The sequence below is a fragment of the Streptomyces sp. NPDC001532 genome (assembly GCF_040298625.1).
Taxonomy (GTDB): Bacteria; Actinomycetota; Actinomycetes; order Streptomycetales; family Streptomycetaceae; genus Streptomyces.
On record NZ_JBEPAL010000001.1, the window covers coordinates 285,529 to 505,931 of the forward strand.

Annotated in this window: 203 protein-coding genes, 6 tRNA genes, 4 pseudogenes and 1 riboswitch (1 of these 214 running past the window's edge); of the genes and pseudogenes, 97 read left to right on the plus strand and 116 right to left on the minus strand. The window is 72.1% G+C overall.

Annotation, left to right across the window (positions count from 1 at the left end; all coding sequences use genetic code 11):
• The 5 genes from ettA to ABT232_RS01275 all read right to left on the minus strand — a co-directional run.
• Positions 1–1,479: the 5' portion of an energy-dependent translational throttle protein EttA gene (gene ettA, locus ABT232_RS01255; protein ID WP_351834128.1), read on the minus strand. Its footprint begins 186 nt before the window's first position; 1,479 of the gene's 1,665 nt are visible here — the first part of the coding sequence; the start codon lies at positions 1,477–1,479; its stop codon lies beyond the left edge, outside the window.
• 163 nt (positions 1,480–1,642) lie between these two features.
• Complete coding sequence (locus ABT232_RS01260) at positions 1,643–3,058, minus strand: Cys-Gln thioester bond-forming surface protein (protein ID WP_351834131.1); 1,416 nt, start codon at positions 3,056–3,058, stop codon at positions 1,643–1,645.
• Between the two features lie 261 nt (positions 3,059–3,319).
• On the minus strand, positions 3,320–3,799 hold the full coding sequence (locus ABT232_RS01265; RefSeq protein ID WP_351834132.1) for a single-stranded DNA-binding protein: 480 nt from the start codon (positions 3,797–3,799) through the stop codon (positions 3,320–3,322).
• Positions 3,800–3,997: 198 nt separating this feature from the next.
• Positions 3,998–6,316 carry a YfjP family GTPase gene (locus ABT232_RS01270; protein ID WP_450871661.1) on the minus strand — a complete coding sequence of 773 codons (2,319 nt, stop codon included), beginning with the start codon at positions 6,314–6,316 and terminating at the stop codon, positions 3,998–4,000.
• Positions 6,317–6,418: 102 nt separating this feature from the next.
• Positions 6,419–8,023 carry a dynamin family protein gene (locus ABT232_RS01275; RefSeq protein ID WP_351834134.1) on the minus strand — a complete coding sequence of 535 codons (1,605 nt, stop codon included), beginning with the start codon at positions 8,021–8,023 and terminating at the stop codon, positions 6,419–6,421.
• Between the two features lie 321 nt (positions 8,024–8,344).
• Between ABT232_RS01275 and ABT232_RS01280 the strand changes: the two genes are divergently transcribed.
• Positions 8,345–8,417 (plus strand) — tRNA-Arg (locus tag ABT232_RS01280).
• Between the two features lie 208 nt (positions 8,418–8,625).
• Here the strand turns inward: ABT232_RS01280 and ABT232_RS01285 are convergent.
• Complete coding sequence (locus tag ABT232_RS01285) at positions 8,626–8,775, minus strand: hypothetical protein (RefSeq protein ID WP_351834137.1); 150 nt, start codon at positions 8,773–8,775, stop codon at positions 8,626–8,628.
• Positions 8,776–8,983: 208 nt separating this feature from the next.
• Entirely contained in the window at positions 8,984–9,859 is an 876-nt protein-coding gene (locus ABT232_RS01290; protein ID WP_351834139.1) for a hypothetical protein, read from the minus strand.
• A 61-nt stretch (positions 9,860–9,920) separates the two neighbouring features.
• Between ABT232_RS01290 and ABT232_RS01295 the strand changes: the two genes are divergently transcribed.
• From ABT232_RS01295 to ABT232_RS01310, 4 genes are all read left to right on the plus strand, one after another.
• Entirely contained in the window at positions 9,921–10,367 is a 447-nt protein-coding gene (locus tag ABT232_RS01295) for a DUF3592 domain-containing protein (protein ID WP_351834140.1), read from the plus strand.
• Positions 10,368–10,678: 311 nt separating this feature from the next.
• Positions 10,679–10,885: a hypothetical protein gene (locus ABT232_RS01300; RefSeq protein WP_351834143.1), complete on the plus strand. Its 207-nt coding sequence runs from the start codon at positions 10,679–10,681 to the stop codon at positions 10,883–10,885.
• Between the two features lie 46 nt (positions 10,886–10,931).
• A complete protein-coding gene (locus ABT232_RS01305; protein ID WP_351834145.1) occupies positions 10,932–11,120 on the plus strand; it encodes a hypothetical protein in 189 nt (62 codons plus the stop codon).
• Between the two features lie 294 nt (positions 11,121–11,414).
• A complete protein-coding gene (locus tag ABT232_RS01310) occupies positions 11,415–11,729 on the plus strand; it encodes a chaplin (RefSeq protein WP_351834146.1) in 315 nt (104 codons plus the stop codon).
• A gap of 69 nt (positions 11,730–11,798) precedes the next feature.
• Here the strand turns inward: ABT232_RS01310 and ABT232_RS01315 are convergent, their stop codons facing one another.
• The 9 genes from ABT232_RS01315 to chpG all read right to left on the minus strand — a co-directional run bounded on the left by ABT232_RS01315 (position 11,799) and on the right by chpG (position 17,155).
• A complete protein-coding gene (locus ABT232_RS01315; RefSeq protein ID WP_351834149.1) occupies positions 11,799–12,665 on the minus strand; it encodes a tyrosinase family protein in 867 nt (288 codons plus the stop codon).
• The gene (locus ABT232_RS01320; protein ID WP_351834152.1) at positions 12,649–13,161 is read right to left on the minus strand and encodes a tyrosinase family oxidase copper chaperone; all 513 of its coding nucleotides are present in this window, start codon (positions 13,159–13,161) and stop codon (positions 12,649–12,651) included. The genes ABT232_RS01315 and ABT232_RS01320 overlap by 17 nt, the downstream gene beginning before the upstream one ends.
• A 165-nt stretch (positions 13,162–13,326) precedes the next feature.
• Positions 13,327–13,842 carry a hypothetical protein gene (locus ABT232_RS01325; protein ID WP_351834154.1) on the minus strand — a complete coding sequence of 172 codons (516 nt, stop codon included), beginning with the start codon at positions 13,840–13,842 and terminating at the stop codon, positions 13,327–13,329.
• 42 nt (positions 13,843–13,884) lie between these two features.
• Positions 13,885–14,124, minus strand: coding sequence for a hypothetical protein (locus ABT232_RS01330; RefSeq protein ID WP_351834157.1), 240 nt, complete (start codon positions 14,122–14,124; stop codon positions 13,885–13,887).
• Positions 14,103–14,720: a vitamin K epoxide reductase family protein gene (locus ABT232_RS01335; protein WP_351834159.1), complete on the minus strand. Its 618-nt coding sequence runs from the start codon at positions 14,718–14,720 to the stop codon at positions 14,103–14,105. The genes ABT232_RS01330 and ABT232_RS01335 overlap by 22 nt, the downstream gene beginning before the upstream one ends.
• Positions 14,720–15,172: a DUF5949 family protein gene (locus tag ABT232_RS01340; protein ID WP_450871660.1), complete on the minus strand. Its 453-nt coding sequence runs from the start codon at positions 15,170–15,172 to the stop codon at positions 14,720–14,722. Before ABT232_RS01340 ends, ABT232_RS01335 begins: the two co-directional genes overlap by 1 nt.
• A 259-nt stretch (positions 15,173–15,431) precedes the next feature.
• Complete coding sequence (locus tag ABT232_RS01345; RefSeq protein WP_351834164.1) at positions 15,432–15,722, minus strand: hypothetical protein; 291 nt, start codon at positions 15,720–15,722, stop codon at positions 15,432–15,434.
• Between the two features lie 155 nt (positions 15,723–15,877).
• Positions 15,878–16,681, minus strand: a complete 804-nt coding sequence (locus tag ABT232_RS01350) for a hypothetical protein (RefSeq protein WP_351834167.1) — start codon at positions 16,679–16,681, stop codon at positions 15,878–15,880.
• A gap of 234 nt (positions 16,682–16,915) precedes the next feature.
• A complete protein-coding gene (gene chpG, locus ABT232_RS01355; RefSeq protein WP_351834170.1) occupies positions 16,916–17,155 on the minus strand; it encodes a chaplin ChpG in 240 nt (79 codons plus the stop codon).
• Positions 17,156–17,584: 429 nt separating this feature from the next.
• Here chpG and ABT232_RS01360 point away from each other — a divergent pair, with 429 nt between their 5' ends.
• From ABT232_RS01360 to ABT232_RS01395, 8 genes are all read left to right on the plus strand, one after another.
• Positions 17,585–18,754: a glycosyltransferase gene (locus tag ABT232_RS01360; protein WP_351834172.1), complete on the plus strand. Its 1,170-nt coding sequence runs from the start codon at positions 17,585–17,587 to the stop codon at positions 18,752–18,754.
• Between the two features lie 131 nt (positions 18,755–18,885).
• On the plus strand, positions 18,886–20,238 hold the full coding sequence (locus ABT232_RS01365) for an exopolysaccharide biosynthesis polyprenyl glycosylphosphotransferase (protein ID WP_351834174.1): 1,353 nt from the start codon (positions 18,886–18,888) through the stop codon (positions 20,236–20,238).
• A 5-nt stretch (positions 20,239–20,243) separates the two neighbouring features.
• Complete coding sequence (locus ABT232_RS01370) at positions 20,244–21,557, plus strand: O-antigen ligase family protein (RefSeq protein ID WP_351834177.1); 1,314 nt, start codon at positions 20,244–20,246, stop codon at positions 21,555–21,557.
• Complete coding sequence (locus ABT232_RS01375) at positions 21,554–23,416, plus strand: lipid II flippase MurJ (protein ID WP_450871656.1); 1,863 nt, start codon at positions 21,554–21,556, stop codon at positions 23,414–23,416. Before ABT232_RS01370 ends, ABT232_RS01375 begins: the two co-directional genes overlap by 4 nt.
• 109 nt (positions 23,417–23,525) lie before the next feature.
• Positions 23,526–24,218, plus strand: a complete 693-nt coding sequence (locus tag ABT232_RS01380) for a polysaccharide deacetylase family protein (protein ID WP_351834787.1) — start codon at positions 23,526–23,528, stop codon at positions 24,216–24,218.
• Complete coding sequence (locus tag ABT232_RS01385; RefSeq protein WP_351834179.1) at positions 24,215–25,393, plus strand: glycosyltransferase; 1,179 nt, start codon at positions 24,215–24,217, stop codon at positions 25,391–25,393. The genes ABT232_RS01380 and ABT232_RS01385 overlap by 4 nt, the downstream gene beginning before the upstream one ends.
• Positions 25,390–26,103 (plus strand): YveK family protein, encoded by a 714-nt coding sequence (locus ABT232_RS01390; RefSeq protein WP_351834181.1) that lies wholly within the window; start codon positions 25,390–25,392, stop codon positions 26,101–26,103. Before ABT232_RS01385 ends, ABT232_RS01390 begins: the two co-directional genes overlap by 4 nt.
• Entirely contained in the window at positions 26,100–27,245 is a 1,146-nt protein-coding gene (locus tag ABT232_RS01395) for a GNAT family N-acetyltransferase (protein ID WP_351834184.1), read from the plus strand. The genes ABT232_RS01390 and ABT232_RS01395 overlap by 4 nt, the downstream gene beginning before the upstream one ends.
• 58 nt (positions 27,246–27,303) lie before the next feature.
• On the opposite strand, the gene ABT232_RS01400 is transcribed toward ABT232_RS01395, so the two are convergent.
• From ABT232_RS01400 to ABT232_RS01415, 4 genes are all read right to left on the minus strand, one after another.
• Positions 27,304–28,512 carry a glycosyl hydrolase gene (locus tag ABT232_RS01400; RefSeq protein WP_351834187.1) on the minus strand — a complete coding sequence of 403 codons (1,209 nt, stop codon included), beginning with the start codon at positions 28,510–28,512 and terminating at the stop codon, positions 27,304–27,306.
• 221 nt (positions 28,513–28,733) lie between these two features.
• Positions 28,734–29,693 carry a chaplin gene (locus ABT232_RS01405; protein WP_351834189.1) on the minus strand — a complete coding sequence of 320 codons (960 nt, stop codon included), beginning with the start codon at positions 29,691–29,693 and terminating at the stop codon, positions 28,734–28,736.
• A 162-nt stretch (positions 29,694–29,855) separates the two neighbouring features.
• On the minus strand, positions 29,856–30,107 hold the full coding sequence (locus ABT232_RS01410) for a chaplin (protein ID WP_351834192.1): 252 nt from the start codon (positions 30,105–30,107) through the stop codon (positions 29,856–29,858).
• A 179-nt stretch (positions 30,108–30,286) separates the two neighbouring features.
• Positions 30,287–30,697: a rodlin gene (locus ABT232_RS01415; RefSeq protein ID WP_351834195.1), complete on the minus strand. Its 411-nt coding sequence runs from the start codon at positions 30,695–30,697 to the stop codon at positions 30,287–30,289.
• A gap of 263 nt (positions 30,698–30,960) precedes the next feature.
• Here ABT232_RS01415 and ABT232_RS01420 point away from each other — a divergent pair, with 263 nt between their 5' ends.
• Positions 30,961–31,380 (plus strand): rodlin, encoded by a 420-nt coding sequence (locus ABT232_RS01420; RefSeq protein WP_351834197.1) that lies wholly within the window; start codon positions 30,961–30,963, stop codon positions 31,378–31,380.
• Between the two features lie 316 nt (positions 31,381–31,696).
• Positions 31,697–32,119 carry a rodlin gene (locus ABT232_RS01425; protein WP_351834199.1) on the plus strand — a complete coding sequence of 141 codons (423 nt, stop codon included), beginning with the start codon at positions 31,697–31,699 and terminating at the stop codon, positions 32,117–32,119.
• 66 nt (positions 32,120–32,185) lie between these two features.
• Here the strand turns inward: ABT232_RS01425 and ABT232_RS01430 are convergent, their stop codons facing one another.
• From ABT232_RS01430 to ABT232_RS01440, 3 genes are all read right to left on the minus strand, one after another.
• Positions 32,186–33,700, minus strand: coding sequence for a vWA domain-containing protein (locus ABT232_RS01430; RefSeq protein WP_351834202.1), 1,515 nt, complete (start codon positions 33,698–33,700; stop codon positions 32,186–32,188).
• A 143-nt stretch (positions 33,701–33,843) separates the two neighbouring features.
• Positions 33,844–34,704, minus strand: coding sequence for an ABC transporter permease (locus tag ABT232_RS01435; protein WP_351834205.1), 861 nt, complete (start codon positions 34,702–34,704; stop codon positions 33,844–33,846).
• Complete coding sequence (locus tag ABT232_RS01440) at positions 34,701–37,355, minus strand: CocE/NonD family hydrolase (RefSeq protein WP_351834208.1); 2,655 nt, start codon at positions 37,353–37,355, stop codon at positions 34,701–34,703. Before ABT232_RS01440 ends, ABT232_RS01435 begins: the two co-directional genes overlap by 4 nt.
• A 190-nt stretch (positions 37,356–37,545) precedes the next feature.
• Between ABT232_RS01440 and ABT232_RS01445 the strand changes: the two genes are divergently transcribed.
• A complete protein-coding gene (locus tag ABT232_RS01445; RefSeq protein WP_351834210.1) occupies positions 37,546–38,391 on the plus strand; it encodes an SCO4651 family lipoprotein in 846 nt (281 codons plus the stop codon).
• A gap of 69 nt (positions 38,392–38,460) precedes the next feature.
• Here the strand turns inward: ABT232_RS01445 and mmsA are convergent, their stop codons facing one another.
• The 5 genes from mmsA to iolC are packed head-to-tail and all read right to left on the minus strand — an operon-like array spanning position 38,461 to position 44,509.
• Entirely contained in the window at positions 38,461–39,963 is a 1,503-nt protein-coding gene (gene mmsA, locus ABT232_RS01450; protein ID WP_351834212.1) for a CoA-acylating methylmalonate-semialdehyde dehydrogenase, read from the minus strand.
• A 14-nt stretch (positions 39,964–39,977) separates the two neighbouring features.
• Entirely contained in the window at positions 39,978–41,855 is a 1,878-nt protein-coding gene (gene iolD, locus ABT232_RS01455; protein ID WP_351834214.1) for a 3D-(3,5/4)-trihydroxycyclohexane-1,2-dione acylhydrolase (decyclizing), read from the minus strand.
• Complete coding sequence (gene iolB, locus ABT232_RS01460) at positions 41,852–42,673, minus strand: 5-deoxy-glucuronate isomerase (protein WP_351834217.1); 822 nt, start codon at positions 42,671–42,673, stop codon at positions 41,852–41,854. The genes iolD and iolB overlap by 4 nt, the downstream gene beginning before the upstream one ends.
• A 7-nt stretch (positions 42,674–42,680) precedes the next feature.
• A complete protein-coding gene (locus ABT232_RS01465) occupies positions 42,681–43,562 on the minus strand; it encodes a Cgl0159 family (beta/alpha)8-fold protein (RefSeq protein WP_351834219.1) in 882 nt (293 codons plus the stop codon).
• Positions 43,559–44,509, minus strand: coding sequence for a 5-dehydro-2-deoxygluconokinase (iolC, locus tag ABT232_RS01470; RefSeq protein WP_351834222.1), 951 nt, complete (start codon positions 44,507–44,509; stop codon positions 43,559–43,561). Before iolC ends, ABT232_RS01465 begins: the two co-directional genes overlap by 4 nt.
• 403 nt (positions 44,510–44,912) lie before the next feature.
• Between iolC and ABT232_RS01475 the strand changes: the two genes are divergently transcribed.
• Together ABT232_RS01475 and ABT232_RS01480 are read left to right on the plus strand one after the other, a co-directional pair.
• A complete protein-coding gene (locus ABT232_RS01475; RefSeq protein WP_351834224.1) occupies positions 44,913–45,113 on the plus strand; it encodes a helix-turn-helix transcriptional regulator in 201 nt (66 codons plus the stop codon).
• 75 nt (positions 45,114–45,188) lie between these two features.
• On the plus strand, positions 45,189–45,776 hold the full coding sequence (locus ABT232_RS01480; RefSeq protein WP_351834227.1) for a GNAT family N-acetyltransferase: 588 nt from the start codon (positions 45,189–45,191) through the stop codon (positions 45,774–45,776).
• On the opposite strand, the gene ABT232_RS01485 is transcribed toward ABT232_RS01480, so the two are convergent.
• Positions 45,757–46,800 (minus strand): zinc-binding dehydrogenase, encoded by a 1,044-nt coding sequence (locus ABT232_RS01485; RefSeq protein WP_351834229.1) that lies wholly within the window; start codon positions 46,798–46,800, stop codon positions 45,757–45,759. The two genes, ABT232_RS01480 and ABT232_RS01485, sit on opposite strands and share 20 nt — an antisense overlap.
• Positions 46,801–47,038: 238 nt before the next feature.
• Between ABT232_RS01485 and ABT232_RS01490 the strand changes: the two genes are divergently transcribed.
• Positions 47,039–47,278 (plus strand): heavy-metal-associated domain-containing protein, encoded by a 240-nt coding sequence (locus ABT232_RS01490; protein WP_351834231.1) that lies wholly within the window; start codon positions 47,039–47,041, stop codon positions 47,276–47,278.
• Positions 47,279–47,367: 89 nt separating this feature from the next.
• Positions 47,368–49,641: a heavy metal translocating P-type ATPase gene (locus ABT232_RS01495; protein WP_351834234.1), complete on the plus strand. Its 2,274-nt coding sequence runs from the start codon at positions 47,368–47,370 to the stop codon at positions 49,639–49,641.
• Positions 49,642–50,220: 579 nt separating this feature from the next.
• Here ABT232_RS01495 and ABT232_RS01500 read toward each other — a convergent pair.
• Together ABT232_RS01500 and recD2 are read right to left on the minus strand one after the other, a co-directional pair.
• A complete protein-coding gene (locus ABT232_RS01500) occupies positions 50,221–51,510 on the minus strand; it encodes a citrate synthase (protein ID WP_351834235.1) in 1,290 nt (429 codons plus the stop codon).
• Between the two features lie 243 nt (positions 51,511–51,753).
• Positions 51,754–54,024, minus strand: a complete 2,271-nt coding sequence (gene recD2, locus ABT232_RS01505) for an SF1B family DNA helicase RecD2 (protein WP_351834238.1) — start codon at positions 54,022–54,024, stop codon at positions 51,754–51,756.
• Positions 54,025–54,090: 66 nt separating this feature from the next.
• Here recD2 and ABT232_RS01510 point away from each other — a divergent pair, with 66 nt between their 5' ends.
• Positions 54,091–54,681: a Uma2 family endonuclease gene (locus ABT232_RS01510; RefSeq protein WP_351834241.1), complete on the plus strand. Its 591-nt coding sequence runs from the start codon at positions 54,091–54,093 to the stop codon at positions 54,679–54,681.
• Here the strand turns inward: ABT232_RS01510 and ABT232_RS01515 are convergent.
• A complete protein-coding gene (locus ABT232_RS01515) occupies positions 54,659–54,853 on the minus strand; it encodes a DUF397 domain-containing protein (protein ID WP_351834244.1) in 195 nt (64 codons plus the stop codon). The two genes, ABT232_RS01510 and ABT232_RS01515, sit on opposite strands and share 23 nt — an antisense overlap.
• 8 nt (positions 54,854–54,861) lie before the next feature.
• A pseudogene (locus tag ABT232_RS01520) lies at positions 54,862–55,551 on the minus strand (DUF5753 domain-containing protein); the annotation flags it as partial.
• On the opposite strand from ABT232_RS01520, the gene ABT232_RS01525 reads away from it, so the two are divergent.
• Entirely contained in the window at positions 55,522–56,259 is a 738-nt protein-coding gene (locus ABT232_RS01525; protein WP_351834246.1) for a hypothetical protein, read from the plus strand. The pseudogene ABT232_RS01520 and the gene ABT232_RS01525 overlap by 30 nt on opposite strands.
• The gene (locus tag ABT232_RS01530; protein WP_351834249.1) at positions 56,256–56,507 is read left to right on the plus strand and encodes a hypothetical protein; all 252 of its coding nucleotides are present in this window, start codon (positions 56,256–56,258) and stop codon (positions 56,505–56,507) included. Before ABT232_RS01525 ends, ABT232_RS01530 begins: the two co-directional genes overlap by 4 nt.
• A gap of 17 nt (positions 56,508–56,524) precedes the next feature.
• On the opposite strand, the gene ABT232_RS01535 is transcribed toward ABT232_RS01530, so the two are convergent.
• From ABT232_RS01535 to ABT232_RS01550, 4 genes are all read right to left on the minus strand, one after another.
• A complete protein-coding gene (locus ABT232_RS01535; protein ID WP_351834251.1) occupies positions 56,525–56,896 on the minus strand; it encodes a cupin domain-containing protein in 372 nt (123 codons plus the stop codon).
• Positions 56,897–58,519: 1,623 nt separating this feature from the next.
• A complete protein-coding gene (locus ABT232_RS01540) occupies positions 58,520–59,317 on the minus strand; it encodes a sugar phosphate isomerase/epimerase family protein (protein WP_450871659.1) in 798 nt (265 codons plus the stop codon).
• A gap of 35 nt (positions 59,318–59,352) precedes the next feature.
• Positions 59,353–60,507 (minus strand): dihydrodipicolinate synthase family protein, encoded by a 1,155-nt coding sequence (locus tag ABT232_RS01545; protein WP_351834256.1) that lies wholly within the window; start codon positions 60,505–60,507, stop codon positions 59,353–59,355.
• Positions 60,504–61,655 carry a Gfo/Idh/MocA family protein gene (locus tag ABT232_RS01550; RefSeq protein ID WP_351834259.1) on the minus strand — a complete coding sequence of 384 codons (1,152 nt, stop codon included), beginning with the start codon at positions 61,653–61,655 and terminating at the stop codon, positions 60,504–60,506. Before ABT232_RS01550 ends, ABT232_RS01545 begins: the two co-directional genes overlap by 4 nt.
• 353 nt (positions 61,656–62,008) lie before the next feature.
• Between ABT232_RS01550 and ABT232_RS01555 the strand changes: the two genes are divergently transcribed.
• The gene (locus ABT232_RS01555) at positions 62,009–63,055 is read left to right on the plus strand and encodes a LacI family DNA-binding transcriptional regulator (protein WP_351834262.1); all 1,047 of its coding nucleotides are present in this window, start codon (positions 62,009–62,011) and stop codon (positions 63,053–63,055) included.
• A 589-nt stretch (positions 63,056–63,644) separates the two neighbouring features.
• On the opposite strand, the gene ABT232_RS01560 is transcribed toward ABT232_RS01555, so the two are convergent.
• Positions 63,645–64,022 (minus strand): VOC family protein, encoded by a 378-nt coding sequence (locus tag ABT232_RS01560; RefSeq protein WP_351834265.1) that lies wholly within the window; start codon positions 64,020–64,022, stop codon positions 63,645–63,647.
• Positions 64,023–64,352: 330 nt separating this feature from the next.
• Here ABT232_RS01560 and ABT232_RS01565 point away from each other — a divergent pair, with 330 nt between their 5' ends.
• On the plus strand, positions 64,353–64,949 hold the full coding sequence (locus ABT232_RS01565) for a dihydrofolate reductase family protein (protein WP_351834268.1): 597 nt from the start codon (positions 64,353–64,355) through the stop codon (positions 64,947–64,949).
• 69 nt (positions 64,950–65,018) lie between these two features.
• The gene (locus tag ABT232_RS01570; protein ID WP_351834271.1) at positions 65,019–65,822 is read left to right on the plus strand and encodes a sugar phosphate isomerase/epimerase family protein; all 804 of its coding nucleotides are present in this window, start codon (positions 65,019–65,021) and stop codon (positions 65,820–65,822) included.
• Between the two features lie 24 nt (positions 65,823–65,846).
• Here the strand turns inward: ABT232_RS01570 and ABT232_RS01575 are convergent, their stop codons facing one another.
• Positions 65,847–66,422, minus strand: a complete 576-nt coding sequence (locus ABT232_RS01575) for an RBBP9/YdeN family alpha/beta hydrolase (protein ID WP_351834273.1) — start codon at positions 66,420–66,422, stop codon at positions 65,847–65,849.
• Between the two features lie 50 nt (positions 66,423–66,472).
• Here ABT232_RS01575 and ABT232_RS01580 point away from each other — a divergent pair, with 50 nt between their 5' ends.
• Positions 66,473–67,411, plus strand: coding sequence for a LysR family transcriptional regulator (locus ABT232_RS01580; protein WP_351834276.1), 939 nt, complete (start codon positions 66,473–66,475; stop codon positions 67,409–67,411).
• On the opposite strand, the gene aroA is transcribed toward ABT232_RS01580, so the two are convergent.
• Both aroA and ABT232_RS01590 read right to left on the minus strand, forming a co-directional pair.
• Positions 67,401–68,636: a 3-phosphoshikimate 1-carboxyvinyltransferase gene (aroA, locus tag ABT232_RS01585; protein ID WP_351834279.1), complete on the minus strand. Its 1,236-nt coding sequence runs from the start codon at positions 68,634–68,636 to the stop codon at positions 67,401–67,403. The genes ABT232_RS01580 and aroA overlap by 11 nt on opposite strands.
• Positions 68,637–68,640: 4 nt before the next feature.
• A complete protein-coding gene (locus ABT232_RS01590) occupies positions 68,641–69,567 on the minus strand; it encodes an EamA family transporter (RefSeq protein ID WP_351834789.1) in 927 nt (308 codons plus the stop codon).
• Positions 69,568–69,675: 108 nt separating this feature from the next.
• Here ABT232_RS01590 and ABT232_RS01595 point away from each other — a divergent pair, with 108 nt between their 5' ends.
• The 3 genes from ABT232_RS01595 to ABT232_RS01605 all read left to right on the plus strand — a co-directional run bounded on the left by ABT232_RS01595 (position 69,676) and on the right by ABT232_RS01605 (position 73,511).
• Complete coding sequence (locus ABT232_RS01595) at positions 69,676–70,593, plus strand: LysR family transcriptional regulator (protein WP_351834282.1); 918 nt, start codon at positions 69,676–69,678, stop codon at positions 70,591–70,593.
• 310 nt (positions 70,594–70,903) lie between these two features.
• Positions 70,904–72,730 carry a glycoside hydrolase family 3 protein gene (locus tag ABT232_RS01600; RefSeq protein ID WP_351834283.1) on the plus strand — a complete coding sequence of 609 codons (1,827 nt, stop codon included), beginning with the start codon at positions 70,904–70,906 and terminating at the stop codon, positions 72,728–72,730.
• Positions 72,731–72,872: 142 nt separating this feature from the next.
• The gene (locus ABT232_RS01605) at positions 72,873–73,511 is read left to right on the plus strand and encodes a hypothetical protein (RefSeq protein WP_351834285.1); all 639 of its coding nucleotides are present in this window, start codon (positions 72,873–72,875) and stop codon (positions 73,509–73,511) included.
• A 26-nt stretch (positions 73,512–73,537) separates the two neighbouring features.
• On the opposite strand, the gene ABT232_RS01610 is transcribed toward ABT232_RS01605, so the two are convergent.
• From ABT232_RS01610 to ABT232_RS01630, 5 genes are all read right to left on the minus strand, one after another.
• Positions 73,538–74,965, minus strand: coding sequence for a S28 family serine protease (locus ABT232_RS01610; RefSeq protein WP_351834287.1), 1,428 nt, complete (start codon positions 74,963–74,965; stop codon positions 73,538–73,540).
• 98 nt (positions 74,966–75,063) lie between these two features.
• Entirely contained in the window at positions 75,064–75,453 is a 390-nt protein-coding gene (locus tag ABT232_RS01615; protein ID WP_351834289.1) for a hypothetical protein, read from the minus strand.
• A gap of 89 nt (positions 75,454–75,542) precedes the next feature.
• Positions 75,543–79,259: an ABC transporter ATP-binding protein gene (locus ABT232_RS01620; protein WP_351834292.1), complete on the minus strand. Its 3,717-nt coding sequence runs from the start codon at positions 79,257–79,259 to the stop codon at positions 75,543–75,545.
• A 135-nt stretch (positions 79,260–79,394) separates the two neighbouring features.
• Complete coding sequence (locus ABT232_RS01625) at positions 79,395–80,441, minus strand: esterase-like activity of phytase family protein (protein WP_351834293.1); 1,047 nt, start codon at positions 80,439–80,441, stop codon at positions 79,395–79,397.
• 53 nt (positions 80,442–80,494) lie between these two features.
• Positions 80,495–81,355 carry a serine hydrolase gene (locus tag ABT232_RS01630; RefSeq protein ID WP_351834296.1) on the minus strand — a complete coding sequence of 287 codons (861 nt, stop codon included), beginning with the start codon at positions 81,353–81,355 and terminating at the stop codon, positions 80,495–80,497.
• A gap of 126 nt (positions 81,356–81,481) precedes the next feature.
• Here ABT232_RS01630 and ABT232_RS01635 point away from each other — a divergent pair, with 126 nt between their 5' ends.
• The 3 genes from ABT232_RS01635 to ABT232_RS01645 all read left to right on the plus strand — a co-directional run bounded on the left by ABT232_RS01635 (position 81,482) and on the right by ABT232_RS01645 (position 85,099).
• On the plus strand, positions 81,482–81,859 hold the full coding sequence (locus tag ABT232_RS01635; protein ID WP_351834297.1) for a hypothetical protein: 378 nt from the start codon (positions 81,482–81,484) through the stop codon (positions 81,857–81,859).
• A gap of 96 nt (positions 81,860–81,955) precedes the next feature.
• Positions 81,956–84,100, plus strand: a complete 2,145-nt coding sequence (locus ABT232_RS01640; protein ID WP_351834299.1) for an ArnT family glycosyltransferase — start codon at positions 81,956–81,958, stop codon at positions 84,098–84,100.
• A gap of 195 nt (positions 84,101–84,295) precedes the next feature.
• A complete protein-coding gene (locus ABT232_RS01645) occupies positions 84,296–85,099 on the plus strand; it encodes an endonuclease I family protein (protein WP_351834301.1) in 804 nt (267 codons plus the stop codon).
• 55 nt (positions 85,100–85,154) lie between these two features.
• Here the strand turns inward: ABT232_RS01645 and ABT232_RS01650 are convergent, their stop codons facing one another.
• Positions 85,155–85,913, minus strand: a complete 759-nt coding sequence (locus tag ABT232_RS01650; protein WP_351834303.1) for a GntR family transcriptional regulator — start codon at positions 85,911–85,913, stop codon at positions 85,155–85,157.
• A gap of 156 nt (positions 85,914–86,069) precedes the next feature.
• On the opposite strand from ABT232_RS01650, the pseudogene ABT232_RS01655 reads away from it, so the two are divergent.
• A pseudogene (locus ABT232_RS01655) lies at positions 86,070–86,429 on the plus strand (ATP-binding protein); the annotation flags it as partial.
• A gap of 89 nt (positions 86,430–86,518) precedes the next feature.
• On the opposite strand, the gene ABT232_RS01660 reads toward ABT232_RS01655, so the two are convergent.
• Positions 86,519–88,204, minus strand: a complete 1,686-nt coding sequence (locus ABT232_RS01660) for a thiamine pyrophosphate-binding protein (protein ID WP_351834304.1) — start codon at positions 88,202–88,204, stop codon at positions 86,519–86,521.
• Positions 88,201–89,181: an agmatinase gene (speB, locus tag ABT232_RS01665; RefSeq protein ID WP_351834307.1), complete on the minus strand. Its 981-nt coding sequence runs from the start codon at positions 89,179–89,181 to the stop codon at positions 88,201–88,203. The genes ABT232_RS01660 and speB overlap by 4 nt, the downstream gene beginning before the upstream one ends.
• Positions 89,182–89,308: 127 nt before the next feature.
• On the opposite strand from speB, the gene ABT232_RS01670 reads away from it, so the two are divergent.
• Both ABT232_RS01670 and ABT232_RS01675 read left to right on the plus strand, forming a co-directional pair.
• Positions 89,309–90,778 carry a PucR family transcriptional regulator ligand-binding domain-containing protein gene (locus ABT232_RS01670; protein WP_351834309.1) on the plus strand — a complete coding sequence of 490 codons (1,470 nt, stop codon included), beginning with the start codon at positions 89,309–89,311 and terminating at the stop codon, positions 90,776–90,778.
• A 78-nt stretch (positions 90,779–90,856) separates the two neighbouring features.
• Complete coding sequence (locus ABT232_RS01675) at positions 90,857–91,645, plus strand: phosphatase (protein WP_351834310.1); 789 nt, start codon at positions 90,857–90,859, stop codon at positions 91,643–91,645.
• A gap of 54 nt (positions 91,646–91,699) precedes the next feature.
• Here ABT232_RS01675 and tesB read toward each other — a convergent pair whose 3' ends face one another.
• The 3 genes from tesB to ABT232_RS01690 form a co-directional block, all read right to left on the minus strand.
• Positions 91,700–92,566, minus strand: a complete 867-nt coding sequence (gene tesB, locus ABT232_RS01680) for an acyl-CoA thioesterase II (RefSeq protein WP_351834313.1) — start codon at positions 92,564–92,566, stop codon at positions 91,700–91,702.
• 8 nt (positions 92,567–92,574) lie between these two features.
• The gene (locus ABT232_RS01685) at positions 92,575–93,732 is read right to left on the minus strand and encodes an acyl-CoA dehydrogenase family protein (protein ID WP_351834315.1); all 1,158 of its coding nucleotides are present in this window, start codon (positions 93,730–93,732) and stop codon (positions 92,575–92,577) included.
• 97 nt (positions 93,733–93,829) lie between these two features.
• The gene (locus ABT232_RS01690; protein ID WP_351834317.1) at positions 93,830–94,492 is read right to left on the minus strand and encodes an SACE_7040 family transcriptional regulator; all 663 of its coding nucleotides are present in this window, start codon (positions 94,490–94,492) and stop codon (positions 93,830–93,832) included.
• Positions 94,493–94,578: 86 nt separating this feature from the next.
• On the opposite strand from ABT232_RS01690, the gene ABT232_RS01695 reads away from it, so the two are divergent.
• From ABT232_RS01695 to ABT232_RS01745, 11 genes are all read left to right on the plus strand, one after another.
• The gene (locus tag ABT232_RS01695) at positions 94,579–96,195 is read left to right on the plus strand and encodes a carboxyl transferase domain-containing protein (protein WP_351834320.1); all 1,617 of its coding nucleotides are present in this window, start codon (positions 94,579–94,581) and stop codon (positions 96,193–96,195) included.
• Between the two features lie 13 nt (positions 96,196–96,208).
• On the plus strand, positions 96,209–98,131 hold the full coding sequence (locus ABT232_RS01700) for an acetyl/propionyl/methylcrotonyl-CoA carboxylase subunit alpha (protein WP_351834323.1): 1,923 nt from the start codon (positions 96,209–96,211) through the stop codon (positions 98,129–98,131).
• Positions 98,128–99,069 carry a hydroxymethylglutaryl-CoA lyase gene (locus ABT232_RS01705; RefSeq protein WP_351834326.1) on the plus strand — a complete coding sequence of 314 codons (942 nt, stop codon included), beginning with the start codon at positions 98,128–98,130 and terminating at the stop codon, positions 99,067–99,069. The genes ABT232_RS01700 and ABT232_RS01705 overlap by 4 nt, the downstream gene beginning before the upstream one ends.
• A 6-nt stretch (positions 99,070–99,075) precedes the next feature.
• A complete protein-coding gene (locus ABT232_RS01710; RefSeq protein ID WP_351834329.1) occupies positions 99,076–100,236 on the plus strand; it encodes an acyl-CoA dehydrogenase family protein in 1,161 nt (386 codons plus the stop codon).
• Positions 100,237–100,392: 156 nt separating this feature from the next.
• Entirely contained in the window at positions 100,393–101,634 is a 1,242-nt protein-coding gene (locus ABT232_RS01715; RefSeq protein WP_351834331.1) for a serine hydrolase domain-containing protein, read from the plus strand.
• 194 nt (positions 101,635–101,828) lie between these two features.
• Positions 101,829–102,881 (plus strand): ABC transporter substrate-binding protein, encoded by a 1,053-nt coding sequence (locus ABT232_RS01720; protein WP_351834333.1) that lies wholly within the window; start codon positions 101,829–101,831, stop codon positions 102,879–102,881.
• A 123-nt stretch (positions 102,882–103,004) separates the two neighbouring features.
• On the plus strand, positions 103,005–103,862 hold the full coding sequence (locus ABT232_RS01725) for a siderophore-interacting protein (RefSeq protein WP_351834336.1): 858 nt from the start codon (positions 103,005–103,007) through the stop codon (positions 103,860–103,862).
• A 141-nt stretch (positions 103,863–104,003) separates the two neighbouring features.
• Positions 104,004–105,446, plus strand: a complete 1,443-nt coding sequence (gene desA / locus ABT232_RS01730; RefSeq protein WP_351834339.1) for a lysine decarboxylase DesA — start codon at positions 104,004–104,006, stop codon at positions 105,444–105,446.
• A complete protein-coding gene (locus ABT232_RS01735) occupies positions 105,430–106,713 on the plus strand; it encodes a lysine N(6)-hydroxylase/L-ornithine N(5)-oxygenase family protein (RefSeq protein ID WP_351834342.1) in 1,284 nt (427 codons plus the stop codon). Before desA ends, ABT232_RS01735 begins: the two co-directional genes overlap by 17 nt.
• On the plus strand, positions 106,710–107,261 hold the full coding sequence (locus ABT232_RS01740; protein ID WP_351834345.1) for a GNAT family N-acetyltransferase: 552 nt from the start codon (positions 106,710–106,712) through the stop codon (positions 107,259–107,261). The genes ABT232_RS01735 and ABT232_RS01740 overlap by 4 nt, the downstream gene beginning before the upstream one ends.
• Positions 107,258–109,027 carry an IucA/IucC family protein gene (locus tag ABT232_RS01745; RefSeq protein WP_351834348.1) on the plus strand — a complete coding sequence of 590 codons (1,770 nt, stop codon included), beginning with the start codon at positions 107,258–107,260 and terminating at the stop codon, positions 109,025–109,027. The genes ABT232_RS01740 and ABT232_RS01745 overlap by 4 nt, the downstream gene beginning before the upstream one ends.
• A gap of 70 nt (positions 109,028–109,097) precedes the next feature.
• Here the strand turns inward: ABT232_RS01745 and ABT232_RS01750 are convergent, their stop codons facing one another.
• The gene (locus ABT232_RS01750; protein ID WP_450871658.1) at positions 109,098–110,705 is read right to left on the minus strand and encodes a beta-N-acetylhexosaminidase; all 1,608 of its coding nucleotides are present in this window, start codon (positions 110,703–110,705) and stop codon (positions 109,098–109,100) included.
• Between the two features lie 128 nt (positions 110,706–110,833).
• Between ABT232_RS01750 and ABT232_RS01755 the strand changes: the two genes are divergently transcribed.
• Both ABT232_RS01755 and glmS read left to right on the plus strand, forming a co-directional pair.
• Positions 110,834–111,091 (plus strand): hypothetical protein, encoded by a 258-nt coding sequence (locus ABT232_RS01755; RefSeq protein ID WP_351834353.1) that lies wholly within the window; start codon positions 110,834–110,836, stop codon positions 111,089–111,091.
• 12 nt (positions 111,092–111,103) lie between these two features.
• Positions 111,104–112,921 carry a glutamine--fructose-6-phosphate transaminase (isomerizing) gene (gene glmS / locus ABT232_RS01760; RefSeq protein WP_351834356.1) on the plus strand — a complete coding sequence of 606 codons (1,818 nt, stop codon included), beginning with the start codon at positions 111,104–111,106 and terminating at the stop codon, positions 112,919–112,921.
• Between the two features lie 153 nt (positions 112,922–113,074).
• On the opposite strand, the gene ABT232_RS01765 is transcribed toward glmS, so the two are convergent.
• A complete protein-coding gene (locus ABT232_RS01765; protein ID WP_351834359.1) occupies positions 113,075–113,632 on the minus strand; it encodes a GPR1/FUN34/YaaH family transporter in 558 nt (185 codons plus the stop codon).
• 149 nt (positions 113,633–113,781) lie between these two features.
• Positions 113,782–114,309, minus strand: a complete 528-nt coding sequence (locus ABT232_RS01770; protein WP_351834360.1) for a universal stress protein — start codon at positions 114,307–114,309, stop codon at positions 113,782–113,784.
• 303 nt (positions 114,310–114,612) lie between these two features.
• On the opposite strand from ABT232_RS01770, the gene ABT232_RS01775 reads away from it, so the two are divergent.
• The 4 genes from ABT232_RS01775 to ABT232_RS01790 all read left to right on the plus strand — a co-directional run bounded on the left by ABT232_RS01775 (position 114,613) and on the right by ABT232_RS01790 (position 117,490).
• On the plus strand, positions 114,613–114,900 hold the full coding sequence (locus ABT232_RS01775) for a hypothetical protein (protein WP_351834363.1): 288 nt from the start codon (positions 114,613–114,615) through the stop codon (positions 114,898–114,900).
• 388 nt (positions 114,901–115,288) lie between these two features.
• The gene (locus tag ABT232_RS01780) at positions 115,289–116,551 is read left to right on the plus strand and encodes a helix-turn-helix domain-containing protein (protein WP_351834364.1); all 1,263 of its coding nucleotides are present in this window, start codon (positions 115,289–115,291) and stop codon (positions 116,549–116,551) included.
• Positions 116,552–116,698: 147 nt separating this feature from the next.
• Positions 116,699–117,307, plus strand: a complete 609-nt coding sequence (gene orn, locus ABT232_RS01785) for an oligoribonuclease (protein ID WP_351834366.1) — start codon at positions 116,699–116,701, stop codon at positions 117,305–117,307.
• Between the two features lie 110 nt (positions 117,308–117,417).
• Positions 117,418–117,490: transfer RNA gene (locus tag ABT232_RS01790), tRNA-His, on the plus strand.
• A 67-nt stretch (positions 117,491–117,557) separates the two neighbouring features.
• On the opposite strand, the gene ABT232_RS01795 is transcribed toward ABT232_RS01790, so the two are convergent.
• Both ABT232_RS01795 and ABT232_RS01800 read right to left on the minus strand, forming a co-directional pair.
• Complete coding sequence (locus ABT232_RS01795; RefSeq protein ID WP_351834369.1) at positions 117,558–118,901, minus strand: NsdA family TPR-like regulatory protein; 1,344 nt, start codon at positions 118,899–118,901, stop codon at positions 117,558–117,560.
• A gap of 25 nt (positions 118,902–118,926) precedes the next feature.
• Positions 118,927–119,373: a hypothetical protein gene (locus tag ABT232_RS01800; RefSeq protein ID WP_351834371.1), complete on the minus strand. Its 447-nt coding sequence runs from the start codon at positions 119,371–119,373 to the stop codon at positions 118,927–118,929.
• Positions 119,374–119,449: 76 nt separating this feature from the next.
• Between ABT232_RS01800 and ABT232_RS01805 the strand changes: the two genes are divergently transcribed.
• Positions 119,450–120,112, plus strand: a complete 663-nt coding sequence (locus tag ABT232_RS01805) for a DUF6415 family natural product biosynthesis protein (protein ID WP_351834374.1) — start codon at positions 119,450–119,452, stop codon at positions 120,110–120,112.
• Between the two features lie 70 nt (positions 120,113–120,182).
• Here ABT232_RS01805 and ABT232_RS01810 read toward each other — a convergent pair whose 3' ends face one another.
• Positions 120,183–121,238: a LacI family DNA-binding transcriptional regulator gene (locus ABT232_RS01810; RefSeq protein WP_351834376.1), complete on the minus strand. Its 1,056-nt coding sequence runs from the start codon at positions 121,236–121,238 to the stop codon at positions 120,183–120,185.
• 353 nt (positions 121,239–121,591) lie between these two features.
• Here ABT232_RS01810 and ABT232_RS01815 point away from each other — a divergent pair, with 353 nt between their 5' ends.
• The 4 genes from ABT232_RS01815 to ABT232_RS01830 all read left to right on the plus strand — a co-directional run bounded on the left by ABT232_RS01815 (position 121,592) and on the right by ABT232_RS01830 (position 126,419).
• On the plus strand, positions 121,592–122,911 hold the full coding sequence (locus ABT232_RS01815) for an ABC transporter substrate-binding protein (protein WP_351834377.1): 1,320 nt from the start codon (positions 121,592–121,594) through the stop codon (positions 122,909–122,911).
• A gap of 5 nt (positions 122,912–122,916) precedes the next feature.
• Complete coding sequence (locus ABT232_RS01820; protein WP_351834380.1) at positions 122,917–123,936, plus strand: carbohydrate ABC transporter permease; 1,020 nt, start codon at positions 122,917–122,919, stop codon at positions 123,934–123,936.
• Between the two features lie 11 nt (positions 123,937–123,947).
• Positions 123,948–124,850: a carbohydrate ABC transporter permease gene (locus ABT232_RS01825; RefSeq protein ID WP_351834382.1), complete on the plus strand. Its 903-nt coding sequence runs from the start codon at positions 123,948–123,950 to the stop codon at positions 124,848–124,850.
• A 117-nt stretch (positions 124,851–124,967) separates the two neighbouring features.
• Positions 124,968–126,419 (plus strand): GH1 family beta-glucosidase, encoded by a 1,452-nt coding sequence (locus ABT232_RS01830; protein WP_351834384.1) that lies wholly within the window; start codon positions 124,968–124,970, stop codon positions 126,417–126,419.
• A gap of 129 nt (positions 126,420–126,548) precedes the next feature.
• Here the strand turns inward: ABT232_RS01830 and ABT232_RS01835 are convergent, their stop codons facing one another.
• From ABT232_RS01835 to ABT232_RS01845, 3 genes are all read right to left on the minus strand, one after another.
• On the minus strand, positions 126,549–128,012 hold the full coding sequence (locus tag ABT232_RS01835; protein ID WP_351834387.1) for a glycoside hydrolase family 18 protein: 1,464 nt from the start codon (positions 128,010–128,012) through the stop codon (positions 126,549–126,551).
• 110 nt (positions 128,013–128,122) lie between these two features.
• Positions 128,123–129,526, minus strand: coding sequence for a HAMP domain-containing sensor histidine kinase (locus ABT232_RS01840; RefSeq protein ID WP_351834390.1), 1,404 nt, complete (start codon positions 129,524–129,526; stop codon positions 128,123–128,125).
• Positions 129,523–130,365, minus strand: coding sequence for a response regulator transcription factor (locus tag ABT232_RS01845; RefSeq protein ID WP_450871652.1), 843 nt, complete (start codon positions 130,363–130,365; stop codon positions 129,523–129,525). The genes ABT232_RS01840 and ABT232_RS01845 overlap by 4 nt, the downstream gene beginning before the upstream one ends.
• Positions 130,366–130,506: 141 nt before the next feature.
• Between ABT232_RS01845 and ABT232_RS01850 the strand changes: the two genes are divergently transcribed.
• On the plus strand, positions 130,507–131,052 hold the full coding sequence (locus ABT232_RS01850) for a hypothetical protein (protein ID WP_351834393.1): 546 nt from the start codon (positions 130,507–130,509) through the stop codon (positions 131,050–131,052).
• A 10-nt stretch (positions 131,053–131,062) separates the two neighbouring features.
• On the opposite strand, the gene ABT232_RS01855 is transcribed toward ABT232_RS01850, so the two are convergent.
• A complete protein-coding gene (locus tag ABT232_RS01855; RefSeq protein WP_351834395.1) occupies positions 131,063–131,926 on the minus strand; it encodes a spermidine synthase in 864 nt (287 codons plus the stop codon).
• A 67-nt stretch (positions 131,927–131,993) separates the two neighbouring features.
• On the minus strand, positions 131,994–132,593 hold the full coding sequence (locus ABT232_RS38410) for a hypothetical protein (protein WP_450871651.1): 600 nt from the start codon (positions 132,591–132,593) through the stop codon (positions 131,994–131,996).
• Between the two features lie 296 nt (positions 132,594–132,889).
• On the opposite strand from ABT232_RS38410, the gene ABT232_RS01865 reads away from it, so the two are divergent.
• Positions 132,890–134,332 (plus strand): NsdA family TPR-like regulatory protein, encoded by a 1,443-nt coding sequence (locus ABT232_RS01865; protein WP_351834398.1) that lies wholly within the window; start codon positions 132,890–132,892, stop codon positions 134,330–134,332.
• 23 nt (positions 134,333–134,355) lie between these two features.
• On the opposite strand, the gene ABT232_RS01870 is transcribed toward ABT232_RS01865, so the two are convergent.
• Entirely contained in the window at positions 134,356–134,952 is a 597-nt protein-coding gene (locus ABT232_RS01870) for a histidine phosphatase family protein (protein ID WP_351834401.1), read from the minus strand.
• A gap of 191 nt (positions 134,953–135,143) precedes the next feature.
• On the opposite strand from ABT232_RS01870, the gene ABT232_RS01875 reads away from it, so the two are divergent.
• From ABT232_RS01875 to ABT232_RS01895, 5 genes are all read left to right on the plus strand, one after another.
• On the plus strand, positions 135,144–136,097 hold the full coding sequence (locus ABT232_RS01875) for a phosphatase PAP2 family protein (RefSeq protein WP_351834792.1): 954 nt from the start codon (positions 135,144–135,146) through the stop codon (positions 136,095–136,097).
• Positions 136,048–137,205 carry a hypothetical protein gene (locus tag ABT232_RS01880; protein ID WP_351834403.1) on the plus strand — a complete coding sequence of 386 codons (1,158 nt, stop codon included), beginning with the start codon at positions 136,048–136,050 and terminating at the stop codon, positions 137,203–137,205. Before ABT232_RS01875 ends, ABT232_RS01880 begins: the two co-directional genes overlap by 50 nt.
• A 64-nt stretch (positions 137,206–137,269) precedes the next feature.
• Positions 137,270–138,865: an amino acid adenylation domain-containing protein gene (locus tag ABT232_RS01885; RefSeq protein ID WP_351834406.1), complete on the plus strand. Its 1,596-nt coding sequence runs from the start codon at positions 137,270–137,272 to the stop codon at positions 138,863–138,865.
• On the plus strand, positions 138,862–140,238 hold the full coding sequence (locus tag ABT232_RS01890) for an AAA domain-containing protein (RefSeq protein WP_351834409.1): 1,377 nt from the start codon (positions 138,862–138,864) through the stop codon (positions 140,236–140,238). Before ABT232_RS01885 ends, ABT232_RS01890 begins: the two co-directional genes overlap by 4 nt.
• 96 nt (positions 140,239–140,334) lie before the next feature.
• Positions 140,335–141,531 (plus strand): LLM class flavin-dependent oxidoreductase, encoded by a 1,197-nt coding sequence (locus tag ABT232_RS01895; RefSeq protein ID WP_450871649.1) that lies wholly within the window; start codon positions 140,335–140,337, stop codon positions 141,529–141,531.
• On the opposite strand, the gene ABT232_RS01900 is transcribed toward ABT232_RS01895, so the two are convergent.
• Positions 141,510–143,582: a putative bifunctional diguanylate cyclase/phosphodiesterase gene (locus ABT232_RS01900; protein ID WP_450871648.1), complete on the minus strand. Its 2,073-nt coding sequence runs from the start codon at positions 143,580–143,582 to the stop codon at positions 141,510–141,512. The two genes, ABT232_RS01895 and ABT232_RS01900, sit on opposite strands and share 22 nt — an antisense overlap.
• Before the next feature lie 340 nt (positions 143,583–143,922).
• Between ABT232_RS01900 and ABT232_RS01905 the strand changes: the two genes are divergently transcribed.
• Positions 143,923–145,194 (plus strand): M6 family metalloprotease domain-containing protein, encoded by a 1,272-nt coding sequence (locus ABT232_RS01905; RefSeq protein WP_351834415.1) that lies wholly within the window; start codon positions 143,923–143,925, stop codon positions 145,192–145,194.
• Positions 145,195–145,269: 75 nt separating this feature from the next.
• On the opposite strand, the gene ABT232_RS01910 is transcribed toward ABT232_RS01905, so the two are convergent.
• From ABT232_RS01910 to ABT232_RS01930, 5 genes are all read right to left on the minus strand, one after another.
• Positions 145,270–145,343: transfer RNA gene (locus ABT232_RS01910), tRNA-Lys, on the minus strand.
• A complete protein-coding gene (locus tag ABT232_RS01915; protein WP_351834418.1) occupies positions 145,334–145,903 on the minus strand; it encodes a bifunctional DNA primase/polymerase in 570 nt (189 codons plus the stop codon). The genes ABT232_RS01910 and ABT232_RS01915 overlap by 10 nt, the downstream gene beginning before the upstream one ends.
• A gap of 113 nt (positions 145,904–146,016) precedes the next feature.
• Positions 146,017–146,379 carry a DUF8844 domain-containing protein gene (locus tag ABT232_RS01920; protein ID WP_351834421.1) on the minus strand — a complete coding sequence of 121 codons (363 nt, stop codon included), beginning with the start codon at positions 146,377–146,379 and terminating at the stop codon, positions 146,017–146,019.
• Positions 146,380–146,525: 146 nt separating this feature from the next.
• A complete protein-coding gene (locus tag ABT232_RS01925; RefSeq protein WP_351834423.1) occupies positions 146,526–147,257 on the minus strand; it encodes a maleate cis-trans isomerase family protein in 732 nt (243 codons plus the stop codon).
• Positions 147,254–148,042, minus strand: coding sequence for a maleate cis-trans isomerase family protein (locus ABT232_RS01930; protein ID WP_351834797.1), 789 nt, complete (start codon positions 148,040–148,042; stop codon positions 147,254–147,256). The genes ABT232_RS01925 and ABT232_RS01930 overlap by 4 nt, the downstream gene beginning before the upstream one ends.
• Positions 148,043–148,238: 196 nt before the next feature.
• Between ABT232_RS01930 and ABT232_RS01935 the strand changes: the two genes are divergently transcribed.
• On the plus strand, positions 148,239–149,186 hold the full coding sequence (locus tag ABT232_RS01935) for a D-2-hydroxyacid dehydrogenase (protein WP_351834426.1): 948 nt from the start codon (positions 148,239–148,241) through the stop codon (positions 149,184–149,186).
• 15 nt (positions 149,187–149,201) lie between these two features.
• Positions 149,202–150,584 carry an amidase gene (locus tag ABT232_RS01940; RefSeq protein ID WP_351834429.1) on the plus strand — a complete coding sequence of 461 codons (1,383 nt, stop codon included), beginning with the start codon at positions 149,202–149,204 and terminating at the stop codon, positions 150,582–150,584.
• Here the strand turns inward: ABT232_RS01940 and ABT232_RS01945 are convergent.
• Positions 150,571–151,065 (minus strand): DUF3830 family protein, encoded by a 495-nt coding sequence (locus ABT232_RS01945; RefSeq protein WP_351834432.1) that lies wholly within the window; start codon positions 151,063–151,065, stop codon positions 150,571–150,573. The two genes, ABT232_RS01940 and ABT232_RS01945, sit on opposite strands and share 14 nt — an antisense overlap.
• 204 nt (positions 151,066–151,269) lie before the next feature.
• Between ABT232_RS01945 and ABT232_RS01950 the strand changes: the two genes are divergently transcribed.
• Both ABT232_RS01950 and ABT232_RS01955 read left to right on the plus strand, forming a co-directional pair.
• Positions 151,270–152,028, plus strand: a complete 759-nt coding sequence (locus tag ABT232_RS01950; protein ID WP_351834434.1) for an IclR family transcriptional regulator — start codon at positions 151,270–151,272, stop codon at positions 152,026–152,028.
• Positions 152,029–152,125: 97 nt separating this feature from the next.
• Positions 152,126–152,199, plus strand: a tRNA-Lys gene (locus tag ABT232_RS01955).
• A gap of 53 nt (positions 152,200–152,252) precedes the next feature.
• On the opposite strand, the gene ABT232_RS01960 is transcribed toward ABT232_RS01955, so the two are convergent.
• From ABT232_RS01960 to ABT232_RS01970, 3 genes are all read right to left on the minus strand, one after another.
• Positions 152,253–152,858, minus strand: a complete 606-nt coding sequence (locus tag ABT232_RS01960; RefSeq protein WP_351834437.1) for a lytic polysaccharide monooxygenase auxiliary activity family 9 protein — start codon at positions 152,856–152,858, stop codon at positions 152,253–152,255.
• A 101-nt stretch (positions 152,859–152,959) separates the two neighbouring features.
• The gene (locus ABT232_RS01965; protein WP_351834439.1) at positions 152,960–154,090 is read right to left on the minus strand and encodes an SPFH domain-containing protein; all 1,131 of its coding nucleotides are present in this window, start codon (positions 154,088–154,090) and stop codon (positions 152,960–152,962) included.
• A gap of 62 nt (positions 154,091–154,152) precedes the next feature.
• Complete coding sequence (locus ABT232_RS01970; RefSeq protein WP_351834441.1) at positions 154,153–155,451, minus strand: peptidoglycan-binding protein; 1,299 nt, start codon at positions 155,449–155,451, stop codon at positions 154,153–154,155.
• Between the two features lie 185 nt (positions 155,452–155,636).
• Here ABT232_RS01970 and ABT232_RS01975 point away from each other — a divergent pair.
• From ABT232_RS01975 to glxA, 3 genes are all read left to right on the plus strand, one after another.
• Positions 155,637–155,710, plus strand: a tRNA-Lys gene (locus ABT232_RS01975).
• A 474-nt stretch (positions 155,711–156,184) separates the two neighbouring features.
• A complete protein-coding gene (locus tag ABT232_RS01980; protein WP_351834444.1) occupies positions 156,185–158,221 on the plus strand; it encodes a glycosyltransferase family 2 protein in 2,037 nt (678 codons plus the stop codon).
• Positions 158,218–160,155, plus strand: coding sequence for a radical copper oxidase GlxA (gene glxA / locus ABT232_RS01985; RefSeq protein WP_351834447.1), 1,938 nt, complete (start codon positions 158,218–158,220; stop codon positions 160,153–160,155). Before ABT232_RS01980 ends, glxA begins: the two co-directional genes overlap by 4 nt.
• A 62-nt stretch (positions 160,156–160,217) precedes the next feature.
• On the opposite strand, the gene ABT232_RS01990 is transcribed toward glxA, so the two are convergent.
• The 6 genes from ABT232_RS01990 to ABT232_RS02015 all read right to left on the minus strand — a co-directional run bounded on the left by ABT232_RS01990 (position 160,218) and on the right by ABT232_RS02015 (position 165,864).
• On the minus strand, positions 160,218–161,246 hold the full coding sequence (locus tag ABT232_RS01990; RefSeq protein WP_351834449.1) for a glycoside hydrolase family 6 protein: 1,029 nt from the start codon (positions 161,244–161,246) through the stop codon (positions 160,218–160,220).
• A 61-nt stretch (positions 161,247–161,307) separates the two neighbouring features.
• On the minus strand, positions 161,308–161,973 hold the full coding sequence (locus ABT232_RS01995) for a class F sortase (protein ID WP_351834452.1): 666 nt from the start codon (positions 161,971–161,973) through the stop codon (positions 161,308–161,310).
• A 5-nt stretch (positions 161,974–161,978) separates the two neighbouring features.
• Positions 161,979–162,524 carry a hypothetical protein gene (locus ABT232_RS02000; protein ID WP_351834454.1) on the minus strand — a complete coding sequence of 182 codons (546 nt, stop codon included), beginning with the start codon at positions 162,522–162,524 and terminating at the stop codon, positions 161,979–161,981.
• Between the two features lie 103 nt (positions 162,525–162,627).
• Entirely contained in the window at positions 162,628–163,407 is a 780-nt protein-coding gene (locus ABT232_RS02005; RefSeq protein ID WP_351834457.1) for an HAD-IIA family hydrolase, read from the minus strand.
• A gap of 138 nt (positions 163,408–163,545) precedes the next feature.
• A complete protein-coding gene (locus ABT232_RS02010) occupies positions 163,546–164,418 on the minus strand; it encodes a hypothetical protein (protein WP_351834459.1) in 873 nt (290 codons plus the stop codon).
• A gap of 330 nt (positions 164,419–164,748) precedes the next feature.
• Positions 164,749–165,864, minus strand: coding sequence for an ROK family transcriptional regulator (locus ABT232_RS02015; protein WP_351834461.1), 1,116 nt, complete (start codon positions 165,862–165,864; stop codon positions 164,749–164,751).
• A 55-nt stretch (positions 165,865–165,919) separates the two neighbouring features.
• Here ABT232_RS02015 and ABT232_RS02020 point away from each other — a divergent pair, with 55 nt between their 5' ends.
• The 3 genes from ABT232_RS02020 to ABT232_RS02030 all read left to right on the plus strand — a co-directional run bounded on the left by ABT232_RS02020 (position 165,920) and on the right by ABT232_RS02030 (position 168,516).
• A complete protein-coding gene (locus ABT232_RS02020) occupies positions 165,920–166,999 on the plus strand; it encodes a Gfo/Idh/MocA family protein (protein ID WP_351834463.1) in 1,080 nt (359 codons plus the stop codon).
• A 47-nt stretch (positions 167,000–167,046) separates the two neighbouring features.
• A complete protein-coding gene (locus ABT232_RS02025) occupies positions 167,047–167,532 on the plus strand; it encodes a heme-degrading domain-containing protein (RefSeq protein ID WP_351834800.1) in 486 nt (161 codons plus the stop codon).
• A gap of 117 nt (positions 167,533–167,649) precedes the next feature.
• Positions 167,650–168,516 carry an LLM class F420-dependent oxidoreductase gene (locus ABT232_RS02030; protein WP_351834466.1) on the plus strand — a complete coding sequence of 289 codons (867 nt, stop codon included), beginning with the start codon at positions 167,650–167,652 and terminating at the stop codon, positions 168,514–168,516.
• Between the two features lie 354 nt (positions 168,517–168,870).
• Here the strand turns inward: ABT232_RS02030 and ABT232_RS02035 are convergent, their stop codons facing one another.
• The 3 genes from ABT232_RS02035 to ABT232_RS02045 form a co-directional block, all read right to left on the minus strand.
• Positions 168,871–169,728, minus strand: a complete 858-nt coding sequence (locus ABT232_RS02035) for a fumarylacetoacetate hydrolase family protein (protein ID WP_351834468.1) — start codon at positions 169,726–169,728, stop codon at positions 168,871–168,873.
• Positions 169,729–169,878: 150 nt separating this feature from the next.
• The gene (locus ABT232_RS02040; RefSeq protein ID WP_351834471.1) at positions 169,879–170,595 is read right to left on the minus strand and encodes a YidC/Oxa1 family membrane protein insertase; all 717 of its coding nucleotides are present in this window, start codon (positions 170,593–170,595) and stop codon (positions 169,879–169,881) included.
• Between the two features lie 129 nt (positions 170,596–170,724).
• Positions 170,725–171,036 (minus strand): DUF6412 domain-containing protein, encoded by a 312-nt coding sequence (locus tag ABT232_RS02045; RefSeq protein ID WP_351834473.1) that lies wholly within the window; start codon positions 171,034–171,036, stop codon positions 170,725–170,727.
• A 257-nt stretch (positions 171,037–171,293) separates the two neighbouring features.
• Here ABT232_RS02045 and ABT232_RS02050 point away from each other — a divergent pair, with 257 nt between their 5' ends.
• Genes ABT232_RS02050 through ABT232_RS02060 form a run of 3 tightly spaced genes read left to right on the plus strand, consistent with a single transcriptional unit; the run spans position 171,294 to position 175,267 of the window.
• A complete protein-coding gene (locus tag ABT232_RS02050; RefSeq protein ID WP_351834476.1) occupies positions 171,294–172,766 on the plus strand; it encodes a glycoside hydrolase in 1,473 nt (490 codons plus the stop codon).
• Between the two features lie 50 nt (positions 172,767–172,816).
• Positions 172,817–173,830 (plus strand): SEC-C domain-containing protein, encoded by a 1,014-nt coding sequence (locus ABT232_RS02055; protein WP_351834478.1) that lies wholly within the window; start codon positions 172,817–172,819, stop codon positions 173,828–173,830.
• A gap of 48 nt (positions 173,831–173,878) precedes the next feature.
• A complete protein-coding gene (locus ABT232_RS02060; protein WP_502975313.1) occupies positions 173,879–175,267 on the plus strand; it encodes a YDG/SRA domain-containing protein in 1,389 nt (462 codons plus the stop codon).
• A gap of 21 nt (positions 175,268–175,288) precedes the next feature.
• Here ABT232_RS02060 and tgmC read toward each other — a convergent pair whose 3' ends face one another.
• The 4 genes and pseudogenes from tgmC to ABT232_RS02080 all read right to left on the minus strand — a co-directional run bounded on the left by tgmC (position 175,289) and on the right by ABT232_RS02080 (position 178,171).
• Entirely contained in the window at positions 175,289–176,464 is a 1,176-nt protein-coding gene (gene tgmC, locus ABT232_RS02065; RefSeq protein ID WP_351834481.1) for an ATP-grasp peptide maturase system methyltransferase, read from the minus strand.
• Positions 176,451–177,417, minus strand: a pseudogene (gene tgmB / locus ABT232_RS02070) (ATP-grasp ribosomal peptide maturase). The gene tgmC and the pseudogene tgmB overlap by 14 nt, the downstream one beginning before the upstream one ends.
• 5 nt (positions 177,418–177,422) lie before the next feature.
• Positions 177,423–177,689, minus strand: a complete 267-nt coding sequence (tgmA, locus tag ABT232_RS02075; protein ID WP_351834484.1) for a putative ATP-grasp-modified RiPP — start codon at positions 177,687–177,689, stop codon at positions 177,423–177,425.
• A gap of 149 nt (positions 177,690–177,838) precedes the next feature.
• A complete protein-coding gene (locus ABT232_RS02080; protein ID WP_351834487.1) occupies positions 177,839–178,171 on the minus strand; it encodes a hypothetical protein in 333 nt (110 codons plus the stop codon).
• 166 nt (positions 178,172–178,337) lie between these two features.
• Here ABT232_RS02080 and ABT232_RS02085 point away from each other — a divergent pair, with 166 nt between their 5' ends.
• The 3 genes from ABT232_RS02085 (at position 178,338) to ABT232_RS02095 (ending at position 180,755) form a co-directional block, all read left to right on the plus strand.
• Positions 178,338–179,603 (plus strand): NsdA family TPR-like regulatory protein, encoded by a 1,266-nt coding sequence (locus ABT232_RS02085; RefSeq protein ID WP_351834490.1) that lies wholly within the window; start codon positions 178,338–178,340, stop codon positions 179,601–179,603.
• On the plus strand, positions 179,600–180,145 hold the full coding sequence (locus ABT232_RS02090) for a GNAT family N-acetyltransferase (protein ID WP_351834493.1): 546 nt from the start codon (positions 179,600–179,602) through the stop codon (positions 180,143–180,145). Before ABT232_RS02085 ends, ABT232_RS02090 begins: the two co-directional genes overlap by 4 nt.
• A 139-nt stretch (positions 180,146–180,284) precedes the next feature.
• A complete protein-coding gene (locus ABT232_RS02095; protein ID WP_351834496.1) occupies positions 180,285–180,755 on the plus strand; it encodes a hypothetical protein in 471 nt (156 codons plus the stop codon).
• 6 nt (positions 180,756–180,761) lie between these two features.
• Here ABT232_RS02095 and ABT232_RS02100 read toward each other — a convergent pair whose 3' ends face one another.
• Positions 180,762–181,241 (minus strand): DUF2267 domain-containing protein, encoded by a 480-nt coding sequence (locus ABT232_RS02100; protein WP_450872112.1) that lies wholly within the window; start codon positions 181,239–181,241, stop codon positions 180,762–180,764.
• 112 nt (positions 181,242–181,353) lie between these two features.
• Positions 181,354–181,782 carry an Hsp20/alpha crystallin family protein gene (locus ABT232_RS02105; protein WP_351834499.1) on the minus strand — a complete coding sequence of 143 codons (429 nt, stop codon included), beginning with the start codon at positions 181,780–181,782 and terminating at the stop codon, positions 181,354–181,356.
• Between the two features lie 139 nt (positions 181,783–181,921).
• Between ABT232_RS02105 and ABT232_RS02110 the strand changes: the two genes are divergently transcribed.
• Positions 181,922–182,230, plus strand: coding sequence for a hypothetical protein (locus tag ABT232_RS02110; RefSeq protein WP_351834501.1), 309 nt, complete (start codon positions 181,922–181,924; stop codon positions 182,228–182,230).
• Between the two features lie 23 nt (positions 182,231–182,253).
• Here the strand turns inward: ABT232_RS02110 and ABT232_RS02115 are convergent, their stop codons facing one another.
• Entirely contained in the window at positions 182,254–183,201 is a 948-nt protein-coding gene (locus ABT232_RS02115) for a GlxA family transcriptional regulator (protein WP_351834504.1), read from the minus strand.
• Between the two features lie 211 nt (positions 183,202–183,412).
• Here ABT232_RS02115 and ABT232_RS02120 point away from each other — a divergent pair, with 211 nt between their 5' ends.
• On the plus strand, positions 183,413–183,886 hold the full coding sequence (locus tag ABT232_RS02120) for a DUF2269 family protein (protein ID WP_351834507.1): 474 nt from the start codon (positions 183,413–183,415) through the stop codon (positions 183,884–183,886).
• Positions 183,887–184,027: 141 nt separating this feature from the next.
• Here the strand turns inward: ABT232_RS02120 and ABT232_RS02125 are convergent, their stop codons facing one another.
• Together ABT232_RS02125 and ABT232_RS02130 are read right to left on the minus strand one after the other, a co-directional pair.
• Positions 184,028–185,509, minus strand: coding sequence for an MFS transporter (locus ABT232_RS02125; protein WP_351834510.1), 1,482 nt, complete (start codon positions 185,507–185,509; stop codon positions 184,028–184,030).
• Between the two features lie 159 nt (positions 185,510–185,668).
• Positions 185,669–187,126, minus strand: coding sequence for a DUF445 domain-containing protein (locus tag ABT232_RS02130; protein ID WP_450872111.1), 1,458 nt, complete (start codon positions 187,124–187,126; stop codon positions 185,669–185,671).
• A 224-nt stretch (positions 187,127–187,350) separates the two neighbouring features.
• On the opposite strand from ABT232_RS02130, the gene ABT232_RS02135 reads away from it, so the two are divergent.
• Positions 187,351–188,685 carry an SGNH/GDSL hydrolase family protein gene (locus tag ABT232_RS02135; protein WP_351834513.1) on the plus strand — a complete coding sequence of 445 codons (1,335 nt, stop codon included), beginning with the start codon at positions 187,351–187,353 and terminating at the stop codon, positions 188,683–188,685.
• 692 nt (positions 188,686–189,377) lie between these two features.
• On the opposite strand, the gene ABT232_RS02140 is transcribed toward ABT232_RS02135, so the two are convergent.
• The 4 genes from ABT232_RS02140 to ABT232_RS02155 form a co-directional block, all read right to left on the minus strand.
• On the minus strand, positions 189,378–190,070 hold the full coding sequence (locus ABT232_RS02140; RefSeq protein WP_351834516.1) for a DUF1707 SHOCT-like domain-containing protein: 693 nt from the start codon (positions 190,068–190,070) through the stop codon (positions 189,378–189,380).
• A 33-nt stretch (positions 190,071–190,103) separates the two neighbouring features.
• Positions 190,104–191,102 carry an ABC transporter ATP-binding protein gene (locus ABT232_RS02145; protein ID WP_351834519.1) on the minus strand — a complete coding sequence of 333 codons (999 nt, stop codon included), beginning with the start codon at positions 191,100–191,102 and terminating at the stop codon, positions 190,104–190,106.
• 10 nt (positions 191,103–191,112) lie between these two features.
• Complete coding sequence (locus ABT232_RS02150) at positions 191,113–191,952, minus strand: ABC transporter permease (protein WP_351834522.1); 840 nt, start codon at positions 191,950–191,952, stop codon at positions 191,113–191,115.
• Positions 191,953–192,046: 94 nt separating this feature from the next.
• Positions 192,047–192,847 (minus strand): ABC transporter permease, encoded by an 801-nt coding sequence (locus ABT232_RS02155; RefSeq protein WP_351834525.1) that lies wholly within the window; start codon positions 192,845–192,847, stop codon positions 192,047–192,049.
• A 206-nt stretch (positions 192,848–193,053) separates the two neighbouring features.
• On the opposite strand from ABT232_RS02155, the gene ABT232_RS02160 reads away from it, so the two are divergent.
• Entirely contained in the window at positions 193,054–195,426 is a 2,373-nt protein-coding gene (locus ABT232_RS02160) for a transglycosylase domain-containing protein (RefSeq protein ID WP_351834527.1), read from the plus strand.
• A gap of 19 nt (positions 195,427–195,445) precedes the next feature.
• On the opposite strand, the gene ABT232_RS02165 is transcribed toward ABT232_RS02160, so the two are convergent.
• The 3 genes from ABT232_RS02165 to ABT232_RS02175 form a co-directional block, all read right to left on the minus strand.
• Positions 195,446–195,766 (minus strand): DMT family transporter, encoded by a 321-nt coding sequence (locus ABT232_RS02165; protein ID WP_086168080.1) that lies wholly within the window; start codon positions 195,764–195,766, stop codon positions 195,446–195,448.
• Between the two features lie 34 nt (positions 195,767–195,800).
• Positions 195,801–195,868: riboswitch (guanidine-III (ykkC-III) riboswitch) on the minus strand.
• Positions 195,869–195,937: 69 nt separating this feature from the next.
• On the minus strand, positions 195,938–196,240 hold the full coding sequence (locus ABT232_RS02170; protein WP_450872113.1) for a GroES family chaperonin: 303 nt from the start codon (positions 196,238–196,240) through the stop codon (positions 195,938–195,940).
• A gap of 78 nt (positions 196,241–196,318) precedes the next feature.
• Entirely contained in the window at positions 196,319–196,648 is a 330-nt protein-coding gene (locus ABT232_RS02175; protein WP_351834534.1) for a DUF3618 domain-containing protein, read from the minus strand.
• 95 nt (positions 196,649–196,743) lie between these two features.
• Between ABT232_RS02175 and bcp the strand changes: the two genes are divergently transcribed.
• The 3 genes from bcp to ABT232_RS02190 all read left to right on the plus strand — a co-directional run bounded on the left by bcp (position 196,744) and on the right by ABT232_RS02190 (position 197,768).
• Positions 196,744–197,211 carry a thioredoxin-dependent thiol peroxidase gene (gene bcp / locus ABT232_RS02180; RefSeq protein WP_351834537.1) on the plus strand — a complete coding sequence of 156 codons (468 nt, stop codon included), beginning with the start codon at positions 196,744–196,746 and terminating at the stop codon, positions 197,209–197,211.
• Positions 197,212–197,303: 92 nt separating this feature from the next.
• A complete protein-coding gene (locus ABT232_RS38415) occupies positions 197,304–197,582 on the plus strand; it encodes a hypothetical protein (protein WP_502975314.1) in 279 nt (92 codons plus the stop codon).
• A 101-nt stretch (positions 197,583–197,683) separates the two neighbouring features.
• Positions 197,684–197,768, plus strand: a tRNA-Leu gene (locus ABT232_RS02190).
• Positions 197,769–197,832: 64 nt separating this feature from the next.
• Here ABT232_RS02190 and rdgB read toward each other — a convergent pair.
• From rdgB to ABT232_RS02210, 4 genes are all read right to left on the minus strand, one after another.
• Positions 197,833–198,438, minus strand: coding sequence for an RdgB/HAM1 family non-canonical purine NTP pyrophosphatase (gene rdgB / locus ABT232_RS02195; RefSeq protein WP_351834540.1), 606 nt, complete (start codon positions 198,436–198,438; stop codon positions 197,833–197,835).
• 34 nt (positions 198,439–198,472) lie between these two features.
• Positions 198,473–198,874 (minus strand): hypothetical protein, encoded by a 402-nt coding sequence (locus ABT232_RS02200; protein ID WP_351834543.1) that lies wholly within the window; start codon positions 198,872–198,874, stop codon positions 198,473–198,475.
• A gap of 143 nt (positions 198,875–199,017) precedes the next feature.
• Positions 199,018–199,755 carry a ribonuclease PH gene (gene rph, locus ABT232_RS02205; RefSeq protein WP_351834546.1) on the minus strand — a complete coding sequence of 246 codons (738 nt, stop codon included), beginning with the start codon at positions 199,753–199,755 and terminating at the stop codon, positions 199,018–199,020.
• A gap of 72 nt (positions 199,756–199,827) precedes the next feature.
• Positions 199,828–200,061: a PTS sugar transporter subunit IIB gene (locus tag ABT232_RS02210; RefSeq protein WP_351834549.1), complete on the minus strand. Its 234-nt coding sequence runs from the start codon at positions 200,059–200,061 to the stop codon at positions 199,828–199,830.
• Positions 200,062–200,239: 178 nt separating this feature from the next.
• Between ABT232_RS02210 and ABT232_RS02215 the strand changes: the two genes are divergently transcribed.
• Positions 200,240–201,523, plus strand: a complete 1,284-nt coding sequence (locus tag ABT232_RS02215; RefSeq protein WP_351834552.1) for a PTS transporter subunit EIIC — start codon at positions 200,240–200,242, stop codon at positions 201,521–201,523.
• A gap of 226 nt (positions 201,524–201,749) precedes the next feature.
• Entirely contained in the window at positions 201,750–203,000 is a 1,251-nt protein-coding gene (locus ABT232_RS02220; RefSeq protein WP_351834555.1) for a PTS transporter subunit EIIC, read from the plus strand.
• 115 nt (positions 203,001–203,115) lie between these two features.
• Here the strand turns inward: ABT232_RS02220 and ABT232_RS02225 are convergent, their stop codons facing one another.
• Positions 203,116–203,868: an MBL fold metallo-hydrolase gene (locus ABT232_RS02225; protein ID WP_351834558.1), complete on the minus strand. Its 753-nt coding sequence runs from the start codon at positions 203,866–203,868 to the stop codon at positions 203,116–203,118.
• A 215-nt stretch (positions 203,869–204,083) separates the two neighbouring features.
• Here ABT232_RS02225 and ABT232_RS02230 point away from each other — a divergent pair, with 215 nt between their 5' ends.
• Entirely contained in the window at positions 204,084–204,524 is a 441-nt protein-coding gene (locus ABT232_RS02230; RefSeq protein WP_351834561.1) for a type II toxin-antitoxin system PemK/MazF family toxin, read from the plus strand.
• Positions 204,525–204,546: 22 nt separating this feature from the next.
• Here ABT232_RS02230 and ABT232_RS02235 read toward each other — a convergent pair whose 3' ends face one another.
• The 7 genes from ABT232_RS02235 to clpS form a co-directional block, all read right to left on the minus strand.
• Positions 204,547–205,497, minus strand: coding sequence for a PLP-dependent cysteine synthase family protein (locus tag ABT232_RS02235; RefSeq protein ID WP_351834564.1), 951 nt, complete (start codon positions 205,495–205,497; stop codon positions 204,547–204,549).
• 6 nt (positions 205,498–205,503) lie between these two features.
• On the minus strand, positions 205,504–205,782 hold the full coding sequence (locus ABT232_RS02240) for a MoaD/ThiS family protein (RefSeq protein WP_351834567.1): 279 nt from the start codon (positions 205,780–205,782) through the stop codon (positions 205,504–205,506).
• A gap of 118 nt (positions 205,783–205,900) precedes the next feature.
• On the minus strand, positions 205,901–205,996 hold the full coding sequence (locus tag ABT232_RS02245; RefSeq protein WP_019065921.1) for a putative leader peptide: 96 nt from the start codon (positions 205,994–205,996) through the stop codon (positions 205,901–205,903).
• 87 nt (positions 205,997–206,083) lie between these two features.
• Positions 206,084–206,506, minus strand: coding sequence for a M67 family metallopeptidase (locus tag ABT232_RS02250; RefSeq protein WP_351834570.1), 423 nt, complete (start codon positions 206,504–206,506; stop codon positions 206,084–206,086).
• A 133-nt stretch (positions 206,507–206,639) separates the two neighbouring features.
• Positions 206,640–208,064, minus strand: coding sequence for an amino acid permease (locus ABT232_RS02255; RefSeq protein WP_351834573.1), 1,425 nt, complete (start codon positions 208,062–208,064; stop codon positions 206,640–206,642).
• 362 nt (positions 208,065–208,426) lie between these two features.
• Positions 208,427–209,029: a DUF2017 domain-containing protein gene (locus tag ABT232_RS02260; RefSeq protein WP_351834576.1), complete on the minus strand. Its 603-nt coding sequence runs from the start codon at positions 209,027–209,029 to the stop codon at positions 208,427–208,429.
• Between the two features lie 26 nt (positions 209,030–209,055).
• Positions 209,056–209,421, minus strand: coding sequence for an ATP-dependent Clp protease adapter ClpS (gene clpS / locus ABT232_RS02265; RefSeq protein WP_351834579.1), 366 nt, complete (start codon positions 209,419–209,421; stop codon positions 209,056–209,058).
• Between the two features lie 8 nt (positions 209,422–209,429).
• Between clpS and ABT232_RS02270 the strand changes: the two genes are divergently transcribed.
• Complete coding sequence (locus ABT232_RS02270; RefSeq protein WP_450871772.1) at positions 209,430–210,854, plus strand: nicotinate phosphoribosyltransferase; 1,425 nt, start codon at positions 209,430–209,432, stop codon at positions 210,852–210,854.
• Between the two features lie 132 nt (positions 210,855–210,986).
• Positions 210,987–211,574 carry a nicotinamidase gene (locus ABT232_RS02275; RefSeq protein WP_351834582.1) on the plus strand — a complete coding sequence of 196 codons (588 nt, stop codon included), beginning with the start codon at positions 210,987–210,989 and terminating at the stop codon, positions 211,572–211,574.
• 20 nt (positions 211,575–211,594) lie between these two features.
• On the opposite strand, the gene ABT232_RS02280 is transcribed toward ABT232_RS02275, so the two are convergent.
• The gene (locus ABT232_RS02280) at positions 211,595–211,936 is read right to left on the minus strand and encodes a hypothetical protein (protein WP_351834585.1); all 342 of its coding nucleotides are present in this window, start codon (positions 211,934–211,936) and stop codon (positions 211,595–211,597) included.
• 121 nt (positions 211,937–212,057) lie between these two features.
• A complete protein-coding gene (locus tag ABT232_RS02285; protein ID WP_351834588.1) occupies positions 212,058–214,403 on the minus strand; it encodes an immune inhibitor A domain-containing protein in 2,346 nt (781 codons plus the stop codon).
• A 402-nt stretch (positions 214,404–214,805) separates the two neighbouring features.
• On the opposite strand from ABT232_RS02285, the gene ABT232_RS02290 reads away from it, so the two are divergent.
• Complete coding sequence (locus tag ABT232_RS02290; protein ID WP_351834591.1) at positions 214,806–215,060, plus strand: hypothetical protein; 255 nt, start codon at positions 214,806–214,808, stop codon at positions 215,058–215,060.
• 33 nt (positions 215,061–215,093) lie between these two features.
• Here ABT232_RS02290 and ABT232_RS02295 read toward each other — a convergent pair whose 3' ends face one another.
• Both ABT232_RS02295 and ABT232_RS02300 read right to left on the minus strand, forming a co-directional pair.
• Positions 215,094–215,828, minus strand: coding sequence for an RDD family protein (locus ABT232_RS02295; protein ID WP_351834594.1), 735 nt, complete (start codon positions 215,826–215,828; stop codon positions 215,094–215,096).
• A 78-nt stretch (positions 215,829–215,906) separates the two neighbouring features.
• Positions 215,907–217,526: an RDD family protein gene (locus ABT232_RS02300; RefSeq protein ID WP_351834597.1), complete on the minus strand. Its 1,620-nt coding sequence runs from the start codon at positions 217,524–217,526 to the stop codon at positions 215,907–215,909.
• A 263-nt stretch (positions 217,527–217,789) separates the two neighbouring features.
• Between ABT232_RS02300 and ABT232_RS02305 the strand changes: the two genes are divergently transcribed.
• Positions 217,790–218,200 (plus strand): SsgA family sporulation/cell division regulator, encoded by a 411-nt coding sequence (locus tag ABT232_RS02305; protein WP_351834600.1) that lies wholly within the window; start codon positions 217,790–217,792, stop codon positions 218,198–218,200.
• An 11-nt stretch (positions 218,201–218,211) separates the two neighbouring features.
• On the opposite strand, the gene ABT232_RS02310 is transcribed toward ABT232_RS02305, so the two are convergent.
• Positions 218,212–219,627, minus strand: coding sequence for an FAD-binding oxidoreductase (locus ABT232_RS02310; protein ID WP_351834603.1), 1,416 nt, complete (start codon positions 219,625–219,627; stop codon positions 218,212–218,214).
• Between the two features lie 92 nt (positions 219,628–219,719).
• Between ABT232_RS02310 and ABT232_RS02315 the strand changes: the two are divergent.
• Positions 219,720–220,403 (plus strand): annotated as a pseudogene (locus ABT232_RS02315) (hypothetical protein); the annotation flags it as partial.

The following is a 220,403-nucleotide window of genomic DNA, read 5'->3' on the forward strand; positions in this document are numbered from 1 at the left end:
CACGGCGCAGCCCGGGAAGTCGAGCAGGGCGTTCTCCAGCGAGGAGAGCGTCTCGACGTCGAGGTCGTTGGTCGGCTCGTCGAGGAGCAGCAGGTTGCCGCCCTGCTTGAGGGTGAGCGCCAGGTTCAGGCGGTTGCGCTCACCGCCGGAGAGCACACCGGCTGGCTTCTGCTGGTCCGGGCCCTTGAAGCCGAAGGCGGAGACGTAGGCGCGGGACGGCATCTCGACCTGGCCGACGTTGATGTAGTCGAGCTCGTCGGAGACCACGGCCCACAGGGTCTTCTTCGGGTCGATGTTCTCGCGGCTCTGGTCGACGTACGAGATCTTGACGGTGTCGCCGACCTTGATCGAGCCGGAGTCCGGCGTCTCGAAGCCCTGGATCATCTTGAACAGGGTGGTCTTGCCGGCGCCGTTCGGGCCGATGACGCCGACGATGCCGTTGCGCGGGAGCGTGAAGGACAGGTCGTCGATCAGGACCTTCTCACCGAAGGCCTTGCTGAGGTTGTTGACCTCCACGACGATGTTGCCCAGTCGCGGGCCCGGCGGGATCTGGATCTCCTCGAAGTCCAGCTTCCGCATCTTCTCGGCCTCGGCGGCCATCTCCTCGTAGCGGGCCAGACGCGCCTTGGACTTGGCCTGCCGCCCCTTGGCGTTGGAGCGGACCCACTCCAGCTCCTCCTTGAGGCGCTTGGCGCGCTTGGCGTCCTTCTGCCCCTCGACCTTCAGACGGGTCTGCTTGGTCTCCAGGTACGTGGAGTAGTTGCCCTCGTACGGGTAGGCGCGGCCGCGGTCGAGCTCGAGGATCCACTCGGCGACGTTGTCCAGGAAGTACCGGTCGTGGGTGATGGCCACGACGGTGCCCGCGTACTTGGCGAGGTGCTGCTCCAGCCAGTTCACCGACTCGGCGTCGAGGTGGTTGGTGGGCTCGTCGAGGAGCAGCAGGTCGGGCGCCTCCAGCAGCAGCTTGCAGAGCGCGACGCGGCGCTTCTCACCACCGGAGAGGTTGGTGACGGGCCAGTCGCCGGGCGGGCAGCCCAGGGCGTCCATGGCCTGCTCCAGCTGGGCGTCGAGGTCCCAGGCGTTGGCGTGGTCCAGATCCTCCTGGAGCTTGCCCATCTCGTCGAGCAGCGCGTCCGAGTAGTCGGTGGCCATCAGCTCGGCGATCTCGTTGAACCGGTCGAGCTTGCCCTTGATCCCGGCGACACCGTCCTGGACGTTCTCCAGTACGGTCTTCTCCTCGTCGAGCTTCGGCTCCTGCATCAGGATGCCGACGCTGTAGCCGGGCGAGAGGAAGGCGTCACCGTTGGACGGCTGCTCCAGCCCGGCCATGATCTTCAGAACGGTGGACTTACCGGCACCGTTCGGGCCGACCACACCGATCTTCGCACCGGGCAGGAAGTTCAGCGTGACGTCGTCAAGGATCACCTTGTCGCCGTGCGCCTTGCGCGTCTTGCGCATGGTGTAGATGTACTCAGCCAAGAGGAACCGTCCGGCAGCTTGAATCTGGCAGTGGGCAGATACACCCCATACTGCCGTACCGCCACCCCTGGGCGGAAACGCGTCCAGGGTGGCGGCTCGGCGCACGACAGCGGGTGAGCGGAGCGTCACTCACTGTTGAGGTGTCAAAGAGCGGGACCTGTACTCAGTCCTGGGCCTTTTTCTTGCGGACCAGGAGCAGGGCCGCGCCGCCGAGGACGACCAGGCCGATGGCCACGCCGCCGATCACCGGGGTGGCGCCGGAGCTGCCGGTCTCGGCGAGGTTGACGTCCGTCTCGGGGACGCCGACCGTGGCGGGGCTGGGCTCGCTGAGGGTCTGGGTGGTCGTGCCGGTGTCGTCGGCCTCGCCGGCCTGGGTGCGGCAGTCGAGGACGCCGGTGAAGCGCTCGGCCCTGCCGCTCGGCCCGGTGATCGTGAAGTCGTAGGCCTGGTCCTCCTGGAGCGGGACCGTGACCGTGCGGGTCTCGCCGGCGGCGATGGTGTGTTCGGCGCCCATCAGCTCGAAGGTGAACGGGGCGTCGCCCTCGTTGACGGCGGTGATGTCCACGCCGCCCTCGGCGCAGTTCTCCGCCGCGGACAGCGCCGGTATGGCGCCCGTCTCCGCCCAGGTAGCGCTCGCCGTCGCCGAGACGGTGGACTCGCTGGAGCCGGCCAGGATCTGGGTCTGGCTGCGGCTGTCGGAGGCGAAGGCCCGGCCGACCGGCACGGTGGTGGACGCCTGCACGGTCAGCTCGGCGGAGCCGTCCGGCGTGTCGGCGGGCACCTCGAAGAACAGTCTGCTGCCGTCCTGCGCGGTGGTGGCGGCCTTGCCGTCCTCGTCGACGATCCGCACCCCGCTGGTGGCCGTGTCGGCCGGCGGCGTCACCGTGACGCTGTCGGCGTTGGTGCGCACCGTCACCGGGCCGAGCAGCCCGCCGGGGTGGCCGGAGAGCGCGGGCGGGTCCAGGGTGAGCGACGCCTTCGGCTCCGCCTCGTCACGGGCGCTGTCCTGGAGGTAGTCCGCCAGCTTCTCGGCCTGCGGGTCGACGGCCTCGACGTCCACCCCGTCGGAGTACCGCCAGATGGCCACCTGGGTGCCGGCCGCCGCGTCCTGCTCGCTGAGGCCGCCGCGGACGCCCGCCTTGCGGGCCAGCTCCGCGAGATCGTTGACCTGCGGATAGGAGTTCCGCAGGATCCAGCGGATCCGGCCGGCGTCCTCGTTGGCACCCAGCGAGGTGCCGCTCCACGGGGTCTCGTGGTACTTGGCGTCCTTCTGCGTGGGGTTGTGGATGTCGACGCAGTACGTCTGGAGGGTGCCACCGCCCTCGACGGACATCTCGAACAGGCCCGCCGACAGCTGCTGGTCCCCGGTGTCGGTGTGCACCACGGCCGCGCCGTACGTCTTCAGGCCGCCGATGGTGGCGGTCGCTCCGCCCTGGGGCCGGGCCGCTCCGCCCTCGGCCGCGGCCGGCCCGGCGGTGGCCGTCACGGCGGCCACGGCGAGCCCGGACACCAGTGTCGCGGCGGCGAACCTGGCCGCCCCTCGCCCGCACGCGGATCGTGCGGAGAACGCAGAAAGCACGTAATTCCCCTTCGAGCAGGACCCGTTGACGTGGGGGGCACGGTCCCACCAGCAGAGTCGTCAAACCCCTAGAGCCATGTCCGGCATCCTAAGGACGCGTACGCACCGCCTTTCCCGATGGTCCCTTCGGACCGGCGATCCGACTCGTAATCGTTATCGCCGAGGCGGGCTTGAGCTGGGCTTATCGATAAATCCACCCGACCGTTCGGAGCGCATTCGCCGATAAGCCGCACTTCGGTCAGCCCATCGCGGGCGCTGACGTCACGTCACCAGCGCCGGTGCCGCGAGTGCTTGTCGCTCACCGGAGTCCACTGGCTCCGAACCCTCCTCCGGGGTCTCCCAGTTGGGTTCGGGGCGCTGTGGCGTGACCGCCGCTCCTTCGGCCCGGACCGAGCGCCGGAAGGCCGAGGTGCCGCGGGAGAGATCATGCCCGATCGCCACGGCGTCGATGTCCGCCGAGGTCCGGTTCTGCCCCTCGCGCGCCTCCGTGCGCACCTTCAGCCGGCCCTGCACCACGACCGGGTCGCCGACGTTCACCGAGGCCGTCACGTTCGCGGCGAGCTGGCGGTTGGCCCACACCGTGAAGAAGTTGGTGTGCCCGTCCGTCCAGGCGTTCTTCTCCCGGTCCAGATAGCGGGCGGTCACCGCGAGCCGGAACCGCGCCGACGGTCCCGACGGCAGCTCCCGGTAGACCGGCTGGGTCGCCACATTGCCCACCGCGCAGACGATCGTCTCGTTCATCTCGGCCCCTCCCTCGCACGGGCTTCTCCCGTACGGCTGCGTCTGGTTCCGGCGACCGCGTCCGTCGCGATCGCCGTACGCCCAGACTGCCTCCGTTCCGCCGAGTCCGCCGCGGCCTGTGGACCCCCGGCCCACCTGTGCAGAACCCCGCCACCCGAACGGGTGACGGGGTTCTGCACACGGTCAGCACACAGCCCTTCAGCTGCCTCCCGCCCCCACTCCGATGACCCGCCCGTACTGCTCGCGCACCTCGCGGTACCGCAGCAGCTCCGCCGCCACCGGATCCAGCACCCGCGCCCGCCCGCACCCCGCGGCCGCCTCGCGCAGTCTGCGTTCCGCCTCCGTCCCGTACCGCTTGGCCGGCCCCCGCGCCGCCATCCGGCAGCCCCACTCCACCAGCGGGCCGCCGACGATCCCGGCCACCATCAACAGCACCGGCACGCCCAGGTTCGGTGACATGACCCCGATGATCTGCCCCAACAGCCACAGCCCGCCGAGCACCTGGAGGATCGTCATGGACGCCTGCGCCAGCACGGCCACCGGCCACCAGCCCGGCCGCGGCGGCCGCCCCGGCGGCAGTCCGGCCCGCGCCGTCAGCTCGTCCAGCGCCTCGGGCAGCCCCTGCGCCCCGCGCACGGCCGCCTCCCGCACCGCCTGCGCCCACGGCGCGGGCAGCCCGGTCACCGCGCGGTCCGCGACCGTCCGTACCGCCTGCTCGACCCGCTGCCGCGCGGTGGCCTCCTCGTCCGGCTGGGTGCGCACCAGCGTCCGGCCGGTGGGCGGCTCGCTCCGGTCCTGGTACCAGCGCCAAAGCCGTAGCCAGGGCGTTCCGCACGCCCGGTTGGCGTTGCGCAGCCAGGCCCGCTCGGCCGCCTCGCCGGCCGCCGTGGCGCCCACCGCGTCGGCGAGCCGCGCGGAGAACTCGTCCCGCGCCTCCTCGCTGAGCCCGGTGCGCCGGCCGGTGGCGTAGACGGGCCGCAGCCGCCAGGCGGCGGCGTCCAGATCGGCCGAGATCCGCCGGGCGGCGGCGCCCCGCTCGGCGACGAACTGGCCGAGCGCCTCGCGCAGTTCCCCGACGCCGTCCCCGGTGAGCGCGGACAGCGCCAGCACGGTCGCGCCGGTCTCGCCGTACTCCCCGAGGGCGATCCCGTCCTCGTCGAGCAGCCGCCGCAGATCGTCGAGGACCTGCTCGGCCGCCTCGCCGGGCAGCCGGTCGACCTGGTTCAGGACGACGAACATGACCTCGGCGTGCCCGGCCATGGGCCGCAGATAGCGCTCGTGCAGCACGGCGTCGGCGTACTTCTCCGGGTCGACGACCCAGATCACCGCGTCCACCAGGGCCAGCACCCGGTCCGCCTGCTCGCGGTGCTGCACGGCCGCCGAGTCCAGGTCGGGCAGGTCGACCAGGACCAGCCCGCGCAGCTGGGCCTCGGCCTCGGCGCTGTGCATCGGCCGCCGCCGCAACCGGCCGGGGATGCCGAGCCGGTCGATGAGTCCGGCGGCGCCGTCGCTCCAGCTGCACGCGATGGGCGCGGCCGTGGTGGGACGCCGTACGCCGGTCTCCGAGATGGTCACCCCGGCGAGCGCGTTGAACAGCTGCGACTTGCCGCTGCCGGTGGCGCCCGCGATGGCGACGACGGTGTGCTGCCCGGAGAGCCTGCGGCGCGCCGCCGCCTCGTCGAGCACCCGGCCCGCCTCGGCGAGCGTGCGGCTGTCCAGCCGGGTCCGGGACAGCCCGACCAGCTCGCGCAGGGCGTCCAGCCGGGACCGCAACGGCCCGTCGTACGCCAGCGGCGCCGCGGTCTGCGGGCCGCCGCCGCGGGTCTCCGCGGCGGCGGCCGGCTCGACGACGGCCCCTTCGCCGACCCGCCGGGCGATCAGCCCGTCGTCCCAGGCGGGCCCGGACTCGGCGCCGGTACGAGGTGAGGAGTCGTCGTCGGCCTCCACGCGCGCGTGGACGTCACTCACGCGCCGCGCGGGCTTGTCGTCACGGCGGTCGTCTCTGCGGTCGTCCTGGCGGTGGTCACGGCGGTCGTCCTGGCGGTCCTGCGTGGGCTTCTTGTCCCCGGAATCGGTCTCTTGGTGGGCGCGGTCGGCGTGCGCCGAACCGTCCGGCGCCGGATCCGGCGCCGCGGACTCCTCGGAGGCCTCCGACTCCGCCGACGTGCCCGCGCGTGAGGCAGGCGCGCCATCGATGGTCTCCGCGAGGTCGGCGAGGTTCTCGGCCCCGCCCTCCGCCGACGCCTCGGCACCGTCCGCCTCTCGGACCTCATCGGCCCTCTGAGCCTCTGCCTCCACATCCACCTCCGAGCCCCCCGACGGCTCACCGTCAGCGCTGTGACCGGCGTCATCGCCGCGGTCGACGTGCTCAGCACGATCAGCACGGCCGACACGATCCACACGACCGGCGTGATCGACCTGACCGGCACGGCCGACATGACCCATGTGATCGCCACGGTCGACGAGATCACTGGAATCACTGGGATCGCCGTGATCGCCGCGATCGACGGGATTCATGTGCTGCATGTGCTGCATGTGATTCATGTGATCGACAGGACTGGCATGACCGCTGTGCTCGGCGTACTCCGTGTGGTCCTGGTCAGTGACGGCGGTCACCGGTCACCTCTCCTTCTGCAGTACGGACAGCGCGGCGATGAGTTCGGCCTGTGGCTCGGCGTGGACGTCGAGGGCGTCGAGCGGGGCGAGGCGGCGTTCGCGTTCGGTGTGCATCACGCGGTCCAGGTGCTCGGCGAGCAGCCGGCCGCCGCGGTCGCGCAGCCGCAGCGCCCCGTGCGCGCCGATCCGCTCGGCCAGCCCCTCACCCGCCGACCGGGCCCGGCGGCCGCCCAGCAGCACGGTGGCGACCAGCGCGGCGACCACCTCGGGATCGGGCGCGACGCTCCGTTCCAGATGGCGTACTTCCTCCTCGGCGCACTCCTCCAGCTCGCGCCGCCAGCGCCGGACGGCCAGTCCGATCCGGTGCTCGGCGCTCTCCGGGCCGGGGTCGCGGTCGAGCTCCGGGGCGGCCGCCGCGGGTTCACGCCGCCAGGTGTCGTCGACGCGCTCGTCGGCGGCGGTGACGGAGCACAGCAGGAGGTCGCTCAGGCTGTCCACGAGCGCGTCCAGCAGTTCTCCTGCGGTGCAGTCGAGCGGGAAGGCCCGCCAGCGCTTGAGGGCGTCACCGGCGAGCACCGCTCCGGCCTGGAGCCGGCCCCGTACGCGCGCGTGCTCGCTGTCGTAGGCGGCGTCCACGGCGTTGGTGAGGCGCAGGGCGGCCGCGTACTGCGCGGCGGCGGCACTGGCCAGCTCGGGCATCCGGGCCTTGAGGGAGTCGAGGACGCCGTGCGCGGTACGGGTCAGGACGTTCCGGCGGGCGGCCGGGTCCTGGGCCTGGTGGACGAGCCAGGTGCGCAGCGGCGCGACGGCACTGGCGGGCAGCAGGCCGCCGCCCCAGGCCGACTCGGGCAGCTCGGGCACCGTGAACCGGGGCACGTCGCCGAGCCCGGCCTTGGTGAGCAGGGCGCCGTACTGCCGTGAGACCTCGGAGACGACCTGGTGCGGCACGCGGTCGAGCACGGTGACCAGCGTGGCCTGGTACTCCTTGGCGGTGCGCAGCAGGTGCCAGGGCACCGCGTCGGCGTACCGGGCCGCCGTGGTGACCATCACCCAGATGTCGGCGGCGCAGATCAGTTCGGCGGCGAGGAAGCGGTTGTCGGCGACCAGGGAGTCGACGTCCGGGGCGTCGAGGAGGGCGAGGCCGCGCGGGAGGGTGTCGGTGGTCTCGACGCGCAGCACGCGCGCCGGATCCTCGCCGGGGAGCACCAGTTCCTCACCGGGCCCCTGTTGGGTCGTCCACACCCGGGTAAGACCGGGCAGCACGCGCATGCCGCTGAACCAGTGATGGTCCTCCGGGTTGCAGACGAGCACCGGCGTCCGTGTCGTCGGCCGCAGCACGCTCGCCTCGCTGACCCGCCGTCCGACCAGCGAGTTGACGAGAGTCGACTTCCCGGCCCCGGTGGAGCCCCCCACGACGGCCAGCAGCGGCGCTTCGGGCTCTCTCAACCGGGGCACCAAGTAGTCGTCGAGCTGAGCGAGGAGTTCGTCGCGGTTGGCACGCGCGCGTGGGGCCCCCGCCAGGGGCAGCGGGAAGCGTGCGGCGGCGACACGGTCGCGCAGCGCGGAGAGTGCGTCGAGCAGCTGAGGCCGTACGTCCAAGGTCACCACATGCGAAGAATGCCCAATTTTATGGGATTTCTGAAGCATATGAGCATGTCTGCGCGCCGACAGAACACAAGGGACGGAAGGGGCGACTGGGACACGGCGACAGGCGAGGCATAACGAGTGCACAACACCCGGTGCGCGAGGCGTCAAAAGCGATGCACGATTCGTACCTGCCTGCGATTATCAGGACCGCTTCACCGAACCTCCACATCGAGCCACGGAGGCGAAGCAACAGGGTCAAGGATCCGGGAGCCCTATCCTTGTCCCCGGCGACGTCACGGATCAGCCCACACCCGGGCACCACGACAGAGGCCACCACACCCGGCCCCCGTAGCTCAGTGGATAGAGCAGGCGCCTTCTAAGCGCTTGGCCGCAGGTTCGAGTCCTGCCGGGGGCGCAAGTCTCCGCCCTCCCTCCGGGAGGGCTTTTTTGCTGGTCAGAGCGGGTGAGGATCGACACACGTCAGGCCCGGAAGCACCCTCGGTGATCAAGGTCGCCATCCAGGGCAGATGACGGAACCGGCGAGGATGCCGCCGGACTCCCCTTGGAACAGCAGTTCACCCGGCTGGAGCCGTTCGTCCTCGACGGCTGCCGCAGGATGCGGGTCAGGTCCGGATGCCTGGAACGGTACGGGTCTCACCCTCCCCCGCCTCGGTCCACTGCTTCCCGATCTCCGGCGTGGCCGTATGGATCAGCAGATCGCACCACTGATCGACGGCATCGGGCTCGGGCAGGGTCACGTCCTCCACGCGCACGGCCACGGCTTCCTCGGGCCGGGGCAGCCGAGGTTCGCCGCCGCCTGCCCAGGTTGGGAGGGACCCCCAGCGCGGAGCCTAAAAAGCTCAACTGATCGCAGCTTCCCAAGCTGAGAGCGCGAGTTCGATTCCCGGCAGCCGCTCTTGAACGAAGCCCCAGTTCGGAGACCCGGGTTTTCGTGGCTGTCGCCCATTGCCGAGCGGACCGCTAGGCGAAGGCTGGAAGGGCCAGTCCCAGGGTGCCCCAGCCGAGGAGAGCCGTGAGGGCCGCCGAAGCGGCTGCCCAGAACAGCCGCTTCCAGAAATACGCGTCCAGGCCCCTGGACACGACCACGCGGGCGGGGTGCTTGAGGTGGTAGGCGATGTTGTATGGCGCCTCGTGCCCGTCCTGGGGCGCTGGACGGGTCTTTCCGTCGGTGGCGGTGTAGCCGTAGTGGACCCGGCCGCGGATGAGGGTGGGCACCGTCTCGACCGTGACGCCGTGGCGGGGCAGGTACCAGATGTTCCACGGGGCCGACGACGCCTCGATCGTCACCTGGGCCATCAGCAGTGTGCCTGCGCCGAGCAGGAGCACCGCGAGTGCGCGGGCCGCGTGGTCCCCGGCGATCACCACGCCCGCGGCGAGGGCGACGAGTCCGAGGCCGAGTGTGGCCATCACCCCGATGACGATGACAGCGGCCGGCGTTCTCGGCTCCGCGTCCTCCTCGTCGTCCGCCTCCCGTGCTCCGCGTCCCGCCCGGCCGTCGTCCGCGTCCGGCCTGGGCGTGACCGTCACGAGCGTCGAGCCGTCCACCGGAGTCTCGTCGGCGGGACGTTGGGGCAGCGCGTCGTTCACCGCTTCCCCGAAGACGGTCGCCGAGGCGCGGGACACCTCCTCGATCCGGTACCGGGTCGGCACGGTCCCGGCGGGTGCCGTCAGCTCGACGGCGACCGCCCGCCCGTCCGCGTGCACGCGCGCGACGGCGGCGAGAGGGATGCGGACCTCTTCGCGAGGACCGCGCAGCACCAACCCGTACGGCTCGGCACGGAGTTCGGCTCCCTGGGCGCCCAGGAGGACGGGTACGGACGGGAAGGTGAACGACATGCGGGAGATCGTAAGGGGCGGGGATTCCCGGTGAGTACCCCACTGACATACGGTCAGCGCTGTGGACGCAGTCATCCTGGTACTCATCCTGTTCATCTTCGCGGGCCCGGTGCTGTTCGCCGTCGGCCTGATGATGTACCTCGGCCCGAAGGCCGCCCTCCGCGACATGAGGGAGCTGGAGGCGACCGGCGTGGAAGTGCCGGCGACCCTGGTCTCGCTGGCGCCTCAGAAGACCTTCCTGCGCGTCGTCTACGAGTACACGGCCGCGGACGGTTCCCGGACCACCCACACCACATACGCCGGCCGCAACCCGCTGCACGTCGTGGGCGAGACGTACCCGCTGGTGCGGACGGCGCGCACGTCCAAGAACGTCTGGATGGGGACGATGGCCGCGGTGCGCAAGGAGCGCGCGGGGCTTGAGCATCACATCCGCTTCACGGTGTGGGTGATGCTCGCGGGTGTCACGACCTGCGCCGTGGCCGTGACGGGCACGGTCCTCTTCCCCTGACTCACGTCGTTGGAGGGGTGTTCCTTGCGGCGAGAGAAGCCGGGTACCGGGACAACCGGATCCCGTGCCCCCTTCCGGGCGCTACATGCCCGAGGGGGAGGGGAGCCGAATCGAGTACCCGGCTCCCCTCCCCCTGTGATCCCCAGTACGGCCGTCGTGGAGCCGATACGGAGAGCCGTTGCTTCCTCCGGTGTCGGAGGGCGAGCGCACACCAATGCGCCGGCACGACTGTGGCACGCGGCGAGCTCCCAGCACTCGGTGAGCACGCCACCCTGCGGCACCACTTTCGGAGGGCTGACGAGGGGGGCGGCTTGTGGTACTTCGAGGCCGTACCCGACCTCGGCGAGTTGATCGCCGTCAAGCAAGCCGAGCTGACTTCGGCCGGCCAACTCCATCGGTGCGGCTGGGAGCACCTGGAGGACGAGCATGGCTTCCTGGTAGACCAAGCGATCGATCCGGCAGAAGATCTGCTGGAGGCCGTCCCGGCCGACGAGTCCCATCGGGTGTGGACTCGGTGAGCGCTCCAGGTCAACCAGGGATCGTCGTGGCGGAACGGGGGGAACATTGAGCAGGAGACGCTACGTCCCGCGGGGCGTACCAGGTGGATACCGGATCTGGGACAACCGCGGACGTCGGTGGTGGGGGGACCTCTACGAGTTGTGTCCTGACGATCTCGTGGCCGAGCTGAACGGTCAGGCGGACCACGCACGGATCACTGCGCTGATGAAGCGTTACAGGGCGCAGAAGCGCTGACGTGTGCGCGGGTCACCAGCGCACCAGGTCGGGCGTGGAGGAGCGCGTATCGCGCGTCCTCACCTTCGGCGTCGGACGTACCGGACCGCCACCAGCGCCCCGATGAGGATCGGGACACGAAGGCCCACACTGTCGTCGCGCCGTGGTACGGGCGGTAGGCCGTCAGGGCAGGCATGTGTTCAAGAAGGGTGATCCGTCCTGAATCGGCGTGACTCGTCATGATCCGCCGCGTTGAACGGGGAGTGCGGCGGCGTCACCTGTCGTCGCGCTCCTCGACTTCTTAAGGAGAACGTGATGTCTCGCATCGCGAAGGCAGCCGGTGTGGCCCTCGGCACGGGCACCATGGTCCTCGGTGGGGCCGGCCTCGCCATGGCGGACGCGGGCGCCGGTGCCGCGGCCGTCCACTCGCCGGGCGTGCTGTCGGGCAACCTGGTCCAGGTGCCGGTGCACGTGCCGGTCAACCTGTGCGGCAACACCGTCGACGTGATCGGTCTGCTGAACCCGGCCTTCGGCAACACCTGCGTCAACCAGAGCAGCCACCACAACGGCGGCGACGACGGCCACAACGGTGACGACAAGCCCGGCGAGGACTACGGCTACGGCAGCTGACACCCCACCCGAGAGAGCCCCGGCAGCCCCGAGCGCCGGGGCTCTCTCATGTCCGCGACCGTGCGGGGCTCACGCGTACCGGTAGATCGCGCCGTGGTCCTCCAGCGCGTCCGGTGTCACGTCCCACGGCGGCAGCTTCTCGTGCCGTGCGACGACCCGGCCCCGCTGGAGGTCGCCCGGCGCGGGCTGCCTCGCCGGCAGGTACCGGTGTTCCCGGTGGCGGCGCTGCCAGCGGGACCAGAGGAGGTCGATGAAGGCGTGGTGCAGCCAGAAGACCGGGTCGTTGACGGACGCGCCGCCGACCATCACCCCGCCGACCCACCGGTGCACCCGGTTGTGGTTGCGCCAGGCGGTGCTGCCCCGCCCGGGGCCCCAGCCCTCCAGCTTGTTGCGGAAGCCCTGGGTGGCCGTCGAGTCCCAGGGCGAGACGTCGTAGACGGGGTCCTTCAGCGCCCACTCCAGTTCGCTCTTCGTGGGCAGTTCGATGGGGTCGCGGGCCCGGCCGAGGTCCCGGGTCAGGAACTTGGCGTCGGTGACGCCCTCCTTGAGCGTCCACCTGCCCTCCGCGAAGGCGAACGGCCCGGTCGTCACCTGCCGGTCGGAGGCCCGCCCGTTGCCGCCCAGCAGGTCCGCGGTCCATGGCGTGGCGGACTTCGAGCGGTCGCGCGTCCAGTCCCAGTAAGGCACCGAGACCGACGGATCGACGCGGCGCAGTGCCTTCTCCAACTCCAGCAGGAACTGCCGGTGCCAGGGCAGGAAGGAGGGCGCCATGTGCGCGGTACGCAGGCCGCGTTCGCCGTCGGCGACGTAGTACTCGATGTGCATCCGCACGAACTCGTCGTACTCGCCGCGGCGTTTCAGCTCCAGCAGCGCCTTGACGAACCGCCGCCGCTCGGCGCCGGTCAGAGTGCTGACGTCCTTACGGGTGTACGCCATGGTGACCCCCCTCGTGCGCTCCATGGGCCCCGTGCGGGCCGTGCGCCGGCCGTGCCTCCGCCAGCCGCTGTCCCGGGCCCAGTTCGTCGACGGCCGCGCGGGCGGCTTCGAGGGGGGTCGGGTACGAGCGGTAGTGGTCGACCATGCTCAGCCAGGTGCCGTCGGCCCGCCGCATCAGGTGGAGCGGGCGGCCGTCCACGGTGACCTGCCACTCGGCGTCGGCGCCGAGCGCGCGGCCGGCCGTGAGGAGCATGCCCTCGATGCGCCGGCCCTGGTAGATCTCGTCGAACGCGAGGTCCCCGGGCGCCTGCTCCGGGCGGGCCGGCCCGGACGCCACCACCAGCGGCGCGACGGCCAGGGCGCCGGCCGAGGCGACCAGCCCGCGCACCAGGTCCCGCCGGGTGCCGCCCGCCGCCCGCCGCCCCGGCGGTCCGGCCGCCTCTCTCGCCGGTCCGCTCTCCGTGCCCACCGCGACTCCGCCGACGCTGACGACCATCGTGTGCTCCTCGTACGGTTCGGTTGTCTGTACGGGACTAACCGCCCGCGTGTGCCCACGGTCACCGTCGGCCGCCCCGTACACCCCGGACAGGCGAAGGGCCCGGACGCCCTCCGCGGCGTCCGGGCCCCTGGCCCTCGTGCGAGGTCTCGGTGCCGTCGGGCCTTACCGCCCCGGTCCCATGACCAGCTCCGCGCCGGGCACGGTCTGGAGCACCGGCGTGAGCACCCCCGCCTGCGGCAGCTTCAGGCCGGGCAGACCGTAGTGTTCGGGGTCCGGCGGGGTGATCGGGGTGTCCGCGGACAGACCCGGAGCCAGCGTCCTGAGGTCGGAGGAGGGGGCCTGGAGTCCTACGTGGTCGAAGTCGTCGCCGAGGAGGCGCGGCAGCGGCGCGTGCAGTCCGGCGCCCGGCAGTCCACCCGTGACCGGCAGCTGCGGGAGCGTCCGGTCCGGGACGAGCCGGCCCTCCACGTACCGCGGGCCCTCCGGCTCGCCCGGCATCAGCAGGGGCAGTTCCCCGGCGACCTCGGGCAGCTCCATGTCCAGGGACTCCTCGACCCCGTTCAGCGGTACGGGAACGGGGACCGTGCCGGCCGCGGCGGCGGGTGACGCGGCGGCTCCCACCGCGGCCGCGACGCCGGCGACTACGGCGGCAAGGGTTCCTCGGGTGGTCGACTTCATTTCAGGCACGGTCCCTTTCAGGAGTCGGCGGGCTCAACGTCCTTACCGCGTAACGATCCCGAGCCGCGTCCTGAGATCGGCACCGGCGGAATTCCCCCGTGTGCCGCAGTAGTCGTAGTAGTCGTAGTAGTCGTAGGAGTCGCCGGAGTTGCAGGTGTCGTCGGAGCGGGTGTCGTGAGAGTCGTAGCAGTCGTAGAGGGTCGAGGAGCGTCGTGGCGTCGGCTGGTCACGGCAGTCGGCCCGTCGCCGGAGCCGAGTGATCAGCTCGTCCAGAAGTCCCACCAGCGCGTCAGGATCAGCATCCCGATCACCCCCAGGTGCGCGAACGGCATCACCCAGGTGAACTCCGTCAGGAACGACCGCACCGGGCGTGGCGCCGGCAGGAACTCGTGCCGGACGGCGAACGCGGTGACGTACCAGAAGAGGACGACGGTCGCGATCCAGGCCAGGACGCACCACAGGCACAGCGCGTTGATCCGGTACAGCGACTCGAACTGCAGCCAGCTGACGAAGCCGACGCCGAACAGACAGCCCGCGTCGAAGGTCAGCCAGTACCAGCGGGGGAAGGCCGCGCCGGCCATGAGGCTCATGCCGACGCAGATCACGACGGCGTAGGCGGCCAGGCCCAGCATCGGGTTGGGGAACCCGAAGGCGGAGGCCTGGTCGCTCTCCATGACGCTGCCGCAGGACACCACCGGGTTCAGGCTGCATCCGGGGGTGAAGTCCGGGTCCTGAAGCAGCTTGAACTTGTCGAGGGTGATGACCCAGGAGGCCAGCAGCCCGGCCGCGCCGGTGAGCACCAGCAGCAGCGCGAAGCCGCGGCCCCCGCCCGCGGTGCGCGCCGCCGGGCGGTCGGGCCGGCCCGCGGCGGCGGTCATCAGGCCCGCAGGCGGCGGGCCGGGAGGACCACGTGCGCGGCGGCGTTCAGGGTCTCCTCGGCGCCCGCGAACGCGGCCAGCGCCTCGGGCTCGACGGGCTTGCCGGGCTTGGCCTCCGGCCAGGGGCGGGTGGTGAACACGAAGTAGGCGAAGCCGCGTTCGCCGACCGCCGCGAGCCACTCCGGCGGCGGGGTGCACTGGGCGTTGAGGTGCGGCATCGTGACGACCGCCTGGCCGGCCTCGACGAGCAGGCCTACCGGCAGGCTGGGCCGGGACGCGCCGTCGACGAGGTCGCCGCCCACGGGCAGGCCGTTGTCGCCGAGCATCCGCTCGACGGCGGCGGAGGTGGCCTCGGGGCCGTCGGGGCCGTCCCCGAGGGTGTAGGCGAGGAGGTAGGGCATGTCGCCGTCGGGGGCCTCGCCGCTCCAGGCCATGACGACGAGGGTGCCCATGTCGGTGGCGCGGAAGGGGCGGGTCTGGTTGGGGGTTGTGGTCACCGCGCGACCTTATCGGCGTACCGGAAGGGGGCCGGGCGTGTTCTCACCCGCGCGGGCGACGGCCGCGTTCGTCACCACACGAACGAGGGACGGCGCCCCGGACATCCCTCGAACAGCGGAAAGGGCCGATTCCCGGTGGGGTGGAATCGGCCCTGCCGAAGGCGCGGGCCCGTGGGCCTCGCGGGTGGGGCGCCAGCCCTTGCGTCAGCCCCCGTCAGCCTCCCAGCGGGAGACCGCCGAGGAGGCCGCCCTTGGCGTTCAGGGTCTTGGTGACACCGCTCACCGTGCTGAGCACGGAGTCCTCGTTCTCGGTGTCGAGGGCGTTCGACTGGTGCTTGAGCGGCATGGCGTCCATGGGTTCGATGGGGCCCTTGGTGAGCGTGTTGACGGCACCGTTCAGGCTGGTGGGCGTGAGGTCGGCGGTGTCGTAGGCGAACGCGGGCGTGGCGGCGCCGGCGATGACGACGGATCCGGCGACGACGGCGGCGGCCTTCAAGGACTTCATCGTGTTCCTTTCTTCGGCGAAGCGGGTCGCCGGAGGGGATTCGGACGCCGTGCACAACGATCCCCGGGCGGCTCGGAAACCCCACGCGCGGAAGACATATGAACAGCCGTCGTGCCGACCGGCGGATCGGCACGACGGCTGGAGGCTCCGCTCGCTCAGGAGGTGGGGAGCAGTCCGGTCGCGGGCAGCGCCGGGCTGGCTGCGGGCGCTTCGGGTGCGGCCGGGGTGGCCGCGGGCAGGCTGGGCAGCGCCGGGGTGGCGGCCGGCGAGCTCGGCACCGCGGGGGCCGCCGCGGGCAGGCTCGGCAGCGCGGGCAGGCCGGCCAGGTCCGGGGCGGGCAGGCCGCCGCCGAGCAGGGTGGCGGTCAGGAGGTTGACCAGCCCGGTCACCGCGGCCGTGACCTCGGAGACGATGTCGTCGACCTTGCCGGAGGTGGCGGCGTCGATCAGCTTGTCGATGGCCTGCTGGAGGGCGGCGAGCGCGTCGTCCGTGAGGTCGGCGGCGGGCGCCTTGGCGTCGCTCTGGGCGATGCCGGGCAGGGCCGGGAGCACGACCGGGTCGGCGGGCTTGGCCGGGGTGCTGGGCACGGCGGGGACGGCCGGTGCGGCGGGGGCCTGGGGCAGGCCCGCCGCGGGCTGGGCCGCCGGGGCCGCCTCCTGGACCTTGGCGATGGATTCCTTCGCCGCGTCGCCGAGCCGGGCGGCGTCGGCGCTGGACAGCTGGCCGTTGTCGGCCTTGAGCACGGCGTCGAGCAGGTCGGTGACCGGGGTGAGGACGATGCCGAGGCCGGCCAGCGACTGGTTCTGGGTGAGCAGTGCGGCGGCTTCGGGCACGGGCTCCTGGACGGTGGTGCGGGTGCGCTCGTGGTCGGCCGCGACGGCGGCCGGTCCGGCGATGCCGAGGACGAGGGCGGCGCAGACGGTGGTGGTGGCGATACGCCGAACGGGCAGGCGACGCATGAGTGTTCCTTTCGATTGCGTCGGGTCGTGCCTCCACCGTGCGAGCGCCTGTTGCTCTCTGCAACCGCGCAAATACTCTGAGCGACCATCAGTCCTGGTGCATCGCCGCTGGTGAGGGCCGCGCCGGGCGTCGGGCACCGGGCCGGGGCCGCCCGCTTCCATTCGGGTCAGCACATGCGAAACCGGCCGCCTTCCCCACGGGAGAGCGGCCGGCTGCCAAAGGGCGGCGCGACGTCAGTCGTTCACGCAGGTGTTGCCGAACGCCGGGTTCAGCAGACCGATGATGTCGACGGTGTTGCCGCAGACGTTGACCGGGATGTGGACCGGGACCTGGACGACGTTGCCGGACAGCACGCCCGGGGAGTGGGCGGCCGCGCCCTGGGCGCCGGAGTCGGCAGCGGCCACACCGGCGGTGCCGGCCACCGCGGCGACGGCGGCGGAGGTCAGGACCAGGCCCTTCGCGATACGCGACATGGAGAGGTGCTCCTTGGAGTTGACACAAACATCCGGGCGGATGCCCGGCGCTGTGTCAACGCACGGGACGCGCCGGGGTTCCGCCTCCAAAGGGGTGATGTCGCCGCGGGCACAGGTTCACCCTTCCGACACTCTTGTCACCTTTCGGTGGATTGGTGCGGATAGCGGCTAGAGTTGCGGACCACTCGAAACGGCCGTACCGCGACCGGCACCTGCGTCAACCGCCGTACGACGACTACGACGGATGTGAGGGGCGTTTTCGATCATCGCTCGACGCCGCGCGGCGCGGGTGGTGACCAGCCGGCCGTCCGGCTCGTTTCCCAGCCGGACGCGGCCCGGGCCGGCGTGCTCTCCGCCGCCGTCGACACCCGGAAGTGAGGCGCGTTCCCGCCCGTACCGAGCACCGTCCGTGAGCGAGGAAAACCGCGCATGCACCAGTTACCACCCGGCCCTCCGCCGCGGGTCCTGCACCTCACCCAGCCCGTCGAGGGCGGGGTGGCCCGGGTCGTCACCGATCTGACCCGGGCCCAGCTCGCCGCCGGCCTGCGGGTGACCGTCGCCTGCCCGGAGAGCGGGCTCGCCGACCGGCTGCGGGACGCGGGCGCCGACGTGACGCCGTGGCGGGCGACGCGTTCGCCCGGGCCGTCGCTCGCCGGTGAGGTGCGGCGGCTCTCCCGGCTCGTCGCGGAGGTCCGGCCCGACCTGGTGCACGCGCACAGCGCGAAGGCCGGAATGGCCGGACGGCTCGCGGTACGGGGCCGGATCCCGACCGTGTTCCAGCCGCACGCCTGGTCGTTCGAGGCGGTCGGCGGGGTCACCGCGGGGCTGGCGCGGGCCTGGGAGCGGTACGGGGCGCGGTGGGCGCACCGCACGGTGTGCGTCAGCGAGGCGGAGCGGGCGACCGGGCTGCGGGCCGGGGTCGGCGGACGGTGGGCGGTGATCCCCAACGGGATCGACCCGGAGCGCTTCCGGCCCGCCGACGCCGGAGCCGTACGGGCCGCGCTGCCGGCGGACATCGGTCCGCGGGTCCCGCTGGTGGTCTGTGTGGGACGGCTGTGCCGGCAGAAGGGGCAGGACGTTCTGCTCGCCGCCTGGGACGCGGTCCGCGCCCGGGTGCCGGGCGCCCGGCTGGTGCTGGTCGGCGACGGGCCGGACCGCGACCGGCTGATGCCCTCCGCGTCGGTGCGGCTGACCGGCGCGGTCAGCGATGTCGTCCCCTGGTACCAGGCCGCCGATCTGGTCGTGCTGCCGTCGCGCTGGGAGGGCATGGCGCTGGCCCCGCTGGAGGCGATGGCCTGCGGCCGGCCCGTGGTGGTGACGGACGTGGACGGTGCCCGCGAGAGCCTGCCGCCCGCGCTGGCGGCGCGCTGCCTGGTGCCCGCCGAGGACCCGGCAGCCCTCGCCGCGGCCGTCGCCGGGCTGCTGGCCGACCCGCCGCTGCGCGCGTCGCTCGGCGACCGGGCACGCCGGCACGTCCTGTCCGCGCACGACGCGCGACACACGGCCGAGGCGGTCGCGGACCTCTACCGCGGCCTGCTCGGCAGCGGGCCCGGCGAGGACGCCGGGTCCACCGAGTACAGGGAGTCCATCCACTCGTGATTGCGGAAAGTACTGCGGGGGGCCAGGCGGAGAGTACGGCGGGGGGCCCGCGGGGAGGTACGGCCGGAGGCACGGGCACCGTCCCGTCTCCCGGGACGCGGCCCTGGGGCCACGGTTCCCCGCTCGTCCCGGTGCTGCCGCCGCCCCGCCGGGGCACGGCGTCCCAGGTGCCCGCCCGGCCTCCGGCGGCCCCACCGCCCGCGGGTCCGCCGCGGCTGCTCGCGGATCTGCCGGCCGCCCTGCTGGGGTCCGTCGCGCTGGCCGGGCACGGCCCGGTCCCGATGGCCCTGCTGGTCTGCGCCGCCGTACTGCTGCGTCCGCGCCGGCCGCCGCGGCGGACCCAGGGAGTGCTGGACGAACTGCCCACGCTCTGCGGCCGGATCGTGGTGGCCTGGCTGGCGCTGGCGGCCTCGGTCGCGGCGTACGCGCCGCAGGAGGCGGTGGCCGCCCACACCCTCGCCGCGGGCTGCGCGGTGCACTGCGCGGCGGCCGGGGCCGGCCGGGGCGTGGTGCACCGGCGGCGGCGCCTCGCGCTGCTGCGCCGGCCGCGCGCCGCGCTCGTCGTCGGACCCGCCGCGACCGCCCAGCGGGTGGCCGCCGCGGTGCTGCGGCATCCGCGGTACGGGGTGCGGCCGGTGGGGATCGTGGCCGAGGAGCCGGACGGCGCGGCGGGGCTGCCGGTGCTGACCACCGGCGAGGAGGTCCGGCGGGCGCTGGTCCAGAACGGCGTGCAGGACGTGCTGGCCGTGCATCCGTCGGTGCGCGCGCGGCAGGGCCCGCTGCTGCGGGCGCTCGCCGAGTCGGGCTGCGAGGTGTGGGAGATCGACGCCGGCTCGCCGTCGTACGGCACTCCCGAGCGGCTCGCCGGGTTCGCCTGGCGGCGGCTGGAGCTGGGCACCGGGCGGCGCGGCGAGGCGGGCAAGCGGGCGCTGGACCTGGTGGTGTCCGGGGCGCTGCTGCTGGCGGTCGGTCCGCTGCTGCTGCTGTGCGCGATGGTGCTGCGGGTGACCGAAGGGCCCGGCGTGGTCTTCCGGCAGGAGCGCGTCGGCAAGGACGGACGGCCCTTCACCCTGCTGAAGTTCCGCACCCACCGCCCGGCCGACGCGCACGAGGCGGCGACCCGGTGGAGCGTGGCGAACGACCGGGACATGCGAGGGTTCTGCCGCTTTCTGCGCCGGACCTCGCTGGACGAGCTGCTCCAGCTGTGGAACGTCTTCCGGGGTGACATGAGCCTGGTCGGCCCGCGCCCCGAACGCCCCTACTTCGTGGACCGCTTCAGCCAGACCCATCCCGGCTACGCGGCCCGCCACCGGATGCGTACCGGCATCACCGGCCTCGCCCAGGTCAACGGGTTGCGCGGGGACACCTCCATCGAGGACCGGGCCCGCTACGACAACGCCTACATCGACGACTGGTCGCTGTGGCAGGACGTCTGCATCCTGCTGCGCACGGCGGCCGCGCTCGTCCGGCCGACGGGGAGCTGAGCCGGATGACTCTGGCCCTGCCGCCGGTCCGCCCCCGGTCGCTGTCCCCGGTGCTGCCGGTGGTGGCCGTGGTGGTCCTGCTCGGCCTGCCCGTCGCCCCCGGCGACACCGGCGGGGCCACCCCCGCCGACGCGGCTTCGGCGCTGGTGGTGGTCTGCTGCGCGGTGCGGCTGCTGCGGCAGCGGCGGCGTCCGCTGTCGCCGGCCGCCGCCGTGGTGCTCGGGCTTCCGGTGGTCGGGCTCGCGGTGGCCGCCGTGGGCGCGGTCGCGCCCGGCGCCGGGCTCGCCGGGCTCGGCCGCTACCTCCAGATCTTCGTGCTGGTCCCGGCCGCCGTCTTCCTGCTGATCCGCGACCGGGCCGACTTCCGGCTGCTGGCCTGGTCGTTCGTGGGGCTGGCGGTGTGGCAGGGCGCGGTCGGTGTCCACCAGTACGCGACCGGCACGGGCGCCTCCTACCAGGGCCGGCCCATTCGGGCGGTCGGCACGTTCGGGACGCAGGACGTCATGGGGATGGCCTCCGTGGTCTCCCTCGGGCTGGTGTGCGCGGCCGGGCTGGCGCTGGGCCGGTCGGCCTCCGTACGGCAGCGGGGCGCCGCCGTCGCCTGCGCGCTGGTGCTGCTGCCGCCGCTCGCGCTGTCCTTCAGCCGCGGCGCGTGGATCGCCACCGCGGTGACCTGCGCGGCCCAGCTGCTGCTGGCCGGGCTGCGGCGGGCGGCGCGGGTGGGGGCCGTGGTGGTGGCCGCGGGAGTGATCCTGGCCGGCGGGTTCGGGGTCGGTACGGCGATGCTCCAGGAGCGGGTCGCGAGCATCACGCAGGTCGCCGACGCTCCCGACCAGTCGGTCACCGACCGGTACACCATGTGGGCCGCCGCGGTCGGCATGTGGCGGGCCCAGCCGCTGACCGGCGTCGGGCTCAAGGGTTTCCCCGAGCACCGGGACACGCACGCCTCGCCGGCGCTGTCGGCGGGCAGCGACACCGAGGGCGCGGGCGCGGCCTTCCGCAAGCAGCCGCTGCTGTCCCCGCACAACATGTATCTGCTGGTGCTGAGCGAGCAGGGCCTGATCGGGCTGCTGGCGCTGGTGGGCAGCTGGCTGGCGCTGCTGGTCTGCGGGCTGCGCGGACTGTGGGCGGCGCGCACCGGACGGGTGCGGGGCCTGGACTGCGCGCTGGTGGCCTGCGGCCTGCTGGTGTGGCAGCTCACCGACTTCCTGTACGCCGACATCGGCGGCCCGTCCACCGTCCTGACCGCCGTCTGCTTCGGGGCCGCCGCCTGGTGGGCGCTGGCCGGCGGCCGGCCGGAGGAGGCGCCGACACGATGACGGCGACACCACCTCGGACGCCTCGGCCGGAAGCGGGACTTCCGGACAGAGGACTTGCGGACAGCGGACTCGCGGACAGAGGGCTTCCGCCGGCGGGACCTCCGGAGACGGGGCTTACGGAGACGGGGCTCACGGACACGGGGCTTACGAACACGCTGCTTCCGCCGGCGGGACCCGCGGAGGCGGGGCACGGCGTCACCGGCGCCGCCGTCCCCACAGCGGTCCCCGCCGTCCCCACACCCGTCCCCCCGGCCCGAGGCGCACCCGGTGACGGCGCCGGTACGCGACACGCGCACGACTCGGGCGGCTTCCTCGCCAGGGCCGCGTTCGTCACCGCTGCGCTCTCGGTCGCGGCGGCGGTGCTGGGGCTCGCCCGGGATCAGGCGCTGGCGCGGCTGTTCGGGGCGGGCAGCGACACCGACGCGTTCCTGGTGGCCTGGACGGTCCCGGAGTTCGCGGCCACCCTGCTGATCGAGGACGGGCTGGCCTTCGTGCTGGTCCCGGCGTTCAGTCTGGCGCTGGCCCGGCGGGCGCGGGGCGGTCCGGGCGACCCGGTCCGCGCGCTGGTCGCCTCGACCGTGCCGCGGCTGCTGTTCGCCCTGGTCGGCTGCGCGGCGCTGGTGATCGCCGCCGCGCCCCTGCTGGTGGCCGCGCTGGCGCCCGGTCTGCCGGACCCGGCCCTCGCCGTCGACTGCACCCGCCTGACCGCGACGTCCGTGCTCAGCTTCGGCCTCGCCGGGTACTGCAGCGCCGCCCTCCGCGCCCACCGCCGCTTCCTGGCCCCGGCGGCGATCAACGTCGCCTACAACACCGGGATCATCGCGGCGATGCTGGTGCTCGGCGGGCGCTGGGGGGTGCGCTCGGCGGCGGTCGGCGTGGCGGTCGGCGGATGCCTGATGGTCGTCGTGCAACTTCCGTCGCTGGTGCGTCAGTTGGGCGGGCGGGGTGGGAAGGGGCCGGTGGCGGCCGGGGAGAGCGCGCGGCCGGTGGCGCTCGCGCTGGTGGCCGCGGTGCTGCTGTTCGCGCTGTGCCGGCAGTCGCAGGTGCTGGTCGAGCGGTACCTCGCCTCGCCGCTGCCCGCCGGGGCGATCTCGCACCTCAACTACGCGCAGAAGGTGGCGCAGATCCCGATGACGCTGTCGCTGATGCTGTGCACGGTCACCTTCCCGGTGGTCGCGCGGGCGCTGGCGGACGGCGACGGCGAGCGGGCCCGGGCGCGGGTGGAGCGCGATCTGGCGCTGGCCGCGTGCATGGTGCTGCTGGGCACCGCGGCGGTGGTCGCCTGCGCCCCGCAGATCGTCGAGGTGCTGTTCCAGCGGGGCGCGTTCACCGCGCGGGACACCGCCGCGACCGCGCGGGTGATGCGGGTGTACGCGCTCGGGCTGCTCGGCCAGACGCTGGTGGGCGCGCTGGTGCGCGCGTACTTCTCGGCGGGGCGGCCCGCCTGGTACCCGGTCGGCGCGATGGTCCTGGGCGCCGTCGCCACCCTCGGGCTCGGGGCCCGCGCCGTCGGCCCCTGGGGCACCGTGGGCATCGCCGCCGCCAACGCGGTCGGCATCACCCTCACCGCCGTGCTGCTGCTGGCCGGCTGCGGCCCGTTCGGGTCGGTGCCGGTGCGGGTCCGGCAGGTGCTGGCGGCGGTGGCCCGGCCGCTGTGGGCGGCGCTGGCGGCGACCCTCGCGGGCGCGCTGGTCGCGGGCCGGGTGGCCGCGCCGGTGCCGTCGCTCGCCGTCGGACTGCTGACCGTGACCGTCGTCTTCGCCCTGCTCGGCCGGGCCCTGGGCGCGCAGGGCGTCGCCTCCGCACTCCGTTCCGTACGTTCCGTGACCCGAAGGCTCGCACATGGCCGCTTCCGTTGACTCCTCCACCTCCACCTCCCCGTCCACCTCCACCTCCACCTCCACCTCCGCCGCACCCCGCGCCGACGCCGCGCCGGCCTCCCGTACCGGGCCGGTCCCGTGGGTGGCGATGTACCACTCGGTCGGCGACCGCTCCGACGACCCCTACCGCATCACCGTCACCCCGGACCGGCTCGACCGGCAGCTGACGTGGCTGCGCCGGCGCGGGCTGCGCGGGGTGTCCGTGGCCGAGCTGCTGGCCGCCCGGGCCCGCGGCGAGGGCCGCCGGCTGGTCGGGCTGACCTTCGATGACGGGTACGCCGACTTCGTCGACCACGCCCTGCCCGTGCTGCGCCGCCACGGCTTCAACGCGACCCTGTTCGTGCTGCCCGGCCGGCTCGGCGGCCACAACGCGTGGGACCCACTGGGCCCGCGCAAGCCGCTGCTGACGGCCGAGGGCATCCAGTACGCCGCCCAGGAGGGCGTGGAGATCGGCTCGCACGGGCTGACCCACGTCGATCTGACGCGGGCGGACGAGGAGACGCTGAAGGCCGAGACCGAGGGAAGCAGAGCACTGCTCGCGGAGGTGACCGGTGCTCCGGTCGCCGGCTTCTGCTACCCGTACGGCACCGTCGACCGCCGCGCCGTCGACGCCGTCCGCGCCGCCGGATACGGCTACGCCTGCGCCATCTCCCCCGGCCCGCTCACCGGCCCGCACGCCCTGCCGCGGCTGCACCTCGGCGAGAACGACACCGCCCCGCGGCTCTACCTCAAGCATCGGCTGCACCGGCTGCGCCGCCGACCGGTGGAGGGGCTGCGATGAAGGCGCTGCACATCATCACCGGCCTCGGCGTCGGCGGCGCCGAGCAGCAACTGCGGCTGCTGCTGCGCCATCTGCCCGTCGAGTGCGACGTGGTCACGCTCACCAACCTGGGCACGGTCGCCGACGGGCTGGTCGCCGACGGCGTCCGGGTCGTCCACCTCGGCATGAGCGGCAACCGCGACCTCGCCGCCCTGCCCCGGCTGGTGAAGGTCATCCGCGCCGGCGGCTACGACCTCGTCCACACCCACCTGTACCGGGCCTGCGTCTACGGCCGGCTCGCCGCCCGGCTCGCGGGCGTACGCGCGATCGTCGCCACCGAACACTCGCTCGGCGACTCCCAGATGGAGGGCCGCCGGCTCAGCACGGCCGTCCGGGCGCTGTACCTCGGCAGCGAACGCCTCGGCCGCGCCACCGTCGCCGTCTCCCCCACCGTCGCCGAACGCCTGCGGCGCTGGGGTGTGCCCGAGCCCCGCATCGAGGTCGTCCCCAACGGCATCGACCTGGCCCGCTTCCGTTTCGACCCGCTCCAGCGGCACCGCACCCGGCAGCGGCTGGGGCTGCCGGAACACGCGTACGTCATCGGTGGCATCGGGCGGCTCACCGCCGGCAAACGCTTCGACGTCCTCGTGCACGCGCTCGCCCTGCTCCCCGAGGACCACTGGCTGCTGCTGGTCGGCGGCGGCCCCGAGGAGAACCGGCTGCGCCGCACCGCCCACGAGGCCGGGGTCGCCGACCGGGTGCTGTTCACCGGTGAACGCCCGTACCTGCCCGACGGCTCGCCCGGCCCCGATCTGCCGTCGCTGGCCTGGGCGATGGACGTGCTCGGCTCCCCGTGCCCCGAGGAGGCCTTCGGGCTGGCGATCGTGGAGGCCCTGGCGTCCGGGCTGCCGGTCCGCTACGCCTCCTGCCCCGCGATCGAGGACCTGCCCCCGGACACCGCGCCCGGCGCCCGCCGCGTGACCGGCGGCGCGGAGGCCTTCGCCGCGGCCTTCGCCGAGGTCCGCGCGGCCGGGCCGGCGTCCCGCACCGCCCCCGACGCCGCCCACCACTACAGCATCAAGCGCAGCGCCGACCGGCTCATGGAGGTGTACGCGCGGACCGTCACGCCCGCCTCGTCCCCGTCGACGCCCTCGTCCCCCTCGTCCCCGTCACCGCAGAAAGCCACCGCCTCATGACCGATAACCCCGCCGGGGCCGCCGGCTCCGGACAGCACCGCGCGCCCGCCCCGGCCCGCGGCGCCGGCCCGCTGTCCCGCGTCCGGACCCTGCCGCCCTGGTCCCTGCTCGCCGCCGGGGTACTGGCGGGCGGTGCGCTGGGCGGCGCGTACGGCCTGCTCCAGACGCCGGTCTACACGGCCACCAGCTATGTCGTCGCCGTCCCCACCGAGCGGTCCGACCCGGCCGCCGCGCTCGGCTTCGCGCAGGCCTACGGCCGGGTCGCCACCCAGCTCGCGGTCCTCGGGGACGCCCAGGAGGAGGCCGGCGTCCCGGTGGACACGCTGCGGGAGAGCGTACGGACGGCGACCTCGCCGGACGCGCCGATGATCGCGATCACCGCCACCTCCGCCCGCCCCGGCCTCGCCGTCGGCATGGCGGACGCGGTGGCCCGCGCGCTGACCCGGCACGCGAGCGGCAGCGCCGCCTCGACCCATGTCGAACTGGCACGGTTCGCCCGCGCCACCGAACCCACCGAGCCGTCCTCGCCGTCACCGGCCCTGACCGGGCTGGTCGGGGCGAGCGCGGGCGGGCTGCTCGGCGGGCTGGCACTGCTGGTCCGGCCCCGGCCCGCGCCCACCGGCACCGGCCGCCCGGCCCCGGCCCCGGCCGCGGCCCCGGCCTCGGTGCCCAGCCCGGCCCTGGCCGCCGACGCCCGCCGAGCGCTGTGAATCCGACGGACACCGCCCCCGCCCGGCCCGCCGCCCGGACCACGCCAGCCCGCACCACGGAGGTCGTCACCGACGAGGCCGCGTTCGCCGCGCTCGGCCCCGCCTGGGAGCGGCTCCACCGGCGGTGCGGCGCGGCGACGCCGTTCCAGAGCCACGCCTGGCTGCACGCCTGGTGGCGGTCGTACGGCAGGCCCGGACGGCTGCGGCTGGTGCTGGTGCGCTCCGGCGCGGACCTCGTCGCGGCCGCCCCGCTGATGCGGGTCCACCGGCCGCTGCCCGCGCTGGTCCCGCTCGGCGGCGCGATCTCCGACTACGGCGACGTCCTGGTCGACGACAGCCTCGGCGACGAGGCGGTCGCCGCGCTCGCCGACGCCCTCGCCCGGGCCGCCCGCGGCGCGCTGATCGACCTGCGCGAGGTCCGGCCGGGCGGAGCCGCCGAACGGGTGTACGCACGGTGGAGCGGGCCGCGCCACCGCCTCGACGACTCGCTCTGCCTGGAGCTGCCCGCCGCACCGCTGGCGGAACTGGTCGCCCGGCTGCCCTCCGCCAAGCACCGGCAGCGGGCGCGCGCCCAGCTGCGCAGGCTGGACACGCTCGGCATCGAGCGGCGGGTCGTCGCGCCGCCGGAGGTGGAGCGGGCCCTGGACCGGCTGCTGGAGCTGCACCGGTTGCAGTGGCAGGGGCGGAAGGTGACGCCGGAGCATCTGCGGCCCCGGTTCCGCGACCATCTGGTGCGGGCGGCCGGGCCGATGGTGCGCTCCGGGGACGCGGTGGTCACCGAGTTCCGGCTGGACGGCGAGGTCGTCGCCGTCGATCTGACGCTGCTGTCGGCACGGCTCGCGGGCGGCTATCTGTACGGCGCCCACCCGGTCCTGCGGCAGTGCAGGGCGGACGTGGCGCTGATGCTGCTGGACGCCGCCACCCGGCAGCTGCGCGGGCCCGGCACGCTGAGCCTGCTGCGCGGCAACGAGCCGTACAAGCACCACTGGCGCCCACGGCCGGTGGCGAACCAGCGGCTGCTGCTGGCCCGGCGGCGCACCGCCCCGCTGCTGACGGCGGCGCTGTGCCGGGCCGGGCTCCTCGACCGGGGCCGCGGACTGATCCGGCGGTGGCGCGAGCGCGAGGGCGGCGGCGGGGCCTGAGCGGGCCCGCCACCACCCCTGGGATGCCGGGTGCGGAGGCCGGGTCGCGGCTGCCGGGTCACCGGAACCGCGACCACCAGTCGACGCGTACGCACAGCTTCCCGCCGAGCCACTGCTCGGCCCAGTCGCCCAGCTCCAGCGGCGAGCACTCGGCCGACGGCTGCGGGACCGGGGTGGGTGCGGGCTGCGGGGCCGGCGTGGGCGAGGGCTGCGGGGCCGGCGCGGTGCCGGGCCCGCCGGTGCGGCCGGACAGGGTGCTCCGGTACACCTCGGACGCCTCGGGGTTCTCGGTGCACTGCCACACGCCGTGCGGGCAGTAGTCGGTCAGCGTGTTGTACAGCGGGCGGTGCTCGTCCATCCAGGCCAGCATGCGCCGCATGTAATCCGCGTCGTCGCCGTTGCGGAAGAGTCCCCACTCGGGATAGGAGAGGGCCTTGCCGTGCTCCTTGGCGAAGTCCACGTGCGCCTGGAGCCCGTAGGGCTCCTTCACCTGCTCGTCGAACGACATCCCGGACGGCTGGTCGTAGGAGTCCATCCCGACGACGTCGACCACGTCGTCCCCGGGATAGCACTCCGTCCACGGCACGGCGTCCCGCCCCCGGCTCGGGGCGAAGTCGAACCGGAACCGCTGCCCCGGCACCGAACGCATCGCGGTGACGATCCGCTTCCAGTACGTCTTCCAGGCCTCCGGGTCCGGCCCGCAGCGGTGGGTGTAGGTGATGCCGTTCATCTCCCAGCCGAGCACCAGCACCGTGTCCGGCACCCTCAGCTCGACCAGGCGCTCGGCGAGCGTGCGGAAGTGGTGGTCGAACTCCCCGGCGGCGCCCCGCCGCAGCAGCGCCCGCACCTCGGAGTCCGGGAGGCCCTCCTCGTTGCGCTCCAGCATGGGGACGTTGAGGACGAACACGCGGTCCTCCCGCTGGGTACGCCAGTCCGCCCACGGGTCGAGGAAGCCGGGAAGGCCCTCGATGTTGCTCCAGAGGTCGCCGGGCAGATAGGTGTGCCCGACGCGCACATCGGCGCCGCCCAGCCAGGCGCTCAGCTCGGCGATCCTGGCGACACCGCTCGGGCCGTAGCCGAGGTAGGCGCCGAAGGCGGGTCCCTCGGCCGCCTGGGACGCCGGTGCCGGAGCGGGCGGATCGGCGGCCACCGTCACCCCCAGTCCGGCGGCGAACACGGGGGCGGCGGCCAGAGCGGCCGACGCGGCGACCGCCGCCGCGACACATGCCAGCCGACGGGACCGGTCCCGTCGCCGCTGTGGGGCCATACCTGCTCCTTCTCCGCGCTCGCGCTGCCTGACCGGAGGGACACTGACACTCAGTCACATATGGTGACGGTCCGCCACCGCGGCTGCGGCTTTCGGGCGGGAGCCTCGCCCGCACGGGTGAAGGCCGCGCCGGCGCACGGGCCCGACCATGCGTCAGGGGCGCTCCCGGCGGCGGTGATGCGCCGTGCTCCGGGAGCGCCCCTGAAGGGCCGGTACGCGCGTTACCGGCGGGACGCGGCTCGGCCGCGCCGGTACAGCAGGGCCCCGCCCGCGATCAGCGCGGCACTCGCGGCCGAGGCGCCGAACATGGCCTCGCCGCCCGTGTGGGCCAGGCTGGGCGGCGAGCCGTGGTGCCGGCCCTCGGACGGGGGCTTGTCCTCACCGCTGGGCGGCGGGGTCGTGTTGCCGCCGGGGGGCGGAGGGGTCTGCTCGCCACCGGGCGGGGGCGTCTCACCGCCGGGCGGGGGCGGCTCCTCGCCACCGGGGGGCGGGGGCTCCTCGCCGTAGCCGGGAGGCGTGTCGCCGTAACCGCCGGTGTTGTCGCAGTCGTTGCCGAAGGCGGGGTTGAGCAGCCCGATCAGGTCGACCGTGTTGCCGCACGCGTTCACCGGCACGTCGATCGGCGCCTGCGCGTTGTTGCCGGACCCGACGCCGGGCGAACCCACGGCCGCCCCGGAGGCCGACGCCCCGGAGGTGTCGTACCAGTGGCCGCCGCCGTCGGACGGCTCGTACGCGTCGTGACCACCGTGCCCGGACGGCTCGTACGCGTCGTGGCCGCCGTGTCCGGAGGTCTGGTGCGGGAGGCCGCCGTCACCGGCGTCGCCGTGCGGGGAGCCGCCGCGGCCGTCGTCGTGGTGGCTGTGGTCGTCGTGCGACCCGCCGGCCCCGTCGTCCGGGCCGCCGTCACTGTGCGACCCGCCGTGCGATCCGCCGTGCTTGCCGCCTCGGGACTCGCTGTGCGTGTCGTCGTCCGCGTGCCGGTCGCCGTGGTCCTGGTGCGAGGTGTGGGCACAGGAGTTGCCGAACGCCGGGTTCAGCGCGGCGGCCGCGTCGACGGAGTTGCCGCAGGCGTTCACCGGCACGGTCACCGGGATCTGGATCTCGTTGCCCGAGACGACACCGGGCGAGCCCACGGCGCCTCCGTCCGCCGTGGAGTCGGCCAGGGCGGTGCTGCTGCACAAGGACAGAATGCTCGTCGCGGCGGCGGCCGCGAACACTCCCTTGCTCAGGGTCTGTCGCAATGTCGTTGTCTTCCTGCTCGGAGAGATGGGAACGGCCGGCCTTGAAGGAGACAGAGGTCGCCCAAGGCCGGCCGGTACACCACCGAGTGGCGCGTGACGCCGTCAGTCGTTGACGCAGGCGTTGCCGCCCGCCGGGTTCAGCGCGGCAATCACGTCGATGGTGTTGCCGCACGCGTTGATCGGGACGTGGACGGGAATCTGGACCACGTTTCCGGAGATCGCGCCCGGGGAGCCGGCGGCAAGGCCGTCGGCGCCGGAGTCGGCGAACGCCGGGGCGGCTCCGCCCAGGCAGAGAATCACGCCCGCGACGACAGCAGCGGTCTTCTTCATCAAGTTTCCCTTCTCTGCGGTCATGCCCAATGACGGCCGAAACCGAGCGAGCACGAAGGGGTGGCTCGCACCATGACCGGCAGGCTGTAAACGAGGGATAGACAATCGAAGAGACCAATGAACGCGTGCGGCTGGACAATTCACTCGAATGCCTTCGAGACACGGCCGCCCGGAGAATTCCGGACGGCCGCGGGACACACGAATCAGTCGTTGCCCTCGCCGTTTCCGGACAGCGCCGAAATGTCGTCCAGGATGTGCGAGAGCGCCTCGTCGTTCTTGGCCTGGGTGGAGTTTTCGGCGCACTGCTGGTACTGCGGCGAGGACAGCACCGGGATGTCCTGGACGCCGACGTTGACCAGCGCGAGGACGGACTGGACGTTGCCCTCGGCCGGGAGGCCGACACAGAGCTTGTTCAGCGAGCTCTGGACCAGCGTGGCCTGCGGGCTCATGTCGCCCTTGGTGACCTGGTTGGCGAAGGACGACCTGGCGCCGTCGCCGCTCGCGGAGGTGGTCCCGGTGTCGTCGCCGATGGCAAGCGCCTGGGGGGCAGCCGCCGCCGAGGCACCGACGACAGACATGGCGACCGCCGCCACGGCCATTGCCTTCTTCAGCATTTCGCTTTCCTTTCGGGACAGGCAAGAAGTTCCTGCCCGGCATCAACCGGCAGTTCCCGGATTGGTTGCGGGGCCGCCCGCCGACGTCACCCGGATGGACCGTTCGGCCCGGTTGTCGCCGGGGAAAGGCCGGGCGGCGGCCGAGGCGCCGGAGCGGGGCCGCGCGCTGTGCGCCATCAGAGTGAATGGGGACAACCATGCGCGTCGGTGACAGTTGGTCAGGTGGCTCCGGTGGACGGGGTTTCTCCAGAAGGGACTAGCAAGTGATCAAGAAGGTTCTGGCCACCGCCGCGGTCGCCGCTTCCGTCGTCGGCGCTTCCGCCGCCGCCGCTCCGCAGGCGCTGGCCATCGGCAACGACACGGGGACCACGTCCCTCAGCGGCAACGACTCCGACCAGTCGTTCGGCAACTCGGCCACCTACGGCAACATGAGCCCGCAGATGGCGCTCATCCAGGGCTCCTTCAACAAGCCCTGCATCGGTCTGCCCGCCAAGGCGAACGTCCAGTCGATCCTTGCCCTGGTCAACGTCGGCGTTCAGGACATCCCGATCCTGTCCTCGCCGCAGAACCAGCAGTGTGTCGAGAACTCCACCCAGGCCAAGGGCGACGAGGCGCTCTCGCACATCCTGGACGACATCTCGGCCCTGTCCGGCAACGGCGACGGCAACGACGCCGAGGACTGAGCCGCACTCTCGTCCTCGGGCTCCCTCCGAGCCCCTGGGGCTGCTTGCCGCGCCCCCGTCAGCGGGCCGCCGATCCCTCGGCGGCCCGTCGGCCTTTCCGCGCTGCCCGCACCGACCGGCCGGTCCCCCTCCGCCCGGTGCGCGGTGGCGCTTTCGCATGCCCCGGAGAAAGCCGTCGCGCCGCAGGCCAGGGGCGTTCGTCCCATCATCCGAATGCGCTGCGCCGATCGGGGCACTGTCCGCAACCCCAGGGGGTCCAAACCCGTTGGCGATCATGCAACTCCCCACCGGAGTCCGCTTTTCGAAGGGAACGAACATGAAGAAGCTGTGGGCAACCGCGGCTATCGCCGCCTCCGTCGCCGGTCTCTCGGCGACGGCCGCCCCCCAGGCCCTGGCCATCGGCAACGACACCGGTACCACGTCGGCCAGCGGCAACGAGGCCTCGCAGGAGTTCGGCAACTCGGGCACGTTCGGCGACCAGAGCCCGCAGCTGTCGCTGGTCCAGGGCTCGCTGAACAAGCCGTGCGTCGGCCTGCCGGCCGAGCTCAACGCCCAGTCGCTGGTGGCCCTGGTCAACGTCGGCGTCCAGGACATCCCGATCCTGTCCTCGCCGCAGTACCAGCAGTGCACCGAGAACTCCACCCAGGCCAAGGGTGACGAGGCGCTCTCGCACATCCTGGACGACATCTCGGCCCTGTCCGGCAACGGCGAGGGCAACGACGCCGAAGACGCCGACTGAGTGTCCTTCGCGCCACGGCGGGTCACCGGTTCTCCGGTGGCCCGCCGTTCGCATGTCCGCGGCGGGTCAGTGGTCCGACCGGGCCGCCTGGTCCACGGCGTCCGCGAGCTGCCGTACCGCCTTGTCGCCGGTGGTGCGGGCCAGGTCCGAGGCGTGTTCCGCGAGCCGGGTCAGGGAGCGCGGGGCGCCGGGCAGGGTGGCGGTGCCGTCGTGGCGCAGGGCGTCGGCGAAGTAGGCGGCGGTCGCGGTGACCTGGAAGCGCTCGGAGGCGTCCCAGGCCGAGTCGGCGAGGGCGGCGACCTCCAGGTCGCCGCTCTCCTCGTGCGGGCTGCGGGTCTTCGGGTCGAGCCAGCGGACGGTGGCGGTGGCGAGGTGGCCGTCGGCGCCGGGCTCGGTGCGCACCGCGTACAGGGCGGTGACGGTGTGGCCGGGGCCGACCTCGCCGCCGTCGACGCGGTCGTCGCGGAAGTCGTCGTCGGCGACCTCGCGGTTGTCGTAGCCGACCAGGCGGAACTCGGCGACCGTCTCGGGGTCGAAGGCGACCTGGGCCTTGGCGTCGCGGGCGGTGAGGTCGACGTGGCGCGGGAGTTCCTCGCAGAACACCTCGCGGGACTCCGCGGCGGTCGAGACGTAGGTGGTGTGGCCGTCGCCGCGGTCGGCGAGGCGTTCCATCAGTTCGTCGCCGTAGTCGCTGCCGACGCCCACGCCGAAGAGGGTGATGCCGTGCTCCCGGCGCTCGTCGGCGATCTTCTCCAGGATGGTGTCGGCGTCGGTGTCGCCGGTGTTGGCGAGGGCGTCCGAGACCAGGACGACGCGGTTGGTGGCGCCCTCGCGCAGGCCCTTCACCGCGGTCTCGTAGCCGGTCTGGACGCCCGCGCCGAGGTTGGTCGAGTACTGGCTCTCCAGACCGTCGATCGCCTTGTGCACCTCGCGCCGCCCGTCGCCGAGCCGGGTCATCGGCAGGATCGTCTCGGCGTCGTCGCTGAAGGTGACGATCGCGACGGAGTCGTCGTCGCGCAGCCGGTCGGTCATCACGCCGAGGGACTCCTTGGCGAGGTCCAGGCGGCCCGGTTCGGCCATCGAGCCGGAGACGTCGAGGACGAAGGTGAGGGCCGCCGGCGGGCGTTCGCGGTCGTCGTCGGCGGTCCGGGTGGCGAGGCCGACGCGGACCAGGGACCACTCCTCGTCGCCGGTGCGGGCGCCGTCCACGGTGACCGTGAAGCCGTTGCCGTCGGGGCGGTCGTAGTCCTGGCGGAAGCTGTTGACGAACTCCTCCGGGCGGACCGTCGACGGGTCGGGCCGGCGGCCGTCGGCGAGGGTGCGGCGGGCGTAGTGGTAGGAGGCGGTGTCGACGTCGAGGGCGAAGGTGGAGAGGTGGTCGGGTTCCGGGGCCACGTCGCGGGCCTTCGAGGACTCCTCGCCGCTCTCCGGGGCGGGCAGCGGGGCCCGGTCGCCGCCCTTGTCGTAGGCGCTGTCCGCCTTGCTGCCGTCGCCGTGTCCCGTCCCGCTGCATCCGCTGAGCAGCAGGCCGGCGCCCGCCGTGAGCGCGAGCACCGCGCGTCGTATCCGGTACCGCTCCATCGTCCGTGCCTCCTTCGCGTCCGTCGGTCTCTGTGACTGTGACGGTCCAGGGGCTCGGAACGTGCGTGACGGTGCGTTGCGGATGGGTCTCGAAGGGGCCACGACCGGGGCCCTCCGAGACCGGTCGGTGATCTTCCGTTGACCTAGGACACCACGTCCTTGCGGGCGAAATGGCGGAAGGCCAGGGCGAACAGCACCAGCGCGTACGTTACCGAGACGGCGGTGCCCTGGATCATGCCGGACCACTCCGGGCGGGGCTGGACGGCGTCGGCCCAGGCGAACTGCCAGTGCGCGGGCAGGAAGTGGCGCCAGTCGCCGAGCGCGGTGACCGCGTCGAGGACATTGCCGACGATGGTCAGGCCGACCGCGCCGCCGACCGCGCCGAGCGGGGCGTCGGTGCGGGTCGACAGCCAGAACGCGAGGGCGGCGGTGACCAGTTGGGAGACGAAGAGGTAGGCCACGACCACCACGAGCCGCTGGGCGGCGGTGCCCGCGTCGAGGGAGCCGCCGGTGGGGATCGCCAGCGGGCCCCAGCCGTAGGCGGCGGTACCGACGGCGAGGGCGACGACCGGCAGCAGCACCATCGCGGCCAGGCTCAGCGCGAGTCCGACGACGAGCTTGGACCACAGCAGCCGGGCGCGTGGCACCGGCGCGGCGAGCAGATAGCGCAGGGAGGACCAGTTGGCCTCCGAGGCGACGGTGTCGCCGCAGAACAGGGCCACCGGGATGACCAGCAGGAAGCCCGCCGAGACGAACAGGTTGACGGCGGCGAAGTTGGCGCCGGAGGCGGTCGCGGTGTCCATCAGCGTGATGCGGTCGCCGCGGCCGCCCGGTTCGCCGCCGACGGCGAAGGCGACGACGAGCACGAACGGCAGCGCGGCGAGGATGCCGCCCATGACCAGGGTGCGGCGCCGCTTGAGCTGGCGGACCAGCTCGACGCGCAGGGGCAGGGTGCGGGCCGCCCGGTAGCCGGAGGCCGTGTCGGCGAGCGCGACGGTGCTCATGCGGAACCTCCGATCAGGGTGAGGAAGGCGTCCTCCAGGCGGCGGTGCGGGCCGACCGACTGGACGGGCACGTCGAGGCGGACGAGTTCGGCGACGAGCCGGGCGGCGCCGGCGCCGGCCTCGAGCCGGATCAGCAGCCCGTCGTCGGTGCGGACGGCGGACGCGACGCCCTCCAGCGCGGCCACCTTCTCGACGGCCGTCGCCTCCAGCGGCACGGCGGTGCCGACGAGCAGGGTGTCGCCGGAGCCGACGATCTCGGCGACCGGGCCGGCCTGCACCAGCCGGCCGCGGTCCATGACCACGAGATGGGTGCAGGACTGCTCGACCTCGGCCAGCAGATGGCTGGAGACGATCACGGTGCGGCCTGCCGCCGCGTACCGGATCATCACCTCGCGCATCTCGCGGATCTGGGGCGGGTCGAGGCCGTTGGTGGGCTCGTCGAGGATCAGCAGGTCCGGCAGGCCCAGCATGGCCTGGGCGATGGCGAGGCGCTGGCGCATGCCCTGCGAGTAGGTGCGCACCGCGCGGGCGAGCGCCTCGCCGAGGCCGGCGATCTCCAGGGCCTCGTCGAGATGGGCGTCCTCGGCGGGGCGGCCGGTCGCCTTCCAGTACAGCTCCAGGTTCTCCCGGCCGGACAGGTGCGGCAGGAAGCCCGCGCCCTCGACGAAGGCGCCGACCCGGGAGAGCACCGGGGCGCCGGGGCGGATGGCGTGCCCGAAGACGCGGATCTCGCCGCCGTCGGGGGTGATCAGGCCCATCAGCATGCGCAGGGTGGTGGTCTTGCCGGCGCCGTTCGGGCCGAGCAGCCCGAGCACCTGGCCCTTCTCCACGCGGAACGCCAGGTCCTTGACCGCGTACCGGTCCGCCGACTTCGCGTACCGCTTGCTCAGGCCGGTGATCTCCAGCGGGACGTCCGCCAGTGCGGGGTCGGGGGCCGGTGCCGCGGTGCGGCGGCGGGCGGTGAGGAGCAGGGCGAGGGCGATCAGCGCGCCGGTGAGCGGCAGCCACCACACCCAGGACGGCAGCGGGGCGGCGGCGGTGGTGACGCCGGGCGCGGTGGGCACGGTGAGGTCGCCCTCGAGGGAGACGGTGTACGTGGCCGGGGCGGCCGGGGAGGCGTAGCCGAGGTCGGTGGCGGACAGCACCAGGCTCAGCCGGTGGCCCTTCTCCACCTCGTGGTCGATCGCCGGGAGGGTGAGGGTGACGTCCTTGCCGGAGTCGGCGTCCTCGACCCGGACGGGCGTGACCAGTTGGGAGGGCAGCACCTGCTGGGTGCCGTCGGGGCCGACGTCGTACACCTTGGCGAAGAGCACGGCGTCGTCGGCGGTGGAGGTCACATGGACGGTGGCCGTCGGGGAGCCGGTGATCCGCAGGTCGTCCTCGACCGGTGCGGACCGGAAGCGGGCGTACTGTCCGGGGAAGTCCAGGGAGATGCCGACGCCCAGGGAGGAGAGCTGGGCGAGGCCGCCGCTGCCGCCGAGGCCGGGCAGGGCGGAGACGGCGGGCGGGCTGGCGCCGGGCGGGTTGGTGAAGGTCTGCTCGCGGCCGGTGAGGGCGATGGAGGTCCCGCCGCTCGCCAGGCCCGGGTAGCTGTCGGCGCTCGCGCCGCGCAGTTGGGCCTCGCCGTCGGTGGAGTCGACGCCTCCGGTGCGGGTGACGCGGAAGGCGGGGCCGGTGTCGGCGCTCTTGTCGTCCTTGAGGTACCGGTCGAACCAGGCGGTGACGCGGGCCTGGACGCGGTCCGTCTCCAGGTCGCCGCCGTCGTGGCCGCCGGCGATCCAGTCGACGTCGACGGGGGCGCCGTTGGCGCGGATCGCCTTGGCGGCGGCGTCGGCCTGGCCGAGCGGGAAGAGGGAGTCGGTCTGGCCCTGGACGAGCAGGGTGGGCACGTCGATGCGGTCGCCGACGGCGGACGGCGAGCGCTCCTGGAGCAGTGCGCGGGCCTCGGCGTCGGGGGTGCCGGACTCGGCGACCCGCTCGTACATCCGGCAGATCCGCGTCTCGAACGCGGTGCAGCCGCCGCCGGTGTTGACGAAGATGCCCGCCCACAGCTTCTTGAAGACGCCGTTCGGGAACAGCGCGTCCGCGAGGTTCCAGTAGGTGATCGCCGGGGCGATGGCGTCCACGCGCGGGTCGTGCCCGGCGGCCAGCAGGGAGACCGCGCCGCCGTAGGAGCCGCCGGCCATGCCGACGCGCGGGTCGCCGGCCTTGTCGAGCCGGACCTGGGGCTGCTCCGCCAGCCAGTCGATCAGCTCGGACACGTCGGCGACCTCGCCGTCCGGGTCGTTCAGCCCGATCTTCCCGGTGGACTTCCCGAAGCCGCGCGCGGACCAGGTGAGCACCGCGTATCCGTCGCGGGCCAGTTCCTCGGCCTGCTGCCGGGCGTCGGCCTTGCTGCCGCCGAAGCCGTGGGCGAGCAGCACCGCGGGGCGGCGGCCGGTGGCGCCGGAGGTGAAGTACGAGGTGTCCAGGCGCACTCCGTCGCCGACGTCCATGACCCGGTCGGCGCGGTGCACCGCGGGCGGGTCGTCGGAGGCGACGGCCGTCCACGTACCGGCGCCGGCGAGGACGGCGACGGCGGCCCCGGCGGCGAGCAGCCGCCGCGGGCGCCACGGCCACGTCCCGCGCGGTCCGGGCAGTCGAAGATCCATGCGTCAACCGTACGGGGCGAACCTGTCGGCGGCAGACAGCTTGCGGGCTGAACCCGGTCCCCTACCGGGGGAGTACGGGGCGGCCTTCGCGTACCGCGCCGGTGGTACGGCCGGCGGCTGCGGACTCCGGTGTCGGAGGTGGCCGTTAGAGTCCGTCTCACAACCGGCACACAGTTTGGGGTGGGGACACATGAACGTGCGGCACACCGCTGCCTGGGTGGGGGTCACCGCGGCGACGCTGCTCGCGACCGTCGGCTGCGGCGCGGAGACGACGCGGAAGGCGGCCGAGACGGTCGACGGCGCGGATCAGATCATGGCGGCGCTGACGCGTGCGACGGACCGGACGGAGAAGCTGGGCTCGGCGGAGATCGAGACGGTCACCACCCTGGACGCCACCGGTGGCGCGCCGATCTCCATGGACGGCACGTACTCCTGGGGCGACGGGGCGGCCATGGACGTGGAGATGGACACCGCCGCGGCGCAGATGAGCGCGCTCCAGGACGATCCGACGACGCGGGTCGTGATGGTCGACGGCGCCTACTACTACGGCGTCGACCCGCAGCCGAGCGGCCCGCTGGCGGGCAAGCACTGGATGCGCATCGACGTCGCCGCCGTGGCGGGCGAGGCGGGCGCGGACAACATGGCCGCCAACGCCGACCCGACGGCGGCTCTGCGCTACCTCAGCACCTCCACGCAGGTGAAGGACCTCGGCGAGGAGACGGTGCGCGGCAAGCAGGTCACGCACTACCGGGGCAGCGTCGGCGCGGAGGCCATCAACGACTCGAAGCTCACCGCCGCGGAGAAGGAGGCCGCGCTCACCGCTCTGGAGGCGAGCGGCGGGAAGCTGGTGTGCGACATCTGGGTCGACGGCAAGGATCTGCCCGTGCGCGTCACCCAGAGCGGCGCCGGGATGACGGTGTCGATGGACTTCGTGAAGTTCGGTGCCACCGAGGAGATCACGGCACCGCCGGCCGCCGACACCGGCGACCTCACCGAGGCGGTCAGGGAGCAGCGGGACGCGGCGATCGGCCAGTGACATGGCGGTGCCCCGCCTCCCGGGAAGGGAGGCGGGGCGCTCGCCGTGCTGCTGGGTGCCGTGCCGTGCTCAGTGGTTGCGCGGGAAGCCCAGGTCCACGCCCGCCGGGGCCTCGGAGGGGTCGGGCCAGCGGGTGGTGACGACCTTGCCGCGGGTGTAGAAGTGCGTGCCGTCGTTGCCGTAGATGTGGTGGTCGCCGAAGAGGGAGTCCTTCCAGCCGCCGAAGGAGTGGTAGCCGACGGGGACCGGGATCGGGACGTTGACTCCGACCATGCCGGCCTCGACCTCCAGCTGGAAGCGGCGGGCGGCGCCGCCGTCCCGGGTGAAGATCGCGGTGCCGTTGCCGAACGGCGACTCGTTGATGAGGGCGAGGCCGTCCTCGTAGGTGTCGACGCGCAGCACGCACAGCACGGGGCCGAAGATCTCGTCCTGGTAGGCCTTCGCGGAGGTGGGCACCTTGTCGAGCAGCGAGATGCCGATCCAGTGGCCGTCCTCGAAGCCCTCGACGGTGTAGCCGGTGCCGTCCAGGACGACCTCCGCGCCCTCGGCGGCCGCGCCGGAGACGTAGGAGGCCACCTTGTCGCGGTGGACCTTGGTGATCAGCGGGCCCATCTCGGACGACGGGTCGTTGCCGGGGCCGATCTTGATCTTCTCGGCGCGCTCGCGGATCTTCTGCACCAGCTCGTCGCCGATCGAGCCGACCGCGACGACGGCGGAGATCGCCATGCAGCGCTCACCGGCCGAGCCGTAGGCGGCCGAGACCGCCGCGTCGGCGGCCGCGTCCAGGTCGGCGTCCGGCAGCACCAGCATGTGGTTCTTGGCGCCGCCCAGGGCCTGGACGCGCTTGCCGTTGGCGGCGGCGGTGGTGTGGATGTAGCGGGCGATGGGGGTCGAGCCGACGAAGGAGACGGCTTTGACGTCCGGGTGCTCCAGGAGGCGGTCGACGGCCACCTTGTCGCCGTGCACGACGTTGAAGACACCGTCCGGCAGACCGGCCTCGGCCAGCAGCTCGGCGATCTTCAGGGAGGCCGACGGGTCCTTCTCCGACGGCTTCAGCACGAAGGTGTTGCCGCACGCGATGGCGAGCGGGAACATCCACATCGGCACCATCGCCGGGAAGTTGAACGGCGTGATGCCCGCGACGACACCCAGCGGCTGGCGGATCGAGGCCACGTCGACCCGGCTGGCGACCTGCGTGGACAGCTCGCCCTTGAGCTGCACGGTGATGCCGCAGGCGAGGTCGACGATCTCCAGGCCGCGGGCGACCTCGCCGAGGGCGTCGGAGTGCACCTTGCCGTGCTCGGCGGTGATCAGCTCGGCGATCTCGTCGCGGTGCGCGTCCAGCAGCGCCCGGAACTTGAACAGGACGGTGGTGCGCTGGGCCAGCGAGGACTGGCCCCAGGTCACGAAGGCGTCCTTCGCGGCGGCGACCGCGGCGTCCACTTCTTCCACCGACGCGAACGCGACCTTGGTGGTGACCGCGCCGGTCGCCGGGTCGGTGACCGGCCCGAACGTGCCCGACGCGCCTTCGACGGTCTTGCCGCCGATCCAGTGGTTGACGATCTTCGTCATGCCGTGTTGCTCCTTCACAGATGGCGGCGTCGGGTCGAGACGTGCCGTTCGTACAGCTCACGTGCCTTGACCGCGGACGATCGAGTCGCGGTCTCGGCCACGGGTACATCCCACCAGGCCTGCGCCTCGGGTGCGCCCGACACTGTGTCTGCCGTTTCGGTCTCCACGTAGACACATGTGGGAGTGTCGGCGGCCCGTGCCTCGGCGAGCGCCGTCCGCAGTTCGCCGACGGTGCGGGCGCGCAGCACCCGCATGCCGAGGCTTGCGGCGTTGGCGGCCAGGTCGACCGGGAGCGGCGCGCCGGTGTGGGTGCCGTCGCCGGCCGGGTAGCGGTAGGCGGTGCCGAACCGTTCGGCGCCGACCGTCTCGGAGAGTCCTCCGATGGAGGCGTACCCGTGGTTCTGCACGAGGATGAGCTTGATCGCGATTCCCTCCTGCACGGCCGTCACGATCTCCGTCGGCATCATCAGATACGTCCCGTCGCCGACCAGCGCCCACACCGGGCGGTCCGGCGCGGCCAGCTTCACACCGATGGCGGCGGGGATCTCGTAGCCCATGCAGGAGTAGCCGTACTCCAGGTGGTACTGGTCGCTGGACCGGGCCCGCCAGAGTTTGTGCAGGTCGCCGGGGAGGGAACCGGCCGCGTTGATGATCACGTCGGTGTCGTCGACGAGGGCGTCCAGTGCGCCCAGCAGCTGCGGCTGGGTCGGCCGGGCGGCCGGGTCCTCGGCGGCGTAGGCGGCGTCCACGCGCCGCTCCCAGGCCTGCTTGGCCGCCCCGTACCCGGCGAGGTAGGCGTCGGTGACGCGGTGGCCGTGCAGTCGCAGGGCGTCGGTCAGTTCGGTCAGACCGCTGCGGGCGTCGGCGATCATCGGCAGGCCGGCCAGTTTGTGGCCGTCGTAGGGCGCGATGTTCAGGTTGAGGAAGCGGACGTTCGGGGCCGCGAAGAGGGTGTGCGAGGCGGTGGTGAAGTCGGTCCAGCGGGTGCCGACCCCGATCACCAGGTCGGCGGTGCGGGCCAGCTCGTCGGCGGTGGCGGTGCCGGTGTGGCCGATGCCGCCGACGTCCTGCGGGTGGTCGTGGGGCAGGGAGCCCTTGCCCGCCTGGGTGGCGGCGACCGGGATGCCGGTGGTCTCGGCGAACTCGGCGAGGGCGGCTTCGGCACGGCTGTGGCGGACGCCGCCGCCGGCCACCAGCAGCGGCCGTTCGGCGGCCCGGATCGCCCGGACCGCCTCGGCCAGTTCGGCCGGGTCGGCGCCCGGCCTGCGGACCGTCCAGGTGCGGTCGGCGAAGAACTCCTCCGGCCAGTCGTAGGCCTCGGCCTGCACGTCCTGCGGCAGGGCGAGGGTGACGGCGCCGGTCGCGACGGGGTCGGTGAGCACGCGTACGGCCTGGAGGGCGGCCGGGATCAGGGCCTCGGGCCGGCTGATCCGGTCGAACCAGCGGGAGACCGGGCGCAGGCTGTCGTTGACCGACACATCGCCCGCGTAGGGCACTTCGAGCTGCTGGAGCACCGGGTCGGCGGGGCGGGTGGCGAAGGTGTCGCCGGGCAGGAGCAGGACCGGGAGGTGGTTGACGGTGGCGAGGGCGGCCCCGGTGACCAGGTTGGTGGCTCCCGGTCCGATGGAGGTGGTGACGGCGTGCGTGGACAGGCGGCCCGACTGGCGGGCGTAGCCGACCGCCGCGTGCACCATGGCCTGTTCGTTGCGGCCCTGGTGGTAGGGCATCCGGTCGGCGTACTCGACGAGCGCCTGGCCGATCCCGGCGACGTTGCCGTGGCCGAAGATGCCCCAGGTGGCGCCGATCAGCCGCCGCCGTACGCCGTCGCGCTCGGTGTGCTGGGCGGCGAGGAAGCGGACGAGGGCCTGTGCGACGGTGAGCCTGACGGTCATCGGTACACCCCTGTGCTCTGCGCGTGGTCCGGGTGGAAGCGGATCCGCCATTCCCGGGTGGCGCCCGGACCCGCCATGACGTTCAGGTAGTACATGTCGTGGCCGGGCTGGGCGACGGACGGGCCGTGCCAGCCGTCCGGCACCAGCACGGCGTCGCCGGAGCGGACCTCGGCGAGGACGTCGGCGCCGCCCTCGCGGGAGGGGGAGACGCGCTGGTAGCCGAACCCGTTCGGGCCGTCGATCTCGAAGTAGTAGATCTCCTCCAGCACGGATTCCTCGCCGGGCCGGTGCTCGTCGTGCTTGTGCGGCGGGTACGACGACCAGTTGCCGCCCGGGGTGATCACCTCCACGGCGATCAGGCGGTCGCAGTCGAAGGCGTCGGCCGCGGCGAAGCCCCGCACCGTGCGGGCGCAGCCGCCGCTGCCGCGCTGCTCGACGGGGACCTCCGGCGCGGGGCCGTAGCGGGCGGGGAGTCGTCGCTCGCACTTCGCTCCTGCCAGGGCGAAGCGGCCTCCCGCGCCGGAGGCGATCTGTGCCCCGGCATCCCGGGGGACGTACGCGAAGTCGGTGACGGAGGTGAACACGCCGTCCCGGCCTCGGAGTTGGAATGCTTCGCCCTCTATGTGCACCGTACAGCCACCACTGAGGGGAAGCACGATCCACTCGCTGTCACCGGCGTCGAAGGCATGGGAGCCGCCGGCCGGGAGTTCGACGATCCGCAGGCTGCTGTAGGTCCAGCCGGCCAGCTTCGGATCGATGTCGAGCGCGTGACGCGCGTCGGCGGTGGTGCCCTTCGGCACATGCAGCTCGTTGCTCATCCGGCCCTCACAGCAGTCCTACGGCGGTGTCCACGGCGGCGGCCACGTCGCCGTCCGCCGGGTACAGCAGCGACCGGCCCGCCACCAGCCCGCGCACCGTGGGCAGTTGCAGGGCGCCGCGCCACTTCTCGTACGCACCTTCCTGATCGTCCCCCACCTCGCCGCCGAGCAGCACCGCCGGGAGGGTCGAGGTGGCCATGACCCGGGCCATGTCGTCGGGGTCGTCGGTGACCGGCACCTTCAGCCAGGTGTAGGCGGAGCTGCCGCCGAGGCCCGAGGCGATGGCGATGGCGCGGGTGACCGCGTCGGCCGACAGATCGTTGCGCAGCCGTCCGTCGGGGCCGCGACGGCTGATGAACGGCTCGACGAACACCGGGAGCCGGCGGGCGGCCATGGCGTCGATGGCGCGGGCGGTGGACTCCAGGGTGTTGAGGGAGCCGGGGTCGTCGTAGTCGATGCGCAGCAGCAGTTTCCCGGCGTCGAAGCCGAGCCGCTGGATGTCCTCGGGGCGGTGGCCGGTGAAGCGGTCGTCGAGTTCGAAGCGGGCGCCCTGGAGGCCGCCGCGGTTCATCGAGCCGAGCACGACCTTGCCGTCCAGGGCGCCGAGCAGCAGCAGGTCGTCGAGGACGTCGGCGGTGGCGAGGACACCGTCGACCCCGGGGCGGCTCAGCGCGAGGCAGAGGCGTTCCAGCAGGTCGGCGCGGTTGGCCATGGCCAGCTCCCGGTCGCCGACGCCGAGCGCGCCGCGGGCCGGGTGGTCGGCGGCGACGATCATCAGCCGGCCGTCGGCGTTCAGCAGGGGGCGGCGGGTGCGGCGGGCGGCGGCCTCCGCGATCGCCTCGGGATGGCGGGTGCGGGTGCGGACCAGGTCCGCGACGTCGACGGTCACCGGACGGCCCCGGCGGCGAGCGCGGCCTCGATCTCGTCCGGGGTGGGCATCGCGGAGGAGCACTCCAGGCGGGAGGCGACGATGGCGCCGGCGGCGTTGGCGTAGCGCATGGTCCGCTCCAGGTCCCAGCCGGCCAGCAAACCGTGGCAGAGGGCGCCGCCGAAGGCGTCACCGGCGCCGAGGCCGTTGAGGACGTCGACCGGCAGCGGTGGCACCTCGGCCGACCCGCCCCGGTCGTCGACGGCGAGGACGCCCTTCGGGCCCTGCTTGACGACGGCCAGGGCGACACCGGTGTCGAGGAGGGCGCGGGCGGCGGCGTGCGGCTCGCGGACGCCGGTGGCGACCTCCACCTCGTCGAGGTTCCCGACGGCGACCGTGGTGTGCTTCAGGGCCTCGGCGTAGAAGGGGCGGGCGGCGTCCGGGTCGCTCCAGAACATGGGCCGCCAGTCCAGGTCGAAGACGGTGGTGCCCGCCCGGGCCCGGTGCGCGAGGGCCGCCAGGGTCGCGGTGCGGCTGGGCTCCTCGCTCAGGCCGGTGCCGGTCACCCACAGGATCGCCGTCTCGCGCAGCGCGTCGAGGTCGAGGTCGCGGGCGTCGATCTCCAGGTCCGGGGCCTTGGGCTGCCGGTAGAAGTACAGCGGGAAGTCGTCCGGCGGGAACACCTCGCAGAAGGTGACCGGGGTCGGCAGGCCGGGCACGGCGGTCACCCAGCGGTCGTCCACGCCGAAGTCGCGCAGCGCCTGGTGGAGATAGGTGCCGAAGGGGTCGTCGCCGGTGCGGGTGATCACCGCGGTACTGCGGCCGAGGCGGGCGGCGGCGACCGCGACGTTGGACGCCGAGCCGCCGAGGAACTTGCCGAAGGACGACACCTGCGGGAGCGGGACGCCGGTCTGGAGCGGGTAGAGGTCCACGCCGATGCGCCCCATCGTGATCAGGTCGTAGGCCATCGAGGTCCCTTCACGTCGCGGCTTCGCGGGTGGCTCTTCGAGGGTTTCTAGCCGGGCGGCGGGAGCCCTGTCAATAGTTTGTCCGGACATTCGGACCAGATGCATCCGGTCGGAGCGGCCCGGAGACCGGGCCGGACATCAACGCACTCCGGGCCCGATGTCAACGCGCCCCGCCCGGAGCACCGGCGCACGCGTTTGCTTCACCTTCGTCACAAACACCACCTCCGTGTCACACATGTCTCGTGTACGCGGGTTCCACGTCACACCCCTCCCACAGCCCCTGCCCCGCCGTCACTCTGCGTCGTTGACGGGGACACAGGCTTGGTGATCGCCAGCGCAGCGCCCGGCTCCCCCGACGGCCGCCCCCGGCCGCCGCCGCGGCGCGCGCGGGGAGGTGCAACACATGACCGACCGAAGGCTCTGGTCCTACAAGGACATCGCCGCGCACATCCGGGTCCAGCCGGACACCGTGCGCTCGTACCGAAAACACGGTCTGCTGCCCGCGCCCGACCACGTGGAGGGCGGCAAGCCCTACTGGTACGCGGACACCATCCGCGCCTGGGTCGCCTCCCGGCCGGGCAACCGGGGGCGCAGACTGGACTGAACCGGACCGGCCAGGAGCGGCCCCGCCCCGGAAGGTCGCCGGCTGCCCCACGTGGCGGTGGGGCACAGTGCGGCGATGGCCTTCTCCGAGAAACCCGTGCTCACCGGCGAGCGGACCGTGCTGCGGCCGTTCACCGAGGACGACGTTCCCGTGATGGCGGGCGTCCTGGCCGACCCCGAGGTGGCGCGGCTCACCGGCAGCCCGCTGGAGGAGTGCGGACTCGACCGGCTGCGCGCCTGGTACGGCAGCCGCAACGACCAGATCGACCGGCTGGACCTCGGCATCACCGACCGGACCGGCGGCGAGCTGGTCGGCGAGGTGGTGCTGAACGAGTGGGACGCACCCCACCGCGACTGCGACCTCCGCATCCTCGTCGGCCCCGGCGGCCGGGACCGCGGCCTCGGCTCGGAGGCCGTCCGGCTGATGCTGGACCACGCCTTCGGCCGGCTCGGGCTGCATCGCGTCACCCTGCACGTCCTGGCGCACAACCCGAGGGCCCGCCGGGTCTACGAGAAGGCGGGATTCGTCGCCGAGGGCGTCGACCGGCAGGCGGTGCGGCAGTCCGGGCAGTGGATCGACGCCGTCCGGATGGCCGTCCTGGCGCCCGAGTGGGCCGCGCGGCACGAACACGCCGGGGACGCAGTCAGCTCCACGGCTCGATGACCGTCACCCCCGCGCCAGGCGCCGTGCCCAGCGCGGCGAGGGCGGCCGGGGCGGCGGCCAGCGGGACGGCCGAGGTGACCAGGAGGTCGGGGCGCAGCGCGCCGGAGCGGACCAGTTCCAGCATCGGCGGGTAGGTGTGGGCTGCCATGCCGTGGCTGCCGAGGAGTTCGAGCTCCAGGGCGATCGCGCGGGCCATGGGCACCGGGGTCGTGCCTTCCGGCGAGGGCAGCAGGCCGACCTGGACGTGGCGGCCGCGTCGGCGCAGGCCGTCGACGGAGGCGGCGCAGGTGGCGGGTGAGCCGAGGGCGTCCAGCGAGAGGTGGGCGCCGCCACCGGTGAGTTCGCGGACGGCCGCGGCCGTGTCCGCGGTGCGGGCCGCGTCCACGCACGCGGCGGCGCCGAACGTCCGGGCCAGCTCCAGCGCCTTCGGCGACACGTCGACGGCGACCACCCGTGCCCCGGCCGCCGCCGCGATCATCACCGCGGACAGCCCCACACCGCCGCAGCCGTGCACCGCCACCCACTCCCCCGCCGCCACCCGGCCCTGGTGCACCACCGCGCGGAACGCCGTGGCGAACCGGCAGCCGAGCGAGGCCGCGGTGGCGAAGGACATCTCCTCCGGGACGGCGACCAGGTTGACGTCGGCGTGGTCCAGGGCCACGTACTGGGCGAAGGAGCCCCAGTGGGTGAAGCCGGGCTGGGTCTGGCGCTCGCACACCTGCTGGTCCCCGGCCGCGCAGGCGGCGCAGCCGCCGCAGGCGCAGACGAACGGGACGGTGACCCGGTCGCCGGCGCGCCAGCGGCTCACGCGGGCGCCCACGGCTTCTACTACTCCGGCGAGTTCGTGGCCCGGCACGTGCGGGAGGACGATGTCCGGGTCGTGCCCCTGCCAGCCGTGCCAGTCGCTGCGGCACAGGCCGGTGGCCTCGACGCGCACCACGACCCCGTGCTCGGCGGGCCGCGGGTCCGCGACCTCCCGCACCTCGGCCGGCTCCCCGAACCGCTCGAACACCACCGCCCGCATCCACCCTCGCCTCTCCCTGGGATGTCTTCTCGCACGCCCCGACGCGGGAACGCTAGTCCTAGGCCCTAGGGGGCGTCTCGCCGATCATGCCGGGCTCCCGCCTGATCGACGAGACACCCCCTAGCCGCCGACACGCCGGGATACCACCTTGGAGAAATACCCCCTAGGGGTATAGTGTGGAGGTGGTGAGCCCCCGTGGGCCACCTCAGACCCATACGCCTCGACGAGGAGTAACGACATGACCGCCCAGACCGACACCCAGGGTTCCGTCACCACCGTCTACAAGGTGAGCGGTATGAGCTGCGGGCACTGTGAGGGCTCCGTCTCGGCCGAGCTCTCCCAGCTCGCCGGCGTGACGTCGGTGCGGGCCGTCGCCGCCGACGGCCAGGTCACCGTCGTCTCCGAGGCGCCGCTGGACGAGGAGGCCGTGCGCGCCGCCGTCGACGAGGCCGGCTACGAGCTGGTCGGCCGCGCCTGAGCCGTCACGCACCACACCTTCCGGCACCGGGCCGTACCGACCACCGACACTGGTGGGGTACGGTCCGGTCCGTCGTCTGGAGCCCGGACATGACCACCACGAAGACACCCGCCGACGCGACTCCGGTGACCGAGGTCGAGCTGCTGATCGGCGGCATGACCTGCGCCGCCTGCGCGGCCCGCGTCGAGAAGAAGCTCAACCGCATGGACGGCGTCACCGCCACGGTGAACTTCGCGACGGAGAAGGCCAAGGTCGCCTACCCCGCCGGGACCGAGGTCGCCGACCTGATCGCCACCGTCGTGCGGACCGGGTACACCGCCGAGGAACCCGCGCCGCCCGACCCCGACCCCGGGACCGGCGACGGCCCGGAGGCGGACCCGGAACTCGCCGCCCTGCGCCGGCGCCTCGTCGTCTCGGCGCTCCTCGCCCTGCCCGTCGTCCTGCTCGCGATGGTCCCGGCCCTCCAGTTCGACAACTGGCAGTGGCTCTCCCTGACCCTCGCCGCGCCCGTCGTCGCCTGGGGCGGCCTGCCCTTCCACAAGGCCGCCTGGACCAACGCCCGGCACGCCGCCTCCACCATGGACACGCTGGTGTCCGTCGGCACCCTGGCCGCGTTCGGCTGGTCGCTGTGGGCCCTGTTCCTCGGCGACGCGGGCATGCCCGGCATGCGGCACGGCTTCGACCTCACCGTCTCCCGGACCGACGGCACCGCCACCATCTATCTGGAGGTCGCCGCCGGAGTCACCGCCTTCCTCCTGCTCGGCCGCTACCTGGAGGCCCGCGCCAGGCGCCGCGCGGGCGCCGCGCTGCGGGCCCTGATGGAACTGGGCGCGAAGGACGTGGCCGTGCTCCGCGGCGGACGCGAGGTGCGGATCCCGGTGGACCGGCTCGCCGTGGGCGACCGGTTCGTCGTACGGCCCGGCGAGAAGGTCGCCACCGACGGCACCGTCGTGGAGGGCTTCTCCGCCGTGGACGCGTCCATGCTGACCGGCGAGTCCGTGCCGGTGGACGTCACCGTCGGGGACAGTGTCACGGGTGCCACCGTGAACGCGGGCGGCCGGCTCGTCGTCGAGGCCACCCGGATCGGCGCCGACACCCGGCTCGCCCGGATGGCCCGGCTGGTCGAGGACGCGCAGAACGGCAAGGCCGAGGTGCAGCGGCTCGCCGACCGGGTCGCCGGGGTCTTCGTACCGGTGGTGCTGCTGATCGCCGCCGCCATCTTCGGCGGCTGGCTCGGCGCCACCGGTGACACCGTCGCCGCGTTCACCGCCGCCGTCGCCGTCCTGATCATCGCCTGCCCCTGCGCCCTCGGGCTCGCCACGCCGACCGCGCTGCTGGTCGGCACCGGCCGCGGAGCCCAGCTCGGCATCCTCATCAAGGGCCCCGAGGTGCTGGAGTCCACCCGCCGCGTCGACACCGTCGTCCTCGACAAGACCGGCACCGTCACCACCGGCCGCATGACCCTGAAGGAGGTGCACGTCGCCGAGGGCGCCGACGAGAAGCAGGTGCTGCGCCTCGCGGGCGCCCTGGAGCACGCCTCCGAGCATCCCGTGGCCCGCGCGGTGGCCGCCGGAGCCGAGGAGCGGGCCGGGGCGCTGCCGGAGGCCGAGGACTTCGAGAACGTGCCGGGACGGGGCGTGCGCGGGCGCGTGGAGGGCCACCGGGTGAGCGTGGGCCGTCTGTTCGACGCGCCGCTGCCGCCGGAGCTCGCGGCGGCGCGGGAGCGGGCCGAGCGCGGCGGCCGTACGGCGGTCGTGGTCGGCTGGGACGGCGTCGCGCGCGGGGTGCTGGCGGTCGCGGACGCTGTGAAGGACACCAGCGCGCAGGCGGTGCGCGAGCTGCGCGCGCTCGGCCTCAGGCCGGTGCTGCTGACCGGCGACAACCGGACGGTAGCCGAGGCGGTGGCCGCCGAGGTCGGCATCGACGAGGTGATCGCCGAGGTGCTGCCCGAGGACAAGGTGGAGGCCGTCCGGCGGCTTCAGGCCGAGGGTCGTACGGTCGCGATGGTCGGCGACGGCGTCAACGACGCGGCGGCGCTCGCCACCGCCGATCTGGGGCTCGCGCTGGGCACGGGGACGGACGCGGCGATCGAGGCCGGCGATCTGACACTGGTCCGCGGGGATCTGCGGGCCGCGGCGGACGCGATCCGGCTCTCCCGGCGCACCCTCGCCACGATCAAGGGCAATCTCGTGTGGGCGTTCGGCTACAACGTGGCCGCGTTGCCGCTGGCCGCGGCGGGTCTGCTGAACCCGATGATCGCGGGGGCGGCGATGGCGTTCTCCTCGGTGTTCGTGGTCACGAACAGCCTTCGACTGCGCTCGTTCCGCGAGACCCCCCTTCAATCCGACGCAAGCCTCACATAAGCTCTTCACAAGGCTCGCGCATCATCCTTACGCTTGAGCCCCGATCGTCGTACCGGGCCTCTTGCGCATCTTTCAGGACATATGCAAGAGACGCAGATCACAGTGATGTGAACGTAACCATCGAAGGGGTTCGAAGGTCTAAGTTGGCGATGTCAGAAGGCGTCTTGGGGGGCGTCGGCTGGCATCTGGGGATGTCTTGGGGGACTTTCCCAGAGCTGCGTTGCCGGGGCACGTACACCGGGGAGCTTTGAGCGGCCCTCCCAGCGTGCGCTGTCCCGGCAGACCGCACCCACAACCGAACAGCAGTACCCGAGCGCGGCGAGTTTTGCTCATTGTGCTCAGACAGCGATTCAGGCGCTGGTCTCACAGACGCCCGGCCGGATCCCGTGGGGGGAATCCGCACCGGGACATGGGAAGGCGCCCTGGTCGTCGGCCCGTGGGGGGACCGGCGTCAGGGCGCCTTCCGCTTTTTCCGGCTTCTTCAGCTGTGCGGCGCTGTCCGGCCTCTTCAGCTGTGCGGCGCTGTCCGCACCGCGGGTGACGGGGCACCGATCACACGGCGCCCCGCACCGGCAGGTCTCAGCGCTCCTCGACCGGGATGAAGTCCCGCTCGACGACGCCCGTGTAGATCTGGCGCGGGCGGCCGATACGGGAGCCCGGCTCCTTGATCATCTCGTGCCACTGGGCGATCCAGCCCGGCAGCCGGCCGAGGGCGAACAGGACCGTGAACATCTCGGTCGGGAAGCCCATGGCCCGGTAGATCAGACCGGTGTAGAAGTCGACGTTCGGGTAGAGGCTGCGCGAGACGAAGTAGTCGTCGGAGAGCGCGTGCTCCTCCAGCTTCAGCGCGATGTCCAGCAGCTCGTCGGACTTGCCGAGGGCCGAGAGGACATCGTGCGCGGCGGCCTTGATGATCTTGGCGCGCGGGTCGAAGTTCTTGTAGACCCGGTGGCCGAAGCCCATCAGGCGGACGCCGTCCTCCTTGTTCTTCACCTTGCGGATGAAGGAGTCGACGTCGCCGCCCGCGTCGCGGATGCCCTCCAGCATCTCCAGCACCGACTGGTTGGCGCCGCCGTGCAGCGGGCCCCAGAGCGCGTTGATGCCGGCGGAGATCGAGGCGAACATGTTCGCCTGCGAGGAGCCGACCAGGCGGACCGTGGAGGTCGAACAGTTCTGCTCGTGGTCCGCGTGCAGGATCAGCAGCTTGTCGAGCGCGGAGACCACGATCGGGTCCAGCTCGTACTCCTGCGCGGGGACCGAGAAGGTCATGCGCAGGAAGTTCTCGACGTACCCGAGGTCGTTGCGCGGGTAGACGAACGGGTGGCCGACCGACTTCTTGTACGCGTAGGCCGCGATCGTCGGGAGCTTGGCGAGCAGACGGATGGTGGAGAGGTTGCGCTGCTGCTCGTCGAACGGGTTGTGGCTGTCCTGGTAGAACGTGGACAGCGCGGAGACCACCGAGGACAGCATCGCCATCGGGTGGGCGTCCCGCGGGAAGCCGCGGTAGAAGTTCTTGACGTCCTCGTGCAGCAGGGTGTGCCGCGTGATCTCGTCCTTGAAGGTGCTGAGCTCGTCGACGGTCGGCAGCTCGCCGTTGATCAGCAGGTAGGCCACCTCAAGGAAGGTGGAGCGCTCGGCCAGCTGCTCGATCGGGTAGCCGCGGTAGCGGAGGATGCCCGCCTCGCCGTCGAGGTAGGTGATGGCGGATTTATAGGCGGCCGTGTTGCCGTAGCCGCTGTCCAGGGTCACGAGACCGGTCTGGGCGCGGAGCTTGCCGATGTCGAAGCCCTTGTCCCCGACGGTGCTGTCGATCACCGGGTAGGTGTACTCGCCGTCGCCGTACCGCAGTACTACAGAGTTGTCGCTCACGTCATCCCTCACCGACGTTGTGCCTCTTCTTCGAGGTGCCCTGACTGTCTCTACCATCCCCCATTTGGCGCAGGAGAGTGCACTCGGGGTCGACCATTGGGCTTATCGGCGGCACTCAGTGCCGCCAACTTGCTCATCCTGCCCCCTTGATTCACCAACCGGAAGAGCTGTGTGACCTTTGCGACTCGTTTGATCGATCATTTTTTTGCCTCGCTCACGAACAGCGTCCCCGGATGCCCCATCTCACACCGCGAGCGACCCTCCCGAGAGCCGGAAATCGAGCGCCGTGCACCGCCGTCCGGCCGACACCGTGCGCACCGCCTGGCCGATCGCCTTGCGGGACCCGACGAGGACGACGAGCTTCTTGGCCCGGGTGACCGCCGTGTAGAGCAGATTGCGCTGAAGCATCATCCAGGCACCGGTGGTGACCGGGATCACCACCGCCGGGTACTCGCTGCCCTGCGAGCGGTGGATCGTCACCGCGTAGGCGTGGGCCAGCTCGTCCAGTTCGTCGAACTCGTACGGCACCTCCTCGTCCTCGTCGGTCAGCACCGTCAGCCGCTGGTCGACCGGGTCGAGCGAGGTGACCACGCCCACGGTGCCGTTGAAGACACCGTTCTTCCCTTTTTCGTAATTGTTGCGGATCTGGGTGACCTTGTCGCCGACCCGGAAGACCCGGCCGCCGAACCGCTTCTCCGGCACCTCCGGGCGCCCCGGTGTGATGGCCTGCTGGAGCAGGCCGTTGAGGGTGCCGGCACCGGCCGGCCCTCGGTGCATCGGGGCCAGCACCTGCACGTCCCGGCGTGGGTCGAGGCCGAACTTGGCCGGAATGCGGCGGGCCGCCACATCCACGGTGAGCCGGCCGGCCTCCTCCGTCTCGTCCTCGACGAAGAGGAAGAAGTCCTTCAGGCCGTCGGTGAGCGGGTGCTGACCCGCGTTGATGCGGTGCGCGTTGGTGACGACCCCGGACTGCTGGGCCTGGCGGAAGACGCGGGTCAGGCGCACGGCGGGGACGGGGCCGCCGTCGGCGAGGAGGTCTCTGAGCACCTCGCCCGCGCCGACGCTCGGCAGCTGGTCGACATCGCCGACGAAGAGCAGGTGGGCGCCGGGAGGCACGGCCTTGACGAGCTTGTTGGCGAGGAGCAGGTCCAGCATGGACGCCTCGTCGACGACGACCAGATCCGCGTCCAGCGGCCGGTCCCGGTCGTAGGCGGCGTCCCCGCCCGGCTTCAGCTCCAGCAGCCGGTGCACGGTGGACGCCTCGGCGCCGGTCAGCTCCGCGAGCCGCTTGGCGGCCCGGCCGGTCGGCGCGGCGAGCAGCACCTTGGCCCGCTTGGCACGGGCCAGCTCGACGATGGACCGCACCGTGAAGGACTTGCCGCAGCCGGGGCCGCCGGTGAGCACGGCGACCTTCTTCGTCAGCGCCAGCTTGACGGCGGCCTCCTGCTCGGGGGCGAGGTCGGCGCCGGTACGGCCTCTCAGCCAGGCCAGCGCCTTGTCCCAGGCGACGTCCTGGAAGCCGGGCATCCGGTCCTGGTCGGTGCGCAGGAGGCGCAGCAGCTGGGCGGCGAGGGAGAGTTCGGCGCGGTGGAAGGGGACCAGGTAGACGGCGGTGACGGGCTCGCCGGCGGCGCCGTCCGGGCCGGGCACCTTCTCCCGTACGACACCGGGGTCGCCGCCGTCCTCGTCGGGCTCGGCGAGTTCGCTCAGGCACTCGATGACCAGTCCGGTGTCGACCTGGAGCAGCTTGACCGCGTCGGCGATCAGCCGCTCCTCGGGGAGGTAGCAGTGGCCCTGGTCGGCGGACTGGGAGAGGGCGTACTGCAAACCGGCCTTGACGCGTTCGGGGCTGTCGTGCGGGATGCCGACGGACTGGGCGATCTTGTCGGCGGTGAGGAAGCCGATGCCCCAGACGTCGGCGGCGAGGCGGTACGGCTGGTTCTTGACGACGGAGATCGACGCGTCGCCGTACTTCTTGTAGATCCGCACGGCGATAGAGGTGGAGACCTCCACGGTCTGGAGGAACAGCATCACCTCCTTGATCGCCTTCTGCTCCTCCCAGGCGTCGGCGATCTTCTTCGTGCGCTTCGGCCCGAGCCCGGGGACCTCGATGAGCCGCTTGGGCTCCTCTTCGATGATCTTGAGGGTGTCGAGCCCGAAGTGCTGGGTGATGCGGTCGGCGAAGACCGGCCCGATGCCCTTGACCAGGCCGGAGCCCAGGTAGCGGCGGATGCCCTGGACGGTGGCCGGCAGCAGGGTCGTGTAGTTCTCCACGTGGAACTGCTTGCCGTACTGCGGATGCGAGCCCCAGCGGCCCTCCATCCGCAACGACTCCCCCACCTGCGCGCCCAGCAGCGCACCGACGACGGTGAGCAGGTCACCGGCCCCGCGCCCGGTGTCCACACGGGCGACGGTGTAGCCGGTGTCCTCGTTGGCGTAGGTGATGCGCTCCAGCACCCCTTCGACTGTGGCCGGCCGCCACTCGCCGGGGGCCCCTGCCGTCTGGTTGGCCATGATCCGACGGTACCGGCGGGCTGTGACAACGGGCGGCCGGGAGGGGCCTCTCAGTAGTCTTGGGGCATGGACTACGCCAGGATGCGGGCGATCGCCGAGGAACTCGGTGCCTACGCGGAGGGTCTGGAAGGAGCCTGGACCGTCGAGATCGGGCCCTCGGGTCCGATACTGGCCATGATGTGTCCGTCCAAGCGTCACGAGGGCACCATCCGCCGCATCTGCAAGCAGTTGGACACGCAACTGCTCACCACTCACTCCGGCTACATCTGCGCCAGCGGCCCCGAGATCGAACATCCCGCGATCGGTCGCATGCGCCGGCCCGACGCGGTCGTCATCCCGGAGGCCGTCCTCGACGAGGAAGGCCTGGCGGTCGACGCGACGCAGGCGCTGGCCGTGGTGGAGATCGTCTCGCCGTCCAATCCGGACAACGACTACCGGGAGAAGCTGGCCGACTATCCGGCCATGGGCATCCCGCACTACCTGATCGTCGACCCGCGCACCGGCACGATCGAGGTGCACTCCGATCCGTGCAAGGGCCGGTACAGCCGCAAGGAGCCGTACATCTTCGGGGACGCGGTGCCGTTCGGGCCCTGGACGGTGCAGACGGCGGAGTTCCGGCGGTACGGCAAGGACGTCAGGGGCGCGGCGGCCTCTTGAGGGCTTCGAGGAACGCGGTGAAGGCTTCGGCGGGGAAGGTGAGCTGGGGTCCGACTGGGGCTTTGGAGTCGCGGACGGCAGTTCGGGGGTGCCGGAGCGCGATCTCCACGCAGTCGTTGCCGTCACCCTCACCCGAGTAGGAGGACTTCCGCCAATCGCCCGAGGTGGTCATGGGCTGCCTCACAGCTCTCTCGCCAACGTGTTCAGGAAGTCACGCGACCGGTCAGGCGCGAGTGATACAGCCTCTACTTTACGGAAGCGCGTTCGATAAGCGTTCAGTTGGGCTTCGGAGTCGAGGAAGACCGAGCCATGGGGTGCGTCTCGCACCACGGTGTCCAGTTTCGGCAGAGGCCCGCCCACATAGGTCATCGCACTGGAGGCCCTGGCGAAACCGTCCAGGTCGAAGGGAACGATGCGCAGGGTGATGTGATCGGCCTCCGAAAGCTCGGCAAGGCGAATGAGCTGGGACCGCGAGGCGGCACGGTCGCTCACCCTGATCCGCAGCGCCGCTTCATGGATCACCACCTTGTAGGGGACGGAAGAGGGCCTCTCGAGGATCACGCGCCACGCCATTCTGTGACGGATGCGCAGCTCGAGTTCCTCCGCCGCAAGTTCCGGGACCCGCGCGGAGAACACCGCGCGTGCGTAATCCTCCGTCTGCAGCAGACCCGGCACGAACAGGACGGCCACCTCGTTCCGGAACGCCGCGTGGTGGTCCAGTTCGGCAAGGTCCAGGAAGGGGGTCGGCAGTCGGCCCCGGTACTCCTCCCACCAACCTCGTGTCCGATCGGCAGCCATCGCGGCGAGGGCATCGACGAACTGCTCGTCGGTGCAGGCGTAATGGGAAGCCAGCCGGCGAAGCCGGGCCTCGCCACCCTGCTGCGGGCGGAGACGGACGAGGGGACCTACCTCCTCGTGGTCGAGTCACAGGGCAAGGTGGACGACCGCAAGCGGGGCAGCTGGCCCTACTACCTGTCCTACCTGTACGAGAAGTACCGCTGCGAGCCGGTGCTCATCGTCATCACCCAGAACTCCGCCACCGCCAAGTGGGCCTCGCGGCCCATCCGGTTCGGCTTCCCGGGCTGGAACTCACTGACGGTGCGACCGCTCGTGCTCGGCCCGGACAACGTGCCCGTGATCACGGACGAGCGGCAGGCGGAGAGGGACGTACCCCTCGCGGTGCTCTCGGCCATGACGCACGGACGCGGCCGACAGGCCCCGGCCATACTGGAAGCGCTGGCTTCCGCGCTGCGGTCCATCGACTCCGACAGTGCCGCGGTCTTCGTGCAGTTCGTCGACTCATGCCTGACCGACCCCCAGGCGAAGCAGATGTGGAGGGACCTGATGACGGCGATCCAGTACTTCTGGCGACACCCGCTGGCCGAGCAGGTACGGGAGGAAGGCCGGATCGAGAGCTGTCGGCAGATGGTCTTGCAGATCCTGGAGTGGCGCGGCATCCCCGTACCCAACGACATCCGCCATCGCGTCGACACCTGCACCGACCTCCGCCAACTGGAGACCTGGGCCCAGCGCGCCGTCCACGCCGCCGACGCCGCCGAACTGTTCGCCGCCGAGTGAGCCGCCGACCGGCGATCCAGTACGTCTGGCGGCACCCGCTGGCCGAACAGGCACGAGAGGAAGGCCGGGAGCAGGGCCGGGTCGAGATCCGCCGACATCTGGTGCTCAAGATCCTTGAGTGGCGCGGCATCCCCGTGACCGACCGGACCCGCCACCGCGTCGACACCTGCTCCGACCTCGCCCAACTGGAAACCTGGGCCCAGCGAGCCCTGCACGCCACCGACCCGGCGGAGCTGTTCGTCGGGTGACCCCGGGGCCGGTGGGCTCAGCCGCCGCCGGCCCCCGCCACCACGTGGTCGATGACCTTCGCGAACTCCTCCGTCGGGGAGAACTCGACCAGTTCGGTGTCCTCCAGGGCCAGCGGCACATGGCCCGGCGCCCAGTAGTACGCCTGGCCCGCCTCGTAGACCTCCTCGCCCGCCGGTGTCCGCATCCGGATGCGGCCCTTCAGCAGGTAGCCCCAGTGCGGGCACTGGCACGCGTCGTCCGGCAGGCCCTTCAGCGCCGGGCCCATGTCCGTGCCCTGCGGCAGGGTGATCCAGCCGACGGACAGGCCGCCGCCGATCGGCTGCATCCGCACTTCCACTCCGTCGCCTTCGAGTGCGACGGGGACGTCTTTCCGAGTCGCGGATGTCATGGCTCCAGCTCCTTGGGACCTCGCCGGGTGTGGCTCCCCCTCCTTCCAGCCTGGACCCGCTCCACCCCACCCGCTACCGCGCTCATCAGAGCGCACCCCGCGTCACAGTCAGGTTTCGGCCGCGCCTGGGGCTTGATCCCGGCCCGTGCGGGCGGACCTGGCGTTCCGGGCCGGGGTGCCGCCCTTCGTGGAGTGCTGGACGGACTGCCGGCCGAACTGGTGGTCGAGAGCGGCACGGCGGCGACGGAGGTCCGGGCGGCTGGCCTGCCGACGGCCCGCCTCCCCGAGCCGACCCCGGCGAGGCACGGCCGTACGTCGGCAACGGCTGCACACAAATGAACTGCGTGTGACCGGAGATGACGGGCAAAGGGGCGCTTTTGCCGCGAACTTACGCGCCACGAGGAAGAATTGATGCCATCAGTGACACTTCCGTACGGACTTCGACGGAGGTCCCCTCATCCACAGGATGTGATTTACGCGACTCGAGCACCGGGAACTGACACACCGTTCCCTGCCGAACACGCACAACGATGCTGGCAGTTGCCTTGATCGCCACATACGTGGCACGCCGACCACCAGACCCGGCACGCCGTGCCACCGATGCGCCGCTCTCATCACCCTTGGGGGTGACATGCGCGGACCGAGGTTGCCCGTGGCGCCCGGTACTGTGTTGGGCTACCACCGCTCCCCGGAGGGTCCACGAGATGTCGTGGGCGTCCCCGCGGGGTTCACGAACGTGGACCGGAAAGGGGGCGGCCCAATGGCTGCACAGCCTGAGGGGCACCAGAACAGCAAGGCGGACCGGACCTACAACAAGGTCCGCTGGCTCGGGCCGATCTACGCGATCTACAAGATCGTGCGTGAGTTCCTGAGCCACTGAGGGCGAGAGCCCCGACCTGACGGCCGGGGCTCAACCCGTTCTGGTGATGCCAGAGGGCCTCATCTCTACAGCTTCCAGGCAACGGAGATGGGGCTCTCGCCATGTCACCGCGCCGACCGGAAGGGCGAAACTCGGTTGCCTCCCGGGCGCACACAGCCATCTTGCCCTGCTCGCAAGGTCATTCGCGACACCTGCAAGCAGGTTGAGACGGATGCGGAATCGCGGATTCCGGCCCCGCATCAGGCTTAGACCTGCTCAGCAAAGTCGTGAACATGTGAAAGTGGCGCACATCACACGCCAATGGGTGACCGACGGCACAGCCGAACGAGGGGTCAGATGTCCTGATCATCCCGATCTACTGGCGCGTAGCAGGGTCCGTCGCCATGGCGGCGGGAATCGTACAGGATGCCACCGACAACGCATCCTCACCTTGAGCCGACCCTTCGGCGGGTCCTGCGCCGATCCTGACTCCCGAGATGCTTCGAGGGGCCCGGTCGGTGACCGGGCCCCTCGGCTTCTCCCCCTCCGTCAGAACCCCGGCGATCCCCCCGGATCCCCCCGGAATCTCCCCCCGGAAATTCCCTGCAGAAGTTCTGATGCCCTGTACGACCCGCCGGGTGGGCGAAGGGTTGCACGGGGATTCCAAGATTTTTTTCCCGGTGGGCGGGGCGAGCCGGGCACGGCCGTGGCGGGGTGCCGTCACTGTGCGGTGGCCGTGCCCGGTGTCCTCGGTCGCGGGCCGGTCAGGCGGCGTGCTCGGTGAACCGCTCGGCGGTCTCCTTCAGCACCTCGCGTCCGTCCCGGGCCCACAGCTCCTCGTTGAACAGTTCCACCTCGATGGCGCCGGTGTATCCGGCGGCCTCGACGTAGCCCTTCCACTCGCGCATGTCGATCGCGCCGTCGCCGATCTGGCCGCGGCCGTTGAGGACGCCCTCGGGCAACGGGGTGGTCCAGTCGGCGAGCTGGAAGGTGTGGATGCGGCCGCCGGCGCCGGCGCGGGCGATCTGCGCGGGCGCCTGGTCGTCCCACCAGATGTGGTACGTGTCCACGGTGACGCCGACCTGGTGGGCGGGGAAGCGTTCCGCCAGGTCGAGGGCCTGGGCCAGGGTGGAGACGACACAGCGGTCGGAGGCGAACATCGGGTGCAGGGGCTCGATCGCCAGCTTCACGCCGTGCCGCTCGGCGTACGGCCCGAGTTCCGCCAGTGCGTCCGCGATGCGTTCGCGGGCGCCGTGCAGGTCCTTGGAGCCGGCGGGCAGGCCGCCGGAGACCAGGACGAGGGTGTCGGTGCCCAGCGTCGCGGCCTCGTCGACCGCCCTGCGGTTGTCGGCGAGGGCCGCCGCGCGCTCGGCCGGGTCGATCGCCGTGAGGAAGCCGCCGCGGCACAGGGTCGTCACCGTCAGGCCTGCGTCGCGGACCAGTTTCGCGGTGGCCTCGACGCCGTACGACTGGACCGGTTCGCGCCACAGGCCCACGTTGCGGACGCCCAGGGCGGTGCAGGCGTCGGCGAGTTCGGGCACCGACAGCTGCTTCACCGTCATCTGGTTGATGGAGAAGCGTTCGAGGGACGGTGTCGTCACTGGGTCACTCCGTACAGCGCCAGGAGGGTCTTCATCCGCTCCTCGGCCAGTTTGGGGTCGGGGAACAGGCCGAGGCCGTCGGCGAGTTCGTAGGCGCGGGCGAAGTGCGGCAGGGAGCGGGCCGACTGGAGGCCGCCGACCATGGTGAAGTGCGACTGGTGGCCGGCCAGCCAGGCCAGGAACACCACGCCCGTCTTGTAGAAGCGGGTGGGCGCCTGGAACAGGTGCCGGGACAGCTCGACGGTGGGGTCGAGGAGGCCGCGGAAGCCGCTCACGTCACCGGTGTCGAGGGTCCGGACCGCCTGCGCGGCCAGCGGCCCGAGCGGGTCGAAGATGCCGAGCAGGGCGTGGCTGAAGCCCTGCTCGTCGCCCGCGATCAGCTCGGGGTAGTTGAAGTCGTCACCGGTGTAGCAGCGCACGCCCTGCGGGAGGCGGCGGCGCAGGTCGATCTCGCGCTGCGCGTCGAGCAGCGAGACCTTGATGCCGTCGACCTTGTCGGGGTGGGCGGCGATGACCTCCAGGAAGGTGTCGGTGGCCGCGTCGAGGTCGGGCGAGCCCCAGTAGCCCTCCAGCGCCGGGTCGAACATCGGGCCGAGCCAGTGCAGGATCACCGGCTCGGCGGCCTGGCGCAGCAGGTGGCCGTAGATCTCCAGGTAGTCCTCGGGGCCGCGGGCCGCGGCGGCCAGGGCGCGGGAGGCCATCAGGATGGCCTGGGCGCCGGCCTGCTCGACGACGGCCAGCTGCTCCTCGTAGGCCGCCCGCACCTCGGCCAGGCCGGCCGGGCCGGTGAGCTGGTCGGTGCCGACACCGCAGGCGATCAGGCCGCCGACCGCCTTGGCCTCGGCGGCGGAGCGGCGGATCAGCTCGGCCGCGCCCGCCCAGTCCAGGCCCATGCCGCGCTGGGCGGTGTCCATCGCCTCGGCGACGCCGAGCCCGTGCGACCACAGGTGGCGGCGGAAGGCGAGGGTGGCGTCCCAGTCGACGGCGGCCGGGGAGTCGGGGCTGACGTCGGCGAACGGGTCGGCGACGACGTGCGCCGCGGAGAAGACCGTACGGGAGGTGAAGGCGGCGCCGGAGGTGACGGCGAGGGGTTCGGTGCGGGGCTCGTAGGTGCGCAGCGTGCCCCGTGCGTCCGGGAGCTGGATGGTCACAGCGAGATCTCCGGGACGTCGAGGCGGCGGCCCTCGGCCGAGGACTTCAGGCCCAGCTCGGCGAGCTGGACACCGCGGGCGCCGGCGAGCAGGTCCCAGTGGTAGGGGGCGTCGGCGTAGACGTGCTTGAGGAACAGCTCCCACTGGGCCTTGAACCCGTTGTCGAACTCGGCGTTGTCGGGCACCTCCTGCCACTGGTCGCGGAAGACCTCGGTGGCGGGGATGTCCGGGTTCCACACCGGCTTGGGGGTGGCGCTGCGGTGCTGGACACGGCAGTTGCGCAGGCCCGCGACGGCGGAGCCCTCGGTGCCGTCGACCTGGAACTCGACGAGTTCGTCGCGGTTGACGCGGACCGTCCAGGAGGAATTGATCTGGGCGATCGCGCCGCCGTCCAGCTCGAAGATGCCGTAGGCGGCGTCGTCGGCGGTGGCGTCGTAGGGCTTGTCGTTCTCGTCCCAGCGCTGCGGGATGTGGGTGGCGGTGAGGGCCTGGACGGACTTCACCCGGCCGAACAGCTCGTGCAGCACGTACTCCCAGTGCGGGAACATGTCGACGACGATGCCGCCGCCGTCCTCGGCGCGGTAGTTCCAGGAGGGGCGCTGGGCCTGCTGCCAGTCGCCCTCGAAGACCCAGTAGCCGAACTCGCCGCGCACGGACAGGATGCGGCCGAAGAAGCCGCCGTCGATGAGCCGCTTCAGCTTCAGCAGGCCGGGGAGGAAGAGCTTGTCCTGGACGACGCCGTGCTTGATGCCGGCCTCGTTCGCCAGGCGGGCCAGCTCCAGGGCGCCTTCCAGGCCGGTGGCGGTGGGCTTCTCGGTGTAGATGTGCTTGCCGGCCGCGATCGCCTTCCGGATCGCCTCCTCGCGGGCCGAGGTGACCTGGGCGTCGAAGTAGATGTCGACGGTCGGGTCGGCGAGGACCGCGTCCAGGTCGGTGGAGACGTGCTCCAGGCCGTGCTGCTCGGCGAGCGCCTTGAGCGCGTGCTCGCGGCGGCCGACCAGGATCGGCTCCGGCCACAGCACGGTGCCGTCGCCGAGGTCGAGGCCGCCCTGTTCGCGCAGGGCGAGGATGGAGCGGACCAGGTGCTGGCGATAGCCCATGCGTCCGGTCACACCGTTCATGGCGATACGCACCGTCTTGCGTGTCACGTCGGTCCCTTCTCAAGCGTTGTACGCGGGGTGTGCGCGCCGCGTACGCCCCCTGGCACGGACTGGTGAGCGGTACAGCAAGCGCTTTCTATGTGATGAGAAGCTAGCCTCTCCGCAGGGGTCTGGACAAGACCACCGCACACTCGACTTGTTCGAGGGGGCGAACACGCGGGGCCGACGGCCTTATGGTCTGCACGGAACCGCGAGCGGTCGGGGGCCGTGTACGACGTCGTGGCGGGAAGATCCCTGCGAGCAGTGCCGGGATCCCTCCCCCCGCGACCCCCCACACCGAGGCCCACGACGTACGACGAGGTACGACAGATGCGCGAGACGCGCGACCGGAGGACGACGAGATGACGGTGACCCTGGCGGACGTGGCGGCCCGCGCCCAGGTCTCGCCCGCGACGGTGTCGCGCGTGCTCAACGGGAACTATCCCGTGGCCGCCTCGACCCGTGAGCGGGTCCTGAAGGCGGTCGACGAACTGGACTACGTCCTCAACGGCCCCGCGAGCGCGCTCGCCGCCGCGACCTCCGACCTCGTCGGCATCCTCGTCAACGACATCGCCGACCCCTTCTTCGGGATCATGGCCGGTGCCATCCAGTCCGAGATCGGCGGACCCGGCGGACGCGCCGGCGGCGAACGGCTGGCCGTCGTCTGCAACACCGGTGGCTCACCGGAACGCGAACTGACCTATCTGACGCTGCTGCAACGCCAGCGGGCCGCGGCCGTGGTGCTCACCGGCGGCGCCATCGAGAACGCGCCGCACGCGGCGGCCGTCGCGACGAAACTGCGGAAGCTGGCCGAGGCCGGGACCCGGGTCGTGCTCTGCGGGCGGCCGCCCGCGCCCGACACCGACGCGGTCGCCCTGACCTTCGACAACCGGGGCGGCGGCAAGCAGCTCACCGAACACCTGCTCGGCCTCGGCCACCGCAGGCTCGGCTACATCGCGGGCCCCGAGGAGCGCACCACCACCCGGCACCGCCTGGAGGGCCACCGCGCCGCACTCGCCGCCGCGGGCGTCGAGGAGGACCCCCGCTGGACGGTGCACGGCCGCTACGACCGCCGCTCCGGCTACGAGGCGACCCTGGAACTGCTGCGCCGCGACCCGACGCTGACCGCGATCGTCGCCGCCAACGACTCCGTCGCCCTCGGCGCCTGCGCCGCCCTGCGCGAGTCCGGTCTGCGCATCCCGGAGGACGTCTCCGTCGCCGGCTTCGACGACCTCCCCTTCAGCATCGACGCCGTCCCCGCCCTGACGACGGTCCGCCTCCCCCTCGCCGAGGCGGGCGCCCGCGCCGGCCGCATCGCCATGGGCCGCGAGGAACCGCCCCCCGGCGGAATCGCCACGGTGCGCGGCGAGTTGATGGTCCGGGGGTCCTCGGGCGCACCTCGGGGCTGAGGGGGCGGCGGGGCCGGGACGACCGGGCTGAGAACAGCCGTGCCGAAACGGCCGCGCTGAAACGGCCGCGCCGAAACAGCCGGGCTGCAACGGCGGAACCGAGACGGCGAGGGCTGCGCGGGCTACGGGGGCTACGGGGGCTACGGGGGCTACGAGAGCTGAGACCGCCGGTCCGAGACGGCGGAGCCGAGACGGCCGGGCCGGAGCGGCAAGGGCCGAGACGGCGAGGGCTGAAGCCGCCGGTCCGAGACGGCCGGGCCAGACCGGCAGGGGCCGAGACGGCGAGGGCTACGAGGGCTGAGGCCGCCGGTCCGACACGGCGGAGCCAGGACGGCCGGACCGTGACCGCCGCGCCGGCCAGGCCGTGACCCACGCGCCGGCCAGGCCGGGACCGCCGCGTCGGCCAGGCCGGGACCGCCGCGTCGGCCAGGCCGGGACCGCCGCGTCGGCCGGGGCGGGAGCGCAAGGGTCGGACGGTCGGGCCAGGACGGCGAGGGCGGCCGGTGGCTACCAGCTCACCGGTGGCCACGGGCACCGAGTCGAGCGGCAGCGGGGCGGTGAGGCCCGGAGGGCGAGCGGTCGGGTCGGGTCAGGTGGTCGTTCGTTCCTTCGCGCTGCGTTCCACGCAGAACTCGTTGTCCTCCGGATCGGTCAGGGTGACCCAGCCCGTGCCGTCGGGGCGGCGGTGGTCGCTGTGCGGGCGGGCGCCGAGGGCGAGCAGGCGGTCGACCTCCTCGTCGCGGGTGCGGTCCTGGGGCTGGAGGTCCCAGTGGACGCGGTTCTTCACCGACTTGGGGCCGTCGACGCGGACGAAGAGCAGCGTGGCCGTCGGCGTGGTCACCAGGGCCTCGGGGTCGCCGGGGAGGTCGTCCTCGCCGAGCGTGCCGTCCAGCGCCCGCGCCCAGAAGGCGGCCAGGGTGTAGGGGTCGGCGGAGTCGACGGTGATGTGACGGATGAGTGAGGTCATGCCGGTCACCGCAGCACGCCGGCCCCTCGGGCGGCAAGGAGATTACGGCCCGTACGGCGCCTGCCCGTGCCCCTGCGACCAGACGAGCGGCTCGGTGCCGGCGTAGGCACAGGCGCGCTCACCGGGCCGTCCGGTGCGGTGAGGATCCGTACTGGTCGTTTCGCGGGCGGGCCGGTCCCGGCGGAGGGTGCTCGTGGGGCCGTCGAGTGCGGGGGGGGGGAGGATCCGTACTGGTCGTTTCGCGGGCGGGCCGGCCCTCGGGCGATTAGTTTCGGTCTCGCCGGCCGTCCTACTCTCCGGCAGCGACACCGAGACGTGGGAGACACCACCATGCGCATCGTCATCAGCGAGTTCATCAGCCTCGACGGCGTCGTCCAGGCCCCCGGCGGCCCGCAGGAGGACACCGACGGCGGCTTCGCGCACGGCGGCTGGACGCACCCCTTCTTCGACCCGGAGGTCGTCGGCGGCGCCTTCGACGCGGCGCTGCGGGAGGCCGACGCGCTGCTGTTCGGGCGGCGGACCTGGCAGGCCATGGCGGCGGCGTGGCCCGAGCGGGGCGGGGACCCGTTCGCGGACCGGATGAACACGCTCCGCAAGTACGTCGTCTCCGACTCGCTCGGCGACTCCGACCTGACCTGGGACAACTCCGTGCGGATCCCGGTCGCGGAGGCGGTCGCCGAGCTGCGCAAGCTGCGCGAGGGCGAGGGCGGCGACCTGCTGGTCATGGGCAGCCCGACCCTCGCCCGCACGCTGATCGCCGAGGGCCTGGCGGACGAGCTGCGGCTCATCGTGATGCCGGTGGTGCTGGGCGGCGGCAAGTCGATCTTCCCGGACGGCGGTGCGAAGTTCCCCTTCGAGCTGGTCTCCACGACCAGGTCGGACGTCGGCACGCTGGTGAACGTGTACCGGCGGGCGACAGCCGAGTAGGCGCCGGAGCCGCCGGACGGGCGGCTCGATCTGCGCGCGGCGGCGGAGTCACGAGTAGGGTCGCTGAGTATGAAACTGGCGTTCTCCACCCTCGGCGTCCCCGGTCTCCCGCTCCCCGACGTGCTGCGCCTGGCGGCCTCGCACGGTTATCACGGCGTCGAACTGCGCGCGCACCGCGAGGAGCCGGTGCATCCAGGGATCGACGCGGCGGAGCGCGCGGACGTCGCGGCCGGGTTCAAGGCGGCCGGGGTGGAGCTGCTCGGCCTCGCCGGGTACGCGCGGGTGGCGGCGCCGGGGGACGACGAGCCGGTGCTGGAGGAGATCCGCGGCCTGGTGGAGCTGGCCGGCGATCTGGGCGCCCCGTTCGTCCGGGTCTTCCCGGGCGCCGACGTGGTGGGCCAGCCGATGGCGGAGGCGGACGCGATCGCCGCCCGGCGGCTGGGCGTCGCCGCCGAACTGGCCGCCGACGCGGACGTGCGGATCCTGCTGGAGACCCATGACTCGCACCGCACCGGCGCGGACGCGATCCGCATCCTCGGCCCGGTCGGGCACCGGCACGTGGGCGCCCTGTGGGACGTGATGCACACCTGGCTGGGCGGCGAGCAGCCGTCGGAGACGTACGCGGCCCTCGCCCCGCACCTCGGCTATGTGCAGGTCAAGGACATCGCCTCGGCCGACGACAGCGCCCCGCTGCCGCTGGGCGAGGGGGTGCTGCCGCTCGCCGAGTGCGTGGAGGTGCTGTCCCGGCACGGCTGGGACGGCTGGCTGTGCTGGGAGTACGAGAAGCGCTGGTACGAGGCGGCGGCCCCGCTGCCCGGACTGCTCACCGCGGGCCACGACCATCTGGCCCGGCTCCTCAACGACTCGGCGTGAGCGCGCCGCCCCGGGTGGCGGTGCTCAGCGCGCGGTGAGCGGCGCCGACGCGTCGAGGCACCAGGCCAGTACGGCGGGCCAGGGGCCGTAGCCGGCGTCGAGGTCGAGGTGGGCGGCGCCGGGGAGGACGTCGGCGGGGATGCCGAGCGGGCCGGCGAAGGCGGTCTCGGCGCCCTCCGGGCAGTACGGGTCGGCGTCGCCGCAGACCAGCCGGGTGGGGGCCGGGAGGGTGAGCCCGTCGAGCGGCGGCGGCGCGAACGCGGCGACCTCGGGGTGGCGCGCGAGCACGGAAGCGGACGGCGGTGCGACGAGCAGCACCCGGTCGACGGCACCGGGCCCGACCGCGCCGCGCGCCACGGCGTGCAGCCACAGCAGGGCCGAGGCGCTGTGCGCGATCACCACGCGGTCGGGGCCGTCGAGGGCGGCGAGGTGGCGGGTGAGTTCGGCGAGCCAGACGTCCAGGTCGGGATCGTCGGCGTCGGGCAGCTGCGGGTAGATGACGGCGTGGCCGTGCTCGGTGAGGCGGTCGGCGAGCCAGTGCTGCCAGTGGTCACGGGGGCGGTGGTTCTGCCAGCCGTGCAGGATGAGACAGGCGGTCATGAAGTGATCGTTTCCGATCGCCGGTCATGCGGTCCAGTTAATCTTTCGCGGTGGAAGAAGTAAGCGGGAACTTCACCATCGATCTGCGCCGGCTCACCGTGCTGCGGGAGCTGGAGCGGCGGGGCAGTCTGGCGCGGACCGCCGAGGCCCTGCATCTGACGCCCTCCGCGGTGTCCCAACAGATCTCCGCGCTGGCCCGGGAGGCGGGCGTGCCGCTCACCGAGCGGGACGGGCGCGGGGTGCGGCTCACCGGGCAGGCCCGGGTGCTGCTGGCGCACGCGGAGCTGATCGCGGCGCAACTGGAGCGGGCGCGCGCGGACTTGGCGGCGTACGGGACGGGCGGCCGGGGCACGGTGACCGTCGGCTGCTTCTCGAGCGCGGTGCTGGGGCTGCTGCCCGGCGCGCTGCGGGCGCTGCGCGAGCGGTTCCCGCGGCTGCGCGTCGACGTCGTGGAGGCGGAGCCGCCGGATGTGTTCACGGACCTCGACGCGGGCCGGATCGACCTGGCCGTCGCCGTGGACTTCGCCGCCGCTCCCCCGCACACCGACCGCCGCTACCGCCGCACCGATCTGTTGACCGACGTGCTGGACCTGGCGGTGCCGACCGGGCACCGGCTGGCCGCGGCCGGGCGGCCGGTGGCGCTGCGGGAGCTGGCCGCCGAGGCGTGGATCGTCGGCGCGGCGCGCAGCTGCTGCGGCGCGGTGGCGCGGTCGGTGTGCGCGGCGGCCGGGTTCACGCCGGACGTGCGGTACGCGGTGGACGACTGGGCTGCGGTGGCGGCGCTCGTCGAGGCCGGGCAGGGCGTGGCGCTGGTCCCGCGGCTGGTCCGCGACGTGTACGCGCACCGCCGGATCGTCCTGCCGCCGATCGAGGGCCCGCCGCCGTCGCGGAACGTCTTCGCGGCCGTACGGGCGGGCGCGGAGGGCGATCCGGTGCTGGCGGCGGTGCGGGAGCAGCTGGCCGCGACCGCCCGTGAGGTCAGCCGATAGCCGCGGCCAGCTTCGCGAACTCCTCGTGGAAGCCGGGGAAGGTCTTGCGGACGCAACCGGGGTCGTCGAAGGAGACGCCCGGCGCGCGCAGGCCGGTCACCGCGAAGGACATCACCATGCGGTGGTCGCCGTGCGAGCGGATCTCGACGCCGGCGGCGGGCGTCCCGGGGTGGATCTCGATCCAGTCGGGGCCGGTCTCCACCGGCACTCCGAGCCGTCGCAGGTTCTCCGCGCAGGCCTCCAGCCGGTCGCACTCCTTCACCCGGGTGTTGGCGACGTCCTCGATGCGCACGGGGCCGGTGGCGAACGGCGCGATCGCGGCGAGGGTCGGCATGGTGTCGGAGATGTCCCGCATGTTGACCGTGAGGCCGCGCAGGGCGCCGGTGCCGCGCACCGTCGTGCGGTCCGCGCCGATGTCGACGTGCGCGCCCATCCGGCGCAGGACGTCCACGAAGCCCAGGTCGCCCTGGAGCGCGCCCGTGCCGAGGCCGGGCACGGTCACCTCGCCGCCGGTGAGCGCGGCGGCGGCGAAGAAGTAGCTGGCGGTGGAGGCGTCCGGTTCGACGGCGTAGGTGGTGGCGCGGTAGCCGCCGGGCGGGACGAGGAAGGCGTTGCCCTCCCGGCGCACCTGGACGCCGAAGGAGCGCATCATCGCGAGGGTGATCTCGACGTACGGCACCGAGACCAGGTCCGTGACGTCGATGCGCAGGCCGGTCCGGGTGAGGGGGCCGAGCAGCAGCAGCGCCGTCAGGTACTGGGAGGACTGCCCGGCGTCCAGGGTCACCCGGCCGCCCTCCACGCCCGCCGCCTCGACGGTCAGCGGATGGTGGCCCTCGGTCTGTTCGTGGCGCAGTTTCACGCCGAGGTCGCGCAGGGCGCGGGTGAGCGGCAGCAGCGGGCGGCGGCGCATCTGCTCGGAGGCGTCGAAGCGGTAGGTGCCGTGGCCGGCGGCGGCGAGGGTGGGCAGGAAGCGGGCGGTCGTCGCGCCGTCGCGGCAGTAGACGTCGGCCTCCGCCACAGCGGGGCCCTCGGGGCGGCCGTCGACCTGCCAGGAGTCCGGGGTGCGGCCGACGCGATAGCCGAGCCGCACCAGACCTTCGGCGAACCCCTCGGTGTCGTCCGACCGCAGGGGCCGTACGAGGGTGGTGACGCCGTCGGCTGCCGCCGCGAGGAAGAGGGCGCGGGCGGTGATGGACTTGGAACCGGGGATGTCGACTACGGGCATGCCCTCATGATCTGCCGACGGCCGTCTCGCGCGCCGGGACGTCCACGGGATGGACCGCCCGCGTCGCGGCGGCGCGGCGCCGTGGCGCCCAGGAGGCCAGGGCCACCCCGCCCACCAGCAGCACGGCCGCGCACCAGCGCAGCGGGCTCACCGGCTCGCCCAGCAGCAGGGCCGCCGAGGACATCCCGAAGACCGGGACGAGCAGGGAGAACGGGGCGACCGTGGAGGCGGGGTGGCGGCGCAGCAGCCAGCCCCAGGCGCCGAAGCCGAAGACGGTGGTGACCCAGGCGACGTAGAGGACCGTGCCGGCGCCCTGCCAGTCGAGGGCGCGCAGCGCGGCCAGGTCCCGGGAGGGGCCCTCCAGCAGCAGGGACAGGGCGAGCAGCGGCAGCACCGGGACGGTGCTGACCCACACCATGAAGTTCAGGGCGTCCGGGGGTGCCGCCTTGCGGGTGAGGGCGTTGGAGGCGCCCCAGCAGGCGGCCGCCGCGATCACCAGGGCGAACGGCAGCAGCGGTCCTGAGGCGCCCTCGTCGACGGCGGCGACGGCGATCCCGGCGAGCGCGACGGCCATGCCGAGCAGGCCGGTGCGGGTGGGGCGCTCGCCGAGGGCGGCGAAGGCGATCAGGGCGGTGAAGACGGCCTGGATCTGGAGGACCAGCGAGGAGAGGCCGGCGGGCATGCCCGCGTCCATGCCGACGAAGAGCAGCCCGAACTTGGCGACGCCCAGCACCAGTCCGACGGCGACGATCCACTTCCAGGCCACCTTGGGCCGGCCGACCAGGAGGACGGCGGGGACGGCGGCGGCGAGGAACCGCAGGGCGGAGAAGAGCAGCGGCGGGAAGTGGCCGAGGCCGATCTCGATGACGGTGAAGTTGACGCCCCAGACGGCGGCGACGAGGACGGCGAGGGCGAGGTGGGCGGGGCGCATACGGTCGAGGATCACCGCCGCGACCGTGAAGCACCAGCGATGATCGCTGCACGGTCGGATGAAGCGATACTGAATCCGGTACTGCCGTCCGGCGACCGGAGAGGCCCCATGCTCGATCTGCAACGTCTGCGCGCCCTGCACGCCGTCTCGGTGCACGGCTCGGTCGGTGCCGCCGCGGCCGCCCTCGGCTTCACCCCGTCCGCCGTCTCCCAGCAGATCGCCAAGCTGGAGCGGGAGACCCGCACGACCCTGCTGGAACGCGCGGGGCGCGGGGTGCGGCTGACCGCCGAGGCCCGGCAACTCGTGGTCACCGCCGAGCGGTTGCTGGCGATCGTGGAGCGCGCCGAGGCCGAGCTGGAGCAGCGGCGCGGCGTCCCGGCCGGGCGGCTGACAGTGGCCGCGTTCCCCTCGGCGGCGCGCGGCCTGCTGCCCGGCGTCCTGGCCGACCTGGCGGTACGCCACCCCGGCCTGGACGCCCGGCTCAGCGAGGTCGACCCGCATCTGTCGGTGGGGATGGTGGCCAAGGGCGCGGTCGATCTGGCGGTGGTGCACGACTGGGACATCGCGCCGCTGCCGGTGCCGCCGGGCGTCGAGCAGGCGGTGATCGGCGACGACCCGTGCACGCTGCTGGTGCCGCGGGGCCACGCCTTCGCCGGGCGGGAGCGGGTGCGGCGGGCGGAGCTGGGCGGCCAGCGGTGGGTGTGCCAGCCACCGGGGCGGGTCTGCCACGACTGGCTGACGCGGACCCTGCGCGCCGCCGGGCACGAGCCGGACATCGTCCACCAGGCCGACGAGAATCCGACCCTGGTGGCCCTGGTCGCCGCCGGGCTGGGCATCGCGCTGATCCCCCGGCTGGGCCGGGGCGCGCTGCCGGCCGAGGTGGTGGAGGTGCCGCTCGATCCGACGCCGGTGCGGCGGCTGTACGCGCTGTGGCGGTCCGGGTCGGCGGGGCGGCCGGCGATCGAGGAGACGGTGCGCACGCTGTGCGCGCACTGGCCCGACCCGGCGCCGCAGCCGTCCCGTTGACCCCTGCGGCACCGACTTCGCCGGATCGGCGGCCTTCCGGGAACCCGCCCCGAGCCCCCTTCGTCCAACCGCCGGACTGCCGGAGAGTCTCCGTGGGTGCGGTGTCGGCCTCGCCGCTGGCTGCGACCGCCGACCACCCTCTCCGCCGTACCGCGGCCGGCAGCATGCCGCCATCGGCGCGCCCCCCTCCAATGCGCCGGTGGCGGCCCCTCGCTGGGTACTGTGCTTTCCCTTGACTGGCAGAAACTTCCCGGATATTGGTGACCTCTTGGAAGTTTCCTTCAGCGGACCTCCTCCGGAAGGAGCGCACGTGCACCACACCAGCACGGCAAGCACCGGGAACACCGCGAGGCCCTCCAGACGCACGGTCCTCGCTGCCACCGCCGGCGTCACCGCCGCTCTCACCGTCGGCGGCCCGGCCCATGCGCACAGCGACGACAGGCTGCGCGGCCTCATCTCCCGGATGACCCTGGAGGAGAAGGTCGGGCAGCTCTTCGTCTCCCGGGCCTACGGCCACTCCGCCACCGCCCCCGACCAGGCCGACATCGACGCCAACCTCAGGGAGTTCGGCGTCCGCACCGCCGCCGAGCTGGTCGCCAGGTACCGCCTGGGCGGCGTCATCTACTTCGCCTGGGCGCACAACACGCGCAGCCCCCGGCAGATCGCCGACCTCTCCGACGGCCTCCAGCGCACCGCGCTGGCCCTGCCGCGCGGCCTGCCCCTGCTGCTCTCCACCGACCAGGAGCACGGCATCGTCGCCCGCATCGGCAAGCCCGCCACGCTGTTCCCGGGCGCGATGGCGGTCGGCGCGGGCGGCTCGCGCCGCGACGCCCGCCTGCTCGGCCGGATCGCGGGCCGGGAGCTGCGCGCGCTGGGCGTCCGGCAGGACTACGCGCCGGTCGCCGATGTGAACGTCAACCCGGCCAACCCGGTGATCGGGGTGCGCTCGTTCGGCTCCGACCCGCGGGCGGTGGCGGAGCTGGTCGCGGCGGAGGTCGGCGGCTACCAGCGGTCGGGGGTTGCGGCGACCGCCAAGCACTTCCCCGGGCACGGCGACACCGAGACCGACAGCCACTACGGCTTCCCGGTCATCCGGCACACCCGCGAGCAGTGGGAGACGCTGGACGCGCCGCCGTTCCGCGCCGCGATCGAGGCCGGCATCGACTCCATCATGACCGCGCACATCCTGGTCCCCGCCCTCGACGACTCCGGCGACCCGGCGACCCTGTCCCGGCCCATCCTCACCGGCATCCTGCGCGAACAGCTCGGCTTCGACGGGGTGGTGGTCACCGACGCGCTCGACATGGCGGGCGTACGGCAGAAGTACGGCGACGACCGGGTGCCGGTGCTGGCGCTGAAGGCGGGGGTGGACCAGCTGCTCAACGCGCCCAAGCTGGACCTCGCCTGGAACGCCGTGCTGAAGGCGGTCCAGGACGGGGAGCTGACGGAGGAACGGCTGGAGGAATCGATCCTGCGGGTGCTGCGGCTGAAGGCGAAGCTGGGCCTGCTGGACGACCCGTACTCCCGCGGCGACGCCGTCGACCGCGTGGTGGGCACGGCCGCCCATCTCGCGGCGGCCGACCGGATCGCCGAACGGACGACGACGCTGCTGGTCAACGAGGACGCGCTGCTGCCGCTGAGCCCGCGCGAGCGGCCCCGGCTGCTGGTGGTCGGCGCCGACCCGGCCTCCCCGTCCGCCACCACCGGGCCGCCGACCGGCGTGCTGGCCTCGGCACTGACCGAACTGGGCTTCACGGCGACCGCGCTGTCCACCGGCACCGCTCCGTCCGCCGCGGTGATCGAGCGGGCCGTCGCGGCGGCCGCGGAGGCGGACGCGATCGTGGTCGGCACGTACAACGTCACCGCCGCCGGCGCCCAGCGGACGCTGGTGCAGCGGCTGCTGGCGACCGGCCGGCCGGTGGTGGCGGTGGCCCTGCGCAACCCCTACGACGTGGCCCAGCTGCCCGGTGTGCGCGCCTGCCTCGCGGCCTACTCCTGGACGGACGTCGAGGTGCGGGCGGCGGCGCGGGTGATCGCCGGGGCGGCCGAGCCGCGCGGGAAGCTGCCGGTGCCGGTGCCGCGGGCGGACGATCCGGCCCAGGTGCTGTACCCCGTCGGGCACGGGTTGTCGTACTAGTCGGACACCGGTTGCGGTCCTGGACGTACAACACCTACGTCACACACCTGGCGCAACACCCCCGTTCGTCGCAAAGCACCCTGCGTGTCTGGCGTGTGCACGCCGCGGCGGGTCACGCTGGACGGGGGTTGGGGGGATGGACATGGGTGGAAGACGTGCCGTGCGCCGGGCCGCACCGGCCCTGCTGGTCGCGGTGCTGACGGCCTGCCAGGGACCGCTCCCGGCCGCGGACGACGACACCGGCGCCCCGGCGGCGGGCTCCGCCGCACCGGCGGCCGGAGTGCGGCCCTCGGGGTACGGGGTGACGTTCCTGGGCGTCGGCGAGTGCAGTTCGTTCGGCACGACCAGCTTCACCGAGGTGTCGTGCGGCAGCGAGCGGGCCGCGGCCCGGGTCGTCGCCCGGCACGACGGCACGGTGGGCGACGGGCCGCCGTGCCCCGCCACCACCGACTTCGTGCTGCACATCAGCGAACAGCGGCCCGCCTCCGACGAGGACGGCGACGGCGCGGTCCCGCAGGGCTACGCCTGCATGCGGTCCCTCCAGCCGCCGCACCCGGGCGATCCCGGCGGTGGCGGCGGCCCGCGCACCGTCGTCGGCGACTGCGTCTACGGCTCCGGCGACGGCGAGGTCCGCGAGACGCGGTGCGACGGCGAGGGCGGGACCGCGCCCGAGTACGAGGTGACGAAGGCGGTCGGCGAACGCGCGGACTGCCCGCCGTCGACCGCGCTCTACGTGCAGTTGGGCGGGGAGAACCCGGTGGGCTGTGCCCGCCCCCTGTGATGCACGGGAGCGGGCACAGCGCCGGGTCACGGACGCAGCGTCCGCTCCGCGCCCCTCTTGTCCAGCTTGGCGTCGAACGCCGCCAGCGGCTTCGCCTTCGAGGCGTCGTCCAGCACGGCGGCCGGGGCGACCCCGGCCCACTCCAGGATCCTGGCCGTGGCCAGCGCCTTCTCGTCCTCGGCCAGACCGGCCACGCGGGCGCCGTGGTTGGCGCCGGGAGCGGTGAGGACGTAGGAGTCGCGGGCGCCCTTGCCGAGGTGGAACGGTTCGGCGCCCCACGGGTCGTTCTCGCCGTAGACGAAGAGCATCCGGGTGGCGTTGTGGCGGACCCAGGTGTCGACGTCCCGCATCACGCCCGGCTGGAACCGCATCTCGATGTCGCGGGGGACGAAGTAGCGCGGCGGAAGGTAGCCGTAGCGGACGTACTTCTTCTCGATGTGCGGGAAGTGGATCGTGGGCGCGCCGAGCTGGGTGCCCGCCTGGTAGTAGTACGGCGTGTACGGCTCCAGGCCCTGGTCGGTGTAGAAGGAGAACCCGGCGATGGTGTCGATGGAGGTCCACAGCTCGTCGTCCGTCGCGTTCTTCGCGTCGGCCGGGATGGTGTCGCAGTCCGCCAGCAGGCTGTACTGCCAGAAGCCCCAGACGTAGTCGAGCACGGTCGCCTCGTACGCCTTGTCGAGGCTGCCGACGGTGTCGAAGGTGTAGCCGTTGTCCGCCGCGTACTTCGCGTACCGCTCCTCAAGGGCCTCGCGCCGCACCAGCGCCTCGCGCTGCACGCCGTTCAGCCGGTCGCGGCACTCCTGGGTGCCGACGGTGGCGAAGAACCGGTCGTAGGCGGAGTCCTCCTTGTTCACCACGTCGTTGGGGGCGACGTAGGCGACGACGCCGTCCATGTCACGCGGGTAGAAGCGCTCGTAGTAGGTGGCGGTCATGCCGCCCTTGGAGCCGCCGGTGGACAGCCACTTCTTGTCGTAGAGCGGCTTGAGCGCCTTGAAGATGCGGTGCTGGTCGCTGGCCGCCTGCCAGATGTCCAGCTTGGTCCAGTCGGCCGGGGCCGGCCGGGACGGCGTGAAGTACCGGTACTCCATGGAGACCTGGTTGCCGTCCACGATCTGGGTCGGCTCGCGGCGGCTGGGCGTCGTGGAGACGTTGTAGCCGCCGGTGTAGAAGACCGTCGGCCGGGAGACGTCCTTGTGCAGCACGGTGATCCGCTGCTGGAACGTGCCCGCGGAGGGCCTGCGGTGGTCGACCGGCTGGGTGTAGTTCAGGACGAAGAAGCGGTAGCCGGGGTACGGCTTCTCCTCGACCAGGCTCATCCCCGGCACGGAGAGCAGCCTCTCCTTGATGTCCGTGGAGCCGTCGGCCTCCGGCTGGACGGCGGTGGCCGTCCCCGCCGTGCTCAGCGTGCCTATGAGCACCGTGAGCGCGAGCAGCCATCTGAGCGCCTTGCGCATGCACCCTCCCCTGTGAGAACAGATGTGCGCCGGAAGCTATCGGAGCAACACCGCTCGCACCAGGGGGAGTTCGATATCGGCCACGGTGGCGTGCCGGTTCAGCAGAGGATCCAGCCGGAACTGACCGAGCCGCGCCCCACCGAGCCGTTCACCCACACACAGCGCTGCCCGGCGTACACCTTCACTCCCGGGGTGTGGTGCCGGTGCCTGCCCTGGTACGGGACGGGCCGGTGGCCGCGCGCCCGCACGCTGACGGACATGGTCCGCCGGGGGCCGGGGTCGGCGGCGTAGGTGGCCGCGCAGACGTAGCCGCCGCTCTTGTAGACGTGCACCGAACCGGTGGGGAACGGCAGCGTCCTGACCTTGCGGCCCGGGCAGGGCGCGGCCGCCGCGTGCGCCTCGGCGGGCGCGGCGAGCGCGAACAGCGCGGAGACGGTCAGTACGGACAGACCGAGCGCCAGCCGGCGCCGTATCGCACCCGAGTCCACAGTCGTCCCCTCCCGCGCCGCGCCCCTCGGCAGATCGACGTACGGAAGTACGGACGCGCGGCGTACGCCGGATGGTTGCGCGGTTCCGGTCAGCCGGCGACCGTGGCCTCCTCCTCGGGCGCCCCGACGAAGGTCCGCCACAGCTCGGCGTAGCGTCCGCCGCGCGCCAGCAGCTCGTCGTGGGTGCCGTCCTCGGCGACCCGGCCGTGGTCCATGACCACCACCCGGTCGGCGCGGGCGGCCGTGGTCAGGCGGTGCGCGACCACCAGGGTGGTGCGGCGGCCCGCGAGCCGGTCGGTGGCCTGGTTGACCTGGGCCTCGGTGGCCAGGTCCAGGGCGGCCGTGGCCTCGTCGAGGAGCAGGATGTCCGGGTCGACCAGCTCGGCGCGGGCCAGCGCGATCAGCTGGCGCTGCCCGGCGGAGAGGTTGCGGCCGCGCTCGGCGACCTCGTGGAGGTAGCCGCCCTCCAGGCGCGCGATCATCTCGTGCGCGCCGACCGCGCGGGCCGCGGCCTCCACCTGGGCGTCGGTGGCGTTCGGGCGGCCGTAGGCGATGGCGTCGCGGACGGTGCCCGGGAAGAGGTACGCCTCCTGCGGGACGACGCCGAGCCGGTGCCGGTAGGAGGTGAGGTCGAGGGCGCGCAGATCGGTGCCGTCGACGGTGACCCGGCCGCCGGTCGGGTCGTAGAACCGGGCCACCAGCTTCACCAGCGTCGACTTGCCCGCGCCGGTCTCGCCGACGAACGCCACCGTCTGCCCGGCGGGGATGCGCAGGTCGATGCCGGTCAGGGCCTCCTCCTCGGCGCCGTAGGCGAAGCTGACGTCCTCGAAGGCGATCTCGCCGCGCAGCGAGAGCACGTCGAGGGGCTCGTCGGCGGAGCCGGTGGAGGTGGGCTCGCGGAGCAGTTCCTGGATGCGGCCCAGCGACACGGTGGCCTGCTGGTAGCCGTCGAAGACCTGGGAGAGCTGCTGCACCGGCGCGAAGAACAGGTCGATGTAGAGCAGGTAGGCGACCAGCGCGCCGGTGGTGAGGGTGGCCGCGTCGACCCGCCCCGCGCCCACGGCGAGCACCGCGGCCGCCGCGACCGACGACAGGAACTGCACGAACGGGAAGTACACGGAGATCAGCCACTGGCCGCGGATGCGGGCCTGCCGGTAGCTGTCGCTGCGCTCGGCGAACCGCCTGCCGCCGTCCCGCTCCCGCCCGAACGCCTGCACGATCCGCAGCCCGGCGACGGTCTCCTGGAGGTCGGCGTTGACCCCGGACACCCGCTCACGGGCGAGTTCGTACGCCTTCACGCTGGACCGGCGGAAGAAGAAGGTGGCCACGATCAGCGGCGGCAGCGTCGCGAACACCACCAGTGCCAGCTCCACGTCGATCACCAGCAGGGCGCCCATGATCCCGAAGAAGGTGACGACCGAGACGAACGCGGTGACCAGGCCCGTCTGGAGGAACGTCGACAGCGCGTCGACGTCCGTGGTCATCCGGGTCATGATCCGGCCGGTCAGCTCGCGCTCGTAGTAGTCGAGCCCGAGCCGCTGGAGCTGGGCGAAGATCTTCAGCCGCAGCGAGTACAGCACCCGCTCGCCGGTCCGGCCGGTCATCCGGATCTCGCCGACCTGCGCCACCCACTGGGCGAGCACCGCGGCCAGCGCGAGCAGCGAGGCCGCCCACACCGCGCCGAGGGCCATCTCGGAGACACCGCTGTCGATGCCGTGCCGGATCAGGACGGGCAGCAGCAGCCCCATGCCGGCGTCGACCGCGACCAGGGCGAGGCTGACCAGCAGCGGCAGCCCGAAGCCGCCGAGCAGCCGCTTCAGGCCGTACGACTCCTCCGGCCGCACCGCCCGCGCCTCGTCGACGTCCGGGACGTCGGTGGCCGGGGGCAGCGCGTCGACCTGGGCCAGCAGCTCCGGGGTGGCCGGGGTGCCGGCCAGGGCCGTGTCCTTCGGCTCGCGGTCGCCGGTCCACAGCCTGGGGGTGACGCCGCGCTCGGCGTCGAACTCGGCGTCCAGCTCCTCGCGGACGGAGGTGTCCTCGTCCCGCACGGCGGCCTTCGGGGCGTGGCCCGGCGAGACGCCGCCCAGCTCGTCCGGGTCGGTGAGCAGCCTGCGGTACAGGGCCGAGCGCTTCTGGAGTTCGTCGTGGGTGCCGAGGTCGGCGAGCCGGCCGCCGTCGAGGATGGCGATGCGGTCGGCGAGGTTGAGGGTGGAGCGGCGGTGCGCGATGAGCAGGGTGGTGCGGCCCTCCATCACCTGCTTCAGCGCCTCGTGGATCTCGTGCTCCACGCGCGCGTCCACGGCGGAGGTGGCGTCGTCGAGGACCAGCAGCCGCGGGTCGGTGAGGATCGCGCGGGCGAGCGCGACGCGCTGGCGCTGGCCGCCGGAGAGGGTGAGGCCGTGCTCGCCGACGACGGTGTCGTAGCCGTCGGGCAGCTCGGCGATGAAGCCGTCGGCCTGGGCGGCGCGGGCGGCCTTCGCGATCTCCTCGTCGGTGGCGTCCGGGCGGCCGTAGGCGATGTTGGCGCGGACGGTGTCGGAGAAGAGGAAGGAGTCCTCGGGGACCAGGCCGATCGCGGCGCGCAGCGAGTCCAGGGTCAGCTCGCGCACGTCGTGGCCGCCGATCAGCACCGCGCCGCGGGTGACGTCGTAGAAGCGCGGGAGCAGCAGGGAGACGGTGGACTTGCCGGAGCCGGAGGAGCCGACGACGGCGAGGGTCTCGCCGGGGCGGATCTCGAAGGAGAGGCCGTCGAGGACCGGCCGGCCGGGGTCGTAGCCGAAGGCGACGTCGTCGAACTCGACGGTCGCGGGAGCGTCGGCGGGCAGTTCCTTGGTGCCGTCGGTGAGCGTCGGCTCGGTGTCGATCAGCTCCAGGACGCGTTCGGTGCCGGCCCGGGCCTGCTGGGCGACGGTGAGGACCATGGCGAGCATCCGGACCGGGCCGACGAGCTGGGCGAGGTAGGTGGAGAAGGCGACGAAGGTGCCGAGGGTGACGTCGCCGCGCACGGCCAGCCAGCCGCCGAGCGCCAGCATGGCGACCTGGCCGAGGGCGGGGACGGCCTGGAGGGCGGGGGTGTACGTGGAGTTCAGCCGGATGGTCCGCAGCCGCCCGGCGAACAGCCGCCGGCCGACCTCGCGCAGCTTGCCGGTCTCCTGGTCCTCCTGCCCGAAGCCCTTCACCACGCGGACGCCGCTGACGGCGCCGTCGACCACGCCCGCGACGGCGGCGGCCTGGGCCTGCGCGTACCAGGTGGCGGGGTGCAGCTTGCTGCGGCTGCGCCGGGCGATCCACCACAGGGCGGGCGCGACGGCGAGGGCGACCAGGGTGAGCGGGATCGACAGCCACGCCATGATCACCAGGGAGATCAGGAAGAGCAGGAAGTTCCCGATGGTCATGGGGAGCATGAACAGCAGGCCCTGGATCAGCTGGAGGTCGCTGGTGGCCCGTCCCACGACCTGCCCGGTGGACAGCTCGTCCTGCCGCCGTCCGTCGAGGCGGGTGATGGTGCCGTACATCTCGGTCCGCAGGTCGTGCTGGACGTCGAGGGCGAGGCGGCCGCCGTAGTAGCGGCGGATGTAGGTGAGGACGTAGACGAGCAGGGCGGCGCCGATCAGGGCGCCGGCCCAGGGCGCCATGTCCCGGCTCCGCTCGCCGACGACATCGTCGATGATCACCTTGGTGATCAGCGGTACGACGGCCATGACGGCCATGCCGCCGAGGGAGGAGCCGAGGGCGAGGACGACGTCCTTGGGGTAGCGCCAGGCGTACCCGGCCAGTCTGTGCGCCCATCCCCGTTGCCGTGTCACGCCGGTGCCCTCCGATTTTTCGCCTGATCTTCCGGAAGGCACCAACGCGGACGGAAGCGGATTTCATCCCTCCGCAACACTCGGGGACGGTCGGGGACGGTCTCGGGGCCGGTCTCTGGATGGCCGGGGACGCGGTCAGAGGCGCACGCGGAGGGCGTACAAGCGCGTCGTCTGGGCGGCGTTCTGGTTGTCGTCGCTGGCCAGGAGCACGTCCAGCCGGTCCTTCGTCCGGCCGGTGACCGCCATCGCCTCGATGTTGTCGAGCAGCGGGTTGGGCTGCGGCTGCTTGGCGGTGGCGCCCAGGTCCGGGCAGTCGACGAGATCGGCGAGGAGCGTCTTGCGCATCGGCCGCACGCCGTCCTGGCCGGTCAGATAGGCGATGCCGGCGGTGTCCGTGGCGTGGCGCGGGTCGGCGACATAGAGGCGGACGGTGTTGCCGACGCCTGAGGTGAAGCCGCGCTCCAGGACGAGGAGGCGGCCGTCCGGGATCGCGGTGATCTCCGGGACGCCGAGACCGGGGTCGGCCCGGTAGGCGTACTGGGCGGACAGGCCGAAGCGGCCGTCCGCGGCCCGCCGCCAGGTCTGCACGCGGACGGTGCCCGCGCTGTCGCCGGACAGGGCGTACTCCATGGACGCGGCGAGGGTACGGCCGCCGCGGAACAGCGTCAGCCCTTCGAAGGTGCCGTTGACGGCGGCCCGGCCGGCCGGGGCGACGCGCAGGGCGTCCGGCACCGGCAGGCGGTCGAGGACGCGGCCGTCGCGGGAGTACCGGCGCACCGAGGGCTCGGTCTCCGAGGAGACCAGGTAGGTGCCGTCGCGGTCCACGACCAGCCCCTCGGAGTCCAGCGCGGCTCCGCTCTCGTCGGCGAGCTGCCGCACCGCGCGCGGCTGGAGCGTACGGCGGTCGAGCGAGAACAGCGCCGACCGGTCGGACACGGCCGCGAACGAGCCGTCCCGGTCCACGGCCAGCGCCGAGAAGTTGCCGACGAAGGTGCCCTGGTACGTCGTCTTGTCGAGCGCGTCGGAGAAGCGTTCGACGGCGACGGTGGACGAACAGGCGTTCGCGGGAGGGGCGGCTTGCGCGGGAGGAGCGGTTCTCGCGGCGGCCGGTCCGGCGGCGGTCAGACAGGTGGCCGCCGCGAGCCCGGCGGTGACGGTGGCGAGTACGGTTCGCAGACGCATGGGCGCCACCGTAGGGCGGGGCGGTGACGGCCGGGAGTCGGCCCGGTGAAGCGTCAGCCGGTCCGGACCGCGGCCAGGTCCCGGTGGATGGCCTTGGCCACGCCCTGGATGGTGGTGATGCCGTAGTTCATCGTGCTGTTGCCATGGGTGAGCACGGTGATCGTGTAGTCGTGGCCGCCGCCCTTGAAGGCGCCCACGCTGTGCACCCGCCAGCCGTGCGTCGCACGGGACAGCCAGCCGTTCTTGACGGCGACGGAGACGCCGGCGGGCGCGCCGTACGGGGTGCCCCAGCGCTGCGAGGAGACCACCTGGCTCATCAGCCGCTGGATGTACAGGCGGGACTTGTCGTGGAGGACCGTGTTCTTCACTGTCACGAGCCGCAGCAGCCGCTGTTCGTCGGTCACCGTGATCTGCGTCAGCCCCCAGTAGCCGTCCGCGCCGGGCCTGGTCTGGGTCATGCCGGCGGCGGCCAGGAAGCCCTTGATCTTCGTCATGCCGAGCTGCTTCCACAGCGTGCTGGTCGCCGCGTTGTCCGACTTGGTGATCATGGCGGTGGCGAGCGAGTTCTCGCGTTCGGTGAGGAACCGGCCCTGCTTGCGCGCGTCCCACAGCAGCGCGGCCAGCACGGTCACCTTGACGACGCTGGCGGAGTCGTAGGCGGTGGTGGGACGCAGGGTGCAGGTGGTGCCGGTCGTACGGTCGTGGAGGCCGACGGCGACCGTGCCCTGGCGGCCCGCGAGCGCGGCGGTGATGTCCTTCCGCAGCTGCTCGGCGAGGCCCGGCGTGCCGGACGTGCAGGTGACGGTGGGGGTGGCGGCCGCGGCGGGGGAGGCGGCCGCCACCACCGGTATGAGGATGCCCGCGGCGGCGGCCGTGCCGATCAGGCGGGCGTGGCGGGATCTGCCGTGCGTCATGGGGGTTCCCCGTCCGCTGGGAGTCAGTAGGGATGCGCGAAGGTTGACTCGCGGTGGGGGCGCACGGTTGTACGGGTGTTCCGCGGCTCACGGTCACGGGTAGGGAGAGCCCCGGGAGGGGTGGCGATGGGGCAGAGCCAACGGGACGTCGCGGAGCTGTGCGGGCGCTTGTACGCCACGCTGGGCGCGCTGGAGCGGATCGGCACCGGAACCGACGGCCTGGGCCGGCCGGGCGCGGCGCACCGGGTGGTCACCAACGGGCCCCGGGACAAGTTCCAGCGGCTGCTGCGCCAGGTCGGTGAGCATCTGCACGCGGCCAAGGCCTGGCAGAACGAGGCCCGGGCGGCGGCGGCCACCGAGCTGTTCCAGGCCATCCCCGGTTTCCTGCCGTCCGGCGGCATCCCGACCGGCAACTTCGGCGAGGCGGAGCAGGAGGCCTTCGACCGGGGCCGCGAGGCCCAGCGGAGCGCGTACGAGGAGAAGTTCGGCGGCCTGCTGAGCTGACCCGGCCCGCGCGACCGGGCGCGGACACCGCGCGTTCACAGGAAAGCGCCAGCCACGGCACAGCCCGCACCCACGCCGGACCGGCACGCTGCGCTGGTGACATCTGCCACCGATCCCCTCCCCCGCGAGTCCGCACGCGAGTCCGCCCGCGAGTCCTCACCTGAGGAGAAGGCACCGCGCTGGTCGCTTCCCGTATTCATCGGGATCCTGGCCCTGGCCGCGGCGCTGTACTCCTGGAACCTCTCCGCGTCCGGCCTCAACAGCTACTACAGCGCCGCCGTGCTGAGCGGCACCCAGAGCTGGAAGGCCTGGTTCTTCGGCTCGCTGGACGCGGGCAACTTCCTCACCGTCGACAAACCACCGCTCGCGCTGATGGTCATGGGCCTGTCGTGCCGGCTCCTCGGCTACGGCACCTGGCAGATGATGGCGCCGATGGTGGTCGCCGCGCTCGCCACCATCTGGATCCTGCACTCCGGCGTGAAGCGGGTGTGGGGCCACGGCGCCGCGGCCGTCGCCGCGCTGGTGCTGACGCTGACCCCGATCACGGTGGCCATCAACCGGGACAACAACCCGGACACCCTGTTGGTGCTGCTGATGACCGGCGGCGCGGCGCTCGCCCTGCGCGCGGTGCGCGACGGCAGGCTGCTGCCGCTGCTCGGCTCGGCGGCGTGCTTCGGGCTCGCCTTCAACACCAAGATGCTCCAGGGGTACATCGCACTGCCCGCCGTGTTCGCCGTGTACCTGTACGCGGCCCGGCCGGCGCTGCCGCGGCGGATCGTGAACCTGCTGCTCGCGGCCGTGGCCCTGGCGGTGTCCAGCTTCTGGTGGGCGGCCGCCGTCTCCCTCGTGCCCGCCTCGCGGCGGCCGTACATCGGCGGCTCCACGGACGGCACCGCCTGGGACCTGATCATGGGCTACAACGGGCTGGGCCGGATCCTCGGCGGCGAGGGCAACGGCGGTGGCGGCGGAGGCGGCGGTTTCTCCGGGACCGCCGGGATCGGCCGGATGTTCAACGACGTCCTCGGCGGCCAGATCTCCTGGCTGCTGCCCTTCGCGGGCATCGCCCTCGTCGCCGGCCTGGTGCTGTGCGGGCGGGCCCCGCGCACCGACCTCACGCGGGCGGCACTGGTGCTGTGGGGCGGCTGGACGCTGCTGCACCTGCTGACGTTCAGCTTCGCCGAGGGCACCATGCACCCATACTACACGACCGCCCTCGCGCCCGGCATCGCGGCGCTGTGCGCGGGCGGCGGCGTGATGCTGCTGCGCGCCTTCCGGGCCGACCGGCGCTGGGTGTGGGTGCTGCCGCTCGCTCTCGGCGTCACCGGGGTCTGGGCGGTCGTCCTGCTGCGGCGGGCCTCCGGCTGGAACACCTGGCTGTGGCCGGCCGTCGCCGTCGTCATGGCGCTGGCCGTCGCGGGTCTGCTGCTGTCCCGCTCCGGGCACCGCGCCCGGCTGCTGGCGGCCTCCGTCGCGGCGGCGGTCGTCGCGTCCGTCGCGGGCCCGGCCGCCTACGCCTGGTCCGTGCCGGCCGGTTCGGGCGGCGGCATGAGCGGTACGAACCCTACGGCCGGACCGACGACCGGGAGCGGCTTCGGCGGCGGGCCCGGCGGGAACCGGGGTGCGGGCGGCGAGGGCGGCGGGATGCCCGGGGGCACCGGTGGCGGTGAGATGCCCGAGGGGCAGGCGCCCGGCGGCGGTGAGACGCCGGAAGGCCAGATACCGGAAGGCCGGATGCCGGGCGGTGGTGAGATGCCCGGCGGTCAGGCGCCCGGCGAGGACGCCGCGCAGGGCGGGTCGGGCTCCGGCCCCGGTGCGGGCGGCATGCGTGGCGGCATGGGCGGCGGCGTCGACACCGAACTGATCGCGTATCTGAAGAAGCACCAGGACGGCGCCCGCTGGCTTCTCGCCGTGGCCAACTCGCAGAGCGCCGCGCAGCTCATCCTCAGCAGCGGTGAGCCCGTCATCTCGATGTGGGGCTGGTCCGGCAGCGATCAGGCGATGACGCTCACCCGCCTCAAGGAGCTGGTGAAGAGCGGCGAGCTGCACTACGTCCAGCTCGGGGGTGGCATGGGCGGCGGTTCGAGCCTCAGCACCGAGATCACCGCCTGGGTGCAGGAGCACGGCACGGCGGTGCGGGCCGCCGACTACGGCTCGGGGTCCACCTCCTCATCGGACAGCGGTCAGTCGTCGGACACCGGCCAGTCGTCGGTCTACCGCCTGGACCCGTCGGACGTCGGCTGACCGTCCGGCACAGCGGTCGACGGCCCCCGGCCTTCCGGTCGGGGGCAGTCTCGCCGTGCCAACTCGCGTGGACACGGGCTGATTTGCACGTTGAGGTCACCTGATGGACACGCGCATTCCATTTACAGCGCCGCATGTCCATGCCACGCTCCCGGGTGCCGCCTTCATTCAACCCGCGTAGATGGGACACCCCACATGCCGGCGACACTCCACAGCCGCTGGAAGTCAGTGGCGCTGACCACGGCCGCCGTCCTGGTCGGCCTCACGACTCCCGCCCTCACCGCGACCCCCGCCGCGGCGACCACCACCGCGTACGACACGACGTACTACAAGAACGCGGTCGGCAAGACGGGCACCAGCCTGAAGTCCTCGCTGCACACCATCGTCAGCAGCCAGACCAAGCTGTCGTACTCGGCGCTCTGGGAGGCGCTGAAGGTCACCGACCAGGACCCGAACAACAGCGCCAACGTGAGGCTGCTGTACTCCGGCATCTCCCGGAGCAAGTCGCTCAACGGCGGCAGCAGCGGCAACTGGAACCGCGAGCACGTCTGGGCCCAGTCGCACGGCGACTTCGGCACCTCCACGGGCCCCGGCACCGACCTGCACCACATCCGCCCGGAGGACGTGACGGTCAACGCCGTCCGCGGCAACCTGGACTTCGACAACGGCGGCAGCGGCTTCACCAACAGCGGCGGCAGCCTCGTCGACTCCAACTCCTTCGAGCCGCGCGACGCGGTCAAGGGCGACGTCGCCCGCATGATCCTCTACATGGCCGTCCGCTACGAGGGCGACGACGGCTGGCCCGACCTGGAGCCCAACGACCTGGTCACCAACGGCGGCACCCGCTACCACGGCCGCCTGTCGGTCCTGAAGCAGTGGAACGACGAGGACCCGCCGGACGCCTTCGAGGAGCGCCGCAACCAGGTCATCTACGACACCTACCAGAAGAACCGCAACCCGTTCATCGACCACCCGGAGTGGGTCGAGGCGATCTGGTAGGCCGCCCCGGGAGCGCGCGGACCGGTGTTCCGCGCGCTCCGCAGCGGAGCGGACGTCAGGCGTCGAACCCGTACTCCAGCACGTACGCCGACGCGTCGAGCACCATCTCGTTCACCTCGACGGCGTTGCCCTGCGCGTCGAACGCGGTCCGGGCCACGAGCATCACCGGCACCCCGGCCGGCAGTTCCAGCCGCTCGGCCTCGTCCTGGCCGGGCATACGGGAGCGCACCTCCTCGCGGAACCGGGCAGGGCCGTGGCCCAGTTCGGCCAGCCTCGCGTACGTGCCTCCGGGGCCCGTGTCCGGTTGCGTGATCCGCGTGCCGGCGACGAGGCCGGCCGGCAGATAGGACGTCGACAGCAGCACCGGCTTGCCTTCGAGGACGAACCTGCGCCGGCGCACGCAGACGCGCGCGTCCTCCTCCAAGTCCAGAACCGAGGCCACCGGTCCCGGCGCCTGACCCTCGGTCACCTCGACCGAGTCGACGACCAGATCGCGGCCCCCGATGTCGGCCGCCCACACGGAACGGCCCTCGCCCCACTGCGCGCGTGCGAGGCGTTCGATGCCGCGACGCCTGATGGGCCTGAAGTCCCGGACGAAGACGCCGGCCCCCTTGCGCGCTTCGGCGATGCCCTCCGCCTGGAGAACCGCGAGGGCCTGGCGGGCCGTCATCCGGGCCACCGCGTACTCGGCCATGAGGTCGTTCTCACCGGGCAGCCGGTCCCCCGCGCCGTACCGCCCGGCCCCGATGGCCTCGCGCAGCTCCCCCGCGATCCGCTGGTACTTGGGCTGCCGCCCCGACTCCCGGCTGCTCATCCCGACCTCTTCCGTCGATCATCTCTAGACATCCTAGGGATCAGACGTCACGCGCCCCAGTCGAGCGCAGAGACGATTCGAGCAAACTCGGAGACATCTCTAGAGATGTGTTGCGACGACTCACGGCCAGGCGCTTCAATATGGACATCTCTAGAGATGCCCAGGTTTCACGTGCTGGTACCGAAGGTCCCTGTGTCCGATCGAGAAGTGCAGTGGCGCTTACCCCACAGCCCCCACAGCCCCCGCAGCGCCGGACGCGCCCGCGCGCTCCTCCGCCCGCTGCTCGTCGAGTGGGCGATCGGCGGGGAGGCCGCCGACACCGCTGAGCTTCTGCTGTCCGAACTGATGAGCAACGCCGTTCGGCACGCCCGCAGCCCCGCCGGCCGCCAGATCGGGGTGCGCATCGCCCGGTACGACGGATACCTGCGGGTGGAGGTCGCCGACGCGAACAGCGCGCGGCCGGAGCCTCGGCAGGCCGGTTCCGGTGACGAGGAGGGCCGAGGTCTGGCCATCATCGCCGCTCTCGCCGCACGCTGGGGGTGCTGTCCCCGTCCACACGGCATCGGCAAGGCCACTTGGGCGGAAGTCGCGGTTCCGGCCGCCGCTCAGCCCAGATGCGTAGGCGCGAACATCCGCAGTACCGCCGGGAGTACGACCACTGACGGCCCCGGTGCCGCCAGTGCCTTCGCCAGGTCCGTCTCCAGCGTCTCCGGGGTCGTCCGGACGCCCGGCACACCGAAGGACTCCGCCAGCGCCACATAGTCCGGCCCGGTCAGCTCGGTCCCCGTGGCCCGGCCGAACGCGTCGGTCATGTACTCGCGGAGGATGCCGTAGCCGCCGTCGTCGACGATCAGCCAGGTGACGTTCAGGTCGTACTGGCGGGCCGTCGCCAGTTCGGCGACGGAGTACAGGGCGCCGCCGTCGCCGGACACCGCGAGGACCGGTGCCGTCGGGTCGGCCACCGCCGCGCCGAGGGCGGCCGGGAAGCCGTAGCCGAGGCCGCCGGCGCCCTGGGCGGAGTGCATCCGGTTGGGGCCCTTGGCGTCGAAGGCCGACCAGGCCCAGTAGGCCAGGATCGTCATGTCCCAGAAGGACGGGGCGCCGGCGGGCAGGGCGCGCCGCACCGAGGCCAGCACCCGCTGCTCCAGGTCGAGGTCCTGGGCGGCGATGCGCTCGCGCACCCGGTCCAGCAGCTCGGCCGTCCGCTGCTCGGCGGTGGGGTCGGTGCGCTCCTCGACCGTCTCCAGCAGCGCCTGGAGGGCGAGGCGGGCGTCCGCGTGGATGCCCAGCGCCGGGTGGTTGGACTCCAGCTTGCCGAGGTCGGCCTCGATCTGGACGATCCGGCCGCGCGGCGCGAACGTGTGGTAGTTCGAGGAGAGTTCGCCGAGTCCGGAGCCCACCACCAGCAGGACGTCCGCGTCCTCCAGGAAGTCGGTGGTGTGCCGGTCCTCCAGCCAGGACTGGAGCGAGAGCGGGTGCTCCCAGGGGAAGGCGCCCTTGCCGCCGGGGGTGGTGACGACCGGGGCCCGGAGCTTCTCCGCCAGCTGCCGCAGCTTCTTCGAGGCGTCCGCGCGGATCACTCCGCCGCCCGCGATGATCGCCGGGCGGGCGGCGTTCGACAGGAGGTGGGCGGCGACGGCGGTGAGTTCCGGGCGGGGCGGCAGTTCCTCGGGGAAGGCGTCGCCGCCTGTCACCACCGGGATCATCGTCTCGGCGAGCAGCACGTCCTGCGGGATCTCCACCCACACCGGCCCGTGCGGGGCGCTCAGCGCCGACTTCCAGGCCGCCTCGATCGCGGAGGGGATCTGCGACTGCGTGCGGACCGTGTGCACCGACTTGACCACGCCGCGGAACGAGGCGGCCTGGTCGGGCAGTTCGTGCAGATAGCCGTGGCGGCCGCCGCCGAGGCCGGCCGTCGGGACCTGGCTGGCGATCGCCAGCACGGGCGCCGAGGCCGCCGCCGCCTCCTGGAGCGCGGCCAGCGAGGTCAGCGCGCCGGGGCCGGTGGAGAGCAGCAGCGGGGCCGCCTCGCCGGTGATCCGGCCGTAGGCGTCGGCCGCGAACCCGGCGTTGTTCTCGACGCGCAGGCCGATGTACCGCAGGTCGGAGCGGCGCAGCGCGTCGAACATGCCGAGGGCGTGCTGGCCGGGCAGGCCGAAGACGGTGGTCGCGCCCAGCCCGGCCAGGGTCTCCACGACCAGGTCTCCGCCGGTGCGGCCGGGGGGAGGGTTCAGCGCGGCCTCCGTCTGGGCGGCCGTCGGACGAAGCTCCAGGTCGTGGTCGTGGGTCACTTGCCCTCGTTCTCCTTGCGGGCCGCCGCGATCTGGCGGGACATGATGGTGGTCAGCTCGTACGCGGTGTGGGAGGCCGCCACCGACGTGATCTCCGCGTGGTCGTACGCGGGGGCCACCTCGACGACGTCCGCCGACACCAGGTTGCACGATGCCAGGCCGCGCAGGATCTCCAGGAGCTCCCGGGAGGTCATGCCGCCGGCCTCGGGGGTGCCGGTGCCGGGGGCGTGGGCCGGGTCCAGGCAGTCGATGTCGATGGAGATGTACAGCGGGCGGTCGCCGATGCGCCGGCGCAGCTGGTCGGCGATCTCGTCGGCGCCCCGGCGGTAGACGTCGGCGGAGGTGACGATGCCGAAGCCCATCTTCTCGTCGTCGGTGAGGTCCTGCTTGCCGTAGAGCGGGCCGCGGGTGCCGACGTGGGACAGCGCCTCGGTGTCGAGGATGCCCTCCTCCACCGCGCGGCGGAACGGGGTGCCGTGGGTGTACTCGGCGCCGAAGTAGGTGTCCCAGGTGTCGAGGTGGGCGTCGAAGTGGAGCAGGGCGACCGGGCCGTGCTTCTTGGCGACGCTCCTGAGGAGGGGCAGCGCGATGGTGTGGTCGCCGCCGAGGGTCATCAGGCGGGCGCCGGTGCCGAGCAGGTCGTCGGCGGCGGCCTCGACGGTCTCGACGGCCTCGTTGATGTTGAACGGGTTGACGGCGATGTCACCGCCGTCGGCGACCTGGGCGAGGGCGAAGGGGGAGGCGTCCTGCGCCGGGTTGTACGGCCGCAGCAGCCGGGAGGCCTCGCGGATGGCGTTGCCGCCGAAGCGGGCGCCCGGCCGGTAGGAGACGCCCGAGTCGAAGGGGACGCCGATCACGGCGACGTCGGCGGTGCCGACCTCGTCGAGGCGCGGCAGCCGGGCGAAGGTGGCGGGACCGGCGTACCGCGGGACGCGGGAGGAGTCGATCGGGCCGCGGGGCGTCTCGTTGCTGCTCATGGGGGGTGCCTTCCTTCTCGTGCGCCTCCGGCGCTGATGACCACCTTCGACCCTAGGTGGCCCGACGGCGACTGCGAAGTGTACTTTTCCTCCATTCCAGCCCTGCCGGATGGAGGAAATGCACATCATGTCGGAACCGACCGTTCCGCCCACGCCTCCGGTGCCTCTCACCTCACTCCTGGCCCGGGAGGATCTCGGCCTGCGGCAGATCGCGGGGCCGTCGGCGGCCGGGGTGGCGGTCCACGGGGCGCACGCCTCGGAGATGGCCGACCCCTACCCGTACCTGCTGGGCGGCGAGCTGCTGCTGACGGCCGGGGTGCACATCCCGCGGGCGGCGGACTCCGGGACGTACGTCCCCGACTACGTCGCCAGGATCGTCGAGGCGGGCGGCGCGGCCCTCGGCTTCGGTCTGGCCCCGGTGCACGACACGGTCCCGCGCGCCCTGGTGGCCGCCTGCGAGGCCCACGGCCTGCCGCTGCTGGAGGTACCGCCGCGAACCACCTTCTCCGGTGTGGCCCGCGCGGTCTGGGCGCTGATGGCGCAGGCGCGCCTGGCGGAGCTGCGGCGGGTCACCGAGGCGCAGCAGAGCCTCGCCGCCGCGGCCTCCCGCCCGGACCCGGTCCCCTCCGTCCTGCGGCAGCTCGCCCGGCGGGTCGCCGGGCGGGCGGTGCTGTACGGCGCGGAGGGCACGCGGATCGCGTCCGCCGGCCGCGCCCCGGACGGCCCCGCCGCGCAGGCGCTGACGGACCTGGCACGCGTCCTGGCCTCCCGCACCGCCACCACCACCGCCACGGACACCGTCTCCGGCACCCACCTGGCGGCCTACGCCCTCACCCCGGGCCGGGGCTTCGTCCTCGGCGTCGCCTCCCCGCGCCGCGACCCCGGCGACCACACCATCGCCTCCGTCGCGGCCGTCCTGCTCTCCCTGCTCACCGGCGAGCACCGGAGCGGCACGGGCGCGGCCCGCTCCGCCGCGCTGGTCCGGCTGCTCCTCGGCGCCCCGCCCGAGCGGGTCACCCCGCTGCTGGCCGACGCCCGCGCCGGCGCCGACCACTGGCTGGTCGTCCACGCGGCCCCGGCGCCCCCCGGCACCCCGGACCCGGTGGCGGCCTCCGCGCTGGGCGCGGCCCTCGGCTCCCCGCTGGTCGACACCGCCGACGAGGTCGTACGCGTCCTGCTGCCCGCCGGGCGGGAGCCGGCCCCGCAGCCCGGCTGGACCCTGGGTGTCAGCTCCCCCACCGCGCCCGACGCGCTTGCCGCGGCCGACACCCAGGCCGCCCGCGCCCTCTCCCGTGCCCGCGCCACCCGGGTGCCGCTGCTGCGCCCGGATCCCCGGCCGTCCCTGACGGACCTGCTCCAGCCCGCCGAGGCGCGCTCCCACGCCGACGCCCTGCTCGCCCCGCTCACCCCGCCGCTCCCCGAGACGCTGCGCACCTGGCTGTCCCTGCACGGCAGCTGGGACCGCACAGCCGTCGCCCTCTCCGTGCACCGCAACACCGTCCGCCAACGTGTCGCCCGGTGCGCGGCCTTGCTGGAGATGGACCTGGACGATCCCGATGTGCGGATGGAGTTGTGGTTCGCGCTGCGGCAGGTGTGACGGCCGCCGGGCGTGATCCACATCCCAGCGCCCCGCACGTCAAGGACGGACACGGCCGTCTGCCTCACAATGGGAGCCATGCCGATACCCGGGACACCCAGCCGCGCCGAGCTCGTCGACCACCTCGTGCGCACCCGTATCGCGGGCGATGTCGCCACCCCGCGTGAGAACAACCTCTCCCACTACCGCCAACTGGCGAACGGCGTCCGCAACTTCTGGCTCGGGCTGGAGCTCGGCGACCGCTGGACGGACGAGCAGGACGTGCTCGCGGTGATGGCGGAGCGGGTGGGGGTGAACGACGACCCCGAGTACCGGTACGGCCAGGACACCATCGACCCCGAGCTGACCGTCGCCGCGCTGGAGCGGCTGGCCGGGAGGCTGCGGAAGGCGGCGGAGGGGCGGCAGCGGGTGCTGTTCGCGACCGGTCACCCGGGCGGGCTGCTCGATGTGCACCGGGCGACGGCCGCCGCGCTGCGCGCCGCCGGCTGCGAGATCGTTGTCATCCCGGACGGCCTGCAGACGGACGAGGGGTACGTCATGCAGTTCGCGGACGTGGCGGTGCTGGAGCACGGCGCCACCCTCTGGCACACCCATTCGGGCGAGCCGATGAAGGCCATCCTGACCGGCCTGGAGCGCGCCGGCCGCCCGCTGCCCGACCTGGTGGTCGCGGACCACGGCTGGGCGGGGTACGCGGGGCAGCACGGGGTGGACTCGGTCGGGTACGCGGACTGCAACGACCCGGCGCTGTTCCTCGCCGAGGCGGAGGGGACCCTCCAGGTGACGGTGCCGCTGGACGACCATGTGGTCAGCCCCCGCTACTACGACCCGATGACGGCGTATCTCCTGTCGGAGGCGGGGCTGGAGTGAGCGGGACCGCCGCGGGGGTGGGGCCGGGAAGGCGCGCCGCACCCCCGAGGCGGGTCACCGAGGGACGCGGACCACGCCTTCCTGGATCACCGAGATGGCGAGACGGCCGTCCTGGGTGTAGATCCGGGCCTGTCCGAGGCCGCGTCCGCCGTGGGCCGACGGGGACTCCTGGTCGTACAGCAGCCATTCGTCGGCGCGGAACGGGCGGTGGAACCACATCGCGTGGTCCAGGGAGGCGCCGACCACGTCACCGACGGCCCAGCCGCCGCGGCCGTGCGCGAGCAGCACCGAGTCGAGCAGGGTCATGTCGGAGACGTACGTCGCGAGGACGACGTGCAGCAGGGGGTCGTCGCCGAGTTTGCCCGCGGTGCGGAACCACACCTGGGAGTGCGGTTCGCGCGGCTCGCCGAACTTCCCGTAGGGAGGCTCCTCGGCGTACCGCAGGTCGATCGCCTCGCGGGCCTCAAGGAAGCGTTCGACGATCCGCGGGTCGAGGTGGTCGTAGCCGGCGAACCGCTCGCGCGAGGTGAGCAGCGAGTCCGGGTCCGGCGCGGGCGGCATGGCGCTCTGGTGGTCGAGCCCTTCCTCGTACGTCTGGAAGGACGCGGAGAGGGAGAAGATCGGCCTGCCGTGCTGGACGGCGACCACCCGGCGGGTGGTGAAGGAGCGGCCGTCGCGCAGCCGCTCGACGTTGTAGACGATGGGCGCGCCGGGGTCGCCCATGCGCAGGAAGTACGCGTGGAGCGAGTGGGCGGGCCGGTCCTCGGGGACCGTCCGCCCGGCGGCGACCAGCGCCTGGGCCGCGACCTGCCCGCCGAAGACACGTGGGACGACGGCGGACCGGGACTGGCCGCGGAAGATGTTCTCCTCGATCTGCTCCAGGTCGAGCAGATCGAGGAGATCCTCTAGTGCCTGGCTCACCCGTGTCCTTACAGGCCCATGTCCTTGGCGATGATCGTCTTCATGATCTCGCTGGTGCCGCCGTAGATGCGGTTGACGCGGTTGTCCGCGTACAGGCGGGCGATCGGGTACTCGTTCATGTAGCCGTAGCCGCCGTGCAGCTGGAGGCAGCGGTCGATGACGCGGTGCGCGACCTCGGTGCAGAACAGCTTGGCGGAGGCGGCCTCGGCCGGGGTCAGCTCACCGGCGTCCAGGGCCTCGGTCGCGCGGTCGGCGACGGCCTCGGCGGCGTCCACCTCGGCCTGGCAGGCGGCCAGCTCGAACTTGGTGTTCTGGAAGTGGGCGACCGGCTTGCCGAAGACGGTGCGCTCCTGGACGTACTGCTTGGCGAACCGGACGGCGGCCTTGGCCTGGGCGTAGGCGCCGAAGGCGATGCCCCAGCGCTCGGAGGCCAGGTTGTGGCCGAGGTAGTAGAAGCCCTTGTTCTCCTCGCCGAGCAGGTCCTCGACGGGCACCTTGACGTCGACGAAGGCCAGCTCGGCCGTGTCGGAGGTGCGCAGGCCCAGCTTGTCCAGCTTGCGGCCGATGGAGTAGCCCTCGGACTTGGTGTCCACGGCGAAGAGGGAGATGCCGAACCGGCGGTCCTCGGCGCTCGGGGCGGCGGTGCGGGCGCAGACGATCACCCGGTCGGCGTGCACACCGCCGGTGATGAAGGTCTTGGCGCCGTTGAGGACGTAGTGCGTGCCGTCCTCGCTCAGCTTGGCGGTGGTCTTCATGCCCGCGAGGTCGGAGCCGGTGCCCGGCTCGGTCATCGCGATGGCCCACATCTCCTCGCCGGTGACGAACTTCGGCAGGTAGCGCTTCTTCTGCTCGTCCGTGGCCAGCATGTTGATGTAGGGCAGGGCGAGCAGCACGTGCACGCCGGAGCCGCCGAACTGGACGCCCGCGCGGGCGGTCTCCTCGTAGAGGACGGCCTCGAACTTGTGGCTGTCCATGCCCGCGCCACCGTACTCCTCCGGCACGTTGATGCCGAAGATGCCCAGCTCGCCGAGCTTGTAGTAGAACTCGCGCGGCGCCTGGCCGGCTGCGAACCACTCGTCGTAGACCGGGACGACCTCGGCCTCGATGAAGGCGCGCAGGGTCTCCCGGAACGCCTCGTGATCCTCGTTGAACACCGTACGGCGCACGCCGCCACCTCCACCGGTACGTATCTAAGCGCTTGCTCAGGCTTACCGTACCGGCGGGTAGGTACAGGCGTCCAGAGTGGGGCGGCCGTAACGCTCGTCACGCCCGGCCCGGGTACGCCTCCGCGTCCGGCTCGGGATCCGGCTCCGGGCCGGTGAAGTCCGCCCCCGCCGCCTCGAACGCCCCGCGGGCCATCCGGTGCAGCAGCTCCGCCGTCGCCCCGCGCCCCGGCAGCGCCCCCCGGCGCCCCAGATGGGGGGTGGAGTTCAGCAGGCCGAAGACCGAGTGGACGGCGGAGCGGGCGGTGGGCTCGGCGAGGGCCGGGTGGACCTTGCGCAGCACCTCCACCCACAGCTCCACGTACTGCCGCTGGAGCTGGCGGACCAGCTTGCGGTCGCTCTCCCGGAGGCGGTCCAGCTCGCGGTCGTGCAGGGTGATCAGGGGACGGTCGTCGAGCGCGAAGTCGATGTGGCCCTCGATGAGCGAGTCGAGGACCGTCTCCGGTGCCGCGCCGTCCGCGCCCCCGGCCTCCTGAAGGCGCCGCTTCGCGCCGGTCAGGAGCCGGCCGCTGATGCCGACCAGCAGCTCCGCCAGCATCGCGTCCTTGCCCGCGAAGTGCCGGTAGAGGCCGGGGCCGCTGATGCCGACCGCGGCACCTATCTCATCCACCCCGACACCGTGGAAGCCGCGCTCGGCGAAGAGCCGGGCGGCCTCCTTCAGGATCTGCTCGCGGCGGGTGGGGGCGTCGGTTCTGGTGGCCATGAAAACAATTCTAGACAGGGAGGTTAGCGGTCGTTAACCTGAAGGAAATGCGTTAACGCTCATTAACAAGGTGAGGGGACCGCAGGATGGACCAGGCACCGGAGCTGACGACCGCGGCGGATCCCGCGTCGGAGGCCTGGCAGGCCAACGAGGCGGCGCACCGCGCGCTGGTCGAGGAGCTGCACGGCAAGCTCGCCGCGGCCCGGCTGGGCGGCGGCGAGAAGGCGCGCGCCCGGCACACCGCGCGCGGCAAGCTGCTGCCGAGGGACCGGGTGGACACGCTGCTCGACGCGGGCTCCCCGTTCCTGGAGCTGGCCCCGCTGGCGGCCGACGGGCTGTACGACGGGCAGGCGCCGGCGGCGGGGGTGATCGCGGGGATCGGCCGGGTCTCCGGACGCGAGTGCGTGATCGTGGCCAACGACGCCACCGTCAAGGGCGGCACCTACTACCCGATGACGGTGAAGAAGCACCTGCGCGCCCAGGAGGTCGCGCTGGAGAACCGGCTCCCGTGCCTCTACCTCGTCGACTCCGGCGGCGCCTTCCTGCCGATGCAGGACGAGGTGTTCCCGGACCGCGAGCACTTCGGGCGGATCTTCTACAACCAGGCCCGGATGTCCGGCGCGGGCATCCCTCAGATCGCCGCCGTCCTCGGCTCGTGCACCGCCGGCGGCGCCTACGTCCCGGCGATGAGCGACGAGGCCGTGATCGTGCGCAACCAGGGCACGATCTTCCTGGGCGGCCCGCCGCTGGTGAAGGCCGCCACCGGCGAGGTCGTCACCGCCGAGGAGCTGGGCGGCGGCGAGGTCCACTCCCGGGTCTCCGGCGTGACGGACCACCTCGCGGAGGACGACGCGCACGCGCTGCGCATCGTCCGCACCATCGTCGACACCCTCCCCGCGCGCGGACCCCTCCCGTGGGAGGTGCGCCCGGCGGTCGAGCCCAAGGTGGACCCCTTCGGGCTGTACGGCGCGGTCCCGGCCGACCCGCGCACCCCGTACGACGTGCGGGAGATCATCGCCCGCGTGGTCGACGGCTCGCGGTTCGCCGAGTTCAAGTCCGAGTTCGGGCAGACGCTGGTCACCGGCTTCGCCCGGATCCACGGCCACCCGGTCGGCATCGTCGCCAACAACGGCATCCTCTTCGCCGAGTCCGCCCAGAAGGGCGCGCACTTCATCGAGCTGTGCGACCAGCGCGGCATCCCGCTGGTGTTCCTCCAGAACATCTCCGGCTTCATGGTGGGCCGGGACTACGAGGCGGGGGGCATCGCCAAGCACGGCGCCAAGATGGTCACCGCCGTCGCCTGCACCCGCGTCCCGAAGCTGACCGTCGTGGTCGGCGGTTCCTACGGGGCGGGCAACTACTCCATGTGCGGGCGGGCGTACTCGCCCCGCTTCCTGTGGATGTGGCCCAACGCCAAGATCTCCGTCATGGGCGGCGAGCAGGCCGCCTCGGTCCTCGCCACCGTCAAGCGGGACCAGCTGGAGGCCCGCGGCGAGTCCTGGCCGGCCGAGGAGGAGGAGACCTTCAAGGCCCCGATCCGCGCCCAGTACGAGCGCCAGGGCAACGCCTACTACGCCACGGCCCGGCTCTGGGACGACGGCGTCATCGACCCGCTGGAGACCCGCCAGGTGCTGGGTCTGGCTCTGACGGCCTGCGCGAACGCCCCGCTGGGCGAGCCGCAGTTCGGCGTCTTCCGGATGTGAGGAGGGGACTGAATTGTTCGACACGGTGCTGGTGGCCAACCGCGGTGAGATCGCGGTCCGGGTCATCCGTACGCTGCGCGCGCTCGGCGTGCGCTCCGTCGCCGTCTTCTCCGACGCCGACGCCGACGCCCGGCACGTCCGGGAGGCCGACACCGCGGTCCGGCTCGGTCCCGCGCCGGCCGCCGAGAGCTATCTCTCGGTGGAGCGGCTGCTGGCGGCCGCCGAGCGCTCCGGCGCCCAGGCCGTCCACCCGGGGTACGGCTTCCTGGCGGAGAACGCCGGCTTCGCACGCGCCTGCGCCGAGGCCGGGCTGGTGTTCATCGGACCCCCGGCGGACGCCATCGCCCTGATGGGCGACAAGATCCGCGCCAAGGAGACGGTCGGCGCGGCCGGCGTCCCCGTGGTGCCCGGCGGCCGCGACCCCGGCCTCGCCGAGGCGGCCCGCGAGCTGGGCGCGCCGGTGCTGCTGAAGCCCAGCGCGGGCGGCGGCGGCAAGGGCATGCGGCTGGTGCGCGACCTGGAGCTGCTGGAGGAGGAGATCGCCGCCGCCCGCCGTGAGGCCGCGGCCTCCTTCGGCGACGACACCCTGCTGGTGGAACGCTGGATCGACCGCCCCCGGCACATCGAGATCCAGGTGCTGGCCGACGCGCACGGCAACGTGGTGCACCTCGGCGAGCGCGAGTGCTCGCTCCAGCGCCGTCACCAGAAGATCGTCGAGGAGGCGCCCAGCGTCCTGCTGGACGAGGCGACCCGCGCGGCGATGGGCGAGGCCGCGGTCCAGGCGGCCCGCTCCTGCGGGTACGTCGGCGCGGGCACGGTGGAGTTCATCGTCCCCGGCGGCGACCCGTCGGCGTACTACTTCATGGAGATGAACACCCGCCTCCAGGTGGAGCACCCGGTCACCGAGCTGGTCACCGGCCTGGACCTGGTGGAGTGGCAGCTGCGGGTGGCGGCCGGCGAGAAGCTGCCGTACGCCCAGGACGACATCCGGCTGACCGGGCACGCGGTGGAGGCCCGCATCTGCGCCGAGGACCCGGCGCGCGGTTTCCTGCCGTCCGGCGGCACCGTGCTGCGGCTGCGCGAGCCCCAGGGCGACGGCCTGCGCACCGACTCCGGGCTCAGCGAGGGCAGCGAGGTCGGCAGCCTCTACGACCCGATGCTGTCCAAGGTCATCGCCTACGGCCCGGACCGCGCCACCGCCCTGCGCAGACTGCGTGCGGCGCTCGCCGAGACGGTCACGCTGGGCGTGCCCACCAACGCGGGCTTCCTGCGCCGGCTGCTGGCCCACCCGGCGGTCGTCGCGGGCGACCTGGACACCGGTCTGGTAGAGCGCGAGGCCGAGGCGCTGGTGCCGACCGAGGTGCCGCGGGAGGTGTACGAGGCGGCGGCGGCCGTCCGTCTGGACGCGCTGAGGCCCGGTCGGGACGGCTGGACCGACCCGTTCTCCGTGCCGAGCGGCTGGCGCCTCGGCGGCACACCGAAGCCCGTCGCCTTCCCGCTGCGGGTGCCGGGACAGGAACCCGTCGTGCACGAGGGCCGCGGCACCCACACCGTCACCGACGACCGGGTCTGCGTCACCCTCGACGGCGTCCGGCACACCTTCCACCGCGCCGGTGAGTGGCTGGGCCGCGACGGCGACGCCTGGCACGTGCGCGACCACGACCCGGTGACCGCCTCCCTCGACCGGGCCGCCCACGCGGGCGCCGACTCCCTGACCGCGCCCATGCCCGGCACGGTGACGGTGGTGAAGGTCGCGGTCGGCGACGAGGTGGCGGCCGGCCAGAGCCTGCTGGTGGTGGAGGCGATGAAGATGGAGCACGTCATCTCCGCCCCGCACGCGGGCACGGTCGCCGAACTCGACGTCGTCCCGGGCACCACGGTCGCGATGGACCAGGTCCTCGCGGTGATCGCCCCGCACGAGGAGGCGGCGCGATGACGGCCGGCCAACTGCCCATGACGGTGCCGGAGCAGGGCCTGCCGGCCCGGGTGCGCATCCACGAGGTGGGCCCGCGCGACGGCCTCCAGAACGAGAAGGCGACGGTGCCCACCGAGGTGAAGGCGGAGTTCGTCCGCCGCCTCGCCGACGCGGGCCTGGGCACCATCGAGGCGACCAGCTTCGTACACCCGAAGTGGGTGCCCCAACTGGCCGACGCCGAGCAGCTGTTCCCGATGCTCGGCGACGTCCGGGCGGACCTGCCGGTGCTGGTGCCGAACGAACGCGGCCTGGACCGCGCCCTCGCGCTCGGCGCCCGCCGGGTCGCCGTGTTCGCCAGCGCCACCGAGTCCTTCGCCAAGGCCAACCTCAACCGCACGGTGGACGAGGCACTGGCCATGTTCGAGCCGGTGGTGGCCCGCGCCAAGGCGGCGGGCGGACACGTCCGCGGCTACCTCTCCATGTGCTTCGGCGACCCCTGGGAGGGCCCGGTGCCCGTCCCCCAGGTGGTCCGGGTCTGCGCGGCCCTGCGGGACATGGGCTGTGACGAGCTGAGCCTCGGCGACACCATCGGAGTGGCCACGCCCGGGCACGTGGGCGCGCTCCTCACCGCGCTCGACGCCGCCGGGATCCCGGCCGACGCGCTCGGCGTGCACTTCCACGACACCTACGGCCAGGCGCTGGCGAACACCCTCGCGGCGCTGCGGCACGGGGTGACCACCATCGACGCCTCCGCGGGCGGCCTGGGCGGCTGCCCGTACGCGAAGAGCGCCACCGGCAACCTGGCCACCGAGGATCTGGTGTGGATGCTGCGGGGCCTCGGCATCGACACCGGCGTCGACCTCGGCCGTCTCACCGCCACCAGCGTGTGGATGGCCGAACGGCTGGGCCGTCCCAGCCCGTCCCGCACCGTCAGAGCCCTCTCCCACAAGGAGCAGTGAAGAACGATGGACCACCGTCTCTCCCCCGAGCTGGAAGAACTCCGCCGCACGGTAGAGGAGTTCGCACACGACGTGGTGGCCCCGAAGATCGGCGACTACTACGAGCGGCACGAGTTCCCGTACGAGATCGTCCGGGAGATGGGCCGCATGGGCCTGTTCGGGCTGCCGTTCCCGGAGGAGTACGGCGGCATGGGCGGCGACTATCTGGCGCTGGGCCTGGCGCTGGAGGAGCTGGCCCGGGTCGACTCCTCGGTCGCCATCACCCTGGAGGCGGGTGTCTCGCTGGGCGCGATGCCGATCCACCTCTTCGGCACCGAGGAGCAGAAGCGGCAGTGGCTGCCGCGGCTGTGCTCCGGCGAGATGCTGGGCGCCTTCGGGCTGACCGAGCCGGACGGCGGCAGCGACGCCGGCGCGACGCGGACGACGGCCCGGCTGGACGGGGAGACCGGCGAGTGGGTGATCAACGGCACCAAGTGCTTCATCACCAACTCCGGCACCGACATCACGGGCCTGGTCACGGTCACCGCGGTGACCGGCCGCAAGCCGGACGGCAGGCCGGAGATCTCCTCGATCATCGTCCCGGCGGGCACCCCGGGCTTCACGGTGGCCGCCCCGTACTCCAAGGTCGGCTGGAACGCCTCCGACACCCGTGAGCTGTCCTTCGCGGACGTACGGGTGCCGGCCGAGAACCTGCTGGGCACGGAGGGCCGGGGGTACGCCCAGTTCCTGCGCATCCTCGACGAGGGCCGGATCGCCATCGCGGCGCTGGCGACGGGGCTGGCGCAGGGCTGTGTGGACGAGTCGGTGACGTACGCGAAGGAACGTCACGCCTTCGGCCGCCCGATCGGCGCGAACCAGGCGATCCAGTTCAAGATCGCCGACATGGAGATGAAGGCCCACACCGCGCGTCTGGCCTGGCGGGACGCGGCCTCCCGTCTGGTGGCCGGCGAGCCGTTCAAGAAGGAGGCGGCCCTGGCCAAGCTGTACTCCTCGACCGTCGCCGTCGACAACGCCCGGGACGCCACCCAGATTCACGGCGGCTACGGCTTCATGAACGAGTACCCGGTGGCCCGGATGTGGCGGGACTCCAAGATCCTGGAGATCGGCGAGGGCACCAGCGAGGTGCAGCGGATGCTGATCGCACGGGAGTTGGGCCTGGCCGGCTGATCCCGCCCGCGGGTCCCGGCACCCGCACGCCCCCGCCCCCGCCCCCGCCGCGCCCGACAGGCGGCCCGGCGGGGGCGCTCCTATGCTGGTGGCGTACGGTTCGAACGGTCTGTGCGCAAGGCCCACGGCGACATCCTCATGTGCTGGGAGCAGCCCATGACGTTCACGTGCAGAGCACTTCGCAGGGGAGCCGTGGCCGCGACCACGGCGGCGGCGCTCCTGGTCCCGGTGACCGCCGTGACGGCCGTGGCGGCGCCACCGGCCGGCTCAGGCGCCGTCACACAGACGGAACCCGCCCCGGACGACGACTTCCGGGAGATCACCCCCGAGGTGCGCGACCAGCTCGACGACGCCGTCCAGCAGGTCATGCGGGAGGCGGACGTACCAGGTGTCACCGTCGGCCTGTGGACGCCGGACAAGGGGCAGTACGAGCGCTCCTTCGGTGTGGCCGACAAGGACACGGGCCGGCGGATGGCGCCGGACCTGTTCATGCGGATCGGCAGCGAGACCAAGACGTTCACGGTGACGGCGGTGCTCCAGCTGGTCGACCAGGGCGAGATCGACCTGGACGACCCGATCAGCGCGTACGTGGACGGCGTGCCGAACGGCGACGAGATCTCGCTGCGCGAACTGGCCGGGATGCGCAGCGGCCTGTTCAACTACTCGGAGGATCCGGACTTCTTCAAGGCGCTGACGTCCGACCCGGACCGCTACTTCCCGCCGCAGCAGCTGCTGGACTACGCCTTCAAGCACCCGCCGCTGTTCCCGCCGGGAGAGAAGTTCTTCTACTGCAACACCAATCTGATCCTGCTCGGCCTGGTCGTCGAGAAGGTGTCCGGGCAGCCGCTGCACGACTTCGTCCAGCGCAACATCCTGGATCCGGCCGGGATGCGGGACACCGTCTTCCCGACGAACGCGGACTTCCCCGAGCCGCACGCGCAGGGGTACACGGACCAGACGGCGACCGGCAAGGTGGAGAACTCGACGAACTGGGACCCGTCCTGGGCCTGGGCGGCCGGAGCGATGATCTCCAACCGGGACGATCTGCGCGTCTGGGCGCGCACGGTGGCCACGGGCGAGTTCGCCGACGGTGACACGATGGTCGAACCGGCCACGCAGAAGGAGCGGCTGGAGACGCCTCCGACCCCGATCCCGGGCGCGGGGTACGGACTCGGCATCTTCGATGTGCAGGGCTGGATCGGGCACAACGGTTCCCTGCCGGGCTACGAGTCCCTGACCATCTATCTGCCGTCGGCGGAGGCGACCCTCGTGGTGCTGCTGAACACCGACATCGGCCATGACGACGAGGAGCCGAGCACGCTGTTCGGCGACGCGATCACGAAGATCGTCAGTCCGAACCACGTCTACAACCTGCCGGCTCAGCCCGCGGCCAAGTGATCTCGGTCATTTCCCCGGTCGGCGTTTCGCCCAACTCCCGGCAAGGGTAGGCACGTTCCTGGATCCGAACAGGAGTGGCCAGGTCACTCTTTCGATCAGTGCGGCCCCGACCCCTGGACAAGATCTGAGGTTAGGCTAACCTACCTTCGATCTGTCCGGCGGGCCCTCCGCCCTGTTCGAAAGCAGCCACGCCCATGTCCAACGCCCGTGCCACCCACCTCACCCGCCGCGGCATCCTCGCCGCCGGTGGCGCCCTCGGCCTCGGTGCCGTACTCGCCGCCTGCGGTGACGACGACACGAAAAGCGGTGGCGCGGACTCGACGTCGGCCGCCAAGCCGTCCGGCCCCTGGACGTTCAAGGACGACCGCGGCGAGACCGTGAAGCTGGACAAGGTGCCCACCGACATCGTCGCCTTCGTCGGTGTGGCCGCCGCCCTCCACGACTACGGCGTCCAGGTCAAGGGCGTCTTCGGCCCGACCAAGACCCAGGACGGCAAGCCGGACGTCCAGGCCGGCGACATGGACATCAGCAAGGTCGAGATCCTCGGCAACGTCTGGGGCCAGTTCAACGTCGAGAAGTACGCGGCGCTCGCCCCGGAGCTCCTCGTCACCACGGTCTTCGACGACGCCGGCACCCTCTGGTACGTCCCCGAGGAGTCCAAGGACAAGATCACCAAGCTGGCCCCGAGCGTCGGCGTCTCCGTCTACGACCGCCAGCTCACCCAGCCGCTCGAGCGCATGTGGGCGCTGGCCGAGTCGCTGGGCGCGGACCTGAAGGCAGACAAGGTCGTCAAGGCGAAGCAGGAGTTCGAGGCGGCGGCGGAGCGGCTGCGCAAGGCCGCCAAGGCCCGCCCCGAGATCAAGGTCCTGGTCGGCTCCGCGAGCGCCGAGCTGCTGTACATCTCCGGCTCCAACCTCTCCATCGACCTCGAGTACTTCAAGGCGCTCGGCGTGAACTTCATCGAGCCCTCGGAGAAGGCGAAGAACGCGAACGGCGGAGGCGGCTGGTACGAGAGCCTGAGCTGGGAGAACGTCGACAAGTACGACGCGGACATCATCATGATGGACGACCGCGCCCAGGCCACGCAGCCGGCCGACATCACCGAGGCGACCTGGAAGAAGCTGCCGGCGGTGAAGGCCGGGCAGGTCATCGCGCGGTCGCCGGAGCCGATCCTGTCGTACGCGAAGTGCACCCCGCTGCTCACGAACCTCGCCGAGGCGATCGAGAACGCCAAGAAGGTCAGCTGAGCCGCGCCTTCCCGGGCGGGGAGCTGACGCAGTACGACGGCTGCGCGTCGTTCGTGGCCGATCGCGCAGCTCCCCGCGCCCCTAGGTAGGACACGTCCCCCTGCCCACCGCCCAGGAGCTTCGATGTCGACGGCCGTAGCCGCTCCGTTCCGTTTCTTCTCCCTCCAGGTCGTACGGACGAGGCGGCTGGGGCCGTCTCTCGTGCGGGTCTCCTTCGCCGGGGACGAACTGCGCGACTTCCACTCCGACGGGTGCGACCAGTCGCTGTCCCTGTTCCTGCCGCATCCCGGCCAGGACGCCCCCGTCGTCCCCGTGGAACTCGGGGACGACTGGTGGAAGGGGTGGCGCGAACTGCCCGACGACGTACGGGCCGTGATGCGGTCGTACACGCTGCGGGCCCTGCGCCGCGATCCCGACGAGATCGACATCGACTTCGTGCTGCACGGTGTCGAGCCCGACGCCGCCGTGCCCGCGGGCCCCGCCTCCCGGTGGGCCGCGCAGGCCTCCGCCGGCGACAAGGTGCTGCTGATCGGGCCTGCGATCGCCGACAACCGGGCGATCCGGTTCCGGCCGCCGCAGGACACCGACCTGGTGGTGCTGTGGGGCGACGAGACCGCGCTGCCGGCCGTGGCCGCGATCCTGGAGTCACTGCCCGCCGGACTGCCGGCCCGGGTGTGGCTGGAGGCGCAGGACGCCGGGAACGTGCTGGAGCTGGCGACCGAGGCCGACGCCGAGGTCACCTGGCTGGTCCGGCCGGAGCACGGCCCCGAGGACGCGCCGCCGGCCCTGGACGCGCTCCGCGACGCCCAACTGCCGCCCGCCGAGCGCCCGTACGTCTGGATCGCGGGCGAGTCGAGCTCGGTGAAGGCCCTGCGCCGGCATTTCGTCGGCGAGCGGGGCATCGACCGCCGCCAGGTCACCTTCGTGGGTTACTGGCGCCGGGGTCTGACCGAGGAGGAGTTGCGGGAGCAGGGCGAATAACTCCGTCCGGAGTGACGGAAGTTACTCCAGGGATGCGCTTGTTCACAGTTACTTAGGTTAGGCTAACCTAAGTAAGCCGGGTTCCGGCCCCACCCCGGCCCCATCCGTCCGCACGGCCCGTCCCCACCGGAGGACCCTCACATGCGCTCGCACCTGCTCAATGACACGACCGCGGAGCAGTACCGCCGCTCCGTGACCGAAGGAGTAGAGCGGGTGGCGACCAAACTCGCCACCACGCGGCGCCCGTTCACCGGCGTCACGGTCGACGACCTGGCCCCCACCATCGAGCGGATCGACCTCGACCGGCCGCTGCACGACACCACGGCGGTCCTCGACGAGCTGGAGGACGTCTACCTCCGGGACGCGATCTACTTCCACCACCCGCGCTACCTCGCCCACCTCAACTGCCCGGTCGTCATCCCGGCCGTGCTCGGCGAGGCGATCCTCTCCGCCGTCAACTCCTCCCTGGACACCTGGGACCAGTCGGCCGGCGGCACGCTGATCGAGCGCAAACTGATCGACTGGACGACCGCCCGGATCGGCCTGGGCGAGAACGCCGACGGCGTGTTCACCTCCGGCGGCACCCAGTCCAACCTCCAGGCGCTGCTGCTGGCCCGCGAGGAGGCCAAGTCCCAGGACCTGGCCAAACTGCGCATCTTCGCCTCCGAGGTCAGCCACTTCAGCGTCAAGAAGTCGGCGAAACTCCTCGGCCTCGGCCAGGACGCGGTCGTGGTGATCCCCGTCGACCACGACAAGCGGATGCAGACCGTGGCCCTCGCCCGCGAGCTGGCCCGCTGCGCCGAGGACGGCCTCGTGCCCATGGCCGTCGTCGCCACCGCCGGCACCACCGACTTCGGCTCGATCGACCCCCTCCCCGAGATCGCCGAGCTGTGCGAGCAGTACGGCACCTGGATGCACGTCGACGCCGCCTACGGCTGCGGGCTGCTCACCTCGCTCAAGCGCCGCGCCCTGCTGGACGGCATCGAGCGGGCCGACTCGGTCACCGTCGACTACCACAAGTCGTTCTTCCAGCCGGTGAGCTCCTCCGCCGTGCTGGTCCGGGACGCCGCCACACTGCGCCACGCCACCTACCACGCGGAGTACCTGAACCCGCGCCGGATGGTGCAGGAACGTATCCCCAACCAGGTGGACAAGTCCCTCCAGACCACCCGCCGCTTCGACGCCCTCAAGCTCTGGGTCACCCTGCGCGTGATGGGCGCCGACGGCATCGGACAGCTCTTCGACGAGGTCTGCGACCTGGCCCAGGAGGGCTGGCGGCTGCTGGCCGCCGACCCGCGCTACGACGTCGTGGTCCAGCCCAGCCTGTCCACCCTGGTCTTCCGCTACGTCCCGGCCGCCGTCACCGACCCGGCCGAGATCGACCGCGCCAACCTCTACGCCCGCAAGGCCCTGTTCGCCTCCGGCGAGGCCATCGTCGCGGGCACCAAGGTGAGCGGCCGCCACTACCTGAAGTTCACCCTGCTCAACCCTGAGACGAAGGCGTCCGACATCGCCGCCGTCCTCGATCTGATCGCCGGCCACGCCGAGCAGTACCTGGGAGACTCCCTTGACCGCGCTTCCTGAACCCACCACCACGACCTACGACTTCGTGGGGATCGGGCTCGGCCCCTTCAACCTCGGTCTGGCCTGCCTCACCGAGCCGATCGACGAACTGCGCGGAGTCTTCCTGGAGTCCAAGCCGGACTTCGAATGGCACGCCGGCATGTTCCTCGACGGCGCCCACCTCCAGACCCCGTTCATGTCGGACCTGGTCACCCTGGCGGACCCCACCTCGCCGTACTCCTTCCTGAACTACCTGAAGGAGAAAGGCCGGCTGTACTCGTTCTACATCCGCGAGAACTTCTACCCGCTGCGCGTCGAGTACGACGACTACTGCCGCTGGGCCGCGAACAAGCTGAGCAGCGTCCGCTTCGGCACGACGGTCACCGAGGTGACGTACGACGAGGGCGACGGGCTGTACGCGGTGGCGACCGCGGCCGGTGACACCTACCGCGCCCGCCACCTGGTCCTCGGCACCGGCACCCCGCCGTACATCCCCGAGGCCTGCCAGGGCCTGGGCGGCGACTTCATCCACAACTCCCGCTATGTGCAGAGCAAGGCGGAGCTCCAGAAGAAGGAGTCGATCACGCTGGTCGGCAGCGGCCAGTCCGCCGCCGAGATCTACTACGACCTGCTCAGCGAGATCGACGTCCACGGCTACCGGCTGAACTGGGTGACCCGCTCCCCGCGGTTCTTCCCGCTGGAGTACACCAAGCTCACCCTGGAGATGACCTCCCCGGAGTACATCGACTACTTCCGGACGCTGCCGGAGCAGACCCGCTACCGCCTGACCCAGCAGCAGAAGGGCCTGTTCAAGGGCATCGACGGCGACCTGATCAACGAGATCTTCGACCTGCTCTACCAGAAGAACCTCGGCGGCCCGGTCCCCACCCGCCTGCTCACCAACGCGGCCCTGACCGGCGCCGCGTACGAGAACGGCACGTACACCCTCGGCTTCCGCCAGGAGGAGCAGGAGAAGGACTTCGAGCTGACCTCGGACGGCCTGATCCTCGCCACCGGCTACAAGTACGCCGAGCCGGAGTTCCTGAAGCCGGTCCGCGACCGCCTGGTCTACGACTCCCAGGGCAGCTTCGACGTGGCCCGCAACTACGCCATCGACGTCACCGGCAGAGGCGTCTTCCTCCAGAACGCCGGCGTCCACACCCACAGCATCACCAGCCCCGACCTGGGTATGGGCGCCTACCGCAACAGCTACATCATCCGGGAGCTGCTCGGCACCGAGTACTACCCGGTGGAAAAGTCCATCGCGTTCCAGGAGTTCGCAGTATGAGCACGACCACCACCCCACAGGTGGGCACCCTCACCCTCCGTCCGCTCGACCCGCTGAAGGACGCCGAGCTCCTGCACGCCTGGGTCACCCACCCGAAGTCCGCGTTCTGGATGATGCAGGACGCGAAGCTGGAGGACGTCGAGCGCGCCTACATGGAGATAGCCGCCGACGAGCACCACCACGCCCTGCTCGGCCTGCACGACGGCGTGCCCGCGTTCCTGATGGAGAAGTACGACCCGGCCCACCGCGAGCTGGTCGGCCTGTACGAGCCGCTCCCCGGCGACGTCGGCATGCACTTCCTGGTCGCCCCCACCGACCGGCCGGTGCACGGCTTCACCCGGGCCGTCATCACCGCCGTGATGCGCCATCTCTTCGACGACCCGGCCACCGCGCGCGTGGTCGTCGAGCCGGACGTGTCCAACAAGGCGGTGCACGCCCTGAACGAGGCCGTCGGCTTCGTGCCGGAGCGCGAGATCCAGAAGCCGGAGAAGAAGGCCCTGCTCAGCTTCTGCACCCGCGAGCAGTTCGAGAAGGCGGTGTCCGCATGAGCCTCGCCGACGCCGTGGCCCACCTCTCCCCCGAGCGCTGGGAGCAGGCCAACCGCCTGCTGATCCGCAAGGCCCTCGCCGAGTTCGCGCACGAGCGGCTGATCACCCCGGAGCCGGACGGTGACGCGTACGTCGTGCGCAGCGACGACGGCCTGACCCGCTACCGCTTCACCGCCGTCCGCCGCGCCCTCGACCACTGGCAGGTGGACGCGGACTCCATCACCCGGCACCGCGACGGCGCCGAGCTGCCGCCGGCCGCGCTGGACTTCTTCATCGAGCTGAAGGACGCGCTCGGCCTGAGCGACGAGATCCTGCCGGTCTACCTGGAGGAGATCTCCTCCACCCTCTCCGGCACCTGCTACAAGCTCACCAAGCCGCAGATCCCCTCCGCCGAGCTGGCGGGCAGCGGTTTCCAGGCCATCGAGACCGGGATGACCGAGGGCCACCCCTGCTTCGTCGCCAACAACGGCCGGCTGGGCTTCGGCATCCACGAGTACCTGTCGTACGCCCCGGAGACCGCGAGCCCGGTGCGGCTGGTCTGGCTGGCCGCGCACCGCTCCCGCGCCGCGTTCACGGCGGGCGTCGGCATCGACCACGAGTCCTTCTTCCGGCAGGAGCTGGGCGAGGAGACCGTCGACCGCTTCCGCGGCGAGCTGCGCGAGCGCGGCCTGGACCCGGCCGACTACCTCTTCATCCCGGTCCACCCGTGGCAGTGGTGGAACAAGCTCACCGTCACCTTCGCCGCCGAGGTCGCCCGCGGCCACCTGGTCTGCCTGGGCGAGGGCGACGACGAGTACCTGGCCCAGCAGTCCATCCGGACCTTCTTCAACACCAGCAGCCCGGAGAAGCACTATGTGAAGACGGCCCTGTCCGTCATCAACATGGGCTTCATGCGGGGTCTGTCGGCCGCCTACATGGAGGCCACCCCGGCGATCAACGACTGGCTGGCCCAGCTGATCGAGAACGACCCGGTGCTGAAGTCGACGGGCCTGACGATCATCCGCGAGCGCGCTGCGGTCGGCTACCGGCACCTGGAGTACGAGAAGGCCACCGACCGGTACTCGCCGTACCGCAAGATGCTCGCCGCGCTGTGGCGGGAGAGCCCGGTGCCGTCCCTCCAGGACGGCGAGTCCCTGGCGACGATGGCCTCCCTGCTGCACGTCGACCACGCGGGCGCCTCCTTCGCGGGCGCGCTGATCGCCCGCTCGGGCCTGGCCCCGGCCGAGTGGCTGCGCCGCTACCTGCGGGCCTACTACACCCCGCTGCTGCACAGCTTCTACGCCTACGACCTGGTCTACATGCCGCACGGCGAGAACGTGATCCTGGTCCTGAAGGACGGCGCCGTGGAGCGCGCGATCTACAAGGACATCGCCGAGGAGATCTGCGTCATGGACCCGGACGCGGTGCTGCCGCCGGAGGTGCGGCGGATCCGCGCCGAGGTGCCGGACGACATGAAGCTGCTGTCCATCTTCACGGACGTCTTCGACTGCTTCTTCCGCTTCCTCGCGGCGAACCTGGCCGCCGAGGGAACCCTGGCGGAGGACGACTTCTGGCGCACGGTCGCCGAGGTCACCCGCGAGTACCAGGAGGCCACGCCCGAACTCGCCGACAAGTTCGCGCAGTACGACATGTTCACCCCCGAGTTCGCGCTGTCCTGCCTCAACCGGCTCCAGCTCCGGAACAACAAGCAGATGGTCGACCTCGCGGACCCGTCCGGCGCGCTCCAGCTCGTCGGCACCCTGGAGAACCCGATCGCCGGGTTCTGACCCGTGAAGACCTGGCGGGCACCCCGGAGACGGTCCTCCGGGGTGCCCGTCGGCTTTCACCCAGCGGCATTCACCCAGCGGGCCACGGCACCTGCGGCGAGCGGTGGTACCCGATGCCGAGCGCGTCCCAGCGCGGCCCCTGCGCCGCGAGCCGCGTGCGGTACGCCTCCCAGTCGTGGGTGGCGGCCGGCGACCAGCCCAGCTCGGCCACGCCCGGCAGCCTGGGGAAGGCCATGTGCTCCAGGTGCGCGGAGTTCTCCAGCGTCTCCGTCCACAGCGGCGCCTCGACACCCCGCACCGCGGAGGCCGGCACGCCCGGCAGATAGCTGTCCGGGTCCCAGTCGTAGGACCGCCGCACCTCCACGTAGCCGGCCCAGGACAGGCCGAGCGGGGTGTCCTTGTCGTACTTCATGTCGAGGTAGACCCGGTCGGCGGGCGACAGGATCAGTCCCGTCCCGTTCCGCGCGGCCTTCGCCACCTGCGCCTTCTCCGCCGCGCCGGTGCCGTCCAGGCCCCAGTACTGGGCGAGCGCGCCCTCGGCCGGGGTGGCCCCGGTCAGCTGGTGCCAGCCGACGACGGTCTTGCCGTAGTCGGCGACGACCGGCTGCACCCGGTCCATGAACGTCACGTAGTCCTCGTGGCTGGTGGAATGCGCCTCGTCGCCGCCGATGTGGAGGTAGCGGCCCGGGGTGAGGGCGGCCAGCTCGCGGATGACGTCCTCGACGAAGTCGTAGGTGACCTCCTTGCCGGCGCACAGCGAGCTGAAGCCGACCGCGGTGCCGGTGTAGAGCGGGGGTGCCACGCCGTCGCAGTTGAGTTCGGCGTACGAGGCGAGCGCGGCGTTGGTGTGGCCGGGCATGTCGATCTCGGGGACGACCTCCAGGTGGCGGGAGGCGGCGTAGCGGACGATCTCCCGGTAGTCGTCCTTGGTGTAGTGGCCGCCGGGGCCGCCGCCGACCTCGGTGGAGCCGCCGTACGGGGCGAGGCGCGGCCAGGAGTCGATCGCGATCCGCCAGCCCTGGTCGTCGCTGAGGTGCAGGTGCAGCTTGTTGAACTTGTAGAGGGCCAGCTCGTCGATGTACCGCTTGACCTCGCCGACGGTGAAGAAGTGCCGGGAGACGTCGAGCATGGCGCCGCGCCAGGAGTAGCGCGGGGTGTCCTTCACGGTGCCGCCGGCGACCAGCCAGGGGCCGGGCTGCACGGTGTCCTTCTCCACGGCGGCGGGCAGCAGTTGGCGCAGGGTCTGCACACCGTGGAAGAGCCCGGCGGGCTCGGCGGCGGTGAGGGTGACGCCGGAGCGTCCGCTGTCGAGGCGGTAGCCCTCGGTGCCGTACGGCCCGTCGGCGAGCCTGAGCCGGATGCCGCCGGTGCCGTGGCCGGTGACGGGCAGCCGGTAACCGGTGGAGGGGCGCAGGATGTCGGCGAGGTACTCGCCGACCCGGCGGACCTCGCGCGAGCCGTCGACGCGGATGCGGGTGCCGTCGGTGATGCGGTAGGGCGAGCCGCCCGGGTCGACCGAGGCGGGGGCCGGGACGACCTGGCCGAGGGGTCGCGCCCCGGCGGGCGCGGCGGCCGGTGCCGCGCCGGAGGCGAAGACGCCGGCCGCCGCGACGAGCAGCAGCGAAGCCAGAAGGTGCAGTCTGTGCCGTCTCACACGTGCTCCCTTCGGAATGGGTATAGACCACTCTCCCGCAGAGCGCGCTCCGGCAGAACCTCCCGCACGGCATCCATGGGCCATGCACAGGCCCTGCCCGGAATCGGGCAGGATTGTTGCAAAACCCTGCCCCTTACTCCAGGATCTACCGGGTGCACGACGAACTCCTTGATCATCTGACGCGCTCCACGCCCCTCAGCCGGGGCGAGGCGCTGCGCGTGGTCCAGGACGTACTCGCCTTCTTCGACGAGACGACCGAGGAGTACGTCCGTCGCCGCCATCGCGAACTCCAGGCCCAGGGCCTGGTGAACGCGACGATCTTCGAGCGGATCGAGGCGGACCTGAAATACCGCGCGGTGGCCCCGCCGGAGCTCACGCTCCGGCAGCTGCGGCGGATCGTCTACGGCTAGGAATACCTCCATATGTGCGGAATCGTCGGATACATCGGCAAGCGGGACGTGGCACCGCTGCTCCTCGAAGGCCTCCAGCGCCTGGAGTACCGGGGCTACGACTCGGCCGGCATCGTCGTGACCTCCCCCAAGGCCGCCGGCCTGAAGATGGTCAAGGCCAAGGGCCGGGTCCGTGACCTCGAGGCCAAGGTCCCGGCACGCTTCAAGGGCACCACCGGCATCGCCCACACCCGCTGGGCCACCCACGGCGCCCCCTCCGACGTGAACGCCCACCCGCACCTGGACGCCGAGGGCAAGGTCGCCGTCGTCCACAACGGCATCATCGACAACGCCGCCGACCTGCGCCGCAAACTGGAGGCGGACGGCGTCGAGTTCCTCTCCGAGACCGACACCGAGGTCCTGGTCCACCTGATCGCCCGCTCGCAGGCCGAGAAGCTCGAGGACAAGGTCCGCGAGATCCTGCGGCTCATCGAGGGCACCTACGGCATCGCCGTGCTGCACGCCGACTTCCCGGACCGCATCGTCGTGGCCCGCAACGGCTCCCCGGTCGTCCTCGGCATCGGCGAGAAGGAGATGTTCGTCGCCTCGGACATCGCCGCGCTGGTCACCCACACCCGGCAGATAGTGACCCTCGACGACGGCGAGATGGCCACCCTCAAGGCCGACGACTTCCGCACGTACACCACCGAGGGCACCCGCACCACCGCCGAGCCCACCACCGTCGAGTGGGAGGCCGCCTCCTACGACATGGGCGGCCACGACACCTACATGCACAAGGAGATCCACGAGCAGGCCGACGCCGTGGACCGGGTGCTGCGCGGCCGCATCGACGACCGCTTCTCCACCGTGCACCTCGGCGGCCTCAACCTGGACGCCCGCGAGGCCCGCCAGATCCGCCGGGTCAAGATCCTCGGCTGCGGCACCTCGTACCACGCCGGCATGATCGGCGCCCAGATGATCGAGGAGCTGGCCCGCATCCCCGCGGACGCCGAGCCCGCCTCCGAGTTCCGCTACCGCAACGCGGTCGTCGACCCCGACACCCTGTACATCGCGGTCTCCCAGTCCGGTGAGACGTACGACGTGCTGGCCGCCGTCCAGGAGCTGAAGCGCAAGGGCGCCCGCGTCCTCGGCGTCGTCAACGTGGTCGGCTCGGCCATCGCCCGCGAGGCCGACGGCGGCATCTACGTGCACGCCGGCCCCGAGGTCTGCGTCGTCTCCACCAAGTGCTTCACCAACACCTGCGTCGCCTTCGCCCTGCTCGCCCTGCACCTCGGCCGCACCCGCGACCTCTCGGTGCGCGACGGCAAGCGGATCATCGAGGGCCTGCGCAAGCTGCCCGCGCAGATCTCCGAGATGCTGGAGCAGGAGGAGGAGATCAAGAAGCTGGCGGAGAGCTACGCCGACGCCCGCTCGATGCTCTTCATCGGCCGCGTCCGGGGCTACCCGGTGGCGCGCGAGGCCTCCCTGAAGCTCAAGGAGGTCTCCTACATCCACGCCGAGGCCTACCCGGCCTCCGAGCTCAAGCACGGCCCGCTGGCCCTGATCGAGCCCGCCCTGCCGACGGTCGCCATCGTCCCCGACGACGACCTGCTGGAGAAGAACCGCGCCGCGATGGAGGAGATCAAGGCCCGCAGCGGCCAGATCCTCGCCGTCGCCCACCAGCACCAGGAGAAGGCCGACCACACCGTCGTCGTCCCGAAGAACGAGGACGAGCTGGACCCCATCCTCATGGGCATCCCGCTCCAGCTCCTCGCCTACCACACGGCGTTGGCGCTGGGCCGCGACATCGACAAGCCCCGCAACCTCGCCAAGTCGGTGACGGTGGAGTAGAAGCGCCCCCGACGGGGCGCGGGGAACCGCGCGAGCAGGCCCCCGCGAACCCGCAGCGGCCGTGAACAGGACGGACCCCCGCGTGCAGCCACCAGGCACGCGGGGGTCCGTCTGCTCGCCGGGGAGGCCCAATTCCCCGGCATCGGCTGCCGATCAGCCAGTGGCCGTCACACCCCGGCCGGCAGCCCGCCGCGAGAACGCCGTGGGCCAGTGCGCCAGCGCCGCCGTCGCCGCGTACCAGGCGACCGCCCCGGCGGCGACCGCGAACCAGCCGCCCACCTCGGCCGGTCCGCCGCTCTCGGCGAACGCGGAGACCGCGAGCAGCAGCAGGGCCACGAAGAACAGCCCGTAGGACACCTGCCCGAGCTGGTCCCCGCCCGCCAGGGTGAGCGACAGGACCACGAGGGCGAACAGCAGCAGGAACAGCCCCGCCGCGTTGGCGGAGACGTCGCCGGACACGGACCAGGTGAACCACAGCGCCCCGAGTGCGGTGAAGGCGGTGCCGCTCGCCGTGTCGCGGTCGCGGAAGGCCAGCAGGCCGGTGAGGAAGAGGGCGATGCCGCCCACGTACTGGGCCACGGTGGTGGCGTCGGCGGCCGTCACCCCGTCGATCACGCCGGTGTGCCCGATGCCGACGGCGAGGAGGGTGATGCCGAGAGCGAGTCGGCCGACGGTCGTGGTGGTGCTTCCCGCGGAGACGTCGTTGTCCACGGCGGGCTCCCTTCATGCATGTGCAGTTGTGCGGTGACCGGTATATGCCCTTCACAAGAGCACAAACACATCTACGCGTGAGTAGATTCAGCCGACGCACAAGGGAGTTGACCGCCCGCACCGGGCATCTCGCCGAGAAACAGGGCGAGTTAGGGAATCACGATGACCGGACGCCTGGCCCGCTTGGCGAGCCGCCCGGCGACCGAGCCGAAGATCCGGCCCACGAGACCGTGAGTGGAGCCGACGACGATCGCGTCCGCCTCGTACTCCCGCCCGACCTCTTCGAGTTCATGGCAGATGTCGCCGCCGCGCTCGACCAGGATCCACGGCACCTCGGCGAGGTAGTCCGCACAGGCCAGCTCCAGCCCGAGCACCTCGGTGCGGTGGTCCGGCACGTCGACGAAGACCGGCGGTTCACAGCCCGCCCACACCGTGGTCGGCAGCCGGTTGGCCACATGGACGATGATCAGGCCCGCCCGGGAACGCTGGGCCATGCCGATCGCGTAGGCGAGGGCGCGCTCACTGGAGGTGGAGCCGTCGAAGCCGACGACCACCCCGTGCTTGAAAGCGGGGTCGCACGCCTGGCGTGGCTCTTCCGCCGCCAGGGGCTCGGCCGCCGTGGGATCGGCGACGGGCCGCTTGCGGTCCGCGGGTTCGAAGAATTCGTGACCGGCCATGGCTGTCTCGGCGTTGTGATCCTTGTTGGGTGGGACGACAGTGGGCGGGCGGAGCTGTGTCCGGGAATCATCTTCCCAACCCCATACCCCCAAGGGTACGGCGGCACTCCTCCTCGGCCCAGATCCCGCGCACCGTCCGTGGCGGTTCCCCGGAGCATGCACGAGGGTGCGCCCGTAACGCAATGGTTGCTGCCCCGTACAGGCGGTTTGCGCAGGAATCAGGCCACGTCAAGGTGACCGACCGGCCGAACCGCCGTTGATCTCCCTGAACCACCCCCCAGGGAGCGTCACAGGGAGCCCGCCATGTCCTCACCCGCGCCCGACAGCTCGACCGACGTGGTCCGCTGGGCGGCCTTCAGCTGCGTCCTCGTCCCGGTGGTCCTCCTCTGGTACGGCACCTCGCTCGCCGGCGCGGCGGGCACCGCGCTGGGCCTCGCGGCCGTCACCGCCGTCTGCCGGCTGCTGCTGCGCCGGTCCGAGCGCGGCGCGGCCCGGCTGCTCGACGAGGAGCCCGCCCCGCACCGCGGACGGCATCATCGGACGGGCACCGGGACCCCTCGCGGCGGGCGGGGAAATACACCGGTCGGCTGACCGGTTTCCGCGCACGCGCCCGCTTCTTTTCAGCCAACTTCTGGCCCCCGCACACCCCCCGGCCGAAACACCCCTCACGCCCCGTTTGACCTGCGTGGAAAGGGTCTCGGGGGGCTCTCGCACCCTACGTGGATTGGCCACTGCGACGAGGCGCACTTCCCTGCACGGCCCGCGAGTGCAACGCTTCGTGATCGAATGCTTTACGCCAAGTTGCCAAGTCGACAATGTGCCTGGTGCCGAACTGGCCATCCCGGCACGGCGTGACGCAGTAGATTCGATCTTGACTGTCTTTACGGCGGGGGACTCGTGCAGGACCGAGGGGAAACGTGTTGGAGCGACAGACCCGAAAGGTTGAGGGCGCCGCGACCACCGAGGGGGGCTTAGCGGGATGAGCCACGACTCCACTGCCGCGCCGGAAGCCGCGGCCCGGAAGCTCTCCGGGCGACGCCGCAAGGAGATCGTCGCGGTGCTGCTGTTCAGCGGCGGCCCCATCTTCGAGAGTTCCATACCGCTGTCGGTGTTCGGCATCGACCGCCAGGACGCCGGAGTACCGCGCTACCGGCTGCTGGTGTGCGCCGGCGAGGAAGGCCCGCTGCGGACCACAGGGGGCCTGGAACTCACCGCGCCGCATGGCCTGGAGGCGATCTCGCGGGCGGGCACGGTCGTCGTGCCGGCCTGGCGTTCGATCACCTCGCCACCGCCGGAGGAAGCGCTCGACGCACTGCGCCGGGCACACGAGGAGGGCGCCCGCATCGTCGGGCTGTGCACCGGCGCCTTCGTCCTCGCGGCGGCGGGCCTGCTGGACGGCCGGCCCGCGACCACGCACTGGATGTACGCGCCGACGCTGGCCAAGCGCTATCCGTCGGTGCACGTCGATCCCCGCGAGCTGTTCGTCGACGACGGCGATGTGCTGACGTCGGCGGGCACCGCGGCCGGAATCGATCTCTGTCTCCACATCGTGCGGACGGACCACGGCAACGAGGCGGCCGGCGCGCTGGCCCGCCGCCTGGTGGTCCCGCCGCGCCGCAGCGGCGGGCAGGAGCGCTATCTCGATCGGTCTTTACCGGAGGAGATCGGCGCCGACCCGCTCGCCGAGGTCGTCGCCTGGGCGCTGGAGCACCTCCACGAGCAGTTCGACGTGGAGACGCTGGCGGCACGCGCGTACATGAGCCGCCGTACCTTCGACCGCCGGTTCCGCTCCCTCACCGGGAGCGCGCCGCTGCAATGGCTGATCACCCAGCGGGTGCTCCAGGCGCAGCGGCTGCTGGAGACGTCGGACTACTCGGTGGACGAGGTGGCGGGCCGCTGCGGCTTCCGCTCCCCCGTCGCGCTGCGCGGTCACTTCCGCCGTCAGCTGGGCTCGTCCCCGGCGGCGTACCGCGCCGCCTACCGGGCCCGCCGGCCCCAGGGTGAGCGGCAGGTCGAGACCGACAGCGCACCGGTGCCGAGCCCGGCCGCGCTGGGCGCCGGGCAGCCGGGGCCGGGCCAGGCCGGGCATCCGCCGGCCGCGCACCACCAGGACCACCCGGTCCCGCTCCAGGCCCGCCGCACGGCGGCCGCGAGCGCGGTCGGCGCCTCCGGGTCGCTGGACCACCGGGACGCCTACGTGCCGTCGCGCGCCAGTCTGCCCGGGCAGCGCAGCGGCAGCTGACCGGCCGGCCGGTCCGTGGGGCCGCGAGGTTTCTCCTCGCGGCCCCACGGCGTCTCCATCTCCGGCCCGGCTACCGCGCGGGCCTTCCCCGCACACGAGGCCGGACGCGGGGGATCTCCTCGCAGCCGTCGGCCGTAATGTGGACGCATGAACGATCGCATGGTGTGGATCGACTGCGAGATGACCGGCCTCTCGCTGTCCGACGACGCGCTCATCGAGGTGGCCGCCCTCGTCACCGACTCCGAGCTGAACGTGCTCGGCGAGGGTGTGGACATCGTCATCCGTCCGCCGGACCAGGCGCTGGAGACGATGCCGGAGGTGGTGCGCCAGATGCACACCGCGTCCGGACTGCTCGCGGAGCTGGAGAACGGCACGACCCTCGCGGACGCCGAGGAGCAGGTGCTCGCGTATGTGCGCGAGCACGTGAAGGAACCCGGCAAGGCCCCGCTGTGCGGCAACTCCGTCGGCACCGACCGCGGCTTCCTGCTGCGCGACATGCCGACCCTGGAGGACTACCTCCACTACCGCATCGTCGACGTCTCCAGCATCAAGGAGCTGGCCCGCCGCTGGTACCCGCGGGCCTACTTCAACAGCCCGGAGAAGAACGGCAACCACCGGGCCCTGGCCGACATCCGCGAGTCCATCGCCGAACTGCGCTACTACCGCGAGGCCGTCTTCGTGCCGCAGCCCGGCCCGGACTCGGAGACCGCGAAGGCGATCGCCGCCAAGCACGTCCTGCCCGCTCAGCAGGGCTGAGGAAGCCCGTCGGGAGGGGCGCCGCGAAACGTGTGCGCGAGCACCCCTTCGGACCCTGTACACTTTTTCTCGGCCGGTCGGGGAAACGACAAAGTCCACCGCCGGTCATGGTGGGTGTAGCTCAGCTGGTAGAGCACCTGGTTGTGGTCCAGGATGCCGCGGGTTCGAGTCCCGTCACTCACCCTGAGTAATCAGCCGGTGACCTTCGGAAGAGGGTCACCGGCTGATTGCGTTTGTGGCGGCGTTCGGCTCAGGCGCCCAGCGAGTCGATCAGGTGATCGTCGAGATCGGCGAACCAATCCTCGCGCCGCCACGGCCGCAGGTCGGCGCGGGCGCGGCGCAGCCGGATGGAGGCTACACGGCCCCCGGTCTCCGATGCCGCGTCGATGCAGTCGTGCAATAGCTCCGCGGCCGACTCCGGTTCGTCGAGCCGGATCCGGGCGAGCGCCTGATCGATCGAGACGATCACGCGTTGCACGCGCTCGCGCGGCGCCGCCAGTGCCTCGGCCGACCGTGCGAAGTAGTCATGGGCCCGCCCGGCATCACCGACGTACAGCGACGTGATGCCGTCGAACCCTCGCAGATGCCCGGCCGAGAACGATGTCGACGCCGGGTCCCCTTCCCGACTGCCGTCCATGTCGTACCACGCGAGAGCGAGCGCGGACTTCGCTCGCCGCTCGGCACCCGCCCGGGCTGCGATCTCCGCCTGGAGCGCGTGCGCTCGCGCCCGGACCGTCACACTCCCGCCGGCTCGCGCGTCCCGCACCGCGGCTTCGACGAGCTGCTGCGCCGGTTCGATGCCGGGCGTCGAGTAGAGGGTCACCAGGGCGTGGCTCATGTGGACGAGGGCACGGCGCCACGGCTGCCCGGCGTCGCCGGCCACGTCCGTCGCCGCCCTGTACAGCGCCCGCGACGCTTCGTCGTCGCGCGTCTCGAACGCGAAGCGGCCGCCGACCGTGAAGGCCTGCGCGGCGACCGCCCGCAGATCAGGCAGCAGGGCGTCCGGCACCGACCCGTGGAGCAGCCGGCGGCACGACTCGATGAGCGGTGCGAGCAGCAGCTGCAGCCGGACGAACGGCACGGTGCCGACGTGCGCGTTGACGTCGGCGACCGTCGCACGCATCGCGGCGAGCGCCGCTTCGTCGAGTCGCGCCGGGTCGGCGAGCGCCGAGGACAGCACGCGCTCTGTCCGTGGGCCGAGAAGCGCGAGCAGTCCGCCGCCCCCCTCTGTGGCGGTGCGCACGAGCAAGGTCCGCAACTCGGCGAGGTGCCGCTCGCTCTCGCCGAGGTGCGAGAGCGCGTCGAGCAGTTCGCTGAAGTCGGACCCCGCTCCGAGGCTGGTCCGGCCGTCGGCACCGCGGGCGTACAGGTGGGCCAGCAGGAGCTGATAACGCTCGTTGGGCAGGATCGGCGCCTTGCCGGACTCCCAGCGCGCGACGGATCGCTGCACACTCGCGGCGCTCGCGTCGAGCGGCTGCCCGAGGTCGGCCGCTTGGGCGACGACGGCTCGTGCGAGACCGGCGAGGGACCAACCGCGAGCGAGCCGCAGGCGTTTGAGGGTGGCAGCGCCGACGGGCTTGCCATGCGCACTCATGCCCTCATCATGCACGCTCCGTGGCTCAGACGGGCACGATCAGTCGCGGTTTCCCTTCGGAGGCCGCGTAGTCGATCGTCTGCCAGCTGCCTGAGGAACCCGCGGGCCCTTCGAGTGGAAAACCGATCACCATCTGCGCCCGGTCGACCATGTACCGGTTGCGGGCGTGGTACGCGGGCGCACCCAGCTCGACGGCGCCGAGTTCGATGATCTCGGAGATACGGCCGCGGCACCGCTCGATCGCCTGCCGGGCCTCGGCCGGCTGCTGCGCGACCGTGCCCGGGGTGACGATCGTGAGCCTCGATTGCGAGTTCTCGGCGAGCCACAGCAGTGACAGGGTGTCGATGCCGCGCGCACCACCGATGTGGAACTCCGCGCCGGGCGTTGCCCAGGGGCCGAGATACTTTGCGAACAGGTCACTGAACCAGGTGGAGCTTCGGTGATCCGTCCGCCGGGTGCCGGTGATCGCCACAGCTGGGGGCACTGATCAACTCCGTGTCCTAGGTTGTCGTATCCCGCGACTGCCCGCTCTGCGGTGGGATCGAGCCATGGACTCGATGACCGCACCGGCCATTCTGCCGACCATGCGCGCCGCCGTGCGCCGCCTGCTCACGGAGAACACCGAGCCGCCCTCCGACGAGGAACTGGAGACACTGACACTCAGGCTGCGCGAACACCTGGGGCTGGCCATCCCGGTCGTCGAGGCGCTGGCTTCCGGTCTGCCCGAGGACGACATCCCCCGCGCCTGCGCCCACGCCGCGGTCATGGAAGCCCGCGCCCGCCTGGGCGCAGAGCCCCGTCCGACCCCGGCCGCCCGGATCGCGCACGCCCAGCGCCTCGCCCGGTCCGTCAACGCCCTGTGCGACCACTACGAGAACCTGAGCGGCGGGCAACCCGTCGTTCTCGATCCGGAGCGGGCCGCGTTCCTCCGGCTGTCGGACCACTGTGTCGACTGCTCGACCTGCTCGGCCCGCGACGAGACGAGCGGTGCGAACCGCAACCTGGCGTGCGCGACCGCCGAACGCCTCTTGTCGGACTACCTTCGAGGAGCCACCCATGGATCCCATGACCGTCCACGTCGGCCTGCCGCTGGAGGAGCCGAAGCCCTCACCGGGCTGCGGAGTCTGCCAGGCCCTCGCCCGGCAGCGCGGCGAGGCGGCACGGAACGGGAACCACTCGCGGGTCACCGACCTGAACGTCGAGATGCGTGACCACCACACGGCCCACGGCGCCTGATACGGGCGGAACATGCCGCCACCAAGGCCGTGCGGCCCCGCGGGCTCAGGACGACGCCCGCGCCACCAGTTCCGTCGCCAGCACCATCTGGCGGCGTTCCAGGCCCCGCGACACCGCCGGCCGGCGGTCCGCTATCTCGGTCAGCAGCAGGTCGATCATCCGGCGGCCCATCTCCTGGATCGGCTGGCGCACGCTCGTCAGCGGCGGGTCCAGGTGGCGGGCGATGGCGGAGTCGTCGTAGCCGACGAGCGCCACGTCGTCCGGGATCCGGCGGCCCGCCTCGCGCAGCGCGTGCCGCGCTCCCGCCGCCGTCACGTCGGAGGCGGCGAAGACGGCGTCCAGGTCGGGGCGGCGGGCCAGCAGTTCGGCCATCGCCCGCCGGCCGCCCTCCTCGCTGAAGTCGCCCGCCTCGATCAGCCCCGGGTCCGCCGCGTGGCCGGCGTCGGCGAGCGCGTCGCGGTAGCCGTCGATACGGCGCTGGGCACCGTAGACGTCGAGGCGGCCGGTGATGTGCGCGATCCGGCCGCGGCCCCGCGACAGCAGGTGCTCGACCGCGGAACGCGCTCCTCCGTAGTTGTCGGAGTCGACGGACGGGAGGGTCTCCGCGGCGGACCGCGGGCCGCTGATCACCGCGGGGATCTCCAGCTGGGCCAGCAGATCCGGCAGTGGGTCGTCCGCGTGGACGGAGACCAGCAGCACGCCGTCGACCCGGTGCGCGGCGAGGTACTGGGCGAGCCGCTGCCGCTCCCGGTCGCTGCCCGCGAAGATCAGCAGCAACTGCATCTCGGTGTCGGCCAGTTCGGCGCCGACGCCGCGCAGCATGTCCGAGAAGTACGGCTCGGCGAAGAACCGGGTCTCCGGCTCCGGGACGACCAGCGCGATCGCGTCCGTGCGGTTGGCGGCGAGGGCGCGGGCGGCCGTGTTCGGGACGTAACCGAGCTCCGCGACCGCCGCCTCGACGGCCGCGCGGGTCGCGTCGCTGACCCGCGGAGAGCCGTTGATCACCCGGGAGACCGTGCCGCGGCCGACTCCGGCGCGTGCGGCGACCTCCTCCAAGGTCGGCCGGCCGCCGCTGCGACCCCGCGCTCCGTGGCTTGCCATGGGCTCCGCCCTCCCGTCGTACACCCGTTGGCCTGGAATGTAACAGTGCCTCGACCCCCCGGTGTCGACGGACCGGAGAGATCCCGAGGCGAGGATTCCAGTTAACAGGCCGATAACTGAACGCATCTCTCCGCGTCCGCTCCCTTGACACCCCCGCCCGGAGCCACGAATCTTCAACACATCACCGATGGGAGCGCTCCCACACTACCTGGCACATACACAACCCGCACGTTCCCCGCCCGAGCCGCAGCGTCACACAGCACCACGGAAACACCCGCGCAGTATCACGCACAACGGGACAACGAAGTATTTCTGGCCGGGGGGTCGGCACGTCAGGGCAACTGGAGGACCCAATGCGAGCATCAACCCGTACCCGCCGCAAGGCGGTCGTCCTCGCGGCCATAGCGTCGCTGGGAGCCGGGCTGCTGGCCGGCTGTGCCGACGACGGCGACAACGAGTCGGGCTCGTCGAACGGCGGCGACGGCAGCGGCAAGACCACCATCACGCTCGGACTCTTCGGGACCATGGGCTTCAAGGAAGCCGGTCTCTACGACGAGTACATGAAGCTCAACCCCGACGTCACGATCAAAGAGAACGTCGTCGAGCGCAACGAGAACTACTACCCGGCGCTCGTCAACCACCTCACCACCAACAGCGGTCTGATGGACATCCAGGCCGTCGAGGTCGGCAACATCGCCGAGGTCGTCGCGACCCAGTCCACGAAGCTGCTCGACCTGTCGAAGTACGGCAAGAAGGCCGACTACCTGGAGTGGAAGTGGCAGCAGGCCACCACCAAGGACGGTCAGACGGTCGGCCTCGGCACGGACGTCGGCCCGATGGCCATCTGCTACCGCACCGACCTCTTCGAGGAGGCCGGACTGCCCACCGACCGCGAGGAGGTCGGCAAGCTCTGGGCGGGCGACTGGAAGAAGTTCGTCGAGGTCGGCCGCGACTACCAGAAGAAGGCGCCCAAGGGCACCACCTTCATGGACTCCCCCGGCGGCCTGATCAACGCCATCCTCAGCAGTGAGACCGAGCGGTTCTACGACTCCTCCGGCAAGGTCATCTACAAGACCAACCCGGCCGTCAAGGACGCCTTCGACCTCACCGCGGCGGCCGCCGAGGACGGGCTGGTCGGCAACCAGACCCAGTTCCAGCCCGCCTGGGACACCACGATCGCCAACAGCAAGTTCGCCGCGATCTCCTGCCCGCCGTGGATGCTCGGCACCATCAAGGGCAAGTCGAAGCCGGAGTCCAAGGGCAAGTGGGACGTGGCCCAGGCGCCGAAGTCCGGCAACTGGGGCGGCTCCTTCCTCGCCGTCCCGAAGTCCGGCAAGAACACCGAGGAGGCCGCGAAGCTCGCCGCCTGGCTGACCGCTCCCGAGCAGCAGGCCAAGCTCTTCAAGGTGCAGGGCAGCTTCCCGAGCACCCCGGCCGCGTACACCATGCCCGAGGTCACCGGCGCCAAGAACGAGATGACCGGTGACTCCCCGATCGGCGAGATCTTCGCCGAGGCCGCCAAGAACGCCCCGGTCCAGGTGATCGGCCCGAAGGACCAGATCGTCCAGCAGGGTCTCACCGACAACGGCGTCATCCTGGTCGCCCAGGGCAAGTCGCCCCAGGAGGCCTGGGAGAACGCCGTGAAGACCATCGACAACAACCTGGACCAGTGACCCGTATGACCACTGGGCACGACACCGCCGCCGCGGCCCCCTCCAAGGAGGGGGGCGCGGCCCCGGGCCGCCCGGCCGGCGATCCCGCCCTCGGCGAGCAGGAGCAGCGCCGGCGGGCCCGGCTGTCCCGCCGCTGGCAGCGGGACGTGCGCTGGAGCCCGTACGCCTTCGTCTCGCCGTTCTTCCTGCTCTTCGTCGCCTTCGGCCTGTTCCCGCTGATCTACACGGGCTGGGCCTCGCTGCATCAGGTGGAGCTGACCGCGCCCACCGACATGAACTGGGTGGGGCTGCGCAACTACACGCGGATCTTCGACGACGACTTCTTCTGGAACGCGGCGCGCAACACCCTCACCATCGGGATCATCTCCACCGTCCCTCAGCTGCTGATGGCGATGGGCCTCGCCCACATCCTCAACTACAAGCTGCGGGCCTCGACCTTCTACCGGGTCGTGATGCTCGCCCCGTACGCGACCTCGGTCGCCGCGGCCTCCCTGGTCTTCGTGCTGCTGTTCGGGCGCGACTACGGGATGATCAACTGGGCGCTCGGTGCCGTCGGGATCGACAACATCGACTGGCAGAACGAGAAGTGGTACTCGCAGATCGCGGTGTCCACGATCGTCATCTTCCGCTGGACCGGCTACAACGCGCTGATCTACCTGGCCGCGATGCAGGCGATCCCGCAGGACCTCTACGAGTCGGCGGCCCTGGACGGCGCCAACCGCTGGCAGCAGTTCCTCCATGTGACGCTGCCGTCGCTGCGCCCGACGATCCTGTTCACCGTCGTGGTGTCGACGATCGGCGCCTCCCAGCTCTTCGCCGAACCGCTGCTCTTCGACGCCAACAAGGGCGCCTCCGGCGGATCCCAGCACCAGTTCCAGACGCTCGGCCTGTACCTGTACGAGCAGGGCTGGGTGAACCAGCACCTCGGCCGGGCCTCCGCCATCGCCTGGACGATGTTCCTGATCCTCATCGTGATCGGGATCGTCAACTACGTCATCTCGCGCCGGCTGCGCGCCAGTAGTTAGGAGAACCGGCCGTGACGACGACACTGACTCCCCCGGATCCGAAAGTGAAGGAGCCGAAGCGCGTACGGCGTCCGCGCTCCGCGCGCGCGGGCGGGCAGTTGCACGCCGGGCCGGTCGCGTACGTGATCCTCGCCCTGTTCACCATCGGCTCGCTGTTCCCGCTGGTGTGGACGGCGATCGCCGCGTCCCGCGACAACAACCGGCTGGCGCAGAGCCCGCCGCCGTTCTGGTTCGGCGCCAACCTCTTCGACAACCTCGAGATCGCCTGGACCGACGCCAACCTGGGTGAGGCGTTCCTCAACACCACCATCGTGGCGGGGATCTCGGCGGCCACCATCGTCTTCCTGTCGACGATCGCCGGGTTCGCCTTCGCCAAGCTGCGCTTCAAGGGCCGCAACGCCCTGATGCTGATCGTCGTCGGGACCATGATGGTGCCGCCGCAGCTCAGCATCATCCCGCTGTACATGATGGTCGCGAAGCTGGACTGGACCGACCAGCTCCAGGCGGTGATCCTGCCGTCGCTCGTCAGCGCGTTCGGCGTGTTCTTCATGCGCCAGTACCTGCTGCAGGCACTGCCCGACGAGATCATCGAGGCCGCCCGCATGGACGGCGCGAGCAGTTGGCGCGTGGTGTGGCACGTGGTGTTCCCGACCGCGCGGCCCGCGATGGCCGTGCTGGGCATGCTGATGTTCGTGCAGACCTGGAACGACTTCCTGTGGCCGTTCCTGGTGCTGACGCAGACCGGCAATCCCACGGTGCAGGTCGCAGTGGCGGGCCTGGGTCGCGGCTACACCCCCGACCAGTCCCTGATCATGGCGGGTGCCCTGCTGGGCACGCTGCCCCTGCTGCTGGTCTTCGCGATCTTCGGCAAGCAGATCGTGGGCGGCATCATGCAGGGCGCGGTCAAGGGCTGACGTCCGCATTCTCCGGGGGCCGGGTCACCGCAGCCTCGGCCCCTGTCTCTCTTCTCTCCACCCCTCCCCCACTCTTTTCCGAACGTCGGTCTCCACGACCCCTATGGGAGCGCTTCCATGTCTGAGCCCGTGAATCCGGTGATCCCGGCTGACTCCGTGTCCTTCCCCCCTTCGTTCCTGTGGGGCGCGGCGACCTCCGCGTACCAGATCGAGGGTGCGGTGCGGGAGGGCGGCCGGACCCCGTCGATCTGGGACACCTTCAGCCATACGCCGGGCAAGACGGCCGGCGGCGACACCGGTGACATCGCTGTCGACCACTACCACCGCTTCCGCGACGACGTGGCGATGATGGCGGACCTGGGCCTGAGCGCCTACCGGTTCTCCATCTCCTGGTCCCGGGTGCAGCCCACCGGCCGCGGCCCCGCCGTCCAGGTCGGCCTGGACTTCTACCGCCGTCTGGTCGACGAGCTGCTCGCGCACGGCATCAAGCCGGCCGTCACGCTCTACCACTGGGACCTCCCGCAGGAGCTGGAGGACGCGGGCGGCTGGCCGGAGCGCGACACCGCGTACCGCTTCGCCGAGTACGCGCAGATCGTCGGCGAGGCGCTGGGCGACCGGGTGGAGCAGTGGATCACCCTCAACGAGCCGTGGTGCAGCGCCTTCCTCGGCTACGGCTCCGGGGTGCACGCGCCGGGCCGCACCGAGCCGGCGGCGTCCCTGCGCGCCGCGCACCACCTGAACCTGGCGCACGGCCTCGGTACGACGGCGCTGCGCTCGGTGATGCCGGCCCGCAACTCGGTCGCGCTCTCCCTCAACTCCTCGGTGGTGCGCGCGGTCTCGCAGAACCCGGCGGACCTGGCGGCGCGGCAGAAGATCGACGACCTGGCCAACGGCGTCTTCCACGGCCCGATCCTGCACGGCGCCTACCCGCAGACGCTGATCGCGGCGACCTCGTCGCTGACCGACTGGTCCCACGTCCAGGACGGCGACCTGGCGATCATCAAGCAGCCGCTGGACGCGCTCGGGCTCAACTACTACACGCCGACCCTGGTGTCGGCGGCGGACCCGGCGGACGGCGGGCCGCGGGCCGACGGGCACGGCACGAGCGAGCACTCGCCGTGGCCGGCCGCGGACGACGTGGCGTTCCACCAGACGCCGGGCGACCGCACCGAGATGGGCTGGACCATCGACCCGACCGGCCTGCACGAGCTGATCATGCGCTACACGCGCGAGGCCCCGGGGCTGCCGCTGTACATCACCGAGAACGGCGCGGCCTACGACGACAAGCCCGACGCCGACGGCCGGGTCAACGACCCGGAGCGGATCTCCTACCTGCACGGCCACCTCTCGGCCGTGCGCCGGGCGATCGCCGACGGCGCGGATGTCCGCGGCTACTACCTGTGGTCCCTGATGGACAACTTCGAGTGGGCGTACGGCTACGAGAAGCGCTTCGGCGCCGTGTACGTCGACTACGCCACGCTGGAGCGGACGCCGAAGTCGAGCGCCCTGTGGTACGGGCAGGCGGCGCGTTCCGGTGTGCTGCCGCCGGTGGTGGAGATCACCGCCTGACCCCGGGAAAGGGGGCGGGGCGCGACACCGTGGGGGGTGTCGCGCCCCGCGTTTCTCGGGGAGGGAGCTTCCCCGGGGAGGGGTCTTCCTCGGGAGGGGTCTTCCTCGGGTGGGATGGGGAGGACGGGCCTACTTGTAGGCGGCGAAGGCCTTGGTGAAGGCGTGCTTGTCCTGGACGATCGAGCTGCAGGTGGCGTCCGCGTAGTTCTTCGCGCCGCCGTCGCACTGCTTGTCACGGGTGCCGGACCACATGGACAGCCAGCCGAGGCCCTTGGCCTTGGCGAAGTTCACCAGCTGGGTGGCGTCGTCGACCTTGAAGATCTCGGTGGTCACGTCGTTGACGCCGATCATGGGCGTGACCGCGACCGTCTTCCAGGCCGCGCTGTCGGACAGGCCGAGGACGCCGCGGATCTGGGCCTGGGTGGCGGTGGCGGCCTGCTCGGCGTAGGTGCCCATGTCGCCGCTGTACGCCGGGCCGTAGTCCATCGCCATGATGTTGACGGTGTCGATCTCGACGCCGTTCTTCCTGGCGTCGGCCAGCAGGTTCACACCGTCCTGGGTCAGGCCCTCGGGCATGACCGGCAGGGTGAAGGAGACGTCCAGGCCGGGGTGTTGCCGCTGGAGCTCGGCGATGGCCTGCGCGCGGCGGGTGTTGGCGGCGGTGTTCGGCAGCGCCCCGCCCTCGACGTCGAAGTCGACCTTGGTCAGCTGGTAGGCGTCGACGACCTTCTCGTACGCCGCCGCGAGCGCGTCCGCCGAGGAGCAGGCCGTGGCCAGCTCGGTGCCGGCGGCGCCACCGAAGGAGACCCGGACGTCGCCGCCCTTGGCGCGCAGCGCGCCGATCTGCCCGGCCACCGCGTCGTTCGCGAGGTCGGTGACGCCGCCCCACTTCGGGATGCAGCCGCCGCCGTCGGTGACGAACGCGAGGTTGTAGTCCTTCACGCCGGTGGCCTCGGCGGTGCCGATCAGGTCGAAGGCCGGATAGAGCGAGGTGTCGACGTACGGGGCGAAGCCGGCGGTGGCGGGGGTGCCGCTGCCGGTGCTCTCCGAGGGCTTCGGCGTGGCGGTGGCCGTGGGGGTGGCCGTCTGGGAGGGGGCGGGGGTCGTGGCGGTCGGGGTCGGCGTCGGGGCGGTCGTGGGGCGGCCGGTCGGCTCGGGGGTCGCGGCCTCGTCGGTGGAGCACTTGGTGTCGTCGATGAGACAGCCGGCCGGGTCGCCGGTGCCGTTGACGACGAAGCCGACGGTGACGGACTCGTCGGCGGCCAGGCCGTCCTTGTCCCAGGCGGGCGGCCGCACGGTGACGTGCTGTCCGCTCACGCTCGACTCGCCGTTCCACAGCGAGCTGAGCTCGGCCCCGGCGGGCAGGTCGAACTCCAGCGTCCAGTCGGCCTTCACCTGACCGGTGTCGTTGGTGACGACGTACTGCCCGGTGTACCCGGTGGACCAGTCGCTGGTCCTCGTGTAGGCGGCACCGACGCCGGCGGCCTGCGCGGTGCCGGTGAACAGGAAGGCCCCGCCGCCCACCACGGCCGCGGCGACCACACCACCGATCGCCTTGTTCCTGCCACTGATCCTGCGCCGGTGCGTGCTCATCGCGTGCCTGCCTTCACTGTTCACGGGGGGTGTGGTGCGGCAGCACGCTAGCGATCCGGAATCGGACAAAGTTCCTGATCCGGGCCGGGGTCGAGGATCTTAGGGTGCGCTTAAGGAAGGGATCGGGAGCGGTTAAAGGTGGCGGCCGCTCTGCGCGGGCGGCGTCTGCGCATCGCGCCGCGATGGCCGCCGCGCACCGGTTCCCGGCCGTCCAGCTGGATCCAGATCCGCACCTCCGTGCCGCCGAGCACCGAGGCGCCGATCCGCACGTCCCCGCCGGTCGACTCCGCGAGCCGGCGCACGATGTCCAGGCCCAGGCCGGTCGAACCGTCGCTGCCGGAGCCCCGGCCGCGCGCCATCGCCGCCTCGGGGTCGGGTATGCCGGGGCCGGCGTCGGAGACCAGCACGATCACCGCGTCCTCGCCGTTGTGCACGTCGACCGCGAAGGCGGTGCCCTCCGGGGTGTGCCGGAAGACGTTGCCGAGCAGGGCGTCCAGCGCGGCGGCCAGGTCGGCGCGGGCCACGGGGATGCGCACCGGCCGGTCGACCCCGGCCAGCCGCACCTTGCGGCCCTCGTCCTCGGCGAGCGCCGACCAGAACGCCATCCGCTCGCGCACCACCTCGGCCGCGTCGCATCCGGCGCCCGGACCGGCCGCCGCGGTCTGCGGCTTGGCCTCCCGGGCGGTCCTGATGATGGTGTCGACCTCGCGCTCCAGCTGGGCCACGGCGGCCCGGGTCTGCTCGGCGGCCGGGCCGTCGCCGAGCGAGGCGGCGTTCAGCCGCAGCACGGTCAGCGGGGTGCGCAGCCGGTGCGAGAGGTCGGCGGCCAGCTCCCGCTCGTTGGCGAGGAGCTGGACGACCTGGTCGGCCATGGAGTTGAACGCGACCGCGGCGAGCCGCAGTTCGGTCGGCCCCTCCTCGGGCACCCGGGCGCCCAGCTTGCCCTCGCCCAGCTCGCGCGCCCCGTTCACCAGCCGCTGGGCGGGCTGCACCATCCGTACGCCCAGCCGGTCGGCGACGGCGACCGAGCCGACGATCAGCGCGAGGCCGACGCCGGCGAGGACCGCCCAGGCCGTGCCGACGCCCTTGGTGACCGCGGTGTCGGGGATGAACACCTCGACGACGGCGAACTTGCCCGAGCTGAGCGCGACCGGCTGGAGCAGCGCCGATCCGCCTGGCACCTCGGCGGTGGAGGCGCGGCCCAGCTTGCGGGTGGCGGCGATGTCCGCGTCGGCGGCCCGCTGCCGCCCGATCTCGACCGGGGTGCCGCCGTCGGGGGCCGGTATGTGGACGGCCATCCCGGCGTGGGAGCCGGCGGAGGCGACGGCCCGTTCGAGCTGGGTGCTGTCGGTGGTGATGGAGAGCGCGGGGGCGATCTCGGCGGCGTCGCGCTCGGCGTCGGAGAAGGCGCGGTCGCGGGCCATCTCCTTGATGACCAGCCCGAGCGGCAGCGCGAAGGCCACCACGACCATCGCCGTCACCGCGAGCGAGACCTTGACCAGGGCCCACCTCATCGCGGGGGCTCCATGACCGGGGGCCACAGGGCCGGGGGCTGTGCGGCCGGGGGCTGCATTGCCGGGGGCTGCGGGGCCAAGGGCTGTGTTGCCAGGGGATGTGTTCCCAAGGGCTGCGTGGCCGAGGGCTCGGCGGCGGCGGGGGGTTCCGCGGCCGGGGGTTCCAGCTTCACGCCGACGCCGCGCAGGGTGTGCAGATAGCGGGGCCGCGCCGCCGTCTCGCCCAGCTTGCGGCGCAGCCAGGAGAGATGGACGTCGATGGTCTGGTCGTCGCCGTAGGACTGCTGCCACACCTCGGCGAGCAGTTCCCTGCGGGGCACGACGACGCCGGGGCGGCCCGCCAGGAAGGCGAGCAGGTCGAACTCGCGGCGGGTCAGGTCGAGCCGGACGCCGTCCAGTTCGGCCTGGCGGCGCAACGGGTCGACGGTCAGGCCGCCCACCCGGAGCACCGGGGACGGCGGTGCCTCGCCCGCGCTCGCGCGAGAGCGGCGCAGCACGGCGGCCATCCGCGCGGACAGGTGCTCGACGGAGAACGGCTTGGTCAGATAGTCGTCCGCGCCGGCGTTCAACAGCCGCACCACCTCCGCCTCGTCGTCCCGGGCGGTGGCGATGATCACAGGGACGTCGGTGATACCGCGCAGCATCTTCAGGGCCTCGGACCCGTCCAGATCGGGCAGTCCGAGGTCCAGGACGACCACGTCGAAACGGTGATGGGCGACCTCGCGCAGCGCCTCCAGCGCCGTACCGACACTGCGCACCGTGTGTGCGGCGTCGGTCAGATGCCGGATGAGCGCCGAGCGTACGAACTGGTCGTCCTCGACCACGAGCACACTTGCCATGCGCCGCACCGTACGCCATGCGGGCGGCACCGGTCCGAGCCCTGTGGACAACTCGTGCGCTGGGGAAAACCCGTCGGCCGCCCGGGCGGTGGCCGTGACCGGTGGGACAGAGGTGGCGGTGGTGGGGCAGTATGGCCCGCGATGCTCAGAGGAGTCGTACACGTACTGGCCTGGTCGCTCGCCACCGGCGCGGCGACCACGCTGTCATGGTGGGGTGTCCACTCGGTGATGGCGGGTACCGCCTACGACCCGCCGCGCGCCGTGCCGGTGCTGTCGGCCGGGACGACCGCGCCGGAGCGGTCTCCGGCGACCTCGGCGAGCACCCGGCGGCCGCAGCCCTCGCAGAGCGCCCGCCCGTCCGCGAGCACCGTCCCGTCGCCCGCCCGCACCCCGGACCCGACCCCGACCCGGACCCCCGCGGCGAGCCCCAGCGCGACCCCCGCGGCCTCCACCGCCGCCGGCTCCGGCCGGGTCAGGAGTTACACCACCGACGGCGGCCGGGCCGTCTTCGACCTGGGCGAGAGCTCCGCCACGCTGGTGTCGGCGACGCCGGACGCGGGCTGGTCGATGCAGGTGTGGAAGACGGAGACGTGGATCCGGGTGGAGTTCACCTCCGGTGCCGAGCGGGTGTCGGCCTTCTGCACCTGGCACGACGGCCCGCCGCGGGTGGAGATCGGCACCTACTGAGCCGGCCGGCTCAGCGGAACACCGATTCCGGCGGCGCGGGCGAGGCGACCGCCGCCGCGTCCGTGACCGGGACGGCACCGCCGGTGAAGTCGGTGAGCGCCCTGCCGTGCTCGACCCGGGCGGTCTGCGCGTCGGAGGCGGCGCGGCGGGTGAGTTCGGCGACCGGCAGGGGCAGGTCGGAGGCGACGAGGACCGCGTTGCCGAACCTTTTGCCGCGCAGCACGGCCGGGTCGGCGACCAGCGCGAGTTCCGCGAACCGGGCGGCGGCGGTGGCGATCTGGCCGCGCAGATGGGCGAGGGGCGGACCGTCGGCGAGGTTGGCGGCGTACAGGCCGCCCGGCTTCAGAGCCCGGCGGACGTCGTCCAGGAACTCCGTCGAGGTGAGGTGGGCCGGGGTGCGGGCGCCGCTGAACACATCGGCGATGACCAGGTCGGCCCAGCCGTCCGGCACCTTGGCGAGCCCCTCGCGGGCGTCCGTCGAACGCACCCTGATCCGGGCGTTCTGCGCCAGGGGCAGCTCCCGGCGGACCAGTTGGACGAGGGCCGCGTCCCGCTCGACGACCTGCTGGGTGGAGCGGGGGCGGGTGGCGGCGGTGTAGCGGGCGAGGGTGAACGCGCCGCCGCCGAGGTGGACGGCGGTCAGCGGCTTGCCGGGCGGGGCGGCGAGGTCGATCACGTGGCCGAGCCGCCGCTGGTACTCGAAGGACAGATACGTCGGATCGTCCAGGTCGACGTGCGACTGCGGGGCGCCGTCGATCAGCAGCGTCCAGGCCCGGTCGCGGTCGGGTATCAGCTGCGCGAGCCCGCCGTCGACGGTCTCGACGACGGCATCGGCGGCGGCCGACGCCCGCCGGGAGTTCCTGGACTTGCCCATACGGCCATTATCGGGGGCGACGGCGGTGGCGCGGTCGGCCACCCGGTCGCCGCCGGCCGCCCGCCGCTCAGCGGCAGCTGTCCGCCGCCTCGATCATCCGGGCCGCCTCACCCAGGGCCCGGCGCAGCACGGCGGGGTCGGTCGCGAGGTCCGCCTCACCGGGCGGGAGGAGCCAGCAGGTGCACTCGGTGCGCCGCGGGGCTTCTGGCGCCTCGGAGGCCTCGGGGGCGGCGGGGTGGGTGGCGGTGCTGCCGGTGCTTCGGGTGTTCTGGGGGCTGCTGATGCCACCGGGGCTGCCGGGGCTGTTGCTACCGACGGGACTGTCGGCGCAGTCGGGTCGTCCGGTGCTGTCGGGTCTGCCGTCGCCGGTGGCCGGGAGTTCGAGGAGGGAGCCGAGGTTCAGGCCCCGGCCGTCGGTCTCCGTGCAGGTGCTGCCGGGTACGTCCCAGCCGGCCGCGGTGCCCGGCGGCACCAGGAAGCCGAGGGTGTCGCCGTGGTCGTCGTGCAGGACCGGACCGACCCGGTCGCCGGGCCCGCGTCGCAGGATGTCGACCGCTTCCAGCCCTTGCCGGGCCGGCACCGTCACGAGGTCCCACGCGGCCTGCGGCGTGGGCAGCGGTACGGAAGAAGCGATGCTCTGGCTGGTCGCCATCCCGGCCTTCACCACGGAACCCTCCTTGGGCGTGTGGGTCGGGAGTCGGGCGGCTCCCGGTCCGACGGGTCCAACGCGGGCGGCCGTCAACGGCTACGGCGGAAGTGCGCCGCAAAGGATGGCAGTTCATGGCAGATCGTGGAGGAGATATCCGGTTTGTAGCTAAACACTGCGTGGCGAACCCGCGACAGCAGGTACGTTCTTGCCCGCCGGAAACAGGGCCTGACGCCGATAAAGCCAGCAACAGGGCGCATCGGTCAACTCGCCAGGATTCCGGCATGGTTCGACGGTTCGCACGAGAGGACCCGGCCATGGCGTCGTCAACGGTGACCTCGTCCCAGCCCAGTCGGCCCCCGCGGCCGAACCTCGCCTTCCGGCAGCTGCGCGGCCTGCGGTCACCCGCCGAGTTCGCGGCGGCGGTCCGGCGGGCCGCCCGTGAGATCGGTGAGCGGGTCAGCTGTGACGCGCGCTACATCGGCCGGGTGGAGGCGGGCGAGATCCGCTGCCCCAACTACGCCTATGAGCGGGTGTTCCTGCACATGTTCCCCGGACGCACGCTCACCGACCTGGGGTTCGCTCCCCGCTCGTCCGTGCGCGGACGCGGGGCGCGCACCGCCGCGGACCCGCCCCCCGCGCACGACCCGAGCCCGGCGCGCACCACCGGTGAGACCCGCCGGGCGGTTCGGCCGTATGACCCGCAGGACCCGTACGACACGCACATCAACTACGAGGAGAGCGACGTGCTGCGTCGCGCATTCATGACCGGCGGAGGCGCCACGGTGGCCGCCGCCTCGCTGGGCCCCTTCGGGCTCGCCCACGACGCGGCGGCCGCGCAGCGCCCCGTCCACCGCGTCGGCGCGAGCGAGGCGAGCGCCCTGGAAGACGCCGTGCGCCGGATCCGGCTGCTCGACGACCGGCACGGCGCCGACGGCCTCTACCGGCGCGCGGCGGCCCCGCTGCGCGCCGCCTACGCGCTGCTGGACGCCGGCACGACCCGGCAGACGACCGCCGACCGGCTGCATTCGGGCGCCGGTGAACTGGCCATCTCCGTCGGCTGGCTGGCGCACGACTCCGGGCGGTACGACGACGCGCGCTCGCACTACGCGGAGGCGCTGGCGACCGCCCGGATGACCGGCGACGACGCGCTGGAGGCGCACGCCTTCTGCAACACGGCGTTCCTCGCCCGGGACGCCGGACGGCCGCGGGAGGCGGTGCGCGCCGCGCAGGCCGCGCAGCGCATCGCACGCCCCCTCGGCTCGCCCCGGCTGATGTCGCTGCTGGCGCTGCGCGAGGCGGGTGGCTGGGCCGGGCTCGCGGACCGCGCGGGCTGCGAACAGGCCCTCACGCGCGCGCAGGTCCTCTTCGAGCGCGGCCCCTCGGACGCCGACCCCGAGTGGATGAGCTTCTACGGAGAGGCCGAACTGGAGGGTCTGGAGGCGCAGTGCTGGTCGACGCTGGGCGACTGGCGGCGGGCGGCGCGACACGCGGGGCGGGCGGCCCGGCTCCAGGACCCGCACTTCACGCGGAACACCGCGCTGTACACGGCGGAGCTGGCCGACGACCTCGCGCGCGGAGGGCGGCCGGACGAGGCGGCGGAGGCGGGGATGCGGGTGCTGGACCTCCTGGACCAGGTCCAGTCGTCCCGGGTCCAGACGATGCTGGCGGGCACCGCGCGGGTGCTGCTGCCGCACCGGCGGGCGTCGGGGGTGTCCGCGTTCCTGGACCGCCACGCGGGGCTGCCGCGGACGGCCTGACCGGCACGACACCCCCGGGGGCCTCAGCCCGCGAGGTGCCCCACGTCGTTCCAGCTCTCCAGGGCCGGCTCGCCGTAGGCCCAGCCCAGGACGGACAGGGAGGTCGGGTTGAGGCGGATGCGGGCGGCGAAGTCGATGGGCAGGCCGAGCCAGCGGGCGCCGATGGAACGCAGGATGTGGCCGTGCGCGAAGACCAGGACGTCCCGGTCGGCCTCCCTGGCCCAGGCGACGACCTCGTCCGCGCGGGCGGTCACCTCGGCCAGCGTCTCGCCGTCGGGCACACCGTCGCGCCAGATCAGCCAGCCGGGCCGGATCGCCTGTATCTGCGCCGGGGTCATGCCCTCGTAGGCGCCGTAGTGGAACTCCATCAGCGCGTCCCAGCTCCGCGCCCGGTCGCCGAAGCCGGCGAGTTCGCAGGTCTCGCGCGCGCGGGAGAGCGGGCTGGTGCGGACCTCGACGCCGGGCAGGCCGTCGAGAGGCGCCCGGTGGAGCCGCTCGCCGAGCAGCTTGGCGCCGCGCCGGCCCTCCTCCAGCAGCGGCACGTCGGTCCTGCCGGTGTGCTTGCCGGACAGCGACCACTGGGTCTGTCCGTGCCGGGCCAGCAGGATGCGCGGTGCCATGGAAGACCTTTCCGGAAGAAACCAGAGGCGGGACCCCACCATCATCGCGCACGCTGTGCGGGGGCAACCCGGGGGGCGATCTTTGCGTCTTTGAGGGCCGGGGACGCCTCCGAGGGGCGCGAAACGTACATCGTAGAGTGGTGCGACCGGTCAATCGGGTGCCGCGCGAGGAGAAGGGGGAGGGCGATCGGATGCCGCAGACCGAGTCACCAGGCATCGAGGTGGTCCCGCCGACCCGGCTGCGCTGGTGGACCGAGCTGCCGCTGATCCTCCTGGTGTACGCCTGCTACTCGGCGGGCCGGCTCCTCGTGCGGGGCGACGTCTCGACCGCCGTCGACCACGGCCTGGGCATCCTGCGCATCGAGAAGGCCCTGTATCTCAACGCCGAGCACCCGCTGAACCGGCTGTTCACGAGCGAGGCGTGGATCGGCGTCCCGGCCGACTTCTGGTACGCGTCGCTGCACTACCTGGTCACCCCGGCGATCCTGATATGGATCTTCAGGTCCCGCGCGGTGCACTACCGCGCCGCCCGCACCTGGCTGATGACCTCGACGTTCATCGGCCTGATCGGCTTCACCCTGCTGCCCACCTGCCCGCCCCGTCTGCTGTCGGCCGGGCACGGCTTCGTCGACACCATGGCCCAGTACAGCTCCTACGGCTGGTGGGGCGGCGAGGCGAGCGCCCCGCGCGGCCTGGGCGGCATGACGAACCAGTACGCGGCGATGCCCAGCCTGCACGTCGGCTGGTCGCTGTGGTGCGGTGTGATGCTGTGGCGGTACGGCGGGACGCGCCTGGCGAAGACGGCCGCCGTGGTCTACCCGCTGGTGACCACGATCGTGGTGATGGGCACCGCGAACCACTACTTCCTGGACGCGGTCGCGGGCGCGGCGGTGATGGTCGCCGGTCTGCTGCTGGCGCCGCTCGTGATGCGCGCCGCGGACCGGGTCAGGTCCCGTCTGCGGGCCCGTACCGCACCCGCCGCGGCGGACGCGGTGAGCGCACAGGCCTCGATTGTCAGTGGCGGATGCCAGACTTCGGCGGGTGAACGAATTCCACGGCAGCGCGAGTCCCGGTTCGGACCGGGACCCGAGCCGAGTGCCGCACCCTCGGAACCGGGGGGCGGCGCTCCGGCACCGGCTCGCTGAGCTGCGCGGGCCCGACACACCGGCCAAGGCGCTCGACGCGCGGGCCCTCGCGGCGCTCGCCGCGAACCCGGGCTGTGAGCGCCGCGCGATCCTCGACGGCGCCGGGGTGGACAAGACCCGGCTGGCCGACGCGCTCGGCTCGCCGTCCGCGTTCGGGCAGTCGCAGTTCGCCCTGACCCGCGGCAACGCGTTCGAGGCGCGGGTGAAGGCGGACGGCGGGGCGGAGCTGCTGCGGCTGGCGCACCGGAAGCTGGACCCGGAGGCCGAGCCGCCCGCGGCGGCGCGGGTGCCGGAGCTGACCGCGAGCGGCCCGGAGGGCCGGGCGGCGCGCACCGCGCTGGCGCTGCGGGAGGCCGTCGAGGCGGGCGGCTGGACGCTCCTGGACCATCCGATGCTGGCGCTGGACGTGGCCGGGTCGCCGGCGTTCCTGGAACCGGACGCGGTGATCGTGCACCCGGACGGCGCCTGGACGGTCGTGGAGATCAAGTCCTTCCCGATGCTGGACGGCTCCGCGGACCCGGCGAAGGTGGGCGCGGCGGCCCGCCAGGCGGCGGTGTACGTGCTGGCGCTGGAGGAGGTCGCGGCCCGGCTGACCCCGCCCCCGCGGGTGCGCCACCGGATTCTGCTGGTGTGCCCGAAGGACTTCTCGAACCTGGCCGCCGCGTCCGCGGTGGACGTGCGCAAGCAGCGCGCGGTGACCCGCCGCCAGCTGGCCCGCCTGACCCGGATCGAGGACATCGTCGACGCCCTTCCCGAGGGCACCTGCTTCTCCCCCGAGCTGCCGGCCGCCGATCTGACCGCCGCCGTCGAGGCGGTCCCTGCGGCGTACGCGCCCGAGTGCCTGTCCGCCTGCGAGCTGGCCTTCCACTGCCGTGACCGCTCCCGCGCGGCCGGCGCGGTGACCTCCCTGGGCCGCGCGGTCCGCGCCGAGCTGGGCGGGCTGACCACGGTCGGCGCGGTCCTGTCGGCGGCGCGCGGCGAGAGCGGCGATCCGGACGACCCGGCGGTGGCGGCCCTGCGACGGGCGGCCCGCCTGCGCGCGGAGGCCCTGGCCACGGCGTCCCCGGCGCACCCCACCGCCGGCCAGGAGGCCGCGACGTGCCGCTGACCACCACCGCGAGCCGGCCCCCGGCGTCCGCGCGCCCCGCCGTGCCCGCCCCGGAGGTGACCCCGTGTCCCTGATCTCCACCCTGGCCCGGCTGGAGGCCGTCGACACCGGACGTGCCCAGCCCGCCGCCACCGTCCGGCACCGGCATCTGTCCGAGCGGCCGCTGGTGTTCGTGCCGCTCACCACCTCCGGTGAGGCCGGAGCGCCGCTCGGCGCGCTGGTGGGCACCGACCGGGACGCGCCGCGGCTGCTGGTCGTGCCGCAGCCGCGCGACCGCGATCTGCGCTTCGGGTTCCTCGCCGAGCTGGCGGACGTCGTGCTGCCGTACGTCGACGCGTACACGGACGCCGTCGAGGCCGCCGAGCGCACCGAGACCGACCCGGAGACCGGCAAGCGGGTCAAGGTCGAGGTCGACCTGTGCGCGGACGCCCCGCAGCTGATCGTGCCGAGCCGCGCGGGCATCGACTTCGTCCGGCTGCTCGGCCGCTCGACGCGCTTTCGGCGTACGGCGGAGCAGGATCCGCAGACTCCGCATCCGGCGCCGCCGCGGGTGCCGTTGCTCGGCCGCTGGCTGACGCACTACGCCGAGCGGTCCCGGGTGCCGGGCTCCTCGCTGCTGCTGGCGCTGACGGATGTGCTGTCCCGGCACTGGGCGACCGGGCAGTCCGCGCTGGAGGACCAGCACCTGGGCGCGCTGCTGGCCTGGATCGACCCGCCGGAGCACAGCTCCGGCGGCGAGGCGGCGCTGCGGGCCGGACTGGCCCGGGACGCGGCGGGCCAGTTGCTGTGGCCGCCGGCCGGCCCGGCCACCGACCCGGCGTTCGACAACAAGCTGCTGGCCCCGGCGTTCGAGCGCTACGACCGCGCGCGCGGTGCCCTCGCCGCCGCCGAGGACGGTCTGGAGGCGGACGCCCGGCTCGGCGCGCTGACCGCCGCCGAGCGGGAGATCCGCGCCCTGGTGGAGAGCGTCACCCGGCCCACCTGGGACGCGGTGTGGCGGGGCCTGGACCTGCTGCGGGCGCTGCCGGTGGGCGCTCATGTCGAGGAGCGGTGGACGCGGGACCGCTGGTCGTTCACCGGCCACCGTGACCGCGTGGTGTCCGGCGAACCTCCGCAGCCGCGCCACGACGACGCGGTGACCGCGGCGAACAAGCTGGCGACGCGCGAGCGGGAGCAGGCCCGCCTGGAGGCGCAGGAGGCGCTCGACGACCCGCTGGTGATGGCGGGCCGGCGGCTGGCCGGGGAGGCGTTCGCGGGCGAGGTCGTCGAGGTGGAGATGGCGTACAGCGAGGGCAAGCGGCCCAGCCCGCGCCCGCTGGTGACGGTCCGCACCGACGACCGGCCGCACTTCGGCGAGCGCGCGAAGGTGTACCGCTCGCTGGGCGGCAAGCCGCAGGCGGCCGAGTTCGTGGCCGCCGAGCAGGAGGGCGCCCTGGTCGTCCTGCGGGTCCTCGACAAGATGGGCCGCGGCAAGGAGCCCGAGCCGGGTTCGGTGCCGGAGAAGGGCGACCGGATCTGCTACACGCTGTTCGAGCACGAGCAGCGGGGCGGGGCCAAGCTGCCCGACCCCGAGGACACCCCGTGGACGCATGGCGGCCCGCCCGGTGAGGAGCCCGCCCCCGAACCCGCCGACCCCATGACCGAGGAGGACGTCCTGTGACGGCCGAGGCCATCGTCGACCCCGGTGCCCCGTTCGGTTCCGGTGCCTCCTTCGACCCCGGCGCGGCCGCCGCGCGGGCCACCGAGGGGATCCTGCGGGACACCCTGCACGGCGCGGACCGCGGTGTCGTCGTCGACTCCCCGCCCGGCGCGGGCAAGTCCACCCTGGTCGTCCGCGCGGCCCTGGAACTCGCCGAGGCGGGGCGCCCGCTGATGGTGGTCGCGCAGACCAACGCCCAGGTCGACGACCTGGTGCTGCGGCTCGCCGAGAAGAGCCCCGAGCTGCCGGTCGGCCGGCTGCACAGCAGCGACGCCGACCCGTACGACAAGGCGCTCGACGAGCTGGAACACGTCCGTACGTCGGCGAAGGCGGCCGATCTCGCGGGGCTGCCGGTGGTGCTGTCGACCGCCGCCAAGTGGGCGCACGTCAAGGTCGACGCACCGTGGCGGCACGCCATCGTCGACGAGGCCTACCAGATGCGCTCGGACTCGCTGCTCGCCGTCGCCGGGCTGTTCGAGCGGGCGCTGTTCGTGGGCGACCCGGGGCAGCTGGACCCGTTCGCGATCGTCGGCAGCGAGCAGTGGGCCGGGTTGTCGTACGACCCGTCGGCCTCCGCAGTCAGCACGCTGCTCGCGCACAATCCGGGCCTGCCGCAGCACCGGCTGCCGGTCTCCTGGCGGCTGCCCGCCTCGGCCGCGCGGCTGGTCTCGGACGCCTTCTATCCGTACACGCCGTTCCGCAGCGGCACCGGCCACGGCGACCGGAGGCTGGCCTTCGCGGTGCCGTCGGACGGGTCGGGCCCGGACCGGGTGATCGACGAGGCGGCCGAGTCGGGCTGGGGCCTGCTGGAGCTGCCCGCGCGGCACACCCCGCGCACCGACCCGGAGGCGGTGCGGGCGGTGGCGGCGGTCGTGCGCCGGCTGCTGGACCGGGGCGGGGCGGCCACCTCGGAGCGGTCCGAGGACCCGGCGCCGCTGACCGCAGACCGGATCGCCGTCGGCACCGCCCACCGCGATCAGGCGGCGGCGGTCCGCGCGGCCCTCGCCGAGCTGGGCGTGAGCGAGGTCACGGTCGACACGGCGAACCGCCTCCAGGGCCGGGAGTACGACGTGACGGTCGTGCTGCACCCGCTGTCCGGCCGCCCCGACGCCACCGCCTTCCATCTGGAGACGGGCCGGTTGTGCGTGCTCGCCTCCCGCCACCGGCACGCCTGCATCGTGGTCTGCCGCGCGGGCGTCGGCGACCTGCTGGACGACTATCCGTCGACGGAACCGGTGCAGCTGGGGACGCTGGTGAAGTTCCCGGACGGCTGGGAGGCGAACCACGCGGTCCTGGCGCACCTCGCGGAGCACCGGGTCGGGTGGCGTCCCTGAACCGGCTCCGGCACACCGCCTGACGGGGACCGCGCGGGCCGCGCGGGCACCCCCCTGCCTCCGCCCGCGCACCCCCCTACCTCCGCCGACCAGGGAATGAACCACCCGTCGCCTCCCGTTGACGCCCATGACCCACCCCATGGCGACGAGCGCAGGAGGACCACCGTGGCGGCAGACGACAACCGGGACGCCGGCAACCGCAGCAGCGAGGACCACGGCATCCGAGGCACCGTCCACGGCTCCGCCCCCACCCCGCTGTCGGTCCTCGACCTGGTGACGGTGGGCGCCGGCAGCACCTCCGCCGACGCCCTGCGCACCAGCGTCGCGCTGTCCCGGCTCGCCGAGGCGCGCGGCTTCCACCGCTACTGGGTGGCCGAGCATCACTCCATGCCGGGTGTGGCCTCCTCCTCGCCCGCGGTGATCCTCGCCCACCTCGCCGCCCACACCGACCGCATTCGTCTCGGCTCGGGCGGTGTGATGCTGCCCAACCACGCCCCGCTGGTGATCGCCGAGCAGTTCGGCACGCTGGAGGCGATGGCCCCGGGCCGTGTCGACCTCGGCCTCGGCCGGGCCCCCGGCACGGACGGCGCGACCGCGGCCGCCCTGCGCCGCACCGACCGGCCGGACGAGGGCGCCGACGACTTCCCGCGGCTGCTCGCCGAGCTGAGCCGCTTCCTCGACGACGACTTCCCCGACGGCCACCCCTACCGCCGCATCCACGCCGTCCCCGGCCCGGTCCAGGGCACCTCCCCCGGCGGCGTCCAGTCCGCGCACCGCCCGCCGATCTGGCTGCTGGGCTCCTCCGGCTACAGCGCCCGCCTGGCCGGTCTGCTGGGGCTGCCGTTCGCGTTCGCCCATCACTTCTCGGCGCAGAACACCATTCCGGCGCTCGATCTGTACCGGGAGTCGTTCAAGCCGTCGGAGGTGCTGGCCGAGCCGTACGCGCTGATCGGTGTCTCGGCGCTCGCCGCCGACGAGGAGCGGGTGGCCCGGCGCGAGGTGAAGGCCGCGGTGCTGAGCATGGTCCGGCTGCGCACCGGTCGTCCCGGTCTGGTGCCGAGCCCGGAGGAGGCGGAGGCCTACGAGTTCAGCCCGATGGAGCGGGAGTTCGTCCAGCAGTGGAGCTCGAACATCATCCACGGCACCGCGGACGAGGTCCGCACCGGCCTCGACGACCTCCAGAAGCGCACCGGCGCCGACGAGCTGATGATCACCTCCAACACGCCGACGGGTGAGGTGCGGCTGCGCAGCTACGAGCTGGTCGCCGACGCCTACGGCTTGCCGGCCGCCTGACCCGCCGGGCAGGCCAGCAGCTCGGAGATACGATCCGCCGCGACCGGCCGGGAGTACAGCCAGCCCTGGCCGGTGTCGCAGCCGATCCGGCGCAGCCGCCCGGCCTGCGCGGAGGTCTCCACGCATTCGGCGGTCACGGTCAGCCCGAGCCGGTGGGCCAGCTGGATCATCGCCTCGACGATGACCTCGTCGGCCGGGCTGGCGTGCGCGCTCGCGTCCTCGTACTGGAAGCCGCGCACGAAGGACCCGTCCAGCTTCAGCACCGACACGGGCAGCCGGCTGAGGTAGGCGAGGTTGGAGTAGCCGGTCCCGAAGTCGTCGATGGCGATGCGCACTCCCATGTCGCTGAGGGCCTGGAGGGTGCGCAGCGGGCGGCCGGAGGAACCCATCACGGCGGACTCGGTCAGCTCCAGTTGGAGCAGGTGCGGGGCGAGGCCGGTCTCCGCGAGGGTCTGGGCGACCTCCGCGACCAGGTCGGAGTCCCACACCTGACGGACCGCCACGTTGACGCTGACGAAGATGGGCGGCTCGTCGGGGTGTTCGAGCTGCCAGCGGCGGGCCTGGCGGCAGGCGGTGGCGAGCACCCAGCGGCCGAGCGGGACGATCGCGCCCTCCTCCTCCGCCAGTCCGATGAACCGATTCGGCGTCAGGGTGCCGAACTGCGGGTGGTTCCAGCGCACCAGCGCCTCGACCCCGCTGAGCCGGCCGTCCGCCATGCCGACCAGCGGCTGGTACTCCAGGGTGAACTCGCCGCGGTCGATGGCCGGGCGGAGGGTGGAGGCGAGCGCCTGGCGGGTCATGCGGTGGGCGTTGCGCTCGGGGTCGAAGAGCGTCCAGCGGGCCTTGCCGTCGGCCTTGGCCCAGTACAGCGTGGTGTCGGCGGCCTGCATCAGCCCGGTCGCGGTGGTCCCGGCGGCCTGCCGTTCGACGACGCCGATGGAGGCGGAGACGCTGAGCCGCTGCCCGGAGAGGTCGAACGGGGCCTGGAGGGCGGTCAGTACGGACTCGGCGAGGTCGGCCAGTTGTTCGGTGCCGGTGGAGTCCTCGACGAGCAGCGCGAACTCGTCGCCGCCGAGCCGGGCGACCAGCGGCGCTCCCGAGCGGGCGTATCCGGCCTCCTCGGCGCAGCGGGTCAGCCGCTCGGCGACGGCGGCCAGCAGCCGGTCGCCGACCCGGTGGCCGAGGGTGTCGTTGATCGCCTTGAAGCCGTCCAGGTCCAGGTAGCACAGGCCGATCCGGCCGGTGCCGCCGCGGGTCCAGGACTCGGTGTCGAGGGCCGCGGAGAGGCGTTCGAAGAACAGGGTGCGGTTGGGCAGCCGGGTGACCGGGTCGTGCATCTGCAAGTGCCGTAGCTGCGCCTGGAGTTCGCGCCGGGCGCTGATGTCGGCGACGGACAGCAGCACGCCGGGCGCGCCTTCGGCGAGCGGGGCGGCGGTGACCTGCGCCCACACCGCGTGCCCGGCGGCGTGCTTCAGCCGGCGGGTGCAGCGCAGCTTGGCCTGCCGGCCGCGCAGCACCTCGCGGTAGGCGTGCCAGGTGCGGGGGTCGGAGTCGAGGTCGAGCAGGTCGGCGGCGACGCGTCCGACGAGTTCGGCGGGGGCGCCGCCGAAGAGGGCGGCGAGGGCGTCGTTGGCGGTGACGACCAGCCCGTCGCGGTCGACGACCGCCATGGCCAGCGGCGCGGCGAGGAAGGCGGTCCGGTGGAAGCCGGCGCCCGGCTCTCCCGCGAAGGCACCCGCCTCTCCCGCGAAGGCACCCGCCTCTCCCGCGAAGGCACCCGTCTCTCCCGCGAAGGCGCCGGCCTTTCCCGCGAGAGCGTTCGCGGCTCCCTCGGCGGCGACTCCCGCGGGCCCGTTCGCCATGTCCGCCGTGGCCGCCGTGGCCGCCGTCTCCGCCGCGGAGCCGGCCCCGCGTCCGCCCCTCACCGAGGCGTCCGCGACACCGTCGCCCCTGAGGGCGTCCGTACCACCCGACGCCTCGGGATTACTGTCTGTGACGGCCGGCCGGATGAGGTCTGCCGCGGGCGTCGGCCCTTTTGAGGTTCCGCTCACCGCTCGCTCCCGCAGTGCACTCGATCGCTGTCCGCGCAGGAAAGTGTGCCGATCATAGAGGGTGTCCTCCGGCCGTCGCAGCCACTGCCCGCCACACAGGACATACCCACTCTGAGGGCGGATCGTTTCTGCCCACCACTGGACGGGTTCGTCAAGCTCACGACCACTGGTGACGTTCTGTGAGCGCTTCGGGGGTGTCGCCGTTCGCTCCGCCCTCCCGCCTCACTCTTCCGGGCCAGACAAACAAGGCGCAGTACGACAATCTCCCACAGGCTGGTTGCGGTGTCCCTCCCCCACTGCCCGAGGGCGTGTGGGTACCCCACCGCATCCGGAGGTTCCTGTGCCGCGTCCGCTCCCGCGCCCCCGACTGCGCAGCACCGCGGCCGTGTTCACCACTCTGGCGGCACTCGCCGCGACCTCGCTCTTCACCGGCCCCTCGGTCGCCGAGCCGTTCGCGGCCTCGCCCTGCGCTCTGGCACGCACCGAGGCACACCACTCGGAGGGCCTGGACACCTGGAACGCGGCCTATCCCCGACCGACCCGCACCCTGAACGCGGTGATGGTGTTCCTGAGCTTCCCGGACTCCGAGCCGCTGACCACCCCGGCGGAACTGACCGCCGACCACTTCCCGGCCACGAGCCAGTACTTCGAGCAGGCCTCCTACGGCCGGTTCGCGCTGCGCCCCTATCCGCTGAGCAACTGGATCCGGATGCCGCGCCCGTCCACGGCGTACGCCATACAGCGCGACTGGAACGCCCCGAACCGGGCCGCCTATCTGCACGACGCCCTGGCCGCCACCGACGGGCAGGTCGACTTCTCGCTGTACGACGTCGTCTACTTCATCGCCGATCCGCATGCGCCCGGTGTGGACTCGGACGCCACCAAGGTGGTCAATCTGGACACCCCGCTGCGGGCCGACGGCAAGGACATCCGCCGGGTCGTCACCGTGTTCGAGAATCATCCGCCGGACCGGCTGGTCCTCGCCCATGAGACCGGCCATGTGTTCGATCTGCCGGATCTCTATCACCGCCCGATGGACGGCAAGGGCGACTGGGACACCCATGTCGGCGACTGGGACCTGATGGGCAGCCAGTTCGGACTGGCCCCGGATCTGTTCGGCTGGCACAAGTGGAAGCTGGGCTGGCTCGACGAGCGCCAGGTGGCCTGCGTGCCGGGCAGCGGGCCGGTCCGGCTGACGCTGGAGTCGCTGGGCGCGGGCCCCGGCGCACCGGTGATCGGGACCGCCGGGGTGCCGGTGTTCGGCACGGGGAACGGGACCAAGCTGGCGGTGGTGCGCACCGGACCCGAGAGCGTGATCGCCTTCGAGGCGCGGGGCGCGGTCGGCAACGACCGCAGCACCTGCCGGCAGGGCGTGCTGGTGTACCGGGTGCGCAGCGGCGCCGAGTCCGGTGGCGGCCCGGTCCAGGTGATCGACGCCCATCCGGCCACCGAGGCCTGCTGGGAGAACTCCGTCTACCCGCCGCTCGCCGACGCCCCGGTCGGCCCCGGCGAGCGCTTCACGGTGCCGGGCGAGGACGTCCGCGTCGAGGTGGAGGGGCGTACACCCTCGGGGGCGTGGACCGTCAAGATCTCGCCAGCTCGGGACGCCTGACGCGCGACATGGCCAGGGAAAGCGAAAGGGCGTTCTCGGAACCGAGAACGCCCAGGTCAGCGACCTAATCGCTAGTGCGCCGCCAGGGACTCGAACCCCGGACCCGCTGATTAAGAGTCAGCTGCTCTAACCAACTGAGCTAGCGGCGCCTGCTGACGTCGTAGACCTTAGCATCCTGCTCGGCGGGAGGAGAAATCGATATCCGCACTGCCGCCCGGACGGCCCGGACGGCCGCCCACAGCAGCACTTCCGGGCCCGGCAGCCAGGGGTGGCGGGTGTCCGGGGCGACGATCCAGCGGGACCCCGGCGAGGGGGTCTCGTCCGCCGGGCCGGTCGGCGCGGGGACCGTCACGGCGTCTCCGTTGCCGTGGCAGAGCAGTGGCGGGATCTCGTCGGTCCGGCCCTGGCCGCCCCACTCCTCCCACTCCATCAGCGAGGGCAGGCGCTGGGCCGTGCCGGGCGCCGCGAACAGCAGCGTCCGGCCCCGGAAGATCGCGACGGGACCGGAGCCCGGCCCCTCCTCCCACAGCCGGTCGAGCATCCGGCGCCCGAAGACCACCGGCGCGCTCACCACGTCGAAGACGGTGCCGCAGGGCAGGACGACCGGGGCGCCCGGCCGCTCGCCCCACAGCGCGAGGGTGCTGCGCGGATACGTGCCCGCCGAGGCGAGCCAGGCGGCGCCGTCGGTGGTGAGTGTGCTGCTGCTCATGCCACCCAGGTCTACCGGCTGTGCGCGAACCGTTTCCGTGGGTTGCCGGAAATGGGGACAGGAGAGGCGAGAGAGGGGTATCTTGCCCGCCTGGCATATGCCGTCGCGGATGATCAGACCGGGTCGGGCCCCCGCCCGTCCGCCCCGCGCAGCAGATCCCTGCCGAACTCGACCATCTTCTTGGCGTAGTCCTCGGTCCACTCGGCCCGGTCGGCGATGTCGGCGGCGGTGAGCCGGTCGAACCGGCGCGGATCGGCGAGCTGGGCGGCCGCCATCGCCTGGAACTCCACGGCCCGGTCCGCCGCCGCGCGGAAGGCGTGCGTCAGCTCGGTCGCCCGCGCCAGCAGGGCCCGCGGGTCGTCGATGGACTCCAGGTCGAAGAAGTGCTCCGGATCGGCGGCCGCCTCGGCGGGCTCGAAGAGCAGGGGCGCGGGGCGTAGCCGCGGTTCGTTGCGACGCGGCGTGGGCTCCGCCATGTCTGTGTCCTCCTCGTACGGTTCGGGTGGCCCGCCCCCCGGCATCCCGGCCGGGCCACCCTCCATTGTCCCCCGCCCGCGCAAGGAGGCCGTAAAGGAGGAACCGAAGCGAAACGGACGCGGGCCCGTGGCGGGTCCGGCGTGGTTCAGACCTGGACGATCGGTTCCCGGGTGAAGAGGGCGCCGAGGGCCGGCGCGTTCACGCGGCGGTCGGCCAGGCGCAGGGCCTCCCAGACGGTGACCTGGTTGGCGGTGAGCACGGGCTTGCCCAGCTCCTTCTCCAGGGCCGTGAGGTGCGAGGCGGTGTGCAGGGCGGTGTCCGGCAGCAGGACGGCGTCGGCGTCCGTGTGATCGGCCGTGCGGGCCAGCTCGAACAGTTCGGCCTCGCCCCAGCCGCCGACCTCGGCGGCGGTGACGATCCCGGAGCCGCGCACGGCGACCACCTCCAGGCCGCCCGCGCGCAGGAACTCGGCGAAGAGCACGGCGATGTCGTCCGGATAGGTGGCGCCGATCGCGACCCGCCGCGCCCCGATCTCGCCGCTCGCGTGGACGAAGCCGAAGGACGTCGAGGAGGCCGGCATCCCGGCGACGCGGGCGAGGCCGCGCACCTGGTCGTGGGCGCCGTCCCAGCCGTGCACGAAGCTGCCGCTGGTGCACGCGAACACCACCGCCTCGGCGCCGGAGAGCCGCAGCTGCTGGAGGCCCGCCGCCAGCCGCTCGGGCGAGCCCATCTCGCGCAGCGCGTCCTCGCGGTGGGCGTCCTCGCCGATGTCCGTGTGGACGAGGTCCACCCGGATGTCACTGCCCAGCAGCTGCTCGATTCGGGGATAGTCGTCCTCGGCCGAGTGGCCCGGGTAGAGGAATCCGAGTGCGGTCATGTCCAGCCTTCCTGCTGTTCTTCCGGCAGTGCGGGGGGCCACGCGCGCGCCGTCTCGTCCAGCAAAGCCTGATACGGCCCCACGGCTCGGGTACCCATTCGGCGCAGCGCCGCCCACACCGTCACCTGGTTGGCCGAGATGACCGGTATGCGCAGTTCGGCCTCCAGTTGGGCGATCACGTCGTAGGTGGGCAGGTTGGTGCAGCTGATGAACAGCGCGTCCGCGGTGGCGCGCCAGGCCGCGCGGTGGGCCATCTCGGCCACCTGCCGGTACGGAACCCGCCAGATGTGCCGGGTGAGCCCCATGCACGCGCAGCCGGTGACGGTGAGGCCCGCCTCGGCGACGTACTCCTCCAAGGCCCGGGTCACCGAGACCGTGTACGGGGTGACCAGGGCCACCCGGCGCGCGCCCAGCTCGGCCAGCGCCTCCAGGAGCGCGCCCGAGGTGGTCACGGCGGGCACCGCGCCGGCGCCGGTCATCGCCGCGCACATGGCCCGCTCCCCGGCGATGCCGCCGACGAAGCTGCCGGAGGCGCAGGCGTAGGCGACGGTCTCCGGGGCGACCGCGATCAGGGCGCGCACGGCGTCGGTCAGCGTCTCGTGCTCGCTGACCAGGCGGGCGAGGTCGAGGCTCACCTCGACCGGGACGTACGGGGTGCGGGTCAGATGCAGGGAGACGTCGTCGGGCACCCAGCGCCACAGCTCGCGGTCGAGCGCGAAGTCGAAGGGGGCGACGACACCGACGCCGCGCTGCGCGCGGGGTCCGCCGAGCGAGGAGAGCTCCATGGCAGCACCGGCCTCCCGGAAAGTCACGGGCTGATGGGCGGACACCCTCACTGGTGGCGACGCGGGAACAACGGACCGTAGGGGCGCCCGTGTTGACGACGGTAGGTTCGGGTGCGAGCGTGGTCAATCGGCGCATCTCAGACGCCCCGGTCCCGTCCGCCGCCCCCGGTCCCCCGCTCTGGAGAGACTGCCGCCCATGACCGACCCCACCCTCCTCGTCCTGGACGCCGACCCGCCGCCCCGCCTCGGCCGGCTCACCGGCCGGGCCCGGATCGTGCACACGGACGAGGCGGGTCTCGCGGCCCTGCTGCCGGCCGCCGACGCCCTGCTGGTGTGGGACTTCACCTCGCGGGCGGTACGGAAGGCCTGGCCGGGCGAGGGGCCCAGGCCGCGCTGGGTGCACACGGCGAGCGCGGGCGTCGACCATCTGATGGGCCCGGAGCTGGCCGCGTCGGACACGGTGGTGACCAATGCGCGCGGGATCTTCGAGCAGCCGATCGCCGAGTACGTGGCCGCGCTGGTGCTGGCGATGGCGAAGGACCTGCCCCGCACCTGGGAGTTGCAGCAGCGGGGCGAGTGGCGGCACCGGGAGTCTCGGCGGGTGGCCGGAACCCGTGCCGTCGTCGTGGGCTCGGGGCCGGTCGGGCGGGCCGTCGCCCGGGTGCTGAAGGCGCTCGACATCCGTACGGCGGTGGTCGGGCGCGTCCCGCGCACCGGGATCCACGGCCCCGAGGACCTGGACCGGCTGCTGGCACGGGCCGACTGGGTGGTGGCGGCGGCCCCGCTCACCGAGGACACCCGCGGCATGTTCGACGCCCGCCGGTTCGGCGTGCTCCAGCCGTCGGCGCGGTTCGTGAACGTGGGCCGGGGCGCGCTGGTGGACGAGGAGGCGCTGGCCGGGGCGCTGGCCAAGCGGTGGATCGCGGGCGCCGCGCTGGATGTGTTCGCGGCCGAACCGCTCGGTCCGGACAGTCCGCTGTGGCGGCTGCCGGGGCTGATCGTGTCGCCGCACATGAGCGGGGACACGGTGGGCTGGCGGGACGAGCTGGGCGCGCAGTTCGTGGAGCTGTACGAGCGCTGGGCGGCGGGCCGGCCGCTGTTCAACGTGGTCGACAAGGAGCGGGGCTACGTACCGGGGCACTGACTGTCAGGAGGCCGCATGGAGCTCACCGAGCTGACCGCCGTCCAGCTCGTGGACGGCTACCGCACCGGGGCGTTCAGCCCCGTCGAGGCGGTCCGGGCGGCGCTGGCGCGGGCGGCGGAGATCCAGCCGGCCGTCAACGCCTTCGTCCGGCTGACGGCCGACGAGGCGGAGGAGCGGGCGCGGGCGTCGGCGGAGCGCTGGCGGCGCGGGGAGCCGGCGGGGCTGCTGGACGGGGTGCCGGTGACGGTGAAGGACCTGCTGCTGATGCGCGGCCAGCCGACCCTGCGCGGGTCGCGGACCGTCGACGCGGGCGGCCCGTGGACCGAGGACGCGCCGTCGGTGGCCCGGCTGCGCGAGCACGGCGCGGTGTTCCTGGGCAAGACGACGACGCCGGAGTACGGCTGGAAGGGGGTCACCGACTCGCCGCTGACCGGTGTCACCCGCAATCCGCACGACCCGGCGCGCACCGCGGGCGGTTCCAGCGGCGGCAGCGCGGCCGCGGTGGCGCTCGGCGCGGGCCCGCTGTCGCTGGGCACGGACGGGGGCGGCAGTGTGCGCATCCCGGCCGCGTTCTGCGGAGTGTTCGGGCTGAAGCCGACGTACGGCAGGGTGCCGCTGTATCCGGCGAGCGCCTTCGGCACGCTGGCGCACGTCGGTCCGCTGACCCGGGACGCGGCGGACGCGGCGCTGCTGATGGATGTGATCGCGGCACCCGACGCCCGCGACTGGTCGGCGCTCGGCCCGGCGCCGGGCTCGTTCACGGCAGGGCTGGCCGGTGGGGTGCGGGGGCTGCGGGTGGCGTACTCGCCGTCGCTGGGCGGGCAGGTCGCGGTGGCTCCGGCGGTGGCCTCGGCGGTGCGGAGGGCGGTGGAGGGGCTGGCGGGGCTGGGCGCGTACGTGGAGGAGGCGGACCCCGATCTCACCGACCCGGTGGACGCCTTCCACACCCTGTGGTTCAGCGGCGCGGCCCGTCTCACCCAGCGGTTCGGCCCGCACCGGCGGGAGCTGCTCGATCCGGGGCTGCGCGAGATCTGCCGGGCCGGCGCCCGGTACAGCGCGCTGGACTATCTGGCCGCGGTGGACGTGCGGATGGACCTCGGCCGCCGGATGGGCCGCTTCCACCAGGCGTACGACCTGCTGGTCACGCCGACGCTGCCGCTCACCGCGTTCGAGGCGGGCGCGGAGGTGCCGAAGGGCTCGGGGCTGCGGCGGTGGACGGGGTGGACGCCGTTCACGTATCCCTTCAACCTGACCCAGCAGCCGGCCGCGTCCGTCCCGGTGGGCCGGGACGCCGCCGGGCTGCCGGTCGGGCTTCAGCTGGTGGCCGCCCGGCACCGGGACGATCTGGTGCTGCGGGCGGCGCACACGCTGTACGAGGCGGGGGTCACGCCCGTTTGAAGGCGAGGCTCTCCCCGGCCGCCCCGGTCCGCCACAGGTCGTTGCAGGCCTCGGCCATCTCCGCCAGCCCGTCGACGACCTCGCCCCACACCGTGCCCGGCACCCAGCCGACGTCTCCGTTGACCAGCAGGTTGTTGCGCTCGTAGAACAGGGCGAGGTCGACGACGGTGGCCTCGGGGCGCAGCTCCCGGTCGTAGCCGTGGGCCGCGTTGCCGAGCCGTGCCCCGGTGAAGGAGAAGTAGCAGAGGTCACCGGGAATCGGCGTGACCGTGGGGTTCTCCAGGGGTGGCTCCACGCCGGTGAGGGGCGGGAAGAGGGCGTAGATCTCGTTACGGGCGAACTTCGCGTGGTACGCGTCCCCGACGAGCGGCAGTGCCTCCCACACCGCCGAGCAGGTGAGCGGGGCGCGGTCGTCGAGGAGCCGTGCGGTGCACCGTACATCCCGTTTGTTCAGGGCGACTTCCACATAGCGATCTGCCATACCGCTGCGGGTGTCCGGCCGGTGACCCTTCACACCCGGAAAAACGGTGGCGTTTGCTTCTGGCATATGCCAGTGACCCAAGCCGCAGTTCGGAGGGGCACAATCTCGTCAACTGCCGCTCACTACAAGCCTCTTGCCGGTTATCGTGGAGGAGGCCCGATCCCCGGGTCACGGCACATTGACTGAGCGCGCAGGGGGAACACCGTGGCGCTGAAGCACGAGCCGACCGCGCCGTACCACTCGGCCCAGGACGCCCTCCGCGTCCTGGAGACGGTGGCACGGCACTCCACCGGTGTCACCGACACCGAGATCGCCCGACACACCGGCCTCGGCACGGAGCGGCTGACCACCCTCCTGCGGATGCTGCGTCGCGAGGGCTACGTCGAGCAGGTGACCGAAGGGGCGTACGTCACCGGCGCGGCCCTCGCCCGCCTCGGTTCCGCGCACGGCCATGACCAGGCCCTGCGCGACCACCTCCAGCACACCCTGGACCGGCTGCGCGACTCCGTGGGCGCGGCGGTCTACATCAGCCGGTACGTCGACGGCGAGGTCCGGGTCACCCAGTACGCGGCCGGTCCGGCGACGCCCGCGGTGAACGAGTGGGTGGACTTCCGCTACTCGGCGCACGCCACCGCGGTCGGCAAGAGCCTGCTGGGCCAGCTCGACCACAACGGCCGCCGCGACCATCTGTCCCGGCACAAGATGGCCCGGCTCACCTCGCGCACGATCACCAGCGACAAGCTGCTGCTCTCCCGTCTGGAGTCGCAGCCGCCGACGGTGCCGGTCCTGGACCTCCAGGAGTACGCGGTCGGCACGGTCTGCGCGGCCGTCCCGATCACCGCGGGCTCGGCGGTGGGCTGCCTGGCGCTGTCCCTGCCGGTCGAGCACGCCCACCGGCTGCGGCAGGCCGCGGACGCCCTGAACCGGAACGCGGCACCGGTGCTGCTGTCCCTGGCGATCTAGAAGGACCCGCCTGGTCCTCGGGTGGTCGGAAGCACCCCCGAGGACCAGGTAGTATTTTCTTCGTCGCCGGCCGCGAGAAGCGGAAGGCGGGAGTCATGCGCCGCTAGCTCAGTTGGTTAGAGCAGCTGACTCTTAATCAGCGGGTCCGGGGTTCGAGTCCCTGGCGGCGCACAGAAGAGGGGCCCCTCGCGAGAGCGAGGGGCCCTTCGCGTTGTCCGGGCGTCTCAGAAGGTGACGTCCGAGCAGGCGTAGAACGCGTTGGCCGTGTCGGCGATCGTCCACACCGCCACGATCACGTGCCGTCCGCTGAGCCCGGACGGCAGCGTGCCGCTGTGCGAGAGGGTCGACGGCGGGCGCTGGCCGCCGTACGGCACCGTGAGGAACGGGGTCAGGTTGAGGTCGGAGCGGGCCAGATTGTGGTTCTGGTTCCAGCCCGGCTTGGTGATGTAGTACTTGAAGTCCGTCGTGGCGTGCATCGCCGTGAACTGCCACCGGAAGGTGTAGCTCTGGCCGCCGCTGACCTTGGTGGCCGGCCAGGCGCCGCCCGAGGGGGTCTTCGGGCTGTCGAGCTGGGCGAACGGCGTGTTGTTGCCGGAGCAGATCCGGCCGTCGGCGGGCCCGGAGGCGGGGAAGCCCTTGGGGCCCTCGACGCTCTGCGGCTCCCACTGGATGTTGCCGCAGTTGGTGACGGTGCCGTTCTGGCACAGCTTCTGCCTGCTGATGGGGAGGTCGGTGTAGCCGTGGCCGCTGGCGCCGCCGGAGGAGAGCACCAGGGCTCCGGTCGTCGCCAGTCCCACCGCGGCCGCGGACAACTTGGTCTTCGTGCGCATACTGCCGCTCCTGTGAACGTGGGGGAGGTTCGATGAGCCGTGCGGAGTAGGTCTAGACCAAGCCTCAGATTATTGCCGTTAGTTGAACATGTCCATACCAATCACGGGCCGGCTTCGTTCCGGCCCGCGCAGAACGCCACCGTCAAGTCCTTGACGAGCGCCTTGCGTTCGTAGTCGTCCAGCTCGACCAGCCCCCGCATGGTCAGCCGGGTCACGGTGTCCTCCACCGAGTCGACCACCGAGGTCAGCACGCTCGCCCGCTGCTGGGCGTCGAGCGCGGCGATCCGGCGCCGGTGCATCGCGGCGGCCACCTCCGGCGCGTACTCGACCCGCACCGGCTGCACCGAGAACACCTCCAGGCCCACCGGTGCCGTGTCGGCCGCCACCAGCCGGGTCAGGGTCTCCGCGGACGCCGCCACCGACCCCGGCGCACCGCCGCCCGGCACCTCCACCGGCACCCGGGCCAGCGCCGCCTCCACGCACTCGCGCAGATAGGTCTCGTGGTCCTCCACCCCGAGCACGGCCCGCGCGGTGTCCCGCACCCGCCACGCCACCAGCACCACCACCCGCAGCGCCACCCCGCTCCCGTCCGCCGCGGGCATCGGCTCGCTGCGCCAGTGCCGCAGGCGCACGTCGACCCGGCGGCGCAGCAGCAGCGGATTCACCCACAGCAGGCCGGTGCGCCGGACGGTCCCGCGGTACCGTCCGAACAGCCCGAGCACCCAGGCCCGCCCGGTCCACCCGCGGGCCAGCCCGCCGAAGCCGAACAGCCCCAGCGCCCCGGCCCCGGCGTACGCCGCCCATTGCGCGGGACCGAGCCCGGCCGCCGAGCCGGGCAGCCCCAGCGCCTCGGCGGCGAGCGGCGGCAAGGTGCCCGCCCACCAGGAGGTGGCGAGCGCGCCCGCCACCCCCGCCGTGCCGGCGAGCACGCCCACGGCACCGGGCAGCACCCGGGCCGGCCGCTCGCTCAGCTCCGGGTCGACCTCCGGCACCGACCGGGCCCGCACCGGCACCGGACGGCGCAGGCGCGGCTGCTCACCGGTGCCCTGCCGGCGGTTCACCACGGCGGGCCGCAGCGGCACCGACACGTCGGGGTCGTCGCGGAAGAGCAGATGGACGGGGATCTCGGTGGTCGACTCGTTCTGGATCAGCCGCGCCGGGCGGGACGAGCCGCCGTCGGGGCCATCGGGTTCGGGCGTCTGTGAAGGGGTCGTAGAAGAGGTCGTACTCATGCGTGCCTCCAGCCTCCGCGCCAGATGCGTCACAACAGGGGTTACGAGGGCCGGGCCCCCGGTCACGAGAAGAGCCGCCGCCAGGTCTCCGGCCCCGGGTAGCCGTCCGCGGCGCCGCCGCGCCAGCCCTGGGCGCGCTGGAAGGCCTCGACCGCTCGCCGGTCCGCCTCGCTCCAGCGCGGTCCCGGCCCGCTCGTGTAGTGCGTGCCGAACCCTTTCCGCACGAGCTGCCCGCCGAGCAGCGTGACGTGCTGGTTGTTCGCCCCCGGCCGGAACATCCCCCGGCCCGGGAAGGCGGGGACCTCGGCCGGCGGCCCGGACGCGGGCGCGCCGGCCGATCCGGCCCGGACGTCCTTGCCCTTGCCCGTGGTCAGCAGCGCCCAGGTGCCGGGACCGGGCAGGCCGTCGGCGTTCTTGCCGGTCCAGCCCTGGGCGAGCTGGAAGGCCTGGGTCGCCCGCCGGTCGGCGTCGCTCCAGCGCGGGCCGGGACCCGCCGTGTAGTAGCGGCCGGCGCCGCGCGCCACCAGCATCCGGCCGAGCCGGGTGACGTACTGGTTGTTCGCGCCGGGGCCGAAGTACGCCGCTCCCGGGAATAGGGCCGCGGCCGCGCCGCCCGCCGGGGGCCCGCCCGCGGTGGGCACCTTCAGCCCCTTGTAGCGGTAGGGGACGTAGGCGTCGGAGTGGGTCCAGTAGCCGTAGGGGGTGGTCTGGCGGCGGGCGTGCGGGCGGGTCGCCTCGTAGGCCGTGTAGGAGGAGTGGGTGCGGTCGGTCCAGCCGCCGAAGATCACCACGTGCGAGCCGCGCTGCGGGTCCGCCGGGTTGTGGAACAGCAGGATGTCGCCGGGCTGGAGCTGGTCCTTGGTGATCCGCACCCCGTACTGGTGGAGGGTGCCGGTCCACTCGTTGCCCGGCAGGTTCCAGGCCATGGAGACGAAGCCCGAGCAGTCCTGCCGGTACCCGTCCGGCCGGTACCGGGTCATGCTGTACGGCACCTTCGCGGCGACCCAGGTGCCGGCCCGCCGGATGATCTCGTCACGGGTGGTCGCGGGCGGCTTCACCGGGATCTGCGCCGGGGCCGGCCGGCCTGCCGGGCCGTGCAGCGGAGAGGTGCCGCCTTGCGGGGTGACAGGCTCGTCACCTGCGGGAACGCCGGGACGCTCGGGGGCGTGCGGAGCGGCCAGGGCGGGGGCTGTATGGCCGCAGGCGATCACCGCGGAGGCCGCCGCGGTGATCGCCAGGGCTCGGTGGGGGACGGGACGGGGACCGGCCGGGGAGTCCGGGAGGGTCCGCCGCCGCTGGACGCAGCCGGGGCAGTCGCAGTCGCTCACGGGATCGAATTCCTCGAAGACCGGAGCCTCCATGCGATTCCCCTCACACTCCAGATGGAAATGTCCAGGCTTGTGCACATTGATCAGTTTCTCAACCGTCGTCGGGGTGCGCATGCTGACGGTCCGAATGATGTACGGCGCCGGTCCGGGACCCGCTGGGGCGCGGCGGGTGGTCGGAGGCACTCCCGGAGGTCATGTAGAGTTGTCGACGTCAGCAGGCGCCGCTAGCTCAGTTGGTTAGAGCAGCTGACTCTTAATCAGCGGGTCCGGGGTTCGAGTCCCTGGCGGCGCACAGACACAGAAGGCCCCTCGCGGTGAGCGGGGGGCTTTCTCGTTGCGCGCGCGACGGACTCCGTCATTCGCACCCATGATCGAAACACGGGTGTGCACTACTGGTCCCAAGCGCACCAAGAGCAGCCAACTTGCGTCCCAATGAGCGCGTATAGCCGGTAAATACCGTGTATCGCGTCTTGCGATCATGCTGAACGGCGTAGAACCCTGGTTTCCAAGAGGCTGCGGATACGCGCCAATTGGGGGGCACAAGGAACCGGTTGCCGAATGTTGCGGGGAATAGGGGGCCCCGTTCATGAAGCGATGCCGAGGGGGGCATCATGCAACCGGAAGCGCGCAGTTCCATGTCTATAGGGTGTGTGGACGATGTGGTGACTGCGGCGCACCACTGACACGTCTGCGAGGGTCGAGGGGGACCGGAGCAGGCGAAGGAACCGACAGACACGCGGCGAGCCCGCGTGTGGGGGGATGACTCATGACGTCGACGCCGACGGGCGCCCGGCAGAACCACGACCCGTCACAAACCACCCAGCTCAGGGTGCCGGGGCAAGCGATGAGCACCACGGGAACCTTCCGCCGGATCAAGAAGACGCTTCCGAGGTACGACTACGAGCACTACAGCCGGCTGGCGGGTCCCCTCACCCAGCCCGATCCGAACAAGCCGTACAAGGTGCAGTACCGCTCCCTGATCTCCCAGGAGCCGCACCGGATACGGGTCGCCCTGATGCTGGCCGCCGCGCCCGTGCTCTCCCTGGTCCTGCTGTTCTGGCTGCTCCAGCCGGAGCACTGGACCGAGCGCGACTACCCGGCGTACGACTTCCTGCCGGCGCTCGACGTCGTGATGCTGGTCTCGATCGGTCTGATCGAGTTCTTCCGCTGCATGAACGTGCTGTCCAACGCGCACGCCACGCTGGTCGCCCGCGACCCGATCCCGGTGGTCCCGGAGACCGGCACCAGGGTCGCCTTCCTCACCTCCTTCGTGCCCGGCAAGGAGCCGCTGGAGATGGTGACGAAGACCCTGGAGGCGGCCGTGAAGCTGCGCCACCGGGGCCTCATGCACGTCTGGCTGCTCGACGAGGGCGACGACCCGGAGGTCAAGGAGGTCTGCGCCCGGCTCGGCGTGCACCACTTCTCCCGCAAGGGCATCGCGAAGTGGAACCAGGCCAAGGGCCCGCACCGCGCCAAGACCAAGCACGGCAACTACAACGCCTGGCTCGACGCGCACGGCGACGACTACGACTTCTTCGCCTCCGTCGACACCGACCACGTGCCGCTGCCCAACTATCTGGAGCGGATGCTCGGCTTCTTCCGCGACCCGGACGTCGGCTTCGTCATCGGCCCGCAGGTGTACGGCAACTACGACAACTTCGTCACCAAGGCCGCCGAGTCGCAGCAGTTCCTCTTCCACGCGCTGATCCAGCGCGCCGGCAACAAGTACGGCTCCCCGATGTTCGTGGGCACCTCCAACGCCGTGCGCATCAAGGCCCTCAAGCAGATCGGCGGCCTGTACGACTCGATCACCGAGGACATGGCGACCGGTTTCGAGATCCACCGCCACAAGAACCCGGCGACGGGCCGCAAGTGGCGCTCGGTCTACACCCCGGACGTGCTCGCCGTCGGTGAGGGCCCCAGCGCCTGGACGGACTTCTTCACCCAGCAGATGCGCTGGTCGCGAGGGACGTACGAGACGATCCTCAAGCAGTACTGGAAGGGCTGGTACTCGCTGCCGCCGAGCAAGCTCTTCAACTACACGATGATGATCATCTTCTACCCGATGTCGGCCCTCAACTGGATCCTGGCCGCGCTGAGCTGCGCGCTGTTCCTGGGCCTGGGCGCCTCGGGTGTGAACATCGACCCCACCGTGTGGCTGATGCTCTACGGCAACGCCTCCGCGCTCCAGATCGGCCTCTACATCTGGAACCGCCGCCACAACGTCTCGCCGCACGAGCCGGAGGGCTCCGGCGGTGTGGCCGGCATGGTGATGTCCGCGCTGTCGGCGCCGCTGTACGCCAAGGCGCTGATCGACTCCGCGCTGCGCCGCAAGAGCAAGTTCGTGGTCACCCCCAAGGGCGACTCGGCCAGCCCGGACCGCTGGTTCGGCACCTTCCGGTACCACTGGTACTTCATCCTGATCTTCGCCGCGTCCATCACCGCCGGCCTGGTCCTCGGCCACGCCCACCCCGCGATGATCATCTGGGCCACCTTCGCCCTGCTGATCACCGCCACCCCGATCTTCGCCTGGCGGCACGGGCTGCGGCAGGAGAAGAAGCGCCCCGCGGCCCACGCGGCCACGAACGCGCCGGCCGCCTCAGGTGCCGCCGCTCACGCGCCGGAGCCGCAGGACGCGGTACCGGCCGCCGCGGCCCAGCTGCCGGCGCAGTACGCTCCGCACGCCCCGCAGCAGCGGCCCACCTGGGCCGCGGCGCACGGGGGCCCGGACGCGGCAGCGGGCGCGGGCAACGACCAGACCATGCAGATCGCCCTTGGTGGACTTGGGGGACGTAAGGAATGAACGACCGTGCCGGCCGCCGCCGCGCCCGTCGACTCGCGATAGGCACGGCGGTGGTAGTCGCGCTGGCCGGGATGAACGGGCCGTGGCTCTACCGCTTCGGGACCGAGAAGTACCACCAGTACCAAATCAACCGACCCGAGTACAAAGCGGAGAACGGCCTCTGGAAGATCGTCGACTTCCCCGAGGAGTACCGGCAGAACACCATCCACGCCGCGCTGCTGCGCACCGGGAAGGTGCTGCTCGTCGCCGGGTCCGGCAACAACCAGGACAACTTCGACGCGAAGAAGTTCGACACCCGGGTCTGGGACCCGGTCAAGAACACCATCAAGAAGGTGCCGACGCCCAACGACCTGTTCTGCACCGGTCACACCCAGCTGGCCAACGGCAATCTGCTGATCGCGGGCGGGACCAAGCGGTACGAGAAGCTCAAGGGTGACGTCACCAAGGCCGGCGGCCTGATGATCGTCCACAACGAGAACCCGGACAAGCCGATCACGCTGCCCGCCGGCACCAAGTTCACCGGCAAGGAGAACGGCAGGACGTTCGTCTCCAAGGACCCGGTGCTGGTGCCGCGCGCCAAGAAGGTGTTCGACCCGGCGACCGGCAGGTTCCTGCGCAACGACCCCGGTCTCGGCCGGATCTACGTCGAGGCGCAGAAGAGCGGCGCCAAGTACGAGACCGGCACCGAGGACAACTACCGCATTCAGGGCCTGAGCGGTGCCGACGCCCGCAACACCTACGGCATCGCGCAGAAGCTCGCCCTGGACAAGAAGGACTTCCAGGGCATCCGCGACGCCTACGAGTTCGATGTGGTCGCCGAGAAGTACATCAAGGTCGACCCGATGAAGGAGGCCCGCTGGTACCCGACGCTCACCACTCTGAGCGACGGGAAGATCCTCAGCGTCTCCGGGCTCGACGACATCGGGCAGCTGGTTCCGGGCAAGAACGAGGTGTACGACCCGAAGACCAAGAAGTGGACGTACACCAACAAGATCCGGCAGTTCCCGACCTATCCGGCGCTGTTCCTGATGCAGAACGGGAAGGTCTTCTACTCCGGTTCCAACGCCGGCTACGGGCCTGACGACGTCGGGCGCGACCCGGGCGTCTGGGACGTGGACACCAACAAGTTCACCAAGATCCCGGGGCTCAGCGACGCCGACCGGATGGAGACGTCCGGGACCGTGCTGCTGCCGCCCGCGCAGGACGAGAAGTACATGGTGATCGGCGGCGGTGGCGTCGGCGAGTCCAAGCTGTCGAGCGAGAAGACGCGGATCGTCGATCTGAAGGCGGACAGCCCGCGGTTCACGGACGGGCCGTCGATGGACAAGGGGACGCGGTATCCGCAGGCGTCGGTCCTGCCGGACGACAGTGTGCTGGTGTCCGGCGGTTCCGAGGACTACCGCGGGCGCGGCGACTCCAACATCCTGGAGGCGCGGCTCTACCAGCCCGCGAGCAACAGCTTCCAGCGGGTCGCCGATCCGCTGGTCGGGCGGAACTACCACTCCGGTTCGATCCTGCTGCCGGACGGTTCGGTGATGTTCTTCGGGTCCGACTCGCTCTACGCGGACAAGGCGAACACCAAGCCGGGCGAGTTCGAGCAGCGGATCGAGATCTACAAGCCGCCGTATCTGTTCCGGGGTTCGCGGCCGTCGCTGTCCGGCGGACCGCAGACCATCGAGCGCGGCGAGTCGGGCACCTTCACTTCGCAGCACGCGTCGTCGATCAAGAAGGTGCGGCTGATCCGGCCGAGCGCGTCGACCCATGTCACGGACGTCGACCAGCGCTCGATCGCCCTGGACTTCAAGACGTCCGGGGACAAGATCACGGTGACGGTGCCGAAGAACCGGAATCTGGTGCAGTCCGGCTGGTACATGCTGTTCGTCGACGACGATCAGGGCACGCCGTCCGAGGCGCAGTGGGTCCAGGTGCCGTAGCGCCCCCGCGAGCCGGCGGCCGGGCGCGGGAGCGCTGCGAGGTGTCGCAGCGCTCCCGCGCCCTATGCCTTGGACGCCTTGGCCAGCTTCAGCGCGTACTCCGGCCACCACTCGCCCGCCTTCGGGCCGCCCTTGCACTCGCCGTCCGACTCTCCCGGGCGCTTGACCCAGAGGTAGGCGTCGACGAGGGGGTCGGCCGTCTTGGTGGTGGGGGTCTCGCCGAGGGCGCGGCCCGGCGGGTTGCACCAGCGCTCACCGGGGTCGCCCTCGGTGTAGGGGCCCTTGCCGTTGCGGCTGGTGTCGATCACGAACGGCTTGCCGCCGACCTTCGCCGACAGCTCCTTGCCGTACGCGACGGAGTCCTCGGTGGAGTAGAAGTTGGAGACGTTGACCGAGAAGCCGTCGGCCTCGGCGACGCCCGCCCACCGGAGCGGCTCGAAGATCTGGTCGGGGTGGCCCCAGCCGGCGTTGCCCGCGTCCAGGTAGACCTTGGTGCTCTTCAGTGACTTCAGCTTGCCGATCGCGTACTTGAGGAGGTCGTAGCGCTCCTCGTGGTACTCGTCCGGGGTGCAGCCGTCGACCAGGTGCAGGACCGCGTCCGGCTCCAGGACGACCGTGGCCGCGCGGTCGCCGATGCCCTGGGCGACGCCGTCGATCCAGCTCCGGTAGGCGTTGCCGTCGGCGGCGCCGCCGCCGGAGTACTGGCCGCAGTCGCGGTGCGGGATGTTGTAGAGCACCAGCAGGGCCGTGCGGTCGGCCTTGTCCGCGGCCTCGGTGAAGCCGCGCGCCTCCTCCTCGGGGCTCTCCGGGCTGATCCACTCGCCGGTCGGCTGCTGCGCGATCTTGCGGATCTGCTCCGCCTCGGCCTTCTTGCCGGCCTTCTGGTAGTCGGCGACCTGCGAGGCCGCGTTGCCGTCCGGATTGACCCAGAACGGGGCGATGTTCTTGGGCTGCTGGGTGATGTCGGCGTTGGCCGCATCACTTCCGTCGGATTCGTCCTTGCCACCGGAGGAGCATCCCGCGATCAGCAGTGCCGCCCCCAGCACCACCGCGGTAGCCCGCACTCCGGCCGCCCCCCTGCTGCCGTACATCCAACTCCCCCTCGGGCGCACTGTTCCAAGGCTCAATCCTGACATACCTCGGCGAGGCGGGTCAGAGGCCCGCCCCGGTGAGGTAGGCGGAGACGACGACGTTGGCGGTGTAGCTGCCGTCGGCGCGGTCGAAGCTGCCGCCGCAGGTGATGAGCCGCAGCTCGGCCCGGCCCTGCTTGCGCGGCCCGTACGCCTGCTGGGCGTCGAAGTGGTCGCGGGTGAGGACCTGGATGTCGTCGACGGTGAACTCGGCCACCTTGCCGTCGTCCCGGACCACCCGGATCGTCTGCCCGGCGCGCAGCGCGCTGAGCTTGTAGAAGACGGCCGGCCGGGTCTCGGTGTCGACATGACCCACCATCAGCGCGGTGCCGGCCGCGCCGGGCGCGGCACCGGCCGAGTACCAGCCGACGACGCCCGGCTGGTCGTACGGCGGCGGGTCGACCGCGCCGTGGCGGTCGAGACCGCGGGCCACGACCGGCGCCTGGATGCCGAGTCCGGGGATGTCGATGCGCTGCGGCAGCGCCGCGCCGAGCGGGGTGCCGGCGGGCGGCAGCCGGACGTCCGGAGGACGTCCGACCGCCGCCATGTCACCGGTCTTCGGCCCGGATATCCCGTGCCGCACATCGGTCACCTCACGGCCCCACAGCCACAGGCCGAGCAGCAGTACCGCCCAGGTCAGGCCGGTGATGAACCGGCCGGTGCCGGCGGAGCGTTCGTGTTCGGACATGCGCGTCAGTCCGCCCCGCGGGTCCGGCGGGCGCTGCGCCGTACGACGACGACGGCGGCGCCGAGCGCCAGGAGCAGCCCGGTGACCGCCTGGGCGGCGCCGGGGCCGGTGCCGCTGGCGTCGACCGTGGCGATGTGCGCGGTGCCGCCGCCGCCCGCGCGGACCGGGGCGGTCGGCGAGGCGGGGGCGCTGGGCCGGGCGGCGCCGGCGGAGCCACCGGAGCCGACGGTGAGGACGCCCTTCAGGGACTTGTCCCCGCAGGTGACCTCGACGTCGTACCGGCCCGTGCGGGCCGTGGAGCGGATCCTCGTCTCTCCGCCGAGGGTGCCGTCGGCGCCGGTGAGCCTGGCGTCGGCGACGAAGGCGTCCGAGGCGGCGGTTCCGGTCCGGCCGGCGCAGCCGGTCACCCGCAGGGCGAGGTCGCCGCCCGGGGCCGGGGCCGACGGCGTGACCTGTACACCGCTGCCCTCCGCCGCTTGGGCCGCCGCCGGGGTGAGCGCGGCGGCCACGGTCAGGACCGCGGTACTGACAGTGAGTCGCAGTGAACTCATCGTGAACCTCCAGACATCTGGAGACTCCCCCGCGCGAGGCGGTTCCGCATCCTCAATGGGGCCCGGACTGCTCCGAACGGGTGTGCTTCGCCGTCCGGGTGGTTTAGATCCGCTCCACGAGATCCGCGATCGAGTCCACGACCTGCGACGGCCGGTACGGGAAGTCCTCGACCTGCCTGGGCTGGGTGAGCCCGGTCAGCACCAGGAACGTCTGCATGCCGGCCTCGATCCCGGCCAGTACGTCGGTGTCCATCCGGTCGCCGATCATGGCGCTGGTCTCGGAGTGGGCGCCGATCGCGTTCAGGCCGGTGCGCATCATCAGCGGGTTCGGCTTGCCGGCGAAGTACGGCTTGCGGCCGGTCGCCTTGGTGATCAGCGCGGCGACCGCGCCGGTGGCGGGCAGCGGGCCCTCGGTGGAGGGGCCGGTCTCGTCGGGGTTGGTGCAGATGAAGCGGGCCCCGCCGTTGATCAGCCGGACCGCCTTGGTCATCGCCTCGAAGGAGTAGGTGCGGGTCTCGCCGAGGACCACGTAGTCCGGGTCGTGGTCGGTGAGGATGTAGCCGATGTCGTGCAGCGCGGTGGTCAGGCCCGCCTCGCCGAGGACGTACGCGGAGCCGCCCGGACGCTGGTCGTCGAGGAACTTGGCGGTGGCGAGCGCCGAGGTCCAGATGTTCTCGATCGGCACCTCCAGGCCCATGCGGTTCAGCCGGGCGTGCAGGTCGCGCGGGGTGTAGATCGAGTTGTTGGTGAGCACCAGGAAGGGCTTGCCGGACTCGCGCAGCTTCTTGATGAAGGCGTCGGCGCCGGGGATCGGTACGCCCTCGTGGATCAGTACACCGTCCATGTCGGTGAGCCACGACTCGATGGGCCTGCGGTCTGCCATGTGCTGCAACTCCTGGCGTACGTGCGGATGTACTGGGGGCGCCGGAACCACGGCGTGCCGACGCCCCCAGCCTAGTCAGGAGTGGCTCGATCCGACCCCGTCGATCATCGGGCGCTTCGCGCGCTCGGGTGCCGGAGGTCAGGAGCGCCTGCGGGCGCGGAACAGGACGGCGCCCGCCAGCAGCAGGACGGCGGTGGCGGCGAGGCCGCCGCGGGCGAGCGGGGTGAGGCCGGTGACGGCGAGCTCCTCGGGGCGGCCGGGGCGGGTGATCTCGTCGCGCGGGGTGGCCGAGGCGGCCGGGTCGGCCGTCCCCGGGGTGGCCGCTGCCGAGGCCTCGGGGTCCGGGGCCGCCTCGGTGGTGGCGTCGGTGTCGGTGTCGGCATCGCTGTCGCTGTCGGCCTCGGGGTGCGCGGTGCGGCCCGGCTCGGCGTCGATGTGGAAGCGGTAGTCGTTGGACTGGCCGATCCATTCGCCGTCGTCGTCGCGGCGCTGGACGACGGCCGCGGCGGCGGTCACGCGGTTCACCACGGCGTCCGAGGTGAGCGCGAGCCGCACCTTCACGCTGACGGTCTCGCGCGGGCCGATGGTGAAGCCGGCGAAGCCGTCGTCGAAGGCGCCGACGAGTTCGTCGGCCTCGGTGGCCTCGAAGCGGACCGGGCGCGGTGGCTCGCCGGAGCCGTCGTAGAACTCCAGGCGCGGCTGGGAGGGCTTGAGGGCCCGTTCCTCGTCGACGAGGACGATCACCGGGTGGACGCCGGTGCACGGGCGGTCGGTGGTGTTGGTGAGGTCGACGTACCAGGTGCCGAAGCCGCCACCGGCCGCGTAGGCGTCGGGGCCGCCGTGGATGCGGGTGGTGAGCGGGAACGCCCGGGCGTCGGAAGCGGCACAGGCGGGAGCCGCGGCCGGGTCCGGATCCGCGTGGGCCGGAGCCTGGGCGGCGGCGAGGGCGGCGGCTGCTGCGAGGCAGAGCGGGACGAGGGGGCGCTGGCGCGGTCTCGAAAACAGTCGCATGAACACATGACCATGCCGGTCCGGGCCCGATCCCCGGGCCCGCCGCTCCGCACGGGGTGGGGAAGTGCGCTCGGATGGCGGAGGGGCTGGGGAGTCAGCGGGGGCTTGCGCGGTACGCGGGGCCGGGGCCTGCGCGGTACTCGGTGCGGGGCTTGCGCGGTACGCGGGGCCGGGGCCTGCGCGGTACTCGGTGCGGGGCTTGCGCGGTACGCGGGGCCGGGGCCTGCGCCGTCGTCGGTGCTGGAGTCTGCGCGGCACGCGGCGCCGGGGCCCGCGCCGTGGCCGGTGCTGGAGCCTGCGCGGCACCCGGTGCCAGCGCCCCCGCCGCGCTCACCCCTCCGCCCGTCCGAACAGCGGGGCCAGCAGGAGTTGGGCCGCGCCTTCCGCGACGCCTCGTTCGCCGCCGGGGGCGAGGCGGACCGGGATCGGGGCCGCGCCCTCGCGGCGGGCGCGGGCGTCGAGGACGGCGGCGACCCCGCGGACGTAGGCGTCCGGCGCGGCGGTGACCGTGCGGCCGCCGAGCAGGACCAGGTCGATGTCGAGCAGACCGGCCAGGTTGGCGGCGCCCGCGCCGAGCACCCGCGCCGCCTCGTCGGCGTCGCCGTCGGCCACCGCGGCCAGGCACAGCGCCTCGATGCAGCCGCGTCCGCCGCAGGTGCAGGGCGGTCCGTCGAGCTGGATCACCTGGTGCCCGAACTCCCCGGCCCCGGTGCGCGCGCCCCGGTGCACGCTCCCGCCGATCACCAGTCCGGCGCCCAGGCCCGTACCGAGGTGCAGATAGGCGAACGACCCGGCGTCCGCGCCGACCTCCTCGCCCACCGCGAGGCCGAGCGCCGCCGCGTTGGTGTCCTTGTCGACGACGACCGGCATCCCCAGCCGCCGCGCCAGCGCGTCCCGCAGCGGGAAGCCGTCCCACTCGGGGAACCCGGTGACCCGGTGCAGCACGCCCCGGGTGTGGTCGAGCGGGCCGGGGAGGGCCACGCCCACGCCGAGGACGGTGCGGACGGGCGCGGTGGGCAGCTCCGCGACCTCCCGCGCCACCCCCGCGACGACGGCCTCCGCGCCCGCGCCGAGGTCCAGTGGTGCCCGGCGCTGCGCGGCCACCGTTCCGGTGAGGTCGACCAGGACGACCCGCAGCTCGTCCCGGTCGAGGTGGACGCCCACCGCGTGTCCCGCGCCCGGCACCAGCCGCAGGACGGTGCGCGGCTTGCCGCCGGTGGAGGCGCGCCGGCCGGCCTCCGCGGCCAGTCCGTCGGCCCGCAGCCGGGCGGTGATCTTGCTGACGGCCTGCGGGGTGAGGCCGGTCCGCTCGGCCAGCTCCAGCCGGCTGATGCCCTCCTCCCCCGCCTTCCGCAGCAGGTCGAGCACGAGCGCGGTGTTGTGGCTGCGCAGCGCGAGCAGGTTCGCGCCGCCCGTTCCCGCCGCCGCCACATGGGTCCTGTTCACCCGCCCATTCTCTCCCGCGCTTGCACTTTGGCAACAGCGTTGCGAAAGTGGAGCCATGACGACTGGCACCTCAGGCACCCCCCTCCGCGCGGGCCTCATCGGCTACGGCCTCGCGGGATCCGTCTTCCACGCCCCGCTGATCGCCACCACCGAGGGCCTCACCCTCGACACGGTGGTCACCGCCAACCCGGAGCGGCAGCAGCAGGCCCGCACCGAGCACCCGGGCGTCCGGGTCGCCGCGACGCCGGACGAGCTGTTCGACCGCGCCGACGAGCTGGACCTGATCGTCATCGCGTCCCCGAACAAGACGCACGTCCCGCTCGCCACCACCGCTCTGAAGGCCGGTCTGCCGGTCGTCGTCGACAAGCCGGTCGCGGGCACCGCCGCCGAGGCCCGCGAGCTGGCCGCCCTGGCCGAGGAGCGCGGCCTGCTGCTGTCGGTCTTCCAGAACCGCCGCTGGGACAACGACTTCCTGACGCTGCGCAAGCTGCTGGCCGAGGGCGAGCTGGGCGACGTATGGCGCTTCGAGTCCCGCTTCGAGCGGTGGCGGCCGCAGCCGAAGGGCGGCTGGCGCGAGTCCGGCGACCCGGCGGAGATCGGAGGTCTGCTGTACGACCTCGGCAGCCATGTCGTCGACCAGGCCCTGGTCCTGTTCGGCCCCGCCACCCAGGTGTACGCGGAGGCGGACGTCCGCCGCGCCGGCGCGCAGACCGACGACGACACCTTCATCGCGCTCACGCACGCGAGCGGGGTCCGCTCCCACCTGTACGTCTCGGCCACGACCGCGCAACTCGGCCCGCGCTTCCGGGTGCTGGGCTCGCGGGCGGGCTATGTGAAGTACGGCCTGGACCCGCAGGAGGCGGCCCTGCGCGAGGGGCGGCGCCCGAGTGACGGCTGGGGCACGGAGCCCGAGTCGCTGTGGGGCCGGGTCGGTTCCGGCGAGTCCCCGGCGACCGGCGGCGGCCGGCCCGAGCCGACCCTGCCGGGCGACTACCCCGCGTACTACGCGGCGGTGGCCCGCGCCCTGCTGACGGGCGGCCCCAACCCGGTGACCGCCCTGGAGGCGGCCGCCGCCCTCGACGTACTGGAAGCGGCCCGCCGTTCGGCCCGAGACGGAGTGACGGTGACCCTGTGACGCACCCTCAGAAGCACACCTCGCACACCTCGCACACCACGCCCGCGATGACTCCCAGGATCGCGCCCGAGCTGACCCCGAGCATCGAGGAGCTGGAGGCCCAGGAACGCCGCCTGGTCTTCACCCGGTTCACTCCGGACGACGCCTGGGAGCTGGGTTCCCTCCTCGTCCGGCTGGCCCGGGAGCGCCAGGCCCCGGTCGCCATCGACATCCACCGCGCCGGCCAGCAGCTCTTCCATGCCGCGCTGACCGGCGCCACGCCCGACAACGACGCCTGGATCGGCCGCAAGCGCCGGGTGGTGGAGCGCTACGGCTCCTCCTCCTACCTGGTCGGCGCCCGCTTCCGGGCCAAGGGCAGCACCTTCGAGGACTCCTCCCGCCTGGACCCGGACGTGTACGCCGCGCACGGCGGCTCCTTCCCGATCACCGTCGAGGGCGTCGGTGTGATCGGAGCGGTCACGGTGTCCGGGCTGCCGCAGCTTCAGGACCACCGGCTCGTGGTGGAGGCCCTGGAGCAGTTCCTCGACAACTGAGCCGCGCCCGCCCGGAAATGCCGCCGGACGGGGAATGACCGGCCCGATCCCTCCGGTTGCCACAGCAGTGACCGAGCACGGACACCACTGCCGCAGCACGCCGGAGGGATCACACGGATGAGCACACCCCTGAAGGAGAAGTACGGCCGGTACGGCATCTGGAGCGTCGGCCTGCGCGCGGAGGACCCGGCGGGCGCCGGTGAACGGGCCGAGGCCGCCGCCGAGTTGGAGGAGCTGGGCTACGGCGCCCTGTGGCTGGGCGGCAACAGCGCCGCGCGGCACGCCGCCCCGCTCCTCGAGGCCACCGCCACGCTCACCGTCGGCACCAGCATCCAGAGCATCTGGCAGTACGAGGCCGCCGAGAGCGCGGCCGCCTTCGCCGAGCTGGAGTCGGCGCACCCGGGCCGGTTCGTGCTGGGCCTCGGGGTGAGCCACGCCAAGCTGGCGGCGCAGTACCGGCGGCCGTACTCGGCCCTGGTCGCGTACCTGGACGCCCTGGACGCGGCGGGCGTACCGGCGCACCGCCGGGCGCTGGCGGCGCTGGGGCCGAAGACGGTGGAGCTGTCTCGCGACCGCGCGGCGGGCGCGATCCCGTACCTGGTGACGCCGGAGTACACGGCGTGGGCGCGGGACACGCTGGGGGAGGGGCCGCTGCTGGCACCGGAGTTGAAGGTGGTCCTGGAATCCGATCCGGACCGGGCCCGTGCCCTGGCCCGCGAGGTCATCGCCTTCTACCTCACCCTCCCCAACTACACCGGCAACTTCCTCCGTCACGGCTTCACCGAGGACGACCTGGCGGACGGCGGCAGCGACCGGCTGATCGACGCGGTGTTCGCGTGGGGCGGGGAGAAGGAGATCCGCGCCCGCGTCGACGCGTTCGTCGAGGCGGGCGCGGACCATGTGGCCCTTCAGGTGATCACGGGCGCCGACCGGGAGGCGCTGCCGCGGGAGGAGTGGCGCAGGCTGGCGGCCCTGCTGGGCTGAGCCGCGCGACTGACCGGAGCGCCGGCTGCCGGGCCGTAGCCGGCGGCCTACTCCCCTGAGCCGGCCTACTGGCCGAAGTCGGCCTGCCGGGCCGTAGCCGGCGGCCTACTCCCCTGAGTCAACCTGCCGGGGCTGAGCCGGGCGGGCTTTACGCCCCTGGCGTGAGCCGGGCGGTCCGGCGTCACGCGCCTGGCCCGAGCCGGGCGCGCCGACATCACACGCCTCGCCGAGCCGGGCGGGCAGGCGGGCGGGCTTCACGCGCCCGGGCTGAACCGGGCGCGCCGACATCACACGCCTGGCCCGAGCCCGGGCGGGCGGGCCTCACACCCCTCACCCGAGCCGGGCGGGCGCGCCTCACGCGCTCTTGAGCTCCTGCCGCTGCCGCCCGAGCCCCTCGATCTCCAGCTCGACGACGTCGCCGGGCCGGAGGTAGGGCTTGGGCTCGGGCTGCCCGAAGGCCACTCCCGCGGGCGTACCGGTGTTGATGACGTCCCCGGGGTAGAGCGTCATGAAGTGCGACAGGTACCGCACGACCTCGCCCACGGAGAAGATCTGCTCGGCGGTCGTCCCGTCCTGCTTGAGCTCGCCGTTCACCCACAGCCTGAGGCCGAGCTTCTGCGGGTCGGGCACCTCGTCCGCGGTCACCAGCCACGGCCCGAGCGGGTTGAACGTCTCGCAGTTCTTCCCCTTGTCCCAGGTGCCGCCGCGGTCCATCTGGTACTCGCGCTCGGACACGTCGTGCGCGACCGCGTACCCCGCGACATGGGTGAGCGCGTCCTCCGCGGAGTCCAGGTAGCGGGCGGTGCGGCCGATGACGATGGCCAGCTCGACCTCCCAGTCGGTCTTCGTCGACCCGCGCGGCACGAGGACGGTGTCGTTCGGCCCGACGACGGTGTCCGCGGCCTTCAGGAAGACCACCGGCTCGGCGGGCGGCTGGGCGCCGGTCTCCCGGGCGTGGTCGTGGTAGTTCAGCCCGATGCACACGACCTTGCCGATCCCGCCGACCGGCGCGCCGATCCGCACCTCGGCACCGTCCAGCACGGGCAGCTCCCCGGCGTCGGCGGCGGCGCGGACGCGGGCCAGCGCCGCGTCGTCGGCGAGCAGCGCCCCGTCGATGTCCGGCACGACCGAGGAGAGGTCCCGCAGGTTCCCCTCGGCGTCGAGCAGCGCGGGCCGCTCGGCCCCGGCCGTACCGACTCGCAGCAGCTTCATGATCACAATCTCCCTCGATCGCGGCAGCCCGCCGGGGGCGCGACCTGGGTGCGGCGGCCACAGCCATCGGAGGACTGGTCGATCCTCCAAGGTCCAGGTCCAGTCCGCAAGACCCCGTTCACGTACTGGACCCAGCCCCTCGCGCGCAGGTCAGCGGTACAGCGCGGCCCGCTCGACGGCGCTCCACGTCGTACTGGTCACCACGTAGAGCGCGGCGGCCAGCGGCACCACCGCCACGGTGATCAGCGTGAAGAACGACATGAACGGCATGACCTTGGTGATCGCCCCCATCCCCGGCACCGGCTGCTCGGGATCGGCCGCCGGCACGATCCGGTTCGCGGCCATCATGATCTTCGTACGCCGGTAGTTGAACGCGGCGACGGCCGTGACGAGCACGAACAGCGCGAGGTACACCAGTCCCGCCTCGCCGAAGAGACCGGCGCCGGTCAGCGCGTCGGCCCAGCGGTCGCCGAGCGGGGCGGCGAGCAGCTGGTGGCCGAGCAGCTCGTTGGCCTCGCCGCCGATCGTCGAGTTGGAGAAGAGGTGGTAGAGGAGGAAGAAGGCCGGCAGCTGGAACAGCCCGGGCAGGCATCCGGCCAGCGGCGACACCTTCTCCTCCCGGTGCAGCTCCAGCACCGCCCGCTGCAACCGCTCGGGGTCCTTGCCGTGCTTCTTGCGCAGCTCGGCGATCTGCGGCTGGAGCCGGGTCCGCGCCTTCTGCCCGCGGGCGGCGGCCCGCGACAGCGGATGCACCAGGAGCCGTACGAGCGCGGTGAACAGGACGATCGCGGCGGCGGCCGCGGAGCCGTGGAAGAGCGGCTGGAGCAGATCGGCGAGCTGCTCGACCAGGTTGGCGAAAACGGACATGAGTGAGTGAGCCCTCCGGGGTCTCGTCGTGCCGGGATGTGCCGGTTGAACCGGCAGGCGTGCCGAGATGGCAGCGGCGGCATGACGACCCGAGCGCAGGGGTCAGGGGTGACGCGCGGTGTGACCGCCCTACGCGAAGGTCGCCGGGAGGGCCCGCCCAGGCGCCCTGGGACGCGTACGTCCACGGGCGTCGGGATCACGTTGGGGCAGGAAGGCCGTACGGCGGTCCCGGTCGCGGATCGCCGTCCGTACCCGTGTCCGGGGCACGGCGGGCGCGCAGCGCGCGGCGATCAGCGAGCAGACGGCCAGCGCGGAGCCGGCCGCGGCGGTCGCGGCCAGCGCGACGGTCGCCGAGAGGCTGCCGGCGTCGAGCAGCACGACCTCCAGGAAGAGGAAGAACAGCACGGCGGTGGGGCGCAGGTTGGACCAGGCCTGGACCATCGGTGTTCCTCCTTCCTGATGCGTACGTCATGACGGTTATACCTCAGCGGTGTGACATGGCGGCGTGGCCACTTTCGCCATGGGTTTGAGAAAGCCCTGTCAAAACCCTCGACAAGCCCGGCCGCCCGCCCCGATGCTTCCTGACGGTCGACCTGACCGTGAACGAGCCATGCCACGCCATGCACCCCTGCCCCGTGCCATGCCTAGCCAATGCACGCCATGCACGCCATGCCACGACGACGGACGGTGAGACAGCCATGATCCGACGCAGGACCCTGCTCGCGGCCACCGGCGGCGCGCTGCTGGGAAGCACCCTCGGCACGGGCACCGCGCACGCGGACGCGACCATCGCCGTGAACCCCGCCACGACCTACGGCACCTGGGAGGGCTGGGGCACCTCCCTGGCCTGGTGGGCCAACGTCTTCGGCGCACGGGACGACTTCGCCGACCTGTTCTTCACCACCAAGTCGGTCGCCTACGACGGCCGCACCCTGCCCGGCCTCGGCCTGAACATCGCCCGCTACAACCTGGGCGCGTGCAGCTGGAACGCCGTGAACGGCGAGACGATGGCCGAGTCGCCGAACATCCCCGCGTTCAAGCAGATCGAGGGCTTCTGGCAGGACTGGAACAACGAGGACCCTTCCTCCGCGGCCTGGGACTGGACCGCCGACGCCAGCCAGCGCGCGATGCTGGTGAAGGCGGCCCAGCGCGGCGCGACGACCGAGCTCTTCGCCAATTCGCCGATGTGGTGGATGTGCGTCAACCACAACCCGTCGGGCGCGGCGGACGGCGGCAACAACCTCCAGAGCTGGAACCACCGCCAGCACGCCTCCCACCTGGCCGCGGTGGCCCTGAGGGCGCGATCGCAGTGGGGCGTGAACTTCGCCACGGTGGACCCGTTCAACGAGCCCGCGGCCGGCTGGTGGACGGCGACCGGCACCCAGGAGGGCTGCCACATGGACCCGGCCGTCCAGGCGGCCGTACTGCCGCACCTGCGCAGCGAACTGGACAAGCGCGGCCTGACCTCGGTCCGCATCTCGGCATCGGACGAGACGAGCTACGACGCGGCCCGCTCCACCTGGGCCTCCTTCGGCGCGTCGACGAAGGCGCTGGTGTCGCAGGTCAACGTGCACGGCTACCAGGGCTCGGGCGGCCGGCGGGACCTTCTGTACACGGATGTGGTGACGACCTCCGGCAAGAAGCTGTGGAACTCCGAGACGGGCGACGGCGACGGCACCGGCCTGACCATGGCCTCGAACCTCTGCTACGACTTCCGCTGGCTGCACCCCACGGCGTGGTGCTACTGGCAGGCCATGGACCCGACGGCGGGCTGGGCGATGATCGCCTACGACGCGGCCACCTTGCAGCCGACCACGATCCAGCCGAAATACTACGTGATGGCCCAGTTCAGCCGCCACATCCGCCCCGGGATGACCATCCTCGACACGGGCGTCAGCTATGCGGCGGCCGCCCTGGACCGTACGGCGAAACGCCTGGTCATCGTGGCGGTGAACACCTCGGCCGCCGCCCAGACCCTGACCTTCGACCTCTCCCGCTTCACCACGGTCACCGGCGGCACCGGCGGCCTGGTGCCCCGCTGGAACACGGTGACGTCCGGCGGCGACCAGTACCGGTCGTACGCGGACACCCGTCTGAACGGCAAGACGGTGAGCGTGGCGTTCGCGGCCGGGGCGGTGCAGACGTTGCAGGTGGACGGGGTGACCGTGTGAGGGTGGTGGATACCTCACCCTTGTCGGCGCCGGGCAGTACGGTGTCATCCATGCGCCCCGACACGCCCGCCGAAAACGTCGACCACCACGCCGAAGCGGCCCGCCTGGAGCGAACCGCCGGCCTGTACCCCGAGGACGCCGAAGCCCTGCTGCTGCGCGCCGCGGCCCACCGGGAACTGTCCGGCGACCGCCCCACGGCCACCGCGCTCTACGACCGCCTGCTCGGCTCGGCCGGCACGCTGGACAACCCCCACCTCGTCCGGGCCCTCAAGGCCGCGAACCTCTGGGAGTACGGCCACGAGGCGGAGGCCCGCGCGATCATCGAGGGCATCAGGGTGGCCGCGCCGCGTGACCCGGCCCCGTGGGTGATCGTCGCCGAGGCCCTGGAGTCGCACGACGAGCTGGAGACGGCGCAGGAAGCCCTGACGGAAGCGGCGACCCTGCTGCTGACACCGGCCGCGGAACCCCCGTACGCCACCCACCCGATCCTCTTCGCCCGCCACCGCATCCGCCGGATGCAGGGCCTGCCGCACGACGAGTGGGACACGTTGGCGGACACCCTCCACTCGCTCCCCGTCAGCCTGGACGAACTGCACGACCCGAAGCGAGTCTGGTCCCTGGGCTCGGAGAACCCGGCGGAACTGAAGGCGGAGATCTCCCGCCTCCAGGCGGAACTCGGCGCCTACCGCGAGGCGCTGTCCCGCCCCTTCCCGGTCGCGATCCTCCACTGGCCGGCGGCCGAGCTGTCGGAACTGCTGGCGGCGTACCCGGAGCTGGCGGCGGAGTACCCCTCCCACGAGGAACACCTGTCGACCATAGAGTCGGCCCTCCGAGAACTCGCCGGCTCCGGCACCCCCAACCTCGGCATCGTCACCGGCACGGTCCCGTCCTACGAGGCCTTCGCCGCCTCAGAGGGCACACCCCCGTCGGACGCGACCCTGCTCCCCCAGTACGCAACGACCCTCGCGGCCCGGGGCCGGGCAGTCGCCTGGCCGCCGGAGCGGGGGGAGGGGTGTTGGTGTGGGGCGGGGCGGGGTTATGGGGAGTGTCACGGGGCCGCCTAGAGGCGTCGCTGAGAGGGCGGAAGTTATTCACATCTGGGGGGAAGATAAGTGACGATTCCTGACGACCGCACTGCGAGTGCCACCGGCTACCTCAAAGCCCTGCAATCGCTACGTGTGGACAAGAGTTCAGGGGAACCTGCGCTGCACCAACCGATCGTGCTGCTGTGGGCTATGGGGAGGGCGCGTCGACGCGAAGCGCGCCTCACTCCTTGGCGTGACTCCGAGCAGAGACTGCGTAGCCTCCTGGAACGCTACGGGCGCCCCAATTCGACACCGGATCCTCAGTACCTGTTTACTGCGCTCCACCGGTCAGAAGTCTGGAAACTAGAAGGCGTACAAGGAGAAGTTCCTCAGGCGCGAGGATCTTCGCTGAAGAAGTGGCTCGAAGAGCATAATCCGAGCGGTGGACTCGAGTCACACCTTTACGAACTCATAGCGAGCGACGAAACGTTTCGCGACCAAGCCGCGTACACGTTGATGCAACAGTACTTTCCACACGAGGACTGGCAGGAAATCCTCGTAAATGTAGGGCTACAAGCAGAGCCATTCGACGGCTTTGGGCACCCACCCTGCGTTCCCATAGGCGCCACTTTCGAAGATCGCAAGTCGTTGGCCGCCGCCAATGTGCACCGGCCGAGACAGGCTGGGATTTGGGGAAGGCAAGAAGAGGAAGCAAAGTCCATTGTCGTTTCGGGAGGCTACCCAGATGACGAAGATTACGGCGACACGATCATTTATACCGGGCAGGGCGGCCAGACAGAAGGGCGCCATACGCATGACCAGGAACTCACCCGCGGGAACGCGGCACTAGTCAACAGCATGTCATCTGGGCGCCCAGTGCGTGTCATTCGTGGCGCTGTCCGGAATTCCGAACACGCGCCACAGTCAGGGTTGCGCTACGACGGCCTGTATCAGGTAGAGGACTGCTGGTCACAACCGGGTGTTTCGAATTTCCTCGTATGGCGTTACCGTTTGAGAGCCATAGAGACCCTTCGCAACGACCTACCGATACGGACACTTCGCAGTCGACCCAGTCAAACCGCTCCGCCTCCGGCGGGCAACCCGGCACCTCGCCGGCGCAGCACTGAAGTACAACGGGTAATCCGGAGTACTGCGACATCAAACTGGGTCAAGCAGGTCCACCAGCACACGTGTCAAGTCTGCGGCCTGCGCATCGAGACCCCTACGGGGGCATACGCCGAAGCCGCCCACATACGCCCTCTGGGGACTCCACATGATGGGCCGGATGAACCCATCAATATCTTGTGCTTGTGCCCGAACCACCATGTGTCTTTTGACTTCGGAATGATAGTCATCGAGCCAGATCTCACGGTCATCGATAGAAGCACTGGACAACGCTCCCGCCTGCGAACGATATCCGGGCACACAATCTCGGAACAACACCTTGCCTACCATCGCGAACATCACGCATTTTGAGCGCCGTGATGCTACTCACCCTCAAGCGAGCCGATGCTCCCAACGAAAAGTTGGGACTTCCTCGATGAAGTAGTAGTGCGACCACCTCGTGATGCACATCCTTACCGCCTCGATGCTGGGTCGCATTGCGTCATCCCAGGAAATAAGGGTTCTCTCCAGGATGTCCCAAAGGCCAACCGGACCACCCTGTCGAACCGTCCACCCCCCGGTGTCGTCCTCCGTGAAGGCGGCGAAGGACTCCCGGTCGGTGTCGAAGAGGTACAGCAGCTGCGTGCCGTCTCCGGCCCTGGCTCGGACGAGTTGGGCGCCCGGCACTGCCAATTGAGTGAGGAAGGCCGGCATCCAGTCCTCCAGAAGGGTCGGGGGCAGCTTGGTGGGGCGCTCGGTGTCGGCGTAGGCGGTTCTGGCGGAGAGGTCTCCGGCCACGGGAGCCAGGGCCTGTGAGCGGGCCTGCATAAATGAGGCACGGCCGATGATGCGGCCCTCGGCCGTGCCGTCCTCGCTCACCGTGACCTTTGCCAGACCGGTGCCGTACGGCCAGGAACCGATGGTGGCGAGGATGATGCCGCCTGGCTTGGTCTGGCGGATCCAGGTGTAGGGGATGCGGCGTACGGCGCAGGTGGCGACGATCCGGTCGTACGGCGCGCGAAGCGGATGGCCGAGAAGGCCGTCGCCGGTCACCGTCCAGGTGGAGAAGCCGATCTCCTCCAGGGCCGCGTCCGCGCGGGCGGCCACCTGCTGGTCCACCTCGACCGTGGTGACATTGTCCTCGCCGAGACGGTGACAGAGCAGGGCGGTGGAGTAGCCGGTGCCGGTGCCGATCTCCAAGACGTTGTGTCCGTCGGCCACCTCCAGGTCTTCGAGCATGCCGACCACGGTCATGGGTGTGGTGGAGGAAGAGGTGGGGACGCCGGTCACCGGCTCGGCCGTCCGGTCCGCGGTCAGTCGGCCGTCCAACTGGGTGGCCAGTGAGCGGTCGCTGTAGGCGATGTCCAGCCACGTCTCAGAGGCCGTGCCCAGGGCTGTCACCGGGCGCCAGTGTCCGCGCTCGGCCGGCAGGAACACCCCTGGATTGAGGAAGAGTTCGCGCGGGACCGCCTCGACCGCCGCCTGCCACCTCGGGTCCTTCAGAACGTTGGCCGCCACCAGTCGGTCAGCGAGCGCGCGTCGGTACGGGGCACTCTCAGGCAACAGCATCGGTTTCTCCATCGGCGAGCAGGTCGGCGAACGCGGCCGACATCTCCAAACCTGTCTCCTCCTCCAGCCAGGCCCACTGGCCATTGGGGTTCAGCTCCAGCCAGTGAGCCTCACCGTCACGGTCCAGGGCCAGGTCGAACGACCCAGAGGCCAGACCGTAGTGCTCCAGGTGGGCTGACAGGGCCATCGCCAGGCGATCCGGCAGGTCCACCACGTCGTAGGCGAGCCCGCTGTAGTCCTTGCGCCAGTCGAGGAGTTCGGAGTCGATTCGGACGGCGAAAACCCGACGCCCGACGATCAGCACCCGCAGATCCGCCACCTTGTCGACGCGCCTGGAAGAGATGGGGTGCGACACGCACCGTATCGTCCAGATCCTCCTTATGGACCGGCTCGGTCCATAAGGTGAGGTTGACGCCGTCGCGTTCGTACGGTGTCCAGCGCAGCGCCTTGTGGATCACCTGTCCGTGCTCGCGGATGAAGCGGCGCGCCTCGTCCGGGTCGTTCGTCACCAGCGTCGGCGGTACTCGTAGGCCCAGCGCGCGGGCCGCCGCGAGCTGCGCCGGTTTGTAGTCCGCGGCTGCATTTCTGAGCGGGTGGTTGACCCACTGGCGGCGGCGTAGGGCGTAGAGGACGCCGCCGAGCCCGTAGCGGACCTGGGCTGCGGCGAACCGTGCGTCCGCAGGCGGAAGATGGTCGAATGTCGGCCATGCGGGGCGGCGCCAGTAGATCGCTCGCACGTCGTCCAGTTCGACGGTTCGCGACGAGGTACGCAGCTCTCCTGTCATCGAGCCCGTGGAGGAGTCGACGCGACCAGAGACGGACACGTCCACGCCGATCTCAGCCGGGTTGAAGCGGACCACCGGAACCCCTCGCCGGTTGAGGTGGCCGATCACCATGTCCGCGGTGACGTCGTGCGGCTCGGTGGCCACCAGTACGGATCCTTTCTCGGTCACGGCAATCAGTCCTGCTGGTCGTCCTGGTCGTGACCCTGGTCGGGTTGCGAGTCGAGGTTGGTGGCCGTCGAGGTCTCGGTGCCGGAGCTGGTGCCGTGCTTACCCATCTCGACCACCTCGCCCTGGTTGTTCCGGAAGATACCGGTCTGGGTCGTCGGGTCGATGGTGACGGTGACGTACGGCAGCTTCCGCGTCGTGGGGTAGGGGGCCAGGCGACCGATGCCCCAGGGACGCACGGGCGTGAGGTCGGGCAGGGTGTCGTGTGTGGGCATGTTGTCTCCTCGGGCAGCCGTCGGGATGGGATGTGCCGTCGCTTCGTGCAATGCCACTTGGGTCAGAAGGTCACCCAGGTCGCCCTTGCGGGTGCGGAGCTGGATCGCACGTTCCTCGCGAAACGCATCACAGACGGGGCAGCCGTCTCTCACCGGCTGCGGTTCTCTACAGCGAGGAACGCCTCCGTGCACCGCGCGAGGTTCACCAGGTACTGCCAAGCCGTGTACGGGCTCGGCTCACCCTTCGGCATCTCCGCCAGGAGCCGGCTGCCGAGGCGGCGCATCACGCGCATCGCCTCCCGATCGTCGTTCTCGAACTCCGCGAGGAGGGAGCGAAGAATCTTGGTGACGGCCTCGGTTCGCTGCAACGTGCCGGCGAGCGACGGAACATCGAGGCGAGGGCGGACGATGGGGCGGATCTCGGCAAGGATCTGGCTGCGGTCGGGCTGATGGGCACTGCTCTGTCGGATCACCGTCTCCACGACTGACTCCAGGTGTGTGTTCGTCCTGTGACAGTCAGTAAACGGGTACGCCTGGGCCGATCGGCAGGAAATTCCGGGATCGAACAGTCCGCGACCGACCGGAAAAACTGACCCGGTCTTTACACGCCGCAGAATGTGGAGCACTGGCCCCCGTTACGGTGGACACGTGCCAGCCGCCAATCAGCAGCTCACCCGACGCATGCACGAACTTGGCCTCACGCAGGAGGAATTGGCCGAGGCCATGAACACGGTAATCGAACAGGTCACCGGTAAGCCCGGCACTGTCTCCGTCCGCACGATCCACAACCTGACGTCCGGCAGGACGCGGTGGCCGCAGGCGAAGCAACGGATGGCGTTGGAAGCGGTGTTCGGGTGCACCGCGACAGAGCTGGGGTTCTTACCGCACGCCAGGTCCGCGGTCGATCACCCGATGCCCGAAGTTCAGCACCATGAGGAGGAGCCTGTGCTCCGCCGAAGCTTTCTCACCACGACCTCCCTCGCCGCCCTCGCTCCTGCCGCCGTTGGGGCCGCAAGCACCTCGGGCCGGGTCGGCCAGGCCGATGTGAACCGGCTCGCCGCCCAGTTCGCACTGATCGTCGCCCACGACAACAAGGCCGGCGGAACTCATCAGGTCGAACAGGACGCGATCGGCTGGGCCCAGCGTGCGCTGCACCTTCAGAGGACGAGGCCCGCCTCCCAACAGGTACGGGGCCGGCTCTACGGGCTGGCCGCGGCTTTTACCGGCTCGGCGTTGTGGGCCGCCATCGACGGCGGTCGCCTGGACCAGGCCAAGGGGCACCTGAACGAGGCTGTCGCCCTCGCCGGCCTTTCCGGCGACACCTCAATGCAGTTCCGCATCTGGGGTCATGCCGGAGCTCTGTACCGGCATCTGGGCCAGTACACGAGCGCTCTCGCAGCCGACGAAGCCGCCAAGCGCACCAGAGCGGCCCGGAACCCCCTCTACGCCTCGCTGGTCCAGGCCCGGACAGCCGTTCACCACGCCGACCTGCACGATCGCCAGGCGACCCTGCGGTGCCTCGGACTCGCTGAGACGGCCTTAAGCCGGGCGGACGCCGAAGCGCCCCGTCCGACGTGGCTGAGGTTCTACGACTCAGCCGAGTTCCATCTTCTCGCCCTGACCGCCACCACCACACTCGGCCTGTGGGAGGAGGCGGAGGCTCATGCCCATCGCACGCTTGCGAGCCTTCGTCCGGAGATGAAGCGCAACCGGGCTCTCACCTTGGCTTACCTCGCCCACGCCCAGCTCGGCCAGCATGAGCCGGAGCTCGCGGTCGCCACCGCACACAGGATCCCCGCCCAGGCCCGGCACGGACGCACCGCCCGCCTCCTGAACGCCTTCGGGCACCGACTGCACACTCTTGCGCCCCATGCCCCCGCCACCCGTGACTGGTTTGAGAAGGAGCTTCTGTGAGTCTGGAGCTGCGGCACTACACCGAGGTCGAGCCGGTGCGGCAGACCATCGTGGATATTCATGTCGAAGTGCGACAGAGGGATCTGGGTCTCACTGCGCCCTTCTACTCAGCTGAGCGCTTTGACGAACGGCTGTCGGGGCACAGCTCGGTCGCCGGGTGGGAGGCAGTGATCGCCTACGACGGTAACGAGGCCGCCGGATTCGCCTACGCCACACCCCTCGGGCCCAGTACGCGCTGGTGGACAGCCATGACGACCGCACTGCCGGACGGGTACACGACCGAGACCGGCAAGCGCACGCTGGCCATTAACGAGATCGTGGTCCGACGGCCCTGGCGCGGCACCGGACTTGCGCAGCGGATCCACGAGGAACTACTCGCGGGCCGAGGTGAGGAGCGCGTCACTCTGCTCGTCAATCCAAAGGCCGGAGACGGCAAGGTGCAGGCCCTCTATGAGCGTTGGGGTTACGAAAAGATCGGCGAACAGCAGCCGTTCGCGGACTCTCCCGTGTTCGCCTCGATGATTCGGGAGCCCTTGCTCTAAGGGTGGTCGACCGACCCCTGACGTGCCCGGGCGGCAGCTCGATCGGAGGGAACGAGTTGCGTGCTGCTGTGGCGATCCCGTTGCCGGAGGTGTGGGTTCCGCCACTGACCCCGTGGCGTTCGGGTGCTGGACTCCGGGGATGTTCCTGCTGGTGCTGCTTCTCCTCGTGGTCGTGGTGGTCGCCGTTTTCGGGTTTGTCGGGTACGGCGGGCAGACGCTCGCCGCGAGTCGGCCGTGGGAAGACGACGTGCCGGGGATGGTGCGTGGGCTCGCCTCGCTGGCTGCGGCCGGTGCGTTGGTGGTGTACGGGCTGGGGCTGCTCGGGGTCGGTGGGGCGTTGCTGGGGGCGGATGACAGCGGGACCGACTCCTCGCCGGTGCAGGCCTGCCGTACGCCGGGGTGGTGGGAGCGGCAGCAGGCCGGGGTCGAGATCGTCGGGTATCACGTCAGCTGGGTGCCGGTCGGGTTCGTGTGTGAGACCAGCGACGGGGGTTCCTACGGCAACGGGGATGTGCCGGGGTTCGTGAACCCCCTGGTCGCCGGGTTCGGGCTCGTCGCCTTCGGCGGTGCCCTCTCCTCCGTGCACCTCGGGTCGCGGCGGAACCCGTAGGTTCCGCTACCGCGGTGTCAGCTGGGGCCGGCCGAACAGCAGGGCCCAGCCGTGGGGGAGTTGGGCGAGGACTCGGGTCAGCAGGGCCTCGCCGAGCAGGGGTGGGAGAGCGGTGAGGACGGAGGTGACGTCCCAGCGGGCCGTCGCCGGGGTCGCGCCCTCCATGCGGGTGGCCACCGAGTCCACGAACTCCGCGGCAGTCAGGGGGCGGGGCAGTGGGATCTCGGAGGCCAGTGTCGCTGCCGCCTCGGTGGGGAGGGCTCTGGCCAAGGCCACGCGTTCCTCTCCGGTGACGTGGCCGCCGAGGGCCGAGAGGACCGTGCGGGTGATGCGTTCCGCCTCCGCTCGGGTGCGGTACTGGCCCGCTTCCCGCACCGCGTCCAGCAGCTCCTGCCAGCCCCGGCTGGCCATCGTCGTCTTCGTCGTCGGTGTCGTCGATGTCGTCGGTGTCGTCGGTGTCGACGTCGGCAAGGTCGTCGTCGTCATCTCTCTTCGGTTTTCTCCTTCCCGTCCGCCGAGTTCACCGGCGGGCCGACCCGCGGGCCGTCGGCCCACGACGGCCGCGGGTCGCTGTTCCTTCGTCCGTGGGGTCGGCCGCTCAGCTGCTCAGCTGCTTGCGGTCGCCGCGGTCGCCGCCCGTGATCTGGATGCGGCGCGGCTTGGCCGCCTCGGCCACCGGGATGCGCAGCGTCAGGACGCCGGCCTCGTACGAGGCGTCGATGCGCTCCGTGTCCAGGGTGTCGCCCAGGAAGAGCTGGCGCGTGAAGGTGCCGGCGGGGCGCTCGGAGGCGATCAGTTCGGCACCCTCGGGGGCCGGGGAACGGCGCTCGGCGCGGACGCTCAGGATGTTGCGTTCGACGTCCAGTTCGATCGTCTCGGGGTCGATGCCGGGCAGGTCGAAGTGGACGACGAAGTCGTCCCCCGACCGGTAGGCGTCCATCGGCATCGCGGCCGGACGGGCGGCGGTGTTGAACACCTGCTGCGCGAGACGGTCGAGGTCGCGGAAGGGGTCGGTGCGCATGAGCATCACAGCTCACTCCTTTCTCCAGACGCTGACGCTACTGCGTGCGATGCGCTACGCCTTCTTATATAGCTCCGGAGAGGAAAGTTGACAAGCTCCGGCTCAGGTTCGGGTCGGCGGGCCGGGCGCGCGTAGGGTCGGACGCATGGCAGACATCCCCAGCTCCCTCGTCGCCGCAGGCGGACTCGTCGGCGGCTACGGCGTCGCCCGCTGGACCGGGAAGCGGCAGCTCGGCGGGGCCGTACTGGCCGTGGCCGGGGCCGCCGCGGCGCAGCAGTGGCGGCGGCGGGCCGGCGGCAAGGCCGCGGGCGCGCTCACCGTCGCGTACGTCGCCGCCTTCGCCGGGTCCCATCCGCTGGCCAAGAAGGTGGGCGCCTGGCCCGCCGTCCTCGGCGTGGCCGGCGCCGTCGGCCTCGCCTCCTGGGCCGTCGCCGACCGGCGGACGGCCGACTGAAGGGCCCCTGTCACTGGCCCCTGTCACTGGTCCGTACGGAACGCCCTCCGGTACCCCTGCGGACTCGTTCCGACCACCCGCCGGAAGCGTTCCCGGAACGCCGTCGGCGAGCCGAAGCCGCACTGCCCGGCGATCCGTTCCACCGGGTACGACGTCGTCTCCAGCAGGTACTGGGCGCGGCGCACCCGTGCCCGGTGCAGCCACTGCAACGGCGTCGTCCCGGTCTGCTCGCGGAAGCGGCGGTTGAGCGTACGGGTGCTCATGCCCGCGTGCGCCGCGATGTCGTCCAGTGACAGGTCGCGGTGGCAGTTGTCCTCCAGCCAGCTCAGCAGCGGCTCGAAGGCGGCCCCGGACGGCGCCGGCGGGGTGTCGTGGACGATGAACTGGGCCTGGCCGCCCTCCCGTTCCAGCGGCATCACGGACATCCGGGCGGCGTGCGCGGCGACCGCCGAGCCGTGGTCCTTGCGGATCATGTGCAGGCACATGTCCAGGGCCGCCGCCGCGCCCGCCGAGGTCAGGAACTGGCCGTTGTCGACGTAGAGCACGTTCGGGTCGACCGTCACCTCGGGGTAGCGCGCCGCCAGGTCCGGTGCGGCGATCCAGTGCGTGGTGGCGCGCAGTCCGTCCAGCAGGCCCGTCGCCGCGAGGAGGAACGCGCCCACGCAGACGGAGGCGATCCGGGTGCCGTCGGCCGCCGCGGCGCGCAGGGCCTCCGCGACGCCCGGCGGCAGCGGGTCCGGGGGTTCCTCCACGCCGGGCAGGATGATCGTGTCCGCCTCCGCCAGCGCGTCGAGGCCGTACGGCGCCCGGAGCGTGAACCGGCCCGCGTTCACCTCCTCCCGATCGGAGCAGACCCGCACCCGGTACGCCTCACGGCCGTCCGGCAGCCGCGCCCAGCCGAAGGCGTCGATCGGCGTGGAGAGGTCGAAGGGGATCACCCGGTCCAGGGCCAGTACGGCGACGGTGTGCATGGCGGGATCGTAGGCGTACGACCGGTTGCCGCCAACCGGATCGGCAGGGCTCCGACCTGGCTCCCACCTGGCTCCCGGACGCCCTCCCCGCACGCCCTCCCGTGCGCTCGGGCGCGGAGGCGTCGCGGCTCAGCGCGCTGGCGAGAATCCGTTGGGCCCTGGCACTATCGCCACTTCTGCGCGATCAACGGGCCCGTCTACCGTCACCGCCGTGACCAAGTTCCTTCTCGCCGTCCATGTCATCGCCGCGATCGTCGCGATCGGGCCCGTCACCGTCGCCGCCAGCATGTTCCCGCCCGCCGCGCGCCGGGCGCTGGCCTCGCCGGACGACCCCCGGGCGAGCGAGACCGTGCGACTGCTGCACCGCATCTGCCGGGTGTACGCCACGATCGGCGTCGTCGTCCCGGTGTTCGGGTTCGCCACCGCGAGCAGCATGGGCGTGCTCGGCGACGCCTGGCTGATCGTGTCCATCGCGCTCACCGCGCTCGCGGCGGTGGTACTGGTCGCGCTGGTGCTGCCGCGGCAGAGCGCGCTGCTGGAAGGGGCCGAAGGGGTCGAAGGGGCCGTCGGCGGTTCGCGCGAGGCGACCGTGCGGCTCGCCATGTTCACCGGGGTGTTCAACCTGCTGTGGGCTGCGGTGACGGTGTTGATGATCATCCGGCCGGGGTCCACCACAGGCGCGTAGTCCGCCACAGGCGCGTACTCCGCCACAGGCGCGTACTCCGCCACAGGCGCGTACTCCGCCACAGGCGCGTACTCCGCCACAGGCGCGTACTCCGCCACCGGCGCGTGGCCCCCGACCGGCCCATCGTCTCCCGCCCAGTCGCTACGGCGTCGCCGTCCCCGACCGTACGCCCGCCGGGGTCGCCGTCTCCGGGGTCGCCGACAGCGGCTGCGCGATGTCCTCCAGCGAGCGGCGTTCCGCCTTCACCGCCAGGAACGCCGCCACCAGGCCGGCTGCGCACATCAGGCCGGCGCCGATCTGGAAGGCGAGGACGGTGTCGCCGACCACGCCGGACTCGGTGAGGTCGGCGAAGAGCAGCGGGCCGCTGATGCCGCCGGCGGCGGTGCCGAGGGCGTAGAAGAAGGCGATGGCCATCGCGCGGGTCTCCATCGGGAAGATCTCGGAGACCGTCAGGTACGCGCTGGAGGCGCCCGCGGAGGCGAAGAACAGCACGACGCACCAGCAGGCCGTCATGGTGGTGGCGGTCAGCGAGCCGCGGTCGAAGAGCCAGGCCGTGCCGAAGAGCAGGATGCCCGACAGCAGGTACGTCGAGGAGATCATGATGCGGCGGCCGACCGTGTCGAAGAGCTTGCCGAGGAGCAGCGGGCCGAGGAAGTTGCCGGCCGCGATGACGGCGAAGTAGTAGCCGGTGTGGCCGGTCGGCACGTCGAAGAAGGTGATGAGGATGGTGCCGAAGCCGAAGGTGATGGCGTTGTAGAGGAACGCCTGGCCGATGAAGAGGGACAGGCCGAGGACCGCGCGGCGGGGGTACTTGCCGAAGACGGTCTTGGCGATGAGACCGAAGCCGATGCTCTTGCGCTGGTGGATGGTGATCTCACCGGCCGGTGGCGGCAGCTGCTCGCCCTTCTCCTGCTCGATCTCCCGTTCGACGCCGGTGACCAGCTCGTCGGCCTGGTCGCCCTGGCCGTGGATGAACTGCCAGCGCGGGCTCTCCGGGACGTGCCGCCGGACCAGCAGGATGACCAGGCCGAGGACCACACCGAGGGCGAAGCTCAGCCGCCAGCCGAGGTCCTTGGGGAAGATGGCGGTGTCCAGCATCACGATGGACAGCAGCGAGCCGCCGATCGCGCCCAGCCAGTAGCTGCCGTTGATGATCAGGTCGACGCGGCCCCGGTACTTCGACGGGATCAGCTCGTCGATCGCGGAGTTGATGGCCGCGTACTCGCCGCCGATGCCGAAGCCGGTGAGGAACCGGAAGAGGAAGAACCACCAGGTCTCGAAGGACAGCGCGGTCATCGCGGTCGCCGCCAGGTACACGACCAACGTGACCATGAACAGCTTCTTGCGGCCGTAGCGGTCGGTCAGCCAGCCGAAGAACAGCGCGCCCGAGCAGGCGCCCGCGACATAGAGCGCGGCGGCCAGGCCGGTGATCTGCGCGGAGGTGATGTCGAGGCCGCTGCCGTCCTCGGCGATGCGGCCGGCGACGTTGCCGACGATGGTGACTTCGAGACCGTCCAGGATCCAGACGGTGCCGAGGCCGATGACGATCATCCAATGCCATCGTGACCAGGGCAATCTGTCCAGGCGGGCGGGGACGGCGGTGGTGACGGTACCGTCGGACACGGGCTCCTCCTCGTCGAGACAGCCGACCTGTGCCGCGGCTTTCGGGAGCGGACCCTCCGGAGGCGGACTTCCGGAGACGGGCCCTCCGGAAACGGACCTTCCGGAATCAGCCGCGGCAGTTCCAGTCGAGTGCCCCGCGTCTGGCGCTCGTACGCCTGGTCAGGCCCCCAGCGCCCGCGCCACCGTGTAGATCAGCAGGCCCGCCAGGGAGCCCACCACCGTGCCGTTGATCCGGATGAACTGGAGGTCACGGCCGATGTGCGCCTCGATCTTGCGGGTGGTGTGCCCGGCGTCCCAGCTCGCCACGGTGTCGGTGATCAGGGAGGTGATCTCCTTGCGGTACGTCGTCACGACGTGCACCGCCGCGCCCTCGATCCAGCCGTCCACCTTGTTCTGGTGCCTGGTGTCCACCGCGAGCCGGGCCCCCAGGGACAGCAGGGAGGCCCGCACCCGCAGCCGCAGCTCGCTGCGCTCGTCCTCCGCCGCGGCGACGATCATGGACCGTACGGCGCTCCAGGTGGAGGCGATCAGGTCCTGCACCTCGCCGCGGCCCAGCACCTCGCCCTTGAGCCGCTCCACGCGGGCCCGGGTGTCGGTGTCGGACTGGAGGTCGGTGGCGAAGTCGGTGAGGAAGCGGTCCAGGGCGCCGCGGGCCGGGTGGGTGGGCATGTCCCGCATCTCGGCGCAGAACCGCAGCAGCTCCTTGTAGACCCGCTCGCCGACCTTCCGGTCGACGAACCGCGGCGTCCAGCCGGGCGCGCCGCCCTGCACCGCGTCCATCACGGAGTCGCCGTGCAGCACCAGCCAGTCGTGGGCGCGGGTCACCACCAGGTCGACGACGCGTTTGTGGCCGCCGTCCGCGACGACCCGCTCCAGCATCTTCCCGATGCCGGGCCCGATCTCCTGGGCCTCGGCGCGCCGGGTGATCGCCTCGCCGACCACGGCCTGCACGTCGGAGTCGCGCAGCACGGTCAGGGCGCCGCGCAGCGCGGTCGCCAGCTCCGCCGTGACCCGGTCGGCGTTGGCGGGTTCGGCCAGCCAGGTGCCGAGCCGGCTGCCGATGCCGACGGCGCGCAGCCGCTGCCGTACGACCTCCTCGGAGAGGAAGTTCTCGCCGACGAACTCGCCGAGCGAGACGCCCAGCTGGTCCTTCTTGCTGGGGATGATCGCGGTGTGCGGGATGGGCAGGCCGAGCGGGTGGCGGAAGAGCGCGGTGACGGCGAACCAGTCGGCGAGCGCGCCGACCATGCCGGCCTCGGCGGCCGCCGCGACGTAGCCCGCCCAGGCGCCGGCGCCGTGGTGGGAGGCGACCTCGGCGAGGACGTAGACCAGCGCCACGAAGAGCAGCAGGCCGGCCGCGGTGAGTTTCATCCGGCGCACGCCGCGCTGCTTCTCCTCGTCGGCGGCGCTGAAGGTGTTCATGGTGCGGGCGGCGGAGGCGGGGACCCGTCCGGCGGCCCGCGCCGCCCGGCCCGAGGCGTCCGGTGCGTGCGAGGCGTCCGGGGCCGCCGCCGCGTCCGGTGCCTCCGGGGCAGCCGCTGCGTCCGGCGCTCCGGGCACTCCCGTCGCTCCGGTCGCTCCCGGCACCTCCGGTACTTCCGGTTTCGTACGATCCATCCGCTCCACCCGTTCCCGTTGCCCCGCTATGACATTGTCCCTTCCTGAGCGACTCCTGGAACGAATCGAGAGTTCCCGGCGTCTGACCGATCGGGGAAGCGCATGGGAGAACGCCGAGGGCCCAATGGGGGGCTGGTTCAACTTCCCCCCGCCTTATGACGCATCATGAGGTGATCACATCGGAGCCTCGGGGGCTCCGCGCGCCCGAGGAGACCCACACCCGCATGACCAGGCGTCACGGTTATGCCCTGCTCGCTGCGATCACCGCCTTGATCGTGGCCCTTTCCACCGCCATCTACGTCGGCGTCTCGTCCGACGACGGCGCCGCCCAGCAGACCGTCGCCGCGGGGCGGCCGCCACGCAACTCCGCCGCACCCGCCTCCACCGGCACCTGGGTCGGCTCCTGGTCGGCCTCCCCGGCGGCGGCGGAGCCCGGCACGGAGACCACGGGCCTCGCGAACCGGTCGGTGCGCAACGTCGTCCACGCGGGCGTCGGTGGTACGAGTGCCCGCATCACGCTGTCCAATCTCTACGGCCAGCGCCCGCTGACCATCACCCACGCCTCCCTCGCCCTCGCCGCCGCCGACGACAGCGCGGCGGCCCTGCCGGAGAGCATGCGGCGGCTGACCTTCAACGGCGGCGACACCACGGTGATCGTCCCGGCGGGCGGGCAGGTCGTCAGCGACGCCGTCCGCCTGCGCATCCCGCACGACAGCGACGTGCTCGTCACCACCTACTCCCCCACCTCCTCCGGCGCCGTCACCTACCACCCGCACGCCCGCCAGATCTCCTACGCCGCCGAGGGCGACCTCGCCGAGGACGTCACCGGCACCGGCTTCACCGAGCAGGTCGAGTACTGGCGCTACCTCACCGCGCTGGACGTGCTGAGCAACGAGTCCGACGGCACGGTCGTCGTCCTCGGCGACTCCCTCACGGACGGCATCACCTCCACCGAGGGCGCCAACCGCCGCTGGACGGACGTCCTTTCGCAGCGGATCCGGGCGGCGCTGGCGGCCGGCCAGGACGTGCCGCGCTACAGCGTCGTCAACCAGGGCATCAGCGGCAACCGCGTCCTCGACGACGGCCTCGGCCGCCCCGCGGACAACCCCAGCGGCCTCAACCGCTTCGCCCGCGACGTCCTCGCCCGCACCAACGTCAAGGTCGTCGTCATCGACCTCGGCGTCAACGACATCCTGCGCAACCCGGAGCTCGCCGACCCGGACGCCGTCCTCGACGGCCTGCGCACCCTGGTCCGGCAGGCCCACGCCCGCGGCATCAAAGTCATCGGGGCCACCCTGATGCCCTTCCACGGCCACCGCGGCTACACGGACGCCCGCGAGGCCGTACGCCAGCGGATCAACGCGGAGATCCGCTCCGGCACGGTCTACGACGCGGTCGCCGACTTCGACCAGGCGCTGCGCGACCCGGCCGACCCGCGCCGGCTGCGCGCCGACTACGACTCCGGCGACCACCTCCACCCCAGCGACGCGGGCTACGAGCGGATGGCGGAGTCCTTCGACCTGACATCCCTGGCGGGCGCGGCCCCGGCCCGGCTGTAGAGACACCCGGCGGCCCAGCCGCCGCGCGGCTCTGTCCCGGCGGCTCAGCCGCCGCGGCTCTGTCCCGGAGACTCGGCCTCTGCGGCCCTATCTCGGCGGCCCGATCCTGGCGGCCCAGCTGCTGCGGCCCGATCTCTGCGGCTCGAACCTGGCGGCTCAGCCCCGGCAGCCCGATCTCTGCGACTCGAACCTGGCGGCTCAGCCCCGGCAGCCCGATCTTTGCGGCTCCAACCTGGCGGCTCAGCCCCGGCGGCCCGATCTCTGCGGCTCAGCCCCGGCCGCTCGCCCCGGCAGCTGACGCCCCGCCGCTCGGCCCCGGCGGCTCAGCCCCGGCGGGTCAACACCCGGCGGCCCGATCCCGGCCGCTCGACCCCGGCGGCTCAGCCCCGGCCGCTTGACCTGCGGGCATGCCACGGCCCGGCTTTCAGGAACACCCGGCCCCTCGATGCCTGCGGCTCAACCCCGGCCGCTCACCCCGCGGGCATGCGTGCCGCCCGGGGCGGCACGGGTGGGCGCGGGCGGCACCCCGCCGGCGCCGGGTCGCGCAGCCCGCCCTCGGCCGGCCACACGCCGGGCACGAGCCGACCGACCCCCACACCAGGCACGAGCCGACCGACCCCAGGCACAGTGCAACGCCGGGTGCGAGCCCGGCCCCGATCACCGCATCGCCCGCCCCGCCCCCAGCCCGGCGCTCACTCCTCCAGTTCGTCCCGGCCCGTCCTCCGCTCCAGCTTCTCCTGCCGGCGTTCCTCCTTCAGGCGTCGGCGCTCGGCGCGGGTCGGCTTGCGCTCGACGCCGACGCCGCCCCAGAAGGCGAACCCGGAGATGATCACCCGAGGCGCGCCGGGGTCCCCCGGGACGCCCTCCTCGCGGTGGTCGAAGCCGCCCATGATGCCGATGCCGCGCACCACGACCTCGACGCCGGGCGGCACCACGACGTTCATCCCGCCCATGATCGCCACGCAGTTGATGCGGACCTCGGCGGCCGCGAAGTCCGCCTCCCGCAAATCCAGCTCCCCGCCGCCCCAGAAGGCGAAGGCGGTGAAGCGCCGCGGCACGGTCCACCGTCCCTTGCGCTGGAACCCGGACATCACGGCGACCGCGCCCGTCGACGACCCCTCGCCGCCGACGATCCGCGCGGCCCAACCCGCGCCGCCCGCCGCGTCCTTCGCCGGGGAGAGAGGGGGGACGGCCACGCCCGCGACCGGCAGATCGCGGGTGATCGGCGCCAGTTCCCCGTAGGTCCGGGCCCGGTACGTGGCGTCCAGCCGTTCCTCGAACTCCGCCATGTCCAGCCGCCCCTCGGCGACGGCGTCCCGCAGGACCTCGGCGACCCGTTCACGATCGGCGTCGGAAGCGCGCAGCTCAGGAACATCGTCGGTCATACCCAGCAGCCTACGGACTCGCCGCGGCCCGCACTACGCGCTCGCCCGCTCCGTCGGCGGTTCGGGGACGTCCCTCAGGCTGTGCAGCATCTTCGCGATCACGGCCTCGATGTCCGGCTCCCGCACCGACAGATCGACCAGCGGGTACTCCGCGGCGATCCGCGCCACCAGCGGCGCCGCCGACTGGGCGGCCGGGAAGGCGAGCCACTGCCGGGGCCCCTCCACGCGCACCACCCGGGCGGGCGCGGGCGCGTCGATCGGCGGGAGTTCCCGCTCCAGGTCCACCACCAGGGTCCGTTCGCTCTCGCCCACCTCGTGCAGCCCGGTGAGCGGGCCGTCGTACATCAGCCGCCCGTGGTCGATGACCATCACGCGCGAGCACAGCTGCTCGATGTCCTGGAGGTCGTGCGTGGTCAGCAGCACGGTCGTGCCCCGCTCGGCGTTCAACTCCCGCAGGAAGTCGCGCACTCTGGCCTTGGAGACGACGTCCAGGCCGATCGTCGGCTCGTCCAGGTACAGCACCTCGGGATCGTGCAGCAGCGCCGCCGCGATGTCTCCGCGCATCCGCTGCCCCAGCGACAGCTGCCGCACCGGCACGTCCAGCAGCTCGCCGAGTTCCAGGAGTTCGACGCAGCGGTCGAGGTTGGCGCGGTAACGGGCGTCGGGGATGCGGTACATGCGATGCATCAGCCGGTACGAGTCGATCAGCGGCAGGTCCCACCACAGCGTGGTCCGCTGCCCGAACACCACCCCGATCCGGTGCGCCAGCCGTGACCGCTCCCGGGCCGGGTCGATGCCGGCGACCCGCAGCCGGCCGCCGCTCGGCGTCAGGATGCCGGTCAGCATCTTGATCGTCGTCGACTTGCCCGCGCCGTTCGGCCCGATGTAGCCGACCATCTCGCCGCGCGGCACGGTGAAGGAGATCGAGTCGACGGCCCGCACCCGGTGCCGCTCCCGCTTCAGGAAGCCGGTCTTCCTGCGCACGTCGAAGACCTTCTCGACCCGGTCGAGTTCGATGAAACGCTCGTCCATCCTTCGCCTCTCAGCTCCCCGTGCTCCGATAGGTGCGCAGCCCCGCCCGCCACGCCACCCCCGCCAGCGCCCCGCACGCCACCGCCACCAGCGGCGGGGTGAACGCCATCCACCACGGCAGCCCGAGCGGGTACGGCTGGTCCAGGACGTACGCGGCCGGCAGCCAGTTGACGAAGGCCAGCGGCAGCACGAAGGTCACCCCGCGCACCAGTTCCTTGCCGAAGATCGTCGGCGGGTACTGGAGCAGGGTGGTGCCGCCGTAGGTGAACGCGTTCTGCGCCTCCGACGCGTCCTGCGCCACGAACTGGAACGCCGCGCCCGCCACGAACACCGCGCAGAAGATCCCCGCGCCGCTGACCAGCATCACCGGCATCAGCAGCAGCTTCGGTGGTGTCCAGTCGATGTCCACGGTCACCAGCGCGTACGTCAGGACCAGCGCGCCCTGGGTGATCCGGCCCAGGCGGCGCAGCCCGAAGCGGTCGGCGGCGACCTGGGCGAGCACCGGCGCGGGCCGCACCAGCAGGGTGTCCAGGGTGCCGTCGCGCACCCTGCGGCCCAGCCGGTCCATGGAGCCGATCGCCAGGTCGGCGAGGCCGAAGGAGACGCTGGACAGGCCGTAGAGGAAGGCCACCTCGGGCAGTGCGTAGCCGCCGAGCGCGTCCACCCGGGTGAACATCAGCAGGATCGCCACGAAGTCGAGCGCGGTCGCCGCGAAGTTGCCGACGGTGGTCATCACGAAGGACGCCCGGTAGGCCATCGTGGAGCGGATCCACATCGCGGTGATCATCCGGTAGGCGCGCAGCCCGTCGAGCACCCGGTTCCGCGCCCCCGCGCCCTCCCAGGCAGCCATCTCCGCGTCCGCACTCGCACTCGCACTCGCACTCGCACTCGCACTCGCACTAGCACTAGCACTAGCACTAGCACTAGAACTCGCGTTCACGCTCTCAGCCACCCTGCACCACCACCCGCCGCGTCGCCGCCGACTGCACCAGCCGCCCCGCCGCCAGCAGCACCACCGCCCAGCCCGCCTGCACGGCGAACGTCGGCAGCGGCTCCGCCCGCCCGAGCAGCACGTCCGCGGGCGCCTGGAGCAGCGACGACCACGGCAGCGCCCGTACGACCTCCCCCAGCGCGCCCGGGAACACGTTCAGCGGCAGCAGCATCCCCGAGCAGAAGAACCCGGCGAGCCACGCCATCTGCACCACACCGGTGCCGTCCATCAGCCAGAACGCGCTCAGCGCCACCAGGTACCGGATGCCGAAGCCGACCACCGTGCCGAGCGCCACGGCGACCAGGAAGGCCAGCCAGGTCCGCACATCACCCGGCAGGGCGACGTCGAAGAACAGCGCCCCGAATCCGAACGGCACCACCCCGCGCCCCAGCAGCTGGAAGGCGGCCCGGCCCAGATCGGAGGCCAGCCACCACAGTTGGAGATCCGCCGGCCGGTACAGATCGATGGCGACATCACCCGTACGGATGCGCTCCATCAGCTCGTCCTCGAAGCCACCGCCCCCGATGGCGACGGCCGCCAGCAGGGCCTGTCCGAGCCACACATAGGTGACCGCCTGCGCCTGGTCGTACCCGCCGAGCTGCGGTCTTTCGTCCCACAGGGCGAGGTAGGTGTAGACGAGGATCAGCCCGAAGACGGTGTTGGTGAACACCCCGGCGACCGTCGCCGCCCGGTACGTCGCGTACCGTCGGAAAGCCCCCGCTGCGACGGCGACGTACAACCGTCCCGCACCCACGCCAACCGCCCTCCAGGCCCGCCCGACACGAAGCGCAGGAGCCTAGCGGGCGCCCGACCGGGGCTGCCAGGCAATTTCCGGCGGGACTCGTGCGGCATTCCGGGAACGGAACGCCCGGTGCGTGAGTCTTCATCGGGGGGCACTACAACCGAAGACGTACGAGGCGTACGGAGACGTACGCGGCGAAACAGGAGTCCGTGCACGACATGAGCGACGAGCCGCAGGCGCAGGCGCAGGCGCAGCAGCCGAACGAGGGCGGGGCGGGGGGCGAGCCGGCGGGCGGCAAGGCCGGACGGCCGCGGCGCACCGGCTGGCGCCGGATCGTCCCGACCTGGCGGATGGTGCTCGGCACCTTCGTGATCGGCCTGCTGCTGCTGGGCGGCCTGTTCTTCCTCGGCTACTCCCTGGTGAAGATCCCCCCGGCCAACGCCCTCGCGATCAAGCAGAGCAACGTCTACCTCTACGCCGACGGCTCCCAGCTCGCCCGTGACGGCGAGGTGAACCGGGAGAACGTCACCATCGGCCAGATCTCCAAGGACGCCCGGTACGCGGTGCTGGCCGCCGAGGACCGCGACTTCTACTCCGAGTCCGCGGTCGACCCCAAGGCGATGCTGCGCGCCGCCTGGAACACCGCCACCGGCAAGGGCAAGCAGTCCGGCTCCACGATCACCCAGCAGTACGTCAAGAACTACTACCTGGCCCAGGAGCAGACCCTCACCCGCAAGGCCAAGGAGTTCTTCATCGCGATCAAGCTGGACCGCGAGACGTCCAAGGACGACATCCTCCAGGGCTACCTCAACACCAGCTACTTCGGCCGCAACGCCTACGGCATCCAGGCCGCCGCGCAGGCCTACTACGGCGTCGACGCCGACGACCTCGACGCCGCCAAGGGCGCCTACCTCGCCGCGCTGCTCAACGCGCCCAGCGAGTACGACGTCGTCGCCCACCCGGAGAACCGCAAGGCCGCCGAGGCCCGCTGGAACTACGTCCTCGACGGCATGGTCAAGGAGGGCTGGCTCGGCGCCTCCGAGCGGGCCGGCGCGAGGTTCCCGATGCCGAAGGAGACCACCGTCTCCACCGGGATGTCCGGCCAGCGCGGCTACGTCGTCCGCATCGTCCGGGACCACCTGATCGACAACGGCGTCGTCGACGAGGAGTCCCTCGACGCCGGCGGCTACCGCATCACCACCACCCTGCAGAAGCCCAAGCAGGACGCCTTCGTGAAGGCCGTCGACGACCAGCTGATGGACGAGCTGGACAAGAAGAACAACAAGGTCGACACCTACGTCCGCGCGGGCGGCGCCGCCGTCGACCCGCAGACGGGCAAGGTCCTCGCGATGTACAACGGCATCGACTACGTGAAGCAGTACACGCCGAACGCCACCCGCCGCGACTTCCAGGTCGGCTCCACCTTCAAGCCGTTCGTCTTCACCTCGGCCGTCGAGAACGACTCCACCACCCAGGACGGCCGGCCCATCACCCCGAACACGATCTACGACGGCACCAGCGAACGCCCCGTCCAGGGCTGGGACGGCGGCCACTACGCCCCCGAGAACGAGGACTACGTCGACTACGGCGACATCTCCGTCCGCGAGGCCACCGACAAGTCCGTGAACTCGGTGTACGCGCAGATGGCCGTCGACGTCGGCTCCGACAAGGTCAAGCAGACCGCGATCGACCTCGGCCTGCCCTCCGACACCCCCGATCTGCACGCCGGCCCCTCCATCGCGCTCGGCACCGCGACCGCCAGCGTCCTCGACATGGCCGAGGCCTACGCGACCCTCGCCAACCACGGCGAGCACGGCACGTACACGATGGTCGAGAAGGTGACCAAGGACGGCGTCGAGATCCAGCTGCCCGCCCGCAAGACCCACCAGGCGATCAGCCGCGCCGCCGCCGACACCACCACCTCGGTCCTGCAGAGCGTCGTCGAGAATGGCACCGCGACCGCCGCGCAGGCCGCCGGCCGCCCCGCCGCCGGCAAGACCGGCACCGCCGAGAAGGACACCGCCGCCTGGTTCGCCGGCTACACCCCGGACCTGGCCACCGTCGTCGCCGTGATGGGCCAGGACCCGGTCACCGCCGAGCACAAGCCGCTGTACGGCGCGATGGGCCTGCCCCGCATCAACGGCGGCGGCGCGCCCGCGGAGATCTGGGCCCAGTTCACCAAGGACGCCCTCAAGGGCACCCCGGCCACCGAGTTCAACCTGGAGCTCCAGGACGGCGCCGAGGACTGGGTGTACCCGAGCGTCCCGCCGGCCTCCGAGAGCCCCGACACCGGCGAGAGCGAGGACCCCACCGACGAGCCGGAGCCCTCCGAGAAGCCCGAGGAGCCCTCGCAGAGCCCCACGGACGGCGGCACCCAGGGCGGCACGACCACCGGCGCCACCACCGGCGACACCACGACGGGCGGAACCGCGGACGGCGGCACCACCGACGGCGGCACCACGACGGGCGGCACCACGGACGGCGGCACGACGGACGGCGGCACCACCGACGGCGGCACGACGGACGGCGGCACCACCGGCGCCATCGTGGGGACGACGGCGGGCACGACGACGAGCGGGCGCCGCGAGTGACGTGGTGGCCGGGTGGGGCTCAGTGGCCGGACGTCGCCTTGAGCCCCACCACGGCCACCAGCAGCAGGCAGACGAAGAAGATCCGCGCGGCGGTCGCCGGCTCCCCCAGCACCACCATGCCGAGCACCGCCGACCCGGCGGCCCCGATCCCCACCCACACGCCGTAGGCCGTGCCGATGGGGAGGGAACGGGCCGCGTAGGACAGCAGCAGCATGCTGGCGACGATGCCGGCGCCGGTGAACAGGCTGGGGACGAGCCGGGTGAAACCGTCGGTGAACTTCATCCCGATCGACCAGCCGACCTCCAGCAGACCGGCGACGATCAGCAGAACCCAGGCCATGAGGCACCTCCGAAAAGACATGTCGCTTCAGCGGGGTGCGTCGTCTTTGCGTTCGGTGCCCGGTACGGCGCGTCTCGTCGGGCTGGGTGCTTCCCAAGCTAGCAAAACGGCACGGAAAAGGGCCGGTGACGATGGTCACCGGCCCTTCTCACCACGGATCCACAGGCAGCTCTACAGGTACAGCCCCGTCGAGTCCTCGGACCCCTCGAACCGGTCCGCGGCCACGGCGTGCAGGTCCCGCTCGCGCATCAGCACGTACGCGACCCCGCGCACCTCGACCTCGGCACGGTCCTCCGGGTCGTACAGCACCCGGTCGCCGGCCTCCACCGACCGCACGTTCTGCCCCACCGCGACGACCTCCGCCCAGGCCAGCCGGCGGCCCACGGCGGCCGTGGCGGGGATCAGGATGCCGCCACCGGAACGCCGCTCGCCCTCGCTGGTGTCCTGCCGTACGAGCACGCGGTCGTGCAGCATCCGGATGGGCAGCTTGTCGGGATGGGTGCTCTGGTCGTCTCTCTTGGCGCTCACGCTTTCGAACCTACCTGTCCTGCCTCAGCCCCTGCGCCGCCGGGTGCCGAGGACGAGCAGCCCCACGACACCCACGGCGACCAGCGCCACGGGCACCACGCGCTCCAGCCGCGGGGCGCCCTCGTCATTCACGAACGACGCCCTGACGTCCGTCACCACGCGGTTGACCTGGACGTACGCTCGACCGAGCGTGTGATCGATGTTCGATACGACCCTGGCCTTGGCGTCACCGACGATGGTCTTCGGATGCACCCGCACCCCGATCTCGTCGAGCGTCTCGGCCAGCACCTCTCGGCGACGCTTGATGTCCGCCTCGATCTGCGCCGGGGTTCTGGTGTCCGACGTGTCCGCCACCGTACGGCCTCCGAAGTCTGCGATTGCCTTGTTCCGGACAGTCTGTCAGCTCAACGGCTCACCGCACCGTCAGCACCCCCGGTTAGGCTTGCCGGATGAGCGAGCGACTTCAGCCCGGGGACGATGCCCCCGCCTTCACCCTGCCCGACGCCGACGGCAACGAGGTGTCCCTGGCCGACCACAAGGGCCGCAAGGTCATCGTCTACTTCTACCCGGCCGCCCTCACCCCCGGCTGCACCAAGCAGGCCTGCGACTTCACCGACAACCTGGAGCTGCTGGCCGGCGCGGGGTACGACGTCATCGGCGTCTCCCCGGACAAGCCCGAGAAGCTCGCCAAGTTCCGCGAGCAGGAGTCCCTCAAGGTGACCCTCCTGGCCGACCCGGACAAGCAGGTCCTGGAGGCCTACGGCGCCTACGGCGAGAAGAAGCTCTACGGCAAGACCGTCGTCGGCGTCATCCGCTCCACGGTCGTCGTCGACGAGCACGGCAAGGTGGAGCGGGCCCTGTACAACGTCAAGGCGACCGGCCACGTCGCCAAGATCATCAAGGATCTGGGCGTCTGACCCACCCCCCCCCCGACGGCCAGGCGTGACCGCTCGCGTTCCGGATCGTCGATCCGTACGAGTGGGGAACGCTTGGTCGATCGGGGGGTGGTATGGGCGACACGGACAAGTACGCTCGCGAGCTGCTGACGGCAGCCGTGGGCGATTCGCACACGTGGAACGAGCTGATGCGGCGCCTGGGCCTCAAGCCCAGCGGCGGACAGCGCCGAGTGCTCCAGCAGAAGGGCGCCGCGCACGGCATCGACACCAGCCACTTCAAGCAGAGCGGCTGGGGCAGCCGATCACTCTCCAGATCGACCACATCGACGGCAACTGGCTGGACAACCGCGCCGAGAACCTGCGCTACCTCTGCCCGAACTGCCACGCGCTGACGGCCACATGGTGCCGCAGGAAGTCCCGGCACGCCGGGGGCGGGCGTCCCCGTACACTGTGGTCACCAAGCGGCACGGCATAGACACATGTCCGCTTCGGGGCGGTCGTGGCGAAATAGGCGATACGCGCGGGTTTTAGGTGCCCGTGGGAGAAATCCCGTGTGGGTTCGAGTCCCACCGACCGCACTCGCCTGACGAGGGCTCGGCAACGCACTGTGCGAACCGAGCCCTTCGCTCGTTCCTCGCCGCCTCAGTCCCCCAGCAGCTCCCGCACCACCGGCACCAGTTCTCTGAACGCCTTGCCCCGGTGGCTGATCGCGTTCTTCTCCTGCGGGGTCAGTTCCGCGCAGGTGCGGGTCTCGCCCTCGGGCTGGAGGATCGGGTCGTAGCCGAAGCCGCCGGTGCCGGCCGGAGTGTGGCGCAGGGTGCCGCGGAGGCGGCCCTCGACGACGCGTTCGGTGCCGTCGGGCAGGGCGAGGGCGGCGGCGCAGGCGAAGTGGGCGGCGCGGTGCTCGTCGGCGATGTCGGAGAGCTGGGCGAGCAGCAGATCGAGGTTGGCCTTGTCGTCGCCGTGGCGGCCGGCCCAGCGGGCGGAGAAGATGCCGGGCGCGCCGCCGAGGACGTCGACGCAGAGGCCGGAGTCGTCGGCGACCGCGGGCAGGCCGGTGGCGCGGGCGAGGGCGTGGGCCTTGAGCAGCGCGTTCTCGGCGAAGGTGACGCCGGTTTCCTTGACGTCGGGGATGTCGGGGTAGGCGTCCGCGCCGACGAGGTCGTGCGGCAGACCTGCGTCGGCGAGGATCGCCCTCAGTTCGGTGATCTTTCCGGCGTTGCGGGTGGCGAGGATCAGGCGGGTCATGCCGATCAGTATCCAAGGCCGGCCGGCGGTGGTCTTACGAGGTGCAGACCTTCGTCAGTTCGCCGGCCGCGTCGGTGACGCCGCTGATGTCGGGCGTGGCGTCGCCGTTCTCGACGGCGGTGGTGACGTCGGTCAGGGCGCGCCGGAGGTCGGCGGTGGCCTTGTCGAGGTCGGCGTCGCCGGTCTCGCTGTCGATGCGGTCGAGGCTGTCCCCGATGGCGTCGACGGCTTCGCGGGTCTGCGTGGGGTCGTTGGCCGCGTTGTCGACGGCCTGCTGGAGGTCGGTCACGGCATCGGCGACGGCGTCGGCGGTCTCGACGCAGTCGAGCGCCTTGTTGACGGCGTCGCAGCCGGTGGTGAGTCCGAGCGTCAGCCCGACGGCGGCCACGGCGGTGGCGATGACGGTACGGCGACGGCGGCGACGGCTCACGGCCATGGTTCTGGGTCCCTCCCCTGACGCAGGCCCTGGGGCCTGTAACTGGCCGGGCGCACGGGGTTGATCCCGTGCGCCCGTGTCTGTCTAGACGCGGTGGCGGTCGGCGTGGTTGCCCGCTCCGGCACCGCGATTTGGCGTGTCCTTTACTTTCCGAGGACGGTGTCGAGCGCGGTGCGCTGGAGCGCGGCGAGCTCGGTGCAGCCGTCGACGGCGAGGTCGAGGAGGGCGTTCAGCTCGTCGCGGGCGAACGGCTCGGCCTCGGCGGTGCCCTGGACCTCGACGAAGCGGCCGTCGCCGGTGCAGACGACGTTCATGTCGGTCTCGGCGCGCACGTCCTCCTCGTAGCAGAGGTCGAGCAGCGGGACGCCGCCGACGATGCCGACGGAGACGGCGCTGACGGTGCCGGTGAGGGGCTGGCGGTTGGCCTTGATCAGCTTGCGGCCCTGGGCCCAGGAGACGGCGTCGGCGAGGGCGACGTAGGCGCCGGTGATGGCGGCGGTGCGGGTGCCGCCGTCGGCCTGGAGGACGTCGCAGTCCAGGACGATCGTGTTCTCGCCGAGGGCCTTGTAGTCGATGACGGCGCGCAGGGAGCGGCCGATGAGGCGGGAGATCTCGTGGGTGCGGCCGCCGATCTTGCCGCGGACGGACTCGCGGTCGCCGCGGGTGTTGGTGGAGCGGGGCAGCATCGCGTACTCGGCGGTGACCCAGCCCTCGCCGCTGCCCTTGCGCCAGCGCGGGACGCCTTCGGTGAAGGAGGCGGTGCAGAGGACCTTCGTGTCGCCGAAGGAGACGAGGACGGAGCCCTCGGCGTGCTTGCTCCAGCCGCGCTCGATGGTGACCGGGCGGAGCTGTTCGGGGGTGCGGCCGTCGATTCGAGACATGGGGTGAGCCTAGCCGCATATGGAAGGGGCCCTTCCCGGATGGGGAAGGGCCCGTTCACGGGTGAGCGGGGCTCACATCAGGTCTTCGATCTCCGCGGCGATCGGGTCGGCGTCGGTGCCGATGACGACCTGGATGGCGGTGCCCATCTTGACGACGCCGTGGGCGCCGGCGCTCTTCAGCGCCGCATCGTCGACCAGCGAGCCGTCGCCGACCTCGACCCGAAGGCGGGTGATGCAGCCTTCGATCTCCTCGATGTTGTCGATGCCGCCGAGCCCGGCGACGATCTTCTCAGCCTTGCTGGCCATGTTCCTTCTCCCTGGTCTGACCTGATGCGTGCCGCTTTGTCGCAGTAACCCACAGTCGGCCCAACTTCGCGAGCGTTTCGACCGCGAGGGCCGCAGGATGACGTCACGGCAACACATTCGTCCATGACTGGTCTACACCACCTGACAGACGGTCGCCAAACCGCCCGGAAGGACGCCCATGAGCGCCGACGCCGTCAGTCCCGCCCGCGCCCGCTGGAACACCCTCTTCGGAGGCCTCCAGAAGATGGGCCGCAGCCTGCAGCTCCCGATCGCCGTGCTGCCGGCCGCGGGCATCCTCAACCGGCTGGGGCAGCCGGACGTCTTCGGTGACGAGGGCCTGGGCTGGACCGATGTGGCCAAGGTGATGGACGGCGCGGGCGGTGCGCTGCTGGACAGCTCGCTCGGGCTGCCGCTGCTGTTCTGCATCGGGGTGGCCATCGGCATGGCGAAGAAGGCGGACGGCTCGACCGCGCTCGCCGCCGTGGCCGGCTTCCTCGTCTACTACAACGTGCTGCGGCAGTTCCCGGAGGACTGCGAGGGCCAGGCGGAGGCGGTGGAGACCGGCTGCCGGGTGGCCGACGGGACGGTGGAGGCGTTCACCTACCAGAACCCGGGCGTGTTCGGCGGCATCGTCATGGGTCTGCTGGCCGCGTACTTCTGGGCCCGGTACCACCGCACCAAGCTGGTCGACTGGCTCGGCTTCTTCAACGGCCGCCGACTGGTGCCGATCATCATGGCGTTCGTCGCGATCGCGTTCGCGGCGCTCTGCCTGTGGGTGTGGCCGCCGATCGGCCGGGGGCTGGAGAGCTTCAGCGACTGGCTGAGCGACCTGGACGCCTGGGGCGCCGGCGTCTTCGGCATCGCCAACCGCGCGCTGCTGGTGATCGGCCTGCACCAGTTCCTGAACGTGCCCATCTGGTTCCAGTTCGGCACGTACACCACGCCGGACGGCGAGGAGGTGCACGGCGACATCAACATGTTCCTGGCGGGCGACCCGGACGCCGGTCAGTTCACCTCGGGCTTCTTCCCGATCATGATGTTCGCGCTGCCGGCGGCGGCGCTGGCCATCACGCACTGCGCGCGTCCGAACCGGCGCAAGGAGGTGGGCGGCCTGATGCTGTCGGTGGCGCTGACCTCCTTCGTCACCGGCATCACGGAGCCCCTCGAATACTCGTTCCTGTTCGTCGCGCCGGTGCTGTACGCGATCCACGCGGTCCTCACGGGTGCCTCGATGGCGGTGACCTGGGCGCTGGGCGCGCACGACGGGTTCACCTTCTCCGCGGGCCTGATCGACTACATCATCAACTGGAACCTGGCGACGAAGCCGTGGCTGATCATCCCGATCGGGCTGGGGTTCGCGGCGCTGTACTACGCGATCTTCCGCTTCGCGATCACGAAGTTCGACCTGAAGACCCCGGGCCGGGAACCGGAGGAGGAGGTCGAGGACGTCACGAAGGTCTGACGTCACGCCCGAACGACCTGAGCGAAGGGCCCTCTTGGACTGCCTGTCCGGGGGCCCTTCGCCGTGCTCGGAGCCGAGGGCTGAGCCGGGTTCTGAGCTGGGCCTGAGCCGGTACTCGCGGTAGCGGATCAGTCGCGGAATCGCGGGTTCCTTACACGTCCTTCATCGTGCTACAACAGGTCTACACCACTGAGTGGTGTAGACCACCACCCGATGGAGGAAGTCTATGAGCACCGCCACGTCGACGGCGGCCCCCACAAAGAAGTGGGGATCCGGCCTGTTCCAGGGCCTCCAGAAGATCGGCCGCAGCCTCCAGCTCCCGATCGCCGTCCTGCCGGCGGCCGGCATCCTGCTGCGACTCGGCCAGCCCGACGTCTTCGGCAAGGACGGCCTGGGCTGGGGCAAGGTGGCGGATGTGTTCGCCACCGCGGGTGACGCCGTCTTCGCGAACCTGCCTCTCCTGTTCTGCGTCGGCATCGCCATCGGATTCGCCAAGAAGGCCGACGGCTCGACCGCCCTCGCCGCGCTGGTGGGCTTCCTCGTCTACAAGAACGTGCTGACCGCGTTCCCGATCACCGAGGCGAAGGTCACCAAGGGTGCCGACGTCGCCGCCACCTACAACGACCCCAAGGTCTTCGGCGGCATCATCATGGGTCTGATAGCCGCGGTCGTCTGGCAGCGGTTCCACCGCACCAAGCTTCCCGACTGGCTGGGCTTCTTCAACGGCCGCCGCCTCGTGCCGATCCTGATGGCCTTCATCGGCACCGCCGTCGGTGTCCTCTTCGGTCTGGTCTGGGAGCCCATCGGCGGCCTCATCACCGACTTCGGCGAGTGGATGACCGGCCTCGGCGCGGTCGGCGCGGGCATCTTCGGCGCGATCAACCGAGCGCTGCTGCCCGTGGGCATGCACCAGTTCGTCAACACGGTGGCCTGGCAGGAGATCGGTTCCTTCAAGGACTCCGCCGGTGCCGTCTGGCACGGTGACCTGCCGCGCTTCTTCCACGGCGACCCGACCGCCGGTCAGTTCATGACGGGCTTCTTCCCGATCATGATGTTCGCCCTCCCGGCCGCCGCGCTGGCCATCACGCACTGCGCCCGTCCCGAGCGGCGCAAGGCCGTCGGCGGCATGATGCTCTCCCTCGCGCTGACCTCGTTCGTCACCGGCATCACCGAACCGATCGAGTTCGCGTTCATGTTCATCGCGCCGGTGCTGTACGTCATCCACGCGATCCTGACCGCCATCTCGATGGCCGTCACCTGGGCGCTGGGCGTGCACCACGGCTTCAGCTTCTCGGCCGGCGCGATCGACTACTTCCTCAACTGGAACCTGGCCACCAAGCCATGGATGATCATCCCGATCGGTCTGGCCTTCGCCGCCATCTACTACGTGACCTTCCGCTTCGCGATCATCAGGTTCAACCTCACCACCCCGGGCCGCGAGCCCGAGGAGGAGGTCGAGGACCTCACGAAGGCGTGAGCCTCGCCTGGACCCCCGAAGGCCCCGGAACGCAGGTTCCGGGGCCTTCGTCGTGCCGTCGTGCCGTCGCCGTCGTGCCGTCGTCGGCGTGCCGTCGTCGGCGGGCCGGGTGGGGTCAGATCTCGTACGACCTGCCCGGCACCGCCAGCTCCACCGGTCCGGCGTAGACCGTGCGCGCGTCGGTCAGGTTGACCTGGGGGTCGGTCCACGGGGGGATGTGGGTGAGGACCAGGCGGCGGGCGCCGGCGCGGGTCGCGGTCTCGCCCGCCTCGCGGCCGTTGAGGTGGAGGTCCGGGATGTCCTCCTTGCCGTGGGTGAACGCCGCCTCGCACAGGAACAGGTCGCTGTCGCGGGCGAGTTCGTCCAGGGCCGGGGTGACACCGGTGTCGCCGGAGTACGTCAGGGAGCGGCCGGCGTGCTCGACGCGGATGCCGTAGGCCTCGACGGGGTGCGCGACCCGTTCGGTGTGCACCGTGAACGGGCCGATCTCGTAGGTGGAGGGCTTGACCGTGTGGAAGTCGAAGACCTCGCTCATCGACGAGGCGGACGGGGTGTCGGCGTAGGCGGTGGTGAGGCGGTGTTCGGTGCCCTCGGGGCCGTAGACGGGGATCGGCTCGCAGCGGCCGCCGTCGTGCCGGTAGTAGCGCGCCACGAAGTAGGCGCACATGTCGATGCAGTGGTCGGCGTGCAGATGGCTGAGGAAGATCGCGTCGAGGTCGTAGAGACCGCAGTGGCGCTGCAACTCGCCCAGGGCGCCGTTGCCCATGTCGAGGAGCAGCCGGAAGCCGTCGGCCTCTACGAGGTAGCTCGAGCAGGCCGATTCCGCGGACGGGAACGACCCCGAGCAGCCGACGACGGTGAGCTTCATGAAGCAGAAACCTCCGCTGGCGGGTGTGAGAGACGGGGGTCGTGCGGTCCGTCGAGCGTAAGGCGCAAAACCTCCGGTCGCTCCTCCGGCAGTGGCCGTTGTGGGCGAACTCACCTGTGCTGTCACCGGTTCGGCTGGACGTGGGGCGCGTGCGGCGCGGGATACGGCGCGCGGGCGCGATCGCGCGCCGGTGGCGTCGTCGGTAACGTCGTCGTGTGGACACGTCCTGGTGGCTGGCGCTCGCGGCGGTGGTACTGCTCGTGCTCGTCGCCGTGCTCGTCGAGGGCTGGGGCCGGCGCCGTCCCGAGGGCCGGCGGCTCAGGCCGCCGGGCCGGGCGGAGGCGGTGCGGCCGCGGCCGGCGGAGATCTGGTGGGCGGATGTGCCCTACGAGGACCGGCCGGGCGCCAAGGACCGGCCGTGTCTGGTGCTGTCCGTGCGCGGGCGGCGGGCCACGGTCGCGAAGATCACCAGCAAGTACCGGGACGAGCGGTCCGGGGTGATCCCGCTGCCGCCGGGCGCGGTGGGCGACAACCGGGGCCGGGCGAGCTTCCTGGAGACGGACGAGCTGCGGGTGGTCCGGTTCGGGGACTTCCGGCGGCGGGTGGGTGTGGTGGACCCGGTCCTCTGGGACCAGGTCCGTCACCTGACCGGCTAGCCGCCGCGGCGCGGGGGGCCGCTCAGGCCCAGAGCTGCCCGTGCAGCGTCTCGATGGCTTCCTCGGTGGTCGCCGCCGTGTAGACGCCGGTCGACAGATACTTCCAGCCGCCGTCGGCCACGATGAACACGATGTCCGCGCTCTCGCCCGCCTTGACGGCCTTCTTGCCGACGCCGATCGCCGCGTGCAGGGCGGCGCCGGTGGAGACGCCCGCGAAGATGCCCTCCTGCTGGAGGAGTTCACGGGTGCGGGTCACCGCGTCGGCGGAGCCGACGGAGAAGCGGGTGGTGAGCACGGACGCGTCGTACAGCTCCGGCACGAAGCCCTCGTCGAGGTTGCGCAGGCCGTACACCAGGTCGTCGTAGCGCGGCTCGGCGGCGACGACCTTGACGTCCGGCTTGTGCTCGCGCAGGTAGCGGCCGACGCCCATCAGGGTGCCGGTGGTGCCGAGGCCCGCGACGAAGTGGGTGATCGACGGCAGGTCGGCGAGGATCTCCGGGCCGGTGGTGGCGTAGTGCGCGCCCGCGTTGTCCGGGTTGCCGTACTGGTAGAGCATCACCCAGTCGGGGTGCTCGGCGGCCAGTTCCTTGGCGACCCGTACGGCGGTGTTGGAGCCGCCCGCGGCCGGTGAGGAGATGATCTCGGCGCCCCACATGCCGAGCAGGTCCCGGCGTTCCTGGGAGGTGTTCTCCGGCATCACGCAGACCATGCGGTAGCCCTTGAGCTTGGCCGCCATGGCGAGGGAGATGCCGGTGTTGCCGGAGGTGGGCTCCAGGATGGTGCAGCCCGGGGTGAGCCGGCCGTCCTTCTCCGCCTGCTCGATCATGTGCAGGGCGGGGCGGTCCTTGACGGAGCCGGTCGGGTTGCGGTCCTCCAGCTTGGCCCAGATCCGGACGTCGGCGGACGGCGACAGCCGCGGCAGGCACACCAGGGGGGTGTTGCCGACCGCGGCCAGCGGGGAGTCGTAGCGCATCGCTGCTCAGGCCATGCCGCCGGCCACGGCCGGCAGGATCGTGACGTTGTCGCCGTCGGAGAGCTTGGTGTTGATGCCGTCGAGGAAGCGGACGTCCTCGTCGTTCAGGTACACGTTCACGAACCGGCGCAGCTGGCCGCCGTCCACGATCCGGGCCTGGATGCCCGCATGCCGGGTCTCCAGGTCGGCGAACAGCTCGGTGAGGGTGTCGCCGCTGCCCTCCACCGCCTTCTGACCGTCGGTGTACTGGCGGAGGATGGTGGGGATGCGGACCTCGATGGCCATGGCAAGGGGCTCCTGTCGGAAAAATGGGGCTCTGGTCGGTGGGCGCACGATCGGGGTACCCCAGGCTTTCGGCACTGGGGAGCGCCGCGGCACACGGCCGTACGGCGGCAGCGCGGTGTCAACAGATGGCGCTGTTCAGCCTGCACAGGTCGACGTGCAGCCGCGCCACGAGCAGTGTGCCCGGCGCCTTGTCGCTCACGTCGAGGAGAACCATGGGCTCATCGTATCGATTCCCGGTCCGGTTCCCGGAATGTGATCTCAGATGGTGGATGAATTCTGACCGAATTGCGGGCAGTGCCGGTCAGTAGGCCTCCACGACCCGGACCTCCTCCTCCGTGACCTCGCCCTCGACGATCCGGAACGAGCGGAACTGGAACTCCCCGAGGCCGTCGGTGTCGGCGGTGGAGACCAGGACGTAGTGGGCGCCGGGCTCGTTGGCGTAGGAGATGTCGGTGCGCGAGGGGTGGGCCTCGGTCGCGGTGTGGGAGTGGTAGATGACCACCGGCTCCTCGTCGCGGTCGTCCATCTCCCGGTAGAGCTTGAGCAGGTCGCCGGAGTCGAACTCGTAGAAGGTCGGCGACATCGCCGCGTTCAGCATCGGGATGAAGCGCTCGGGGCGGTCCGAGCCCGCCGGGCCCGCCACCACGCCGCACGCCTCGTCCGGGTGGTCCTTGCGCGCGTGGGCGACGATCTGGTCGTACAGGGCCTGGGTGATGGTCAGCATGTCCGTCAGGATAAGCAGAAGGGCCGTTCCGTACCGAGGGTTGGTACGGAACGGCCCATATGCCGGACGCCCTGAGCGGCAGCCGGAGGGGGCGCCACGAGTGCTCCCTCCGGCTGGACGTCCTGTGTGGTGGTCAGCCCACCTTCTCCAGCTCCGTGTCGCGGCGCTGGGTGACCTCGGGGTTGCGGGTCTTCAGCACGGCCCAGCCGATGCCGAGGGCGACCGCCCAGCCCGCCATCACGTACAGGCAGATGCGGGAGTCGGCGTCGTAGGCGATGAGGCCGGTGACGAAGAGCAGGAAGGCGATGGCGACGTAGGAGCACTTGGCGCCGCCCGGTGCCGGGAAGGACGAGGCGGGCAGCCGGCCCGCGTCGACCGCACGGCGGTACAGGACGTGGCTGATCAGGATCATCAGCCAGGTCCAGATGCCGGCCGCGGTGGCGACGGAGGTGACGTAGCCGAAGGCCTTCTCCGGGACGATGTAGTTCAGGACCACGCCGATGCCCATGAAGAGCACCGAGACGAGGATGCCGAACGCGGGCGTCTTGGTCGACGACAGCTTCTTGAAGGCCGCCGGGGCCTCACCGCTCTCCGCCAGGTTCCGCAGCATGCGGCCTGTGGAGTACATGCCGGAGTTGCAGGACGACAGGGCGGCGGTCAGCACGACGAAGTTGACGATGGCGGCGCCGGCCGGGATGCCGATCTTCGCGAAGGCGGCGACGAACGGGCTCACGCCGGGCGCGAACTCGGTCCACTTCACCACGCACAGGATGACGGTGAGGGCGCCGACGTAGAACAGCGCGATACGCCACGGCAGGGTGTTGATCGCCTTGGGGAGGGTCTTCTCCGGGTTCTCCGACTCGCCGGCCGTGACGCCGACCAGCTCGACCGCGAGGTAGGCGAACATGACGCCCTGGAGGGTCATCAGGGACGAGCCGACGCCGTTCGGGAAGAAGCCGTCGAAGGCCCACAGGTTGGAGACGGCGGCGGTGTCGCCGGCCGAGCTGAAGCCGAAGGTGAGGACACCCAGGCCGATGACGATCATGCCGATCAGCGCGGTGACCTTGACCATGGAGAACCAGAACTCCAGCTCACCGAAGAGCTTCACGGAGATCAGGTTGACGCCGAAGAGGATCACCAGGAAGGCCAGGGCGGTGACCCACCGCGGGATGTCCGGGAACCAGTAGTTGACGTAGATCGCGGCGGCCGTGAGCTCGGCCATGCCGGTGACGACCCACATCAGCCAGTACGTCCAGCCGGTGAAGTAGCCGAAGAACGGGCCCAGGAACTCCCGGGAGTACTCCGCGAAGGAGCCCGAGACGGGACGGTAGAGCAGCAGCTCGCCCAGTGCCCGCATGATGAAGAAGATGATGACGCCCGCGAGGGCGTACATGAAGATCAGGCTGGGACCTGCCTTGGCGATGTTCGCCCCGGCACCCAGGAAGAGGCCGACGCCGATGGCGCCGCCGATGGCGATCATCTGGACCTGGCGGCTGCCGAGTCCCCGCTCGTACCCCTCTTCGGAGGTGTTCTCCTTGTCGACCTGCACAGAGGTCATGTGTGGTGCGCCTTTCTCCATACCGACCCAGGCCTCTCGTCGGCCTCGGATCGGGTCACGATCCCCCCGGATTGATGGAGCTGAGCGGGATTCGCGAACCCGCTCGTGCCTGGCCGACGGTCGTCGGCTCGGTGGCGCACCCGACGGAACATGGGTGGTGTTCGCCGGGCGGTCGTGAAGATTTATCACGGCCGCAACAGTGATCACCCGTCCGACATGTGGCGCACGGCACAGGGAGAACCGGACAAAGGGCGCACGAGTGGGACATAGGCCACCACAGCGGTGACAGGATCGTTATCCGGATTTGAGCGTCCGCTGAGCGAACGCCCGATCCGATCAAACAGGGAGAAAGCGACGCCGTGTCACGGCATCAGCGTCGAGACCAGCGTCTCCTGGAGCCCGCCCAGCCACAGATAGGCCATCACCATCGGCTTGCGCGCGTCCTCGTCCGGCAGCCGGTAGAGCAGGTCGGAGTCGTCCTCGTCGGTGATCTCCAGCCGGGAGCCGATGGCGAGGCGCAGGTCGTTGAGGGCGCCGAGCCACTGCCGGGACTCCTGCGGGGACAGCTTCAGCACCGCCCCGCCGTCACCGGCGGAGGTCAGCCCGTCCAGGGAGCGGATCACCGCGAGGGCGTTCTCGCGCTTGCCGGCCCGCAGGTCGTTCTCGGTGTAGCGGCGGAACTCGGCCGAGTACTCCTTCCGCTCCTCGGCCTCCTTCGGGCCGGGCGCGCCCTCGGGGTCGATGTAGGCGTCCGGGAAGAGGCGGCGCAGCACCGGGTCGGAGGGCGGTTCGCTCGGGCCCTCGGCGAACAGCTCGGCGAGCGGGTCGTCGGGCGCGTCCTCGGCGGGTCCTGGCCCGATCAGCTCCAGGAGCTGGACGGCGAGCGAGCGGATGATGGAGATCTCGACGTCGTCGAGGGCGACGGCCGCGCCGCCGCCGGGGAGCGGTTCGAAGGTTCCTGGCATGGAGGCGATTCGCTACTTCCGACCGGCTACTTGCGGTCCTGCTGGAGGGTGGCCCACAGGCCGTAGCCGTGCATGGCCTGCACGTCGCGTTCCATCTCCTCGCGGCTACCGCTGGAGACGACCGCCCGGCCCTTGTGGTGGACATCGAGCATGAGCTTGGTGGCCTTGTCCTTGGAGTAGCCGAAGTACGTCTGGAAGACGTACGTCACATAGCTCATGAGGTTGACCGGGTCGTTGTGGACGATCGTGACCCAGGGGACGTCCGGCTCGGGGACGGCAGAGACCTCCTCCGCCGACTCGGTGCGTTCGATCTCGATGGGAGCGGCTGACGTCACATGACCATGCTGCCACGCGGACCAGAAATCGTCACACTGACGAAATAGGAGTAGCATCCTTTGCCATGAACACAGCGGACCTTGGGCTGCCGGATGAAGAAGAGCGTGAAGCGCTTCCTCGGAAGGGTGGTGGTGGGCGACGGGTGGGTGTTCCCTCGACGGCGCTCTTCACGGACCAGTACGAGCTGACGATGCTCCAGGCGGCCCTGCGGGCGGGTACCGCCGATCGGCGGAGCGTGTTCGAGGTCTTCACCCGGCGGCTGCCCGAAGGGCGCCGGTACGGCGTGGTCGCGGGCACCGGTCGGGTGCTGGACGCCGTGGAGAACTTCCGCTTCGACGAGGACGTCCTCGCCTTCCTGCGCGAGCGCGGCATCCTCGGCGAGGAGACCCTCCGATGGCTCGCCGGGTACCGCTTCGGCGGGGACATCTGGGGCTACCCGGAGGGCGAGGTGTACTTCCCGGGCTCACCGATCCTGCGGGTCGAGGGCAGCTTCGCCGAGTGCGTGCTGCTGGAGACGGTGATCCTCTCCATCCTCAACCACGACTCGGCGATCGCCGCGGCCGCCTCCCGGATGTCCTCGGCCGCCGACGGCCGCCCGCTGATCGAGATGGGCGCCCGCCGCACCCACGAGCTGTCCGCCGTCGCCGCCGCCCGCGCCGCCTACGTCGGCGGCTTCGCCTCGACCTCGGACCTGGCGGCCGGCTTCCGCTACGGCATCCCCACCGTCGGCACCTCCGCGCACGCCTTCACCCTGCTGCACGACCGCGAGCGCGACGCCTTCCAGGCCCAGGTGGACTCCATGGGCCGCGGCACGACCCTGCTGGTGGACACCTACGACGTCGCCGAGGCGGTCCGCACGGCGGTGGAGGTGGCCGGTCCCGAGCTGGGCGCGGTGCGGATCGACTCCGGCGATCTGCTGCTGGTCGCGCACCGGGTGCGGCAGCAGCTGGACGCGCTGGGCGCCACCGGCACCCGGATCATCGTCACCTCGGACCTCGACGAGTACGCCATCGCCTCCCTCGCGGCGGCGCCGGTGGACGCGTACGGCGTCGGAACGCAGCTGGTCACCGGCTCCGGGCATCCGACCTGCTCGATGGTCTACAAGCTGGTCGCCCGTGCCGAGTCCGCCGACCCGGCGGCCCCGCTGGTGCCGGTGGCGAAGAAGTCCAGCAGTGGCAAGACCTCCGTCGGCGGCCGCAAGTGGGCCGCTCGGCGGCTCGACGCGGAGGGCGTCGCCGAGGCCGAGGTGATCGGCACCGGACCGGTGCCAAACGCGCTGGCCGAACGGCAGCTGCTGGTCGAGCTGGTCAAGGGCGGTCAGGTGGTCGCACGGGAGCCGCTGGACGCCCCGCGGGAGCGGCACGCGGCGGCCCGGGCCAATCTGCCGCTGTCCGCCACCCAGCTCTCGCGCGGGGAACCCGTCCTTCCGACGGAATACCTGCACGCGGAGACGGGCAGCCGACCGGGGGCGGCCCCGTACGCCCCCTGACGCCCCCTCCCGCACCGGGGCCGAAGTCTCTAGGCTCGGAAGTTCATCCCGAGACGGGACCGCGACCGACCCCGAGCCCTCGTGACCGCCCCGGTGCCACACCCGAGAACCCATAGCCGAAGGACACCGACCATGCGCCGCGCCTTGATCGTCGTAGACGTGCAGAACGACTTCTGCGAGGGGGGCAGCCTCCCGGTGGCCGGAGGTGCCGACGTGGCCGCCGCGATCACCGAGCTGATCGGGCAGGCTCCCGCCGGATACCGGCACGTGGTGGCCACCCGCGACCACCACATCGCGCCCGGCGGCCACTTCGCGGACGAGCCCGACTTCGTGCACTCCTGGCCCGCGCACTGCGTCGCGGGCACCGAGGGGGTCGGCTTCCACCCGAACTTCGCGCCCGCGGTCGCCTCCGGTGCGATCGACGCGGTCTTCGACAAGGGCGCGTACTCGGCCGCGTACAGCGGTTTCGAGGGGACCGACGAGAACGGGGTGGCGCTCGCCGAGTGGCTGCGGGAGCGGGGCATCGACGAGGTCGACGTGGTCGGCATCGCCACCGACCACTGTGTGCGGGCGACCGCCCTGGACGCGGCGCGCGAGGGCTTCCGCACCCAGGTCCTGCTGGATCTGACCGCGGCGGTGTCCGAGGACACCGCCGAGCGGGCGCTGGAGGAGCTGCGCGAGGCGGGCGTGGAACTGACCGGCAAGCCGGTCGTCCAGTAGCCCGCCGCCGCGCGGACGGGTCAGGTCTGGGCGGTGGGCCGGCGCAGCAGTGCCCGGATGGGATGCCACAGCTCGGTGATCACGACACCGTTGTCGGGGGCCGTACGCCATATCAGGCCGTCGGGGTGGTGCAGGACCGCGGTGATCTCGTCCGGGGTCGGCGGGGCCGCGTTGCCCCGCAGGTAGACCGCCCGCAGCCCCAGGTTGCGCAGCCTGGTCAGGGCGCGCGCCCGGTTCTGGGCGTGGACGAGGACCCGTACCCCGGAGGGGTCGCCCCCACCCGGGCCGGCGGCGGGGCTGGGCAGGTTCAGCGCCACCACCACCGTGCCGTTCGGCAGTTTGCAGAAACCTCCTGCGGCCATGCGGTCATCCCCCCGTGTCAGCCGGTGTCAATAAGAGAACCACAGCACGCACCTAAACACGATCGGCGGCGACCCGCCAAGGGGTTGCCGCCGATACGCTTCTGAGCTGGGGAAACGCTGACTACTTCAGCGCGGGGCCGACCTCGACCTTGATCGTGGAGCCGTCCAGGGCCTCCTGGACGATCTTGATCTTGGTGTTGGTGTCAGTGATCTTCACGCCGGCCGTCGGGGTCGCCTCGTCGTAGTAGGCGCTGGTGTGGTCGTTGAAGATTGGCACCCCCTTCGACGACGGGACACGGGTCACGGCGTCCGCCTTGTGCAGGGTGAGGGCGTCCGTGCGGTACAGGCTGAACGGCGAGTCGAAGGCCTGGATGCGGTTGCGCATCAGCGTGCCGTCGGACCACTTCAGCGGCGCCGGGTGGGAGTCCACCGGCAGCAGCAGGCCGACGCCCGGGTGCTCGCTGGTGTTGTTGTTGGTCTGCGAGGTGTCCCACTTCCAGATCAACAGGCCGTTCTGGTACGGGTAGTGCTCCACCCAGTCCGGGCGGACCGCGGAACCGAAGTTGTACGGGCCGACCGCGAGGGTCTTGTCGTACGAGACGTACTGCCGGTTCTCGGCCAGGTAGTACTGCGCGTACTCCTTGGTGAAGGAGGCGCCGACGCGGGTGAAGCCGGTCGCCTTCCAGGCGGCGTCCTCGGTCTCGGCGCCGTCCGTGAACAGCGCGGTGCCGTCGGCGGTGACGGCGACGTTGTCGGCCGTGAAGCCCTTCATCGCCAGGCCGCCGTCGGTGGAGTAGCGGAACCGCAGGTCGATCTTCCTGCCCGCGTACGCGTCGAGCGAGTACGCCAGCTTCTTCCAGCCGTCGACCGTGCCGGTCAGGGCCGGGTTGCCGCTGCCGTCCCGCGGGACCGGGTTGCCGTCCACCGTGCCGTCGAGGGCGGTCCAGTTCGCGCCGCCGTCGGTGGAGACCTCCGCGTAGAGGAAGTCGTAGCCGCTCTCGATCTCGTACCAGCCGTCGAGGGTGAGGGCCGCCGAGGTCTTGCCGGTGAGGTCGACCGAACGGGCCAGCGTGTTCTTCAGGTTGTTGGCGCTGCCGCTCCACCACTGCGTGGCGCCCTGGGCCGGGGTGACGATCTCGGTGGTGACCGCCTTCTGCGGCAGCTCGACCACGAGGCCCTGCGCGTTCTTGGTGTTGTACTCGGCGACGCCCAGCTTGTGCTTCGACTTCTTCCCGGCCTTCGCCGTGTCGTAGTCGAGCCAGCCCAGCTGGAGCTTGTCCCAGGCGGTCATGTCGCCGGGCAGGTCACCGATGGTGTCCTTGCCGGTGCCGAGCCAGGAGCCGGAGGACATCAGGGTCCAGAACCCGGTGGAGTTCTCGCCGCCCTGGGTGTCGTAGTGGTCCGGCAGGCCGAGGTCGTGGCCGTACTCGTGGGCGAAGACGCCGAGTCCGCCGTTCTCCGGCTGGATGGTGTAGTCACCGACCCAGATGCCGGAGTCGCCGATCTGGGTGCCGCCGAGCTTGTTGCCGGCGGGGCCGGTGGCGCCCTGGTCGGTGCCGAAGGCGTACCAGCGGTGCGCCCAGATCGCGTCCTCGCCCTCGGCGCCGCCGCCCGCGGACTCGTCCTCGCCGGCGTGCACGATCTGGAAGTGGTCGATGTAGCCGTCGCGCTCGTTGAAGTCGCCGTCGCCGTCGAAGTCGTAACGGTCCCACTGGTCGTACTCGGCGAGCTTGGCCTTGATCTCGGCGTCGGTCCTCCCGGCCGCCTTCTGCTGCTCGACCCAGGCGGTGACGCCGTCCTGCACCGCGTACCAGGCGCAGTTGTCGGGGTCGCACTTGTTGGAGCCGTAGCGGGCCTCGTTGTAGGGGACCTTGACCCAGTCGGAGACCTCGCCCTCGATGGAGTAGCGGCCCGAGGACTGCTTCTCGTAGTAGGTCTTCATCGAGTCGGCGCCGTCGCCGAAGTACAGGTTCTGGTAGTGCTCGCGGTCGTAGTCGGCCTGCCAGGCCGTGCTGTTGTCCTTCGAGCGGTCCGGTGCGGCGATCTTGTTGTGCAGCGGGCCGGGGGTGCCGCCGTAGCGGGGGTCGGTCTGCTCGCCGAACTCCACCAGGATGGTGAAGATCTTGTCCGTCTTCTCCCGGCCCAGCTCGACGTACTTTCCGGCGCCCTTGCGGCTGGTCAGCTCGACGACGTGGGAGCCGTCGCGCTTCTGTATCTCGGCCTTGCCGGAGATGACCTGCTTCAGGGCCTCTTCGCGCTGGGCTTCCTGGGTCTTGCTGAGCGGGCCGTCGAGGTCGTGCTCCTCGTGGGCCTTGACGGACGCCGGGTCCTGCCGGTCGACACTCGCGGCCTTCTCGGGTCCGGCCGGGTCGGCCTGGGCCACGCCGTAGGTCGAGAAGGTCGCGGTGGCCGCCGCGAGCGCGACCGCGGTAGCGGTCACTCGGAACGTCCAGGGTCTGCTGGTCACTTGAGATCCTCCCCCGCGTTCGGGCATGCGGAAGGAAGGAGTCCTGGCATGGGGGGTCCGCGTGCCCGTGATCAACGCGTGTAGTCAAGTGACGTCATTGGACTAGAGGTTGAGAAGAAAAGACAGACCTTGACTTGGACAGGTCAATTGCATTATGCGGTGTTCCGCTTCCGCTCAGCGAACATCCCGCTACCCGCCCAGCGGGCGCGTCCGGCCGTCCACTGGGTGGACACCATGACTCGATGCGCCCCCCGTGCTCCGGCACTGTTGGTCATCTCACGCTTACGCTTCGCTCCACTCGGGCATGCAGCCGAATAGATTGACGAACACATATGCCTGTCCGCACCTCCCCCACGGCGAGAGGCACGGGGGGAGACCCCCTTTTCCCGAGGACCGATTGCCATGCCGCGTCCGACCGCCGCACAGCTCGCCTACGGTTCCTGCACCGTGATCCTCTCGACGCTCGCCATGCTGCTGCTGTCGCAGACGAGTTCGACCGTCGGGATCTCCATGGCCGCCGTCGCGGCGCTCGCCCTCGGGCTGCTGGTCGCCCTGACGGTGCCGGCGCGCAAACCCGCGCGGACCGCACCGGCCTCCCCCTCGGCCCGGCCCGCGCAGGAGCCCGTCGGCGCGGCCGCGTCGGTCACCGACAACTGACGGACCCGGCGCGTCCCGGGTCCCGGCGGCGGCTCAGCCGGTGGCGACCACCACCGTCTTGGCCGGCTTGTCGTGCAGACCCTGCTTGTACGGCTTGTCGAAGAAGCTCCAGCCGCCGGTGATCGCCGTCCACACACAGGCGCAGCAGAAGGCGAACGGCAGCCACAGCACGGCCGCGCGGATCAGTGAGTTCTGGACGGAGGGCGTGGCGCCGTTGTCCAGATTGGCCACGCGCAACTTCAGCCATTTCTTGCCGAGCGTCTGGCCCGTCCTGGCGGTCATGAAGGTGTCGTACGCGATGTAGAGCACGGCCGCGATGGCGGACTGGCCGAAGGACTTGCCCGTGTCGATGTCGTCGCCGGTCACGTCGTACTCGTTGACATTGAAGAGCCAGCTGAGCAGCACGATCACCGCTCCTACCAGGATCATGTCGATGATCCTGGCGAGCGTGCGCCTGCCGCTGTCGGCGAGCGGCGGCATGCCGGCGAGCGGGTCCTCGGGGGCGCCGTAGCCGCCGTCGTAGGGACCGCCGCCGTACGGGCCGCCCCCGTAGGGGCCACCGCCGGGCGGGCCGCCGCCGTAGGGGCCTCCGCCGCCGTACGGGCCGCCTCCGCCGGGCGGGGGCGGCGGCTGGCCGCCGTACGGGGTGTCGCCGCCGGACGGCGGGTCGTACGGCGAGCCCTGGCCCGGGCCGGACGGGGGCTGTTTCCTGAACGGATCGTCTTCCGGAGGCTGTCCGCCGGAGCCGGGGGGCGGTTCGGTGGTCATGGCCCGAGTGGACCGCGAAGCCTCACCCGGCGCATCCGGCGGGCGGCCGTACGGGCTACGGCCGCCTCCGCCGGGCGGTCATCCCGCCACGAACGTACGCGCCGCCTTGTCGTGCCAGCACTGCCGCCACGGCTTGTCGACCAGACACCACAGGACGCCGACGAGCCCCACGCAGAGCAGTCCCGGGACGCTGTAGACCAGCCAGCGGCGCAGCGCGGCGCCGAAGGACGGCGGCTGGTGCGCCTCGATGTCCCGGACCTCCAGGCCGAGCAGCTTCTTGCCCAGGGTCCGGCCCCACTTGGCGATCGGCAGCGCCTCGTAGAGGACGCCGGTGACCAGCAGGACGGCCAGCACGATGCCGAGGTACGCCGAGGTGGTGCCGTCCAGCAGCCACACCGTGACCGTCTCGCCGGAGAGCTTGGCCTGGTCGACCTTGTCCTGGACGTGGTCCAGCGCCTTGGCGCCGAGCGGTACGGCGGCCACCGCGGTGACGCCCGCGACGACGACCGTGTCGATCAACCGCGCCGCCAGCCGCTTGCCGAGCCCCGCGGGACGGGCCTCCGACTGCCGCCGGGCCGCCGCCTGGAACACGTCCTCGACCGGGGGCTTCCACGGGGCGACCGGCTGCTCCTCGGCGGCGGCGCCGCCGGACCCGGCGAGCTGGTGGACCTGCTGGGCCCAGGACGCCTGACCGCCGCCGGGACCGGCCGTCACCGGCGTGGCGGCGACGGCCTGCTGCGGCACCTGCGCGGAGCGCGGCGGGAAGCCCGCACCGGCCGCCGGCTGCTGCTGGGGGCCGGCCGGGGCGGAGGGCGTGGAAGGCGTGGAGGGGGCGGCAGACTGGGCGTGGGCCGCCGGTGACTGCGGGGTCTGGGGCGGGACTTGGGCCTGGGGCCGGGGCTGGGCCTGGGGCTGGGGTGTCGCGGCACGGGCCGCCGCGGCCTTGCCCGCGCCGAAGCCGGGCGCGCCGGAGGCGGGGGTTCCGGGAGTGCCCGGGGTGCCCGGGGTGCCCGGGGCGACGGGGTTCGCCGGGATCGAGGGGGCCGCGGCGCCCGCCTGGCCCTGCGCGCGCGGGCCGACCGCGCGGAAGGTCATGGTGCCCTCGTCGCGGGGGCCGGCAGTACCGGCGCCCGCCGCCGAACCGCCGTCGCCGGCCTGGCCGTTGCCCGTCGGCCGGCGGAACACGAAGGTGCTCCCGGCCGCGGCGGCGGCCGACTCCGCGCCGCCGTCGGACGCGGCGGGCGGGTGCGCGGGGGTGTGGGGCTCGGACGTACCGGGTTCGGGGCCGCGAGGTTCCGGCGTTCGGGGTTCCGGCGTACGGGGTTCCGGGGCGCTGTCGGCCGCGACGCGCGGGTCGGCGCCCTGCGGCGCGCCCCAGGAGACCCGGCGGTCCTGTTCGCCGCCGAAGCCCGACTGGCGGGCGCGGTCGGCACCCCACGCGGACGCCGGCTCCTGCGGGGCGGGCTGTTCGACGGGGTCCTCGTCGAAGAAGTGCGGCCCGGTCTCCTCGACCGAGGGCTGGGCCGGGCGCGCCCCGGCCGGCGGGGCGAGCGGTTCGCCGTCGGCCGGGGCCGGACGGCTGGTGCCCGGAACCCACGCGGCACCGTTCCAGTACCGGACATATCCGGGGATGGAGGGGTCCGGGTAATACCCTTCGCGGGGCCTGTCGTCGCCGGGGGCCGGGGTTGGGGCGCTCATGTCCGTCGTCCCGTATCTGCTCGGGGGTGTACTGGGGGTCTCCACATCTATCAGACGGGCGCAACCCGCACCGCCCGTCCCGCCGTACCCACCCCTTTCGAGCACGGTTGTGCTACCCCGGCGCGGCGAGCGCGGCGAGGGGCGCGGCGGGGGCGGAAAAAAGTTCGGTGAACCCGCGTAATGCTTGAGCACCTGCCCTCTCTCCACCCGTACGGGCCCACCGGCGGCCCGCGCCGACCATCGGTACGAGAGAGGAAAACGCCATGTACACCGTCGTGGAGCGCGAACTGGAGCTGCGGCTCGTCCTGTCCCCCGAGCACAGCATCCCCGTCCCCGCCCGGCTCGGCTACCGCACCGACGACCCGTACGCCGTCCACATCGCCTTCCACATCAACTCCGAGTATCCGGTGCACTGGACGTTCGCCCGGGAGCTGCTGGTGGAGGGGGTGTTCCGGCCGTGCGGACACGGGGACGTGCGGGTGTGGCCGACGAAGACCGACGGCCGCAACGTCGTGCTGATGGCGCTCAGTTCGCCCGACGGGGACGCCCTGCTGGAAGGACCGGCGGCGCAGGTGTCGTCCTGGCTGGAGCGGACGTTGCGGGTGGTGCCGCCCGGGACGGAGGGCGAGCAGCTGGGCATCGACGACGAACTCGCCGAACTGCTCGCCCAGTGAACGGAGGCGGGTCAGAAGAGCTTGCCCGGGTTGAGGATGCCCAGGGGGTCGAAGACCTGCTTGACGGCCCGCTGCATCTCCAGCCCCACAGGGCCGAGTTCCCGGGCCAGCCACTCCCGCTTCAGCACGCCGACGCCGTGCTCGCCCGTGATGGTGCCGCCGAGTTCCAGGCCGAGGGCCATGATCTCGTCGAAGGACTCGCGGGCGCGCCGGGACTCGTCGGGGTCCTGGGCGTCGAAGCACACCGTGGGGTGGGTGTTGCCGTCGCCCGCGTGCGCGCAGACGCCGATGGTCAGGTCGTACTTCTCGGCGATGCGCTCCACTCCGGCCAGCATGTCGGCGAGCCGGGAGCGGGGCACGCACACGTCGTCGATCATCGTCGTGCCCTTGACCGCTTCGAGCGCGGTCAGCGACATCCGGCGGGCCTGGAGCAGCAGTTCCGACTCGGCGACGTCGTCGGCCGGGACCACCTGGGTGGCGCCGGCGGCCTCGCACAGCGCGCCGACCGCGGCGAGGTCGGCGGTCGGGTCCGGGGTGTCGAAGGCCGCGAGCAGCAGGGCCTCGGTGGACTCCGGAAGCCCCATGTTCGCGAGGTCGTTCACCGCCTTCACCGTCGTACGGTCCATGAGTTCGAGGAGTGACGGAACATGGCCGCCCGCCATGATCCGGCACACGGCATCACAGGCCTCCGCGGCCGATGCGAACTCGGCGGCCAGCACCAGCTGCCGGGGCGGCCGCGGCCGCAGGGCGAGGACGGCACGGACGACGATGCCCAGCGAGCCCTCGGAGCCGACGAACAGGCGGGTCAGGTCGTAGCCGGCGACGCCCTTCGCGGTGCGGCGGCCGGTGGACATGAGCCGGCCGTCGGCGAGGACGACGTCGAGGCCGAGGACGTACTCGGCGGTCACCCCGTACTTCACGCAGCACAGACCGCCCGAGGCGGTGCCGATGTTGCCGCCGATCGTGCACGTCTCCCAGCTGGAGGGGTCGGGAGGGTAGTAGAGGCCGTGTGCGCCGACGGCGCGGGAGAGGGCGGCGTTGACGACCCCCGGCTCGACCACGGCGATGCGGTCGACCGGGCTGATCTCGATGATCCGGTCCATCTTCGTCAGGGACAGCACGATGCAGCCCTCGGAGGCGTTGGCGCCGCCCGAGAGTCCTGTGCGGGCGCCCTGCGGGACGACCGGGACGCGCAGCTCGGTCGCGGTGCGCATGACGTGCTGGACCTGCTCGACGGTGCGCGGCAGCACGACGACGGCCGGGGCGCCGGCCGGGCAGAAGCTCGCCATGTCGTGGGCGTAGGAGGCGGTGACATCGGGGTCGGTCAGGACGGCCTCGGCCGGCAGTCCCGCGAGCAGCCGGTCGACGAGGTGGCCTTCGGCTGCGCGGCCCTCTTCGGGTGCGGCTTCGATACGGCTCATGATCACAGCGTCGCACCGGGGGCCATCGGTGTGAACCCCGTCGCCACCACCCTTCGCCTGCCCGGGTGCGCTCGTCGTATTGACGCACAGTAAGCGCCATGGACATCGCGGAGAAGGCGGGGAGCCCGACGGACGTGAAGCACACGGCGCACGAGGGGACGGGTGGGGGTGAGGGACCGCGAGGTGCCGAGGATACGCCGGATGCGGGCGGTACGCCGGACGAGACGACGGGCGGTACGGCGGAGCCGTCGGGCCCGGCCAGGACCCGCGGGACGACGGCCGGGAAGGCGCGCGGGACGGGCAAGGTCCGGGGCACGACCAAGGTCCGGGGCGCGACGAGGGCGCGGGGCGGGGCGAAGGAGCGGGGGGCGGCTGAGGCGCGGGGGGTCGCTGCGGCTGGCGGGACGGCTGAGGCCGACGGTGCTGTGAAGGGCGGGGACTCGGCTGAGGGCTCGGCCGAGGGCGAGGGCGCCGCGAAGGCCCAAGGCGCGAGGAAGGCCAAGGGCACTGCCAGGAGCCGGGGTACGGCCAAGGCGCAGGGCTCGACCGAGCCCGGAGCCACGGCCGCAGCCACGGCCGGGGCGGAGGGCCCGGCCAGGTCCGGCGACGCCGCGCAAGCCAAGGGCACGGCGGAAGCCGAGGGCGCCGCGCAAGCCAAGGGCACGGCGGAAGCCGAGGGCACGGCGGAAGCCAAGGGCACGGCGGAAGCCGAGGGCGCCGCGCAAGCCAAGGGCACGGCGGAAGCCGAGGGCACGGCGGAAGCCAAGGGCACGGCGGAAGCC

Excerpts from the sequence above, each read along its gene's own strand:
- ABT232_RS01265 (WP_351834132.1), bottom strand. The coding sequence starts at position 3,799 with ATGAACGAGACGATCGTCTGCGCGGTGGGCAATGTGGCGACCCAGCCG.
- ABT232_RS01270 (WP_450871661.1), bottom strand. The coding sequence starts at position 6,316 with ATGAATCCCGTCGATCGCGGCGATCACGGCGATCCCAGTGATTCCAGT.
- ABT232_RS01290 (WP_351834139.1), bottom strand. The coding sequence starts at position 9,859 with ATGTCGTTCACCTTCCCGTCCGTACCCGTCCTCCTGGGCGCCCAGGGA.
- ABT232_RS01310 (WP_351834146.1), top strand. The coding sequence starts at position 11,415 with ATGTCTCGCATCGCGAAGGCAGCCGGTGTGGCCCTCGGCACGGGCACC.
- ABT232_RS01315 (WP_351834149.1), bottom strand. The coding sequence starts at position 12,665 with ATGGCGTACACCCGTAAGGACGTCAGCACTCTGACCGGCGCCGAGCGG.
- ABT232_RS01320 (WP_351834152.1), bottom strand. The coding sequence starts at position 13,161 with ATGGTCGTCAGCGTCGGCGGAGTCGCGGTGGGCACGGAGAGCGGACCG.
- ABT232_RS01325 (WP_351834154.1), bottom strand. The coding sequence starts at position 13,842 with ATGAAGTCGACCACCCGAGGAACCCTTGCCGCCGTAGTCGCCGGCGTC.
- ABT232_RS01335 (WP_351834159.1), bottom strand. The coding sequence starts at position 14,720 with ATGACCGCCGCCGCGGGCCGGCCCGACCGCCCGGCGGCGCGCACCGCG.
- ABT232_RS01340 (WP_450871660.1), bottom strand. The coding sequence starts at position 15,172 with ATGGGCACCCTCGTCGTCATGGCCTGGAGCGGCGAGGCCCCCGACGGC.
- ABT232_RS01345 (WP_351834164.1), bottom strand. The coding sequence starts at position 15,722 with ATGAAGTCCTTGAAGGCCGCCGCCGTCGTCGCCGGATCCGTCGTCATC.
- ABT232_RS01350 (WP_351834167.1), bottom strand. The coding sequence starts at position 16,681 with ATGCGTCGCCTGCCCGTTCGGCGTATCGCCACCACCACCGTCTGCGCC.
- chpG (WP_351834170.1), bottom strand. The coding sequence starts at position 17,155 with ATGTCGCGTATCGCGAAGGGCCTGGTCCTGACCTCCGCCGCCGTCGCC.
- ABT232_RS01360 (WP_351834172.1), top strand. The coding sequence starts at position 17,585 with ATGCACCAGTTACCACCCGGCCCTCCGCCGCGGGTCCTGCACCTCACC.
- ABT232_RS01370 (WP_351834177.1), top strand. The coding sequence starts at position 20,244 with ATGACTCTGGCCCTGCCGCCGGTCCGCCCCCGGTCGCTGTCCCCGGTG.
- ABT232_RS01375 (WP_450871656.1), top strand. The coding sequence starts at position 21,554 with ATGACGGCGACACCACCTCGGACGCCTCGGCCGGAAGCGGGACTTCCG.
- ABT232_RS01380 (WP_351834787.1), top strand. The coding sequence starts at position 23,526 with ATGTACCACTCGGTCGGCGACCGCTCCGACGACCCCTACCGCATCACC.
- ABT232_RS01385 (WP_351834179.1), top strand. The coding sequence starts at position 24,215 with ATGAAGGCGCTGCACATCATCACCGGCCTCGGCGTCGGCGGCGCCGAG.
- ABT232_RS01390 (WP_351834181.1), top strand. The coding sequence starts at position 25,390 with ATGACCGATAACCCCGCCGGGGCCGCCGGCTCCGGACAGCACCGCGCG.
- ABT232_RS01400 (WP_351834187.1), bottom strand. The coding sequence starts at position 28,512 with ATGGCCCCACAGCGGCGACGGGACCGGTCCCGTCGGCTGGCATGTGTC.
- ABT232_RS01410 (WP_351834192.1), bottom strand. The coding sequence starts at position 30,107 with ATGACCGCAGAGAAGGGAAACTTGATGAAGAAGACCGCTGCTGTCGTC.
- ABT232_RS01415 (WP_351834195.1), bottom strand. The coding sequence starts at position 30,697 with ATGCTGAAGAAGGCAATGGCCGTGGCGGCGGTCGCCATGTCTGTCGTC.
- ABT232_RS01425 (WP_351834199.1), top strand. The coding sequence starts at position 31,697 with ATGAAGAAGCTGTGGGCAACCGCGGCTATCGCCGCCTCCGTCGCCGGT.
- ABT232_RS01430 (WP_351834202.1), bottom strand. The coding sequence starts at position 33,700 with ATGGAGCGGTACCGGATACGACGCGCGGTGCTCGCGCTCACGGCGGGC.
- ABT232_RS01435 (WP_351834205.1), bottom strand. The coding sequence starts at position 34,704 with ATGAGCACCGTCGCGCTCGCCGACACGGCCTCCGGCTACCGGGCGGCC.
- ABT232_RS01440 (WP_351834208.1), bottom strand. The coding sequence starts at position 37,355 with ATGGATCTTCGACTGCCCGGACCGCGCGGGACGTGGCCGTGGCGCCCG.
- ABT232_RS01445 (WP_351834210.1), top strand. The coding sequence starts at position 37,546 with ATGAACGTGCGGCACACCGCTGCCTGGGTGGGGGTCACCGCGGCGACG.
- mmsA (WP_351834212.1), bottom strand. The coding sequence starts at position 39,963 with ATGACGAAGATCGTCAACCACTGGATCGGCGGCAAGACCGTCGAAGGC.
- iolD (WP_351834214.1), bottom strand. The coding sequence starts at position 41,855 with ATGACCGTCAGGCTCACCGTCGCACAGGCCCTCGTCCGCTTCCTCGCC.
- iolB (WP_351834217.1), bottom strand. The coding sequence starts at position 42,673 with ATGAGCAACGAGCTGCATGTGCCGAAGGGCACCACCGCCGACGCGCGT.
- iolC (WP_351834222.1), bottom strand. The coding sequence starts at position 44,509 with ATGGCCTACGACCTGATCACGATGGGGCGCATCGGCGTGGACCTCTAC.
- ABT232_RS01475 (WP_351834224.1), top strand. The coding sequence starts at position 44,913 with ATGACCGACCGAAGGCTCTGGTCCTACAAGGACATCGCCGCGCACATC.
- ABT232_RS01480 (WP_351834227.1), top strand. The coding sequence starts at position 45,189 with ATGGCCTTCTCCGAGAAACCCGTGCTCACCGGCGAGCGGACCGTGCTG.
- ABT232_RS01485 (WP_351834229.1), bottom strand. The coding sequence starts at position 46,800 with ATGCGGGCGGTGGTGTTCGAGCGGTTCGGGGAGCCGGCCGAGGTGCGG.
- ABT232_RS01490 (WP_351834231.1), top strand. The coding sequence starts at position 47,039 with ATGACCGCCCAGACCGACACCCAGGGTTCCGTCACCACCGTCTACAAG.
- ABT232_RS01495 (WP_351834234.1), top strand. The coding sequence starts at position 47,368 with ATGACCACCACGAAGACACCCGCCGACGCGACTCCGGTGACCGAGGTC.
- recD2 (WP_351834238.1), bottom strand. The coding sequence starts at position 54,024 with ATGGCCAACCAGACGGCAGGGGCCCCCGGCGAGTGGCGGCCGGCCACA.
- ABT232_RS01510 (WP_351834241.1), top strand. The coding sequence starts at position 54,091 with ATGGACTACGCCAGGATGCGGGCGATCGCCGAGGAACTCGGTGCCTAC.
- ABT232_RS01515 (WP_351834244.1), bottom strand. The coding sequence starts at position 54,853 with ATGACCACCTCGGGCGATTGGCGGAAGTCCTCCTACTCGGGTGAGGGT.
- ABT232_RS01525 (WP_351834246.1), top strand. The coding sequence starts at position 55,522 with ATGGGAAGCCAGCCGGCGAAGCCGGGCCTCGCCACCCTGCTGCGGGCG.
- ABT232_RS01535 (WP_351834251.1), bottom strand. The coding sequence starts at position 56,896 with ATGACATCCGCGACTCGGAAAGACGTCCCCGTCGCACTCGAAGGCGAC.
- ABT232_RS01540 (WP_450871659.1), bottom strand. The coding sequence starts at position 59,317 with ATGACGGTGAAGCAGCTGTCGGTGCCCGAACTCGCCGACGCCTGCACC.
- ABT232_RS01555 (WP_351834262.1), top strand. The coding sequence starts at position 62,009 with ATGACGGTGACCCTGGCGGACGTGGCGGCCCGCGCCCAGGTCTCGCCC.
- ABT232_RS01560 (WP_351834265.1), bottom strand. The coding sequence starts at position 64,022 with ATGACCTCACTCATCCGTCACATCACCGTCGACTCCGCCGACCCCTAC.
- ABT232_RS01565 (WP_351834268.1), top strand. The coding sequence starts at position 64,353 with ATGCGCATCGTCATCAGCGAGTTCATCAGCCTCGACGGCGTCGTCCAG.
- ABT232_RS01570 (WP_351834271.1), top strand. The coding sequence starts at position 65,019 with ATGAAACTGGCGTTCTCCACCCTCGGCGTCCCCGGTCTCCCGCTCCCC.
- ABT232_RS01575 (WP_351834273.1), bottom strand. The coding sequence starts at position 66,422 with ATGACCGCCTGTCTCATCCTGCACGGCTGGCAGAACCACCGCCCCCGT.
- aroA (WP_351834279.1), bottom strand. The coding sequence starts at position 68,636 with ATGCCCGTAGTCGACATCCCCGGTTCCAAGTCCATCACCGCCCGCGCC.
- ABT232_RS01590 (WP_351834789.1), bottom strand. The coding sequence starts at position 69,567 with ATGCGCCCCGCCCACCTCGCCCTCGCCGTCCTCGTCGCCGCCGTCTGG.
- ABT232_RS01595 (WP_351834282.1), top strand. The coding sequence starts at position 69,676 with ATGCTCGATCTGCAACGTCTGCGCGCCCTGCACGCCGTCTCGGTGCAC.
- ABT232_RS01605 (WP_351834285.1), top strand. The coding sequence starts at position 72,873 with ATGGGTGGAAGACGTGCCGTGCGCCGGGCCGCACCGGCCCTGCTGGTC.
- ABT232_RS01610 (WP_351834287.1), bottom strand. The coding sequence starts at position 74,965 with ATGCGCAAGGCGCTCAGATGGCTGCTCGCGCTCACGGTGCTCATAGGC.
- ABT232_RS01625 (WP_351834293.1), bottom strand. The coding sequence starts at position 80,441 with ATGCGTCTGCGAACCGTACTCGCCACCGTCACCGCCGGGCTCGCGGCG.
- ABT232_RS01630 (WP_351834296.1), bottom strand. The coding sequence starts at position 81,355 with ATGACGCACGGCAGATCCCGCCACGCCCGCCTGATCGGCACGGCCGCC.
- ABT232_RS01635 (WP_351834297.1), top strand. The coding sequence starts at position 81,482 with ATGGGGCAGAGCCAACGGGACGTCGCGGAGCTGTGCGGGCGCTTGTAC.
- ABT232_RS01645 (WP_351834301.1), top strand. The coding sequence starts at position 84,296 with ATGCCGGCGACACTCCACAGCCGCTGGAAGTCAGTGGCGCTGACCACG.
- ABT232_RS01650 (WP_351834303.1), bottom strand. The coding sequence starts at position 85,913 with ATGAGCAGCCGGGAGTCGGGGCGGCAGCCCAAGTACCAGCGGATCGCG.
- speB (WP_351834307.1), bottom strand. The coding sequence starts at position 89,181 with ATGAGCAGCAACGAGACGCCCCGCGGCCCGATCGACTCCTCCCGCGTC.
- ABT232_RS01670 (WP_351834309.1), top strand. The coding sequence starts at position 89,309 with ATGTCGGAACCGACCGTTCCGCCCACGCCTCCGGTGCCTCTCACCTCA.
- ABT232_RS01675 (WP_351834310.1), top strand. The coding sequence starts at position 90,857 with ATGCCGATACCCGGGACACCCAGCCGCGCCGAGCTCGTCGACCACCTC.
- ABT232_RS01690 (WP_351834317.1), bottom strand. The coding sequence starts at position 94,492 with ATGGCCACCAGAACCGACGCCCCCACCCGCCGCGAGCAGATCCTGAAG.
- ABT232_RS01695 (WP_351834320.1), top strand. The coding sequence starts at position 94,579 with ATGGACCAGGCACCGGAGCTGACGACCGCGGCGGATCCCGCGTCGGAG.
- ABT232_RS01705 (WP_351834326.1), top strand. The coding sequence starts at position 98,128 with ATGACGGCCGGCCAACTGCCCATGACGGTGCCGGAGCAGGGCCTGCCG.
- ABT232_RS01710 (WP_351834329.1), top strand. The coding sequence starts at position 99,076 with ATGGACCACCGTCTCTCCCCCGAGCTGGAAGAACTCCGCCGCACGGTA.
- ABT232_RS01715 (WP_351834331.1), top strand. The coding sequence starts at position 100,393 with ATGACGTTCACGTGCAGAGCACTTCGCAGGGGAGCCGTGGCCGCGACC.
- ABT232_RS01720 (WP_351834333.1), top strand. The coding sequence starts at position 101,829 with ATGTCCAACGCCCGTGCCACCCACCTCACCCGCCGCGGCATCCTCGCC.
- ABT232_RS01725 (WP_351834336.1), top strand. The coding sequence starts at position 103,005 with ATGTCGACGGCCGTAGCCGCTCCGTTCCGTTTCTTCTCCCTCCAGGTC.
- desA (WP_351834339.1), top strand. The coding sequence starts at position 104,004 with ATGCGCTCGCACCTGCTCAATGACACGACCGCGGAGCAGTACCGCCGC.
- ABT232_RS01740 (WP_351834345.1), top strand. The coding sequence starts at position 106,710 with ATGAGCACGACCACCACCCCACAGGTGGGCACCCTCACCCTCCGTCCG.
- ABT232_RS01745 (WP_351834348.1), top strand. The coding sequence starts at position 107,258 with ATGAGCCTCGCCGACGCCGTGGCCCACCTCTCCCCCGAGCGCTGGGAG.
- glmS (WP_351834356.1), top strand. The coding sequence starts at position 111,104 with ATGTGCGGAATCGTCGGATACATCGGCAAGCGGGACGTGGCACCGCTG.
- ABT232_RS01770 (WP_351834360.1), bottom strand. The coding sequence starts at position 114,309 with ATGGCCGGTCACGAATTCTTCGAACCCGCGGACCGCAAGCGGCCCGTC.
- ABT232_RS01775 (WP_351834363.1), top strand. The coding sequence starts at position 114,613 with ATGTCCTCACCCGCGCCCGACAGCTCGACCGACGTGGTCCGCTGGGCG.
- ABT232_RS01780 (WP_351834364.1), top strand. The coding sequence starts at position 115,289 with ATGAGCCACGACTCCACTGCCGCGCCGGAAGCCGCGGCCCGGAAGCTC.
- orn (WP_351834366.1), top strand. The coding sequence starts at position 116,699 with ATGAACGATCGCATGGTGTGGATCGACTGCGAGATGACCGGCCTCTCG.
- ABT232_RS01795 (WP_351834369.1), bottom strand. The coding sequence starts at position 118,901 with ATGAGTGCGCATGGCAAGCCCGTCGGCGCTGCCACCCTCAAACGCCTG.
- ABT232_RS01805 (WP_351834374.1), top strand. The coding sequence starts at position 119,450 with ATGGACTCGATGACCGCACCGGCCATTCTGCCGACCATGCGCGCCGCC.
- ABT232_RS01810 (WP_351834376.1), bottom strand. The coding sequence starts at position 121,238 with ATGGCAAGCCACGGAGCGCGGGGTCGCAGCGGCGGCCGGCCGACCTTG.
- ABT232_RS01815 (WP_351834377.1), top strand. The coding sequence starts at position 121,592 with ATGCGAGCATCAACCCGTACCCGCCGCAAGGCGGTCGTCCTCGCGGCC.
- ABT232_RS01820 (WP_351834380.1), top strand. The coding sequence starts at position 122,917 with ATGACCACTGGGCACGACACCGCCGCCGCGGCCCCCTCCAAGGAGGGG.
- ABT232_RS01830 (WP_351834384.1), top strand. The coding sequence starts at position 124,968 with ATGTCTGAGCCCGTGAATCCGGTGATCCCGGCTGACTCCGTGTCCTTC.
- ABT232_RS01835 (WP_351834387.1), bottom strand. The coding sequence starts at position 128,012 with ATGAGCACGCACCGGCGCAGGATCAGTGGCAGGAACAAGGCGATCGGT.
- ABT232_RS01840 (WP_351834390.1), bottom strand. The coding sequence starts at position 129,526 with ATGAGGTGGGCCCTGGTCAAGGTCTCGCTCGCGGTGACGGCGATGGTC.
- ABT232_RS01845 (WP_450871652.1), bottom strand. The coding sequence starts at position 130,365 with ATGGCAAGTGTGCTCGTGGTCGAGGACGACCAGTTCGTACGCTCGGCG.
- ABT232_RS01850 (WP_351834393.1), top strand. The coding sequence starts at position 130,507 with ATGCTCAGAGGAGTCGTACACGTACTGGCCTGGTCGCTCGCCACCGGC.
- ABT232_RS01855 (WP_351834395.1), bottom strand. The coding sequence starts at position 131,926 with ATGGGCAAGTCCAGGAACTCCCGGCGGGCGTCGGCCGCCGCCGATGCC.
- ABT232_RS01865 (WP_351834398.1), top strand. The coding sequence starts at position 132,890 with ATGGCGTCGTCAACGGTGACCTCGTCCCAGCCCAGTCGGCCCCCGCGG.
- ABT232_RS01870 (WP_351834401.1), bottom strand. The coding sequence starts at position 134,952 with ATGGCACCGCGCATCCTGCTGGCCCGGCACGGACAGACCCAGTGGTCG.
- ABT232_RS01875 (WP_351834792.1), top strand. The coding sequence starts at position 135,144 with ATGCCGCAGACCGAGTCACCAGGCATCGAGGTGGTCCCGCCGACCCGG.
- ABT232_RS01895 (WP_450871649.1), top strand. The coding sequence starts at position 140,335 with ATGAACCACCCGTCGCCTCCCGTTGACGCCCATGACCCACCCCATGGC.
- ABT232_RS01915 (WP_351834418.1), bottom strand. The coding sequence starts at position 145,903 with ATGAGCAGCAGCACACTCACCACCGACGGCGCCGCCTGGCTCGCCTCG.
- ABT232_RS01920 (WP_351834421.1), bottom strand. The coding sequence starts at position 146,379 with ATGGCGGAGCCCACGCCGCGTCGCAACGAACCGCGGCTACGCCCCGCG.
- ABT232_RS01925 (WP_351834423.1), bottom strand. The coding sequence starts at position 147,257 with ATGACCGCACTCGGATTCCTCTACCCGGGCCACTCGGCCGAGGACGAC.
- ABT232_RS01930 (WP_351834797.1), bottom strand. The coding sequence starts at position 148,042 with ATGGAGCTCTCCTCGCTCGGCGGACCCCGCGCGCAGCGCGGCGTCGGT.
- ABT232_RS01935 (WP_351834426.1), top strand. The coding sequence starts at position 148,239 with ATGACCGACCCCACCCTCCTCGTCCTGGACGCCGACCCGCCGCCCCGC.
- ABT232_RS01940 (WP_351834429.1), top strand. The coding sequence starts at position 149,202 with ATGGAGCTCACCGAGCTGACCGCCGTCCAGCTCGTGGACGGCTACCGC.
- ABT232_RS01945 (WP_351834432.1), bottom strand. The coding sequence starts at position 151,065 with ATGGCAGATCGCTATGTGGAAGTCGCCCTGAACAAACGGGATGTACGG.
- ABT232_RS01960 (WP_351834437.1), bottom strand. The coding sequence starts at position 152,858 with ATGCGCACGAAGACCAAGTTGTCCGCGGCCGCGGTGGGACTGGCGACG.
- ABT232_RS01965 (WP_351834439.1), bottom strand. The coding sequence starts at position 154,090 with ATGAGTACGACCTCTTCTACGACCCCTTCACAGACGCCCGAACCCGAT.
- ABT232_RS01970 (WP_351834441.1), bottom strand. The coding sequence starts at position 155,451 with ATGGAGGCTCCGGTCTTCGAGGAATTCGATCCCGTGAGCGACTGCGAC.
- ABT232_RS01980 (WP_351834444.1), top strand. The coding sequence starts at position 156,185 with ATGACGTCGACGCCGACGGGCGCCCGGCAGAACCACGACCCGTCACAA.
- glxA (WP_351834447.1), top strand. The coding sequence starts at position 158,218 with ATGAACGACCGTGCCGGCCGCCGCCGCGCCCGTCGACTCGCGATAGGC.
- ABT232_RS01990 (WP_351834449.1), bottom strand. The coding sequence starts at position 161,246 with ATGTACGGCAGCAGGGGGGCGGCCGGAGTGCGGGCTACCGCGGTGGTG.
- ABT232_RS01995 (WP_351834452.1), bottom strand. The coding sequence starts at position 161,973 with ATGTCCGAACACGAACGCTCCGCCGGCACCGGCCGGTTCATCACCGGC.
- ABT232_RS02000 (WP_351834454.1), bottom strand. The coding sequence starts at position 162,524 with ATGAGTTCACTGCGACTCACTGTCAGTACCGCGGTCCTGACCGTGGCC.
- ABT232_RS02005 (WP_351834457.1), bottom strand. The coding sequence starts at position 163,407 with ATGGCAGACCGCAGGCCCATCGAGTCGTGGCTCACCGACATGGACGGT.
- ABT232_RS02010 (WP_351834459.1), bottom strand. The coding sequence starts at position 164,418 with ATGCGACTGTTTTCGAGACCGCGCCAGCGCCCCCTCGTCCCGCTCTGC.
- ABT232_RS02020 (WP_351834463.1), top strand. The coding sequence starts at position 165,920 with ATGACGACTGGCACCTCAGGCACCCCCCTCCGCGCGGGCCTCATCGGC.
- ABT232_RS02025 (WP_351834800.1), top strand. The coding sequence starts at position 167,047 with ATGACTCCCAGGATCGCGCCCGAGCTGACCCCGAGCATCGAGGAGCTG.
- ABT232_RS02030 (WP_351834466.1), top strand. The coding sequence starts at position 167,650 with ATGAGCACACCCCTGAAGGAGAAGTACGGCCGGTACGGCATCTGGAGC.
- ABT232_RS02035 (WP_351834468.1), bottom strand. The coding sequence starts at position 169,728 with ATGAAGCTGCTGCGAGTCGGTACGGCCGGGGCCGAGCGGCCCGCGCTG.
- ABT232_RS02040 (WP_351834471.1), bottom strand. The coding sequence starts at position 170,595 with ATGTCCGTTTTCGCCAACCTGGTCGAGCAGCTCGCCGATCTGCTCCAG.
- ABT232_RS02045 (WP_351834473.1), bottom strand. The coding sequence starts at position 171,036 with ATGGTCCAGGCCTGGTCCAACCTGCGCCCCACCGCCGTGCTGTTCTTC.
- ABT232_RS02050 (WP_351834476.1), top strand. The coding sequence starts at position 171,294 with ATGATCCGACGCAGGACCCTGCTCGCGGCCACCGGCGGCGCGCTGCTG.
- ABT232_RS02055 (WP_351834478.1), top strand. The coding sequence starts at position 172,817 with ATGCGCCCCGACACGCCCGCCGAAAACGTCGACCACCACGCCGAAGCG.
- tgmC (WP_351834481.1), bottom strand. The coding sequence starts at position 176,464 with ATGCTGTTGCCTGAGAGTGCCCCGTACCGACGCGCGCTCGCTGACCGA.
- tgmA (WP_351834484.1), bottom strand. The coding sequence starts at position 177,689 with ATGCCCACACACGACACCCTGCCCGACCTCACGCCCGTGCGTCCCTGG.
- ABT232_RS02095 (WP_351834496.1), top strand. The coding sequence starts at position 180,285 with ATGTTCCTGCTGGTGCTGCTTCTCCTCGTGGTCGTGGTGGTCGCCGTT.
- ABT232_RS02100 (WP_450872112.1), bottom strand. The coding sequence starts at position 181,241 with ATGACGACGACGACCTTGCCGACGTCGACACCGACGACACCGACGACA.
- ABT232_RS02105 (WP_351834499.1), bottom strand. The coding sequence starts at position 181,782 with ATGCTCATGCGCACCGACCCCTTCCGCGACCTCGACCGTCTCGCGCAG.
- ABT232_RS02110 (WP_351834501.1), top strand. The coding sequence starts at position 181,922 with ATGGCAGACATCCCCAGCTCCCTCGTCGCCGCAGGCGGACTCGTCGGC.
- ABT232_RS02115 (WP_351834504.1), bottom strand. The coding sequence starts at position 183,201 with ATGCACACCGTCGCCGTACTGGCCCTGGACCGGGTGATCCCCTTCGAC.
- ABT232_RS02130 (WP_450872111.1), bottom strand. The coding sequence starts at position 187,126 with ATGGATCGTACGAAACCGGAAGTACCGGAGGTGCCGGGAGCGACCGGA.
- ABT232_RS02135 (WP_351834513.1), top strand. The coding sequence starts at position 187,351 with ATGACCAGGCGTCACGGTTATGCCCTGCTCGCTGCGATCACCGCCTTG.
- ABT232_RS02140 (WP_351834516.1), bottom strand. The coding sequence starts at position 190,070 with ATGACCGACGATGTTCCTGAGCTGCGCGCTTCCGACGCCGATCGTGAA.
- ABT232_RS02145 (WP_351834519.1), bottom strand. The coding sequence starts at position 191,102 with ATGGACGAGCGTTTCATCGAACTCGACCGGGTCGAGAAGGTCTTCGAC.
- ABT232_RS02150 (WP_351834522.1), bottom strand. The coding sequence starts at position 191,952 with ATGGCTGCCTGGGAGGGCGCGGGGGCGCGGAACCGGGTGCTCGACGGG.
- ABT232_RS02160 (WP_351834527.1), top strand. The coding sequence starts at position 193,054 with ATGAGCGACGAGCCGCAGGCGCAGGCGCAGGCGCAGCAGCCGAACGAG.
- ABT232_RS02165 (WP_086168080.1), bottom strand. The coding sequence starts at position 195,766 with ATGGCCTGGGTTCTGCTGATCGTCGCCGGTCTGCTGGAGGTCGGCTGG.
- ABT232_RS02170 (WP_450872113.1), bottom strand. The coding sequence starts at position 196,240 with ATGCTGCACGACCGCGTGCTCGTACGGCAGGACACCAGCGAGGGCGAG.
- bcp (WP_351834537.1), top strand. The coding sequence starts at position 196,744 with ATGAGCGAGCGACTTCAGCCCGGGGACGATGCCCCCGCCTTCACCCTG.
- ABT232_RS38415 (WP_502975314.1), top strand. The coding sequence starts at position 197,304 with ATGGGCGACACGGACAAGTACGCTCGCGAGCTGCTGACGGCAGCCGTG.
- rdgB (WP_351834540.1), bottom strand. The coding sequence starts at position 198,438 with ATGACCCGCCTGATCCTCGCCACCCGCAACGCCGGAAAGATCACCGAA.
- ABT232_RS02200 (WP_351834543.1), bottom strand. The coding sequence starts at position 198,874 with ATGGCCGTGAGCCGTCGCCGCCGTCGCCGTACCGTCATCGCCACCGCC.
- rph (WP_351834546.1), bottom strand. The coding sequence starts at position 199,755 with ATGTCTCGAATCGACGGCCGCACCCCCGAACAGCTCCGCCCGGTCACC.
- ABT232_RS02210 (WP_351834549.1), bottom strand. The coding sequence starts at position 200,061 with ATGGCCAGCAAGGCTGAGAAGATCGTCGCCGGGCTCGGCGGCATCGAC.
- ABT232_RS02215 (WP_351834552.1), top strand. The coding sequence starts at position 200,240 with ATGAGCGCCGACGCCGTCAGTCCCGCCCGCGCCCGCTGGAACACCCTC.
- ABT232_RS02220 (WP_351834555.1), top strand. The coding sequence starts at position 201,750 with ATGAGCACCGCCACGTCGACGGCGGCCCCCACAAAGAAGTGGGGATCC.
- ABT232_RS02225 (WP_351834558.1), bottom strand. The coding sequence starts at position 203,868 with ATGAAGCTCACCGTCGTCGGCTGCTCGGGGTCGTTCCCGTCCGCGGAA.
- ABT232_RS02235 (WP_351834564.1), bottom strand. The coding sequence starts at position 205,497 with ATGCGCTACGACTCCCCGCTGGCCGCGGTCGGCAACACCCCCCTGGTG.
- ABT232_RS02240 (WP_351834567.1), bottom strand. The coding sequence starts at position 205,782 with ATGGCCATCGAGGTCCGCATCCCCACCATCCTCCGCCAGTACACCGAC.
- ABT232_RS02245 (WP_019065921.1), bottom strand. The coding sequence starts at position 205,996 with ATGGTTCTCCTCGACGTGAGCGACAAGGCGCCGGGCACACTGCTCGTG.
- ABT232_RS02250 (WP_351834570.1), bottom strand. The coding sequence starts at position 206,506 with ATGCTGACCATCACCCAGGCCCTGTACGACCAGATCGTCGCCCACGCG.
- ABT232_RS02255 (WP_351834573.1), bottom strand. The coding sequence starts at position 208,064 with ATGACCTCTGTGCAGGTCGACAAGGAGAACACCTCCGAAGAGGGGTAC.
- ABT232_RS02260 (WP_351834576.1), bottom strand. The coding sequence starts at position 209,029 with ATGCCAGGAACCTTCGAACCGCTCCCCGGCGGCGGCGCGGCCGTCGCC.
- clpS (WP_351834579.1), bottom strand. The coding sequence starts at position 209,421 with ATGCTACTCCTATTTCGTCAGTGTGACGATTTCTGGTCCGCGTGGCAG.
- ABT232_RS02270 (WP_450871772.1), top strand. The coding sequence starts at position 209,430 with ATGAACACAGCGGACCTTGGGCTGCCGGATGAAGAAGAGCGTGAAGCG.
- ABT232_RS02275 (WP_351834582.1), top strand. The coding sequence starts at position 210,987 with ATGCGCCGCGCCTTGATCGTCGTAGACGTGCAGAACGACTTCTGCGAG.
- ABT232_RS02280 (WP_351834585.1), bottom strand. The coding sequence starts at position 211,936 with ATGGCCGCAGGAGGTTTCTGCAAACTGCCGAACGGCACGGTGGTGGTG.
- ABT232_RS02290 (WP_351834591.1), top strand. The coding sequence starts at position 214,806 with ATGCCGCGTCCGACCGCCGCACAGCTCGCCTACGGTTCCTGCACCGTG.
- ABT232_RS02295 (WP_351834594.1), bottom strand. The coding sequence starts at position 215,828 with ATGACCACCGAACCGCCCCCCGGCTCCGGCGGACAGCCTCCGGAAGAC.
- ABT232_RS02300 (WP_351834597.1), bottom strand. The coding sequence starts at position 217,526 with ATGAGCGCCCCAACCCCGGCCCCCGGCGACGACAGGCCCCGCGAAGGG.
- ABT232_RS02305 (WP_351834600.1), top strand. The coding sequence starts at position 217,790 with ATGTACACCGTCGTGGAGCGCGAACTGGAGCTGCGGCTCGTCCTGTCC.